The organism is Gilliamella sp. LMG 34361 (assembly GCF_984569075.1).
Window position 1 is genome coordinate 2763795 of sequence record NZ_OZ474903.1, and the last position, 230686, is coordinate 2994480.

Annotated in this window: 203 protein-coding genes, 5 tRNA genes and 1 pseudogene (2 of these 209 only partly in view); 71 read left to right on the forward strand and 138 right to left on the reverse strand. The window is 34.4% G+C overall.

Annotated elements, in window-relative coordinates; genetic code table 11:
• From nlpI to metG, 5 genes are all read right to left on the reverse strand, one after another.
• Nucleotides 1-68, reverse strand: partial view of a lipoprotein NlpI gene (gene nlpI / locus AC5LXI_RS12870; protein WP_493442699.1) — the beginning only. The gene continues 787 nt to the left of window position 1, outside the view; only the first 68 of its 855 coding nucleotides appear in the window; the start codon lies at nucleotides 66-68; its stop codon lies beyond the left edge, outside the window.
• Nucleotides 69-92: 24 nt separating this feature from the next.
• Complete coding sequence (gene pnp / locus AC5LXI_RS12875) at nucleotides 93-2207, reverse strand: polyribonucleotide nucleotidyltransferase (protein ID WP_493442700.1); 2115 nt, start codon at nucleotides 2205-2207, stop codon at nucleotides 93-95.
• Between the two features lie 319 nt (nucleotides 2208-2526).
• Nucleotides 2527-2796 carry a 30S ribosomal protein S15 gene (gene rpsO / locus AC5LXI_RS12880; protein ID WP_110422826.1) on the reverse strand — a complete coding sequence of 90 codons (270 nt, stop codon included), beginning with the start codon at nucleotides 2794-2796 and terminating at the stop codon, nucleotides 2527-2529.
• Nucleotides 2797-2943: 147 nt separating this feature from the next.
• A complete protein-coding gene (locus tag AC5LXI_RS12885) occupies nucleotides 2944-3867 on the reverse strand; it encodes a LysR family transcriptional regulator (RefSeq protein ID WP_493442701.1) in 924 nt (307 codons plus the stop codon).
• 784 nt (nucleotides 3868-4651) lie between these two features.
• Nucleotides 4652-6679, reverse strand: a complete 2028-nt coding sequence (gene metG / locus AC5LXI_RS12890; RefSeq protein ID WP_493442702.1) for a methionine--tRNA ligase — start codon at nucleotides 6677-6679, stop codon at nucleotides 4652-4654.
• 197 nt (nucleotides 6680-6876) lie between these two features.
• On the opposite strand from metG, the gene apbC reads away from it, so the two are divergent.
• The gene (apbC, locus tag AC5LXI_RS12895; protein ID WP_493442703.1) at nucleotides 6877-7968 is read left to right on the forward strand and encodes an iron-sulfur cluster carrier protein ApbC; all 1092 of its coding nucleotides are present in this window, start codon (nucleotides 6877-6879) and stop codon (nucleotides 7966-7968) included.
• 106 nt (nucleotides 7969-8074) lie between these two features.
• Here the strand turns inward: apbC and AC5LXI_RS12900 are convergent, their stop codons facing one another.
• Complete coding sequence (locus AC5LXI_RS12900) at nucleotides 8075-8815, reverse strand: acid phosphatase (protein ID WP_493442704.1); 741 nt, start codon at nucleotides 8813-8815, stop codon at nucleotides 8075-8077.
• A 264-nt stretch (nucleotides 8816-9079) separates the two neighbouring features.
• The gene (locus AC5LXI_RS12905) at nucleotides 9080-9433 is read right to left on the reverse strand and encodes a DMT family protein (RefSeq protein ID WP_493442705.1); all 354 of its coding nucleotides are present in this window, start codon (nucleotides 9431-9433) and stop codon (nucleotides 9080-9082) included.
• A 193-nt stretch (nucleotides 9434-9626) separates the two neighbouring features.
• Here AC5LXI_RS12905 and AC5LXI_RS12910 point away from each other — a divergent pair, with 193 nt between their 5' ends.
• Nucleotides 9627-10793, forward strand: coding sequence for a sugar transporter (locus tag AC5LXI_RS12910; RefSeq protein WP_493444308.1), 1167 nt, complete (start codon nucleotides 9627-9629; stop codon nucleotides 10791-10793).
• A 21-nt stretch (nucleotides 10794-10814) separates the two neighbouring features.
• Here AC5LXI_RS12910 and AC5LXI_RS12915 read toward each other — a convergent pair whose 3' ends face one another.
• The gene (locus tag AC5LXI_RS12915; protein WP_493442706.1) at nucleotides 10815-12737 is read right to left on the reverse strand and encodes an ABC transporter ATP-binding protein; all 1923 of its coding nucleotides are present in this window, start codon (nucleotides 12735-12737) and stop codon (nucleotides 10815-10817) included.
• Between the two features lie 185 nt (nucleotides 12738-12922).
• On the opposite strand from AC5LXI_RS12915, the gene AC5LXI_RS12920 reads away from it, so the two are divergent.
• Nucleotides 12923-15106 (forward strand): hypothetical protein, encoded by a 2184-nt coding sequence (locus AC5LXI_RS12920; RefSeq protein ID WP_493442707.1) that lies wholly within the window; start codon nucleotides 12923-12925, stop codon nucleotides 15104-15106.
• 47 nt (nucleotides 15107-15153) lie between these two features.
• Here AC5LXI_RS12920 and glyA read toward each other — a convergent pair whose 3' ends face one another.
• Entirely contained in the window at nucleotides 15154-16410 is a 1257-nt protein-coding gene (gene glyA / locus AC5LXI_RS12925; RefSeq protein WP_493442708.1) for a serine hydroxymethyltransferase, read from the reverse strand.
• A gap of 351 nt (nucleotides 16411-16761) precedes the next feature.
• Between glyA and mnmL the strand changes: the two genes are divergently transcribed.
• Complete coding sequence (mnmL, locus tag AC5LXI_RS12930; RefSeq protein ID WP_493444309.1) at nucleotides 16762-17685, forward strand: tRNA modification radical SAM protein MnmL/YtqA; 924 nt, start codon at nucleotides 16762-16764, stop codon at nucleotides 17683-17685.
• A gap of 27 nt (nucleotides 17686-17712) precedes the next feature.
• Here the strand turns inward: mnmL and AC5LXI_RS12935 are convergent, their stop codons facing one another.
• Nucleotides 17713-18198, reverse strand: a complete 486-nt coding sequence (locus AC5LXI_RS12935) for a hypothetical protein (protein ID WP_493442709.1) — start codon at nucleotides 18196-18198, stop codon at nucleotides 17713-17715.
• A gap of 567 nt (nucleotides 18199-18765) precedes the next feature.
• Between AC5LXI_RS12935 and AC5LXI_RS12940 the strand changes: the two genes are divergently transcribed.
• The 3 genes from AC5LXI_RS12940 to AC5LXI_RS12950 are packed head-to-tail and all read left to right on the forward strand — an operon-like array spanning nucleotide 18766 to nucleotide 22321.
• Complete coding sequence (locus AC5LXI_RS12940) at nucleotides 18766-19887, forward strand: glycosyltransferase family 4 protein (protein ID WP_493442710.1); 1122 nt, start codon at nucleotides 18766-18768, stop codon at nucleotides 19885-19887.
• A complete protein-coding gene (rfaP, locus tag AC5LXI_RS12945; RefSeq protein WP_493442711.1) occupies nucleotides 19880-20683 on the forward strand; it encodes a lipopolysaccharide core heptose(I) kinase RfaP in 804 nt (267 codons plus the stop codon). Before AC5LXI_RS12940 ends, rfaP begins: the two co-directional genes overlap by 8 nt.
• Nucleotides 20684-20698: 15 nt before the next feature.
• Nucleotides 20699-22321, forward strand: coding sequence for a DUF2813 domain-containing protein (locus AC5LXI_RS12950; RefSeq protein ID WP_493442712.1), 1623 nt, complete (start codon nucleotides 20699-20701; stop codon nucleotides 22319-22321).
• A 61-nt stretch (nucleotides 22322-22382) separates the two neighbouring features.
• Here the strand turns inward: AC5LXI_RS12950 and ettA are convergent, their stop codons facing one another.
• Nucleotides 22383-24050, reverse strand: a complete 1668-nt coding sequence (gene ettA / locus AC5LXI_RS12955) for an energy-dependent translational throttle protein EttA (RefSeq protein ID WP_493442713.1) — start codon at nucleotides 24048-24050, stop codon at nucleotides 22383-22385.
• Nucleotides 24051-24347: 297 nt separating this feature from the next.
• Between ettA and AC5LXI_RS12960 the strand changes: the two genes are divergently transcribed.
• Nucleotides 24348-24767, forward strand: coding sequence for a hypothetical protein (locus AC5LXI_RS12960; RefSeq protein ID WP_065578093.1), 420 nt, complete (start codon nucleotides 24348-24350; stop codon nucleotides 24765-24767).
• Between the two features lie 121 nt (nucleotides 24768-24888).
• On the opposite strand, the gene nfsB is transcribed toward AC5LXI_RS12960, so the two are convergent.
• A complete protein-coding gene (gene nfsB / locus AC5LXI_RS12965) occupies nucleotides 24889-25533 on the reverse strand; it encodes an oxygen-insensitive NAD(P)H nitroreductase (protein ID WP_086357476.1) in 645 nt (214 codons plus the stop codon).
• Nucleotides 25534-26096: 563 nt separating this feature from the next.
• Between nfsB and leuA the strand changes: the two genes are divergently transcribed.
• The 5 genes from leuA to AC5LXI_RS12990 all read left to right on the forward strand — a co-directional run bounded on the left by leuA (nucleotide 26097) and on the right by AC5LXI_RS12990 (nucleotide 31685).
• On the forward strand, nucleotides 26097-27644 hold the full coding sequence (gene leuA, locus AC5LXI_RS12970; protein ID WP_493442714.1) for a 2-isopropylmalate synthase: 1548 nt from the start codon (nucleotides 26097-26099) through the stop codon (nucleotides 27642-27644).
• A gap of 69 nt (nucleotides 27645-27713) precedes the next feature.
• Entirely contained in the window at nucleotides 27714-28793 is a 1080-nt protein-coding gene (leuB, locus tag AC5LXI_RS12975; protein ID WP_493442715.1) for a 3-isopropylmalate dehydrogenase, read from the forward strand.
• 64 nt (nucleotides 28794-28857) lie between these two features.
• On the forward strand, nucleotides 28858-30267 hold the full coding sequence (gene leuC / locus AC5LXI_RS12980; RefSeq protein WP_493442716.1) for a 3-isopropylmalate dehydratase large subunit: 1410 nt from the start codon (nucleotides 28858-28860) through the stop codon (nucleotides 30265-30267).
• A gap of 11 nt (nucleotides 30268-30278) precedes the next feature.
• The gene (gene leuD, locus AC5LXI_RS12985) at nucleotides 30279-30881 is read left to right on the forward strand and encodes a 3-isopropylmalate dehydratase small subunit (protein ID WP_034884245.1); all 603 of its coding nucleotides are present in this window, start codon (nucleotides 30279-30281) and stop codon (nucleotides 30879-30881) included.
• Nucleotides 30882-30920: 39 nt separating this feature from the next.
• A complete protein-coding gene (locus tag AC5LXI_RS12990; RefSeq protein ID WP_493442717.1) occupies nucleotides 30921-31685 on the forward strand; it encodes a class I SAM-dependent methyltransferase in 765 nt (254 codons plus the stop codon).
• A 38-nt stretch (nucleotides 31686-31723) separates the two neighbouring features.
• On the opposite strand, the gene AC5LXI_RS12995 is transcribed toward AC5LXI_RS12990, so the two are convergent.
• The 10 genes from AC5LXI_RS12995 to manD (AC5LXI_RS13040) all read right to left on the reverse strand — a co-directional run bounded on the left by AC5LXI_RS12995 (nucleotide 31724) and on the right by manD (AC5LXI_RS13040) (nucleotide 41463).
• Complete coding sequence (locus tag AC5LXI_RS12995) at nucleotides 31724-33139, reverse strand: RNA polymerase factor sigma-54 (protein ID WP_493444310.1); 1416 nt, start codon at nucleotides 33137-33139, stop codon at nucleotides 31724-31726.
• Nucleotides 33140-33145: 6 nt separating this feature from the next.
• Complete coding sequence (lptB, locus tag AC5LXI_RS13000; RefSeq protein WP_493442718.1) at nucleotides 33146-33871, reverse strand: LPS export ABC transporter ATP-binding protein; 726 nt, start codon at nucleotides 33869-33871, stop codon at nucleotides 33146-33148.
• Nucleotide 33872: 1 nt separating this feature from the next.
• Nucleotides 33873-34427, reverse strand: coding sequence for a lipopolysaccharide transport periplasmic protein LptA (gene lptA / locus AC5LXI_RS13005; protein WP_493442719.1), 555 nt, complete (start codon nucleotides 34425-34427; stop codon nucleotides 33873-33875).
• A 3-nt stretch (nucleotides 34428-34430) separates the two neighbouring features.
• On the reverse strand, nucleotides 34431-34997 hold the full coding sequence (gene lptC / locus AC5LXI_RS13010; protein WP_493442720.1) for an LPS export ABC transporter periplasmic protein LptC: 567 nt from the start codon (nucleotides 34995-34997) through the stop codon (nucleotides 34431-34433).
• 100 nt (nucleotides 34998-35097) lie between these two features.
• Nucleotides 35098-35376 carry an acylphosphatase gene (yccX, locus tag AC5LXI_RS13015; protein WP_493442721.1) on the reverse strand — a complete coding sequence of 93 codons (279 nt, stop codon included), beginning with the start codon at nucleotides 35374-35376 and terminating at the stop codon, nucleotides 35098-35100.
• Between the two features lie 82 nt (nucleotides 35377-35458).
• On the reverse strand, nucleotides 35459-36142 hold the full coding sequence (locus AC5LXI_RS13020; RefSeq protein ID WP_493442722.1) for a GntR family transcriptional regulator: 684 nt from the start codon (nucleotides 36140-36142) through the stop codon (nucleotides 35459-35461).
• 181 nt (nucleotides 36143-36323) lie between these two features.
• Nucleotides 36324-37805 carry a mannitol dehydrogenase family protein gene (locus AC5LXI_RS13025; RefSeq protein ID WP_493442723.1) on the reverse strand — a complete coding sequence of 494 codons (1482 nt, stop codon included), beginning with the start codon at nucleotides 37803-37805 and terminating at the stop codon, nucleotides 36324-36326.
• Between the two features lie 12 nt (nucleotides 37806-37817).
• Nucleotides 37818-39164 carry an MFS transporter gene (locus AC5LXI_RS13030; RefSeq protein WP_493442724.1) on the reverse strand — a complete coding sequence of 449 codons (1347 nt, stop codon included), beginning with the start codon at nucleotides 39162-39164 and terminating at the stop codon, nucleotides 37818-37820.
• Between the two features lie 52 nt (nucleotides 39165-39216).
• Entirely contained in the window at nucleotides 39217-40233 is a 1017-nt protein-coding gene (locus AC5LXI_RS13035; protein WP_493442725.1) for a Zn-dependent oxidoreductase, read from the reverse strand.
• A 15-nt stretch (nucleotides 40234-40248) separates the two neighbouring features.
• Complete coding sequence (gene manD, locus AC5LXI_RS13040) at nucleotides 40249-41463, reverse strand: D-mannonate dehydratase ManD (protein WP_493442726.1); 1215 nt, start codon at nucleotides 41461-41463, stop codon at nucleotides 40249-40251.
• 78 nt (nucleotides 41464-41541) lie between these two features.
• On the opposite strand from manD (AC5LXI_RS13040), the gene AC5LXI_RS13045 reads away from it, so the two are divergent.
• Nucleotides 41542-41733 (forward strand): hypothetical protein, encoded by a 192-nt coding sequence (locus AC5LXI_RS13045; protein ID WP_493442727.1) that lies wholly within the window; start codon nucleotides 41542-41544, stop codon nucleotides 41731-41733.
• A 117-nt stretch (nucleotides 41734-41850) separates the two neighbouring features.
• On the opposite strand, the gene AC5LXI_RS13050 is transcribed toward AC5LXI_RS13045, so the two are convergent.
• From AC5LXI_RS13050 to manD (AC5LXI_RS13060), 3 genes are all read right to left on the reverse strand, one after another.
• Nucleotides 41851-43359 (reverse strand): MFS transporter, encoded by a 1509-nt coding sequence (locus AC5LXI_RS13050; protein ID WP_493442728.1) that lies wholly within the window; start codon nucleotides 43357-43359, stop codon nucleotides 41851-41853.
• Nucleotides 43360-43442: 83 nt separating this feature from the next.
• Entirely contained in the window at nucleotides 43443-44456 is a 1014-nt protein-coding gene (gene yiaK / locus AC5LXI_RS13055; protein WP_493442729.1) for a 3-dehydro-L-gulonate 2-dehydrogenase, read from the reverse strand.
• 471 nt (nucleotides 44457-44927) lie between these two features.
• Nucleotides 44928-46142, reverse strand: coding sequence for a D-mannonate dehydratase ManD (gene manD / locus AC5LXI_RS13060; RefSeq protein WP_493442730.1), 1215 nt, complete (start codon nucleotides 46140-46142; stop codon nucleotides 44928-44930).
• A 274-nt stretch (nucleotides 46143-46416) separates the two neighbouring features.
• On the opposite strand from manD (AC5LXI_RS13060), the gene AC5LXI_RS13065 reads away from it, so the two are divergent.
• Nucleotides 46417-46980, forward strand: a complete 564-nt coding sequence (locus AC5LXI_RS13065) for an anthranilate synthase component II (protein ID WP_493442731.1) — start codon at nucleotides 46417-46419, stop codon at nucleotides 46978-46980.
• Nucleotides 46981-46985: 5 nt separating this feature from the next.
• A complete protein-coding gene (gene pabB / locus AC5LXI_RS13070; protein WP_493442732.1) occupies nucleotides 46986-48722 on the forward strand; it encodes an aminodeoxychorismate synthase component I in 1737 nt (578 codons plus the stop codon).
• Nucleotides 48723-48780: 58 nt separating this feature from the next.
• Here the strand turns inward: pabB and AC5LXI_RS13075 are convergent, their stop codons facing one another.
• Genes AC5LXI_RS13075 through AC5LXI_RS13085 form a run of 3 tightly spaced genes read right to left on the reverse strand, consistent with a single transcriptional unit; the run spans nucleotide 48781 to nucleotide 52263 of the window.
• A complete protein-coding gene (locus AC5LXI_RS13075) occupies nucleotides 48781-49365 on the reverse strand; it encodes an ABC-type transport auxiliary lipoprotein family protein (RefSeq protein ID WP_110432744.1) in 585 nt (194 codons plus the stop codon).
• Entirely contained in the window at nucleotides 49365-51002 is a 1638-nt protein-coding gene (pqiB, locus tag AC5LXI_RS13080) for an intermembrane transport protein PqiB (RefSeq protein WP_493442733.1), read from the reverse strand. Before pqiB ends, AC5LXI_RS13075 begins: the two co-directional genes overlap by 1 nt.
• 10 nt (nucleotides 51003-51012) lie before the next feature.
• Nucleotides 51013-52263 carry a PqiA/YebS family transporter subunit gene (locus AC5LXI_RS13085; RefSeq protein ID WP_493442734.1) on the reverse strand — a complete coding sequence of 417 codons (1251 nt, stop codon included), beginning with the start codon at nucleotides 52261-52263 and terminating at the stop codon, nucleotides 51013-51015.
• Nucleotides 52264-52675: 412 nt separating this feature from the next.
• Between AC5LXI_RS13085 and recA the strand changes: the two genes are divergently transcribed.
• From recA to rarD, 10 genes are all read left to right on the forward strand, one after another.
• Nucleotides 52676-53719 carry a recombinase RecA gene (recA, locus tag AC5LXI_RS13090; RefSeq protein WP_493442735.1) on the forward strand — a complete coding sequence of 348 codons (1044 nt, stop codon included), beginning with the start codon at nucleotides 52676-52678 and terminating at the stop codon, nucleotides 53717-53719.
• On the forward strand, nucleotides 53719-54219 hold the full coding sequence (locus AC5LXI_RS13095; protein ID WP_493442736.1) for a regulatory protein RecX: 501 nt from the start codon (nucleotides 53719-53721) through the stop codon (nucleotides 54217-54219). The genes recA and AC5LXI_RS13095 overlap by 1 nt, the downstream gene beginning before the upstream one ends.
• 195 nt (nucleotides 54220-54414) lie before the next feature.
• Complete coding sequence (gene alaS / locus AC5LXI_RS13100) at nucleotides 54415-57048, forward strand: alanine--tRNA ligase (protein WP_493442737.1); 2634 nt, start codon at nucleotides 54415-54417, stop codon at nucleotides 57046-57048.
• A gap of 139 nt (nucleotides 57049-57187) precedes the next feature.
• Nucleotides 57188-57388 (forward strand): carbon storage regulator CsrA, encoded by a 201-nt coding sequence (gene csrA, locus AC5LXI_RS13105; protein ID WP_065562297.1) that lies wholly within the window; start codon nucleotides 57188-57190, stop codon nucleotides 57386-57388.
• A gap of 123 nt (nucleotides 57389-57511) precedes the next feature.
• Nucleotides 57512-57604 (forward strand) — tRNA-Ser (locus AC5LXI_RS13110).
• 18 nt (nucleotides 57605-57622) lie between these two features.
• Nucleotides 57623-57699, forward strand: a tRNA-Arg gene (locus tag AC5LXI_RS13115).
• A gap of 18 nt (nucleotides 57700-57717) precedes the next feature.
• Nucleotides 57718-57794 (forward strand) — tRNA-Arg (locus AC5LXI_RS13120).
• Between the two features lie 19 nt (nucleotides 57795-57813).
• Nucleotides 57814-57890: transfer RNA gene (locus AC5LXI_RS13125), tRNA-Arg, on the forward strand.
• A 147-nt stretch (nucleotides 57891-58037) separates the two neighbouring features.
• On the forward strand, nucleotides 58038-59330 hold the full coding sequence (gene serS, locus AC5LXI_RS13130) for a serine--tRNA ligase (protein ID WP_493442738.1): 1293 nt from the start codon (nucleotides 58038-58040) through the stop codon (nucleotides 59328-59330).
• A 69-nt stretch (nucleotides 59331-59399) separates the two neighbouring features.
• Entirely contained in the window at nucleotides 59400-60296 is an 897-nt protein-coding gene (gene rarD, locus AC5LXI_RS13135; RefSeq protein ID WP_493442739.1) for an EamA family transporter RarD, read from the forward strand.
• 47 nt (nucleotides 60297-60343) lie between these two features.
• On the opposite strand, the gene pflA is transcribed toward rarD, so the two are convergent.
• The 22 genes from pflA to AC5LXI_RS13245 form a co-directional block, all read right to left on the reverse strand.
• Complete coding sequence (gene pflA, locus AC5LXI_RS13140; protein WP_493442740.1) at nucleotides 60344-61120, reverse strand: pyruvate formate lyase 1-activating protein; 777 nt, start codon at nucleotides 61118-61120, stop codon at nucleotides 60344-60346.
• A gap of 276 nt (nucleotides 61121-61396) precedes the next feature.
• The gene (locus tag AC5LXI_RS13145) at nucleotides 61397-61972 is read right to left on the reverse strand and encodes a TerD family protein (protein WP_493442741.1); all 576 of its coding nucleotides are present in this window, start codon (nucleotides 61970-61972) and stop codon (nucleotides 61397-61399) included.
• Between the two features lie 18 nt (nucleotides 61973-61990).
• Nucleotides 61991-62569 (reverse strand): TerD family protein, encoded by a 579-nt coding sequence (locus AC5LXI_RS13150; RefSeq protein ID WP_493442742.1) that lies wholly within the window; start codon nucleotides 62567-62569, stop codon nucleotides 61991-61993.
• A 43-nt stretch (nucleotides 62570-62612) separates the two neighbouring features.
• Nucleotides 62613-63635 carry a TerC/Alx family metal homeostasis membrane protein gene (locus tag AC5LXI_RS13155; protein WP_493442743.1) on the reverse strand — a complete coding sequence of 341 codons (1023 nt, stop codon included), beginning with the start codon at nucleotides 63633-63635 and terminating at the stop codon, nucleotides 62613-62615.
• Between the two features lie 151 nt (nucleotides 63636-63786).
• Nucleotides 63787-64977, reverse strand: coding sequence for a TerD family protein (locus AC5LXI_RS13160; protein WP_493444311.1), 1191 nt, complete (start codon nucleotides 64975-64977; stop codon nucleotides 63787-63789).
• The gene (locus AC5LXI_RS13165) at nucleotides 64977-65579 is read right to left on the reverse strand and encodes a TerD family protein (RefSeq protein WP_493442744.1); all 603 of its coding nucleotides are present in this window, start codon (nucleotides 65577-65579) and stop codon (nucleotides 64977-64979) included. The genes AC5LXI_RS13160 and AC5LXI_RS13165 overlap by 1 nt, the downstream gene beginning before the upstream one ends.
• Before the next feature lie 75 nt (nucleotides 65580-65654).
• Nucleotides 65655-66563: an HpcH/HpaI aldolase/citrate lyase family protein gene (locus AC5LXI_RS13170; protein ID WP_493442745.1), complete on the reverse strand. Its 909-nt coding sequence runs from the start codon at nucleotides 66561-66563 to the stop codon at nucleotides 65655-65657.
• Nucleotides 66556-67638 (reverse strand): cysteine protease StiP family protein, encoded by a 1083-nt coding sequence (locus AC5LXI_RS13175; protein WP_493442746.1) that lies wholly within the window; start codon nucleotides 67636-67638, stop codon nucleotides 66556-66558. The genes AC5LXI_RS13170 and AC5LXI_RS13175 overlap by 8 nt, the downstream gene beginning before the upstream one ends.
• Before the next feature lie 2 nt (nucleotides 67639-67640).
• Nucleotides 67641-68417 carry an HAD family hydrolase gene (locus AC5LXI_RS13180; RefSeq protein WP_493444312.1) on the reverse strand — a complete coding sequence of 259 codons (777 nt, stop codon included), beginning with the start codon at nucleotides 68415-68417 and terminating at the stop codon, nucleotides 67641-67643.
• A 1-nt stretch (nucleotide 68418) separates the two neighbouring features.
• Complete coding sequence (locus tag AC5LXI_RS13185; RefSeq protein ID WP_493442747.1) at nucleotides 68419-69540, reverse strand: phosphoribosyltransferase domain-containing protein; 1122 nt, start codon at nucleotides 69538-69540, stop codon at nucleotides 68419-68421.
• Between the two features lie 2 nt (nucleotides 69541-69542).
• Entirely contained in the window at nucleotides 69543-70598 is a 1056-nt protein-coding gene (locus AC5LXI_RS13190; protein ID WP_493442748.1) for an ATP-grasp domain-containing protein, read from the reverse strand.
• A gap of 61 nt (nucleotides 70599-70659) precedes the next feature.
• Nucleotides 70660-71259 (reverse strand): HAD family hydrolase, encoded by a 600-nt coding sequence (locus AC5LXI_RS13195; RefSeq protein WP_493442749.1) that lies wholly within the window; start codon nucleotides 71257-71259, stop codon nucleotides 70660-70662.
• A gap of 103 nt (nucleotides 71260-71362) precedes the next feature.
• Nucleotides 71363-72862 carry a helix-hairpin-helix domain-containing protein gene (locus AC5LXI_RS13200; protein WP_493442750.1) on the reverse strand — a complete coding sequence of 500 codons (1500 nt, stop codon included), beginning with the start codon at nucleotides 72860-72862 and terminating at the stop codon, nucleotides 71363-71365.
• Between the two features lie 35 nt (nucleotides 72863-72897).
• Nucleotides 72898-74418 carry a PP2C family serine/threonine-protein phosphatase gene (locus AC5LXI_RS13205; protein WP_493442751.1) on the reverse strand — a complete coding sequence of 507 codons (1521 nt, stop codon included), beginning with the start codon at nucleotides 74416-74418 and terminating at the stop codon, nucleotides 72898-72900.
• Nucleotides 74418-75449 carry a TerY-C metal binding domain-containing protein gene (locus tag AC5LXI_RS13210; protein WP_493442752.1) on the reverse strand — a complete coding sequence of 344 codons (1032 nt, stop codon included), beginning with the start codon at nucleotides 75447-75449 and terminating at the stop codon, nucleotides 74418-74420. Before AC5LXI_RS13210 ends, AC5LXI_RS13205 begins: the two co-directional genes overlap by 1 nt.
• Before the next feature lie 15 nt (nucleotides 75450-75464).
• Entirely contained in the window at nucleotides 75465-76103 is a 639-nt protein-coding gene (locus AC5LXI_RS13215) for a vWA domain-containing protein (RefSeq protein WP_493442753.1), read from the reverse strand.
• Nucleotides 76103-76753, reverse strand: a complete 651-nt coding sequence (locus AC5LXI_RS13220; protein ID WP_493442754.1) for a TerD family protein — start codon at nucleotides 76751-76753, stop codon at nucleotides 76103-76105. Before AC5LXI_RS13220 ends, AC5LXI_RS13215 begins: the two co-directional genes overlap by 1 nt.
• A 35-nt stretch (nucleotides 76754-76788) precedes the next feature.
• The gene (locus tag AC5LXI_RS13225) at nucleotides 76789-77427 is read right to left on the reverse strand and encodes a vWA domain-containing protein (RefSeq protein ID WP_493442755.1); all 639 of its coding nucleotides are present in this window, start codon (nucleotides 77425-77427) and stop codon (nucleotides 76789-76791) included.
• A 477-nt stretch (nucleotides 77428-77904) separates the two neighbouring features.
• Nucleotides 77905-80187, reverse strand: coding sequence for a formate C-acetyltransferase (gene pflB / locus AC5LXI_RS13230; RefSeq protein WP_493442756.1), 2283 nt, complete (start codon nucleotides 80185-80187; stop codon nucleotides 77905-77907).
• Between the two features lie 65 nt (nucleotides 80188-80252).
• Nucleotides 80253-81101, reverse strand: coding sequence for a formate transporter FocA (gene focA / locus AC5LXI_RS13235; RefSeq protein WP_493442757.1), 849 nt, complete (start codon nucleotides 81099-81101; stop codon nucleotides 80253-80255).
• Nucleotides 81102-81303: 202 nt separating this feature from the next.
• Entirely contained in the window at nucleotides 81304-82374 is a 1071-nt protein-coding gene (gene mltC / locus AC5LXI_RS13240) for a membrane-bound lytic murein transglycosylase MltC (protein ID WP_493442758.1), read from the reverse strand.
• Between the two features lie 10 nt (nucleotides 82375-82384).
• Nucleotides 82385-82654, reverse strand: a complete 270-nt coding sequence (locus AC5LXI_RS13245; protein WP_493442759.1) for an oxidative damage protection protein — start codon at nucleotides 82652-82654, stop codon at nucleotides 82385-82387.
• Nucleotides 82655-82845: 191 nt separating this feature from the next.
• On the opposite strand from AC5LXI_RS13245, the gene AC5LXI_RS13250 reads away from it, so the two are divergent.
• The 3 genes from AC5LXI_RS13250 to AC5LXI_RS13260 all read left to right on the forward strand — a co-directional run bounded on the left by AC5LXI_RS13250 (nucleotide 82846) and on the right by AC5LXI_RS13260 (nucleotide 85726).
• On the forward strand, nucleotides 82846-84057 hold the full coding sequence (locus AC5LXI_RS13250) for an aspartate aminotransferase family protein (RefSeq protein ID WP_493442760.1): 1212 nt from the start codon (nucleotides 82846-82848) through the stop codon (nucleotides 84055-84057).
• A 76-nt stretch (nucleotides 84058-84133) separates the two neighbouring features.
• A complete protein-coding gene (gene yihA / locus AC5LXI_RS13255) occupies nucleotides 84134-84736 on the forward strand; it encodes a ribosome biogenesis GTP-binding protein YihA/YsxC (protein WP_493444313.1) in 603 nt (200 codons plus the stop codon).
• Between the two features lie 9 nt (nucleotides 84737-84745).
• Nucleotides 84746-85726 carry a serine/threonine protein kinase gene (locus tag AC5LXI_RS13260; RefSeq protein ID WP_493442761.1) on the forward strand — a complete coding sequence of 327 codons (981 nt, stop codon included), beginning with the start codon at nucleotides 84746-84748 and terminating at the stop codon, nucleotides 85724-85726.
• 10 nt (nucleotides 85727-85736) lie between these two features.
• Here AC5LXI_RS13260 and AC5LXI_RS13265 read toward each other — a convergent pair whose 3' ends face one another.
• From AC5LXI_RS13265 to AC5LXI_RS13305, 9 genes are all read right to left on the reverse strand, one after another.
• Nucleotides 85737-86045 carry a GIY-YIG nuclease family protein gene (locus AC5LXI_RS13265; RefSeq protein ID WP_493442762.1) on the reverse strand — a complete coding sequence of 103 codons (309 nt, stop codon included), beginning with the start codon at nucleotides 86043-86045 and terminating at the stop codon, nucleotides 85737-85739.
• 95 nt (nucleotides 86046-86140) lie between these two features.
• Nucleotides 86141-86779 (reverse strand): histidine phosphatase family protein, encoded by a 639-nt coding sequence (locus AC5LXI_RS13270; RefSeq protein WP_493442763.1) that lies wholly within the window; start codon nucleotides 86777-86779, stop codon nucleotides 86141-86143.
• A 459-nt stretch (nucleotides 86780-87238) separates the two neighbouring features.
• A complete protein-coding gene (locus AC5LXI_RS13275) occupies nucleotides 87239-88273 on the reverse strand; it encodes a zinc-dependent dehydrogenase (protein WP_493442764.1) in 1035 nt (344 codons plus the stop codon).
• 1 nt (nucleotide 88274) lies between these two features.
• Nucleotides 88275-89783 carry an FGGY-family carbohydrate kinase gene (locus tag AC5LXI_RS13280; protein ID WP_493442765.1) on the reverse strand — a complete coding sequence of 503 codons (1509 nt, stop codon included), beginning with the start codon at nucleotides 89781-89783 and terminating at the stop codon, nucleotides 88275-88277.
• Between the two features lie 200 nt (nucleotides 89784-89983).
• Complete coding sequence (locus tag AC5LXI_RS13285; RefSeq protein ID WP_493442766.1) at nucleotides 89984-91330, reverse strand: PTS galactitol transporter subunit IIC; 1347 nt, start codon at nucleotides 91328-91330, stop codon at nucleotides 89984-89986.
• Between the two features lie 2 nt (nucleotides 91331-91332).
• Nucleotides 91333-91620 carry a PTS sugar transporter subunit IIB gene (locus tag AC5LXI_RS13290; RefSeq protein WP_493442767.1) on the reverse strand — a complete coding sequence of 96 codons (288 nt, stop codon included), beginning with the start codon at nucleotides 91618-91620 and terminating at the stop codon, nucleotides 91333-91335.
• Between the two features lie 11 nt (nucleotides 91621-91631).
• Nucleotides 91632-92090 (reverse strand): PTS sugar transporter subunit IIA, encoded by a 459-nt coding sequence (locus AC5LXI_RS13295; RefSeq protein WP_493442768.1) that lies wholly within the window; start codon nucleotides 92088-92090, stop codon nucleotides 91632-91634.
• A gap of 22 nt (nucleotides 92091-92112) precedes the next feature.
• Nucleotides 92113-92961, reverse strand: a complete 849-nt coding sequence (locus tag AC5LXI_RS13300; protein WP_493442769.1) for a class II aldolase — start codon at nucleotides 92959-92961, stop codon at nucleotides 92113-92115.
• A gap of 9 nt (nucleotides 92962-92970) precedes the next feature.
• Nucleotides 92971-93705, reverse strand: a complete 735-nt coding sequence (locus AC5LXI_RS13305; protein ID WP_493442770.1) for a GntR family transcriptional regulator — start codon at nucleotides 93703-93705, stop codon at nucleotides 92971-92973.
• A gap of 421 nt (nucleotides 93706-94126) precedes the next feature.
• Between AC5LXI_RS13305 and AC5LXI_RS13310 the strand changes: the two genes are divergently transcribed.
• The 6 genes from AC5LXI_RS13310 (at nucleotide 94127) to AC5LXI_RS13335 (ending at nucleotide 100883) form a co-directional block, all read left to right on the forward strand.
• Nucleotides 94127-94831, forward strand: a complete 705-nt coding sequence (locus AC5LXI_RS13310) for a lipopolysaccharide core heptose(II) kinase RfaY (protein ID WP_493442771.1) — start codon at nucleotides 94127-94129, stop codon at nucleotides 94829-94831.
• A 190-nt stretch (nucleotides 94832-95021) separates the two neighbouring features.
• Complete coding sequence (locus AC5LXI_RS13315; RefSeq protein ID WP_493442772.1) at nucleotides 95022-95606, forward strand: hypothetical protein; 585 nt, start codon at nucleotides 95022-95024, stop codon at nucleotides 95604-95606.
• 303 nt (nucleotides 95607-95909) lie between these two features.
• On the forward strand, nucleotides 95910-97205 hold the full coding sequence (locus AC5LXI_RS13320) for a 2-hydroxycarboxylate transporter family protein (RefSeq protein WP_493442773.1): 1296 nt from the start codon (nucleotides 95910-95912) through the stop codon (nucleotides 97203-97205).
• 109 nt (nucleotides 97206-97314) lie between these two features.
• Complete coding sequence (locus AC5LXI_RS13325; protein WP_493442774.1) at nucleotides 97315-98472, forward strand: NAD(P)-dependent malic enzyme; 1158 nt, start codon at nucleotides 97315-97317, stop codon at nucleotides 98470-98472.
• Between the two features lie 118 nt (nucleotides 98473-98590).
• The gene (gene dcuS / locus AC5LXI_RS13330) at nucleotides 98591-100207 is read left to right on the forward strand and encodes a DcuS/MalK family sensor histidine kinase (RefSeq protein ID WP_493442775.1); all 1617 of its coding nucleotides are present in this window, start codon (nucleotides 98591-98593) and stop codon (nucleotides 100205-100207) included.
• Between the two features lie 4 nt (nucleotides 100208-100211).
• The gene (locus tag AC5LXI_RS13335) at nucleotides 100212-100883 is read left to right on the forward strand and encodes a response regulator (protein ID WP_493442776.1); all 672 of its coding nucleotides are present in this window, start codon (nucleotides 100212-100214) and stop codon (nucleotides 100881-100883) included.
• A 35-nt stretch (nucleotides 100884-100918) separates the two neighbouring features.
• Here the strand turns inward: AC5LXI_RS13335 and yfbR are convergent, their stop codons facing one another.
• From yfbR to AC5LXI_RS13440, 21 genes and pseudogenes are all read right to left on the reverse strand, one after another.
• Entirely contained in the window at nucleotides 100919-101512 is a 594-nt protein-coding gene (gene yfbR, locus AC5LXI_RS13340) for a 5'-deoxynucleotidase (protein ID WP_493442777.1), read from the reverse strand.
• 79 nt (nucleotides 101513-101591) lie between these two features.
• Nucleotides 101592-102506 carry a UDP-3-O-acyl-N-acetylglucosamine deacetylase gene (gene lpxC / locus AC5LXI_RS13345; protein ID WP_493442778.1) on the reverse strand — a complete coding sequence of 305 codons (915 nt, stop codon included), beginning with the start codon at nucleotides 102504-102506 and terminating at the stop codon, nucleotides 101592-101594.
• 67 nt (nucleotides 102507-102573) lie between these two features.
• Nucleotides 102574-103719 (reverse strand): cell division protein FtsZ, encoded by a 1146-nt coding sequence (ftsZ, locus tag AC5LXI_RS13350; RefSeq protein ID WP_493442779.1) that lies wholly within the window; start codon nucleotides 103717-103719, stop codon nucleotides 102574-102576.
• A gap of 80 nt (nucleotides 103720-103799) precedes the next feature.
• Complete coding sequence (gene ftsA, locus AC5LXI_RS13355) at nucleotides 103800-105053, reverse strand: cell division protein FtsA (RefSeq protein ID WP_493442780.1); 1254 nt, start codon at nucleotides 105051-105053, stop codon at nucleotides 103800-103802.
• Nucleotides 105054-105074: 21 nt separating this feature from the next.
• Complete coding sequence (locus tag AC5LXI_RS13360) at nucleotides 105075-105908, reverse strand: cell division protein FtsQ/DivIB (protein ID WP_493442781.1); 834 nt, start codon at nucleotides 105906-105908, stop codon at nucleotides 105075-105077.
• Nucleotides 105909-105922: 14 nt separating this feature from the next.
• Nucleotides 105923-106831, reverse strand: coding sequence for a D-alanine--D-alanine ligase (locus AC5LXI_RS13365; RefSeq protein WP_493442782.1), 909 nt, complete (start codon nucleotides 106829-106831; stop codon nucleotides 105923-105925).
• Between the two features lie 2 nt (nucleotides 106832-106833).
• Nucleotides 106834-108282 (reverse strand): UDP-N-acetylmuramate--L-alanine ligase, encoded by a 1449-nt coding sequence (murC, locus tag AC5LXI_RS13370; protein ID WP_493442783.1) that lies wholly within the window; start codon nucleotides 108280-108282, stop codon nucleotides 106834-106836.
• Between the two features lie 130 nt (nucleotides 108283-108412).
• On the reverse strand, nucleotides 108413-109465 hold the full coding sequence (murG, locus tag AC5LXI_RS13375; RefSeq protein WP_493442784.1) for an undecaprenyldiphospho-muramoylpentapeptide beta-N-acetylglucosaminyltransferase: 1053 nt from the start codon (nucleotides 109463-109465) through the stop codon (nucleotides 108413-108415).
• Nucleotides 109462-110616, reverse strand: coding sequence for a cell division protein FtsW (gene ftsW / locus AC5LXI_RS13380; RefSeq protein ID WP_493442785.1), 1155 nt, complete (start codon nucleotides 110614-110616; stop codon nucleotides 109462-109464). Before ftsW ends, murG begins: the two co-directional genes overlap by 4 nt.
• On the reverse strand, nucleotides 110613-111944 hold the full coding sequence (murD, locus tag AC5LXI_RS13385) for a UDP-N-acetylmuramoyl-L-alanine--D-glutamate ligase (protein WP_493442786.1): 1332 nt from the start codon (nucleotides 111942-111944) through the stop codon (nucleotides 110613-110615). The genes ftsW and murD overlap by 4 nt, the downstream gene beginning before the upstream one ends.
• Nucleotides 111945-111969: 25 nt before the next feature.
• On the reverse strand, nucleotides 111970-113052 hold the full coding sequence (gene mraY / locus AC5LXI_RS13390) for a phospho-N-acetylmuramoyl-pentapeptide-transferase (RefSeq protein ID WP_493442787.1): 1083 nt from the start codon (nucleotides 113050-113052) through the stop codon (nucleotides 111970-111972).
• 5 nt (nucleotides 113053-113057) lie between these two features.
• Complete coding sequence (gene murF / locus AC5LXI_RS13395; protein ID WP_493442788.1) at nucleotides 113058-114422, reverse strand: UDP-N-acetylmuramoyl-tripeptide--D-alanyl-D-alanine ligase; 1365 nt, start codon at nucleotides 114420-114422, stop codon at nucleotides 113058-113060.
• Nucleotides 114419-115966, reverse strand: coding sequence for a UDP-N-acetylmuramoyl-L-alanyl-D-glutamate--2,6-diaminopimelate ligase (gene murE, locus AC5LXI_RS13400; protein ID WP_493442789.1), 1548 nt, complete (start codon nucleotides 115964-115966; stop codon nucleotides 114419-114421). The genes murF and murE overlap by 4 nt, the downstream gene beginning before the upstream one ends.
• 13 nt (nucleotides 115967-115979) lie before the next feature.
• A complete protein-coding gene (gene ftsI, locus AC5LXI_RS13405) occupies nucleotides 115980-117758 on the reverse strand; it encodes a peptidoglycan glycosyltransferase FtsI (protein WP_493442790.1) in 1779 nt (592 codons plus the stop codon).
• Entirely contained in the window at nucleotides 117758-118132 is a 375-nt protein-coding gene (ftsL, locus tag AC5LXI_RS13410; protein WP_493442791.1) for a cell division protein FtsL, read from the reverse strand. Before ftsL ends, ftsI begins: the two co-directional genes overlap by 1 nt.
• The gene (gene rsmH / locus AC5LXI_RS13415; protein ID WP_493442792.1) at nucleotides 118125-119060 is read right to left on the reverse strand and encodes a 16S rRNA (cytosine(1402)-N(4))-methyltransferase RsmH; all 936 of its coding nucleotides are present in this window, start codon (nucleotides 119058-119060) and stop codon (nucleotides 118125-118127) included. The genes ftsL and rsmH overlap by 8 nt, the downstream gene beginning before the upstream one ends.
• 15 nt (nucleotides 119061-119075) lie before the next feature.
• Nucleotides 119076-119475 (reverse strand): annotated as a pseudogene (mraZ, locus tag AC5LXI_RS13420) (division/cell wall cluster transcriptional repressor MraZ).
• A 376-nt stretch (nucleotides 119476-119851) separates the two neighbouring features.
• The gene (pgl, locus tag AC5LXI_RS13425; protein ID WP_493442793.1) at nucleotides 119852-120550 is read right to left on the reverse strand and encodes a 6-phosphogluconolactonase; all 699 of its coding nucleotides are present in this window, start codon (nucleotides 120548-120550) and stop codon (nucleotides 119852-119854) included.
• 13 nt (nucleotides 120551-120563) lie between these two features.
• A complete protein-coding gene (gene zwf, locus AC5LXI_RS13430) occupies nucleotides 120564-122024 on the reverse strand; it encodes a glucose-6-phosphate dehydrogenase (RefSeq protein WP_493442794.1) in 1461 nt (486 codons plus the stop codon).
• 190 nt (nucleotides 122025-122214) lie between these two features.
• Nucleotides 122215-122499: a 50S ribosomal protein L25 gene (gene rplY, locus AC5LXI_RS13435; protein ID WP_493442795.1), complete on the reverse strand. Its 285-nt coding sequence runs from the start codon at nucleotides 122497-122499 to the stop codon at nucleotides 122215-122217.
• Between the two features lie 188 nt (nucleotides 122500-122687).
• Nucleotides 122688-123560, reverse strand: coding sequence for a D-hexose-6-phosphate mutarotase (locus tag AC5LXI_RS13440; RefSeq protein WP_493442796.1), 873 nt, complete (start codon nucleotides 123558-123560; stop codon nucleotides 122688-122690).
• Nucleotides 123561-123747: 187 nt separating this feature from the next.
• Here AC5LXI_RS13440 and hemW point away from each other — a divergent pair, with 187 nt between their 5' ends.
• Nucleotides 123748-124881, forward strand: a complete 1134-nt coding sequence (hemW, locus tag AC5LXI_RS13445; protein ID WP_493442797.1) for a radical SAM family heme chaperone HemW — start codon at nucleotides 123748-123750, stop codon at nucleotides 124879-124881.
• A gap of 220 nt (nucleotides 124882-125101) precedes the next feature.
• Here hemW and AC5LXI_RS13450 read toward each other — a convergent pair whose 3' ends face one another.
• Both AC5LXI_RS13450 and AC5LXI_RS13455 read right to left on the reverse strand, forming a co-directional pair.
• Nucleotides 125102-126067, reverse strand: coding sequence for a sugar kinase (locus tag AC5LXI_RS13450; protein ID WP_493442798.1), 966 nt, complete (start codon nucleotides 126065-126067; stop codon nucleotides 125102-125104).
• Between the two features lie 5 nt (nucleotides 126068-126072).
• Nucleotides 126073-126888, reverse strand: coding sequence for a DeoR/GlpR family DNA-binding transcription regulator (locus tag AC5LXI_RS13455; RefSeq protein WP_493442799.1), 816 nt, complete (start codon nucleotides 126886-126888; stop codon nucleotides 126073-126075).
• 327 nt (nucleotides 126889-127215) lie between these two features.
• Between AC5LXI_RS13455 and AC5LXI_RS13460 the strand changes: the two genes are divergently transcribed.
• From AC5LXI_RS13460 to AC5LXI_RS13475, 4 genes are all read left to right on the forward strand, one after another.
• Nucleotides 127216-128070 (forward strand): tagatose bisphosphate family class II aldolase, encoded by an 855-nt coding sequence (locus tag AC5LXI_RS13460; RefSeq protein ID WP_493442800.1) that lies wholly within the window; start codon nucleotides 127216-127218, stop codon nucleotides 128068-128070.
• Between the two features lie 10 nt (nucleotides 128071-128080).
• Nucleotides 128081-129001, forward strand: a complete 921-nt coding sequence (locus AC5LXI_RS13465; RefSeq protein WP_493442801.1) for a 1-phosphofructokinase family hexose kinase — start codon at nucleotides 128081-128083, stop codon at nucleotides 128999-129001.
• A gap of 19 nt (nucleotides 129002-129020) precedes the next feature.
• Nucleotides 129021-130430 carry a PTS fructose transporter subunit IIC gene (locus AC5LXI_RS13470; RefSeq protein ID WP_493442802.1) on the forward strand — a complete coding sequence of 470 codons (1410 nt, stop codon included), beginning with the start codon at nucleotides 129021-129023 and terminating at the stop codon, nucleotides 130428-130430.
• A gap of 68 nt (nucleotides 130431-130498) precedes the next feature.
• Nucleotides 130499-130936: a PTS mannitol transporter subunit IIA gene (locus AC5LXI_RS13475; RefSeq protein WP_493442803.1), complete on the forward strand. Its 438-nt coding sequence runs from the start codon at nucleotides 130499-130501 to the stop codon at nucleotides 130934-130936.
• 642 nt (nucleotides 130937-131578) lie between these two features.
• Here AC5LXI_RS13475 and ribD read toward each other — a convergent pair.
• The 13 genes from ribD to rpsU form a co-directional block, all read right to left on the reverse strand.
• The gene (gene ribD / locus AC5LXI_RS13480; protein ID WP_493442804.1) at nucleotides 131579-132688 is read right to left on the reverse strand and encodes a bifunctional diaminohydroxyphosphoribosylaminopyrimidine deaminase/5-amino-6-(5-phosphoribosylamino)uracil reductase RibD; all 1110 of its coding nucleotides are present in this window, start codon (nucleotides 132686-132688) and stop codon (nucleotides 131579-131581) included.
• A gap of 8 nt (nucleotides 132689-132696) precedes the next feature.
• Nucleotides 132697-133149: a transcriptional regulator NrdR gene (gene nrdR / locus AC5LXI_RS13485; protein WP_493442805.1), complete on the reverse strand. Its 453-nt coding sequence runs from the start codon at nucleotides 133147-133149 to the stop codon at nucleotides 132697-132699.
• 149 nt (nucleotides 133150-133298) lie between these two features.
• Nucleotides 133299-134588: a threonine synthase gene (gene thrC, locus AC5LXI_RS13490; protein ID WP_493442806.1), complete on the reverse strand. Its 1290-nt coding sequence runs from the start codon at nucleotides 134586-134588 to the stop codon at nucleotides 133299-133301.
• A 77-nt stretch (nucleotides 134589-134665) separates the two neighbouring features.
• Complete coding sequence (thrB, locus tag AC5LXI_RS13495; RefSeq protein ID WP_493442807.1) at nucleotides 134666-135604, reverse strand: homoserine kinase; 939 nt, start codon at nucleotides 135602-135604, stop codon at nucleotides 134666-134668.
• The gene (thrA, locus tag AC5LXI_RS13500) at nucleotides 135605-138061 is read right to left on the reverse strand and encodes a bifunctional aspartate kinase/homoserine dehydrogenase I (RefSeq protein ID WP_493442808.1); all 2457 of its coding nucleotides are present in this window, start codon (nucleotides 138059-138061) and stop codon (nucleotides 135605-135607) included.
• A 312-nt stretch (nucleotides 138062-138373) separates the two neighbouring features.
• On the reverse strand, nucleotides 138374-138703 hold the full coding sequence (locus tag AC5LXI_RS13505) for a hypothetical protein (protein WP_493442809.1): 330 nt from the start codon (nucleotides 138701-138703) through the stop codon (nucleotides 138374-138376).
• 143 nt (nucleotides 138704-138846) lie between these two features.
• The gene (locus AC5LXI_RS13510) at nucleotides 138847-139599 is read right to left on the reverse strand and encodes an SDR family oxidoreductase (protein WP_493442810.1); all 753 of its coding nucleotides are present in this window, start codon (nucleotides 139597-139599) and stop codon (nucleotides 138847-138849) included.
• A gap of 178 nt (nucleotides 139600-139777) precedes the next feature.
• The gene (gene uspA / locus AC5LXI_RS13515; protein WP_493442811.1) at nucleotides 139778-140230 is read right to left on the reverse strand and encodes a universal stress protein UspA; all 453 of its coding nucleotides are present in this window, start codon (nucleotides 140228-140230) and stop codon (nucleotides 139778-139780) included.
• A 64-nt stretch (nucleotides 140231-140294) separates the two neighbouring features.
• Nucleotides 140295-141809 carry an inorganic phosphate transporter PitA gene (pitA, locus tag AC5LXI_RS13520; RefSeq protein ID WP_493442812.1) on the reverse strand — a complete coding sequence of 505 codons (1515 nt, stop codon included), beginning with the start codon at nucleotides 141807-141809 and terminating at the stop codon, nucleotides 140295-140297.
• A 68-nt stretch (nucleotides 141810-141877) separates the two neighbouring features.
• Nucleotides 141878-142849 carry a bile acid:sodium symporter family protein gene (locus tag AC5LXI_RS13525; protein WP_493442813.1) on the reverse strand — a complete coding sequence of 324 codons (972 nt, stop codon included), beginning with the start codon at nucleotides 142847-142849 and terminating at the stop codon, nucleotides 141878-141880.
• Nucleotides 142850-142911: 62 nt separating this feature from the next.
• Nucleotides 142912-144750: an RNA polymerase sigma factor RpoD gene (gene rpoD, locus AC5LXI_RS13530; protein WP_493442814.1), complete on the reverse strand. Its 1839-nt coding sequence runs from the start codon at nucleotides 144748-144750 to the stop codon at nucleotides 142912-142914.
• A gap of 81 nt (nucleotides 144751-144831) precedes the next feature.
• A complete protein-coding gene (dnaG, locus tag AC5LXI_RS13535; RefSeq protein ID WP_493442815.1) occupies nucleotides 144832-146613 on the reverse strand; it encodes a DNA primase in 1782 nt (593 codons plus the stop codon).
• Nucleotides 146614-146728: 115 nt separating this feature from the next.
• The gene (rpsU, locus tag AC5LXI_RS13540; protein ID WP_024495180.1) at nucleotides 146729-146944 is read right to left on the reverse strand and encodes a 30S ribosomal protein S21; all 216 of its coding nucleotides are present in this window, start codon (nucleotides 146942-146944) and stop codon (nucleotides 146729-146731) included.
• A gap of 180 nt (nucleotides 146945-147124) precedes the next feature.
• Here rpsU and hemB point away from each other — a divergent pair, with 180 nt between their 5' ends.
• Nucleotides 147125-148141: a porphobilinogen synthase gene (gene hemB / locus AC5LXI_RS13545; protein ID WP_493442816.1), complete on the forward strand. Its 1017-nt coding sequence runs from the start codon at nucleotides 147125-147127 to the stop codon at nucleotides 148139-148141.
• A 147-nt stretch (nucleotides 148142-148288) separates the two neighbouring features.
• Here hemB and nudC read toward each other — a convergent pair whose 3' ends face one another.
• The 6 genes from nudC to epmB form a co-directional block, all read right to left on the reverse strand.
• Nucleotides 148289-149089: an NAD(+) diphosphatase gene (gene nudC / locus AC5LXI_RS13550; protein WP_493442817.1), complete on the reverse strand. Its 801-nt coding sequence runs from the start codon at nucleotides 149087-149089 to the stop codon at nucleotides 148289-148291.
• A gap of 63 nt (nucleotides 149090-149152) precedes the next feature.
• Nucleotides 149153-150781 (reverse strand): membrane protein insertase YidC, encoded by a 1629-nt coding sequence (gene yidC, locus AC5LXI_RS13555; RefSeq protein ID WP_493442818.1) that lies wholly within the window; start codon nucleotides 150779-150781, stop codon nucleotides 149153-149155.
• Nucleotides 150781-151101 (reverse strand): membrane protein insertion efficiency factor YidD, encoded by a 321-nt coding sequence (gene yidD, locus AC5LXI_RS13560; protein ID WP_493442819.1) that lies wholly within the window; start codon nucleotides 151099-151101, stop codon nucleotides 150781-150783. Before yidD ends, yidC begins: the two co-directional genes overlap by 1 nt.
• Nucleotides 151074-151424 (reverse strand): ribonuclease P protein component, encoded by a 351-nt coding sequence (rnpA, locus tag AC5LXI_RS13565; protein ID WP_493442820.1) that lies wholly within the window; start codon nucleotides 151422-151424, stop codon nucleotides 151074-151076. Before rnpA ends, yidD begins: the two co-directional genes overlap by 28 nt.
• 11 nt (nucleotides 151425-151435) lie before the next feature.
• Nucleotides 151436-151576 carry a 50S ribosomal protein L34 gene (gene rpmH / locus AC5LXI_RS13570; RefSeq protein ID WP_025314679.1) on the reverse strand — a complete coding sequence of 47 codons (141 nt, stop codon included), beginning with the start codon at nucleotides 151574-151576 and terminating at the stop codon, nucleotides 151436-151438.
• 147 nt (nucleotides 151577-151723) lie between these two features.
• Nucleotides 151724-152749, reverse strand: coding sequence for an EF-P beta-lysylation protein EpmB (gene epmB / locus AC5LXI_RS13575; RefSeq protein ID WP_493442821.1), 1026 nt, complete (start codon nucleotides 152747-152749; stop codon nucleotides 151724-151726).
• 32 nt (nucleotides 152750-152781) lie between these two features.
• Between epmB and efp the strand changes: the two genes are divergently transcribed.
• The gene (gene efp / locus AC5LXI_RS13580) at nucleotides 152782-153348 is read left to right on the forward strand and encodes an elongation factor P (RefSeq protein ID WP_034882790.1); all 567 of its coding nucleotides are present in this window, start codon (nucleotides 152782-152784) and stop codon (nucleotides 153346-153348) included.
• Between the two features lie 150 nt (nucleotides 153349-153498).
• Here the strand turns inward: efp and trmL are convergent, their stop codons facing one another.
• The 4 genes from trmL to thiI all read right to left on the reverse strand — a co-directional run bounded on the left by trmL (nucleotide 153499) and on the right by thiI (nucleotide 157681).
• The gene (gene trmL, locus AC5LXI_RS13585) at nucleotides 153499-153984 is read right to left on the reverse strand and encodes a tRNA (uridine(34)/cytosine(34)/5-carboxymethylaminomethyluridine(34)-2'-O)-methyltransferase TrmL (protein ID WP_493442822.1); all 486 of its coding nucleotides are present in this window, start codon (nucleotides 153982-153984) and stop codon (nucleotides 153499-153501) included.
• Nucleotides 153985-154002: 18 nt separating this feature from the next.
• Nucleotides 154003-155376, reverse strand: a complete 1374-nt coding sequence (gene cpxA / locus AC5LXI_RS13590; RefSeq protein ID WP_493444314.1) for an envelope stress sensor histidine kinase CpxA — start codon at nucleotides 155374-155376, stop codon at nucleotides 154003-154005.
• 30 nt (nucleotides 155377-155406) lie between these two features.
• Nucleotides 155407-156126 (reverse strand): response regulator, encoded by a 720-nt coding sequence (locus AC5LXI_RS13595; RefSeq protein WP_493442823.1) that lies wholly within the window; start codon nucleotides 156124-156126, stop codon nucleotides 155407-155409.
• A 106-nt stretch (nucleotides 156127-156232) separates the two neighbouring features.
• On the reverse strand, nucleotides 156233-157681 hold the full coding sequence (gene thiI / locus AC5LXI_RS13600; RefSeq protein WP_493442824.1) for a tRNA uracil 4-sulfurtransferase ThiI: 1449 nt from the start codon (nucleotides 157679-157681) through the stop codon (nucleotides 156233-156235).
• 175 nt (nucleotides 157682-157856) lie between these two features.
• On the opposite strand from thiI, the gene secG reads away from it, so the two are divergent.
• The 6 genes from secG (at nucleotide 157857) to AC5LXI_RS13630 (ending at nucleotide 162550) form a co-directional block, all read left to right on the forward strand.
• Nucleotides 157857-158243 carry a preprotein translocase subunit SecG gene (gene secG, locus AC5LXI_RS13605; protein ID WP_493442825.1) on the forward strand — a complete coding sequence of 129 codons (387 nt, stop codon included), beginning with the start codon at nucleotides 157857-157859 and terminating at the stop codon, nucleotides 158241-158243.
• Between the two features lie 7 nt (nucleotides 158244-158250).
• Nucleotides 158251-158336, forward strand: a tRNA-Leu gene (locus tag AC5LXI_RS13610).
• 187 nt (nucleotides 158337-158523) lie between these two features.
• Complete coding sequence (locus AC5LXI_RS13615; protein WP_493442826.1) at nucleotides 158524-159768, forward strand: integrase domain-containing protein; 1245 nt, start codon at nucleotides 158524-158526, stop codon at nucleotides 159766-159768.
• A gap of 768 nt (nucleotides 159769-160536) precedes the next feature.
• The gene (locus tag AC5LXI_RS13620; protein ID WP_086361640.1) at nucleotides 160537-161049 is read left to right on the forward strand and encodes a GNAT family N-acetyltransferase; all 513 of its coding nucleotides are present in this window, start codon (nucleotides 160537-160539) and stop codon (nucleotides 161047-161049) included.
• A 474-nt stretch (nucleotides 161050-161523) separates the two neighbouring features.
• Nucleotides 161524-162204 carry a hypothetical protein gene (locus AC5LXI_RS13625; RefSeq protein ID WP_034882779.1) on the forward strand — a complete coding sequence of 227 codons (681 nt, stop codon included), beginning with the start codon at nucleotides 161524-161526 and terminating at the stop codon, nucleotides 162202-162204.
• Nucleotides 162205-162349: 145 nt separating this feature from the next.
• On the forward strand, nucleotides 162350-162550 hold the full coding sequence (locus AC5LXI_RS13630; protein ID WP_198200899.1) for a helix-turn-helix transcriptional regulator: 201 nt from the start codon (nucleotides 162350-162352) through the stop codon (nucleotides 162548-162550).
• Nucleotides 162551-163173: 623 nt separating this feature from the next.
• Here the strand turns inward: AC5LXI_RS13630 and AC5LXI_RS13635 are convergent.
• Nucleotides 163174-163332 carry a YlcI/YnfO family protein gene (locus AC5LXI_RS13635; protein WP_110424210.1) on the reverse strand — a complete coding sequence of 53 codons (159 nt, stop codon included), beginning with the start codon at nucleotides 163330-163332 and terminating at the stop codon, nucleotides 163174-163176.
• Nucleotides 163333-163525: 193 nt separating this feature from the next.
• Between AC5LXI_RS13635 and AC5LXI_RS13640 the strand changes: the two genes are divergently transcribed.
• The 9 genes from AC5LXI_RS13640 (at nucleotide 163526) to AC5LXI_RS13680 (ending at nucleotide 171618) form a co-directional block, all read left to right on the forward strand.
• Nucleotides 163526-163876 (forward strand): hypothetical protein, encoded by a 351-nt coding sequence (locus AC5LXI_RS13640; protein ID WP_081296696.1) that lies wholly within the window; start codon nucleotides 163526-163528, stop codon nucleotides 163874-163876.
• Entirely contained in the window at nucleotides 163869-164087 is a 219-nt protein-coding gene (locus AC5LXI_RS13645) for a hypothetical protein (RefSeq protein ID WP_493442827.1), read from the forward strand. Before AC5LXI_RS13640 ends, AC5LXI_RS13645 begins: the two co-directional genes overlap by 8 nt.
• A 26-nt stretch (nucleotides 164088-164113) precedes the next feature.
• Nucleotides 164114-164236 (forward strand): hypothetical protein, encoded by a 123-nt coding sequence (locus AC5LXI_RS13650; protein ID WP_493442828.1) that lies wholly within the window; start codon nucleotides 164114-164116, stop codon nucleotides 164234-164236.
• Nucleotides 164237-164246: 10 nt separating this feature from the next.
• A complete protein-coding gene (locus AC5LXI_RS13655; RefSeq protein WP_493442829.1) occupies nucleotides 164247-166607 on the forward strand; it encodes a primase-helicase zinc-binding domain-containing protein in 2361 nt (786 codons plus the stop codon).
• A 4-nt stretch (nucleotides 166608-166611) separates the two neighbouring features.
• Nucleotides 166612-166938, forward strand: coding sequence for a hypothetical protein (locus tag AC5LXI_RS13660; protein ID WP_493442830.1), 327 nt, complete (start codon nucleotides 166612-166614; stop codon nucleotides 166936-166938).
• A gap of 15 nt (nucleotides 166939-166953) precedes the next feature.
• Nucleotides 166954-170280 carry a tape measure protein gene (locus AC5LXI_RS13665; RefSeq protein ID WP_493442831.1) on the forward strand — a complete coding sequence of 1109 codons (3327 nt, stop codon included), beginning with the start codon at nucleotides 166954-166956 and terminating at the stop codon, nucleotides 170278-170280.
• A 56-nt stretch (nucleotides 170281-170336) separates the two neighbouring features.
• Nucleotides 170337-170666 (forward strand): hypothetical protein, encoded by a 330-nt coding sequence (locus AC5LXI_RS13670; RefSeq protein ID WP_493442832.1) that lies wholly within the window; start codon nucleotides 170337-170339, stop codon nucleotides 170664-170666.
• Nucleotides 170667-170789: 123 nt separating this feature from the next.
• On the forward strand, nucleotides 170790-171245 hold the full coding sequence (locus AC5LXI_RS13675) for a hypothetical protein (protein WP_493442833.1): 456 nt from the start codon (nucleotides 170790-170792) through the stop codon (nucleotides 171243-171245).
• Between the two features lie 7 nt (nucleotides 171246-171252).
• The gene (locus tag AC5LXI_RS13680) at nucleotides 171253-171618 is read left to right on the forward strand and encodes an HK97 gp10 family phage protein (RefSeq protein WP_493442834.1); all 366 of its coding nucleotides are present in this window, start codon (nucleotides 171253-171255) and stop codon (nucleotides 171616-171618) included.
• A gap of 959 nt (nucleotides 171619-172577) precedes the next feature.
• Here the strand turns inward: AC5LXI_RS13680 and AC5LXI_RS13685 are convergent.
• Nucleotides 172578-173498 carry a hypothetical protein gene (locus AC5LXI_RS13685; protein ID WP_493442835.1) on the reverse strand — a complete coding sequence of 307 codons (921 nt, stop codon included), beginning with the start codon at nucleotides 173496-173498 and terminating at the stop codon, nucleotides 172578-172580.
• Nucleotides 173499-173646: 148 nt separating this feature from the next.
• On the opposite strand from AC5LXI_RS13685, the gene AC5LXI_RS13690 reads away from it, so the two are divergent.
• The 3 genes from AC5LXI_RS13690 to AC5LXI_RS13700 all read left to right on the forward strand — a co-directional run bounded on the left by AC5LXI_RS13690 (nucleotide 173647) and on the right by AC5LXI_RS13700 (nucleotide 175196).
• Complete coding sequence (locus AC5LXI_RS13690) at nucleotides 173647-174102, forward strand: hypothetical protein (RefSeq protein ID WP_493442836.1); 456 nt, start codon at nucleotides 173647-173649, stop codon at nucleotides 174100-174102.
• 92 nt (nucleotides 174103-174194) lie between these two features.
• Nucleotides 174195-174473, forward strand: coding sequence for an HK97 gp10 family phage protein (locus AC5LXI_RS13695; RefSeq protein WP_493442837.1), 279 nt, complete (start codon nucleotides 174195-174197; stop codon nucleotides 174471-174473).
• Between the two features lie 204 nt (nucleotides 174474-174677).
• Nucleotides 174678-175196 (forward strand): hypothetical protein, encoded by a 519-nt coding sequence (locus tag AC5LXI_RS13700; protein ID WP_493442838.1) that lies wholly within the window; start codon nucleotides 174678-174680, stop codon nucleotides 175194-175196.
• 215 nt (nucleotides 175197-175411) lie between these two features.
• Here the strand turns inward: AC5LXI_RS13700 and AC5LXI_RS13705 are convergent, their stop codons facing one another.
• Nucleotides 175412-175843, reverse strand: a complete 432-nt coding sequence (locus AC5LXI_RS13705; RefSeq protein WP_493442839.1) for a MerR family transcriptional regulator — start codon at nucleotides 175841-175843, stop codon at nucleotides 175412-175414.
• A 133-nt stretch (nucleotides 175844-175976) separates the two neighbouring features.
• On the opposite strand from AC5LXI_RS13705, the gene lepA reads away from it, so the two are divergent.
• A complete protein-coding gene (gene lepA, locus AC5LXI_RS13710) occupies nucleotides 175977-177773 on the forward strand; it encodes a translation elongation factor 4 (protein ID WP_493442840.1) in 1797 nt (598 codons plus the stop codon).
• Nucleotides 177774-177875: 102 nt separating this feature from the next.
• On the opposite strand, the gene mukB is transcribed toward lepA, so the two are convergent.
• Genes mukB through mukF form a run of 3 tightly spaced genes read right to left on the reverse strand, consistent with a single transcriptional unit; the run spans nucleotide 177876 to nucleotide 184391 of the window.
• The gene (mukB, locus tag AC5LXI_RS13715) at nucleotides 177876-182294 is read right to left on the reverse strand and encodes a chromosome partition protein MukB (RefSeq protein ID WP_493444315.1); all 4419 of its coding nucleotides are present in this window, start codon (nucleotides 182292-182294) and stop codon (nucleotides 177876-177878) included.
• 2 nt (nucleotides 182295-182296) lie between these two features.
• Nucleotides 182297-183025 (reverse strand): chromosome partition protein MukE, encoded by a 729-nt coding sequence (gene mukE / locus AC5LXI_RS13720; protein WP_493444316.1) that lies wholly within the window; start codon nucleotides 183023-183025, stop codon nucleotides 182297-182299.
• A 43-nt stretch (nucleotides 183026-183068) separates the two neighbouring features.
• The gene (mukF, locus tag AC5LXI_RS13725) at nucleotides 183069-184391 is read right to left on the reverse strand and encodes a chromosome partition protein MukF (protein WP_493442841.1); all 1323 of its coding nucleotides are present in this window, start codon (nucleotides 184389-184391) and stop codon (nucleotides 183069-183071) included.
• Between the two features lie 298 nt (nucleotides 184392-184689).
• On the opposite strand from mukF, the gene AC5LXI_RS13730 reads away from it, so the two are divergent.
• The gene (locus AC5LXI_RS13730; protein ID WP_493442842.1) at nucleotides 184690-185415 is read left to right on the forward strand and encodes a DUF4198 domain-containing protein; all 726 of its coding nucleotides are present in this window, start codon (nucleotides 184690-184692) and stop codon (nucleotides 185413-185415) included.
• Nucleotides 185416-185469: 54 nt separating this feature from the next.
• Here AC5LXI_RS13730 and uriT read toward each other — a convergent pair whose 3' ends face one another.
• Nucleotides 185470-186858 (reverse strand): uridine transporter UriT, encoded by a 1389-nt coding sequence (gene uriT, locus AC5LXI_RS13735; RefSeq protein WP_493442843.1) that lies wholly within the window; start codon nucleotides 186856-186858, stop codon nucleotides 185470-185472.
• Nucleotides 186859-187429: 571 nt separating this feature from the next.
• Between uriT and pntA the strand changes: the two genes are divergently transcribed.
• Nucleotides 187430-188962, forward strand: a complete 1533-nt coding sequence (pntA, locus tag AC5LXI_RS13740; protein WP_493442844.1) for a Re/Si-specific NAD(P)(+) transhydrogenase subunit alpha — start codon at nucleotides 187430-187432, stop codon at nucleotides 188960-188962.
• A gap of 15 nt (nucleotides 188963-188977) precedes the next feature.
• Complete coding sequence (pntB, locus tag AC5LXI_RS13745) at nucleotides 188978-190366, forward strand: Re/Si-specific NAD(P)(+) transhydrogenase subunit beta (protein WP_493442845.1); 1389 nt, start codon at nucleotides 188978-188980, stop codon at nucleotides 190364-190366.
• Between the two features lie 107 nt (nucleotides 190367-190473).
• Here the strand turns inward: pntB and fabR are convergent, their stop codons facing one another.
• Nucleotides 190474-191118: an HTH-type transcriptional repressor FabR gene (gene fabR, locus AC5LXI_RS13750; RefSeq protein WP_493442846.1), complete on the reverse strand. Its 645-nt coding sequence runs from the start codon at nucleotides 191116-191118 to the stop codon at nucleotides 190474-190476.
• Between the two features lie 32 nt (nucleotides 191119-191150).
• Nucleotides 191151-192074, reverse strand: coding sequence for a DNA-binding transcriptional regulator OxyR (gene oxyR, locus AC5LXI_RS13755; protein ID WP_493442847.1), 924 nt, complete (start codon nucleotides 192072-192074; stop codon nucleotides 191151-191153).
• Between the two features lie 343 nt (nucleotides 192075-192417).
• Here oxyR and pcnB point away from each other — a divergent pair, with 343 nt between their 5' ends.
• The 6 genes from pcnB (at nucleotide 192418) to sppA (ending at nucleotide 201012) form a co-directional block, all read left to right on the forward strand.
• Nucleotides 192418-193719 (forward strand): polynucleotide adenylyltransferase PcnB, encoded by a 1302-nt coding sequence (gene pcnB / locus AC5LXI_RS13760; RefSeq protein ID WP_493442848.1) that lies wholly within the window; start codon nucleotides 192418-192420, stop codon nucleotides 193717-193719.
• A gap of 73 nt (nucleotides 193720-193792) precedes the next feature.
• Nucleotides 193793-196174 carry an LPS assembly protein LptD gene (gene lptD / locus AC5LXI_RS13765; RefSeq protein WP_493442849.1) on the forward strand — a complete coding sequence of 794 codons (2382 nt, stop codon included), beginning with the start codon at nucleotides 193793-193795 and terminating at the stop codon, nucleotides 196172-196174.
• A 62-nt stretch (nucleotides 196175-196236) separates the two neighbouring features.
• Nucleotides 196237-197550: a peptidylprolyl isomerase SurA gene (gene surA / locus AC5LXI_RS13770; RefSeq protein ID WP_493442850.1), complete on the forward strand. Its 1314-nt coding sequence runs from the start codon at nucleotides 196237-196239 to the stop codon at nucleotides 197548-197550.
• On the forward strand, nucleotides 197543-198340 hold the full coding sequence (gene rsmA / locus AC5LXI_RS13775; RefSeq protein ID WP_493442851.1) for a 16S rRNA (adenine(1518)-N(6)/adenine(1519)-N(6))-dimethyltransferase RsmA: 798 nt from the start codon (nucleotides 197543-197545) through the stop codon (nucleotides 198338-198340). Before surA ends, rsmA begins: the two co-directional genes overlap by 8 nt.
• A 4-nt stretch (nucleotides 198341-198344) precedes the next feature.
• Entirely contained in the window at nucleotides 198345-199163 is an 819-nt protein-coding gene (gene apaH / locus AC5LXI_RS13780; protein WP_493442852.1) for a bis(5'-nucleosyl)-tetraphosphatase (symmetrical) ApaH, read from the forward strand.
• Nucleotides 199164-199194: 31 nt separating this feature from the next.
• Nucleotides 199195-201012 carry a signal peptide peptidase SppA gene (sppA, locus tag AC5LXI_RS13785; protein WP_493442853.1) on the forward strand — a complete coding sequence of 606 codons (1818 nt, stop codon included), beginning with the start codon at nucleotides 199195-199197 and terminating at the stop codon, nucleotides 201010-201012.
• Nucleotides 201013-201041: 29 nt separating this feature from the next.
• On the opposite strand, the gene AC5LXI_RS13790 is transcribed toward sppA, so the two are convergent.
• The 5 genes from AC5LXI_RS13790 to moaC all read right to left on the reverse strand — a co-directional run bounded on the left by AC5LXI_RS13790 (nucleotide 201042) and on the right by moaC (nucleotide 204967).
• Complete coding sequence (locus tag AC5LXI_RS13790) at nucleotides 201042-202862, reverse strand: sulfatase-like hydrolase/transferase (RefSeq protein ID WP_493442854.1); 1821 nt, start codon at nucleotides 202860-202862, stop codon at nucleotides 201042-201044.
• A 169-nt stretch (nucleotides 202863-203031) separates the two neighbouring features.
• Nucleotides 203032-203730, reverse strand: a complete 699-nt coding sequence (locus AC5LXI_RS13795) for a Bax inhibitor-1/YccA family protein (RefSeq protein ID WP_110432624.1) — start codon at nucleotides 203728-203730, stop codon at nucleotides 203032-203034.
• 53 nt (nucleotides 203731-203783) lie between these two features.
• Nucleotides 203784-204227: a molybdopterin synthase catalytic subunit MoaE gene (gene moaE / locus AC5LXI_RS13800; protein ID WP_493442855.1), complete on the reverse strand. Its 444-nt coding sequence runs from the start codon at nucleotides 204225-204227 to the stop codon at nucleotides 203784-203786.
• 4 nt (nucleotides 204228-204231) lie between these two features.
• On the reverse strand, nucleotides 204232-204477 hold the full coding sequence (gene moaD / locus AC5LXI_RS13805) for a molybdopterin synthase sulfur carrier subunit (RefSeq protein ID WP_493442856.1): 246 nt from the start codon (nucleotides 204475-204477) through the stop codon (nucleotides 204232-204234).
• 4 nt (nucleotides 204478-204481) lie between these two features.
• Nucleotides 204482-204967, reverse strand: coding sequence for a cyclic pyranopterin monophosphate synthase MoaC (gene moaC / locus AC5LXI_RS13810; RefSeq protein WP_110432621.1), 486 nt, complete (start codon nucleotides 204965-204967; stop codon nucleotides 204482-204484).
• Nucleotides 204968-205167: 200 nt separating this feature from the next.
• Here moaC and priA point away from each other — a divergent pair, with 200 nt between their 5' ends.
• Nucleotides 205168-207336, forward strand: a complete 2169-nt coding sequence (gene priA, locus AC5LXI_RS13815) for a primosomal protein N' (protein ID WP_493442857.1) — start codon at nucleotides 205168-205170, stop codon at nucleotides 207334-207336.
• A gap of 40 nt (nucleotides 207337-207376) precedes the next feature.
• Here priA and AC5LXI_RS13820 read toward each other — a convergent pair whose 3' ends face one another.
• The 19 genes from AC5LXI_RS13820 to AC5LXI_RS13910 all read right to left on the reverse strand — a co-directional run.
• A complete protein-coding gene (locus tag AC5LXI_RS13820) occupies nucleotides 207377-207682 on the reverse strand; it encodes a ComEA family DNA-binding protein (protein WP_493442858.1) in 306 nt (101 codons plus the stop codon).
• Between the two features lie 152 nt (nucleotides 207683-207834).
• Nucleotides 207835-209703 carry a SurA N-terminal domain-containing protein gene (locus AC5LXI_RS13825; RefSeq protein WP_493442859.1) on the reverse strand — a complete coding sequence of 623 codons (1869 nt, stop codon included), beginning with the start codon at nucleotides 209701-209703 and terminating at the stop codon, nucleotides 207835-207837.
• Between the two features lie 129 nt (nucleotides 209704-209832).
• Complete coding sequence (gene lon, locus AC5LXI_RS13830) at nucleotides 209833-212268, reverse strand: endopeptidase La (RefSeq protein ID WP_493442860.1); 2436 nt, start codon at nucleotides 212266-212268, stop codon at nucleotides 209833-209835.
• 169 nt (nucleotides 212269-212437) lie between these two features.
• Nucleotides 212438-213703, reverse strand: coding sequence for an ATP-dependent protease ATP-binding subunit ClpX (gene clpX / locus AC5LXI_RS13835; RefSeq protein ID WP_493442861.1), 1266 nt, complete (start codon nucleotides 213701-213703; stop codon nucleotides 212438-212440).
• A 20-nt stretch (nucleotides 213704-213723) separates the two neighbouring features.
• Nucleotides 213724-214326, reverse strand: coding sequence for an ATP-dependent Clp endopeptidase proteolytic subunit ClpP (gene clpP, locus AC5LXI_RS13840; protein WP_493442862.1), 603 nt, complete (start codon nucleotides 214324-214326; stop codon nucleotides 213724-213726).
• 89 nt (nucleotides 214327-214415) lie between these two features.
• Nucleotides 214416-215717: a trigger factor gene (tig, locus tag AC5LXI_RS13845; protein ID WP_493442863.1), complete on the reverse strand. Its 1302-nt coding sequence runs from the start codon at nucleotides 215715-215717 to the stop codon at nucleotides 214416-214418.
• Nucleotides 215718-215822: 105 nt separating this feature from the next.
• Entirely contained in the window at nucleotides 215823-216851 is a 1029-nt protein-coding gene (gene lpxD, locus AC5LXI_RS13850; protein WP_493442864.1) for a UDP-3-O-(3-hydroxymyristoyl)glucosamine N-acyltransferase, read from the reverse strand.
• Nucleotides 216851-217339: an OmpH/Skp family outer membrane protein gene (locus AC5LXI_RS13855; RefSeq protein ID WP_493442865.1), complete on the reverse strand. Its 489-nt coding sequence runs from the start codon at nucleotides 217337-217339 to the stop codon at nucleotides 216851-216853. The genes lpxD and AC5LXI_RS13855 overlap by 1 nt, the downstream gene beginning before the upstream one ends.
• 41 nt (nucleotides 217340-217380) lie before the next feature.
• A complete protein-coding gene (gene bamA / locus AC5LXI_RS13860) occupies nucleotides 217381-219804 on the reverse strand; it encodes an outer membrane protein assembly factor BamA (RefSeq protein WP_493442866.1) in 2424 nt (807 codons plus the stop codon).
• Nucleotides 219805-219829: 25 nt separating this feature from the next.
• Nucleotides 219830-221149 carry an RIP metalloprotease RseP gene (gene rseP / locus AC5LXI_RS13865; RefSeq protein ID WP_493442867.1) on the reverse strand — a complete coding sequence of 440 codons (1320 nt, stop codon included), beginning with the start codon at nucleotides 221147-221149 and terminating at the stop codon, nucleotides 219830-219832.
• A 14-nt stretch (nucleotides 221150-221163) separates the two neighbouring features.
• A complete protein-coding gene (locus tag AC5LXI_RS13870) occupies nucleotides 221164-222000 on the reverse strand; it encodes a phosphatidate cytidylyltransferase (RefSeq protein ID WP_493442868.1) in 837 nt (278 codons plus the stop codon).
• Nucleotides 221994-222719, reverse strand: coding sequence for an undecaprenyl pyrophosphate synthase (uppS, locus tag AC5LXI_RS13875; protein ID WP_493442869.1), 726 nt, complete (start codon nucleotides 222717-222719; stop codon nucleotides 221994-221996). Before uppS ends, AC5LXI_RS13870 begins: the two co-directional genes overlap by 7 nt.
• Nucleotides 222720-222774: 55 nt before the next feature.
• Nucleotides 222775-223407, reverse strand: a complete 633-nt coding sequence (crp, locus tag AC5LXI_RS13880) for a cAMP-activated global transcriptional regulator CRP (protein ID WP_493444317.1) — start codon at nucleotides 223405-223407, stop codon at nucleotides 222775-222777.
• 84 nt (nucleotides 223408-223491) lie between these two features.
• On the reverse strand, nucleotides 223492-223698 hold the full coding sequence (locus AC5LXI_RS13885) for a YheU family protein (protein WP_493442870.1): 207 nt from the start codon (nucleotides 223696-223698) through the stop codon (nucleotides 223492-223494).
• Between the two features lie 123 nt (nucleotides 223699-223821).
• On the reverse strand, nucleotides 223822-224949 hold the full coding sequence (locus AC5LXI_RS13890) for a hypothetical protein (RefSeq protein ID WP_493442871.1): 1128 nt from the start codon (nucleotides 224947-224949) through the stop codon (nucleotides 223822-223824).
• A gap of 123 nt (nucleotides 224950-225072) precedes the next feature.
• Nucleotides 225073-227757 (reverse strand): inverse autotransporter beta domain-containing protein, encoded by a 2685-nt coding sequence (locus tag AC5LXI_RS13895; RefSeq protein ID WP_493442872.1) that lies wholly within the window; start codon nucleotides 227755-227757, stop codon nucleotides 225073-225075.
• A 438-nt stretch (nucleotides 227758-228195) separates the two neighbouring features.
• Nucleotides 228196-229716, reverse strand: coding sequence for an amidophosphoribosyltransferase (gene purF, locus AC5LXI_RS13900; protein WP_493442873.1), 1521 nt, complete (start codon nucleotides 229714-229716; stop codon nucleotides 228196-228198).
• Between the two features lie 18 nt (nucleotides 229717-229734).
• Nucleotides 229735-230220 carry a CvpA family protein gene (locus AC5LXI_RS13905; protein ID WP_493444318.1) on the reverse strand — a complete coding sequence of 162 codons (486 nt, stop codon included), beginning with the start codon at nucleotides 230218-230220 and terminating at the stop codon, nucleotides 229735-229737.
• Between the two features lie 70 nt (nucleotides 230221-230290).
• Nucleotides 230291-230686: the 3' portion of an SPOR domain-containing protein gene (locus tag AC5LXI_RS13910; protein WP_493442874.1), read on the reverse strand. It continues 177 nt past the right edge of the window; the window shows 396 of its 573 coding nt (coding positions 178-573); its start codon lies beyond the right edge, outside the window; its stop codon occupies nucleotides 230291-230293.

Below are 230686 nucleotides of genomic sequence, written 5' to 3' on the forward strand. Positions count from 1 at the left end.
TGAGAACAACCTGACAAAATAATGACTGCAAAAATACAGCACAACATCCTCAGATTGAATAATCTCATTTTTAACTCCTAATGAATAATATCTTATTCAGCTACTGGTTGAACATCAATGTTTTGATCAGCAGCATCTTTCATACTTAAACGAATTCGACCTTGGCGATCAATTTCAAGTACTTTAACATTCACTTCTTGACCTACTTTCAAGTAGTCTGCAACTTTCTCAACACGATGGTCTGCGATTTGCGAAACATGAACAAGTCCCTCTTTACCACCGATAATGGAAACAAAAGCACCAAAATCAACAATACGAGTCACCTTACCAGTATAGATTTTACCGATTTCAACATCAGCAACTAAATTGTTAATACGTGCAATTGCATCTTTAGCTTTATTACCATCATTCGCTGCAATCTTAACTGTACCATCATCAGTGATTTCAATAGTAGTACCTGTCTCTTCGGTTAAGGCACGAATTGTTGCGCCACCTTTACCGATAATATCGCGGATCTTATCTGGATTAACATTCATCGTATAGATACGTGGAGCAAATTCAGAAATTTCTTGACGAGGTTTATTAATTGCTTGTTCCATCACCGCTAAAATATGCAAACGAGCACCTTTAGCTTGATTTAACGCAACTTGCATAATTTCTTTCGTAATACCTTCAATCTTGATATCCATTTGCAGTGCACTAACACCTTCACGGGTACCTGCTACCTTAAAGTCCATATCTCCAAGATGATCTTCATCACCTAAAATATCAGATAACACAACAAAGTTATCGCCTTCTTTTACAAGCCCCATTGCGATACCCGCAACCGAAGACTTAATTGGCACACCCGCATCCATTAATGCTAATGACGCACCACAAACCGAAGCCATTGAAGAAGAACCATTTGATTCAGTTATTTCGGAAACGACACGCACCGTATATGGAAACTCTTCCTTACTTGGCATTACCGCGGCAACACCACGTTTAGCTAATCGACCATGGCCAATTTCACGACGTTTCGGTGAACCAACCATACCAGTTTCGCCCACAGAATAAGGAGGGAAGTTATAATGTAAAAGGAAACGCTCAGTATACTCACCAGTTAATTCATCAATTACCTGCGCATCACGTTCAGTGCCTAAAGTCGCAGTCACTAATGCTTGTGTTTCACCGCGAGTAAATAATGCACTACCATGCGTTCTCGGTAATACATTAGTACGAATATCAAGCGCACGAATCATATCTTTTTCGCGACCATCAATACGCGGTTCACCAGCAATAACTCGTTGACGAACGATTTGGCTTTCTAAATCAACAATAATATTAATAACTTCGTTTTCATCAAGATCTTCATCTTTTTCTTTAAGTGCTGCTAACACTTCTTCTTTAATTAAATCGATTTGTGCATAACGAGCTTGTTTTTCAGTAATACGATAAGCTTCACCTAAACGTGCTTTAGCTAACTGAGAAACCGCATTAAATAACGCTTCATTCTTAGCAGGTGCAACCCAATCCCATTTTTCACAGTTCGCTTTAGCCACAAACTCATTGATATTATCAATGACAACTTGTTGTTGGTCGTGACCAAAAACCACAGCGGCTAGCATCTGATCTTCAGTTAACAGATCAGCTTCCGATTCAACCATTAACACCGCACTTTTTGTACCGGCAACAACCAAATCTAAACGGCTTGAAGCTAACTCTTTAACTGATGGATTTAACACAAACTCATTATTGATAAAGCCAACGCGTGCAGCACCAATTGGCCCATGAAAAGGCACACCAGACAAGCAAAGCGCAGCCGATGCTCCTATCATCGCAACTAAATCAGGGCTAACATCAGGGTTAACAGAAACCACCGTTGCAATGATTTGAATCTCATTAACAAAACCTTCAGGGAATAACGGACGGAGTGGACGGTCGATTAAACGAGCGATTAACGTTTCACCTTCGCTAGGACGACCTTCACGTTTAAAAAAGCCACCCGGAATACGACCAGCAGCATAAGTACGTTCTTGATAGTTAACCGTTAAAGGGAAGAAGTCTTGCCCTTCTTTCACTTTCTTATTGGCAACTACAGTAACGAAAACCGCAGTATCGTCCATATTGACCATAACCGCAGCTGTGGCCTGACGCGCCATAATACCTGTTTCTAAAGTAACTGTATGGCGACCATATTGAAATTTTTGATATGTCGGATTAAACAAAATAAAGTCCTCTTGTTACAAATCATGTTGAAGTTTGATATTTCGACAGAAAGCAGCATAATGCTGGAATATATTGATAAACACTTCAACCATGTGGGGGATACTAAACAAAAGATTATTTCACTGTCACGACTAATGACAAATCTATAAACTATAGAGCTCTCATTAGTCGCGCGAAACATGAGACATAATCTTCTATTCTATTAATTTCTTTTCTACAAAACAACCAAGCATGCTTTGCGAGCTCAGCATTATAATCAAAGCCCTAAATTTATACAATGAAAAAGAGGCCTAGGCCTCTTTTCAAGTAGATAAATAATTAGCGACGTAAACCTAGTCTTTGAATCAATTGGTTATAACGATCAAAGTCTGTACGACGTAAATAATCTAATAATTTACGACGGCTAGATACCATACGTAATAAGCCACGACGACTGTGGTGATCTTTCTTATGCTCAGAAAAATGACCTTGTAGATCATTAATACGTGCAGTTAAAAGAGCAACTTGAACTTCAGTTGAACCAGTGTCGTTAGCACCACGACCATATTCAGCAACGATTTTCGCTTTTGCTTCTACAGTTAGAGACATAATAAACCTCTTAAAATAAATAAAAAAATGGAATGACCGATCTCTAATTCAGACACCCCTCAGCATTCATATAATAAATATACGAATAGTGCACGATTATACTGGAATTTATTAACAATAGCAATTTGATTTAGTCATTTAAAACGCTTATTTAAGCTCAAAACCATACTCTTCTTGAATAAGTTTCTTCAACGCTTCTATGTAATTCTGCGCAGATAAGCTTAATTGCGCTTTTTGCGAGGTTATCCAACCAATTAAAATCTTCTCATTAACGGCTAAAGGAATGGACAAAATATCCGAACCGTTCAAATCAGTACTGAGCACGCCGGTACTAATCGTATAACCATTCAAACCATGCAACAAATTAAACAATGTTGCTCTGTCGCTGACATGAATACTCTTCTTATGATAAACAGTACTTAAGATCTCTTCCGAAAAATAAAAAGAGTTATATTCACCCTGTTCAAATGAAAGATAAGGAAAATCCTCTAAATGCTCAAGTGTTAACGACTTCATCGTAGCTAAAGGGTGATGGGTACTAATAAACACATGTGGATCGGCTTCAAATAAAGGATTAAAAGTAAGGCGATGCTCTTTAAGTAAACGTAAAATCACCTTTTGATTAAAATCAGTGAGGTACAAAATACCCACTTCACTACGCAAATTAGCCACATCAGTTATAATGTCGTAAGTCCGCGTTTCGCGTAAAGTAAACTCATATTCATCGGTGTGATTTTTCTTGATTAAATTAACAAACGCGTTTACCGCAAATGCATAGTGCTGAGTTGAAATACTGCATAGCTGCTTAGATGGCTCTTTTTTGGAAAAGTGCTGTTCCAACAATTGAGCTTGATCTAAAACCTGTTTGGCATAACCTAAAAATTCCATACCATCTGCTGAAAGTGAAACCCCTTTCGATGTTCGTACAAAAATCTCAATACCGAATTCTGCTTCTAAATCCTTAACTGCAGTAGAAAGACTGGGCTGAGTAATATAGAGATTCTTAGCCGCCTCATTAATTGAGCCTGAACGAGCTATTTCCAAAATATAACGTAATTGTTGAAGCTTCATAATATTGCCAGTAACCTAAATCAATGTTAATTAATAATATAATTTACTATAAACATTGTAGGAATGATTGTACAGAAAAAGGCAAATAGCAATTTATTTCCGCTATTAAGTGAGAAAATTAGCGGTTTTTGAGGTATCAAAAAGTGCTTTGCTCGACTTTTTCGATTTTAAAAACCCCACTCCTCAGCTTTTTTGGACTTCAAAAATGTATGTCCCTTAATTTTCTAGATCTTAATTTTTAGTGTATTGGGTTTAGAACGCTTTAATCTTTCGTAGCTATATAAGTGCGGTGATCTTGCCCGAGCAAAAAGGGTTTGTACTAACCGTTTTAAACCCGCATCTTCAATACAAAGTAGATACTAAGTAACAAAGATAGAATCAACAATCTCACTCCAACTTCCATAAAAATTCCTTTATCATTCGATCTTAACGTAACGGTTATTATTTGTTGCATAATAGCCTTACCAAACATCCGTTATGCTCTCAATCGTCAACACTTTATAAAATCGATAAGTGAAGCATGCTAAAACCTATTTGAAATAATGCGATTTTTATGTCAAAAAAGTTGAGGAGCGAGGTTTTTGAGTAATCCCACAAGGACATTTTTTTAATGGGCAAAAATTCGTCATTAATTATAGGTGTGAGCTTTATTCAGTCTTTGTTGCATAATTATTATTCATCCATCGAGTTATCCAGTTTTTTTTGTGCAATTTCTTTTCCACATTGGCATCTTAACAAATTATCAAGTTTGCTAAAATGCCTTTTCAAGGGTTAAGAAAGTGAGTTATGAAATACGCATGCCAGGTTTAGCGCCACTATCGGGTGATAATAGGTAAACACCTTCGTTATCATCTTTACCACTAGCACAAAGCACCATGCCTTCTGAAATACCAAAACGCATTTTTCGCGGAGCTAAGTTAGCTATCATAATGGTTAAACGGCCGATTAATACCTGGGGATCTGGGTAGTATTGTTTGATACCTGAAAAGACGTTTCGAGTTTCGTCACCAATATCAAGCGTTAGTTGTAGTAATTTATCAGAACCGTCAACAAAACTGGCGTTTTTAATTAAAGCAACCCGCATATCTACTTTTGCAAAGTCGTCAAAATTGATAGTTTGAGCTATTGGTTCGGCTACATTTTCTTTTGTTGGTATGGCTGACGTAGCTTGTTGTTTAGTTTCTTCAATCATGGCAGTGATTTTATCCATGTCAATTCGGTTAAATAATGCTTTGAAGCGATTAATGGTATGTCCACTCAAGGCTTTGTTGATGGTATTCCATTCCAATTTGCTATTTAAAAACGCCTCGCTACGCTCAGCCAATGAAGGTACGATAGGTTTTAAATAGGTCATTAAGATACGGAATAGATGAATTCCCATTGAACAAATGTCTTGTAACTCCTGATCTTGTCCTTCTTGTTTAGCAACAACCCATGGCGCTTTTTCATCAATGTAGCGGTTAGCTTCGTCTGCTAATGCCATGATCTCACGAATGGCTTTACCTGATTCGCGTTTTTCAAAAGCCTCGGCAATGACTTGTGCTTTTTCGACAAATAATGAGTACAATTCTGGGGCGGCAATTTTATCTGATAATTTACCGTCAAATCGTTTACTGATAAATCCAGCCGAACGCGAAGCAATGTTAACTACTTTGTTAACTAAATCACTGTTAACACGTTGAACAAAATCTTCAAGATTAAGATCGATATCATCAATATGCGGCGATAATTTAGCGGCATAATAGTAACGTAAACAGTCTGGATCTAGATGTTTGAGGTAAGTACTTGCTTGAATAAAAGTGCCACGTGATTTTGACATTTTAGCACCATCAACTGTAACATAACCATGTACAAAAATATTTGATGGTTTGCGATGTTCGCTACCTTCTAACATTGCCGGCCAAAATAAGCTGTGGAAGTAGACAATATCTTTACCGATAAAATGATAGAGTTCAGTGGTTGACTCTTTATCCCAAAATTCATCAAAAATCGGTTTATTATTTTTGTTGCAATAGTTAAGGAAAGATCCCATATAACCAATCGGGGCATCTAACCATACATAAAAATATTTGCCTGGCGCGTCTGGAATTTCAAAGCCAAAATAAGGTGCATCACGGCTGATGTCCCATGGTTGTAGACCTGCTTCAAACCATTCTTGCATTTTGTTAGCAACTTGTTCTTGTAATGTGCCTGAACGTATCCACGCTTGTAGCATGGCTGAAAACGCAGGTAAGTCAAAGAAGAAGTGCTCTGATTCTTTTAAAATCGGGGTTGCGCCTGAAACGACCGATTTAGGATCAATGAGATCAGTAGGGTTATAAGTTGCGCTACATACTTCACAATTGTCACCATATTGGTCTGGCGCTTTACAACGTGGACATGTCCCTTTTACGAAGCGATCAGGCAAAAACATCTGTTTTTCTGGATCAAAGAGTTGTGAAATGACTTTGGTTTTAATATAACCATTTGCTTTTAAACGTTTATAGATCTGCTGAGATATTTCACGATTTTCTGGGCTATGAGTGGAGTGATAATTGTCGTAACTAATATTAAATCCAGCAAAATCGCGTTGATGTTCGATTTTGACTTCATCAATCATTTGCTCAGGCGTGATCCCTAGTTGCTGAGCTTTAAGCATAATTGGCGTTCCATGCGCATCATCGGCACAAATAAAATAGATCTCATTACCGCGCATACGTTGGTAGCGAACCCATATATCAGCTTGAACATGTTCAAGCATATGACCTAAGTGTATTGAACCATTTGCATAAGGGAGCGCACAAGTCACTAATATTTTGCGTTGAGTTGTCATGTTAAATTATTACCTTTAATTAAATAATGGCAGAAATAGTACATCAATCGTGTGATTATCGCTAGATTTATGCCATAATTTGATTAAATTTGTTTATATAACCAATCAATTTTTAGTTTCTGGCAAAATAAACAGATGTTTGTCATTTCCCAACTGTTAAAGACATTGGTAATATCTATTTGATAGTAAATTAAGTAATGCATATAACAAGGCCAAATAACATGCAAGCAAAGAAAATTCTTGAGAATTTTACTCATCAAACATTACAAAAAAACTTGATTGAACTTGGTGCAGTTAACCAGTGTGAGCTGGCTAATCAAGAACTACTAATACGTTTAGTCATGCCTTTTGCTTGGCAGATGGGTTTTGATGACCTCAAAACAACAGTGACACCTAAATTGCTTCAATTAGATGGTGTTAATAAGGTGAATTGGAATATTAAATATAATATTGCCACGTTAAAGCGAGCAAATAATCATCACCCTATTAATAATGTTAAAAATATCATTGCGGTAGGTTCGGGTAAAGGTGGTGTTGGTAAATCATCAACAGCGGTTAATTTAGCCTTAGCATTACAAAAGCAAGGTGCTAAAGTCGGGATTTTAGATGCGGATATTTATGGTCCTTCCATTCCAACTATGCTTGGCACCGAAAAAGAACAACCGTTAACGCCTGACAATAAACATATGTCACCGATTACGGCCTATGGCCTTGCTAGTAATTCTATTGGTTATTTAGTTGATACAAACGGCGCGATGGTGTGGCGCGGACCAATGGCAAGTAAGGCGCTTTTACAGATTTTGCAAGATACACTTTGGCCAGAACTTGATTATTTGGTTATTGATATGCCACCAGGGACTGGCGATATCCAATTAACGCTTGCCCAAAATATCCCGGTTACTGCAACAGTGATTGTGACAACACCACAAGATATTGCTTTAATTGATGCCAAAAAAGGGATTATTATGTTTAATAAAGTTAACATTCCAACTTTGGGTATTATTGAAAACATGAGTTATCACATCTGTGAAAATTGTGGTCATCATGAAGCAATTTTTGGTGAGGATGGTGCTAGGCATTTAGCTGAAAAATACCAAACTCAATTACTTGGTCAAATTCCGCTACACCGCCTATTACGCCACGATCTTGATTCAGGCAAACCAACAGTTGTGAGCCATCCAGACAGTGAGTTCACCCAACTCTATTGTAAAATTGCAGCCCAAGTTGCTAGTCAACTTTTTTGGCAAGGTGAGGCAATCTTACCGGATATTTCATTTAAGGCGTTATAGTGAAAATTAATATTGGTTGTTGACATTTAACAACCAATATCATTAAGTTGGCAAGTTCTACATTATCGCCATGTCATTATTAAATCAATCGTTATTGAATCTATAATTATTGAAATTGTTTCAATTCAGCTTTTGCTTTCGCCAATTGTTCAACAAACGCTGAATTTGTATGTAACTGAGCAACAACCGCTGCCGCCATCACTTTTGCAGCTTCCACATCACTTTGCCAATGATAGCCACAGATCACCCGACTTACACCAATTTCATAACCTCGTTTCAAAATTTCATTTTGCCGTACAGGATTAATTTCAGCTAAGACCAATGCTATAGCAAATCCCATTGTTGTATGACCAGATGGATATGAACCATTGGTCGATAACGTTTTTTCATCTTCTGGGCGACATGTTTGTTCATTAAAAAATGAAAACGGTCTGATTCGATTATAATGCTGCTTTGCAGATCGAGTTGCTAGATCGCCAGCATCTTCTTTCATTGTAGTAATAAGTTTATAAATTTCCGGTGAAGTTTCAACCGAAATTTCGTATCCAAAAGCAGGAGAAAATTGCTTAGTAACATTATCTTTACTTGAATCAGCATCAAGATAAGCTTGTTTGCCTCGTTCAGTATTACGAACGGATTTTCCCCAATCATACATTGCTTTATCTCTTAAAAAATCAACACTATTAAATGCAGGTGGAGGAGGTAACAGTAGTAAACTGTCCGGCGCTTGTTCTATTTTAAGATAAAAATCATTTGGATCGGTAGTGACATCTTTAGCTTCAATGGCATGAGTAGTAAAGCAAAATAGTATAGATATGAAAAATGAACCGAGATATTTGTTACGCATATATGTCTCCTTGAATACTATTTTAAATAACGCAAAAATTGCACTAAATAGAGCAACTAAAAAAATCTTGAGCAGATATAATTTAATTATCAATAAATATTGATATAGTTCATAATAAAACAGTTATGGTTGCAGACAAAAAACGTATTTATTATTCTATGACTTACCTCACAATAATATTTAAAAGTCATTGTTTTTTTGAGTAAATAATAATTTACAGACGAATGCGTAAAATATAATAAGTACATAAACTACGTATTTGTCTTAAGCGATAATTTTATCTTTAAACATAAAAAAAACCGCACCAAGTAAACACAATCCAGCCCAAATATAATCGGTTTTGAACGGTTCTTTTAAGATGTAAATTGAAAATGGAATAAATACCGACAAGCTAATTACTTCTTGAATAATTTTTAATTGCCCTGCGCTGGCAACTTGAAAACCAATACGGTTTGCAGGTACTTGTAGCAAATACTCAAAAAAGGCAATTGCCCAACTAATAAGTACCGCTAAAATCCAAACTTGATTATGCATAAAACGCAAATGTCCATACCAAGCAAACGTCATAAAGACATTACTACAGATGAGTAGACAAACCGTGATGAGAAGTTGATTCATGATAGTTAATCGAACGATTGTTTGTGGGTTGCTATATTATATACTCTTATTTATTAAAGCAGCAAAATGGTTGAATGATTTAATTTAAAAAATAACTAATTTAATCGTGTTATTTATCTATCTTCGCTGTTTGATAGTAAAACAGATTCAGCTATAATTACACTATTAAATCTCTATTCCCTCTATTACTTTAATCATGAATAATACCAATAAACGGGCTCGAATATGGTCGTCAATTCTTTGTCTTGCTTTTGCAGGCTTTATTTTTAATACGACTGAATTTGTTCCAGTTGGATTACTACCAAATATTGCTGAAAGCTTCTCGATGGATGTCGCACATGCTGGGCTATTATTAACTATTTATGCTTGGGCTGTATCGTTATTATCTTTACCGTTAACGGTATTAACTTCAAAACTCGATCGCCGAAAATTACTGATATTTTTATTTTGTTTGTTTATCGGTAGTCATGTCCTTGCTGGTTTTGCTTGGAATTTTTACAGTTTAATGGTAGCAAGACTTGGCATTGCCTGTGCGCATGCTGTATTTTGGGCAATTACTACGCCTTTAGCTGTTCGATTAGCACCCAATGGCAAAAAAGCTAAAGCAATGGGCTTTATTGTAGTTGGCACGTCAATGGCAACTGTTTTAGGTATTCCAATTGGAACCATGATCGGACAACTTGTTGGCTGGCGAGTAACCTTTTTATGTATTGGTTTTATTGCCTTTTGTGTCATGTTGTCGCTACTTTATTTGTTACCATCAGTACCGAGTTTAAGTAAGATTTTAATCAAAGATATTCCTAAAGTACTAAAACGCCCTGTATTACTAAATATCTATTTACTAACCGCCATTATAATAACTGGTCATTTCACGGCTTATACTTATATTACGCCATTTATGCTCAATGTTGGCGGTTTTAGTGAGCATGTTGTAGTTAGTCTGTTATTAGCTATTGGTTTCTCAGGTATGATTGGTAGTGTTATTTTTGCCAAATATGCTGATTCTCATCCCATCGCAATATTTGTTATTCCGGCATTATTATTATTGACCTGCTTGTTATCACTTTATGTTTGTTCTTTCAGCTTAATTACCGCAATATTACAAGGTATGGTCTGGGGACTATCAATTACCATCATTAGCATGGTAATGCAAAGTAAAGTCATTGATGCCGCACCTGACGCAGCCGACATTGCGACCTCGGTCTATTCGGGCATTTATAATATTGGTATCGGAGGGGGTGCTTTTGTCGGTAGCCAAGTACTGGTTTATTTATCTACCCATTACATTGGCTTTGTCGGTTCTGTTTTTGTGATTATTGCCCTAATGCTCTTTTACCTTCTTTCAAGAAGAATTTGGTAAATAAGCGCTCACATTGAGCGCTTATTGACTTAATGCTTCTAACTGTTCCCAGCGTTCAAATACTACTTCAAGTTCCGCTTCTTTATCAGTCAAAGATTGCAGTATTGGACCGGTCACGTCATGAGGTTGATTGAAAAAGTCACTACGGCCAATTTGTGCTTGTAAATCGGCAATAGCTGTTTCTAGTTCCTCAATTTTATTCGGTAACTGAGTAAGTTCGCGTTGTTCGTTATAGCTTAACTTTACCTTCTTTTTAACGAGTGGCGCGGCGGCCGAGCTATTTGAGGTGTCACTTTTAGCCGGTTCATTAATTTTGCTAGTAGTCACTTGCTTATTCACCGGTTTAGCTTGCTGTTGCTGCTGCAATGCATCGGTATAACCACCAGCATAAATACCAATTCGCCCCTGATCTTCAAAAAACCAGCACTGAGTAACCACGTTATCAACAAATTGCCTATCATGACTAACAAGTAATACCGTTCCTTGATAATCGTTAACAAGTTCTTCTAACAGTTCTAACGTTTCTATATCAAGGTCATTAGTTGGTTCATCAAGTACCAATAAATTACTAGGTTTTAAAAAGAGTTTTGCTAATAACAGGCGATTTCGCTCACCACCCGATAGCGCTCTAACCGGCGTTCTGGCGCGTTTTGGTGGAAATAGGAAATCTTGCAAATAGCCTAGCACATGTCTTGAGCGACCATTTACTACCACTTCTTGCTTACCTTCAGCAAGATTATCCATAACGGTTTTTTCAGGATCAAGTTCTAATCGATACTGATCAAAATAAGCCACTTCAAGTTTAGTTCCACAATGAACATTTCCTGATGTCGGCGCTAAACTACCTAACATCAGTTTTAATAATGTGGTTTTCCCAATGCCATTTGGACCAATTAACGCAATTTTATCACCACGTAACACTTGTACGGTGAAGTCCTTAACCAACACTTTATCATCAATTTGATAACTGACATCATCTAGCTCAAAGACAATTTTGCCTGAACGCAGTGCTTCTTCGATCTGCATTTTCGCATTGCCCATAACTTGACGACGCTGCGAATACTCTTGCCTCATCGCTTTTAATGCTCTCACTCGCCCCTCGTTACGTGTTCGACGAGCTTTGATACCTTGGCGGATCCAGACTTCTTCTTGGGCAAGCTTTTTATCAAATTCGGCATTTTGTAACTCTTCAACGCGCAGCGCTTCTTCTTTTCCTAGCAAATAACTATCATAATCTCCCCCCCAAGAAGCAACCTTACCGCGATCTAAATCTATAATACGCGTCGCCATTTGCCGTATAAAAGATCGGTCATGTGATATAAACACAATGCTACCATTGAAGCTTTTTAGAAATTCTTCCAACCATTTAATGGTGTCGATATCTAAATGGTTAGTAGGTTCATCAAGTAAAAGTACTGATGGCTGGCAAACGAGTGCTTTGGCTAATGCCGCTTTACGCAGCCAGCCACCCGATAATGATGAGAGTAACGCATCACCATCTAACGATAGTGAGGAAATAACATTGCGAATACGATTATCTAGCTGCCAACCATTTTGGTGATCAAGCTGTTCTTGCATTTTAGCTAATTTCGATAAGTTATTTTCACTTGGATCAGCTTCAACCAAATGTGACAATGCGTAATAATCTTTTAATAACTGTGCTTGCTCTTTTAAACCTTCCGCGACAAAGTCAAATACATTACCTTGAATATCTCGAGGTGGATCTTGTTGCAATCGAGAGACAACGACGTTATTTTCATAAACAATCTGCCCTTCATCAAGCGGTACTTCTTTGTTAAGGACTTTTAGCAGAGTCGATTTGCCAGCACCGTTACGACCAACAAGACAGACTCGCTCATTAGTTTCAATCGACATATCAATATGGTCAAGAAGTGGCGCATCACTAAATGACAGATAAGCGTTGGTTAGATTTATTAATGACATATTTTTTATTTGGATATTAAATAATAAGGCGTTATTCTATCATAAAGTTGCTATTGGCAATCAATTATCAAAGATACATTAAACCGCTCATAAACGTGAGCATCTTTTTTCTCTTCTAAAAAATAAATACTGCTATGCTTATTAATGATTGAATAGATTAATAATATTTCAGTATGGAGGTAATTATGCGTCATACTTGGACATTTCAACGTGTTGGTGGATTAGATCAAGTCGTATTAAAAAATGCCGATGACATTATCAATTTACCCAATTTAGATCCTAAATTATGGGTTGCACTTAGCTGCCCAACAACTGGTTTAGATTTTGATCAAAGAACATTACAATTGTTAGATTCGGATAACGATGGCCGCATTCGTATTCCCGATATTTTAGATGCGATTAGCTGGGCAAAAGATAAAATCGTCTCTTTCGATAAGGTAGTGCAATCCTCAGAAACATTGCCACTATCTCAAATTGATGATTCAACACAACAAGGTAAAAAATTATTAGTTACTGCGCATAGTATTTTAGCGAATTTAAATAAGAACCAAACCGATTATTTAACACAAGATGATGTCCAACAGTCACTAAAAATTAATGCCAGCAAGCTCTACAATGGTGATTTAATCTTCCCACCTTCTGCCGAATTATCACCAGAAATGCAGAAATTTATTCAAACAGCAATTAAAACAACTGGCGCGCAAAAAGATATGAGCGGGCAAGATGGCATAAATCTAGAAATTGCGCAAACCTTTGTTAAAAACCTAAAAAGTTGGCAAGCATGGCAAACCGATATCAGTAATACTAAGACCCCTTTTGGGGAAAATCGTTCTGAAATATGGAAGTTAGTTCAAGAATTAAAACCGAAAATTGATGACTATTTTCTCCGGGTTGAATTAGCGCAATATGCTCCTCAAGCACAAACAGCACTGAATGTTGATGAGAAATATATTGTTCCAACGCAAAATGGCTTACTTTCTGATGAGGCCTTAGCTGAACTGCCATTATCTAAAATTGATAGCAACAATTCATTGGATCTTGTTAATGGTCTTAACCCACTTTGGAAAAGTAAAATCACTCGATTCAGAGCTTTAGTGGCTTCACATTTAGCTGATCCAAACCGATTAACGTCACAAGAGTGGCAAGATATTCAAACAGGTCTTAATGCCTATGCCACACTAATTAGTTCTAAACCAGATATACAACAATTAAACGTAGCAATTAAACCAATAGCGAGTATTGAGGATATTTCTAGCAATGAGATCGCTAATTTTACCAATGGCAATTTATTAAATGAATTTGAAAAAATGGTTGAACAGGATAATAAAACGCCTATTTCAGCTTCAGATGTTTTTGTATTAGAAAAGTTAGTGCTATTTCAAAAACATCTTTATCGTTTATTGATTAACTTTGCTTCATTTGCTGAGTTCTTCTCACTTGACCATTACGCTGCTTTTCAATTAGGCAAACTATATATTGACGGTCGCTGTGCTACGCTTTGCGTTGCCGTTGATAATATCGCCAAACATTCAACCATGGCAAATTACTCTGAACTTTGTTTACTTTATTGTGAATGCACAAGACACGGTCAAAAACAGACGATTGTTGCCGCAATTACCGCCGGTCAAGGTGATTTATTAATGGAAGGCCGTAATGGGGTGTTTATTGATAATTTGGGCAATGATTGGGATGCGAGTGTGGTTAAAATGATTACAAAACCAATAAGCATACAGCAAGCAATTTGGGCACCTTATCAACGAATTGGGCGATTAATTACCGAACAAATTAATAAATGGGCCAGCAATAAAGATGCAGATATTGAAAAGACCAGTACCCAAGCCGTCCAAAATCCGGAAAGTAAATTTGATATTGGTAAGAGTGCCGGTATTTTTGCAGCTATTGGTTTAGCAATTGGTGCCATTGGCACTGCACTAGCAACCATTTTTCAGGCTATCTTTTCTCTCTCTTGGTGGCAATTCCCATTACTACTTTTAGGTTTGTTCTTAATTATATCTGGTCCATCGGTGATATTAGCTTGGTTAAAATTACGAAGAAGGACACTTGGTCCATTACTTGAAGCTTCTGGTTGGGCGATTAATGGACAAGTAAAAATCAATTTACTATTAGGTGGATTACTCACCAGTAAAGCGGAATTACCCGCCAATGCTAAACGAAATTTAATTGACCCTTTAAAAAAACGAAATAAAAAAGCACGGATGATATTCTGGTCAGCAATCTTAGTTGGGGTTGTTCTGGTTGGTACTGCTTTATGGTTTAAAAATGATATTGCCAATTATTTTAAACAACAGCAACAGCAGTTAACCCAAAGCCAAAGCCAAAGCCAAATTCAAAACGAACAGAAAAACTAATAGGCTATAATATTTTTCGCCGACATTACGTCGGCGAAATTTTCTTATTAATGTTGATAAACTGGTAATCGATGGCAAATTGCCAATACTTTTTGTTTAACGGCTTGAATAGCTTGTTCATCATCAATGTTATCTAACACGTCACAAATCCAGTTCGCTAATTCGCGAGACTCTGCTTCTTTAAAACCACGGCGAGTCACAGCTGGGGTACCAATTCGCACTCCTGATGTCACAAATGGGCTTTGAGGATCGTTTGGAACGCTATTTTTATTGACGGTGATGTTTGCACTACCTAAAGCTGCATCCGCCTCTTTACCAGTTATCTTTTTATCAACTAAATCAATTAGGAATAGATGATTTTGGGTTTCGCCAGACACGACTTTGTAGCCACGTTTGATGATCACATCAACCATCGCTTTGGCATTTTTTACAACTTGTTTTTGGTACTCTTTATAAGCGGGTTCCTTCGCCTCTTTTAAGGCAACGGCTTTTGCTGCAATCACATGCATTAACGGCCCACCTTGTGCACCAGGGAACACAGCAGAATTTAATTTTTTGTAGAGTTCTTCACTGCCACCTTTGGCCAAAATAAGACCTCCACGTGGTCCACCAAGGGTTTTATGCGTCGTTGTCGTCACAACATGAGCAAACGGCACTGGATTTGGATAGACACCAGCCGCCACCAAACCAGCCACATGCGCCATATCGACAAATAAGAAGGCTCCTACACTATCAGCTATTTCGCGCATTCTTTGCCAATCAACTACACCAGAATAAGCAGAAAAACCACCAATGATCATCTTCGGTTTTGAATCTATAGCTATTTTAGCTAATTGCTCATAATCAATATGCCCCGTTTCATCTACACCATAAGCGACCACATTATAGAGTTTACCTGAAAAACTAACTGGTGAGCCATGGGTTAAATGGCCACCTTGAGACAAATTCATCCCTAACACGGTATCACCCGGTTTTAACAATGCCATATAGACAGCAAAGTTAGCTTGTGATCCTGAGTGTGGTTGCACATTGGCATAATCTGCACCAAATAACTGCTTAGCACGTTCAATCGCCAATTGCTCAACAATATCAACATATTCACAACCGCCATAATAGCGCTTACCTGGATAGCCTTCAGCATATTTATTTGTTAATTGGGTACCTTGTGCCTGCATCACTCTCGGACTGGTATAGTTTTCCGATGCGATAAGTTCTAAGTGATCCTCTTGGCGCTGTTCTTCACCTTTAATGGCATTCCACAATTCTTGATCATATTCAGCAATGGTCATTTGTTTACTAAACATATTGGCTCCTTGTAAGCAATTACGTCAGCCTAACGGCTCGTTACAGTACTTGATTGGCATAAAAAAACATCATAGTGCATTATCGTCACTCAATCAGCATTGAATTTCAATCTTTTTTTAACGTCATAATAAATATTTATAATTTATTAAGATGTTAATTGAATTCCTTTGCCAAATTACCCAAATTTAAGTCTGCAAAAACCCCGTTCCTCAACTTTTTTATATCGCCAATTTACTGTTTATTTTCATTGTTCAGTCGCAGATTTAGATAATTTGATTAACCACTCCAGTTTGCCGATTGAGTATCTTGGATATCTTGGTAAAATAGCCAAAAATTTTGTTTGGTTTATTATGCAACTCCATTTAGTCGTTAATACCTTCGGTTCCGATTTGCAACGCCGCTATGGTGAAAAAATCTATAAGCTCACACTACACGGTGGTTTTAGTTGCCCTAATCGTGACGGTACTATCGGTCAAGGTGGCTGTACCTTTTGTAATGTGGCGTCGATCATTGATGAGTCTATTCAGATTAAATCAATTTCAGATCAGCTTTTGTCCCAAGCAAAGCAAATGAAAAAATCAAAACGTTACCTTGCTTATTTTCAGGCTTATACCAGTACCTATGCTGAAGTTGAAATCCTTAAAAACATGTATCAAGAAGCGCTCCACAGTGCCGATATTGTTGGTATTTGTGTTGGTACACGTCCTGATTGTGTACCCCAAGAAGCATTAGATTTGCTTGCTGATTATCAAAATCAAGGTTACGAAGTTTGGTTAGAACTCGGTTTACAAACCGCTCACGACAAAACATTGCACCATATTAATCGTGGGCATACATTTGATGATTATCATCAAACAGTTCAAAAAGCTCGTCAATTAGGTATAAAAGTATGTACTCACCTTATTATTGGGTTACCTAAAGAGATTAAGCAAGATAACCTTATCACCCTAAACCGAGTTTTAGATAGTGGCGTTGATGGATTAAAAATTCACCCGTTACATATCGTTGAAGGCAGTATTATGGCTAAAACATGGCGAGCAGGGCGAATTGATGTGTTATCTTTAGAGAAGTATGTCGATATTGCTGGAGATATCATTCGGCAAACACCTGCCCATATTTTGTACCATCGAATCTCAGCCAATGCCAGAAAACCAACCTTACTAGCCCCTGATTGGTGTGAAAATCATTGGCAATCAATGAATGCAGTTGACAACAATTTACGCCAATTTGGTGCTCAAGGTAGTGCCATTGGTGATCCTTATTATTTCGAATAATAAGGTGAAACCGATATGATTAAAATCTTAAGTTGATTTTTTATCAAAAAATTGGTTCAAATCTGTTTTTTGAACATCTTGAATTAATCGCTCATTGATTTCATCATTAATTCGATTTAAGGTTTTTTGCTCAAAAAAAGGCGTCAAAATATAATAGTTGCTTCCTGAACGTTGCACAATTAAAGCAGAGGTAATTCCATTAAAAAAAATAATAATACCTATTGGTAGCAAAACCAAAAGCCATACATCATTAAAACTAATAATAATATGGATTAAAGAAATAACACCAAAGAATGCTAGGAATAATCCAATTAATAATGATTTAAGATTGTAGCTGCGATGGACCATTGAAGAGCTGATGTTTTTTATTGGGATGTTTTGTTTACTATAACCAAGCGGAATGATGTTTAATATACTATTTGTTTCATTGATTTTAACGATGTTTTCGTCAATCTCAATTGTAGATTTCATCCATGGGAATAACAACGACTGCTTGAATTGATATACTGCCATTTCCTTTTTACCTTATTTCAAAATAATATTAATTTTTGTGAAGCGTGTTTTGCTTTGTTTATCCGATAACAATATTATCATATTGATTTTGTATACACTATAGGATTATTTTGTTTGCACATTTTGACTAAATACATATATTTTTGCTGTTTTCGGTGTTGGAGGTAGCACCATTGATGATCCATATTATTTCGAATAATAAGGTGAAAGTAACATAGTAAAAAATGTTCAGGAACGCATATTTTAAATGCAAATAATTACAATTATAATTGGATGTGATAACTAAACAGTCAAGAACTTAACTTCAAAAACCCCGTTCCTCAACTTTTTTTCTTACTAGTTTGTTATTAACTTTATTGATTTTATCGATTACGTTTTTAATCAAAAATAAAAAAATAAGTTGTGACTATCTTTTACCAGCCATTCTCTATTTGATTTGGACGTTTTTATACGGTTCAATTGTAGATAAAACAATAAACTAGCATTGTTTTAAATTTATTCGGGGTATTTTTGCACCTTTGTTATCAACAAGTATATAATGATGATTTCTAACTTGAGATAATCTGCATGCAACTGGCTTTTTGTATTTATAAATTTTTTCCTTTTGGTGGTTTGCAACGCGATTTTTTGCAAATTGCTACCGCTTGCCAAGCTCGTGGCCATCAGATCCGTGTTTATGTTATGGACTGGCAAGGTGATAAACCGACTGGCTTTGATATTATTATCGTTCCGAAAAAAGGATTATTTAACCATAGCCGCAATCAAGCTTATTATCATTGGGTGAAGACTCACTTACAAGCTAATCCAGCCGATTGCGTGGTTGGTTTTAACAAAATGCCGGGCTTAGATGTCTATTTTGCTGGTGATACTTGTTTTGCTAAAAAAGCCGCACATAAAGGTCTTTTTTATAAATTATCAAAACGTTGTAAACACTATTTAGCGTTTGAACGAGCGGTATTTGCTCCTAGTTCGTCCACCAAAATCATGGTGTTAACTAAGCAACAAATTCAAGATTTCAAAGATCATTATCATACTCAAAATGAGCGGTTCTTTCTGTTACCACCTGGCATTGCTTTAGATCGAAAATATAATGCTGATGCGCCCCAAAAACGCAAACAATTTCGACAAGCTAATCAAATTAGTCTTGATGATTTTGTGATTGTGCAAATTGGTTCAGATTTTAAACGTAAAGGCGTTGATCGTGCATTGAAAGCAATTGCAGCTTTACCTAATGATCTCAAGCAAAAAGTTACCTATCTGGTAGTGGGCCAAGATAAGCCCGAGCCATATCAAAAATTGGCCGATCAGTTAGCTATCGCTAAACAGGTACGTTTCTTTTCTGGTCGTAATGATATTCCTGATTTTTTATTTTCAGCTGATTTATTACTACATCCGGCAAGGCAAGAAGCCGCCGGCATGGTTTTGATTGAAGCGTTAGCGGCAGGTGTACCAGTGATTGTGTCAGGTATTTCGGGATATGCTTATCATATTAACCAAGCTAGTGCCGGCGATGTGTTGCCAGAACCTTATCATCAAAAGGCTTTAAATGACGCATTAACACAAGCAATTAGTGATAAAACACAATGGACTAATTGGCATAATAATGCGATTGTTTATGCTAATAGCGAAGATTTATATCATTTAGCTCAGCGCGCAGCAGACATTATTTTAGGATGTCATTATGAATGAAGTTAAACTCAAATCACCATTCAAAGAATTATGGCAAGGTAAAGATCCTTTTACTGAGGTTGAATTGATTTCAGGTAAAGTTTATCGTGCCGTTAAACAACGCAAAACCCTCAATTTCCAATTTGAGGATGAATCCTATTTTATTAAAATTCATCGAGGCACAACGGTTAAAGAAATTGTAAAAAACCTTATTTCGTTACGCTTACCTGTTTTAGATGCTAAACAAGAATGGAATGCGATTCATCGTTTAGAGCAAGCTGGGGTGAATACGATGGATGGACGTGCATTTGGCCGCAAAGGATTAAATCCACTAACTCGGCACTCTTTTATTATTACTAAAGATCTTAATCCTACTGTCAGTTTAGAAGATTTCACTAAGCCATGGTTAACTAATCCGCCTAGTTATCATTTAAAACGATCGTTAACTATTTATTTAGCGAATATGACAGCTAAAATGCATGAAGCGGGCGTCAATCATCGGGACTGTTATTTGTGTCATTTCTTGTTGGACTTACCACTAATGGAAAATAAACAGCAAATCAAACTCTCGGTGATTGATCTTCATCGTGCACAAACACGCGATAAAGTCCCCACCCGCTGGCGTGATAAGGATTTAATTGGACTTTACTTTTCATCAATCAATATTGGATTAATCCAGCGAGATATTTGGCGTTTTTTAAGAGCCTATTTCAAGAAACCAATTAAAGCCATTTTGCGTGATGAGCATAAATTAATTGCTAGTGCTAAGCATAAAGCTGAGCGTATCGCGAAACGAACTGAAAAATATCATCTTTAACCATAAGGACATGACATGTTTATTGAACAAATTGATATCAAAGGGTTTAGAGGAATTAAGCAACTTTCGTTGAAACTTAATGCTAAATCTAGCGTACTTATTGGTGAAAACCAATGGGGTAAATCGAGTTTAATCAGTGCATTAAAATTGCTAACTCTAGATAATAAATTTTATCAATTTGTAGATTCAGATTTCTATTATGATAAGGATGATGGTAATCACATTTCAATAAATGTTGTTTATTGTGAATCTTATGCAAATCAATTAACTGAACAAGCTTATCAGCCTCTGACAGCCGTTAGTTATCGCTCACCAGCAGACAATTTATATCGAATTACTTACCAAATTAATGCCCAAAAAAATGGTGATACTATTATCACTGAACATAATTTGTTGGATGAATATGGTGAAAGGTTAAATCTAGATAATCCAAAATTATTAATCGCTATTTTGATTAACTTAAATCCAGTCATGCCACTTAAAAATTCAGTTAATGCTAAGGATTTACCTGTCACAAATGAACCTTTATCACAATACTTTATTGAACAACTATCTGAACAATTAAAAGCACACTCGGCACAATTAAGTCAGGATGAGCTTAATCGTGGCTTACAAGCAGCTCGTTCATTATTAGCATACTATTTTGTTGATTCTCAACAACGATCTAACTATAAAAAATTAGCGCAAAAAAGTAATCCAAAAACCGAAGATTGGAATTCGCTCGAACGAATCAATAATATATTAGATGATTTAGATAATGATTATCTTCGCACCGCACTTTTAGGTATATTTGGGTCGATTGTTAATGCTAAAGGTGATAACCCTCTCTCTCACAGTTCAGTACCAATTTTAGTTTTAGAAGAACCCGAAAGTCAGTTACATCCAATTATTCTATCGGTTGGCTTTCGTTTATTAAAAAATTTACCTACCCAAAAAATTATTACTTCTAACTCAAGTGATTTAGTTTCTCTGTTTCCATTAGAGAGTATTTACCGATTGATCCGCCAACCCGATCAAATTGTAACTAAGTATATCGCCCCTCGTTCTTTAAGTGTCGGTGATAGTCGACGCATTTTATTCCATGTACTCTATCGTCGCCCTACTGCTCTATTTGCCCGTTGTTGGTTGCTGGTTGAAGGTGAGACGGAAGTATGGTTACTCAGAGAGCTTGCCGAACAAAGTGGCTATCATCTAGGTTCAGAGGGGATCCAATTGTTAGAATTTGCGCAGTGTGGTTTAAAACCATTAATCCATTATGCCAATAAAATGGGCATTCGCTGGTATGTGATTACTGATGGCGATATGGCAGGTAAAAAATATGCTGAGACGGTACAATCACAATGTGCACCCGGCGAAAATTTAAATGATTATATCACCGTATTGCCAGCCCGTGACATTGAAAACTTCCTATTTAAACATGGCTTTAGTCACGTATATAAGTTAGCTGCTTATAATACCGTTGCCCATATTGATATGTCGGTACCCAAAATTATTCAAAAAGCGATCCACAAAAGTTCTAAACCCGATTTAGCGATTGCCGTTTGTGATGATGCAAAAGCCCGTGGTAAAGCAGCAATTCCTAGATTATTAACCGATACCTTCGCTAAATTGGTTAAGACATCTAAATCCTTGGTTTAAGTCTCTATTCATTTAACGATTAAAAAACCGCCGATAATTATCGACGGTTTTGGCTATAACGCTATTTAGCAATTCGTTTATATTTGGCTCGTTTAGGTTCAAGTGCTTCTGCCCCTAAGGTGCGTTTTTTCCACTCTTCATATTCAGTAAAGTTACCTTCAAAGAACTCAACATGTCCTTCGTCTTGATAATCCAGAATATGAGTTGCAATACGGTCAAGGAACCAGCGGTCATGCGAGATGACTAACGCACAACCCGGAAACTCTAATAACGCATTTTCAAGCGCACGTAAGGTTTCGACATCAAGATCATTGGTCGGTTCATCAAGTAATAGTACATTACCACCAACTTGTAATAATTTAGCTAAATGTACTCGCCCTCTTTCACCACCGGATAGTTCACCAACACGTTTTTGCTGATCAACCCCTTTAAAATTAAAACGCCCCACATAAGCTCGGCTTGGGATCTCAAAATTACCAATTCGCATGATATCTTGACCATTGGAAATTTCATCCCAAACCGTTTTTTTATCATCCATACTGTCACGGAACTGATCGACAGAGGCAAGTTGGACGGTATCACCTAAAGTGATAGTGCCTGAATCCGGTTGTTCTTTACCCGATAACATTCTAAATAGCGTTGATTTACCCACACCATTTGGACCAATAATACCAACGATGGCACCTTTAGGAATGCTAAATGAGAGGTTATCAATCAAAACGCGATCACCATATGATTTGGTTAAATTAGCCACTTCAATGACTTTATCACCTAAACGTTGTCCAGGTGGAATAAAGAGTTCATTGGTTTCATTGCGTTTTTGGTAATCATTACTGTTTAGTTCTTCAAAACGGGCTAACCGAGCCTTGCTTTTTGCTTGGCGACCTTTTGGATTTTGTCGTACCCATTCCAACTCTTTTTCAATTGATTTACGACGAGCCGATTCGGTTGCCGCTTCTTGAGCTAATCGCTGATCTTTCTGTTCAAGCCAAGATGAGTAGTTACCTTCCCATGGGATCCCTTCACCACGGTCTAACTCTAAAATCCAACCAGCAACATTATCTAAGAAATAACGGTCATGGGTAACAGCAACCACTGTACCTTCATAATCATGTAAAAAACGCTCTAACCAAGCAACAGATTCAGCATCCAAATGGTTGGTTGGTTCGTCAATTAATAACATATCTGGTTTTTCAAGCAATAATTGACAGATAGCAACGCGACGACGCTCACCACCTGATAAATTTTCAATTTTCGCATCCCAATCCGGTAGGCGTAAGGCATCAGCTGCACGCTCTAATTGGTTATCAAGATTGTGGGCATCTTGCGATTGAATTATTGCTTCAAGCTCGGCTTGTTCTTTAGCTAATTTATCAAAATCAGCATCAGGATCGGCATAAGCTGCATAGACTTCATCTAACCTAGCCAATGCGTTTTTAGCATCGCCAACAGCCTGTTCAATTGCTTCACGTACAGTCTGTTTAGGATCAAGTTTGGGTTCTTGAGGTAAATAACCGATTTTAATACCCGGTTGCGGACGAGCTTCACCTTCAATTTCGGAATCAACTCCAGCCATAATTCGTAGTAATGTAGACTTACCTGCCCCATTTAGACCAAGGACACCAATTTTAGCCCCCGGAAAAAAACTTAAAGAAATATCTTTTAAAATATAGCGTTTAGGAGGAACAATCTTCCCCACGCGGTTCATGGTATAAACATATTGCGCCATAAAACATTATCCGTTTAATTGATTAAAACTTGCATAGCATTGCTACGTGATTATTGGCGTATATTGTAATGATTCTGAAAGCTTGGTCTAGCGTTATTTATAAGAATGTAATGAATTTATTATATATCAATTCACTAATTAATAATGAATGATTGAAAGATTAATTAAACTATCAGTTTTAACCAATTTGATTTCCGTTCTAATTTTGGGCATCACTATTTATTATCTTTCTTTATGGTTCTATACTGATAATTATTGTTTTTCACCTCAATTATACGTATTTAAGGAAGGAATAGTATGGGAATTGAATATGGCATTATTGCAATGGATAACTCTGTTCGGCAAAATATGGTTTTAAATGCATTTAGTCCGTATTGCACGAAAGTAAATGATGAAGAATATTCATTAGATTATGGAGATGAGATTTATGATGACAAAATTATATCTAACTCTTGTACCTTAATTTTCTCTTTTGACGAAGAGGATGAAGGTATAGTCTCATCAATCGATATTTTGAGTCCTTGTGATCATATTGAGTTAGAAAAAGCTATTTATTCACTCATTCACCAGTATCCAATGATTTTTACTTGTTCAGATTTTCCACTTATGACTGCCAATAAAAAATGTATGGAGTTATTAAAAGAGGAAGATTTTGAAACGTTCGAAGAAACAACCATAGTTTCTTCGTTTGATGAATTTTCGAATCTGTTATGTTAGAAAAACCTATCGATTTATATGCAATGGTTAGCTAATTTAGCCAGAAAAAATGTTGCAATAGCGACTGTATAAATATTCCCCATATTAATTTGATTTAATATGGAGAATATTTTGTGTGATTTTATAAAAATGTAAAAATCTGTTCTTTTGGTAAACGTGATTTTGGACGATGAGCATTACCATCGTTTTCAGAACGATAACCTAATGTTGCAATAACAAGGCTTTTTAACCCTTTGCGTTTTAGATCTAAAATCTCATCCATTTTATCACAATCAAATCCTTCGATAGCGGTTGAGTCAACACCAATTGCCGCAGCAGCAAAAAGTAATTGCCCTAAAGCTAAATAAGTCTGTTCGCCTTCCCAACTCTGTTGGGATTCAACAGTTTTGCTATTTTTAGTGACAAAATAACGTCTTGATTCATCCTGTGTTTGCTTAAGCTCGGATGATGGTAATCTGCCATCTTTCTCTTCTTGGTTAAGTAAATTAACTAAATGTGCATCTTCTAAAGGTGATTTAATACAAAATAAAATAGTATGAGAAGAATCAGTTACTCGTGGCTGATTAAATTCAGCAATAGCTGGTAAAATTTTATTTTTAGCCGCATCATTATCAATAATATAAAAATGCCAAGGTTGTGAGTTAACCGACGAAGGACTATTTCTTAATACAGTTAGTAACTGTTCAAGTTTATCTTTAGGAATCTTTTTGGTTTTATCATAATGTTTGGTGGTATAACGTTTTTGTGAAATTTCGACGATATTCATAATGGCTCCAATAAATGATAATTAATGTTGAAATAGCGTTACTTGGGTAAATCTATTTTTAGAGCAGAAATGGATACATAAATAATGAGCATTCTTGTTATTGAAATGATTATTTTGAATCTATTGAAAACTACTTATCAGGCGCTTATACCCTAAACTCCAACTATTCTGCATACTATTGGAATATTTTTCAATTTATTTCTTAGCATTCTTTTCATTGATTATTAATAAAATATGCTAAATGCATCATATCTAATCAGATCTTAACTAAATTTAGCCATGCAAAAATTCATAATTAGAATATCTTCCTTGACATAGGTAAAAATTTTTGATAAAAATTGTACAAATATTTCAATAAATAATATTGAGAAGTTAATGATTAAATTTACAAACCTCCTACTCAGCCTCCTCCTCGCATCAGTTTGCGCGGATAGCTTGTGTGTGGAGTAAAAGTGATTTAATAATTAACTCGACAAATTAACAAGAACCCGCGCTAAAGTGCGGGTTTTTTGTTTTCTTAACTTGAAATACCGAGATAGCGCTAAAATATAAAGGAAATAACAATGAGCGATCAAATTATTATTTTTGACACAACATTACGTGATGGTGAACAAGCGTTACAAGCAAGTTTAAGTGTTAAAGAAAAACTTCAAATAGCTTTAGCATTAGAAAGAATGCAGGTAGATGTAATGGAAGTTGGTTTCCCTATCTCATCTCCAGGTGATTTTGAATCAGTACAAACTATTGCTAAAACCATTAAAAATAGTCGTGTTTGTGCGTTGTCTCGTTGTATTGATAAAGACATTGATGTAGCAGCCGAAGCTTTAAAAGTAGCCGATCAATTTCGTATTCATACTTTTATGGCAACATCAACGCTACATGTTAAAGATAAATTAAAAATGACATTTGAAGATGTCGTTCAACAGGCTGTGCACTGTGTTAAACGTGCACGTAATTATACAGATGATGTGGAGTTTTCTTGTGAAGATGCAGGCCGTACCCCAATTGATAACTTATGTCGGATTGTTGAAGCAGCAATTCAAGCAGGGGCAACCACGATCAATATACCGGATACTGTCGGTTATACTGTCCCTTATCAATTTGGTGGCATTATTCATACCTTATTTGAACGTGTCCCGAACATTGATAAAGCGATTATCTCTGTTCATTGTCATGATGACTTGGGCATGTCGGTGGCTAACTCGATTAGCGCGATTCAAGAAGGTGCTAGGCAGATTGAAGGGGCGATGAATGGTTTAGGTGAACGCGCTGGTAATACAGCTTTAGAAGAGGTTATTATGGCGATTAAAGTCCGCCAAAATATCTTAAACGTTCACACCAATATTAATCATCAAGAGATCTATCGTACCAGTCAAATCGTCAGCCAAATTACCAATACACCGATACCGTCTAACAAGGCGGTTATTGGTAGTAATGCCTTTGCGCACTCATCCGGCATTCATCAAGATGGGGTGTTAAAAAATCGTGAAACCTACGAAATTATGACCCCTGAGTCGATCGGTTTAAATCAAATCCAATTAAATTTAACTTCTCGTTCAGGCCGAGCTGCAGTAAAACATCGTTTAGCTGAATTAGGTTATCAGGATAATGATTATAATTTAGATCAAGTTTACCAAGCCTTTTTAGAACTTGCCGATAAAAAAGGCCAGGTTTTTGATTATGATTTAGAAGCATTAATTTTTATTAATCAAATTAAAGATGATGAAGAGCATTATGTATTGGATTATTTTAATGTACAATCTGGCTCTACTGTCGTTTCAACCGCTTCAGTTAGTTTAATTATTGGCGATCAAAAATATTCAGATGCAGCAACAGGTAATGGCCCTGTTGATGCTGTTTATCAAGCGATAAATCGTATTACTGGCGAACCTATTTCAATTGTGAAATATCAATTAGCATCTAAAGGACAGGGTGAAAATGCCTTGGGTCAAGTCGATATCGTTGCCGAATATAAAGGACGTAAATTCCATGGAGTTGGGCTTGCTACCGACATTGTTCATTCATCAGCATTAGCATTAATTAATGTGTTAAATAATGTTTATAGAGCAAATCAGGTTGCAGAACAAAAACAAAAATTGCACCAATACTAAAAAGTAAATATTGTTTCGTTACTTAATAACGAAATATTTAAAATATAATTAGATTGTTAAGGAATAGATATGTCACAAAATTACCATATTGCAGTACTACCTGGTGACGGTATAGGCCCAGAAGTGATGAAACAAGCCTATAAAGTGTTAGAGGTTATTCGTCAAAAATATAACCTAGCCATTACAACTAGTGAATATGATGTGGGTGGTGCAGCAATTGATATTCACGGTTGCCCATTACCAAAAGAGACGTTAGAAGGATGTGAAAAAGCTGATGCTATCTTATTTGGCTCGGTTGGCGGTCCAAAATGGACCAATTTACCACCCGATCAACAACCTGAACGCGGTGCTCTATTACCATTACGCAAACATTTTAAATTATTTGCCAACATGCGCCCTGCTAGTTTATACCAAGGTTTAGAGGAGTTATGTCCGTTACGTGAAGATATCGCTAAACGTGGCTTTGATATTTTATGTATGCGTGAGTTAACTGGTGGTATCTATTTCGGTTTACCTAAGGGGCGTGAAGGAACTGGCCCTCAAGAGCGTGCTTTTGATACTGAAGTTTATCACCGCTTTGAAATTGAACGAATTGCCCGTATGGGATTTGAAGCAGCGAAAATCCGTCGCAAGAAAGTAACGTCAGTAGATAAAGCCAATGTTCTACAAACTTCTATTTTGTGGCGTGAAGTTGTAAGTGAAGTAGCTAAACAGTACCCAGATGTCACATTAGAGCATATGTATATTGATAATGCCACTATGCAATTAGTGAAAGATCCTGCGCAATTTGATGTATTACTTTGTTCTAACTTATTTGGTGATATCCTATCAGATGAATGCGCCATGATTACCGGCTCAATGGGAATGTTACCTTCTGCCAGTTTAAATGAAGATGGCTTTGGTTTATACGAACCTGCTGGTGGTAGTGCGCCTGACATTGCAGGTAAAAATATTGCTAATCCTGCTGCACAAATTTTATCATTAGCACTGTTAGTTCGTTATAGTTTAAAACGTGATGATATTGCTAAAGCTATTGAGAATGCAGTTAACAAGGCTTTACAACAAGGCGTACGCACTATCGATCTTGCTCGTGGTGGTAGTTATGTTTCAACCGATGAAATGGGCGATACCATTTGTCGTTTAATTTAATTTTTAGAGCAAGGGTTAATAAATCATATTAACCCTTTTAAAGAATATTAAAGGAATATAAGCAATGTCTACAAAACCAAAAACATTGTATCAAAAATTATATGATGCACATGTTGTCTATGAAGCACCGAATGAAACCCCTATTTTATATATCGATCGCCATTTGGTTCATGAAGTCACCTCTCCTCAAGCCTTTGATGGTTTACGCGCAATGAATCGCAAAGTCCGACAACCGCATAAAACCTTCGCCACCATGGATCACAACACCTCAACGAAAAGTAATGATTTAAGCGCTTGTAGTGAGATGGCACGAATTCAGCTAACCGAATTAGCTAAAAATGCAGAAGAGTTTGGCGTCTCTTTATACGGTTTACAAAGTCCATTACGTGGTATTGTGCATGTTGTTGGTCCTGAGCAAGGGATGACATTACCGGGTATGACGATAGTTTGTGGTGACTCACACACCGCAACACATGGCGCTTTTGGTGCATTAGCTTTTGGGATTGGGACATCGGAAGTTGAACACGTTTTAGCTACCCAAACATTGAAACAAGGTCGCGCTAAAACGATGAAAATCGAAGTCAAAGGTAAAGTCGCTGATGGCATTACCGCCAAAGATATTATTCTAGCAATCATTGGTAAAACCACCAGTGCTGGTGGTACAGGTCATGTCGTTGAGTTTTGTGGCGAAGCAATTACATCTTTGTCAATGGAAGGCCGAATGACATTATGTAATATGGCCATTGAAATGGGTGCCAAAGCTGGATTAGTTGCACCAGATGAAACCACATTTGAATATTTAAAAGGTCGTCAATTCTCACCTAAAGGTGAAGATTTTGAGCAAGCTGTTGCTTACTGGAAAACCTTAAAAACAGATGAAGGAGCACATTTCGATACGATTGTGACTTTAGAAGCAAAAGATATTGCTCCGCAAGTAACTTGGGGAACTAATCCTGGTCAAGTAACCGCTATTGATTCTCAAGTACCAAATCCTCAAGATTTTTCCGATCCAATTGAAAAACATTCAGCTGAACGTGCATTAGCCTATATGGGGTTAACCGCGGGAACTAAAATGTCTGATATTAAGATCAATAAAGTGTTTATAGGATCTTGTACTAATTCCCGTATCGAAGATCTGCGTGCCGCTGCTGAAGTTGCCAAAGGTCGTAAAGTCGCCGATGGTGTTCAAGCTTTAGTCGTTCCGGGTTCCGGTCCGGTGCGTGAACAGGCAGAGGTTGAAGGATTAGATAAGATTTTTATCGATGCCGGTTTTGAGTGGCGTTTACCAGGATGTTCAATGTGTCTAGCGATGAATGATGATAAATTAGCATCAGGTGATCGCTGTGCATCAACCAGTAACCGTAATTTTGAAGGACGCCAAGGCCGTGATGCCAGAACGCATTTAGTTAGCCCGGCAATGGCAGCTGCGGCGGCCATTACTGGTCATTTTACTGATATTCGCAAACCGTTTTAAGGAGACTTGTCATGGCAAAATTTACAACACATACAGGATTGGTCGTGCCTTTAGATGCCGCGAACGTTGATACTGATGCGATTATTCCTAAACAATTTTTACAAAAAGTTACTCGTACCGGATTTGGGCAACATGCATTTCATGAATGGCGATTTTTAGATGACGCCGGTAAACAACCTAATCCAGAGTTTGTATTAAATAAACCTCGTTATAAAGGCGCGAGTATTTTATTAGCTCGTGAAAACTTTGGTTGTGGTTCATCTCGAGAACATGCACCATGGGCATTAACTGATTATGGTTTTAAAACTATTATTGGTTCAAGCTTTGCTGATATTTTCTATAATAACTCATTTAATAATCAACTATTATTAGTTAACTTGTCTGAAGAAGAAGTTGATGAGTTGTTTAAACTTGTTGAAGCAAATGAAGGAATTGAATTCACTATTGATTTAGTTAATGAAGTCGTCATTGCTGGTGACAAACAATATTCATTTAAAATTGATGCCTTCAAACGCCACTGTTTATTAAATGGTTTAGATAATATTGGTTTAACCCTACAACATGAAGATGCTATCAGCTCTTTTGAGCATAAAATTCCTACATTCTTAAATTAATTTATTAAGGCGCGCAAGCGCCTTGTATAGGAAAAATTAATGACAACCCATCATGATAAAGTAAATCAACAGTTCGGCCAGCAAGCTAACGCCTACTTAACCAGTAAAGTTCATGCACAAGGAGCGGATCTTGAATATCTAGCCAGCTTTTTAACTAATTATCCTAATGCTGAATTTTTAGATATGGGATGTGGCGCAGGCCATGTCAGTTTTATTGCAGCAAAACAGGTTAAACATGTCACAGCTTACGATCTATCGGAGCAAATGTTAGCAGTGGTAGAACAAACTGCGGATGAACGTAACTTAAAAAATATTACCACCGTGCATGGTTATGCTGAGCATCAACCATTTGACGATAACTATTTTGATATTGTCGTCAGTCGTTATTCTGCCCATCATTGGCAGGATGTGGGTAAAAGTTTGCGTGAATTACATCGTATCACCAAACCAAATGGTAAATTAATTATTATGGATGTGGTTTCGCCTGGTCAGCCTGTTTTAGATATTTGGTTACAAACGATTGAAGCACTACGTGACACTTCCCACGTACGCGACTATACGTCAGGCGAATGGCTGACATTTTTAAGCGAAGCTGGATTTACTATTGATAAGATTCAACGCTATCGTTTACCCTTGATTTTTGATAGTTGGATAAAACGTATGCGTACACCGAATAATTTAGTAGATGCGATAAAAAGTTATCAAATAAGTGCATCTCAAGATACAAAATCTTACTTCGAATTACAATCAGATGGATCTTTTACCTCTGATATGATGATTATTGAAACGCAAAAAGTGATTTAGAAATTAATAGTAAAAGAATCGAAAACAGCTAACTAATATTAAAGCTGTTTTCGTTGATTTGACGGTGGTATCGACAATGCCTCACGATATTTTGCTACCGTTCGCCGAGCAATAATAATCCCTTGATTTTCAAGGATTGAAACTAATTTGCTATCACTCAAAGGTTTTTTTGCATCTTCCTCGGAAATATATTTTTTAATTAAAGCCCGAATTGCTGTAGATGAAGCTTCACCACCTGATTCAGTATTAACATGGCTTGAGAAGAAGAATTTTAACTCAAAGATGCCGGTTGGGCATTGTAGATACTTTTGTGTTGTTACTCGTGAGATTGTCGATTCATGCATATCAATCGCCTCAGCGACATCAGACAAAATCATTGGCTTCATATATTCAGCACCTTTTTCAAAGAAAGCTTGTTGGCGCTCAACAATAAATTGGCTAACTTTTAATAAAGTCTCGTTACGATTTTCGACACTTTTAATAAACCAATTAGCATCTTGTAAATGTGAACGAATATATTGACTGTCACTTTCATTACTTATTTTTTCCATCGCAGCATATTGTTGATTGATGCGAAGAGTTGGGACAGTATCGTTATTCAATTCCGCTGTCCATTTACCTGTAATTTTTTTAACTATAACATCTGGAATAACATAATCAGGTGGCGTGGTGTTAACCGAATCGCCGGGATAAGGTTGTAAATGCTGAATGAAATTAATCGCCTCTTTTAACTGCTCATCAGAAGCATCTAATCGTTTTTTTAAGGTTCTATAATCATGACTTGCCAATAAATCTAAATAATTACCGATGATCTCTGTTACTAATGCTGGTGGTGTTAAATGTTGAATTTGAATAGATAAGGATTCTTGTAAAGTTCTAGCTCCAACGCCAATTGGATCAAAATGCCAAATTCGCTTTAATACAGCTTCAACTTCGTCGATCTCAATCTCACTATTACCTTGTTCCTCTAAAATTTCTTGAGTCGAAACTGTTAGGTAACCTCTATCGTCAATTGCTTCAATAATGGATAGTGCAATTGCACGATCAATATCACTAAAAGGCGTTAAATCTAATTGCCAATTTAAATAGTCATGTAATGTTTCATGCGTTTCACCTTGATAAATTGGTAACTCATCATTACGATAATCCCAATAGGTTCCTGATGGTGTGCCGGCAGTATAAATATCATCTAAAGATGCATCTAAAGGAATATCGTCTGGAATTTCTTGGCTATCTAGTGCTTCGCGGGTATCAATATTTTCGTTAAGCTCATGCTGCTCAACGTTGACTTCATCATATTGATCAGCAATCTCTAATAATGGATTGTCTTCAAGTGCGGTTTGAATTTCTTGTCGTAATTCTAAAGTCGACAATTGCAACATACGAATTGCGAGTTGCAATTGTGGCGTCATTGACAACTGTTGCGAAACCTTCAGTTGTAAGCCTTGTTTCATCATAATCTATAATCTGAATTCATGTCCTAAGTAAACACGTTTAACATAGTCATTATTTAATATACTATCTGGCGTACCTTCAGCAATTAAATGACCTTTATTTACTATATAGGCGCGCTCACAAACATCAAGCGTTTCACGGACATTATGATCGGTAATTAGCACCCCTAACCCGCGATCTCGTAGGTGTTTAATGATATTTTTGATATCAATAACTGAAATCGGATCAACGCCAGCAAAAGGTTCATCAAGTAAAATGAATTTTGGATTCGCAGCTAAGGCTCTAGCTATTTCAACTCGTCGTCGTTCACCACCAGATAAAGATTGGCCTATATTGTCCCGAATATGTGTGATATGAAATTCTTCAAGTAGCTCCTCGGCCCGATTCAATTTCTCATTTTTATCAATATCCTTGCGCGTTTCTAAAATAGCCATAATATTATCAATAACAGATAATTTTCTAAATATTGAGGCTTCTTGAGGTAAATAGCCAATACCCTTTTGAGCACGTTCATGTAACGGTAAAATACTGATATCATGATCATCGAGATAGATTTTTCCAGCATTCAAAGTCACAATGCCAACTACCATATAAAAAGTAGTAGTTTTACCAGCACCGTTAGGGCCAAGTAAACCAACGATTTCGCCAGAATTGACAGTTAGACTTACATCTTCAACAACACGCCGTTTTTTATAAACTTTAGCGAGGCTTTCGGCTTTTAAAATTGACATTTTATTTATTCATCTCTTTAACTTGAATTGGGATGATAGTAGTTTTTACTCGTTCATTTTTACCCGGCTGTGCAATTATTCGTTGATTTTTTACATCATAAGTAATAAGTGAACTTTTTATTCGATTATCTTGCTGAATCAGCTCGGCATCACCTTGCAATACAACGTTACTTTCCTTCACATCATAGATAACCTGCGATGAGTGACCTGTCACAACTTTATTATTTTTAGGTATAATTTGTTTATATTTTACAGGGTTACCATATCCTGTAATTTTTTGTTTAGTTGAGTCTTGCATATCGGTTATCACGACTTTATCAGCCCAAATAGTTAGACCATCTTGAACAATCTGAACATTACCATTAAAGGTGATAATATTTTTTTCAATATCAATTTGTTGGTTATCAGCATCAATTGCGATAGGCTTGTCATTAGCAAACATCTTTTGGTCTTTTGGGGAGGAAGAAGATTCCGCAGTCGATTCATCTGCAAAACAAGTAAATGATAAACAGAATAAAAAATACAGTAGGTAAATTGCTTGTTTTTTTAATCTCATTTTTTATTGTGCCTCAGTATTATAGAAGGTTTTTATATTTTCAAGTATATTTGCCGTTTTTTCTCTTAAATTGCCAACTAAACCTGTACCAGTCGAAAAAAAGCCAATTCCTTTAATTTTTACTGGATCATCAGACGTTACAAGTTGTGTTTTTAAATCGACTACTGCATTATCTGTTAATACTTGTTGTAATTGCGAATCAGGCGTTAAATTTGTTAACACTACATCTTTATAAAGGTAGATTAATTTATCATTAGTCAACATTGCGCGTTTTGCTTGAATATGCCAAGTCGCAGCATGCTCCTGATCGTAAAGAGTGACATTAGGTAAATCAAAATCTGTATTTTCAGTATTATCAAAATGTTTTACTTTACTTGATTCAATCTTATAGACCATGGTGCCCGATAAATCATAGACATTAGTTGTCATATCATCACTCTGATAAATAGGTGTATCAGGCGAGTTTGCTTTTGATGGGGCGATCGTAATGCTATCTTCTGTTTGGTAACTATAATAAACACCAATTATCAAAATGAGTAGTAAAATACAGATTAAATTTTTTTTATTCATAGTTTATATTAATTACGTAAATAAGATTAATCATTAATAAAAATGGACCTTTATTACTAATCACCAAAAATTGCCTTATTTTACTTTATTTTTTGTTAAATTAATATCTGACATTAAAAGAAGTTAAATCATGTTCAGGAACCAATTTCGTAACATGGATATTGGTTATGCGAGCAGATGCAGGACCGCCTTGTTCAATCCACTGTATTAACTTAGCTATTGTCAAACTATCCCCTTTAGCAACTAATTCGACATCCCCATTATCCAAATTTTTTACATAGCCTGCTAACCCTAACTTAGCAGCCTGTTGATAGGTAAAAAAACGGAAACCCACACCTTGAACACGGCCAGATACTCGGATTTTAACTTGTTTTATCATGCTAAAAAGTCTCGATTGATAAATTATGCTTAATTCAAAAAATAAAGTCGCTGATTAGTTAGTATTATTATTTGATAATAATTTAATCAACAAACCACTCATTATGTTGTTGCGATACTATTTTTATCGTCTTTAATATAGTCGTTAAATGCTCATGAAGTGCAAATGCTGCCATTTCTGGATCATGTTTTTTTAGTGCAATAACGATTTTTTCATGTTGTTTAACCAAGTCTTCTGGTGGAGAAACATCTTCTAAAGTGAGATATCTTACCCTATCCATCATTGCTTTAATATTTTCGACGGTTTCCCATGCCATTGGACAATCAATAACATTCATCAAAATTTGGTGAAATTCATCGTCTTTTTCTAAAAAATAACGGATATCTTTATGTTTGTTAGCGTCAATTTGCTCTTTTAGATTTTTTTCGAGTGATAATAGATCAGAATCACTAATTTCTTGTGCAACACGTTTAATAATTGCGCATTCAACTGCTTCACGAATAAATTGACCATCAATTACTTTTTTAACCGATATTTTGGTTACAAATGTCCCTCGTTGCGGAAGAATTTTAACCAACCCTGCTTCAGCTAATTTGATGAAAGCTTCGCGAACTGGTTGGCGCGATACATTGAATTGAGCAGAAATTTCTTTTTCAGAAAGTAAAACGCCAGGTAAAACCTGACAAGTGATAATCGCTCTTCTTAATGTACGATAAACTTGTTGATTAACAGGCTCTGAAATATTCAATTCGATAAGTTTAAACATATACCATTCTTATTTAATTAATTGTATTAAAGTGAATAGTAGGTGATTTTTAATTATAAGAAAAGTATTTTAAAAAAAATGCTATATATTAAATATTTGGGGGGCTAAATATAAAAGGTGTAATTGCTAAATAATGCGATTACACCTTGATTATTAATTATTGTTAGTTATCTCTGTAATTTTAAAAAAGTTGAGTTAAATTTTCAACTGTCTTTTTAGCGCCAAAATCTCGTAAAGAGAGATATGCTGTCGTTACCTTCTTAACAAAAAGTGAATTATTTGGTAAATCACTACCAAATACATGAGTTAGGGATAACAGTGCGTTGACTCTATTTTCGTCATCGGCACTATTAGCAACTAACTGTTTTATTTTGCTAATTGATGGATCACTTACATCAATCAAATTACCCGCATCATCAACCCCACTTACATAACGCATCCATGCGCCAACACCTAAAGCAAGGCAATCAAATGAGGTATTGTCAGCTAAGTGATAGCGAATTGAATCAAGCATACGTTGTGGTAATTTCAAGGTTCCATCCATGGCTATTTGCCATGTTCGATGCTTTAGACCTGTGTTTCGATAACGATCTAATAATGAATCAGCATATGCAGGCAAATCAACATTTTTTACTCGCAAAGTAGTTGCTTGTTCATTTAACATTAAATGTCTAGCTGCTTTAACATAATTAGGATCCTGCATGCATTCATCGATATGTAAATAACCTGCTAAATAGCCTAAGTATGCAAAAAATGAGTGACTACCATTTAACATGCGTAATTTCATCTCTTCATAAGGCAAAACATCAACAACGAGTTCTGCTCCAGCTTTCTGCCACTGAGGACGACCAGCCACGAAGTTATCTTCAATCACCCATTGTCTAAATGGCTCACCAGCAATACCTGCTGGATCATCAATTCCACCAAGTTGTTTTTTTATTTTAGCCATTGTTTCAGGTGTGGCTGCTGGTACTATTCGATCAACCATAGTTGATGGGAAAGTCACATTTTCGTCAATCCATTGAGCTAAATTTGCATCTTGCTGTTTAGCCAGCGCTAAAACAACATTACGAGTAACATGGCCATTTTCAGGCATATTGTCACAAGACATAACGGTGAAAGGTTTTACCCCCTTTTCTTTACGTAAACGTAAGGCCTCTACAATAACACCTGGAACTGATTTAGGCGCATGAGGATTCGCGATATCATGACTAATTAATGAATTATTGGTATCAATTGATGATGTTGAAGGCAAATAACAATAGCCCTTCTCGGTAACAGTTATCGACACAATTGCAATTTCTGGCCGAGTCATCACATCTAAGACTTTTTGTATTCCATCAATATCTGCATGTAATGCTTCTTTTGCAATACCTACTACGCGGGTATTCCAGTTATCATAAGACATTTCACATACACTAAATAAGCAATCTTGCTGTTTTAAATCTTGAATTTGTGTTTCACCACCAATCAAATTAACTTCACAATAACCCCAATCACTATCATGCTGTGCGGCTAATATATCTGCATAAACTGCTTGATGGGCACGATGAAATGCCCCAAAACCAAGATGAACAATTTTGGTTTTGATTTTGCTTCTATCATAAGTTGGAACAACTACCTCTTTAGGTAGTTGTGATAAAGTTTGATTTGATAATCTCATTATTTTTTCCGTTTAATTTTTACTATCTGCTGCATCATTTAGGTCAGCTAAATCACGATCTTTTACCTCAGGCATAAGGATAGCAGAGATAAGACCAATACAAGAGTAAACGATAATCATAGCCACAATTGGCCACCAATCATCAACCATGTTACAGAAAATTCCAGCCAAAATTGGACCAAATCCTACTGCAATTAATCCTCCTGCTTCTTTAGATATTGCCATTTGTGTAAATCGATTACGAGCACCGAACATTTCGGCCATAGTAATGTTTTCTAGGGCAAATAAACCTAAAACGGCAATATTATGAATGAGAATTAAACATAATGTAATAGTATTTACAGAATGATTTATATCGACAATGATAGATAACATTGGATAGGCAAGTACAATTGCCGACAATGTCAGTATAATATAAGGAATTCTTCGACCGATCTTATCAGATAACCAACCTAAAAAAGGAATTGTCAAGAAACCAACTATTGAACTAAACATAATTGCATCGGTTGGAATACTTTTATTAAAGAGTAATGCTTGTACTAAATATCCCGCTAAGAAAGTTTGGATCAAACCAGAATTTCCTGCTTGTCCAAACCGTAATCCTGTAGCTAACCAAAATGATTTACTTTTAAACATACCAAGTAATGAGATATGTGCTTTATCATCATTTTTTGGTGCATTTGTATCATTAACTTCATCAAATACTGGGCTTTCTTTTAAATTCATTCGCAACCAGATTGCGAAAATCATAACAATTACACTGGCAATAAATGGAACACGCCATCCCCATGCAACTAACTGATCTTTATCTAATAAAATGAACATAAATGCCCATATTGCTGTTGCACTTAATGTTCCACAGTTCGTTCCCATCGCAACTAATGAAGAAATTATTCCTCTTTTCCCTTTTGGTGCATATTCAGCAAGCATAGTTCCAGCACCTGAAATTTCAGCACCTGCGCCTAACCCTTGAATAATACGTAAAACAACCAACATCAATGGTGCAAAAATACCAACTTGAGCATAAGTTGGTAACACGCCAATTAGTGTGGTACATACGCCCATCATGGTAATTGTAATGAATAGTACTTTTTTACGGCCAATTGCATCACCCATGCGACCAAAAACGAAGGCACCAACGATTCGAGCTACATAACCAGCACCATAAGTACCCATTGCTAAAATCAACGCCATAATAGCTGATTGTTCTGGGAAGAAAATTTCATGGAAAACTAAAGCAGCACCTAAAGAGTACAATTGAAAATCCATAAATTCTAAAGCTGTTCCGAGCCAGCCTGATACTGCGGCTTTAACTAAATCCGAAGTATCCCTTTCATTCTTATTTCCTATCTTATTCATACTGTTCTCACTTTTAATATTTTATCTGAAATTCACAAGACTTTTTCTAGTGCTAACTAAAGGTTAATAGGACCTTACAACAGTTTTTCTGATCTTTTTCAAAAGTTTCAATTGCTTGAATTACTTTCGTATAATCAAATTGATGTGTGATTAACTTCTGAGGGTCGATTAATTTTTTCTTTAACCAATCAATAACAACTGGAAATTTATTCGCATTTAATCGAGAAGAAAAAATGGATAACTCTTTACTGGTTATTCCTTGTTGAGTAATTTGACAAGGATCACTTGAAAAGCCCATTATTAGGATTCTTGCCGCTGGAGAAGCAATGGTAATTGCTTCTTGCAAAATCGAAGGGTGACATGCTGCATCAATAATAACTGTTGGTTTAATATTAAGTTTTTCTAATTCTTCTTTTAATGATAAATCTGTATTATTTATAACTTTATCTGCACCACTTTTTTGTGCCATAGCTAAACGTTCGTCAATTCGATCAACAACAATAACTTGTTTAACTTGATAAACACCTTTTAGTGCTTGTACTGATGTTAGTCCCATTGGACCTGCACCATAGATTAATGCAATATCATCTGCAGTTGGTTTTAAGTGACCTGTAGCATTGGCTGCAATAGTGAATGGTTCAATCATCACAGCAAATTCATCACTTATTTCATCAGGAATCGTATAGGCATTTTTACTTGGTACGGTTGCATATTGACTAAATCCACCATCACGGTGAACACCTAAAACGGTTAGGGATGAACAAACATTAGGGCGACCAACAGAACAAGGATAACAACATCCACAACTAATAACTGGATCAACGGAAACACGTTCACCAATCCTTGAAGGATGTATCCCTTCACCAACTTCGTCGATAATGCCAAAAAATTCATGCCCAATGACTCTTGGATATTTTGCAAATGGGTTATGTCCTCGATAGATATGACTATCCGAACCACATATACCGGCTAGTTTTACTTTGACTCTTACTTCACCTTTAGCTGGTTGAGGAACTTCACGTTCCTCAATTTCTAGTTCATTCGGCTTTTTGACTACAATACTTTTCATATAAACTCCTTCACTCTACCAATTCCACAATGTGCCATCTTCTAAACGAGCAATTGGCAAATACGCTGGGTTGTATGGATATTTAGCGGCTAGTTTTTCATCAAAATCGATTCCTAAACCTGGTTTATCACTTGGATGCATATAACCATCAGTGAAAGTCCAGTTAGGCGAGAAAACTTCTAACATCTGTTCGGAATAACCCATAAACTCTTGCACCCCGAAGTTAGGTACCCACATATCAAAGTGAAGTGCCGCTGCATGGCAGATTGGTGATAAATCGGATGGTCCATGTGAACCTGTCCTAACTTGATAAAGTCCGGCAAAATCGGCAATTCTACGCATGTGCGTGATGCCGCCTGCATGGGTTATGGTGGTTCGGATGTAATCAATCAGTTGCTCTTCAATTAGTTGTTTACAGTCCCAAATACTGTTAAATACTTCACCAACCGCTATTGGCGTGACGGTATGTTGGCGAATCAAACGGAAGCACTCTTGATTTTCTGCTGGTGTTGGGTCTTCCATCCAAAATAGACGATAATCTTCGATACTTTTCCCAAATCGAGCTGCTTCTATTGGCGTTAAACGATGATGCATGTCATGCAATAGATGCTCATTAAAACCAAATTTATTTCTTACTGCTTCAAATAATTTTGGTGTGAAATCAAGGTATTTATCGGTTGCCCAAAATTGCTCTTCTGGATAATTACCTCGAGTAGCCGGTTCATAAGCTAAATTTTTACCTTTACTTTGACCATATGTGGTCTTCATTCCCGGTATTCCACACTGAACACGAATGGCTTTGAAGCCCATCTCTTTATGTTTAGCATAATCATCTAGCGCTTCTTCAATATCTTTACCGGTAGTATGACAATAAACCATAACACCAGTACGTGAAGCCCCACCCAATAACTGATAAAGTGGCATATTGGCTACTTTACCTTTGATATCCCATAACGCCATATCAATTGCTGATATTGCTGACATGGTCACTGGCCCACGACGCCAATAAGCACCTTTATAGAAATATTGAAATATATCTTCAATTTGACTAGCATCTCGCCCGATTAACTGTGGGCAAAGATGATCTTTGAGATATGATGCGACAGATAATTCTCGTCCGTTGAGTGTCGCATCACCAACTCCATATACGCCTGAATCTGTAGTGATTTTTAATGTGACAAAGTTCCTTCCTGAACTACACACAAAAACTTCCGCTTTTACGATTTTCATTGAATACCTCATTTATGATTTATGCGGCATCAGATTAATTGATTAAATACTACCATACAAGTAGATTAGAATGTTTTTGTGAGTAAGATCACATTACCAAAAAATATTGCAAAAAATTACGGATTAGCCGATGTTCTCGCCATAGATGGCAAAAATGATAAACAGCCTAATAAAAGTAATAATTATCATAAGGTTATTGAATTAACCTTAAATAGATTTATCAAGATTAATATTGATGTGTTGGTTATAGATAAAAAAGTGTCATATTGAATCAACACGACACTTTTAATAGAAAAGGTATTTATAATTGTAGAATTAAAAATAAAATCGTATAAATTACTTAATTTGCAGTAAGCTTATATATTGTTGAGCACTGCAAAGTTTGTATTATTTATCTCGCCATAGACTTTCATATTTATGACCGGTGAGATTTTCAACAACCTTACGAGTCTGTTCCGAAACATCACTTTTCGAGCCATTATTTTTTAAACGTTCAATTTCTGTAACTAAAATTGTGTGAGTCTGCTTATTTAACTTAAAAGTTAATGCATAAATTAATGCAATTGATAATAAACCAACTGTTCCACCAACAAATAATATACTGATAGTATTTATCGCTTCAGCACTTTGTTGAGTACTACCTTGCACAAATCCACCTTTTTGTAGAATCAATCCGACGATGAACGTGGCAATAGCAACTGTGGTTTTGCGACCAAATGTCATAACAGCCGCATATAAACCTTCTCGACGCTGTCTAGTTAGCATTTCATCAACATCAGGAATAAACGGAAAAACATTCCATGGGGTAAATTCTAAAATGCAACGACCGGCCTGATAACAAATAGCCAAAATATATAACCACCAGATTTTGGATGAAGGATCGACTACATATACAGCGTAAAAACCTAAGATACAGATGATCATTGTTGTATAAGAGAATATATACAGTCTTCCCGGACCATATTTTACCATTGCAACACCAGCCAATAATGTTATTGGTAATCCGATAATACTTAACGATAACAATCCACCGGCAAATGACGAAGAGACACATAAACAATAGACACAAAAAAAGACAAATACAGTGTTAAAAATATCTTTTGCCGTAAATGAGAATAAATAGATAGCTAAATGTCTACGGAAAGCTCGAATATTAAATGTGGATAAATAATCTTTAACTAGATTTTTTACAACCATCACTTTTTCAGAAAAACTTTTTTTGTTCACGCCTTGCTGTTGATGCTTTAACATTTCTGGAGTTAGTTCTCTTTCCCACGTCACTTTATATGAAATAAATACACAGACAGCAAAAATAACCGAGAAGAAAAGTCCATTAATAAAATAGGCATAAGCATTATTTTCACCAAAATAGTGAATTAAAATACCTGGTACTAATGTTGCTAAAAAAGTCCCGCTAGCAGATAAAAACATCCTACCAGTAGATAATTTGGTTCTATCATTATAATCTTTGGTCATTTCTGACGGTAGTGTTTCCCAAGGAATCAACACAATAGCGGCAACGATTTCGAAGACTAAATATACCGTTAAATAAAACCAATAATTCATCCCGGTTACCCAAAGTAAAACATAAAGCAACATAAGAGGAGAGCCAATTAGTAAGAAAAACCGTCTTCTTCCAAATTTTTGTCCTAACTTATATTTATAAAAGTTATCGGTGAAACTGCCCATAAAAAGGCTGACAATCGCATCAACTATTCGTGCAATTGCCACAATAGATGCCGCTTCAATAGGTGTTAATCCTACAAAAGTAGTATAGAAAAAAAGTAACCATGCTCCGATAATTGTAAAAGCACCACCGCCCATAATATCCGTTAGACCATAGCCGATAGCGATTGGAATCGTTACTTTTTTCTTTTTATTAACCGCGTTATTCATATTTTTTCCTTTTTAATGAATTCTTGGATTAGCAAAAACTTAATAATTAATTGTTTTTTTTTAATTATTAAGTTTGATTGTAGTTAATTTGCTAATGAAACAACTTCACGCCACACTTCACTATCAACAGGTATACCATTGGTTAAATGATCTTTACGAGTGTTTATTTCTAATTCACCTGGATAAAAAACAGCTTTTTGCCCTTCAGCCGGTGTTGAGGTATTAACATATTGAGTAATACTAGTTACCATCTGTTCATTAAATTCTTTTCCTCCCAATTGAGAAGGGTCAAATACCATAAAAATTTGACTAGCGCCGGTACAACTTCCTTTTTGAATCTTATCAATTTCATTAGTTGGATTACCCATCGATAAAAGTGCCGCCATTGCATCTAGTACGATAGCCATACTTGACCCTTTCCAATATCCAGTTGGTAGAATTCGCATTGATTCTTCTATTGGCCCTGGCTCATCAGTTAAATTGCCATCTTTGTCATAACCACCAGGAAACGGAAGTTTCTCATCTTTTAAGCGAGTAACTTGAAGCTTACCATAGGCATATTGTGACATCGCCATATCTACAACGATTGAACCATCTAAACTTGGCACTGCCATCACGAATGGGTTATTACCTAATCGAGTATTTTTTGCGCCCCAAGCCGGCATACATGATTCGGTATTCGTCCAACAAATTGCAGCAAATCCTTTTTCTACAGCTTTCCAACCGTAAGTTCCACCACGCATCCAATGAGTTGTATTACGTAATCCAATAATACCAACAGCATGTTTTTTAGCTAATTCAATTGCTTTATCTAAAGCAAATAGTGCATTTGTTATTCCGATCCCTTGATTCCCATCATAAACTTCAAGTGCGCCTAGTGATTTAACTAGACTAGGCTGAGCTTTAATATCTACCCAACCTTTATTAACATAATCAACAAAACGCGCTACTCGATTCAATCCATGGGAGTAAACCCCGTCAGAAGTAGATTCGGTGTGTATTTGTGCACATATTTCCGCTTGTTGTTTTGATAATCCTGCATTAAGAAATGCTTTTTTGATGGTCGCTTTCATATCCTGAAATGTTACTTTTTGCATTTTTGTATCCTTAAAAAACAGCCGGTTAACGCTTTTATTAATATTTAGTTTTGATGAGTTTAATAATTCAATCTAAAAAGATTCATAAAACGTCTATTGTGATTTTTATTAAATAGAGTCAATACTGATTGAATGTAGGAAAAATATAATAAAATATACTACCATACAAGTAGGTTCAATTTGTTTTGTGAACTTTATCACAAAAAACTAAGAGAAAAACTTTTGAGAGTAGGCAACGAATAAGGGATAGTTAAAAGTAGATAATGGGAATAAAAACAGCTGACAGTTTGATATCGTCCATAGTTATAAATAGTTACCATTGGATATAATTGTTTATTCGCTCAGGTAGTTTTAATCTACCACAAGATAAAGAAAACAATGATCAAGTGAAAAAAATAACCGTTTTACATTACGCATGTAAAACGGTTATCTATATCTATTAGTTTAAGGCAATACTTCTTTTAGCAAATTTTACCAATTCCACAAAGTGCCATCTTCTAAACGCGCGATTGGTAAATAAGCAGGGTTATATGGATATTTTGCCGCCAGTTTTTCATCAAAATCGATTCCTAAACCTGGTTTATCACTTGGATGCATATAACCATCAGTGAAGATCCAGTTAGGCGAGAAAACTTCTAACATCTGTTCGGAATAACCCATAAACTCTTGCACCCCGAAGTTAGGTACCCACATATCAAAGTGAAGTGCCGCTGCATGGCAAATTGGTGATAAATCCGATGGTCCGTGTGAGCCGGTTCTAACTTGATAAAGTGCGGCAAAATCAGCGATTCGACGCATGTGCGTGATGCCGCCTGCATGGGTTATGGTGGTTCGGATGTAATCAATCAGTTGCTCTTCAATTAGTTGTTTACAGTCCCAAATACTGTTAAATACTTCACCAACCGCTATTGGCGTGACGGTATGTTGGCGAATCAAACGGAAGCACTCTTGATTTTCTGCTGGTGTTGGGTCTTCCATCCAAAATAGACGATAATCTTCGATACTTTTCCCAAATCGAGCTGCTTCTATTGGCGTTAAACGATGATGCATGTCATGCAATAGATGCTCATTAAAACCAAATTTATTTCTTACTGCCTCAAATAATTTTGGTGTGAAATCAAGGTATTTATCGGTTGCCCAAAATTGCTCTTCTGGATAATTACCTCGAGTAGCCGGCTCATAAGCTAAATTTTTACCTTTACTTTGACCGTATGTGGTCTTCATTCCCGGTATACCACATTGAACGCGAATGGCTTTGAAGCCCATCTCTTTATGTTTAGCATAATCATCTAGCGCTTCTTCAATATCCTTACCGGTAGTATGGCAATAAACCATAACACCTGTACGTGAAGCTCCACCCAATAATTGATAAAGTGGCATATTAGCTACCTTACCTTTGATATCCCATAGCGCCATATCAATTGCTGATATTGCTGACATGGTCACTGGCCCACGACGCCAATAAGCACCTTTATAGAAATATTGAAATATATCTTCTATTTGACTAGCATCTCGCCCGATTAACTGTGGGCAAAGATGATCTTTGAGATATGATGCGACAGATAGCTCTCGTCCGTTGAGTGTCGCATCACCAACTCCATATGCGCCTGAATCTGTAGTGATTTTTAATGTGACAAAGTTCCTTCCTGGACTATACACAAAAACTTCTGCTTTTACGATTTTCATTGAATTTCTCTTATATATTAGGTAACAAAAATAATTATAATTAATCTGCCATACAAGTATATCCAGTTTTATTAATGATTTCGATCCCTAAGATTAAATTTTTTGCTTAACTTATCTTCACAAAGCCAATTTCTCAAAATTTAAAAAAGTTGGGGAGTAAGGTTTTTGATACCCAAGGTATAAATTACTTTATGCGCTATGCCTTTTTATAATAGAATCTTCGGTCACATTTCTCATCTATACTGCTTTTAAAGAATAAGCATTGGATATAATTTTGATTCTATTAATTGATAATTACGATTCTTTTACTTTTAATATCTATGATTACCTTTGCCGTGCTGGTGCCGATGTTATGGTCATCAAAAATGATGAAAAATCTATTGATGAACTAAAGCAATTATCATTCTCTAAAATGGTAATTTCTCCAGGACCAGGCCGGCCAGAAAATGCCGGAATATCGTTGTCAGCGATTCAGACCTTTGCGAAACATTGTCCAATATTAGGGATCTGTTTAGGCCATCAAGCGATTGCGCAATATTTTGGCTTAAAAATAGTTAAAGCACCTATACCAATGCATGGCAAAGTTGATGAAATTATTCATGATGAGCAAGGCTTATTTGCTGGAATTAAAAATCCTTTGTCGGTTGTAAGATATCATTCGTTAATTGTAGAAAATTCAGCAAAGCAATCACCATTAATAATCACTGCGACTAATAAGCAAGGATTAATTATGGGATTGCGTCATATGACACTTCCGATTGAATCAGTGCAATTCCATCCTGAAGCAATTAAAACAGAGTTTGGTTTAAAAATGATTAGCAATTTTGTTAGCGAGTAGTGAACATGAAAATTTATTTTGATTTTGAAGGGCAACATAAATATTTTTGTGATCCAATAAAAATTATAAAGTCCTCTGATCATTGTTCAATAAAAAAATATATTGAGGAGATAGAAGCAGTCATACAACAAGGTTACTACGCTTGCGGTTACCTTGCTTATGAAAGCGCTATGGGCTTTAACGAGTCAAATAAAACCAAAATACTCCCAACGTCAAATCAGGATTTACCTCTGCTTTTATTTGGTATTTTTGAAGACTATACGACGATATCCAATAATGAACAATATATACCGCAATCTTTGAAGTTGTCTAGCGACACCAATATTGATGAATATCAACAAAAAATTAGTTATATTCGCGCCCAAATCGAATCAGGTAATACTTATCAAACCAACTTTACCATTCAATTCAATGCACCATTTAATGGCAATCCTAAAGATTATTATCATTTTCTACAAAAAAATAATCGAGCTAATTACTGTGCTTATATTGAATTTGAAAATTATCATATTTTATCTATCTCTCCGGAATTATTTTTTAAATTAGAAGATAGAACCATCTCGACTAAACCAATGAAAGGAACAGTAGCACGAGGCTTAAATACCAACCAAGATAAACAACAAATAAAGTTGTTAATGTCAGAGAAAAATCTGGCTGAAAATATGATGATTGTTGATTTACTTCGTAATGATTTAAGCAAAATTTCAAAGCCCGGTTCGGTAACCGTTCCACATTTATTTACAGCAGAAAAATATCCAACGGTTTGGCAGCTCACCTCGACTATTCAAGGAAACTTAAAAGAAAATGTGAATTTATATCAGATATTTCAAGCGCTTTTTCCATGCGGTTCAATTACTGGTGCACCTAAATCAAGTACCATGCAAATTATTAGTAATATTGAAAACTCAGCGCGCGGCGTTTATTGCGGCACAATTGGTTATGTTGAACCTTCTATGAAAAAGGCAGTTTTTAATATTCCAATACGTACTTTGACTATCCATAATCAACAGTTGAATTATGGCGTCGGGGGTGGCATTACATGGGATTCAACCGCCGATGATGAATATAATGAGATTTTAGCCAAAACGGCTATCTTAAATAGAACGTTTTCTACACCTAAATATATTATTGAAACGTTATTGCTTGAAGATGGCAAGTTGGTCTTACTGGATATGCATTTAGACAGATTATTGGCTTCAGCAACCTATTTTGATTTTTCATGTAATGTTCAAGCCATCAAACAGAAGTTAACCGATTTGGCAAAAACTCATTTTTCAGGAAAATATAAAATTAGATTGCTACAACCTAAAAATGGACAAACGGAAATAAATATCGATTTACTTACCAATCCAATAGTAATTGATAAACTTGCTTGGGCAGCAACATGTGTCGATAAAGGAAATGTTTTTCTTTATCATAAAACAACTAATCGTCAACATTTACCTCAATTAGCCGCAGGTCAAGAATATATCAATTATAATCAATATGATGAAATTACCGAGTTTGTAAATGGTAATATTGCGTTACTCATTGATGATAAGTGGCTAACACCAGCGATTACCTCTGGATTGCTTGCTGGTACGATGCGACAGCATTATTTAAATAGTCACCAACTCATCGAGAAAACGATTATCAAAAAAGATATTTTACAAGCCGATAAAATAGCGTTTATTAATAGTGTACGAGGTTGGGTTGAGATTGAAAATCAGTTATTGAATAAATTGAAACAACAGTTATTGTGATCTGCAATTGAGCACCGAGAACATTCCGTCACTCTTTTGACGGAATGTTTAGTAACAATTAATGTTTAATTGAATTTGCAAAGTCTAGCTCTTCATCTTGCCAGCCTTGGGACAGGGCTTTTACCAAAGCATCATAACCATTTGTTGTAAGCGGAATTTGCCGTTTAATAACTTTAGTAACAATTTTACCGCTCTTATCTGTCATAACCCAACGACCGGTTATTATCGCATCACCATTATAATTTCCATGGAAACCATCAATAAAAAGTTTAACCGTTAATGATGGTGTGGTAATTGAATTTGTCGATACCAGATAATTAGGCATAATTTGCGTTAAGTCTTGTGATAAACGTTCGGCAAGTTGTTGAGATAATGCCGATACCCATAGATGATTCGTTGCCGTGGTATATTTTATATCATCTGTTTGCAAAACAATTCCTGATTTATTTAAAAAATCGGCCACTTCAATAGACTCAATCCAAATAAAATAATGAGTAGATTGCGTCATCGTTGAACCATGGTTAGCCAAATTACTGGTCAATTGAAAATAGCTTTTATTCGGTACATCAGATGAACAACCAATTATTGCACTGAATAATGTCATCAATAGCATAATTTGTAGGCTTTGAATTAATTTAAACATTATTTATTACCTCTGGCTTTTGGTTCTTGATCTTTTTTATTTGGAGCTGAAAAGATCAATGCATTACTCTTATTATTTAGTGTATTAAGTAAAGGGGTCAATTCATCCATCATTTGTTGAATTTTTTGTAAACTTTCATTCAGTTGAGTATTTAATTGTGAACCGGGTTGTAATCCTTTCATGGTTTCGTTTAAAGAGCGAATAGCTTTTTGTAAATCTTTTGGCATATTTTGCATCTCTTTACTTGCCATAATTTGATTTAATGAGTTCATTAATTTTTCAGTTGATTCTAATGACTTATTAAATTGTGTCATCGTATTATTTAACGGTAGACTGTTAAAATTATCTAGTAATTGCAGTATTTTTGCTTGTATTTGAGCAAAGCCTGTCGATGTCGTTTCGATAGTATCGTAACCATATTGGTTACTCAATTTTAAATCGTATTTATTTTTTAAATCAGGATAAAAGTCTAAATCCATATAAAGTGCACCTGTAAACATATTGGATGTTTTTAATGATGCTCTTAGACCATTTTTTTGTTCATCCTTAATCAAAGCAGCAATATCTATCTTATCATCAACTAATTCTGATAAACGATCAGGTTCAATTCTTATTAATACCGGTACTTTTTGATTGAGAATTGATCTCTCTTTTAACATTTCGGCGGTATAGAACGGTACTTTACTCACAGTACCTAGCCTTATACCATGATATTCCACTGGCGCACCTTCGGTTAATCCCGATATTGAGTCAGTGATCATAATTAGGAATTCTTTATATTCAGTATATTGTGAATCTTGAATCGATTTCCTATCTTCATATAATTTGTAGACATCATGTTGCTTAGCCGGTTCGCCTAATTTAGCGCCATCTGGTAAATCAAAGCTGATTCCTCCGGACATTAGGACATCTAGAGAAGGAACATCAAGACTCGCTCCCCGCGAAGATAATGATAAATTGATACCCCCTTCTTTCCAAAAACGCACATTTTCCGTAACTAAAGCATCATAAGGTTTTGTAATAAAAACTTGATACTTCATTTTGCGAGCATCAACATCAAATAACGACGTTTCAACATTACCAACATGATAACCACGGAACATCACTTTTGCCCCACGAGGTACTACACCACTTTGGTCACTTTCTAAGTTTAAACGAATCCCTTTTATACTTGGATCTGATAATGGCGGGGTGTCAGAGAGAATAAATGGGTTATTTTTGAAACTGCGGGTATCATTTCCTGAGGCTAATTCAATATATACACCTGATAAAATAGTACCAAGACCTGTCACACCATCACGGCCAATTTCAGGTTTAACGACCCAAAATATTGAGTCATTTTTAAGTAGTGGTTCCATATCATTATAAATACGTCCTTTTATAACAACTTTTTTGTAGTCATCAGATAATGTCACTTCATCAACAATACCGACGTCAACACTACGATTTTTTATCACCGTCTTACCTGCAACGATACCATTTGCGTCGTTTGCTAATAAGGTAAAAGGCATGCCTCGATCAGCAAAGTGAGCATAAATAATCCATAATCCAACAATAGCGGTAACTATGGGAATAATCCATATTGCAGAAATTGCTCTAATTTTAATTATTTTTGCTGATTTACTTGAGGTTGCCATATTATTCCTATTATTCTATTTTTTGCCTAGGTGTTCGATCCCAAAGTAGCCGAGGATCAAATTTTTGGGATGCAATCATTGTAATGATAACGACAGTTGCGAAAAAAGTAACACCAATATCAGGATAAACTCCCATCATTTGTTGGTTCCTAACTAGGGAACAAACTACAGATACGACAAAGATATCTATCATCGACCATTTACCAATAAATTCTACCGCATTATATAATTTCTTCATTTTTAGGCAATTATGTTTATTTTTATCTTTTACTGCTAAAGCAAAATAGCACAGCCAGCTGAGTGAAATAATTTTTAAAATTGGAATAACCACACTAGCCGCAAAAATAACTAATGCCACAGGCACATCACCTGATTGCCACATATAGATAACACCATCGATAATAGTCGAAGTTGATGCTGAACCAAATACCACTGTTTTCATAATCCCGAATAAATTGGCCGGAATATAAATTATTAATGATGTCACTAATAATGCTATTGTCCATTGTATTTTATCTCGTCCTCTAACTTGGCTTTTTTGTTTACATCTTGGGCATTTAGCGTATTCAATAGGGACAATTGCATGGCAACAACGACACAATTTTATATTTTGACAAATTCCTGTCTTACCTATTTCTAATGGTTTTGTTGCAAAATTATTTCGATGGATTTCATTCCAAATTTTACCAGGTATAAAAATAACTAATGCTTTAATATAGAAGAATACAAATAAACAAAATGCCCAAAATGCGCTAGTCACACCAATATTGCCATAACTCATTAATTTAACGAAACTGACTAATATGCCTGTTAAAAATATTTCAGGCATACACCAATGTTGGAACTTTTCATAAACTATAAGTAAATCTCTTTTTCGATATTTGGTTAACTTAATGTTTGAACAAAGTAGGGAAATAATAGACAAATTGAGTAATGGAAAAATTAACACGAACAAAATAAATAATGCAGAAATATAACTATATTTATCAAAAAATAGTATTCTTGGAATGTCCAACACACTTACGCCATTGACATTACCAACTAGATTAATATCAATAAAAACAAAACCACAAGCCACAATCAGCATAATTAAAGAGCAAACCGCATACATTGCTGCTCTAAACTTCATATTAATATTATTTCTAAATAACGTTGTATTACATCGTGGGCAAACAGCTTTATGTCCGATTGCAATATCAGCTAATTCGATGACCAAATCACAATGAGAACATAATACATAGTCTTGATTTTCAGTGGTCATTATTTACCTTTATTTGATTATAATTTAAGCTGCAATGATACTTTTGGTTAGCTTAACATTTTGGTATAAAAACTCTTCAATGGTTGTAAGACAATTAATTTAGTATATCAATGATGGCTAAAATTTGTTTATGTCATCATACCAAATGGTTTTTTTTTGTGAAAGTCTTACTTAATTAAATTACTTTAATTTGATTATTATCATTTTTTAATATTCTTTTTTCAATTACCTTTATAAATAATGAATTGGTTTTTTACTTATTGATAGTAAGCAACTAGTGGAAAATTTAATAAATTTTGCGAACAATTTCACAGAATTAACTAATTTAAGAATGTCTATAAAAAAAACTTGATACTGTATAACGATACAGTATAATGTAACGCAATATTCTTACTTATTGGAATTTTATTATATGAATGAAAACAAACAACGAGCACTTTCTGCGGCATTAAGCCAAATCGAAAAACAATTTGGTAAAGGTTCAATAATGCGTTTAGGCGATACTCAAACGCTAGACGTAGATGCGGTTTCAACAGGTTCTTTAGGGTTAGATATTGCATTAGGTATCGGCGGCTTACCAATGGGTAGAATCGTTGAAATCTTTGGACCAGAGTCATCAGGTAAAACAACATTAACATTATCAGTTATTGCACAAGCGCAAAAAGAAGGCAAAACCTGTGCATTTATCGATGCTGAACACGCTTTGGATCCAATTTATGCAGCTAAGTTAGGTGTCCAAGTCGATGATTTATTAGTTTCTCAACCTGATACTGGTGAACAAGCACTTGAAATTTGTGATGCGTTGGTTCGCTCTGGTGCTGTTGATGTGATTATTGTCGATTCGGTTGCAGCATTAACACCAAAAGCAGAAATCGAAGGTGAAATGGGTGATTCTCATATGGGGTTACAAGCGCGTTTAATGTCTCAAGCATTACGTAAATTAACCGCTAATATCAAAAATGCAAATTGCCTTGTCGTTTTCATTAACCAAATTCGTATGAAAATTGGCGTAATGTTTGGTAACCCAGAAACAACAACGGGAGGTAATGCCTTAAAATTCTATGCATCCGTTCGTTTAGATATTCGTCGCATTGGTGCGGTAAAAGAAGGCGAAGATGTTATTGGTAGTGATACACGCGTAAAAGTAGTTAAAAACAAGGTAGCCGCACCATTTAGACAAGCTGAATTCCAAATTCTTTATGGATGTGGTATCTCTAAAGAAGGTGAATTGATTGATTTAGGTGTTAAACATAAATTAGTCGATAAAGCAGGAGCTTGGTACAGCTATAATGGTGAAAAAGTAGGTCAAGGTAAAGCAAATTCAATTAAGTTTTTACAAGAACATCCTGAAGTTGCTAAAGAACTTGAAACTAAATTACGTGATTTGTTATTAAATAGTCCGGCTGTTTTTTCTGCTGATGAAGAAGTTTCGACAGATGATGAAAGTTTTGAGTAATGGAAAAAAAACTCAATAAATTAATTTTAAATAAAGCTGTGCAATTACTTGCACAGCGTGATCACTCATCATGTGAGCTTATCCGAAAATTAACGCTTTTTTTTAGCAAAAAAATCACATGTTCAGAAGATGATTATCCAGAGCAATTAGATCTTTTGAAAACAGAAATAGAAGATGTAATTGCATATTGTACTAACCAACATTGGATGAACGATAAGCAATATATTGAAAAATATATCTTTATGCGAGCTCATAAAGGTTATGGAAAATATAAGATTAGCTTAGAATTAAAACAGAGAGGTTTGTCATCTGATCTTATTGGAGAGCTATTACAGTTAGCTGATATTAATTGGTCAGAAATTGCATATCAGCAATTATTAAAAAAGTTCAAACTTATTGAACCAAGGAATAATCAACAAAAACAAAAAGTAATACAGTTTTTAACTGCTAGAGGATTTACACAACTTAATATAAAAACTGCATATAGTTTGTTGACTTAGATTAGTATAGTCCCTACAATATTACTTAAAAATGCCCATTACATAAAAAGCTCTCAAGATCTTTTAATTTTATTCCTTATTACTTATTAATAGTAACTAGATCAATCGCTGTATTAAGAATATTTACTTTTCAACTTAAGTTGTAACGGGTATATTACTATGTCTAAAAATTTATCGTTTAATATGGAAGCATAAATGAAAAGCACTGCAGAAATTCGTCAAAGTTTTCTTGACTTTTTCCATAGCAAAGGACACGAAATCGTTGCCAGTAGTTCCCTTGTTCCACACAATGATCCAACACTTTTATTTACAAATGCGGGAATGAATCAGTTTAAAGATGTTTTTCTTGGTATGGATAAACGACCTTATACCAGAGCAACAACATCTCAACGTTGTGTACGAGCTGGTGGAAAACATAATGACCTTGACAATGTAGGTTACACTGCACGACATCATACTTTTTTTGAAATGCTAGGTAATTTCAGTTTTGGCGATTATTTTAAACGTGATGCGATTCATTTTGCTTGGGAACTACTAACCAGCGAAAAATGGTTTAATCTTCCTAAAGATCGATTAACGGTTACCGTTTATGCAACAGACGATGAAGCATTCGCGATTTGGGAAAATGAAATTGGTATTCCTAAAGAGCGTATTATCCGCATAGGTGATAATAAAGGTGCGCCATATGCATCGGATAACTTTTGGCAAATGGGCGATACGGGACCTTGTGGACCTTGTACAGAAATTTTTTATGATCATGGTGATCATATTTGGGGCGGCCCTCCGGGAAGTGCAGAAGAAGATGGTGATCGGTTTATCGAAATTTGGAACCTTGTCTTTATGCAATTTAACCGCCTTGCTGATGGTACTATGGAACCTTTACCTAAACCATCAGTTGACACGGGAATGGGGCTTGAGCGAATAGCAGCAGTATTGCAACATGTTAATTCTAACTATGATATCGACCTGTTTAAGACATTAATAAAAACAGCAGCTGAAATCATTAAAACCAAGGATTTAGAAAGCAAATCATTAAGAGTTATTGCAGATCACATTCGTTCTTGTGCGTTTTTAGTTTCCGATGGAGTCTTGCCTTCAAATGAAGGTCGTGGTTATGTATTACGTCGAATTATTCGCCGAGCAGTGCGTCATGGACATATGCTAGGCGCTAAAGATATATTCTTCTATAAACTGGTTAAACCATTAATTGAAGTCATGGGAAGTGCCGCTAATGAATTAGCGAATAACCAAAAATTAGTTGAAGATACACTTAAGATTGAAGAAGAACAGTTCTTAAAAACATTAGAACGAGGTTTATTCCTACTAGATCAAGAGTTGGACAAAATTAATAATAACGTATTACCGGGTAATATTGCATTTAAACTCTATGATACTTATGGTTTTCCATTAGATTTAACTGCTGATGTCTGTCGTGAAAAGAATATCACTATTGATGAAAATGGTTTTAATCAATGCATGGAAGAGCAACGTAAACGAGCTCGCGAATCTAGTTCATTTAGTGTTGATTATAGCAATATGATTAAGCTTGATGATAAAACGGAATTTTTAGGTTATCAATCTACCGAAACTTCAGGAAAAGTGATTGCTATTTTCCAAAATGGAAATAAAATTGAGGCAATTAATACTGGTGATCAAGCTGTTATCATCCTAGATCAAACGCCATTTTATGGTGAATCTGGCGGTCAAGTTGGTGATAAAGGTGTATTGAGCTCTGCTGATTTAGTGTTTGATGTCACTGACAGCCAAAAATACGGCAAGAGTATTGGTCATATTGGTAAAGTGACTAAAGGATCATTAAAAGTCGGCGATGTAGTAACAGCAGCAATTGATGTGGAAATACGTGAACGTATTCGCCGTAATCATTCTGCAACTCACTTATTACAAGCTGCATTACAACGTATTTTAGGAAATCATGTACATCAAAAAGGATCATTAGTTAACGATAGTTATCTTCGGTTTGACTTTTCACATAATCAAGCCATTACATCAGAACAAATTATAGAAATTGAAAATTTAGTCAATCAACAGATTCGTCGTAATTTACCAGTAGACATAGAACTTATGCCTATTGATCAGGCTAAAAATAGAGGTGCTATGGCGCTATTTGGTGAAAAATACGAAGACATCGTAAGAGTATTAACTATGGGTGATTTCTCCATTGAGCTTTGTGGTGGTACCCATGTTGATAGAACTGGAGATATAGGTTTATTTAAAATTATTTCTGAGTCAAGTATTGCATCAGGAGTACGTCGTATTGAAGCCACTTCAGGTCAAAGTGCGATGGAATATATACACCATGAATCCAATTTGTTAAACCAAATTGGACAATTGGTTAAAAGTGATAAATCAGCTGTTTTATCACGGATTGAGCAACTGCTCGATCAAACCAGAACATTCGAAAAAGCAATAGAGCAGTTAAAAACTCAACAAGCTAGCCAACAAACTGGGCAATTGCTTAATCAATGTGTGAAAATCAATAATAAAAACTTACTAATTGCTAAACTTGATAACGTCGAGGCAAAAATGTTACGCACAATGATTGATGATCTTAAAAATCAATTAAAAAGTGGCGTAATTATTTTAGCTGCTGTCAATGACGGCAAAATCAATTTAGCTGCCGGTGTAACCAATGATTTGTTAGGCATTGTTAAAGCTGGCGAATTAGTTTCTCAATTAGCATTAAAAGTAGGTGGTAAGGGCGGTGGGCGGCCTGATTTCGCTCAAGCAGGTGGAATGGATCTGTCGGCGTTACCAGAAGCGTTATCTTCTGTAAAAAAGGAAATCAGTAATAAATTACAAGCAAGTTAGCCAGAAGTACTCCAGTGTTGTTAATCAGGCATTAGTGTATTTCTGTAAAATTCCGTCTTTCTGTCTTATTGATGGGGGGCTGACGAAGCTATATCTTAAAATTGTTTGGATATATACTTAACTGATATTAGGAGATCTAATGTTAATTTTAACTAGGAGAGTAGGTGAAACACTTATCATTGGTGACGATGTTGTTATTACCGTCTTGGGCGTGAAAGGTAATCAGGTCAGAGTCGGTATTAACGCACCTAAAGAAGTTTCTATTCATAGAGAAGAAATCTACAACCGAATTCATCAATCACAAGACAAAGTTGATGAATTAGTTCAACCCAAAGAGTAATATTGGGTACTAAATAAACAACCAGCACGTGTTCGCAAAAAAATGTTTGACTTATTTTTTGTAGAACGTAATATGTGCGCCACACATTATGATTTTGTTGTTCAAGCAAAGTCATAATGTTTTGGTGAGATGGCCGAGAGGCTGAAGGCGCTCCCCTGCTAAGGGAGTATGCGGTCAAAAGCTGCATCGAGGGTTCGAATCCCTCTCTCACCGCCATTTTAAAAATTAAAATATGCATCCGTAGCTCAGCTGGATAGAGTACCCGGCTACGAACCGGGCGGTCAGGGGTTCGAATCCCTTCGGATGCACCATTTTAAAATATTCAATACGCATCCGTAGCTCAGCTGGATAGAGTACCCGGCTACGAACCGGGCGGTCAGGGGTTCGAATCCCTTCGGATGCACCATTTTTTTACGAACTTACACGCATCCGTAGCTCAGCTGGATAGAGCACTCGGCTTCGAACCGAGCGGTCAGGGGTTCGAATCCCTTCGGGTGCGCCATTTCGGTTGAATCCCGATATAATTCTAGTATACTAAGCTGACAAACTTCATATGTGTTATTAAGCATACTTTTTTATTTATATATTCGGTTAACTATAATAAAATAAAAGTAAATAAATAACATTGATAAACAATAATGGATTTTTTATGTTGGACCCAAATTTACTTCGAAACGAATTAGATCTTGTTGCTAGCAAACTAGCACGTCGTGGATTTAAATTAGATGTCGAAACCATTCGACAATTAGAAGAAAAGCGCAAAACGTTACAAGTTGAAACTGAAAACTTACAAGCTCAGCGTAATGCCCGCTCAAAAGCAATTGGAGAGGCTAAAGCACGCGGTGAAGACATTTCAGCTGTACGAGAAGAAGTAAACAAATTAGGCGACAAGCTTAACAGAGCTAAAGCCGAGCTTGATATTCTCCTAAATCAAATTAAAGATATAGCATCCAATATTCCAAATGTTCCTGATGACTCTGTGCCTGATGGTAAAGATGAAAACGATAATGTTGAAGTATCTCGTTTCGGAACACCAAGAACCTTTGACTTCCCAATTCAAGATCATGTCGCTTTAGGTGAACGTTTTGGTGGTCTAGATTTTGCAGCAGGTGTTAAACTTACCGGTGCACGCTTTGTGGTGATGAAATCACAATTGGCCCGTTTACATCGAGCTATTACCCAATTTATGTTAGATCTGCATACCGAGCAACATGGCTATGCGGAAATTTATGTTCCTTATCTTGTTAACCATGCCACCTTATTTGGTACAGGTCAATTACCTAAATTTGCGGGTGATCTATTCCATACAAAGCCCCTTGATGAAGAAGCTGAAAGCAGCAATTATGCCTTGATTCCAACAGCTGAAGTTCCTGTTACAAATTTAGTCCGTGATGAGATTCTTGACGAAAGCGTCTTACCAATAAAGATGACTGCACACACGCCTTGTTTTCGTTCAGAAGCCGGATCTTATGGTAAAGATACCCGTGGTTTAATTCGCATGCATCAGTTTGATAAAGTTGAATTGGTACAAATTGTCAAACCTGAAGAATCAATGAAAGCGTTAGAAGAGTTAACAGCTAACGCAGAGAAGGTTTTACAATTATTAGAACTGCCATATCGTAAAATTATCCTTTGTACTGGAGATATGGGCTTTGGTTCTTGTAAAACGTATGATCTCGAAGTTTGGGTACCAGCACAAAATACTTATCGTGAGATATCTTCATGTTCAAATATGTGGGATTTCCAAGCACGTCGTATGCAAGCTCGTTACCGTAATAAAGCTGATAATAAAACCTATTTAGTACATACACTAAATGGTTCAGGTTTAGCGGTTGGACGTACGCTGGTTGCTATAATGGAAAATTATCAACAAGCAGACGGAACAATTAAAATACCGTCAGTATTAGTGCCATATATGAATGGTGTAGAAGTCATCGGCTAAGACAGATTTCATATATTCGTAATAGCGCTATTAATTAGCGCTATTTTTTTATTAATTTAGGTGGATAAGATGATAAAAGGCGTTGCACTATCAATACTCGCATCATGTCTTTTTGGATTGCTTTATTATTACCCGGTATTATTGCAACCATTATCAACCGTCGACATTTTTTGTTGGCGGTTATTAACATCTTTTCCCGCTATCGTCGTATTAATTTTTATTGAAAAACAATGGTCATCAATAACTGCCCTGTTTATTCGAATTAAAAATCAACCATTTCTTTTAATAGGATTGTTGTTTTCTTCATTTTTACTCACTATTCAAATGCTGATTTTTATTTGGGCACCAATAAATGGGCATGGACTATCTGCATCACTTGGCTACTTTCTATTACCATTAAGTATGGTCGTTTTTGGACAAATTTTTTATAAAGAAAGGCTTAGTATTTTCCAAAAAATTGCTGTTATTCTAGCTAGTGTTGGCGTTATTTTAGAAATTTACATTACAGGCGCATTCTCGTGGGAAACCGCGATTATAGCCTTGGGTTACCCTATTTACTTTATGACACGCCGTAAACTACAAATAGAGGGGATTTCTGGAACCTTTTCAGATTTCTTTTTTATATTTCTCGGATGTCTCATTTATTTTATTTTACATTATTCTTTCATTCGCGTTATTAGTGATCTATCACACTTTCATATTTTTATTCCAATGTTCGGTATTATTACGGCTATCGCTTTTGCCATGTATTTTGTAGCTAGACGATTATTACCGCTTGGTTTATTTGGACTGCTAGGCTATGTAGAGCCAGTATTACTTACCCTCGTTTCAGTATTATTTTTGCATGAATCAGTATCTAAAGAACATATTGTGCCATACGGACTAATTTGGTTATCTGTATGTGTTCTAGCCCTTGAAGGCTGTATCTATCTATTATATGCGGTAAGAAGGAAAAGATTAAAATAGAAGGTTAGCAGGCGCTGTTATAGGCGCCCTATTTGTGTTGAAGACTTTTATTTACTAAATGTTACATATTGTCCATAACTTTCTATAATCGTTTGAATTCGATCCAACGTCTCTTTTGGCGGAGCTTCTACCCCGTCCAACATATATTTGTCTCCGAGAGTATCCCATTTATAGGCACCAAGTTTATGGTATGGCAATAACTCTACACGTTCTATATTTTCCATACCCTGAATAAACTGACCAAGCAAATGTGCTGAATTTTCATCATCAGTCCAACCCGGTACAACCACATAACGGATCCATGTTCTTTTATTAATTTTTTGTAGATATTTAGCAAACTCTAGAACTCGTTTATTAGGAACGCCAACTAATTTTTTATGTATCTCATCATTTATTTGTTTCAAATCTAGCATAACAAGGTCTGTAACTTCCATTAGAGCTTCGATAGTATGATCGAGTTGCCTTGCATATCCATTGGTATCTAAACAAGTATGAATTCCTTCTGAATGACAAGCTTTAAACCATTCAGTAATAAATTCTGCTTGTAAAGTGGCTTCACCACCTGATGCCGTCACACCGCCACCGTTAGGCATAATGAAGCTTTTATAAGTGACAATCTCTTTCATCAATTCATCAACAGTGACTTCACGCCCTGCTTTTAAATCCCATGTATCACGGTTGTGGCAGTATAAACAACGCATTAAACAGCCTTGAAAAAAGACAATAAAGCGAATGCCGGGTCCATCGACAGTCCCAAATGATTCAAAAGAGTGAATACGACCTTTAATGGGTTGTTTTGTTGTCATAATAATATTTTGTTCCATAACGATTCTCTAATAGTTGCTCACATCGTTCTTCTATATATTTTAACTCACTTAAAATTAGCTTACACCAATTGCATCAATTAAATATTAGTTACTATTTATTAATTATAGCGAATTTAGTTAGGCAATATTAGATTGTTATGACAAATATATAAGAATAACACTTATAGAGTGTTATTCTTATATCAAATTTGAGGATTCGATTATGTTGAGTTTTTTTAATTATTATATACAGGCTAGTTTATGCAAGAATTAGCCATATAAATAATCATTAATTTAAACAGCAACACCATATTGTGATGCCATTGCTGATAAACCACCAGCAAATCCTTGACCAACAGCTCGGAATTTCCATTCTGAACCATGACGATAAAGTTCACCAAAAACCATAGCAGTTTCTGTTGATGCATCTTCAGATAAATCAAAACGCGCGATTTCTACTCCATTATCATTATTATATATACGAATGAAACTATTAGAAACCATGCCAAAATTTTGTTTGCGATTTTCGGCATCATAAATGGTAACGCTGAAAACTAACTTTTTAACATTATCAGGGATTTGAGATAAGTTAATTTTGATTTGTTCATCATCACCATCTCCTTCTCCTGTTCTATTATCCCCTTGATGTTCTACAGAACCACATGGACTTTTTTTATTATTAAAGAAAATAAAATGAGAATCCGATAGTACTTTATCATTTTCGTTTAACATAAATAGAGATGCATCTAAATCAAATTCTTTTCCATCAGTAACTCGTGCATCCCAGCCCAAACCAACCATTGCCACTGTCATAGTTGGTGCTTCTTTTGTTAACGATACATTCCCACCTTTTACTAGTGATACAGCCATTTTTAATTCCTTCTAACTTTAAGAGGCGTTAATACCATATTGAGCACAAACAGAAGCTAAACCACCGGCGTAGCCCTGACCAACAGCACGGAACTTCCACTCACCATTATGGCGATATAGTTCACCAAATAGCATTGCAGTTTCAGTAGAAGCGTCTTCAGTTAAATCATATCGCGCAACTTCGATCTGGTTATCATCATTAACTAATCGAATAAAAGCACCTTCTACTTGACCAAAATTTTGTCTTCTCACTGTTGCATCATGAATAGTAACGACGAAAACGAGCTTAGCGACATCAGCAGGGATTTTATCAAGTTTGATTTTAATTGATTCATCATCACCATCACCTTCCCCTGTTCTATTATCCCCTGTATGTTCAACAGATCCGTCAGCTGAACGTAAATTATTATAAAATATGAAATCTAAATCATTACGAACTTTGCCATTTTCTGCTAAAAGAAAAACTGATGCATCTAGATCATAATCTTGACCATCAGTGGCACGTACGTCCCATCCTAGTCCGATTAGTACATTTTTCATACCCGGATCGGTTTTGCTTAAAGAAACGTTGCCACCTTTAGAAAGAGAAACACCCATATTTAACTCCTTGTTTCATTTATTTATTATTAACTTAATTTATTTACTCTTCTGATTTAGAAGGGAATAGCAAACTGGCTATGATGCCGAGTGCTAAAATTGTCAGTACGATAATTAGGCTTGTTGAAGCTGAAATGTTATAACCATGACCCCATAAATGATCAGTTGCATTTAAAAATAATTTTAGCGCAATAAAAAATAATATCACCATTACTGATTTTTCTAAATGTACTAAATATCGTTTTAAAGCATCTAATACGAAATACATACTACGTAGACCTAAAATTGCAAACATCATCGCACTATATATGATCAACGGTTCACGGCTCACGGCAATGACCGCAGGTACAGAGTCAAATGCAAACATAACATCAGAAATTTCAATGACAGCTAAACAGAGAAATAAAGGGGTAGCGAAAATGGTTGCTTTTGCACTACTATTAACTATTAAATCTTTATTTTCTAGCTTAGCTAACTCCTCGTTAACTTGTTTTTTATTAATAAAGAAGTTATGCCCATAGATTTTAGGCCAAACAGGGAAAATTCGTTTCACTAAACGATAAGCTAAGTGTTGAGAATAATCCTCTATTTCTTCATCATTATCATCATTTTTAAGCATCATAACAGCTGTCCAGCCGACCACAAAAGCAAAGATTAATTCAACATAAGAACCTAAGCTAAGTAGTCCTGTCCCAATGATAACAAAAATTCCTCTGAATATAATAGCACCAATGATTCCCCAATAAAGAATTCGATGCCAATATTTGCTAGGTATTGAGAACCAAGAGAAAATAGCCATCATTACAAACAGATTATCAATCGATAACACCTTTTCTAATGCATAGCCCGTTATAAATAAGCTACCAACTTCTGAACCATAGCTATAGAAAAGATAAACTGCAAATAATAGTGATATGACGATCCAAAATACCGACCATAATATAGCGCTTCTTAAACTAATAACCTTATCTTTTCGATGGGTAAATAAATCGATAAATAAGGCGCCTACTAATAAACATACAAATACAATCGTTGTTTGTATTGGAAAACCGAGAAATGTTGTCATTTTCATCCTAATTACATATTTACATTGCTTTTAGCTCTAACATAATGTTTTACTATCATACCTATGTCTAGAACTGCCATATTACTGACGCTGTTCATACTTTTTATTTTATTATTTTAAAGCAAATTGCAGTGACTCTCTATAAATTACTTTATTTACGACCCGCTTGCCATCTAAATTCCCAACCGTAAGCTTGAGATAATCCCCGTTGATCACTAAAGTATTTGTTAAGGCGTTGTATCTTTATTGCTCCTTTATCATTCTTTAAATGCACAATAGCACATAACCTATTTCTGTTATCACCCTCAGTTAGCTGGGTCTCAATTTCTGGTTGCCCAGGTACTTGAACTCTAACGATAGCATCGGTTTGATTCCAATTTGGAACTCCCTCATAAATGAAGGTATAAATAAGTACTTCATCAATCTTATTCCAGTGTTCCCCATTTATATATATCCATTCACCATCTTTATTGAAACCACTACGATCATCTTCCATCAACTGCACATAGCAAGGATAATTTAAAGAACCAAATGTGTTACCTAATGCTTGAATGACATAAATACTATTATCTTTCAATCGTACAAATGCAGCTAAATCAAGATCAATATTTTTGTTTGTATTTAAAAAATTTGATAAAAATCCACGTTTTTGTTCTTTATTTGACTTATTCCAATTTAGATTTATACCAATCATTCCATAATTATCTTGTTTGGTTAAATTAACCGTAGTTTTATCTTTAGATAAAGATATTTTGTTAAGATTGACTTTACTTGAAGGATTGGGATTATTTACTTGATTGGCATTACTTACTTGATTGGTTTTAGTTTCTGAGGAATTTTCTTCATCAACGATATTAACGCCATAATTCTCCGCTAACGGTTTCAACCCACCATTGAATCCTTGAGCAATAAATCTAAATTTCCATTCCGAATTTCGTCGATAAATTTCACCCATAATTAATGCTTTTTCCTGGCGACCAACAATATCCACTTCTCCGATAGCAATAATTTGATTATTGGCTATAATTTGAATGGATAAATTTGATAACTGACTAATTGGTTGATATTTATCACAAGTAATCGTAAAGGCAACTTTTGTTACATCATTGGCTAATTTTGATAGGTTTACAATAAATTCATGATTTTTATTTTGGTCTTGTTTCCATGAAATTGAGCCATTTTCATTCTTTGGCTGTCCATAAAAAACCATATCAAGATCATCTTTTACCTTATTATTAGCAAATAGTCGAAATGCTGAAGCATCAACTGGTAAACCCGAACTAATTTTGACCATAATATCATTATGATTAATGACGGTATTTGCACCTAGAGTTAAATTTATCATCTGCCAATCACCTTATCAACAATTTGTGGGTAAATATCATGAATTGTTCTACCACTGCAAGGAAAACCTTGTGCGGTAAAGTCCCATAAACCACCATTACGTTTGAGAGTAGCAATAATAATTCCCGTATGTGAACCTTGCTCAGATAATTTATAGTGAGCAAGCTCTTTATTATTTTGATCTAAGACACGGCAAAAAGCATTATCCACTTCATTAAATGTCTGTCCTCTGAAGCTATTAACCGTAAATACTAAATATTCAACATCAAAAGGGAGCTTTGGTAAGTTAACATAAATAATTTCATCGTCCCCATCTCCTTCGCCTGTCAGATTATCACCACTGTGAAGAACTGAGAGACACTTAGATTCAAGATTACCAAACCAGACTTCATCAATTTTTTTACCTGTAACATCTAACATGATACAACTAGCATCTAAATCAATGGAATCAGCCTGTGAAGAAAACAAATTACTTAGAAATCCTTTTTTAGCTTGATTATTACGTCTAACTGGATCCCAACCTAGACCAAAATGTAATTGATTTAATGCTGAAGATTCTTTTTTAAGTGAAATTGTTTGATTTTTTTTAAGTGATACCATATTTTTCTCCATTCAAAAATATTTTTATAATAAAAAACTTGTTAAAATTAATTTTTATTTAATGAAAATGACTAATTAATTTATACCAAAACATTGAGCCCTTTCTATAATATCGCTTGCCCAGCGATGTTGGGTGGACGGTTCACACATTGAACCATTAATATTAAATACTCCACCTTGGGGAACAGATATAATCTGTTTTGCTTCTGTATATTCATGTTCCGTGACCTGATAAATCTGATTAATGATGTCCAATTGCGATGGATGAATGAGTGTTTTTCCAACTAAACCATGCAAAATATCTAAGGCTACTTCTTTTGCTAATAAATCATTATCTGAAAAATGCTCGCATACTGGCGCTGTAAGATAAAATCCATTTTGGGCAAAGATTACAACTAACATTTTAATAAGATAGCCAACAGGTCCATCATAAATTGTCATATTTTTATGACGTCGCAATCGTAGTCCATTCATTAAATCATTACCACCAATACGTAATAAAATGATTCTATTGCGACAAGGATGAACTGATAATGTATCCGATAACTGTTGCATTTTAACCACATTATAAACATCTTGTGTTTCTAAGGTTGGCATCATTAATAATTGTGTATTTTGTAAAATGGACCACCAATCATTTAGGCAATTTTGCTCAAATTTTGCAATGACAAAACCAGCAACATAGGTTAGGTTTAAGTTAGTAATTATCCAATTTGCATTATCGATATTTCTAGGGCGTATAAAAATAAGAGGTACATTTTCAGCAGATGTTTGATTCAGATGCTCTGTAATATGTAATATACTTTTTAGCAAATTATCTTTAGCAAAAGCAAAATCTTCTACTTTAATAGAATCTTCTAAACAGATAATGACTGATTTTAAGCCTGAATATTTATTATGAATTATAATATCAACAATATTTGGATTATTCGCCGGAATATATAAACTTGAACCAATATTCCAAGGTGATATTTTTTTATTCATCAGAGACCTTCTTTATAATTGTAATTGCACGATAATTCCCTAAATTTTTATTATCTTCTATAATTTTTATGTTCTTGCTTTCGGCCAAATAAATGAGTAGTTTTACATCAGGATCATTACGATTTCGAACTAAAACGTAATCAGGAATCCTTCTTAAAACGGCTCTAGTTGCCTCAGCTATACCAGGCTTAATTCGATTTAAATTAGTAATATTATATTTTTCAGCCAAATGTTGTATAACTTGTTGGCTAATTTGGAATAGCTCATGTTTTTTGTTCGGATTGAAGCTGACATTTGGTAATGTGGTAGCGTCAATTTGGCGTCGATGTTGATCGACGATATCGGCTAAATATTGACTGCAATCATATTTCTCTAAATGGTTGCATTGAATACAACCATGTAAATCGCCATTTAACCAAATTGAACGAGATATCATTCCTGAAACAGGCGCTCCCATAATACCAAATGGAATTAACCAATCATCATCACTTGCAGAAGCCCAAGCACAACCACAAGGATCTGCCAAAACAATCAATTTTGGTTTATCTTGATAACCCGGTCTTAAAGCTAAAGACTGCTGAAGTTGATTGGTAATGGCTCCTTTACCTGTCCAGCCATCCACAAAGACGATGCCTTCTTTAACATGTTTATTTTCAATCCAATCCATCGCAACGGTATCAATACCGCGATCGCGAATAATGCTGACACCATAATGGTAAGTTTGTTTACCAAGATCTTTTAGTGCTCTTTGTAACATTACACCTAATGGTACGCCTGCACGAACTAGGCTTACGAGCACAATTGGTGTTTGAATTTGTTGAGTTAAAAAAATAGCAAGTTGTAATACTTCTTTCGCTAAACGTTGACCTTCTTGCTGTATTGATTTTTCGAATAAATCTAAGTGCCAGCTAGTCGGTTCATCTTCACGACTAATCATTTCCGAGTAGTGTTTCTTTCCTGATTGAATTAATTGTTCTTTTATTTCAACAGGTGTAGTTTCCATTTCAACGCGTTTTAGTAAAAATTGGACATCACTGTAAGTGTATGATCCTGAAAACGGTTCGATATTAATCATTATTATTTTCCAAATATTGTTTGTTTAATTGTATCGCTGAATTGACTTTTTTGTGGAATACAAAACCAAGTACAAAGTTGCATAAAACTAAAGTCTGTTAAGCTGTCACCCATTCCTAGTAGTGGAAAAGTACCTCTTTCTGTTTTTAGTTTATTAATCAGCCATGTCGCAGCTTTGCCTTTTTCAATTGGTTTTGGAATCCAAGCGATATTGTTATTGTTGCGGTGAATATAAAATTCACTTGTGTCAAACTTTTGTTGAAGTTCATTATCAAATTGATAAAGCTCGGAAAGCCGATTACTATCACGATGTTTCATGACGAAATAGATAGGTACATCATCATACTCATAATTAATTCTTACCCAAGCATTCAATTTTTGTTTTATCATCATCTGTTCAATATCATGCTGTAATAAAAGTAACTGGCTTCGATAAGGCTGGATATCATGCAAAATTTTTTGTTGCCAAGTAATATCATTTTGTCCTTTAGCATCTAAAATTACTGCACCATGAGTGGTGATTGACCAAGAGGTAAACGGTAATTTAACTCGTTTTATTTCTTGGGTCCCCCGTGCGGTAACGGGGATCACTTCTGCATTTTGTAACATCCAATTGACAAATAAAAACTGCTCATCGCTCATAAAACTACGAGGCGTTAACGAGCGATCAAGCGCAGCTATATGTTTAGGCGAGATATGTAATTCCTCTTGCATTTTCCGTTTAGTTTGGAATAACGTATCATCTAAATCGGTTAATATAACGGGTTTATTGAATGTCATATCAAGCATAACAAACTACCTCAACATCAGATGTTATTGCTTTCAATTGTTTTAAAAAACTTTGGTCTATACTGTGTTCTGCGGTTTCAACACATAATAAGATTTTATCAAACTTTTGGTGAGCAATATTATAAATAAAATTAGGAATGCCTTGACCATAATTATCAGTAAAAGAAATCGCTGACTTTATAGCAGAACCTATAGCAATAGGGGAACGGGTTGTTGAACCAAATAACACGTTTGCCCCTTGTTTTTCTAAGCGTTCAGCTAATAAAAAAGGTTTCCATAGAAATTCTCCACTACCAATAACTAATATGGATTTATCCGGTTGAACAGCGATTTGCTGCCCCAAATTATCATGACTTTCGTGACTGCCTAATCTTCCCCAATCCTGAGGACCAATTATAACGTTATCACTCTGGTTGGTAATATTGACCTCAGGCATTGTTGGTGGTGAAGCATTTAAATCGGGCTGCCAAGACCAATTACCATTTAACAATGCATAACATTGTACCTCTACGTCAGGATAGCTTATTGGTTCTTGATTCCAATTAACAAGTGTCAAAATAATTATACGTTTTATATTTTTAAAATAATTAGTATTCCACAAGGACTGAATAAGATTTCTAAAAGTGTTTCCTGTTGTCATTTCATCATCAATTAGAATTAGATTTTCAGCCTGATTCAAACTTGTGCGCATTGTTTTATCTTGAGGAAGATAAATTAAATGATCCGTGGCATGGCTATGGTTTTCTTTAAATTCACATAACAATTCAGCATCCATTGCATGGCGGGTTGATGTTAATAAAAAGGCCTTATCAAACTTACTTTTTGCTTCATGAAAAACACCTGCAGCTAATCCAACTGCCGTTTCGGCCATACCAATAAAAATTGCTTCGCCATTAATTTTATCTGGTAACATTTGACTTAGTTCACGATAACTTTTTCGCATTTTTGCAGGTGATACAGGGATATGTTTACCTAATACTTTACTAACAAATAGAAAAGCTCGTTTTGGATTATTCCTCTCAGCGATATCAAATAATTCATCTGTAGAGAATTTCCCTATTTTATAATTAATAGAAAGGGTCCCTCGTTTTAATGTTTTCTTTTGATTGATCATGACTATATAGTGATTAAGTTGGTTAAATTATTTGGGTATTGAATTACGGAAGATGTTGAAATAACTTCTGCGTATTTAAAATGTTGTTTATATAGAGCTTGAACTTGAGTTTTATTTAATAATTTTAAATGATACATCGCCATTAAACCTGGTAAATTAACACCACTATGCAAAGTATTGCCAATACCACCCGAAGGCCTCATATTAATTTCCAGTAATAATGGTTGACCATCTTTATCATTACGTGTCTGAACATTTACTAAGCCATCAGCTTGCATGGCACTTGCACAACGACAGGCAAGTTCAAAAGCCACACCTTCATTTCTAATTATCTGCTTGCTACCATGCTTTTCTCTAGCTATAGCACAAAGAACTTCACCTTTACTTGCGAAAATGTCGACTGAAGATTCGGGTGAATAAAGATATGGCATTAAAACCATTGCAGTTGGTTGTTCTAAGGTGGCATATAATTGTAGAAAAATATTAGGCCTAATACCTCTTTCTTCCGGATTGGACAATATTCTAAATGGGGATATGTTGTTCTCGAATCGCCAAAATCCCATGCCATAAATACCATGAACAGGTTTAATACATAATTTATCAAAGGGTGGATGAGCAATATTTTTTTGTAATTGTTCAACATTATCAATTAGTATTGAAGGAACAACTGGTAATTGCTGCTGTTCCATAAACAAGGCAAAATCCATCTTATTATTTGATAGCTTTAATAAATCTATATTACTTGCACCGGTAATTAAGGTTACTCCAGTTGCTTCTATTTCATAACGATGTTGTTCATACCAAAGTGCGTTTTTAACAGCATATAACACATCAATTTTATATTGGCTAATAACTTTAGTAATAAAAGATAATCGCTGTGTCTCTTCTGAAGGTTCAATAATAGCGAAATCAGCTGTGGATAGGATCTCTTTTCGATTTTCCCGATGAGAAGCAAAAACTTCGATTTTTATATGATTTTTTTTAGCAAAATCTTTTACCGCTAAAATTATGTCTCGTTGTGATGAAAAGCTCTCCATAAACCAAATTCTATTTATCATTTTATATTTAATTTCCTTATTCATTCCTCTGGTTAAAATTAAGTCCATATTTCAGTAATATTTAACTCAAAGGTAAATATTTTTGCTCTTTATTCGACCACATAAAACCTTTTTTAACTAACTTCAGCATTGGAATATCACCAACTGTATCGCCATATGCACAACTATCTTCTTTTGAGAGATCAGGATAATTTTTTAGTATTTGGTGGACTTTTTCTTCGCCATAGCAATTTTTGCCTATCATTGTTGGATAGTTACCGATATAAGGCGTCGATATAAGTTTGGTGAAACCATTTTGTTTTACCCATGGTAACAGATAAAGATCGATTGATGCGCTCACCAAAATGCATTCGTCACCGTTGGCCTTGTGCTTCTCTAGTAGGGCAATTGCTTGCGGACGTATCATTTTAGGTAAAATTTTCGTAACAAATTGTGAAGCAGAATGATCAATTTCTTGTTTTGAAAATTTCGAAAGATAGATCTGAAGCGCCCTATTTTTAACTTCACCACGTAATTCTCGATTAAATAAATACCGACATAATAATGGAACAAGTAAAATAACTTTAAAGATAAACATTGGCCAACCAACGGTATAGATAAGAAATGGTATTAATGAATCTTTGGTTGTAAGAGTACCATCAAAATCAAAAAAAACTTTCATAATTTAATAAAAACCCTTTAACATATTTTTTGACGTTTTAGGATAGGCTATTCAAATCATAATTAATAGATATGTTAATTCATTTTAATAATAAATATAATTATTAATTATCCACTAATTGTACAACAACCAATCGCCCCCCATCTTCACGGGACAATAAAATTTGGCGATTATCATTAAGTTCGATTTTATCTCCAATCGCTATTTTTGTTTGGTCGGGTAACGAAACTAAATCTTTGATACCTTCATTCACCAACCACCATTGGTTATTATGAAATATAAAATAGCCGACCCGTTTTTTTAAATGGTCACTTAGTCTTTCATTAGGTGCGATTAATCGATTGATATGCCACGGGTAGAGTGATTGCCCACTCCATACCATAAGCCGATGGTCATCAGGTCGATAACTCCCTGCGATACGAGATGAATAAAGATTTAAAATAGGTAATTTACCTTTGTAAGCTGTGCCACAATAGGGGCAAGAAGGCGCTGTTTTACCCGAAAAAACGTACCATTGTTGTTCACACTGTTCATTTTGACATGGTTGAATTAAATCAATCGTTTTAACTAGTGCGGTTTCCCATTCATCAGCAGTAGGGCGTTTTAATGGCTCGTGTAACCCTTCAATAAACGCACGTTCAAATAATTTAGATAAATAAGGACCCATAACGGTATATGGAATTTTAGTTGGATCTGCCCATGGTAATGCAGCAGGTGAGATTTGATTAGTATTGACTCTATTACTTTTATCAGAAGGGTGTTCTATAAAAAGCGCTTTTTCACCCATGGTCATTGACTCGTCACGTATCTCATCATTGATATCATGTACTTTTCCACCTCTTAAAGGATGACGAAAAAGTAAGTACATATATATTAAAACAGATAATGCGTGCCGATCAGTTGTTATGTTAGGTAATATCCGTTTTGGATCACCTTTATCTAGATGTGTTGTTTTTACAACCTCCGGTGCGATAAAATCTGGAGTACCTACCACATCAGGAGGAAATTTGCCCGGTACAACTAATCCATCAATATCTATAATACATGCATGACCTAATTCAGGATCAATTAATACATTTTTATAGCTTAAATCGCTGTGACATAAACCTGCAGCATGCAATCTTCTTACCGCACGTGATAATTGTAGACAAATTTTTAGATAGGTTAATAATGTTCCTTTTTCACGAGGGTCAAGAAATTTATTACGGTTACTAGCACTGGCGAACCATTTACCTTCTTTTTCTCTCCCTTTAATGTTAAGAAAATCATTATTTTTGGAACCATATTTAAAAAAGAAGTGCTTATGATAAGTTGGTATAACTAAACCTAATTGCCCCATATGTTCAACAATATCTGTCGGCCAACAAAATAATTCATGCCAATAGTCTCCACCTTGTTGGTTGAATATATTTTGGTAATAAGATCCCGTAATCATCTCAATGCGTTCACGAGCTTGTTGATTTTGTGGTTTTTGATAAAAAGCTATAACATAGGATTTATCTGATGAAAAATAAACATTTTTCATTGTTCCTGCACCAATTATTTCGTCAACATAATTAACATGTTTACCGCTTTTAGTTACACAATTAATAATTCTAGCCATATTTTTTATTCTAATATCAATTTAATCTGAAAAATTTACCAAATGATAACTAAAGTTCGGTCATCATGATGGCCTGGAGATGAGAATTTCATCCAATCTAATAACGCTTTTGCAGGATTCATTGGTGTTGCTAAGAGCGGATTAAGTTCGTCGATTAATTGTATCCATTTATCTTTATTATTCAGTTGAAAATCAGTTTCAAATTTAGGATCAGAAATTCCATCGGTCATTAATAGGAAATAATTTATTTCTTGCCATTTTCCTATGCGAATTCGGCTATAAAATTCAGCTTCTCGCAAAATAGAATTATCTAAAAAACGTGTTTGTCCTGCAAATTCACCGTTATCTGCGTTAGCTAATAAACGAATATTATCTTTATAACTAAACGCTGCGATAGCGCCATCACCGACGGAAAATGTGGCAGCAAATAAGTCATTATCGATTTTTAAAGTAACGGCAACTAATAACGTCGTTGAATATGATTTGAGAGGGCGATTAGTTTTATCAGCCTCTACTTCTAGTTGTTTAATTGCGAGTAATACAGCATCACGGAACCAAGTTTTAAATTGAGTACCAACAGTTTGGGTCGAAACATGATCCCATTTTTTTACACAACTTAAAAGATCCTGATTAGCACTATCTAATAGTTGATGTTTAAGATATTGTCCAACTGTATTTACCGCTAATTGAGATCCTTTTCTTGAATTTTGAGCACTACCAGCGCCATCAGCAACAATAGTGATATTCCATCCATTAGATAAACTATCAACAAAAAAATCGTCATCTCTAAAGGAACCCACATGAGCATGTGATCGACCACGGCAACTAGCTGCAGCAATCTTCAGTTGATCTGTTTCGATAAACTGATGGGCTAAACTTGGTTTATAGTAAATATCATTTTCATCAGCAGGAATATCTTTCCATAAACTATTAGGATCTGGATTAATGATAATATCTATTTTAGTTGTTTGTGATACATAGTCTGCAACTGTCCAAATGATATCAAGACTAAAAGTACCCGATATTGTAGGCGTACCCTCAATGGTATTAGTTTGTTTATTAAAAGTAAGATTTAAATCTGGTTGATTAATTATAACATTCTCAATAATAATATTTGCATCAGTATATGAAGAATCAATTTCTATTTTAGCTGAATAGTTATTACCTACTTTCATATTTGGTAAATGAAATCGAGGTGAATAGGATATTAGATTTTTTGTATTAGTGATTGGATTTTCAGGCGAATAGCTACTCGTATTTTGCTTTTGCAATTCATTTAATTTTGATAATTGCACATCTTTTTCAAGTTTTAATTCAAGCCAATGTGTTATAGGAACAACATAAGGTAGAGCGAGTGTAAAATTAGACGGATTATCATTGTTCTGACTACTATTATCTGATTTTAATTGTTGATATGTAGTAGCGATAGTCTTGATTGCCTGATCAATAAGAACAGTAATTGAATTGGTTTTAACTAGTTGTTCTACCTGATTTTGTGAAATATCATTAATAATGGCAGAGATAACTTTTTGATAAATATTATCAGAACTCTTCATTATCCTTTCCCTCTTATTACATCAAAATCCTCATCTGGCATATGCATATCAAATTCTAAATATTGATTACACCAAGGACAGGTTACTAAGCCAGTATGGTCAATGCATAAAAGGTTACCACATGAACACATTGCAAAAGCAGAAGGATTACTGCAATGTGGGCACGTAGGTGCTCCAATAAGTTGATTTGTATTAACTAATAAATTTGTTTTTATTTCATCACTCCAATTGAAATATTCGTTGTCGACAGGATAACACCCAGTTAGCCGGTATTTCTGTTTTTGATCTTTACTAAAATTAACTAAATTATCAACTAAATTATATTTGATTAAATAAGGGCGAATCGTATTTGAGCATTTACCGACAAATACCACACAATTTTCATCATAAGGTTTATAATTCCTAGCATCAGACAAGTTTAATACATTGTTATAATCATTTAATAATGCAATATCTTTATTTATATTTTGACTATGAGAGGAGACGGAAGCGGTAATCCACTTAATGAAATGTGTAAAGCTCTCTTGATGATTATCATTTAATATTATGACTGTTTCTGTTAGTTGATGTAATATACTTATGTCACTTGAATTTCCTAAACTCACTGCAATAAAATTAACTTTTTGGGCATATTTTTCTCGCCAAATACGTAATTCTTTGCCAACTATATCAGTAGGGCGGCCATCGGTTATTAGATAAACGATTGGTTTCCAATCACCTTTACAGTCTGGAGTTGTTTTAAGTAATTTGTTATCAATTTGATACCTTAACTCACGTAAAGCTGCTCCCAATGATGTTCCACCACCAATCGGTAACATTGGCGGGTAAAATGAAATTAAATCGATCAAAGGAACAATTGTTTTAGCTTTACCTGCGAATGCAATAATAGAAATGTAAACTGTTTCAAGCGCATGTGGATCTTTTCTGAGATCCATAACAATATCTTGTAGTCCTTTCTTTAATTTATCCAGATTCCCTCCAATCATTGATTCGGAGCAGTCTAATAGAAAAAAAACGGGTAATCTTCTCATAAAGTTATACTTTTTTTATAAAACTAGTTGTATTTCAGGTGGCGGTGGAGGCAGATCATCTGAACTAATATTAATACCTGAACTGGAACTTCCTGATGCAACACTAACCGAAATCCACTTAAAAAACCCGGCAAACGCATTCGAATCTAAGGTTTCTAGGGCAACAATTTGTGATGATAGTAATTTTAAATATTCTGTATCTGCTTTTTTTCCGATCGCACAACAAACTATAGAAGCAATGGCAATATTCTTAATTGCTTTACAAGCCTCAGTGTAAGCAAACATGTCTGATGGTTTTCCATCTGTCATTAAGAAAACCATAGGGCGCCAGTCACCTTTTTGTTCACTATTTGATTTTTTAACATCACGATTTATGCTGTTTATTAGACATTCTAATGATGCACCTGTAAATGTTGCTCCAGAACTCGGTACGGATAAATCTTGAAATTGAAATTGTTCTAAAGCGGTTAATGGGATGATTTCTCGAGCTTCATTATCAAATGTAATGATTGATATATAAACACTTTCCAGAGCATAGGGATCTTGTCTGAGTGCGTTGAGCATTGATCGTATCCCAACATTAACTGCATTAATTGACTCGCCACGCATTGAACCAGAAGTATCAATTACTAGATACACAGGAAGCCTTCTCATTATAAATACCTTTCTATATATGATACAAATGTATCGGATTCACTTGCATTACCAATTGCTTTAAATTGCCAACCGCTTGCTTCACGATTTAATTCAGCAAAAATCATTGAACGTTTATTAACAAATTCGCTACCGGTTGAAAGGTCAAAGCGTGCCATTTCTATATTATTAGCATCTACTGCACGTATAAATGCATTTTGTATTTGACCAAAGTGCTGTTTACGTTGAGTTCCATCATATATTTGTACAATAAAAACAATTTTATAATACTGATCACTTAATGCATTTAATTTTAAGATAATCTGTTCATCATCACCTTCGCCTTCACCAGTCCTATTATCACCAGTAAGCCAAACATGACCTGTTTTATGAATCATATTGTTGAAAAATATAATATCGCCGTTGTCTAAAGTTTGTTTACCATTTTCCACCGTTCCTAAGTTGGTAATTTTGCCATTTTTATCACATAAGAACGCGATAACATCTAAATCATAATCTTCGTTATTACCACTAAATAAACTTTTGAAAAATCCAGAAATAGATTGCCGATTTTCAGCTACATCCCAACCTAGACCAATTGTCACTTGTGAAAGATCAAATTGACTTTTTGATAGACTAACACCTTGACCTTTTTTTAAACTAACCGACATAATTCCCTCTCAGCTATAAAATTTCTATTTTTTGATTATAAAACAATGTTGACTTCAGGTGGCGGTGGCGGTAAATCATCTAATCCGATAACTTCTTTTCGATTTGATTCCACTTTTTCGCTTCCAGTAGAAATACTTGCAGATACCCATTTAAAGAAAGATTTAATTGAATTTGAATCGGCAGTTTCTAGTTGCATGACTATTTCTGTGATATTTTTTAATACAGAACTATCAATTGATTGCCCTACAGCACATGCTATAACCATACCTTTCTTCACTTTTTCGAATTTTTTTATCCCTTTTTCCCAATCGTCAGTAGGCATTCCATCTGTCATTATAAAGACAAGAGGTCGCCAATCTCCTTTCGTTTCATAGGTTGTTTTAACAACTTCTTTCTCAATACAATCTGCGGTAAGACTTAATGCTTGACCTAATGATGTTGTACCTGTAGCTACAAGATCGGGAATTTTAAAACTTAATAAATCGGTCAATGGTATAATTTGGGTAGCGGAAGTATTAAATGTAATTACTGAAATAAAAGCTGTCTCAAGGGCGTAGGGATCTTGTCTAAGAGTAGTTAATAGAGTTTGTACACCATTTTTAACCGCTTCTATTGCTTCTCCGTGCATGGACCCAGAAGTGTCTAATACAAGATAAACAGGTAGTCTTCTCATTTATTTTTCCTTAAATAAAGGGGAATTATTATTATTTATTATATGTTATTATTTATATTATTACTTTAATGAAGATTTATATTGCTTTTATCTTATCAATATTCTACTAAATCAACCTTTTGTTAATCACCTATCAAAATAAATTAAGCTAATTAGCATCATTGTAGACCATTCAAATATAGAAATTTTATCGTAAATTATTTGTGATTACTTCAAAATCCTAACATATTTTTTTATTCAAAATCCATTAGTTTTTTAATTTATAGCAAAAAATAATTACCAATAAATTCTAATAACTTTTGTTGTATCTTCCATGAAGTATTTTTGAATAAAAATCAGACTAATTTTATAATAAAATTTAATTAATTTAATAATTAAAAGAATGCCTTATTAGAAATAAAAAAAGCAGCGTAACTTAATATCACGCTGCTTTCAATTAGTTTAAATAATATCAAAGATATCATTTAAACACGTACTTTACATATTTGTAGTAAAAGTACGTGTAATAACGTCTTTTTGTTGCTCTTTAGTTAAAGAGTTAAAGCGTACTGCATATCCAGAAACACGAATAGTTAATTGTGGATATTTTTCTGGGTGTTCCATCGCATCTAATAATGTTTCACGATTTAATACGTTAACATTTAGATGTTGACCGCCTTCAACTGTCGCTTCATGATGGAAGTAACCATCCATTAAACCAGCTAAGTTACGTTTACGGACATCATCATCTTTACCTAATGCATTAGGAACGATTGAGAAAGTATATGAAATACCATCTTTCGCATAAGCAAATGGTAATTTAGCAACAGAAGTTAATGAAGCAACCGCACCTTTTTGATCACGTCCGTGCATTGGGTTAGCACCTGGTCCAAATGGCGCGCCAGCACGACGTCCGTCTGGAGTATTACCGGTTTTCTTACCATATACTACATTTGAAGTAATAGTTAAAACAGACTGAGTAGGAATTGCATTACGATAAGTTTTAAGTTTTTGAATTTTCTTCATGAAACGTTCAACTAAGTCAACCGCAATATCATCAACACGTGGATCATTGTTACCGAATTGTGGATATTCACCTTCGATTTCAAAGTCAACGGCCAAACCATCTTCATCACGAATCGTTTTCACTTTCGCATATTTAATTGCAGATAAAGAGTCAGCTGCAACAGAAAGACCTGCAATACCACATGCCATAGTACGAATAATATCGCGATCATGTAGTGCCATTAATGATGCTTCATAACTATATTTATCATGCATATAGTGAATAGCATTTAATGCAGTCACATACTGTTTTGCTAACCAATCCATGAAATGATCTAGACGAGCAAATACAGTATCAAAATCTAAATATTCGTCTCTAATAGGTTCTTCTTTAGGACCTACTTGCATTTTTAATTTTTCATCCACACCGCCGTTGATTGCGTATAGAAGTGTTTTAGCAAGGTTTGCACGAGCACCGAAGAATTGCATTTGTTTACCAACAATCATTGGGCTTACACAACATGCGATAGCATAGTCATCATTATTAAAATCAGGACGCATCAAGTCATCATTTTCATATTGTAAAGATGAAGTATCGATAGATACTTTTGATGCAAATTCTTTAAAGCCAGCAGGTAATTGTTCAGACCAAAGAATTGTCATATTTGGTTCTGGAGAAGGCCCCATTGTATAAAGTGTATTTAAGAAACGGAAAGATGTTTTAGTGACAAGTGTACGTCCGTCAACACCCATACCAGCAATAGATTCTGTTGCCCAAATTGGGTCACCTGAGAATAACTCATCATATTCTGGAGTACGTAAAAAACGAACCATGCGTAATTTCATAACAAAGTGGTCAACAATTTCTTGCGCTTCTTTTTCTGTGATTAAACCAGCTGCTAAATCACGTTGGAAGTAAATATCAAAGAATGTAGAGGTACGACCAAGAGACATCGCTGCACCATTTTGAGATTTAACCGCAGCTAAATAACCAAAATAAGTCCATTGAACAGCTTCTTGTGCAGTAGTTGCCGGTGCTGAAATATCAAAACCATATTTCGCAGCCATCTCTTTAATTTGACCAAGTGCTCGATGTTGCTCAGCAATTTCTTCACGACGTTGCATAGTCATTGGTAAATCAACGCCATTTTCGAAGTCAGCTTGTAATGAAGTGAATTGTGCAAATTTATCTTGCATTAGGTAATCAATACCATAAAGAGCAACACGACGGTAATCACCAATGATACGTCCACGGCCATAAGCATCAGGAAGACCAGTAATTACACCTGATTTGCGGCAACGAAGGATATCTGGAGTATAAATATCAAACACACCTTGGTTATGAGTTTTACGATATTCAGTAAAGATTTTTTTGACTAGTGGATCTAAAGTTCTATTGTAAGCTTTACAAGAATTTTCGATCATTTTGATACCACCAAACGGGATAATCGCACGTTTTAATGGTTTTTCGGTTTGTAAACCAACAATTTTCTCTAAATCCTTTTCGATATAACCTGCATCATGAGCAGTGATAGTAGAGATTACACTTGTATCAAAATCAACTGGCGTATGAGTGGAGTTTTCAAATTTGATACCTTCCATCACTTTATCCCACAATTTAGTGGTTGCTTCTGTAGCGCCAGCTAAGAAAGATTCATCACCCTCATAAGGTGTGTAATTTTTTTGAATGAAATCGCGAACATTGACATTATTTTGCCAATCACCCTCTTTAAATCCTTTCCAAGCCTTTGCTTGTACTTCATTTAAATTACTCATAGTTATTAACCTCAGGTTTACAAAAATATCCATCTACTCTTACATAAGGGTAAATATTATAAAAATCAATGTGGCTTACGTAAATGTAAAGCCCAATTAGGGATAGCAATTAACAGCCCCCCTAAAATATTTCCGATAGTAACAGGAATCAAATTATTCACAACAAAATGTTCAACTGTTAATGCTTTAAATGCATCAGGAGAAACCCCAACAGCAGTCCAAAACTCAGGCGAAGCAAAATTGTTAATTACAATTCCCATAGGAATCATAAACATATTTGCAATACTATGTTCAAAGCCACTAGCAACAAACATTGCCACGGGCAACACCATAATTAACATTTTATCAAGCAAACTGCGACCAGCATAACTCATCCAAGCGGCTAAACAAACCATTAAGTTAGCTAATAAACCAAGGAATACAGCTTCGATAAAAGTATGATGTAATTTATGATCTGCGGTTTGTAATACATTCAATCCCCATAAACCATTGGCAACCATATATTGCCCAGAAAACCAAATAATTGCGACAAACAGTATAGCACCAATAAAGTTACCAATATAGACAAAAATCCAGTTACGAAACATCTTTACCCAACTAATTCTATGCGTCATTTTAGGTAAGATAGTTAAAATGGTTGAAGTAAAAAGATCTGTTCCACAACAAACAACAAGCATCAAACCAAGCGAGAAACAGATACCGCCAACTAATTTAGCTAAGCCAAAAGCAACCGTTGCCGTGCCGGTTGTAGCAGTAATATAGAAAACGAATGCGATAGAGATAAAAACACCTGCAAGAATAGCAGATAAGATAGTACTACTAGGGTGTTTATTAACTTTATAGTTGCCAAGTTCCTCGGCGATTTGGGTCATTTGTGCGGGAGAAAATGAGTCCACAAGCTTATCATTACTCAATGTTGACATCCTCAAAAAAACTATGCTTTTATGAGACGCATAGTATACTCAAAAATTGAAGTAGATCACGTTTTTTTTATTAAATAACATTAAAACTATAAAATCATAAATTAATAATTATATAAATCACCAATAAGTTAGCCACAATTTAAAAACTTTAATTTAGGTTAGACAAAGTGACTAATGATCATCTATTTCATAATTACTTATTATCAAGAATTTTACTAACTTTGATAAGATAATTTCGTGACTCTTGAGAAACATGTGAAGTCACTAATTTTCGATAAACTTGTTGAGGTGCCATTGAATTAATAATATTAATTGCTTCATTTCGATCATCAGAGAATGTGCGTAATACACTACCTGCACCACCATTATAGGAGGTTATCATCGCATATCGTAATGAAATTGGATTATTTATACCTGCTAAATACTTCGTTTTTAGAAGAGATAAATAAGCGGTTCCCATATCGACATTATTACGAGGATCAAGTAAAAATTGACGACTTGGTTCGCCTGATTTACCTCGCATCTTGAAGATATCACGACCAGCAGTATGTTGTTGTACTTGCATCAATCCTAACGCATCTGTGCGACTAACAGCATAAGGGTTAAATGCAGATTCGACTTCGATAATCGCTAAAATCAATCGTTCATCAATAAAGTAACGATTTGATGCTTCAGTAACTAAAGGTAAGAATTTTTTTGCACGTTGATTAATATGATTTGGAACAAGTTTTATTTCAACGTAAGTGATTTTATGAGATTCTGATGAGCGGACTTTCAAATTGTTGGCAAGCAAATAATCAGCAAAACTATTTGCCCTACCACTCCAACGAATTGGTTGTCTTTCCTGATCAAGAACCTGATTGTATAAAAAAGGCTCTTCAGATAAATTCTGACTTATTTTATCTCGCCTTATAATATCAACTGGTTCAGGCATAAGTAATGTTGATACAATCGCTTCCTTCAAATTATTAATAGGCGTATCAGATAAAGTCTCAATGGTAATTACCCCTGAAACAAAGTTGATATGAACTCGAGTTTGTAAATTATCTTCATATTGAACATAATCTTTAGGTCCAGCAATAAGGACCTCTTTAGGTCCCCAAATCTGTTCTATATTATTAGCGTACTGACTTATTAAAATATTAAATGCGTTGGTATCTTTTACGTAATAGTCTTCGTCAGTTTTTTTGTTATTTGAGCCGGGACAGGCCGTTAATAAAGTTACTGAAATGAGTAATGTAAGAATTTTAAAATTGTTTTTCATTGTTAGACTCTCAATTTTCAGGTTTATATCCATCAATAATCACATCTTCACCTTCAAACAAAAACTTCACCATTTCGGTTTCAATTTTTTTACGATGTTCTAAGTTCATCATATTAAGTTTATTTTCATTAATTAACATTGTTTGTTTTTTAAGCCATTCTTGCCAGGCTAACTTGGAAATTTCATTATAAATACGCTTGCCTAGCTCTCCAGGATAAAGCTGAAAATCCAGACCTTCGGACTCTTCTTTTAGATAATGGCAATAAATAATACGACTCATATTTATTCCTATTTTAGTAAGGATCATTAATTAACCGCTAATTATACCCGAAAATAATTACAGAAAAGAATAAAATATTTATCTTTCTTAAATGAATATAAATTCAATAATAATGAATAAATATTTACTTTACTATCTCTGCAAATAACATAGAATATAAAAAGATTGTTGGTTAATATAAGGATTGAATAATGCAGCCAGAAATAACACGAGAATTTTTTGATAAAGTCATTTTACCCGTTTACTCACCAGCAAAATTTATACCGGTAAAAGGAAAAGGCAGCCGAGTATGGGATCAACATGGTGACGAATATATCGATTTTGCTGGGGGAATAGCGGTTAATGCCCTTGGTCATTGCCACCCTAGATTAATTAATGCTTTACACCAACAAAGTGAACAATTATGGCATGTCAGTAATGTTTTTACCAATGAACCAGCTTTACGCCTTGCCAAAAAAATTATTGATAATACCTTCGCTGATCGTGTTTTCTTTGCCAATTCAGGAGCTGAAGCAAATGAAGCCGCTTTTAAATTAGCAAGATACTATGCGGCTGAAAAATATAGTCCCTATAAAACTAAAATTATCGCATTTTATCAATCTTTTCACGGCCGCACCTTTTTTACCGTTTCCGTTGGCGGGCAAGCTAAATATTCCGATGGTTTTGGACCTAAACCCGCTGATATTATTCATGTCCCTTTTAATGATTTAAATGCAGTTAAAGCAGTAATGGATGATCACACTTGTGCCGTGGTGTTAGAACCTGTACAAGGAGAGGGAGGGTTAACATCAGCAACACCAGAATTTTTAAAAGGTGTAAGAGCACTTTGCGATCAATATAATGCCCTATTAGTCTTCGATGAAGTGCAATGTGGTATGGGACGAACAGGTAGCTTGTACACTTATCAACAATATGGTGTTGTGCCTGATATTTTAACTTCCGCCAAAGCACTTGGCGGTGGCTTCCCGATTAGCGCAATGCTAACAACCAATGACATCGCATCAGTCATGCATCCAGGTGTCCACGGTACAACTTATGGCGGTAACCCTCTAGCTTGTGCTGTTGGTTGTGAGGCTTTTGATATTATAAACACACCAGAGGTACTCCAAGGCGTAGAAAAACGTCGGGCAATCTTTATTGAACAACTTGAAAATATTAATGATAAATTCAAAGTATTTCGAGAATACCTTGGTAAAGGATTACTTTTAGGCGCTGAATTACAACCAAAATTTCATAGTAAGGCTCGCGACTTTTTAAATGTGGCTTCTGAGTGTAAAGTAATGATACTAAATGCAGGGCCAAATGTACTACGTTTTACCCCTTCACTAATCATATCTGAAGACGAAATAAAAGAGGGAATGAACCGACTTAGTACCGCAGTCGAAAAAGTTGTCAATTCCTAAGTTTTTCTATACAGTAACGGCATTTTAAGTGATTAAGTGCCGTTAATGCACTTAAAGGATATTGTTTATGACCGACATTCGACCATTAAATTATGCGAAAACGCATTTTATTTTAAGTGCTCCAGACATTACTCATTTACCCGTTGATACCGGCGTTGAAATTGCATTTGCCGGACGCTCAAACGCAGGAAAATCAAGTGCACTTAATACATTAACTAATCAAAAATCTTTAGCAAGAACCAGTAAAACACCGGGGCGCACTCAACTAATAAATTTATTTGAAGTTGAGGAAAACTGCCGCTTAGTTGATTTACCAGGTTATGGTTATGCACAAGTACCAGAGGCTATCAAACGCAAATGGCAAAAATCTCTTGGTGAATATTTGCAAAAACGAGAGAGTCTAAAAGGTTTGGTTGTATTGATGGATATTCGACACCCTCTAAAGGATTTGGATCAACAAATGATTGAGTGGGCAGTGTCCGTCAATATCCCGGTAATGCTGCTATTAACTAAAGCAGATAAACTGGCTTCCGGCGCACAAAAAAAACAAGTGAATATGGTTAAAGAAGCCATCTTACCATTTCAAGGCGATATAACGGTTGCACCATTCTCATCACCAAAACGTGTAGGTTTAGAAGCGCTAAAACAAAAATTAGATGAATGGTTTAGCCAACAATAAAGGAACATAATGAATAACAGTGCATTTTCTTTTCAAACTTTAACACCTGAACTCATTTTTAATAGTTTAGCAACTATCGGCATCAATGTTGATTCAGGCCTCACCGCGTTAAATAGTTATGAAAACCGCGTATATCAATTTTCCGACGAAAATCGCACTCGTTATGTCGTTAAATATTATCGACCACATCGCTGGAATAGATCACAAATTATTGAAGAGCATCAATTTACCCAACAATTATCACAGGCAGATATCTCAGTTATTGCACCTTTGGTAATTAACAACAGTACTGTACATGAATATCAAGGTTTTCTATTTGCATTATTTCCAAGTGTTGGCGCAAGGCAGTATGAAACCGATAATTTAGAGCAATTTGATTCAGTTGCAACTATGCTCGGTCGAATTCATCAAATTGGGGCAAAACAAACTTTTGAACATCGTCCAATCATAGGTTTGCAAGAATATCTTTATCAACCTCAAGAAATTTTGTTATCTAACGCAATCATCCCGAATAAAATCCAAACAGATCTTAACATCATCCTCCGCGATTTAATTAAAACTGTTGAACAACATTGGCATAACGATTGGCAACCAATTCGACTACATGCCGATTGCCATCCCGGAAATATTTTATGGCGGGATGAAGCTATCATGCTTGACTTCGATGATGCAAGAAACGGTCCAGCAATTCAAGATATTTGGATGCTATTAAATGGTGATCGCCAACAAATTCAGTTAGCGAATTTTATTGAACTTTACGAAGAATTTTTCTTGTTTGATAATAATCAATTGAAATTAATTGAACCATTAAGAGCAATGCGAATGGTTCACCACTTGGCATGGATTATTCAACGTTGGCACGATCCGGCTTTTCCGCGAACCTTTCCTTGGTTAACTGATATTGATGTTTGGCAACAACAGTTAAAGCAATTTAACCAACAAATTGAAGCAATGAAAGCCCCACCATTAAAGTTAATATCAATAATGTAAACTTAACATACTATTCAATCTTTTTTAGATTTAAAAAAGTGAATAACTCATCTAAATTCGGCGATAATAAAACCAGCTTTTCTTTCTGAATTTTAGATAACTGCTTGATACGATATTCTAACTTCAAGGCAGTAGCTCTCCCCTCTACACTAAGCTGGTAAACAACGGTAAAATCTTGATGTCCTTTTAAATATTTCGCCCTTTTACCCATCTGATGTTGATGTAATCGACGGGCTACATCAGTAGTAATACCGGTATACAATGATTGTTTGGTGGTTCGGATGATATATAAGAACCATATTGAAATGTTGTTTTCCATAAAAATAGATGTTAATCCAATAAACTAACCGGATAATAGTATTAATTTTTTCTACAATGAGATAATTCACTATATTAATCAAGAAAAATCTCACACTAATCTAAATGATCCGTCTGATTTAATACTTCGATACTAAAAATGCCTGGTACATCAAAATCAGTTTGTTGATAATTTACGATACTAATACTTGAATTACCTAATATAGTTGTTTTTTCTAGATGATCTTGCCATGCGCCTCCTGTAATAACATATATAAGCTGCCTTAATAATGAACCATGTGAAACAACAAGGATATTTCCATGATAATGTTGATCAACTATGTCCCTTATTACACAAGTTGAGCGATCAAGTAGCTCTTTAAAACTTTCACCTTTATTATCTAATGTAGAATATTTTTGGGCATTCTGTTCGAAATTGATAAAATCTTCATTTGAATAATAATCAGGTACAAATTTTTGTTCCCAATTACCAAAACTAATTTCTCTTAATCCATCATGAAAATCTAAATTAATATTGCGATTAGCAATAATATAGTTAGCGGTATCAACCGCTCTTTTTTGTGGACTTGAATAAGCAAAATTAAAATCTATATTTTTCAAAGCATTTCCTGTCTGTTTGGCTTGTTTTATTCCTTTTGCTGTTAATGGTGAATCGGATGAACCTTGAAAAAGTTGTAATTGATTGAATTCTGTTTCTCCATGGCGTACAAAATAGATACTCAAGTTTTTCAACATAAGACAATAACCTCTAATTTTACTGATCGGTGAAATACTTTCTTATATTTATCGATTTAGTTACATAAATAAATAGTGAAAAATAGATCAGAAAATAAACCATATTTATTTTGGTTCCCACTTTATAGGAAGACAAATAAACAATTTCAACAATAGTAGTGATGAGACATAAGATAAAATAAAAAGACAAATAAATAGGTGTCTTAATATTTTTAGTCACAATAAAAAAGATAAGCAAACTAATAAAAGATAAAAGACTTATATAAAGTAATGTAGAAAATAGATCAAATTGAAATTGAGTAAAATTTAAATATAAGTCATAACTAATTGAGAAAAAATTAACAATTAACACGATTAAAATTAAACTAATTGATATTTTTTTCATAATTAACACCTCAATTTAAATTTTACTCTACTAACTATAGAACTTAGGTAACAATTGAAAATCGCTTTGTATTATTATATTTCAGACTTAATAATCACTTTTAAAACGGATTGTTTAGGGTCTGTTGATAAATCTATTGCTTCGCTTAATTTATCTAATGGAAATACATGCGTTATCATCTCATCGGTATTGAGTTTTCTTTTTTCAAGAAGATCCAATGCCTCTGGAAACTCATAAGGTGTAACTGAATATGTGCCAATTATTGAGATTTCATCTTTGAAGAAACGACTTGCATCAAGGGTTACTAATTTATTTTTATCAAAACCAGAAAATACAATTATTCTACCAGCTCTTCTTACCATATTAACGGCATCAGAAACTAAAGAGGAAACACCAGCAGCAATAACAATTACATCTACACCTTGTCCATTAGTTATCTGATTTACTTCACTAATAATATCTTTTTCGGTTATATTAATTGCATAATCACAGCCAACTTTAAGTGCTTTTTGTAATTTATATTCCGACATATCACTAACAATAACTTTATTAGCGCCTTTTATTTTCGCTAGTTGAGCATGTAATATTCCTATCGTTCCAGCCCCCATAATGAGTACACTATCATCTGGCCTAATATCAGCTTGTTTTAAGCCGTGCAAACAACAAGCAATAGGTTCAATCAATGTCGCTTCTTCATCGGTTACATTATCTGAAACTTTATGAGTGAGATGCTTTAAATGTAATTCAGGAATACGAATAAACTCAGCAAAACCACCGGGATCGATATTATTTGTTCTAAATTGCTCACAAATTGTATAATGGCCTTTGTTACAATAATGACATGTAAAGCAAGGTACATGTATTGCTGTGATTACCCTATCGCCTAACTCGTAATTATTTATATTTTTGCCCTTTTTTACGATTTGACCTACAACCTCATGACCAAGAACAGTAGGTTTAGTCACCGAATCACTCCTTATTTTTTGTATATCCGTTCCACATAAACCACATGCAAGCATTTTAATTAATACTTCATTATCAGAAATTTCGGGAGTAGGAAGATCTTCGGTTCTAAGATCATTTTTTTTATAACATACAGATGCTTTCATCTTAATTATCCTTTTTTAATTTAAACTCTAAACTGGTCTTAAACTCAAAAAATGGTTTGTAATAATCTGCAAATATTTGATGATAATATTCCGTCATTTTTGGATTAGGTATATAGCGTGCTATTGGGTTATCAAATTGAATATGCGCATTTTTATCTAGATAATGATTTTCATACCCAGCTAACATTACACCACCTTTACAAACCGCTTCTTTAATATTACAAGATAGTATTTCTCTACCAAGAATATCTGCTTTGAGCTGTAACCAGAGTGGATTTTTAGCTGCGGCACCAATTACTTTTATAATAGGATGATGAGTTACCGTTAATTGCTCAATAGTTATAAGTGTATTTTTTAATTCAAAGCATAATCCTTGAAAAATACCTAATAAAATATCAGATAAAGTCGTGTTTTCACCAAAACCATACCACAATCCTTTCGAGTCAATATTTCGTTTCGGTGGACCACTTCCGCGTAGATGTGGTATAAATATATTCAGACTATTTTTAATATAATTTATGTCGTCAAGTTTGTTTAAAAGCGATTCAATTAATAAATCAAAATTTTCATCGGTTACCGAAAAAGTGCGCTTGAACCATTCTATGCTATATCCAGCAGAAGGAAGTGATGCATAAAGGGTGTATAAATCATCTTTAACATATTTGCCAAACGATAACTGACTAGTTAAAAACGATTTATTGAAATTTACTTTTTCAAGTAATAAAAGGAGTCCTTCGGTTGTACCTGTTGAGTTTAGAATTTCACCAGGTTTTAATTCAGCAGCAATTGAACCACACATGTGATCATGTCCACCTATAGCAACAAAAATAGGCTGATTACAATTCAGTTTAGTGGATATAGTTGATGTTAACACTTCTATATTTTTGCCAGATTGAGTAAAATCAGCAAATAGATGATTGATAGCAAAAGCCGATTGAATTTTTTCAGACCAACAATGATTTTTTAAATCATAAGCAAGCGTTCGCGAAGCTAATGAACACTCTGCTCGCTTTTGATTTGTTAATTTATATGCAATATATTCCGCAATGCATAACCATTTAACTTGTTGCAAATTGATATTACAGTTTTCTCTAATCCATAAAATTTTAGTCAAACTATAATTACTATGAATAGGAATACCAGTAATAGAATAAAGTTCTTCATCAGAAAATTTCTGATTAATATCTGCTAAATTTTTCTGTGTTCGAGTGTCATACCAAGTGATACAAGGACCAACAACCTCACCTTCTTCATTGATAAGTACACCTGATTCACCAACACTTGCAATTACGATATTTTTGACTTTTTCTGAATATGAAAGAGAGTTTATGGTTTGAATAAGACCCTGTTCCAATTGACTATATAATGCTTCAATATCAAAGTCATAACCATATTTGCTATTAATTTTTGGTGTCGCAAATGAGTAGCTATCAATCAATTTTAGTGATAGCAATTCAAAAACGCATAACTTACAATTTGTTGTACCGATATCAATGCCGATCGAGTACATATTAACCTCCTTATTTACTTTTATTTTAATTATCATACTTAAACAAACCCAAAGCGCTCTCAAATAAAATTACATTTATTCATACATTTATTTTTTTGGTAACCAATTTTTTGATAGTTTTATCCTTATCTAGATAACAGTAGCTATCAGATTATTTCATTTCATAAATAGGGTTAATTATATTGAGTGCGCTCTTTTTTCTAGCTTATATCCCATGTTTTTTTAGTATGACGATATAAAAGGAAGCAAGTAATAAAGATAATTGGAATTAATGCTAAGGCGATATAGTTTCCTTCAAACACTTTTACTGCCCAAAAGCGGTACGGGTTACCACCATCTAAGAGGCTTGAAAATTCACCATCAGTTTTAACCGGAAAATTAATACTTCTTGCAATATTAGTAATAATTGGCGCTACTGAAGAAGCAACATAAAGATTCACAATTAAGCAAGGTATACCAATTATAAATGATCTAACAATATTACCTCGGCAAGCTAATACTACCATCGAAATAGGGACCCAAATATTGGTTAAATCACCTAAAGGTAATAATCGATTTCCCGGTAAAACAATTGATAAAATTAATCCTACAGGGATAAGTAACAACGCAGTAGATAATACAGATGGGTGTCCAACAGCAACTGCAATATCTAAACCTATATAGAGATTTTTTCTATTAGGGAATTTTTTATTTAAAAATTGCTTAACGGCATCAGATAAAGGTAGTAAACCTTCCATCAATAATTTGACCATTCTTGGCATAATTAACATTACTGCACCTAAATTAATGGCTAGATTTAAAATACCTTTAATATCATAACCAGCAGCAATACCAATTGTGGCACCGATAACAAAACCAATCATCATTGGCTCACCAAAAATACCAAATCTTTTTTGAATGGTTTCAGGATCAGCATGTAATTTCTGTAATCCCGGAATTTTATTTAAAATAAGATTACCTAAAACACCAATAGGAAAGAAAATCACAGATGATAGTGTCGGTAATGAAATACCCGGAAGCTCAAAATATTTTTGAATCATCGGCGCACACCAATCTGCCAGAACGAAGGTAATTACAGCTGTTACTCCAGCGATAATTAATCCATACATAAAACTACCAGTACTGCTATACACTAAAGCACCGACAAAAGTAAAGTGCCAGAAATTCCATAGATCAATATCAACTGTTTTAGTCCAGTTGAGTGTTAACATCACAATATTGATGATAATCGTCATTGGAATAACAAATGGAGCAATTGGCGATGCCCATGCAATTGCAGCTAATGGTGGCCAACCAAGATCAATAACAGGTAAATGAATTCCTGCATGTTCAACTAAATCAGTTGTTGCACTACCAAGACTGGTCCCTAATAAATCGAAAATAACAAAAATACCGACAAATCCCATCCCTATCGTTAAAGATGAACGAATTGCCCTACCGAGTTTAACACCTAAGCAAATAGCCATAAGAAATATCACAACAGGTAACATCACTGTAGGCCCGAAACCTAATATGTATTGAACAATTTCAAGTAATTTATCAGCCATGATCAATCTCCTTTTAGGATCCTAACGATTTCTTCTAAAACGTCCTCTTCCCCTATAGTTGTAATCAATGGTACACCATTAATAATCGGTGTTTTCTCCAAATTATAAGAAACTTTAGATGTCACAATGATTAAATCAGCCATTCCGTCTTGAGATTGCACGGTTGCAACATCAGACTGAATATTTTCAACTTCAATACCATGTTGCGCGCAATAATTTTTAACTTTTTCTGTAGCAATAGTTGAAGTTGCAATACCACTAGTACAGGCAAAAATAACTCTTTTTTTCATAATACATCTCCTTATTTCAAAATATCTTTTAAGATATGTTTGATTTCAATTTTGTTATTACTTTCAACTATTTTTTGCAAGATCGAATCATTGCCAAATGATGATGCCAATTTCATCAAAAAAGTTAAATGCGTGTCTGATTCCTTGAGTAATAGTCCAAAAACAATGTTGATAGATAAGTCTTCATCGGTTTCGGCATTTTTGAAAATAATTCCTTTTTTACTGGTTACGATAAACATGCCATTTTTTCTAACAAATTCACAATCTACATGCGGCATGGCAACATTTAGTGTTTTCAATTTAAATCCTGTTGGATGGTTGTTCTCCCTTTGAATAACTTTTTCTAAATATTGATCTGTCACATAATTATTTTTTGATAATTCATGACTTATATACTTAAACATATCTTCACGATTTGCGAATTCTTGGTTTAAAAATATAATATTGTCATCCAATTGCTCTAATTCCATAATTACCACCTATATTGTTATTTTAACGATGGATGTTTAATAAATTCATAGATAGGATTTTGTTATAAACAACTTGTTGAACATCACCTTTTGCTTTAAGCAGAACTTTAATCAGATTGTATTCATTATTATTAGCAACATACTGTTTACCAATTGAACTAATATAAGCTCTGCGTAGATCGCCGCCTATATTGAGTTTAACTACGTTGTATTGGCTAATTTTTTGCAAAGTTTTATCATCTATTCCTGAACCACCATGAATAACAAGCGATACTGGCGAAATCTCAGAGAGTTTACCTAACAGATCAAAATCAATTTTAGGCTGTTGTTCAAATCCATGCACATTACCAACAGAAACAGCTAAAGTTGCACATCCTGTTCTTTTGACAAATTCTTGAACTTGGTTAGGATCGGTTTTACGATCTGCCTCACTAACTTCATCATCTTCTTTTCCTGTTATTGCACCTAATTCAGCTTCGACTGGAATATTATATCCGCCACAAAAGTCGACAACTTTTTTCGTCAATTGAATATTTTCTTCAAAAGGCAAGTGAGAACCATCAATCATAATTGAAGTGAATCCGGCTTCAACTGCTTGTTTAACATCTTCAAAGGTTTTTCCATGATCTAAATGTAAACAAAATGGTGTTTTCATCGTACTTGCTCGATTTCGTACCATATCGACAATATATTTGTAACCAGATAACACAATGTTTGTTGGTGCAATTTGAACCATACTTGGAATATTACTTTCCTCAATTGCATCTAATATGGCTAATGTTGTTTCCAAATTTGTCGTATTAAACGCTCCAGCTAAAGTTTTTTGTTTTTTAGCTTCACCTATTAAAGTATACCCATTGACTAATGCCATAACTTACTCCTACTTTCGTCTAAGTGTTGTCCCCAAGTAGTTAACATTTGACTTTAACCAGACATTTCCAAATTCGATTGGATGACCGTCATCAAAGAAAACTAATTGTTCTAAATGAAGAACTGGAGATATATCACTAATATTTAATATATCTGCCCGTTCTTTGCCTACCACTCGAGCTGAATAACGACATTCCGAGTGATCAATTTTCTTTTGAGTAATTCGCTCTAATTCACTAAATAAACTATGTTTTGTAAAATCGACATGTTCTATTTCAGGACATAAAGACAAATTGATTCTATTTTCAATAAACATAATTTTTTCGCCATTAACACTTCGTACTCGTTCCATATAAAAAATATTAGAATTAACTGGGATTTGTAATTTGCCGCTAATATATTCATTGGCTTTCTCAACTCGTTTGGTAATCACTTCTGTTGTGAATTTAACATGTTGCATTTCTAGTGATTCTGCAAATGACTGTAAACCATAACCTAATTGATAAGATATATTTTCAGCTTTAACATAAGTCCCTTTACCTTGAATCTGTTCCAAAACTGATTCATTAATAAGTAATTCAACCGCTTTTCTAACCGTGCCACGACTAACAGAGAGAATATTCATAATTTCATTTTCAGAAGGAATTCTATCTCCAGACTTTAAATCTTTTCGATATATCTGATTTCTGATCCACTCTTTCACTTGTACATACAGTGGTGTGCTAGAAAATTTATTTATATGCATTTGTTACCTCAAATATTGGTTAAGTTAAATATACATCCATAGACAACCATGTACAACTATATACATCTATAAATTATTAAAATTGTGAGAAGTATCACAATTTTATATCTTATGGTTGTCTGCTGAACTTGGATAAATTAAGGTTTTTTCTATAATTCTTATTCAATAAGAACATGTAATTATTGAAGAAATAACGTGATCTTGCAATTAAAAAGTAGTGGTTAATTTTATTAATGAAATATTTATAACTTAAAATCGCAAGTTATAAATCCATCTATGATTAATTTAAAAATAACTATTGTTAAAAACTACCACTAGATAAAGCTTTGTTGTTTATTTTAATAGGGTTGATGGATTTACTTTAATGGGGATAATGTTTAAGATAACTTAATTTTTTTGATCTATCTTAGGACGACAAAATTTGAATAACTTTGCAAAAATTATTGAAATTGAACGTGGCAACATGAAATTTGCCTACGTTGAAAACGATGAAATCAATTATCTAGACCTTTTTGACCAATTTTTGGCAGAAGAAGGCCATCATGAATTACTCGATCCAAGTGATAGAATTGAGCGATATACCTATTTAATCGATCACGGTCAAAGCAAATTCATTTTTAAAATTGATGGCGGGGTTGAACACCGCTTAGAGCGTCGTTTGATTGCCAAACTTACTGGTGATTTTTATTTCAATTTAATTCATAAGTTAGCCAAAATCGCTTTAGACAAATGTGATATTGCTTATGAACTTTATCTGGTTGCATTTGATAAAGTGACTAAACGCCATTATATGATTTTCAATTTTATTGAAGGTCGCTCTTTAAAATGGGAAGAGATGAAAACCTATAGTGAACAAATAAAAAACTGTATTGAGAAGTTACATAGCTATAATCTAGTTTCGAATGATGTTCATGGAGGTAACTTTATTTTAACTCCAGACGGCAAAATTAAAGCTATCGACTTAACCAACTCTGGTTTTATTTGGCTTACTAAAGCTAATGATGCAATCGAATTACGCGAACGGTTTGGTATTAAAATAAAAGTACCCGTTATGGCGATGGCCATTAAAAAATTTACGCACGGATTTAAACGATTATCACGGAAAATTCGTGGTAAAGAAGATTAATAATTAAAATGAGAGAAGGATAAACTTTTCTCATTTTCCTGCCAAAATCATATCCAATTCGACATAATAAATAGTATTTTTTCTGATATTTTTTATAATGAAAAAATATTTAAATCCTTCTATTCTAAATACTAGTAAATCCTTGTATAACCATATAGAATTAAACTAGTCAAACAAAGAAGGATGAGTTATGAGAAAGTTAATTGGTTTTACTGTTTTAATCATCTTGCTTACTGGTTGTGCTTCTCACAAAATGCTGTCAATCTATCAAAATAAAGATATAGAAATCACACAAAACTCTTCTGGAACAGATATTATAAATAAATATAGCACTTCTCGACCTATTACCGTACTTCATTCTTCATTATCACTCTGTATTGCGCAAGAACTTGATAATAGCCCAGTAGTTTTGAGCAGTGAAAACTATTTAGGTTCAGCATGGTGGCCGTATTATAATATGCCCATGCAACAAGCTATTACTATCAATGGTGGAGATACCATCAAATTAGTTGAAGGTAATAATATTGTTGCCAATGCTGTTACCAATTATCAATCGCAATCTAAATATTTTGTCAGTTATACCTTAACAACAACGCGCAAGGCCAAAAATATCTACTATTTATTTAGCAATATTAAACAAGCCCAACAATATACCAGCTCTATTGGAAACGACGGTTTTGAAAATGTAAAAACCATAGAAAGAGCTCATCCAGACTTAGTTATTGAAGCACTAAATAAAGAAGTCGATAAAATTCAAGCTTGCTTATTACGTTAATAAAACCCCATTCCTCAATAAAAAAGTTGAGGAACGGGGTTTTTGAGTTTAAAAATCGTTCAAAAATGACTTATTGAATCATTTTTCGATAGTGTTTTATAAAAATCATACTTATAAATTAGTCATTACTAATTTTGTCATTTTAAAGATCTCTTCAATATAAAAACCATTATAAATCAATAATAAAATTCATAATGAACTTACATTAATTACATAATTAGTTTGTTAACTTTCCTATTCTTCTGATTTCTATCAGCCTAACTATACTGCATATGTACTATAAAAACATAAAGAGGTTTAGTTATGAGCATGCTTCAAGATATAAAAGAAAACAAAATGTATATAGGTTCGCTGCCCCTTCCCCTATTTCTAGTCTGTTCCATTATCGTTATTATTGCAGCGCAATTAGATATGCTACCTAAAACCCTAATTGGTGGTTTTGCAGTGATATTACCTTTAGGTTGGTTTTTAGGAACTGTAGGGCAGAATATTCCATTTTTTAAAAAATTTGGTGCTCCTGCCATATTATCACTTATTGTTCCTTCATTATTGGTTTACTACCATGTTTTTGATGAAAATACCTTATCAGCAGCCAAGATGTTAATGAAGGATTCTAATTTTTTACTCTTTTATATTGCCAGTTTAGTGTGTGGTAGTATTCTCGGTATGCATCGAGTCATTTTAGTTCAAGGCTTTATTCGAATGATGATTCCGATGTTATTAGGTATGTGCTTGGCTGCATTAGTTGGTGTTTCTGTTGCTGTCGCTTTTGGAGATGATTGGGAACATGCCTTTTTTTATACCGTTTCACCTGTAATGGCGGGAGGAATTGGTGAAGGTGTTTTACAACTTTCCAATGCTTACAGCAACATTCTTAATCAAGATTATAATACCTTTGTTAGTGCATTAATTCCTGCAACTGTCGTGGGTAACTTTTTTGCAATCACTTTTACAGCGATTATGAGCCGAATCGGTGAAGTTAAACCACACTTGAGTGGTCATGGTCAGTTAGTAAAAATTGAGTTTGATGGTTTAGCTGAAGCGTTAAAAGACGATAAGACTCCACTTGATGCAAGAGCAATGAGTGGCGCGGTAATGACTTTATCGACGCTATTTATTTTTGGTATGATTTTAGAAAAAGTAACTCATTTCCCTGGCCCTGTTTTGATGATTATTGCAACCGCTGTGGTTAAGTATTTTCGTCTATTACCAGCAAGTGTCGAACGCGGCAGTCAACAATGGTACAAATTTATTTCCGGCAATTTTACCTTCCCATTAATGGCTGGTTTAGGTCTACTTTACATTGATTTAGAAAGTGTGGTTAAGGTATTAACTATCCCATATTTTATTACCATTATCGCGATTGTTTTCACAGTTTCGATGACTGGATTTGTCTGTAGCTTCTTTTTAAAAATGTATCCAGTTGAAGCATCCATTATTTCATCTTGCCAAAGTGGTATGGGAGGAACTGGTGACGTAGCGATACTTTCTACAGCAAATAGAATGAACTTAATGCCTTTTGCCCAAGTTGCAACACGTTTAGGCGGGGCCTTAATGGTGATATGCACAACGGCACTAATGCGTTATTTGCATATGTAATTTTATAAAAAAAGAATCAATTAGCCGATTGATAAACAATTTAATATAAGCATTGATTTAATGTCACGAAATATCAAACATAGAGTAAATATATAAAAAGGTAAGAATTATGACAACAGTACAAGAAAAAGCGTTAGCAATCAGTAAACAAATGCATGGTAAATTTGAGACTCATTCGAAAGTCCCCGTTAATTCAATGGCAGATCTTAGTGTTGCTTATACACCAGGCGTTGCAGCGGTGTGTACTGAAATTGCTAAAAATCCCGAAGCAGTTTATGAATATACCAGTAAACGTAATTTGGTTGCAGTTATCACGGATGGTTCTGCTGTTTTGGGATTAGGAAATATTGGACCAGAAGCAGCTATTCCTGTCATGGAAGGTAAGGCAATTTTATTCAAACAATTTGCTAATGTAGACGCCATTCCTTTATCAATTAATACCCAAGATCCAGATGAGCTAGTCAAACATATTGCAGCATTAGCACCTTCATTTGGCGGTATCAATTTAGAGGATATCAGTGCGCCAAGATGTTTTGAAATTGAAAAACGATTGCAAGATCTATTAGATATTCCCGTATTCCATGATGATCAACATGGCACCGCAATAGTGGTATTAGCAGCACTATATAATGCACTTAAAGTTGCAGGTAAATCTATAGAATCGGCCAAAGTGGTAATTAATGGTGGTGGTGCTGCTGGTTTAGCGATCGCCGATATGTTATTAGCCGCAGGGGTAAATGATCTTAAAATTGTCGATAAAATTGGAATATTATCCGAAGATGATCTTTCTTTGCCACCACACCATTTAGCTATGGCAAAAAGAACCAATAAGAATAAACAAAAAGGTACTCTACAAGATGCTGTTAACGGAGCTGATGTGTTTATTGGTGTGTCGGCTCCGGGAGTATTAAAAGCAGATTGGGTTAAAACGATGGCGGAAAAATCGATTATTTTTGCCATGGCAAATCCAACACCAGAGATATTTCCAGATGAAGCTAAAGCAGCAGGTGCTTATATTGTCGGTACGGGGCGCAGTGATTATCCAAATCAAATCAATAATGTCTTAGCATTTCCAGGCATATTTAGAGGTGCTTTAGATGCTAGAGCCAAAAATATTACATTAGCCATGCAACTTGCGGCGGCCAAAGGCTTAGCCAACATTATTACGCCAGAGAAACTGTCGGTTAATTGTATATTGCCGGACGCATTCGAACCAAATGTGGCTAAAGTAGTTGCCGAAAGTGTAAAAAATGCTGCTAAACAATGATGAACGTTTAATAATTTATTGAATCATCTAAAAACCTACTAATACGGAATTTATTAGTAGGTTTTCTTAATTAATCAGTTATGATAGTTGCGGATCGTTTTTTATATAGCAAATGATAATGAGATATTTATTTAACAAATTACCTCTTAAAGTTAAGTTGATAAGCTTAATTTGCTTGGTGTTTATACTTTCGGTTATTGCCCAAAATATTTATATTGTTCATGTGGTAAATAATGAATATCTAATTAATTCTCGCCAACGAGTCGAGAATATTGCCAATATTATCTCTACATCACAATTTATTATCAAAGAAATACAGAACCCAACGCCGCAAAATATCGCCTCCATTCAGGCAAAAACAGAACAATCCAGAGAATTAACGCAAACCGATTTTATTGTGATTTTCAATATGCAAGGAGTAAGATATTCACATCCCGATGAAAATAAAATCGGTCAAACTATTGTAGGTGGTGATGAACAACGCGCATTAAATGGTGAGTCTTATACTTCCATTGCAAAAGGTACGTTAGGCGATTCTGTTCGAGCATTTAAGCCGATCATGAATGATAAAAATCAGCAAATTGGTGCTGTTTTAGTTGGTCAGACTTTACAAAAAATTAATTATCTAGCGTCAAGAACAAGCCAGCCGATTTGGTTATCTTTATTTGCTTCGTTATCCATAGCCATTCTTTTAGCCTATTTGCTATCTCGCAATATAAAGAAGATTTTATACGATCTTGAGCCAATTCAGATAGCGCAATTATTTGCAGAGCGAAATGCCATTATTCGAACGGTAAAAGAAGGAATTGTGGTAATCAATCGCGATGGTTTAATCACTCAAATCAACGATGAAGCTATTAGAATTTTACGCATCAAAAAAGATAAAGGAAATATTATTGGTTTTCCTGTTGGTGACTTTATTCCAAATACTCGACTATATGAAGTTATGATGAGTGGTAATGCTCAATATGACTGTGAACAAAATATCAATGGTGTTGTAATACTAACCAATCGAACCCCGTTATTCGTTAACAATGCTTTAGTTGGTGCTATTGCCTCATTTAGAGATATGACAGAAGTTCGTAAACTGGCTGAAAATTTAACTGGTGTTAATCGTTATGCTGATGCTTTACGTTCACAATCTCATGAATTTAATAACAAATTACATGTCATTTATGGTTTGGCATTTAATGATAATAAATTAGAATTAATTGATTATCTTGAGGAAATTATCGGTAATCAACAAGCTGAATCTAAACTAGTTAGTCAATATATTAAAGATCCAATTATTGCCGGATTTTTAAATAGTAAATTTAGTCGGGCACGTGAACTAAATGTAACATTAGCATTCAATATTGATGGTACTCTAGCACCAATAACAGATACGTCTGTGACACATAGTTTAGTGACAATACTTGGAAATTTAATTGATAATGGTCTTGATGCTGTCCAATTTTTGGATGATAAACAGATCAAAGTGAGTTTAGTCATTGATAACAACAACTTCGAAATTGAAATTAATGATAATGGCGAAGGTATTTCGGAAAATGATATTCAGTATATTTTTCAAAAAGGTTATTCAACGAAAGGCGATAATCGTGGATTTGGACTTTATTTAGTGTTAGCTAGTATTGATGAGTTGGATGGACAAATTCAATTATGTGATTCTGATAATAAAAAAGGGACTTGCTTTAAGGTATTATTACCACTAAAAGAGATTTATAGGAAGAAATAGTCATATGGTAGAAGTTTTAATTGTAGAAGATGATCCAATGGTAGCTGAGCTCAATAAAAAATATTTGCAAATGCTTCCTGGCTTTAATTTAGCAACAACTGTCACTAATGGAGAACAAGCACTACATTTTATTCATGATAATCATATTGATCTATTATTGCTTGATGTTTTTATGCCAAAACTAAATGGTCTTGATCTGCTCAAATATATTCGAATTAGTTACCCTAAAATAGATATCATTATGGTGACTGCCGCATGCAATACCAATGACATCCAAACAGCATTACGTTTAGGAGTCATTGATTATATTGTTAAACCCTTCACTTTTCAGAGGTTTCGTACAGCTTTGATTTCTTATCAAGAACGAATTCGACTATTATCATCTGCCGAAATACTTGATCAAAACCAATTAGATGATCGTATTTTTACTAAAAATTTTAATATTGTAAATCGATTACCCAAGGGCATCGATGCTAAAACTTTACAGTCAGTACGTGGTGTTATTATCAATTATCAACAAGATTTTTCCATGAGCGATATCATTGAATTAATCCCCTTATCCAGGATATCGGTTAAGAAATACCTTGATTATTTGGAAGAATTAGGTGAAATAGAAAGTCATTTAACTTATCTACCAATTGGTCGTCCAGTAAAACGTTATATTTATCAAAAATAATTGATATTAGAAAATAATTAACCTATTGGATAAAACTATTTATCCATCGTAATTTCATCTAAAGATAAACTGAAACTTGGAACAAATACTTTTAAAAAGTAATCCATTTCTGGGGTATTTCGTTCTGACAATGTTTTTTTCAGACGTTGTTCTGCTAGTTTAAACTCATTATTACCTGCACTAAGTTCTTCAATTGTTTTAAGATAAGCACACAGTGCATCCGCCTGTTTTACAATACTTTTTTCAGTTTCATCATAATAATCGTCATCAATTAGTATTTTAAAATCATCTTGCAACTCTGTTGGCAACATATTAATCAGTTTATGCTGAGCGATTTTTTCAATCTTTTTATATTCACAGGTGATTTGCGGATTGTAATATTTAGTTGGTGTAGGTAAATCCCCTGTTAATACTTCAGATGCGTCATGATACATCGCCAATAGCGCTATACGTTCTGGATTAACATTGCCATTAAATCGTTTGTTTTTAATTATCGATAAAGCATGTGCAACAAATGCAACTTGAAGACTATGCTCTGATACGTTTTCAGTTCTCACATTACGCATTAAGGGCCAACGATTAATCAATTTTAAACGTGATAAATGAGCAAAAAAATGACTGTTATTCATATAACTATCTCATGATTATAAAATAAAAAACGCCTCCGAACCGGAAGCGTTAGTACATTTATTATACAATTTTAATTGCTTATGCTAAAACAAGTTGTTTTGTACCTAAAGCAACTGGAACATTTTGTTCTTCATCAAAGGTAACGTATTGCCAAGCATCTTGTTTAGCTAGTAACGCTTGCAATAGTTGGTTATTCAGGGCATGTCCTGATTTATAACAAACAACTTCACCAATCATATTGTGACCACTCATATATAAGTCACCAATAGTATCTAGCATTTTATGACGCACAAATTCATCTTCGAAACGAAGACCATCTTCATTAAGAACTTTATAATCGTCAACAACAATTGCACAGTCTAAGCTACCACCTAAACATAAACCTTTAGATTGCAATGCTTCAATATCACGCATAAAACCAAAAGTTCTTGCACGGCTAATTTGGCGAATAAAAGACTCAGAAGAAAAATCCAATTGATAACGTTGTGAACTGTTATCAATAGCTGGATGACGAAAATCAATAGTGAAATCTAAACGAAAACCACTATATGGTCTTACTTCTGCCCATTTATCACCATTTTCAACACGAACCGTTTCTTTAATTCGTAAGAACTTTTTCAGCGCATTTTGTTCAGTAATACCAGCATCTAATAACAAGTAAACGAATGGGCTTGCACTACCATCCATAATTGGAATTTCCGGTGCATTTACTTCAATAATAATATTATCGATACCAAGCCCTGCTAATGCTGAATTAATATGCTCGACAGTTGAAATACGAACATTATCCTCATTAACTAAACAGGTACAAAGCATCGTGTCACGCACTGATTTAGCATTTACAGGAAAATCAACATACGGATTTAAATCTGTACGACGATAAATAACACCTGTGTTTTCTGGCGCAGGACGTAATGTCAAAGTAACTTTTTTGCCAGTATGTAAACCGACGCCCGTTGCTTGAATTGTCTTTTTTAAGGTTCTTTGTTTCACTTCGCACCTACTGTTTTTATTTGCTTTTATTACACGTTAGACAATAAAAAATCAAATAAGTTCTATACTAATTGGCCTGCTTACGAATAAACGCAGGAATATCTAAAATTTTATGCTCTTCCAGAGGAGAAACTGCTGGCTCATTAACAACCTTAGGCATTGGTTCCTCTTGTTCTTGTGGTATATGATTTGCCTGGCCAAATAATGAACTATGTGATGTCGCTGGTTTAGTAATTTTAACTTCAGGACGTTTATCCATACCGATACCCGTAGCAACTACTGTAACACGAATTTCATCAGACATGTCAGGATCAAATGTTGTACCCACAACTACAGTTGCATTGTCAGAAGCAAAAGCTCTAACCGTGCTACCAACCGTTTCAAATTCTTCTAAACCAAGATCAAGACCAGCTGTGACATTAACTAAAACACCACGAGCACCGGATAAATCAATGTCTTCAAGTAGTGGACTTGAAATAGCCATTTCAGCGGCTTCTTCAGCACGGTTATCACCACTAGCACAACCAGAACCCATCATCGCATAACCCATTTCAGACATTACCGTTCTAACGTCTGCAAAGTCAACGTTGATATGACCTGGTTTAGTAATTAATTCGGCAATACCTTGTACAGCACCTTTTAAAACACCGTTAGCAGCAGCAAAAGCATCTAATAACTTAACGCCACGGCCTAGTACTTTTAATAATTTGTCATTTGGAATTGTGATAAGAGAGTCAACGTGTTTAGCTAATTCAGCAATGCCTTGCTCAGCAAAAGCCATACGTTTTTTACCTTCAAATCCAAAAGGCTTTGTTACAACTGCAACAGTTAAAATACCAAGTTCTTTAGCTATTTCTGCAACAACTGGAGCTGCTCCTGTTCCAGTCCCCCCCCCCATTCCGGCTGCGATGAATACCATGTCGGCACCTTCAATCGCACTACGAATAATATCACGATCTTCTTCTGCTGAATTCCTTCCCACTTCTGGATTAGCTCCAGCACCAAGTCCTTTAGTTACATTATTACCGATTTGGATAGTTTGACCAACTTTAATTCTTTTCAATGCTTGTGCATCAGTATTCGCTGCAAAAAATTCAACGCCTTCAATATGTTCAGCAATCATATGCTCAACAGCATTACCGCCGCCGCCACCGACACCAATAACTTTAATGACTGCTGCTGACTCATCATCCGCAACCATAGGCTCAAACATAACTTATCTCCAAATTTAAGATCTATGAACATTGTACAGATATCCAGCTACAATGTCTACGAAGTTATTAAATATATTAGCTAAAATTCTTTTTTAAACCAACTGGTCAATTTTTTAGCTATCCCTTTTAATGATGATTTATTGCTATCTTTAGCATCATCATTTAATAAACTTTGTTTTCCATAGTGCAATAACCCCACGGTTGTTGAGCAATATGGTTTTTGTACATAATCAGTTAATCCTGAAATATTCAAAGGTTGGCCAATACGTACTTGATTTTGAAATACTTTTTCAGCACATTCAACCATACCTTTAATTTGAGCAGCACCACCCGTTAAAACGATTCCTGCCGCCAATTGATATTTCACATTTTGTTTCTTAAGCTCATCTTGTAAAACTAGTATTTCTTTTTGAACTAACGATAAAAGTTCTGAATACCTAGGTTCAATAACTTCAGCCAATGTTTGGCGTTGTAATGACCGGGACGGACGACCACCAACACTTGGAACATCAATAACTTCATCTTTACCGACTAATGAACCAACTGCACATCCATAACGAATTTTAATATTTTCAGCATCCATTGGTGGTGCACCAAATGCATAAGCAATATCACTAGTGACAACATTACCTGCATAAGGAATTACAACGGAATGACGTAATGCACCACCGGTATAAACCGTTACATCCATTGTTCCGCCACCAATATCAATTACACAAACACCAAGTTCTTTTTCATCATCGGTCAATACCGCATAGCTAGATGCCAACCCTGAGAAAATAAGTTGGTCAACTTTTAGACCACAACGTTCAACAGCTTTAACAATATTTCTTGCCATATCATTATGGCAGGTGACCAAATGAACTTTTGCTTTCATTCTTACACCAGATAATCCAATAGGGTTTTTTATGCCTTCTTGTAAATCAATAGAATATTCTTGAGCAATAACGTGCAAAATACGATGTTCATCTAATATACGAACTGACTTAGCTGTATGGACTACATTTTCAACATCTTCCGCAGTCACTTCTTCATCAGCAATTGGCACCATGCCAATTTCATTTTGACAGCAAATGTGTTTACCTGATAGGCTCAAGTAAACAGAAGAGATTTGGCAATCAGCCATTAATTCAGCTTGGTCAATAGCACGTTGGATTGATTTAACGACTGATTCAAGGTCGTTTACACCGCCTTTATCAACACCTTTCGATGGGCTATGTCCAACACCGATAATATTGATCACGCCATCAGGCAGCACCTCACCGACAAGGGCAAGTACTTTGGATGTGCCAACTTCAAGTCCAACAACCAATTTTTTCTCTGTTGCTTTCATACTTCAGCCTTTATTTATCCCTTATTGCGATATTTTTTCTCGTTGCACTGAGATGCCGTTTTCATAACGTAAATCAGCAGCCGTTATTTTTTGATCAGCTGGCATTCTAGACTGTATTTCAGGAAATAATTTGATAAATTTTTGATACCGTTGTTGTATTTTTTCACTACCAATTATCAATTTTATATCCTGACTTTCAGAACATAATTCAGCTGTACATTGTGTAATCATCAATTGCCAAGCATTACGATCATCAGCTATCGCAGCTTTAATTTCTGATGCAAACTTATTATTAACCGACTTTCTAGAAATTTCTTCTAACTTAACATACGTTTCTAACATGGATTTTGCTTTACCTTCAGGGCCATAAAGTCTAGGTAACGATAACTCACCTAAACGATCTAACGGCACACTAAATACATTTCCAGCATTATCAAGTAAATATAAATCATTCCAATAAAATGCAGGCTTAAATTCTTCAATATAAACAATCAACCTATCTGGCCACTGTTTACGTACACTTGCTTGTTTAACCCAAGGGTATCGCATAACTTCCTGCTGAATATCGTCCACATCCTGTCCAATATAAGTATTTGGTAAACCTAACCCTAATATCGCTTGTCGAATATCATCTTCAGTTGTGTAAGTATGCTCTCCACTTAAGGTCAATTGTGATAAAACCATCTGATCAGGATCTTCCATCCAGTTTTTAACACAATTTATCGCCCAAAAACTAATACAAATTATTATAATAAAGAACAAAAAACCTAACATTTGTTCTGAATTTCGAAAAACAAGCAACCTTCTTCTATTCTGATTTTCTCGTTTGTGCGCTGCTTGTCGGACTTTTTTCATAAAAATAAAGCCAGTTATATGATTGCTAGTTGTAAAATACGTTTAACCAATTCACTAAATGACCACCCATACTCTTTTGCAGCCATTGGTACTAAACTATGATCTGTCATACCTGGAGCTGTATTTACTTCTAGTAAATATGGCTTTTCATTTTCATCAAACATAATATCAACTCTACCCCAACCTCGGCAGCCAACTGCTTTATAAGCATCTAAAGCTAATTTACGAATCTCTTGTTCTTTTTCAGTAGATAGTCCGCTTGGACAGAAGTATTGGGTTTTATCTGACAAATACTTTGCATCATAATCATAAAAATTGGTAGCTGGTTTAATGTAAATTGCAGGTAAAACCTCTTCACCTACAATCGCAACAGTAAACTCACGACCCGCTAGAAATGACTCAACCATTACGGTATTATCATATTTGAATGCAATGTCAATAGCAGCTTTTAATTCGTCAGCTTTATTGACTCTTGTCATACCAACACTTGAACCCTCATGACTCGGTTTAACAAATAACGGTAATCCAAGTTCTTTAACAATATTATCAATATTAATTGATTGTGATTTATCAACCATAACATAATTTGCGACGGGTAAACCAAGTGATTTCCAAACTAGTTTTGTTTTTAACTTGTCCATGGTTAATGCTGATGACAAAACATCACTACCGGTATAAGGAATGCTTTGATAAGTTAAAATAGCTTGAGTAATACCATCTTCACCACCTCGACCATGTAAAATAATGAAAGCTTTAGTAAATCCTTCTTGCTTCAAATTGGTTATACAATGGTGTTTAGTATCAATAAGATGAGCATCAATACCATTTGCTTGTAATCCTGCAAGAACAGCTCGGCCTGATTTTAATGATACTTCTCGTTCAGCAGAGGTTCCACCATACAACACTGCAACTTTATCAACCATTATTATAAAACCTCTTTTGAAAATAATTGGCTACTGGCTAACTGACGAGCAACTCGGCCAACACTTCCAGCACCTTGAGTTAATAACAGATCCCCACCTTTTAATAATTCTTGCATTATTTCAGGTAAAAGATCTAAATCAGAAACATAAATTGGATCAACCTTTCCTCGATTGCGAATTGAACGACAAAGCGATCGGCTATCTGCTCCAGTAATAGGTTGTTCACCGGCAGAATACACATCTAGCATAACTAGCGCATCGACTTGAGAAAGAACCTGAGCAAAATCATCAAATAAATCCCGAGTACGCGTATACCTATGCGGTTGAAATAACATGACTAAACGACGATCTGGCCAACCATTTCGAGCAGCTTGAATTGTGGCATTAACTTCGCTTGGGTGATGACCATAATCATCAACCATCATAATATCTTTTCCATTTCCATATGGAAAAAAACCTAATAAATCGAAGCGACGGCTAGTGCCAGCAAATTTTGCTAAAGCGCTTATAATTGAATCATCATCAATCCCATCTTCAGTTGCTGTTATAATTGCTGCAGCTGAATTTAGAGCATTATGTTTGCCAGGTGCATTTAATTCAATTTGTAGATCATTATGGTCTGGTCGACAAACTGTGTAATAACTAACTCCTCTTTCTTGACGGTAATTTTTAATAACAACATCGGCTTCTTCACTAAAACCATAAGTAATAATTTTACGCCCTACAACTGGTAATAATTCACGATTAATAGGATCGTCGTAACACATAACAGCTAAGCCATAAAAAGGTAAATTACGTAAAAAAGAGATAAAGGTTTGCTTAAGATTTTCAACACTTCCTTGATAAGTATCCATATGGTCAGGTTCAATATTAGTGACTATAGACACCATAGGCTGTAAATGTAAAAACGAAGCATCACTTTCATCGGCTTCAGCGATAAAATATCGACTACTACCTAACCTAGCATGAGTTCCAGCTGCTTTAACCAAACCTCCATTTACAAAAGTTGGATCAAATTTCGCTTCAGCATAAATAGAAGTAACCATTGCTGTAGTAGTCGTTTTACCATGGGTTCCTGCAATAGCAATACCATATCGAAAACGCATTAATTCTGCTAACATTTCTGCTCGTTGAATCACGGGGATACGAGCTTCTCTAGCAGCAACGACCTCTATGTTATCTTGAGAAATCGCTGATGAGATAACTACAACACTTGCACAAAGGACATTTTCAGCAGTATGTCCAATAACAATTTTTGCACCTAATGTTTCTAAATGTTGAGTTACTGCATTTTCAGCAATATCAGAACCACTAATTTGATATCCTTCATTAGCAAGAACTTCGGCAATACCACCCATACCCGCACCACCAATACCCACAAAATGGATATGTTTGACACGTTTCATTTCAGGAATGATTGCTCTTAATTCTGCTAATTCCTTTGTATTCACTCTAAAACCCCTAGTTATTTATTTCTTGTTTAGATCTTGAAAAGTTAATAGGTAATTATTTATTAAATAAATTCATTTTTGATCTCAAAAAATCTAAAAAAATAATTATTTAAAATTATAAATAAATTTGCTATTTTACCATCGAAATCAGTGTTTCTGCCACTCTTTCTGTCGAATTTATAATTGATAAACTTTTCGCTTTTACAGCCATTTCAACTAAATCTTCTCGACTTAAGTTTGAAAGTGATTGATATAATGAATTAACATTAAAATCTTGCTGTTCAATAATCTTAGCAGCATCGATATCAGCTAAAGATTTTGCATTCCAAAATTGCTGACGATCTTTATGCATAAATGGCACGAAAATAGCTCCAATTCCAACAACTTCTATTTCACTTACTGTTAGCGCACCGCTTCGACAAATTACTATATCAGCCCAACTATAGGCGTCTTTAACATCAGTAATAAATTCCGTCACTTGGTTATTTGTCATGTCGCAATTCTGATAGGATTTAATTACATCATCTAACATTCCTTTACCAGTCTGATGCCAAACAACAAAATTATTAGACAATTTTGAAATCACTTGAGGCACAATAGTATTGATTACTTTAGCCCCTTGACTCCCACCCATAACTAATATTCGAATTGGACCTTGCCTATTTTTAAATCTTTTACTGGGTTCTTCAATCGTTAATAAATCGCTTCGAACAGGGTTTCCAACTACTTCAGCGTTTGGAAATGCTGTTGGAAAAGCTTGTAAAACTTTAGTCGCAATTTTAGCCAAATATTTGTTAGTTAATCCTGCAATACCATTTTGTTCATGTAAAACAACAGGAATACCCAAACTTTTAGCGGCTATTCCACCGGGTCCTGAAACATATCCACCCATACCTAAAACGACATCAGGACGATAAGCTTTTAAGATTTTTCTAGCTTGTAAAACGGCTTTTAATATTTTATAAGGCGCTTTTAATAAAGCCATTTTACCCTTTCCACGTAGACCTGATATTTGGATAAAATCAATTTCGATTCCATTTTCAGGTACTAGGTGTGCTTCCATACGATCAGCAGTTCCTAACCATCTTACTTGCCAACCTTGTTTCATTAAATGATGAGCAACAGCAATCCCAGGAAATACATGTCCACCAGTGCCACCCGCCATAACTAATAACTTTTTCATTTTTTAATTGACCTTACTCTTGCTTGAGCTTGTTGTTGCCTAAACTCAAAATCTATTCTTAATAATATTGCAACAGCAATACTCATTACAATAAGGCTTGAACCTCCATAACTGATAAATGGCAAGGTTAAACCTTTGGTAGGTAACATACCAGATGTTACGCCAACATTGACAAAAGTCTGAAAACCAAACCAAATGCCAATTTCACACGCTAAATAACCTGAAAATTGAGAACCTTGATTTAATGCTCGATATCCGATTGCTAATGCTTTGAAAGTTAGAAAGAAAAGCAAAGCCAATAAAGCAACAACCCCGACATATCCATACTCCTCCGAAATAATTGAGAAAATAAAATCAGTATGACATTCGGGTAGATAACGTAATTTGAAAATAGAGTTACCAATCCCTTGCCCAGTTACACCACCATTACCAATAGCCATTAATGATGCAACTAACTGATAACCAGCGCCTGTGGCATCCTGCCATGGATCAAGGAATGTCATTAAACGAGTTAAACGATAAGACTCATATAAAATAAGGCAAACAACTGCACCAACCCCTGTTAGTAAAATTGCAATAAATTGCCATAATTGAGCGCCAGCAATAAATAAGATACCAATTGTTACCATAAATAATACAATCACGGTACCTAGGTCAGGTTGTTTAAGTAACAGAATTGACAAAACAGCCATAACGACCATAGGTTTAAAAAAACCCCAAAATCCACTTTGAACTTCCTCTGACTTACGCGCTAAGTAACCAGCTAAAAATAAGAATAAAGATAACTTAGAAAGCTCTGCTGGCTGAAAGTTAAAAACCCCCAATGGAATCCAACGCGATGCACCATTAATTGAAGAACCAATTCCTAAAACTACTATCAACATAATAATTGAAATGATTAATAAAACTGATCCAAATTGTTGCCAACGTTGCATAGGAATATATAAAGTGATACACATCAAAAATAGGGACATCCCAATTTGGATTAACTCACGTTGGGTATAAAAGAAAGGATCATTTTCGCTAAATGCCATGGATGAGGATGTCACCATAATTAAGCCAAATATCATTAAACCAATCACCGTCCATAGCAATTGGTTATCAAACGGTATATTTGGATTAACTTGTTTTCTTATCCCAAAGAGCGTCATTTTTCACCTCGCTGAGTATATTGCTTAGCAAGTTGTGCAAAAAGATTACCGCGTTCAATATAGTTTTTGAATTGATCTAAGCTGGCACAAGCCGGCGAAAGTAACACAACATCTTTTGGTGCCACTTTTTTAGCTATACATTCAATAGATTCAGACATTGTTTCTGTAATGGTTGTGAGGTCAGGAACTAAATTAGCAAGTAAATCCCGATCTCGACCAAAGCAGAAAACTTCAATATTTCTTTCTTTTAAATAAGGGATCAAGGATGAAAAGTCTGCTGATTTTCCATCTCCTCCTAACAATAGAAATAGTTTTCCATTACATATAACACTGTTTAATGCAGCTTCTGTGCTACCTACATTTGTTGCTTTAGAATCATTAATCCATTTCACATCATTACTTTCAAATACTAATTCAAAGCGATGAGGTAAACCTTGAAAATTAGCAATGGTTTTTAAACTTGAATCTCGCGCAATTTTCAAATTATCGGCAATAGCTAATGCCGATAAAGCATTTAGATAATTATGACAGCCGATTAATTTCATTGATTTAGTCGATAAAACCGGCTGATTTTGCGCGATTAGATGTTCACATTTCGCATCTAAATGATAATCACCCTCCTTCATTCCAAATGAGACACAGTGACGATTATTAGTTGGTATAGTTAATTTATCATCATGATTAATTACACAACATTTGGCATTATGATAAATGCGTTGCTTAGCTGCTGTATATTGCATTAATCCAAGAGGATAACGATCCATATGGTCTTGAGAAATATTCAAAATCGTCGCCACTGAAGCTTGTAAGCTTGATGTCGTTTCTAATTGAAAACTCGATAATTCAAGCACATAAACATCATAATCTTGTTTCAATAGCGATAAAGCAGGTTCACCAATATTGCCACCAACACCAACTTTTAATCCAGCTGATTTGACGATATCACCAACCAAGGTAGTGACAGTCGTTTTTCCATTGGCACCAGTAATAGCAATAACTTCTTTATTTTTTTGTTGATTTACCTCTCGGCAAAAAAGCTCAATATCACCAATAATCTCAATACCTTTTTCGCTCGCTTTTTTCAACTCAGGTGTTGATAAGGCGATACCCGGACTTGCAACAATTAGATCAGCTTGAAATAGCCAATCTACATCAAAATTACCTAAATGATAAATAACACGATCATCTAATTGATCTAATCCAGACGGCGACAAACGAGTATCAATTACTTTCGGAATAACATTCTGAGCAAGGAAATAGTCAACACAGGAAAGCCCTGTAATACCTAATCCGATAATAACAATTTTTTTACCTTGATAGTCAACCATAACTCAATCCCGCTCTATTTTTTAATTAACGTAATTTCAAGGTTAATAAACCTATTACCACTAACATTAATGATATAATCCAAAAACGAACTATGACTCTTGGTTCAGGCCAACCTTTTAACTCATAATGATGATGAATTGGTGCCATTTTGAAAATTCGTTTACCTCTTAATTTAAATGAACCTACTTGTAAGATAACAGATAATGTCTCAATAACAAAAATGCCACCCATCACTAATAATAAAAACTCTTGTCTTAGTAGTACTGAGATAATTCCGAATACGCCACCTAAAGCTAATGAACCAACATCCCCCATAAAAACCATCGCAGGATAGGTGTTAAACCATAGGAAACCGAGACCAGCACCAATAATTGCCGTACAAAATATCATCAGTTCACCACTAAATTTAATATACGGAATATGTAAATATCCAGCTAAATTAACATTACCTGTCGCCCAAGCAACAAGAGCAAAACCAGCAGCAACAAATACAGTCGGCATAATTGCAAGCCCATCTAAGCCGTCAGTTAGATTTACTGCATTACCCGCACCGACGATAACTACATAAGTTAGTAAAATGAACCATAAACCTAGTTGCGGCATAACATCTTTAAAAAATGGAACAACCAATACGGTAATTGAACTGTCTTTGCCATATGCATAAAGACCAAAAGCCACAATTAGTGCAATAACTGACTGCCAAAAATATTTCCATCTAGCAATTAAACCCGCAGTATTTTTGCGTATCACTTTTAAATAATCATCAGCAAAACCAATGATGCCGTAGCCAATTAAAACAAATAATGTTATCCATACATAAGGATTACGTAGATCTGCCCATAGAAAAACAGAAACTGTAATGGAAGCTAATATAAGCGTTCCTCCCATTGTTGGTGTTCCTTTTTTACTTAAATGAGATTCTGGACCATCGTGGCGTATAACTTGACCAATTTGTAATTTTTGCAGCCAATCAATTACTTTTTGCCCCATAATTAACGAAATCGTCAATGATGTTAATAATGCAAGAATAGCCCTCACTGTTAAATAAGAAATAACATTAAAAAAAGTAAAATATTTAACTAAATATTCTGATATCCACACCAACATAATTTTTAATCCTGACCTGTTTTTAATTGAATTTCTGCGATTAGTTCTTCCATTTTTGCACTACGTGAACCTTTAACTAACATAGTTAAGCTTTGATGTTGACGTAGTAACGTTAACAAATATTCCACTGCTTTTTGTTTATTAACAAAATGATGACCAACACCACTAAACTGGCTAATCAATTCGCTTAAATTACCAACACTAACAACACAATCAATTTTTTGTTTTTTAACTAATTGACCTATTTGCTGATGATAACTTTTTGCCTCACATCCCAACTCTGCCATATCACCAACGACTAAAACTCGATATCCTGGTTGAGTTGCTAAAACATGAATAGCGGCCGACATTGAACCAACATTGGCATTATATGAGTCATCCCAAATTAATTGGGTTTGATTTAATCTAATTGGGTAAAGCCGACCTTTTACTGATTTAGATGTTGCTAACCCTTTCTCAACATGCGTTAAACTTGCACCGACTGATATTGCTAAAGCTGATGCTGCGATTGAATTAGATATATTGTGTTCGCCAACTAACGGTAAAGTAATTTCACACTCACCAATTGGTGTATGTAATGTGAAAATAGTCTTATCCATAATTTTTATATTACTAGCATAAAAATCAGCAGAAGAATTATGTATTGAAAAGGTCCAAACCATCTTATTTTTCAAATTATCTAGCCACTTATAAGAAAAATTATCTAAATTAATAATTGCGATTCCATCTTCTACCAACCCTTCAAAAATTTCACCTTTAGCTGTTGCGACACCTTCAAGTGATCCGAAACCTTCAATATGAGCTAAAGCAATATTATTAATTAGTGCACTGTTTGGCCTAACTAAGCGAGTAGTATAGGCAATTTCACCAATATGATTTGCACCTAACTCAATGACGGCAAATTTATCTTGTTTAGTTAATCTTAATAATGTCAATGGAACACCAATATCATTATTAAAATTACCTTGAGTATAAAGTGTTTCACCACACAACTGTAAAATAGTAGCAGTCATTTCTTTTACTGAGGTTTTGCCTGATGAGCCTGTTAATGCGACAATTTTAGCCGAACTTTGATTTCGTACAAATGCAGCAAGTTGACCTAATGCTAAGTGGGTATCCTTTACTATTATTTGAGGAATATCTTCATCAAGTTTATGGTCAACAAGTACTGCGCTAGCACCGTCTTCAATAGCTTGTTTAGCAAATAAATGACCATCAAATTTATCACCCACTAATGCAATAAATAGTGATTGATTTGTAATTTTACGTGAATCTGTACAAATTTCATCAATAGTTAAGCTCTCATCTTGAATATGATAAGCGTTACCATTAACTATTTTTTCAATTTGCTTAATAACTAAAGGGATCATGATTGATTCTCTACTCCCAAAATCTGTTTTACTGTTTCTTGATCTGAATAGTGATGTTTGGTTTTACCAACGATTTGATAATCTTCATGTCCTTTTCCTGCAATTAAAATCACATCATTAGGTTTAGCTTGAGTAAGGGTTTTAGTGATAGCTTCAACTCTATCAGTAATAACTTGCGTATTTTTGAAGTCAGTTAATCCCTTCTCTATATCATGAATAATTTTCATTTCATCTTCAGTACGTGGATTATCATTTGTTAATACAATTTTATCGGCAAATTGTTCGGCAACTTCGGCCATTAATGGTCTTTTACCTGTATCTCTATCGCCTCCACAACCAAAAATCACCCATAAATTGCCTTTGCAATGAATACGGCTAGCTTGTAATGCTTTTTGTAATGCATCTGGGGTATGTGCATAATCAATAATGACTGTTGGACTATTTTTTATATGTATAACTTCCATACGGCCACAAATTGGCTTAAGATACGATGCCATATTGACTACCGCAAAAAATGGATAATCAAGTGTCAGTAAAGTTGCTATTGCTAACAGTACATTTGATACATTAAATTCACCTAATAATCGGCTATGGATAATGGCATTACCCCAGCTTGATTCCATATGAATTTGGGCGCCTTTATCATGATATTCAATCATTGACACACCTACATAGGGTTTATCCAAGGTTTTCAAACGTCTCAATGATTTAGGTTGACATGACACAGTCGTAACATTTGATAATTTATTAATCCAACGTCGTCCATAAGCATCATCATAATTAACAATTGATTTACCTGAACTCGCTACTTGCTTTTCTTTTTCATCACAACTAAATAATGACCATTTTGCCTTAGCATACCTATTCATGGTTTTGTGGTAGTCAAGATGATCTCGGCTTAGATTAGTAAAAACTGTTGCAGCACAATGTAATTCTTTCACTCTATTCATCGATAAACCATGAGAAGAAATTTCCATTGCCACAACTTGAACGCGTTTTGCCACAAAATCAGCTAGATATGACTGTAATTCAACAGAAGATAAAGTTGTATTTACCGATGGTTCAAGATGATTGTAAATACCATTACCGATTGTGCCTAACAATGCGGCTTTTTTATTTAACAATATTGCACATTGTGCAATCAATTGTGTAACTGTCGTTTTACCATTAGTCCCTGTTACTCCAATTACAGATAAATGTTTAGAAGGAGAGTGATAAAAATCGGCTGCAATTTTAGATAATTTTTGAGAAAGTTGAAACACATTTATTTGTGGAATAACTTTCTTATCTTTTTGTTTCAAATAATTGATTTTCAAATCATTTGCTTTTCTATTTGTTTCAGTTAAAACTAAAGTAGCACCTGACGCAATAGCTTGAGGGATAAAATCTCTACCATTAACGGTATATCCTTTAATAGCAATAAACACATCATCTTTTTTTACTTTTCGACTATCGATTATTAAGCGATTAAGAGGAAAATCATCTACTACTAGTTTATTCCCACCTAATAATTTATATAAAGTTTTAAACGTACTTGTTGCCATTATTTATCACCTACTAATATACAATCATTTGGCCATCAACTTGGCGGTCTGGTTTTACATTCATGGTTCTAAGAACTCCTCCCATAATTCGGCTAAAAACAGGAGCGGAAACAGAGCCACCATAATATTGCCCAGCTTTTGGATTATCGATAACTACAACCAATGAATATTTAGGCTCAGTTGCTGGTGCAATACCTGCGGTATAAGCCAAATATTGATTAACATAACGTCCACCAGATAGTTTTTTAGCAGTACCCGTTTTAACAGCTACACTATATCCAGGAACCGAAGCTTTAGTACCACCACCAGTTACAGCAACCGCTTCCATCAATTTCACAACCGTTTTAGCTGTTTTTTCAGCTACTACGCGTTTACCTTCTACTGGCTCAGTAATTTTCAATATTGATACCGGTCGATAAATACCATAACTGCCAATAGTTGCATAAGCTCTAGCTAACTGTAGTGGGGTAACACTTAATCCATAACCAAAAGAAAACGTCGCCCGTTCTATATCAGCCCATTTTCTTGTTCTATCAGCCGCAATAGAACCACTCACTTCCCCACCTAAACCAAGTTCTGTTGGTTGTCCTAATCCAAAACGGCTGTAAAATTCAACAAGATCACTTGCTTGCATTTGTAACGCTAACTTACTCACACCGACGTTACTTGATTTTTCTAAAATACCAGCTAAATTGAGCGCTTTTTGATAAGATACATCTTTAATTTCATAACGATTTACCAGAAAAGGTCTAGTATCAATAATCGTATTTAAATCAGCTATCTTTTTTTCTAATGCAGCCATAACAACTAAAGGTTTAACTGTTGAGCCTGGTTCAAATGCATCCGTAACGGCTCGATTTCGTAACAAATTATAATCAATTGAAGATCGATTATTCGGGTTATAGGATGGACTAGTAGCCATTGCTAATATTTCACCAGTATGAACATCAATCAAAACAGCTGTACCACTATCAGCTTTATTAAATTCAACAGCTTGGCTAAGTTCACTATAAACAAGAGATTGCAAACGTTCATCAATACTCAATGTTAAATCAGAGGCAACTTCACTTTCGGTTCTTTCTAATTCTTCTATAACTCTACCTATCCGATCTCGCCTAACAACACGTTGTCCTGATTCACCTAGCAACCATTTATTAAAACTTTTTTCAATACCTTCAGAACCTTTTTCTATACCATTTTCATCAATATCAGTTAAACCAATTAATTGTGCTATATTTTCAGTAGCCGGATAATAACGTTTAGACGTTTTTGCAAACGATATTCCTGGTAATTTTAATTGTTTTAAATAATCCGATATGGTTGGTGTAATTTGTTTAGATAAATAAACAAAACGCATCGACGGATTACTCAATTTTTGTTCTAATGTCGATATAGGAATATTTAATGTTTTCGCTAATCCTTGCCAACGAATATCATTGGCATCAACACCACCTTTTTGCACAACTATTTTGGGATCGGCCCAAACATCATACATCGGTACGCTAACAGCTAGTGCTCTACCATTACGATCTGTAATCATAGCACGTGGAGCACTCATTTCTTGATGACGAATTGATCGTTTATTAGCTTCAGCAATTAACTTATCAGGTTCTATTATCTGTAAAATAGCCAAGCGTACGAGTAAACTAATAATGGCTAAAAGAATTAAACCATAAACAAAAAAAAATCGAGTTCGGGTATAAACTTGTTTTTTACTATTGAGTTTATTCCCTTTATTCAAACTAGTAATTTGTTTTACATTATTTTTTTTAGTTATATTAGTAAACTTCATTATTTACTCTTTATCACAATAACGGTTTCATTTTGCGGTGTCACATACGACATGCCTAATTGGTTTGTAGCTTTATTTTCAACACGTTTTGGATCAGCAAGTACATTTTCTTCAATAACTAAATTACGCCATTCACTTTCTAAAACATCTTGTTCGAGTAATAGTTGTTCACGTTCAAATAATTGTTTACGGACTTGCTGGGTTATAACTAATACAGCTCCAGCTGAAATAATTATAAGAACCAATAGCAATAATGAAATTTTTTGATGGCCAAGCAAGTCACTAAGGATTAATCCAAATAAACTTTTGCTCGATCTTTTTTGATTGTGTATATCTACACTTGTTCTTTGATAAATTTCATTGTTACTATTCATTTTTCCTTTCTGCTATCCTTAATATCGCGCTACGTGAACGCGGGTTACCATGTATTTCATCATTACTCGGCTTAATTTTGCCAAGTGATTTTAATTTAGCATTACCATATTGTTTAATTTGTTGTTCTGTTAATGGTAACCCTGCAGGTAAATCTGGACCTTTACTTTGTTTATTAATAAATTGTTTTACAATTCTATCTTCTAAAGAATGAAAACTAATCACAGCAAGTCTTCCTTGGTCAGCAAGGATTGACAAACTACTATTTAAGGCTTGTTCGACTTCCTCAAGTTCGCTATTTATATAAATCCGAATTGCTTGAAATGAGCGAGTTGCTGGGTGTTTATTTTTATCTTTTTTTGGTGTTACTTTCTCAATTAAATTCGCTAATTCTAAAGTACGAGTAATTGGTGAAACTTTATTTTCTTCCACAATTGCTCGAGCTATCCGTTTAGCAAACTTTTCTTCACCGAAAGTTTTTAAAACCCATGCGATATCATTTTCATTACTATTTAGTAACCACTCATTTGCAGTTAAACCTTTATGATTATTCATACGCATATCAAGTGGCCCATCTCGCATAAAAGAAAATCCTCTTTGCGCATCATCTAATTGAGGCGATGAAACACCCAAGTCTAATAAGAACCCATTAATATTACCCAATAATCCTAAATCATTAACATATTGGTAAACATTCGAAAATTCTCCTCGAATAAAAGTAAACCTAGGGTCAGTTATCTGAAGTGCAGCCTGCTCGGCTCGTTCATCACGATCAATTGCAATTAGTTTCCCTTGCTCTCCTAATTGCTCAAGAATTAAACGAGAATGACCACCACGTCCAAAAGTGCCATCAATATAAAAACCGTTTTTTTTTACATTTAATGCAGCCACAGCTTCATTTAACAAAACAGTGTTATGTTGATAATCCATATTTGTTTACTCTTATTAAATTGTTAGACTTTTTAAATTTTCTGATAAGTTTTCAACATCTGTTGCTAATGCTGCAATATCATCACTAATTTGTTGATACCAAATTGCTTCATCCCAAATCTCAAATTTATTAGATTGGCCCACAAACATAATGTTTTTCTAGTTTTGCAAAAGTACGTGAAATTGCTGGAAGTAAAATGCGTCCTGCATTATCTAAATTACATTCCGTTGCATAACCTAATAATAGTTTTTTTAATTCTTTGTTCTACTTCAATAACTGTTGATAATGCCGATAGCTGTAATTCAATCTTTTGCCATTCAGCCATTGAATAAAGTGTTAAAAAAGATGATGTAAACCAATTGTACAAACTAAATCATGAAACAAAAATTCACGATAGCGAGTAAGAATTACTATTCACCCTTTGCTATCCAAATTGGATTGAAATTGCACCAATAAACATGAAATCACCGTAATTATTATTGTTTTTAAATTACTAAAAAATCGATTTATTAATTAAAACCTTTTTTTTCCACTTGACCCCCATTTTTTACCACAAAAATTACTAAAATAATAGTTATTTAATCAATTAATTTCTAACAATTCCAAAAATTAATACAACATATAAGTATATACTAACAAATATAGCAAAGTGATAAAAAATATAAAACAGAATTGTTAATAGTAATTATTAGATATTGAATTTTAATTTATTAATAAAAATTAGTATATAAGTACTAATACAAAACTGAAGATGATAACTTTGCCCGTTTAGCGGGCAAAGTTGAGTTAGTTAAGATGCGGTCCAAAAACCAATTACATCAACTTTATTTTGCTGCAAAATTGCACGAATTGGCATTTGATTAATATCATTCCCTCTTTCTGCTTGTTCGAGTACTTGCATTTTGCTTTCTCCAACTAAATGCAAATAGATATTTTGACTATCTAAAATAGTCGGTAATGTTAAGGTAATACGGTCAAGCGGTGCTGTTAATGGTGTCATACCGACAACTTTTTGACCAGATTTCATATCTAAACCTGCCATTAAATTAGCCGCACCAGGGAAAAGCGAAGCTGTATGACCATCTTCTCCCATCCCCAAAATTAACACATCAAAGGGCATAGGAATCTTATTTAATATTTTGTCTGTAATTTCTGCTCCATCAAATGGATTGTCACAACTATTCTTTAAACCAACAAACTTAGCCAATTTAGCTTTATTTTGTAGTAAATACGTTAATACTAATTTCTCATTACTTGCATCATCCGTATCATCCACCCATCTATCGTCAACTAATGTGATAAAAACATTATGCCAATCCAAATCTTGTTGACTGAGTAGTTTAAATAATGGAATAGGGGTTTTCCCACCTGATACAGCAATAGAAGCATGTCCTTTTTTATCAATAGCTTTTTTCAATTCATTGATAATATGAGTAGCTAAATCTTCAATTAATGATTGACTATTTGGGTATTTATTTAATGTAAACATTTTAATAATTCCTCTATTCAAATTCATGCCATGAGTGACCATCTTTAGTGATCAATGCAACAGAAGCTACAGGGCCCCAAGTACCAGCAGGATAAGTTTTTGGTGATTCATTATCTGAATTCCACGCACTAATAATTGAATCAACCCATTTCCAAGCTGCCTCAACTTCATCTCGATGAACAAATAATGCTTGTCGTCCTCGCATCACTTCAAGTAACAAACGCTCATATGCATCTGCACTCTGTTGATGAAAAGTTTCATTAAAACTTAAATCTAACTTAGTCGTTTGTAAATTATGCATACTATCTAATCCCGGCACCTTGTTTAAAATTTCAATATCCAGGCCTTCATCTGGTTGTAGGCGGATAGTTAATTTATTCTGAGGTAATTGAGAATAAGACTCACTAAATAAATTCAGAGGTAAAGATTTAAAGTAAACTACGACTTCAGAACACTTACTTGGTAAGCGTTTTCCAGTTCGTAAATAAAAAGGCACACCAGCCCAACGCCAATTATCAATATCAACACGAATAGCAACAAATGTTTCAGTATTACTTTGCTTATTTGCACCATCTTCTTCTAAATAACCAGGTACATTAATGCCATTAACAAATCCAGTAGTATATTGACCTCTAACAACTTTTTCGCGGATATTTGCTTTATTAATTGAACGTAAAGCATTAAGTACAGCTACTTTTTCTCTACGTAAGCTATTATCTTCAAGATTTGCAGGTGGCGACATGGCTATCATCGTCAGAATTTGTAATAAATGATTCTGCACCATATCACGCATTTGACCAGCTTTATCAAAATATCCCCAACGTCCTTCAATTCCAACTTGTTCTGCAACTGTGATTTCAACATGATCGATTGAATTTCTATTCCAAAGTGAAGCAAACACAGGGTTAGCAAAACGAAGGGCGAGTAAATTTAATACTGACTCTTTTCCTAAATAATGGTCGATACGATAAACTTGTGATTCATTGAAATACTTTGCAACCGAATCATTAATTTCTTTTGATGATTGTAGATCAAAACCTAATGGTTTTTCCATTACGATTCTGTTTTGAGCTTGATTTAAACCTGCTTCAGCCAACCCTTGACAAATCGTACCAAATGCATTGGGATGCATCGCAAAATAAAAAATGGCAGGATGTGACTTTTCAAGCTTATCTTTTAATGAATTAAAACCAACTATGTCATTTACATCTAATTTGTGAAAGTTAAGCCGTTGGCTAAGTCGTTGCCAAATATGTTCATCTAATGGTTCTGGTATAAATGTGGTTAACGCATCTTTTGCAACTTCCGTGTAAGCCGCTTGATCCCAATCAGCACGACCTACACCTAAAATTTTTGTCTGCTCTGGCAACTTTCCATATTTTTCTAATTGATATAGAGACGGTAAAAGTTTGCGCCTTGTTAAATCCCCTTTAGCGCCGAAAATAACTAAATCGCAAGCTGGGATATCAGACATAGGGCTCTCCTAAAATGGTGTAATCTACAATTTATTTTATTATTGTTTGATTATCAGTATACATCAAGTTAATAGAATAAATCATAACAATAGATATTTATCATTTTTAGACTATAATAAAAAATAAAAGGTCACCATTTTGGTGACCTTTTATTTGAAGATGGTGTTGAATAGTTTTCAACAAAAGTCGTTATGCGCGAACAAAATCCATGTGAACTAATTTTGGTTTAAATGGATGACGTTGTACTGCTTGGACTTTAACTTTAACTGCTTTACCGTCAATATCAATAGTTAATAATTCAGAATAAAATTCTGGTTTTTCTTGCATATTGAAAACTTGGTTGTGATCTAACACAATAGAAATTGCAGGTTCTGTTCCACCATAAACAATTGCTGGGAACTGACCAGCGTGACGCAGGCGGCGGCTCGCACCCTTACCATGCTCTTTTCTAACTTCTGCTTTTAATGTAAACATATCGATTTCTCTTATTTATTTCAAATAAAAAACCAATTACAGGCGACCCAGTAGTTGGCTATAAAATTAGTGCTTTAAAAAGCGCTAGGGATTATAAAGTGTTATGCTAGTAAACGCAATCAAATAATCAGCTTAATAAAGATAAAGTCAGATATGGATTGCATTTACAATATCAAAAAAACTAATGATTAAATAACTTCAATCTTAAATCCATAGGCTGATTTTTGTGTTGTTGTTAATTTTAACGGTTTATTAATACGACATGATTCAACACAAACCATAGATTGATATTCTTCATCGGCAAAATCAACCATCGCTTTAGCTTTATCAATCCAAGGATTCCAAGTCACGACATCACTTGCATTAACATTGGTTAATTTGATTGTTCGTTTACCATCGGCGATAGTTATTACGTCATCGGCATTGGTATAAATGCGATCAACTTCTTGATTAAAAGTAAGTTGTCCTTGAACTGTTGGTTTATTTTCAACCGGTAAGCGTTCTTGATAAGAATCACCTAAACCTTTAACAATAACATCATGAATATTATTAATACCCAAATAAGTATGTAGGGCACTGGTTGCCTCAATATCCCCTTGACAAGATAGTGTTACCTCACAGGTTTGTCCAACATGGATAGTTAACCATACATGAAAAGGTTTTGTGAAAAAACGTTCTGTTTGTTGATTATTGGTTAATGATAACGTGAGATCCACACCATTATTATCTTCTTTGCAAGAATCTAATTGCCATTCAACGAGACGCGCAAAACCATGCATTGGATCGCCTAATTTACCAAACCATGGCCAACAAACTGGCACACCGCCTCTAATTGCCACTTCCTTTTTAAAATTAGCTTTTTGACTTAACCAAATCACGGGTGTAGTTTCTGTTGACGGTTGCCAAAATAATAGATGAGCACCTTGTAACGATACTGCAGCTGAACATGTTTTATGTTTAATTACTAATACAGGTAATTCACCAAATGTACTTTGATTGACTGATGAACTCAATGATGCTCCTGAAGCCTGGCTATCTAAAATCTGTTTAACGATACTCATATTTACTCCTAAATATTTAATTTACATGGCGAACATTGCCTATAATTTAATGCTAATTGTACGCGCGTTATTCAAATTATAAAAACGGAATAAAGGCAATAAAAGCTTTTTTTACTAAATTGGAGTAATATAGCCAACTATTTCTTATTAGTACCCATACTTTATTTTAAAATTTGAGGAAAGGCATATGTTTGATTATAAAATCCCGTTGAGTTTATATATACATATGCCATGGTGCGTACAAAAATGTCCATATTGTGATTTTAATTCACATAAAATGAAAAAAACGCCCGATTATTCCGCATATATAGATCATTTAATTAATGATTTAAAACAAGATATTGCGCTTTATAATACTCGCTCTATTCACTCTATTTTTATTGGTGGAGGTACCCCAAGCCTTTTCTCGTCTGAGTTAATTAATAAATTATTAGTCGCTATAAATAAAATCATACCAATAAATCACAATGCAGAAATAACTATTGAAGCTAATCCTAATTCCGTTGATGTAGAAAGATTTAAAGAGTATCAACAAGCAGGAATAAATCGAATATCAATTGGTATACAAAGCTTTCAAGCAGATAAACTTATAAAATTAGGGCGAGTTCATAACCAACAAGAAGCGATAGATGCTGGAAAATTAGCTCATGATTTAAACTTAAAAAGTTTTAATTTAGATTTAATGCATGGCTTACCAGACCAAACCATTGATGATGCATTGAATGATCTAAAACAAGCAATTGCAATCGCACCACCACATTTATCTTGGTATCAATTAACTATTGAGCCTAACACATTGTTTGGTTCTAAACCACCTATTTTGCCTGATGACGATATGCTTTGGGATATTTACCAACAAGGTCATCAATTATTAACTAAATATGGTTACCAGCAATATGAGACATCGGCTTATGCCAAATCCAATTATCAATGCCAACATAATTTGAATTATTGGCGATTCGGTGATTATATTGGTATTGGTTGTGGCGCTCATGGAAAGTTAACCCAAAATGATGGAACTATTATTCGTACGGTAAAAACCAAACATCCTAAAGGCTATCTAGAAGGACGTTATTTAGAACGTTCTTATACTGTTGCAAAAAATGAGTTAGCCTTTGAATTTTTTATGAACAGATTTAGACTATTTGAAGCTACGCCTAAATCTGAATTTGAACAACGAACTTTTTTACCGTTGAAATCCATTGATAAACCAATCTCACTGGCTATCGAAAAAAATTATCTGGTTGAGCATAACCAAAGCTGGCAAATCACAGACCATGGTAAGTTATTTTTAAATTCATTACTTGAAATATTCTTATAACGAAATCATTAATACATATATATTTACTATAAATTAACAAAATAAATACCAATTATTTAATTAAATATATCCATATTTTTACTTACATTTATTCAAAAAGAGAGCATAATATATGGACAATGCATTAATTCATTGTTTTCCTATTCCTTATATTTTCCCAATAACATCGTTATTGGGAGTTTTTTGCAAATTAAAAATAAATCAAGTTTTTCTTATCAAATTAAACCATTGTATGTTGTGATAAAAACTGTTGAATTTCGACAAGTGAAGATGTTCCTTCCATCGGACCTCGTTTTGTTACTGCTAAGGCACCGCTGACATTAGCGAATTTTAGTGCAGTTTCAATGCAATACCCAGCTAACAATAAACTCACAAATGTTGCACTGAAACAATCACCTGCACCGGTTGGATCTACTACATCGACATTAAAACCATCTACATGAATCATTTTAAGACAATTTTTTTCATCCAAACCATAATAATTTGCGCCTTTAGCACCACCTTTTACAACGATATGTTTTATACCATTATTGAGTAAAGTTGACATCGTCTGTTGTTCACTTTCATCATTCTGAGCAAAATAACAAACTTCATTCTCACTAGGTAAAAATATATCGGTATACTCCATAATATAACCAAAGGATTGTTCCATTTCTTGAATATTAAACATCTCTTTGCGTAAATTAGGATCAAACGAGATTGTTCCACCTTTATTTTTGATTATATCTAATGCTTTTCTCATCGCATCAATAGCCCTAAAAGAGTAAAGCGAAGAGCCCATAACGTGCAAATGAGTACAATCTTTCAGCAATTTTTCATCAATATGATTAAAAGATAACAAACCACATGCACTATTGGGAATATTAAAAATAAAATCTCGTTCATTATAGTCTTGATAACTAACAAATGCACTTCCAGTATTGGCTCTACTACGAGAAATAATACCATCAATAATTACACCATCTTGTTTAAGTCGGTTAATACACATTTTTCCAAAGCTATCTTTTCCCACACAACTGAAAAAAACTACACGAAACCCTAATTTAGCTACTTGATCGGCAAATATTGCTGGAGCACCACTCGGATAGGGGCCAATAAATTCACCTGTTTTATCAAAGCGTTGATTATGCTCTTTCGCCAAAAATTCAACAAGTAATTCTCCTAACGTACAAATTTTAAATTCCATCTTAATTATGTCCCCAATAGTTTATGATAAATCATACAATATTTATTCGTCGAAATTTGTTTAAAATTAGAATTTAATAACTGGTGATGGTATTCTGACACTGCCGCTTTAGATAAAATGGTAACATCTATATTTTTTAATTTACCAATACTATGGTTATCTTTATGTAAAGATCGGTCTAATAAAAGACCAATTGTATGTTTAGACTTTTTTAAAATTTGTTGATATATTTCTTTTTGTCCACTATCGTCAATAATTAATTCGTTATCTTCATTAATTGCTGCTAATTCAATAATAAAGTGTGAAATAGAATAATTATTAAGATTAATAGTTTCATTATAGTTTTTGATAATTTTTCCTTCACATAAAAGCCCACCAATTAAGATGACTTCCGAATCTGAAAATTCCTGCATTAATAATGCATTTTTTATGTCATTCATAATAATTCGCAATGATTTTTTTTCATGCAAAAAAGGGATCAGTTTTCGAGTTAAAAAACCATGCCCTAAAAAAATAGTATCACCATCATTAATATAGCTTAAACAGGCTTTTGCCAAATCTATGTAACAATTACCTTTCGTATTACTAAGATTGATAGAGATAGAATTATGAACCAAACCTTCTGGAGAAATATAAATAGCTCCACCAAAGGAACGTTTTAAATATCCCTGTTGCTCAAGATAACTTAAATCTTGCCGGATGGTTACGTGAGAAACTTTTAATAGGTCGGACAATTCATCAACTTTCACTTCTCCATTTTGGCGTACAATTTTTGCGATATCTAGTCGACGTTTTAATAGGGTCGAAGATGCTTTAGCCAATTTTCACTTCCTATGTTACTAATAAAAAATTTGAAACACTTATCATAGAATTTATCATACATATAATCAATAATAATAGTGCCAATCTGCGACTATATGATTTTCATTTATATGTACTTTTATTTGATATTCTAGGTCAATAAAGAACATCTAACAAATAATACTTAATAATGTTTCTAATTTATTAATAAAAAGTCAGTTTTTGTGATCTAATTCACAATATTAATACTAGAATAACTTTCATTTTATAATCATAATTAATAGAAATAATTTTCAATTCGAAAAAACAAAAGTATGTAAGGTTTATTATATTTAAGGAGTAGTTAAATGAGTATTATTTCAAGTAATAACATGTTAAAAAAAGCTCAAAGAGAGCAATATGCGATCCCTGCTTTCAACATCCATAATTTAGAAACAATGCAAGTAGTTGTTGAAACAGTTGCCGAGTATCAATCTCCGGTTATTTTAGCTGGTACACCTGGCACATATAGCTATGCTGGAACAGAAAATATCATTGCAATTGCCAATGAGTTATCAAAAAAACACAATGTTCCATTAGCTATTCATTTAGATCATCATGAAGAGTTCTGTGATATCGCGAATAAAATTAATGCTGGTGTTAGATCAGTAATGATTGATGGTTCCCATTTGCCATTTGATGAAAATATTGCCACAGTAAAACAAGTTGTTAAATATGCTCACAGAAATGATGTTAGTGTTGAAGCAGAGCTCGGACGTCTTGGTGGTGTTGAAGATGATCTTATTGTTGATACTAAAGATGCATTATATACAAATCCACATCAAGCAATTGAATTTGTCAAGAAAACAAATATAGATTCACTAGCTATTGCAATAGGAACAGCGCACGGTCTTTATAAATCAGAACCTAAACTTGACTTTGAACGCTTATCAGAAATTCGTTCAATAGTCGATATCCCTTTAGTTTTGCATGGTGCTTCTGGAGTTCCAGATAAGGATGTACGTGAATGTATAAAACGGGGAATTTGTAAAGTAAATGTTGCAACTGAACTAAAAATCGCTTTTTCTGAAGCATTAAAACAATACCTAATAGAACACCCTGATGCAAATGATCCTAGAAATTATATGAAACCGGCTAAAGCAGCAATGAAAGAGATTGTCAAAAAAATCATTACAACTTGTGGCTGTGCAGGTAAGTTATAAGGGGAATCATATGATTTACACTTTAACACTTAATACCGCAATTGATATGAATATTCATTGCCAAGGGCTAAAACCCAATTTAGTAAATAGAACACTACATACAGAATATAGCCCTAACGGTAAAGCAGTTAATGTTTCAATTGTATTAAATAAATTTGATAAACCTACTTGTGCATTAGGATTTTTTGGTGGTTTTTCGGGAAAATATATTATTGATGAACTAACTAAGATGCAAATTCAAACTATCCCTTGTTTGATCGATGATATTACCAGAATTAATGTTTTTATTAATGATGAACAAAATGAATATAAATTGGTCTCTAAAGGACCTTTTATTCCTGATAACAAAAAAGCTGAAATGCTAACTATTATTGAGTCACTCAACAATAACAGTTATTTAGTTATAAGTGGTAGTTTGCCAAATAACATTGAACCTGATTATTTGGAATTAATTTTAAAAATTTGCATAAGCAAAAATATCAAAATAGTTTTGGATATTAGTCATACTAAATTAAAAGATTTATTGATTTATAAACCTTTACTTATCAAACCTAATAATGAAGAGTTAAAAGATATTTTTGGTTTTACAACTGATACAACAGAGCAAATAATTGCAGCATTAGAAAATGTTCATCAGCAAGGAGCACAAAATATTTTACTAACAATGGGTTCAAAAGGACTTTATTTTTCAAACGGGAAAAATATTTGGTTCTGCAACGCAATAACGATAAAACAAGTTAGTTCAGCTTGCGCAGGGGACGCATCGCTTGCTGCATTTCTCAGTGAATGGCTTCCTTTTCAAAACAATTGTCAATTAGCAATGAAAAAAGCATCAGCAACTGGTGCCAATGTTGCCGAATCAAATGGTTTAGGATTATTAAACAAAGTTAGTACCTATATCAAACAACTTGAAGTGACTCAAATAAAATAAAATTAAATGGAAAATTGTTATGAAAAAAATACTAGCAGTAACAGGTTGTCCTACAGGTATAGCACATACCTATATGGCAGAAGAAGCATTGAAATCAGCAGCTCAAAAAGCTGGGATTGAAATTAAAGTAGAAACCAATGGAGCAAGTGGTGTAGAAAACCTAATTACTGATGCAGATATTGCTGATGCAATTGGTGTGATTATTGCGGCTGATAAAGATGTTAATCCTGATCGTTTTAATGGATTACCGGTTATTGAAGTACCTGTAAAAGATGGTATCCATAAAGCGACTATACTTATTGAAAAAATAAACTCAGGAACAGTACCTATTCGCAAAAAATTAAAAAACAACAGTCACTCATCAGAACTACCAAATCAAAATGAATTAAAAGAATCTGTTGGTCGACAAATATATAAGCATCTTATGAGTGGTGTTTCAAATATGTTACCATTCGTTGTTGCTGGAGGGGTATTAATTGCATTGTCATTTCTATGGGGTATTTATTCCGCAGATCAAAGCAATCCTCAATATAATGAGTTTGCTGCATTACTAATGAAAATTGGTGGCCAAGCTTTCGGTATTATGGTCCCTATTTTTACAGGTTTTTTAGCTTATTCAATAAGTGGGCGACCAGGTATGGTAGCTGGTTTTGTCGGTGGTTTAATTGCTAATATAACTGGTGCCGGTTTTTTAGGTGGTATTATTGCTGGATTTGCTGCTGGTTATTTAATGCTGATTGTTAAAAGACTTTTAGATGGCCTTCCTCGTGCATTTGAAGGACTTAAATCAATTTTCATAATGCCATTAATAGGGGTATTTGTGATTGGTGCAGGCATGTTTTTACTTGGTGGACCGATTGCTGTTGTTAATAATGGCATGAAAGAATGGTTAGCCTCATTGCAATCTGCTAATCCTATTTTATTAGGAATTGTTATTGGTGCAATGTGCTCTTTTGACTTCGGTGGCCCTATCAATAAAGCTGCTTATGTAACAGGTACAATGCTGTTAGGAGAAGGTAATTACTATTTTATGGCTGGTGTTTCCGCTGCCTGTATTGTCCCTCCTTTTGTTATTGCCTTTTCAACTACTATTTTCCGAAGCAAAGCATTTACTGAAGAAGAGCGTGCTGCTGGCATTGTAAATTATATACTTGGTTCAACTCATATAACCGAAGGCGCTATTCCATTTGCTGCCAAAGATCCATTACACGTTATTCCAATTATGATGTTTTCATCAGCTATTGCCTCAGTATTAACTTTTATTAGTCAAATCCAAGTTCCTGCACCTCATGGAGGATTTTTAGTCCTACCTTTAGTCAATAAACCTTTCATGTGGGTTGGTTGTATTTTTATAGGTGCATTAGTCGGAGCAATTTTATTAGGTTTATGTCGTATGCATGAAAAACGAAAATCGACGGTTGAAAAATAAAAAGTCAATTATTAAATATGGCTAATAAATTGATCTTTTGAATATATATGAATTTTTAAGGAAAATAAATGAGCAATATACAATTAAAAGTTGAAGACATATCTATTATAAATGGCTTTTATACTAAACAAGATGCAATAAAAGCGGTATCAGAAAATATGATAAAAGCAGGATTAGTAATGCCCGATTATACTCAATCGATGTTCGATCGTGATCTGCAAATATCAACTTTTCTGGGTAATGGTATAGCAATTCCTCATGGAACTACCGATAAACGTGATAGTGTTATACAAACAGGATTAAAAGTCATCTATTACCCTGATGGAATAAATTGGGATGAAGATAATAATATTGCCTATGTTGTTATTGGTATAGCGGCAAAAAGTAATGAACACTTAGATATTTTGCGCCAATTAACAAGAGCAGTTATTGCTGAAGATACAATAAAGCGAATTCAATCCGTTAAAAAACCAGAAGAACTATTAACAATCCTTCAAGGAAACTAATATTATCATCCCATGAGAAGAAATGATATATGTGAACTCATGGGATTTTTATCTTAGTCTTATTAACGACGGAGCAATTAAATCGGTAAATAAAGTTAGTTTTTAAACTACGCCGAATATTAGGTATTAAAACCTTCCAAACGATTATTGATAATTGTTTTATTATTAATCATTTCAAATGAAACTAAAATGCATCGCCAATTAATACCTAAAACAATTAGCATTCATTCAAAATCATTATAATACTGCATATAATCTTCATAGATATAATTTTTAAACCTATAATTACAAGTGAAATCATCAGTTAGTTTGAATTGGTAACTAATTTTAAAATCAAGGTAACTCGAAATGTGATGTGATTTATCAATTAACAACCTGTAATCCATAACTTTATCAATTGATAACGCTTAAACATGATCTAAAATATAAAAAATAGAATTTGATAATCACGTACTTTTTTTACTTCTTAGATATCAGCATAACTAAAATTTTCGATAGTTTGATATTAATCTAATCTAAAAAAATGTTCAATATTGAGCATAGAACATTTTAATTTTTCAACTGTATCAATTAAATCACTTTTCTATTTCCTGTTTTAATCTTATTTAAAATAGGTTATTAAACTATCGCCAAGATTGAGGTTTACTTTCTTTTTAAAATAATCCTTAAATCATCACCGATCATTTCAACTGATTCAAAACAAAATTGCGGCGCTAATGAGAGTTTTTGTAGATTAGGTAATACACACATATCTTGTGCATTATGGCCCAGCAATTTAGGTGCATAATATAGAATTAATTCATCAACAAGATCCTGTTCAATTAATGCACCAGCTAGCTGGGCTCCCGCTTCAACCCAAATAGAATTAATTTGCTGTTTGGCTAATATGGATAATAATTCTGATAAATTGATGTGATTATTGCTTGATGATACAATCATTAATTTGGTATTTGAGAATGATATTGAAAGGTTTTTCTTTCTAACTAGCCATGTTTCACCTGGTTGGTTAAAAATATTTTCATCACCCATCATTTGATTTTGGTTATCAATTATCACTCGAACTGGTTGACGAACTTCGTCTAAAGGATAAATTGTTTTTATTAAATTAGGTAATTCATTATATCTAACAGTTAAACTGGCATTATCTACATGAACTGTTTTTCTGGTACTTAAAATACAACTTGCTTGAGCTCTAAATTGTTGAACATCTTGTCTAGCAGCAGCCGATGTTATCCATTTACTTTCGCCTGATGCCATGGCTATTTTTCCGTCCAACGAAACTGCCATTTTCAATTGTACAAATGGCATACCTGTCCGCATACGTTTTAAAAAGGCTTGATTGATGGCTTCCGCTTGATTGGCTAATACACCAACACTGACTTCTATGCCAGCATCATTCAATCGTTTTATACCTTGTCCAGCTACATTGGGGTTAGGATCTTGCATAGCAATAACCACACGCTTAATTCCCGATTTAACAAGGGCATCAGCACAAGGAGGAGTTCGTCCATAATGGCTACAGGGTTCAAGTGTTACATAAGCGGTAGCATCCTTAGCTTGATTGCCTGCCATTTTCAATGCATAGACTTCTGCATGTGGTAAACCAGCTTTAATATGAAAGCCTTTACCAATAATGCAATCATTTTTAACAATGATACAACCCACATTAGGATTTGGGGTAGTCGTAAAACGGCCAAGCTTAGCTAGTTCAATAGCTTGCTGCATATAAAATTGATCTTTACCTATAATCATAATTTAGATTACTTTTGCTGCAATTTAGCAATTTCATTACTAAATTGTTCAATGTCGTCAAAGCTGAAATAAACCGATGCAAAACGAATATAGGCGACTTTATCAAGGTTTTTAAGTTCTTCAATAACAAAATCACCAATTAATTTGGTTGGCACTTCTCTTTCTCCAGCTACTCTAAGTTTTGATTTAATTCGAGTAATTGCATCTTCTATTGCATCAAAACTAACAGGGCGTTTTTCTAGAGCTCGCTTTATACCATTGCGAAGTTTATCTTCATTGAAAGGTTCACGAACTTTATTGCTTTTGATAACATTAGGCATAATTAATTCAGCCATTTCAAATGTGGTAAACCGTTCATTACATTCGACACATTGTCGACGACGGCGAACCTGAAAACCTTCACCTACTAAGCGAGAATCAATAACTTTTGTATCATCTGCATTACAAAACGGACAGTGCATAAATATAACCTGATAACGTTTTAACTTATATTACAATAGCCGAAATTAGCCATTTAAACAAGATTTCAGCTAAGTAATATATACTCTAAAAATTTGTAATCAAAATAAATTTTAAAAAACTGTCACCAATCTAGTGACGGCAACCATATTTACCATGTTAATGAGATTAAGAAATCACGCAATTTAGTAAAATTATCCGGCATATAGTGAGAAAGTAATGGCATCTCAGCTCTTTCAGCCAAGGCTGATGGTAATGAAATTGATCGACCAAGGATGTCTTCAACTACTTCTTTAAATTTAGCTGGATGAGCTGTCCCTAAAAATAAACCATACTCTCCTTCTTGCAACTGATCTCGTAATGCCCGATAGGCAATAGCACCATGAGGTTCGGATAAATAACCTTTTTTATCCAATTCCTGAACAGTTTTTACTGAAGTTTCATCTGAAACAGCTGCATGCCCTAATGATTTAAGTATCCAATCTTCCCTCTGATAAATTTCTTCAATCCTTGGCCAGTTGTTTGGTTGACTAACATCCATAGCATTAGATAATGTTGCCACGGTTTTATGCGGTTCCCACTTACCGGTTTCTAAATAACGAGGAACAGTATCATTAGCATTTGTCGCAGCAATAAAACGTTTGATAGGTAGTCCCATGGTTTTTGCTAGTAAACCAGCAGTTAAATCACCAAAATTACCACTTGGTACGGAAATAACTAATTGTTCACGTTGTTTGGCGGTAAGCTGCGCGTAAGCCTCAAAATAATAGCAGATCTGCGCCAAAAGCCGACTGATATTGATAGAATTAGCTGAATTTAAACCAATAGTAGTTTTTAGTTCTTCATCATCAAACGCTTTTTTAACTAAAGCTTGGCAGGCATCAAAATCACTTTGAATAGCGATGGTGTGAATGTTATCACCTAACGTACAAAAGAGCTTCTCTTGTAATGGGCTAATTTTACCTTCTGGATATAAAATCACGACACGAATATTTGGTAAGTGATAAAATGCATGGGCAACAGCAGCACCAGTATCTCCCGAAGTTGCAGTCAAAATGGTGATTTTTTTATCGGCAGCAACTTGGACTAAAGCTTGTGCCATAAAGCGTCCACCAAAATCTTTAAATGCTAATGTCGGACCATGATAAAGTTCTAATGATCCAATATCATCTTCTACCGATTTAACGGGGGCAGGAAATTGGAAAGCATTTTGCACTAATCGATGCATATCATTATCGTTAATTTCATTGCCAATAAAAGCGGATAAGATTTTGGCACTTCGTGTAATAAAGTCCATTTTTAATAATGCTTCTATTTCTTGCGCAGAAAATTTTGGTAATTGTTCTGGGAAAAACAAGCCTTGTCCTCTCCCTAATCCTTGTTGTACCGCCTGCGCAAAACTAACCTGCTCGGAATGATCTTTTAAGTTATACAGTTTCATAATGTTTTCCAATAATTTTATACTTTAATTGTTTTCTTTTTGATTTAATCTTATTGTTTTATTTAATAACAATTAACTTAAATCTCTCTTGCACCTTGTGGATCTATTTTACAAATGTTCGTAAAACCATCTTCATTTTGTAAATAAGAACTTTTCAACAATGACTCTATCTGTTTTGCAGTTTCAAGATTATCTGCTACCACAAACATTGTCGGTCCTGAGCCAGATATACCAGAGGCTAATGCGCCAAGTTGTTTTACCTTTTTTTGTGTTGCATCGAAATTAGGTAGCAACTGTTTACGATAAGGCTCGGCGATATTATCAATCAACATTGCCGCAGCAAGTTTGGGTTGTTTGCTATAACAAGCATGTAAAAAACCACCTACATAACGACCATGCGCAACACAATCTGCTTTTTGATATTGAGCTGGTAATATTGCTCGAGCTTCAGCAGTAGAAACTTTAATACCTGGATAAGCCATTACCCAATACCAATCGTCAAAATGCGGTATCGACTCACTTATCACCCCCATTTCATCAAGAATGAGTTGCATTCCACCTAAGTAACAAGGAGCGACATTATCATAATGCACACTACCGGAAATTCGGCCTTCCAGTTCCCCCATCATGGAAAGCATTTCATATTGATTAAATGGTTCATCAAAAAATTTATTTAATGCCACAAAAGCACCAACGACGGAACAAGCACTTGAACCTAATCCAGAACCAATTGGCATGTTTTTTTCAAGCGTTATGTTAACCGGTAATGTTTTACCCATAGCCTTACAAAAACGTTGCCAACATTGATACACAATATTGTATTTTGGGTCTTTCGGTAGTTTTTTAACAAATTGACCTCTGCTTGTAAGGCGAAACTCAGTTGCAGACTCAATGGTTATGCAGTCACCTAACATCGCACCACTAATTGGATTGATTGCTGCACCTAAAATATCAAAGCCAACGCTAATATTTGCCATTGATGCAGGTGCATAAATAGTTAATGATTTATGACTCATTTAGCCTCCAATTTTTCCAGATGTGGTTCGTAAAATATCAGCAAACACACCAGCTGCAGTAACATCATTACCAGCACCATAACCACGTAATACTAATGGAATTGGTTGATAATACCTAGTATAAAATGCTAAGGCATTTTCACCATTTTTAACTTTATAAAGTGGATCATCAGTATCAACGGCTTCTATTTTGACGCTACATTGATTTCCATCAATGCTACCGACATAACGCAGAACTTTTCCTTGTTTAGCTGCTTTTTCTGATTTTTCTTTAAATTGCAAATCCAATTGTGGCAATTTTGCCATAAACTCATCAATAGAGCCTTGAGAATATTCTGCAGGTAGCACTGATTCAACTTTAATTTGATCAAGTTCAAGTTGTAATCCAGCCTCCCTTGCTAAGATTAATAGTTTTCTAGCTACGTCGGTACCTGATAAGTCATCACGAGGGTCAGGCTCAGTAAACCCCTTTTCTTTGGCCAACTTCGTTGCTTCTGATAATGACATACCTTCATCTAACTTACCAAAAATAAAAGATAATGAACCCGATAAAATACCTGAAAACTTAATTAATTCGTCACCGGCATTAAGCAAATTTTGTAAATTCTCAATTACCGGCAGCCCAGCACCAACGTTAGTATCATATTGGAATTTACGCTTGCTATTTGCTGCCTCTTGGCGTAAACGAAGGTAATAAGCCATTGAACTAGTATTGGCTTTCTTATTCGGTGTTACAACATGAAAACCATTAGCAAGAAAATCAACATATTTATCTGATACCTCACTACTTGAAGTACAGTCGACTAAAATTGGATTGAGGAGCCGGTTATTTTTAGCAAATTCAATAATACTATTTAACGTATAATTGGTTTCACTTTGTTTTATTTGATTACGCCAATTATCTAAATTGATACCATCACGATTAAGTACAGAGTGCTTGGAATTAAATAAACCACAAACACGCAGATCAATTTGTTTATTTTTAAGCCATTTTTGTTGACGACCGATTTGATCCACCAATGCACCACCAACACCACCAACACCAATAACAAACACATCTAACATTTTGTCAGTACCAAATAACATTTGGTGAGTCACACGCACACCCATTACAGCAACATCATTATCAACTACAACAGAGATTGAGCGCTCTGATGAACCTTGCGCAATTGCCACAATGTTAATATTGGCTCGAGCTAATGCTGTAAAGAAATTAGCCGATAAGCCACGTAATGTACGCATACCATCACCAACCACTGAGATAATTGCCAATTTTTCGATCACTTCAATTGGTTCAAGTAAACCATCTTTTAATTCTAAATAAAATTCTTCACTTAATGCCTCTTCAGCCCGATAAAGTTCGGTTTGAGGCACACAAAAACTAATACTATATTCAGACGACGATTGCGTTATAAGTACCACAGAAATACCGGCATAAGACATAGCTGAAAAAACCCGAGCTGACATACCAACCATGCCTTTTAATCCTGGACCAGATACATTAATCATAGCCATATTATTTAGGTTAGTGATACCTTTTACAGGTGTTGAACTATCAATAACATTAGCACCAATTAAAGTACCTGGTGCATCTGGATTATTAGTATTTTTTATTAAGCATGGAATTTGGAATTGAGCTATAGGTAAAATTGTTCTTGGATGAAGTACCTTAGCACCAAAATAAGAGAGTTCCATTGCTTCTTGATAAGACATCGTTTTTAATAATTTGGCATCTGGAACAATCCGAGGATCACACGTATAAACCCCATCCACATCAGTCCAAATTTCGCAGCTATTGGCGCGTAAACACGCGGCTAATACTGAAGCAGAATAATCAGAACCATTACGTCCTAAAACAACTAATTCCCCCTTTTCGTTACCTGCGGTAAAACCTGGCATCAAAATCATATTTTCTGGAGGAATACGCATTTCACTGATTCGATGAGATGATTCGATGATATCAACTGTTGATTCTAAATAATCCCCAGTAGCAATTAACATTGCTACTGGATTAATAACAGTGACAGCATGACCTTTTGCCTTCAACAATTCTTGCATAATTGCAATCGAAAGTTTTTCCCCTCGGCAAATGATTGTGGCATTAATACTATCAGGACATTGACCTAATAGTCGAATACCTTCTAACAATTGTTTGACATTATTTAACTCGTTTAGAGCAAACTTTTTCATTTCTTCATAGGCAAAATTAGGTAACGCTTTTGCAATACCAGCTAATAAATCTGCAAAGATTTTTTCAGCATCGTAGATATTGGTTTGGATATCTTGCTTTGCAACGGTTTTTTCAACCATTGCAACTAAATGGTTAGTAATTTTAGCTGGTGCAGATAAAACTGTTGCCGTTTGTTCTTGTTTAGCATTATTTTCAATAATCTCTGCTACACGCAAAAACCGTTCTGCGTTGGCAACTGATGTTCCTCCAAATTTTAAAACTTTCATATCTCACCTTATTTAATTTCCTAATTTATGCCAATGATAATTCAAAATATAATTTTAAGAAAAACTCATAAAATCAATATTTTGAAATCTATTTACTTTAATTTTATAACTTTTTTATTTTACAAAGTAAAAAACCCGCCTTTTGGGGCGGGTTTTTTGATATTTTTTAAGGAAAAATCAACCCGCCCTATAATTAATAATAGTGCCGGTGGTACCAATAATGCCTAAAATCATCATTACAATATTCATTATTTTTCCTAAAATAAACTCTAAATAAAACAGCCCGACATTTTCATGTCAGGCTGTAAATAACTAAAATACCTTTTTGCTGTTTTCGTATTCATTCACTACTTTATTTAATGCGTTATAGATACTTTCGGCATCTTGTTTTTTTAAAGCCTCATCAAGTATATTGAGATACGATAACATTAAGTTCTGATTGTCCTCAGCAAATTGTGGTGAAACTTCCTGATCTTCATATAACATGACATAAGTGCGTGCAAATCCAAATATCAAAAAGTAAACGGATGCGTTACTTGGATCTTCTTGGATTAATGTCCTCATAGCCTTACGTAATTTTACGTACGAATCGGTACCAGGCAAGCTTGTCGCAAATGTTTTTGTTACTTCAGAAAATGTCATTGCTAAAACCTCAATCAAAATCACAAGTAAAAAGAATAGCAATCCATTAACATAAGTGCAAGTCTATTTTGTTTATCAATTCTATTTTTTTATTATTTTTTGTTTAACGCATCGATATCATTCAATGCCTATTTAATTTTACCTTAAATTCCTTTGCAAACTGATAAGCCTGCCGGAGCTTGTGCCACTGGCATAATTTCGATTGAATTGACATTAAAATGATTTGGTGTATTCACTAACCATGACACAGTATTGGCAATATCTTCTGGAGTGATAAAATCCACATCTTTATACACTGCAGCTGCTTGTTCAGCATTACCATGGAATCGCACATTTGAAAATTCGGTTCCTCCACACAATCCTGGTTCAATATTCGTTACTCTAATTTTTTTGCCTAATAAATCTGTTCTGAGGTTAGCGCTAAATTGTTTAACGAATGCTTTTGAAGCACCATAAACATTTCCACCTTTGTAAGGATAAGTGCCCGCGACAGATCCAAGATTAATGATGTAGCCACTATTACGTTCAACCATTCCCGGTAAAATTTGATGGGTTAAATGAACTAACCCGATGACATTAGTTTCAATCATTGTTTGCCAATCATTGTAGTCAGCTTCATATGCTGGCTCTAAACCTAAAGCTAATCCGGCATTGTTAATTAATATATTAATAGGCTGAAATTCTTTAGGTAGTTGTAATAAAATTGTTTCAACAGAGTCTTTTTTACTAACATCTAGAGTTAAGGGTAAAAAGTTAGCCCCTAACTCTTGTGCCAGTTTTTGTAATTTATCAAGTCGTCTTGCTGCACCAATTACTTTATAACCATCTGCAATAAGTTTTCGACAAATAGCTTGTCCAAATCCAGATGAAGCGCCGGTAACCAAAACAATATTCATATTTAATCTCCTTTTATAATCATGATAGTTATATGAGTATACCTTTGTGATATGGAAAGAAAACAACCATAAGTGAAGAGGCAAAATAATTTCAATTAGCTTGATAGCCTAAATATTGGTAAATTTTTTTGCATAACCCAGAAAAAACCCGCTAAGAAGCGGGTTCATAACGTATATTTCATTTAGATGGTTCTTCGGTTGGCTCATCATCTTTTAAAGGGACAATCAACGTATCAATATGGGTATTGTTGATTAATTGACGAGCCGAAGACATTAATTTACTCCAAAAATCTTGGTGATGGCCACATACAACCAAATCCGCACTATATTCGTGAATAGCTTCAATTAATACTTGTCCAAATTCACCATTACCAGAAAGAGTATGTGCAATTGGATAACCTGCATCAGTTGCTAATTTATTCAATGCAATATGGGCATCTTCAGTGATTCGATCTTTCATATCATTCATATTAATATCAACTAAACCGGTATAAAGGTCAGAATAGTTTATACCCACATGAATGAGTGATATTTGAGCATTATATGGTCTAGCCATAGAGACTGCTTTTTCAACTAGAACTTCACTTTCAGGTGTTAAATCCACTGCGACTAAAATATGTTTATAAGCCATAATATTCACTCCTTCCTATTTTGACGCTCTAATCAAATTAAAATTTTATACTTCCTTTTTACTACTAAATTAATTTTTGAGCAAGCCAAAAAAGCAACCCAGATAACAAAATTGAAATCGGCAAAGTAAGAATCCAAGTTAACGCGATGTTTTTAATGGTTTTACTTTGTACGCCTCCACCATCGACAATCATTGTACCTGCAACCGATGAAGAGAGAACTTGAGTTGTCGATACTGGCATTCCAGTATAACTTGCTATACCAATTGATAATGCCGTAGTTATTTGCGCCGAAACACCTTGTGCATAAGTCATCCCTTTTTTACCAATTTTTTCACCGATAGTAACGGCTACTCGTCGCCAACCTATCATAGTACCAACAGCAAGTGCCGAAGCTACGCCGATAATTATCCAAATTGGTGCATATTCAACTGTTTTTAATAAATCATTATTTAATGATTTTAAATACTGCTTATCTTTATTAGATATATTGGGTTGTTTAGCTACATGCGATACGGTATCGGACAAACATAATAAAATACGTCTAGCTTGTGAACGTTGGTCTACGTTAAGCGAGTCATAATCATTGATTTTGTTAAATAGATTGTTAGCAATACCCAAGGTGATAAACGATTTTGAATAATCACAATGATATTTATTTAAATCATTTTCTGGGATTGCAGTATCTACCGCTGATTGTTTACCAATTACTGAATTAAGATCTTCATTATGAGAGATAAAGTACTCTTCAATATTATGAATCGCATTTCTGGTATTAGTAATCTCATAGGTTGATGCTCCCATGTTAACAATAAAGCCAGCCGGTGCAATCCCCATTAAGACTAGCATCAATAAACCAATCCCTTTTTGCCCATCATTTGCTCCGTGCGAAAAACTTACACCGGCAGCTGAAATAATGAGCATTATACGAATCCAAAATGGCGGTTTCTTTTTACCATATAGCTTTTCACGCTGTTCAGGTGTCATAAAAATTCTCTCTCTTTTTTTACTACGTTTTTTACTTTGTCCTTTACGAGTCCAATATTTTCGTAATAAAAAAATCATTAAGCCAGCAATAACAAGACCAACAATAGGTGAAATGATTAATGATAGAAAGATTTGTATCATTTTAGGAATATTAAGTGCATCAATGATAGATGTATCCATAATAAATGCATTAGCTAATGCAACACCAATAATGGCACCAATCAGCGTGTGCGAACTAGAAGCAGGGATACCTACATACCAAGTACCCAAATTCCAAATAATAGCGGCAAATAGAATCGAAAATACCATTGCCAATCCATGAGCTGAACTTACATTAAGTAATAAATCAGTAGGTAAAAGATGAACAATTGCATAAGCAACACTAAGTCCACCAAGCAATACCCCAAAAAAGTTGAACATACCGGCCATAAAAACAGCGAGCTGTTCCTTTAATGCTCGAGTATATATTACTGTCGCAACAGCATTGGCGGTGTCATGAAATCCATTAATTGCTTCATAAAAAAGAACAAAAAATAGCGCTAAAACTAATAATATAATCGTAGAAAAGTCTAAATCAGCAAATAGATGAAACATAATATATCTTTCTGTTGTTAATAGCCGCTCTATTATCCTTGAGAATAACCTAATGAGCAAAACAATTTTTACATTTTTCGTTTCGCGTAATGAGAAGCTAAAACAGCACAGATCATTAATTGTACTTGGTGAAAAATCATTAACGGCAAAATTATTATTCCGGTTATAGATATAGGAAAGATTACACTCGCCATTGGAATACCACTGGCTAAACTTTTTTTAGAACCACAAAATACAATAGTAATTTCGTCTTCTTTATTAAAACCCAATAATCGTGAACTATAAGTAGTAATTAATAACACAATAGTTAATAAAATTATTGAGTAAAAAATGATTTCTAAAAGAGATAAAAAGCTAACTTTAGACCAAATACCATTAACCACTGCATCACTAAAAGCAACATAAACAACTAATAATATTGATATACGATCGGTTTTTGAAATCACACTTTTATACTTATCAACCCATTTGCCGATAAAACGCCTTGATAAATGACCGATAATAAACGGCAACATCAGTTTAAGCATGATAGATTCAATAGCATCTACGATATTCATTGAAGAAGCAGCTTGAGTATGCATTAGTAATCCAACTAATACCGGTGTGATGAAGACACCTAATAGCGTAGAGGCAGAAGCACTACAGATAGCAGCGGCGACATTACCCTTTGCAATTGATGTAAAAGCAATCGCAGACTGGACGGTGGCCGGTAAAACACAAAGATAAACAAAGCCTAAATAAAACTCTTCTGATAAGAAAGTTGGGACAAGTACTTGCATCATTACCCCTAAAATAGGGAATACTAAGAAGGTAATAATGAATATTAATAAATGCAGCCGCCAATTTTTTATGCCAACAATTATCGCATCAAATGACAGTTTTGCACCATGCATAAAAAACAATAGACCAATAGCAAAAGTAGTAAGATTTTCAAAAATAACCTTTGCTTCACCTTTACATGGAAAAATACTTGCCGTAGTCACAATACCAATCAAAATCAGCAAGAATGAATCAATTTTAAAGCGTTGAAGTATATTCATGATATCAGTTTGATTAATTAAAAAAATCGCCACAAAAGTGGCGATGTATAAGAAATAATAGTTTATTCTAAGAAGCTTCGAAGGACATCAGATCGGCTAGGATGACGTAATTTACGTAGTGCTTTCGCCTCAATTTGACGAATACGTTCACGCGTTACATCAAATTGTTTACCGACTTCTTCAAGCGTATGGTCTGTATTCATATCAATACCAAATCGCATACGTAAGACTTTTGCTTCACGTGGTGTTAAACCTGATAAAATATCACGTGTTGCACTACGCAAACTTTCAGATGTAGCAGCATCTAATGGTTGCTCAAGTGCAGTATCCTCAATAAAATCACCCAAATGTGAATCTTCATCATCACCAACTGGTGTTTCCATTGAAATTGGTTCTTTTGCTATTTTTAACACTTTACGAATTTTCTCTTCTGGCATTTGCATGCGTTCAGACAACTCTTCTGGCGTAGGCTCACGACCAATTTCTTGTAACATTTGACGAGAAATACGATTTAGCTTATTTATTGTTTCAATCATATGCACTGGGATACGAATTGTTCTTGCTTGGTCAGCAATTGAACGAGTGATAGCTTGTCTAATCCACCAAGTTGCATAAGTCGAGAATTTATATCCTCGGCGATATTCAAACTTATCAACAGCTTTCATCAATCCAATATTACCTTCTTGAATAAGGTCTAGGAATTGTAAACCACGGTTGGTATATTTTTTAGCAATTGAAATCACTAAACGTAAGTTTGCTTCAACCATCTCTTTTTTAGCGCGTCGCGCCTTAGCTTCACCAATAGACATTCTTCTATTAATATCTTTGATTTGCTCAATAGAGAGATTCGTTTCTGTTTCAATTTTTTGTAAAGCAATAATTTGCTCTTCAATTGACGATTCAAACTCTTTTAATTTAGCGGCAAACACACTTTTACTAGTACTGGCTTTTTTAAACCAGTCCATATTGTTTTCATTGCCGGTAAAATGCGTCATAAACTGCTTTTTCGGCATTTTACATTGCTCAACACAGATTCGCATAATAACACGTTCATGTGATCTTACTCGATCCATCATGCTTCTCATATTATTAACGAGAATATCAAACTGTTTGCCAACTAACCGAAATTGTTTGAAAACTTCAGATAAATTTTCAATTTCTTGCTGTGCTTTTTTATGAGCACGGCCATATTTTTTGATTGCAGCAGAAGTTTTGTTATGTTGCTCTTGCAGTTCAGCAAATTTCGCTTTTGCAACTTCCGGATCGATAGAAGCATCATCATCAGCTGAAGAATCACTTTCTTCTTCACTTTCATCATCACTATCGTCAATGTCAATCTCTTCTTCACCGTCTTCCAGCTCTTCAGGAAGTTCTTCTTCTGATTCTTCAGCATTAGGATCAACAAAACCAGTGATAAGATCGGATAAGCGAACTTCTCCACTTTCAATTAAATTATATTGTTCTAAAAGGTAAGTAATGGCTTCTGGATATTCAGATACTGAGGTTTGAACTTGATTAATTCCATCTTCAATACGTTTTGCGATATCAATTTCGCCTTCACGGGTCAATAGTTCAACCGCCCCCATTTCACGCATATACATACGTACCGGGTCAGTAGTTCGGCCTATCTCTGATTCGACATTGGATAAAACTAATGCTGTCGCTGCTTCAACTGCCTCTTCATCTGGAACATTATCTGAAAGTAATAATTCATCTGAGTCTGGGGCTTCTTCAAGCACTTGAATCCCCATATCATTGATCATTTGGATAATATCTTCAATTTGATCTGAATCAATAATTTCTTCAGGCAAGTGATCATTGACGTCAGCATAGGTCAGGTATCCCAGCTCCTTACCCCGTATAATTAGGAGTTTTAACTGTGATTGAGAATTTTGCTCCATAAAGTATCACCATTTAGTTATTCGGTCATGTATATTATATGTGCAGAATAAAAAATAGTTTTCTGCACATACCCTGTATATTTAGTCTTTTTTTGATAAAACAAGTATCAATGTCGCTAATTCTTTTTTCTCTGCGGTACTTAATCCGGAGACTCTCTCTTTTGCGATCAGTTCATCTTGCCTTTGGGCGAGTATATTATCATATAACTCTTTTAAAGTATTAGAAAAAATTGATTCTATTTCATCATCTTGGTAATGGTACTCCCATGTAGCTAAACGACTTAACTGTTTATAAAATGGTCGACTGGTACACTCTGTTAATATCTGTGCTGTAGTTATATTTGGGTATTGTTGACATAATTCAAGTAGCTCAATAAATATATCTATGCCAGCTAAATTAACTTGTCGCATAACATTAATATCTGCAACCATTTTAACCATATTCGGATATTGCAGTAATAAACCAATCAAAATCCGCATAGTCGTTAATTTCATCTGCGGTGCAGACACGGCTTCAATAGGTTTATTTTCACCTTTATTTTGATTAGCGGCAATGAGTTGTTCTATTTGTGATATATCAAGTAGGCCTAAATAACGACCTAATTTCTGAAGTAAATTAAGTCTGAATGCTTTTGCTTTGACTTGCTCAAGCAAAGGTATGGCAAGTGAACTCAGTTTAGCTTTACCTTCAGCAGTTTTTAGATCAACTTGTTTTAATAATTCATCAAATAAAAATTCAGATAAATTAGGAGAATTTTTTACATAATCTTCAAAACCGTCTTTACCAACTTTACGCACAAAACTGTCAGGATCTTCATCTTGTGGTAAAAAAGCGAAAGTAATTTCTTTACCATCAATCAAACAAGGTAGTAATACGTTAAGTGCTCGCCAAGCTGCGCTTCGCCCTGCATTATCACCATCATAACAAAATATGACAGAATCAGTTGCTCTAAATAATAATTTGATATGTTCTTCAGAGGTTGATGTACCTAATGCAGCAACCGCATAATCAACTCCGTATTGAGCAAGTGATACGACATCCATATATCCTTCAACCACAATCAGCTGTTCTGGATTTCGATTAACCTCTTGCGCTTCATAAAGACCATACAATTGGAAACCTTTATGAAAAATAGGCGTTTCTGGTGAATTAATATATTTGGCTGAATCATTGATAATCGTTCTACCACCAAAAGCAATGACATTACCTTGCCTATCGCGAATTGGAAACATTATACGACCACGGAAACGATCATATTGATTACCACTATCATTGGTAACTAACATACCAGCTTGATTATATAATTTTGTTTCAGCTTTAGTTTTTACTACATTTTGTGAAGTTAAACGCCATTCATTAGGGGCATAACCTATTTTATATCTAGTTATAATTTCTTGATTTAAACCACGTTGCTCAAGATACATATGAGCATCTTTTGAAGTTGATAATGCTAATTGCTGTTGGTAGAAATCGGTGATTTTTGCCATCAAGGAGTAGAGATCACGACGCAAATTACGCGATTCAATTTGCTTTGATTGATCAGCTTGATTGCTATCACTTTCCGTGTAAGGAACACGAATGCCTTGCATACTAGCAATTTCTTCAATGGCTTCAGGAAACGTTAGTCGTTCATACTGCATTAAAAAATTTACAGCAGAACCTGATGCACCACATCCAAAGCAGTAGTAAATTTGTTTTTTTTCATTTAATGAAAAAGAAGCGGTTTTTTCATCATGAAAAGGACAACAACCAAAATAATTATTTCCCTTTTTTTTCATTTTAACGCGCTTACCTATTACATCAAGAATATTTGTGCGGGCAAGCAAATCCAAAATAAAATCGCGAGGAATAAGACCTTTCATGATAAAATTCAACCATTTACGGAATTACACAAAGACAACAAGCCGTAGTCATAATACGGCTTGTTAAAATTTTCATATTAAAAATATAAATAAATTTAAATTTTCAGTATAAATATTAATATAGACGAGTGCGACGGGCGTTTTCTCTTTCTAATTTCTTAGCGTGGCGTTTAACAGCAGCTGCTTTTGCGCGTTTACGAATAGTTGTTGGTTTTTCGTAAAATTCACGGTTACGAACTTCAGCTAATATTCCTGCTTTTTCGCAAGAACGTTTAAAACGACGTAACGCTACATCAAAAGGTTCATTTTCACGTACTTTAATTACTGGCATGTGCCTCTCACCTCAAATTTGGTTAATATCACAAGGGACTAAAATTAGTGCGCAATTTTACCTCTAATTTATATAAGTTGTAAAGTAAAATATCGTATAATTACCACATAACAAATTATTTGATAATCCTGCTTTTGAGTCAGATAATAAAACCGTTTAATCAATAATATAGGTGTTTTTATGTCATCAAACTTTACTGGCCAATACCCTCAACGACGATTACGTCGTAATCGTGCTCATGATTTTAGTCGTCGCCTTGTTGCAGAAAATCATTTAACAGTTGATGATTTGATTTATCCTGTATTTATCGTTGAAGGTAAAAATATTATTCAATCAGTAACATCAATGCCAAATGTTAAAAGAATGAGTATTGATCTATTAGTGCAAGAAGCCGAACAAGTTGCCAAATTAGGCATCCCTGTACTCTCTTTGTTTCCTGCTATTGAACCTTCTCAGAAATCACTATTAGCGCAAGAAGCTTATAACGAACAAGGTTTAGTTCCTAAAGCAATTAGAGCATTAAAAAAAGAAATACCAGAACTTGGAATTTTAACTGATGTTGCTCTCGATCCTTATACGACACACGGTCAAGATGGTATTATTGATGGTAACGGTTATGTTCTTAATGATATATCTGTCGAAGCTTTAATAAAACAAGCGTTAGTACAAGTAGATGCAGGATCAGATATTATTGCGCCAAGCGATATGATGGATGGTCGAATTGGCGCCATTCGTAATGCTTTAGAGAAACATTATTTTGTTAATACTCAGATAATGGCTTATTCAGCCAAATATGCATCGAGCTTTTATGGTCCTTTCCGTGATGCTGTTGGTTCTGCGAAAAATATTAAAGGTGGCAATAAAAAAACGTATCAACTCGATCCGGCTAACGCTAATGAAGCATTACAAGAAATTTACCAAGATTTAAGTGAAGGCGCTGACATGGTAATGGTTAAACCCGGTTTACCTTATCTGGATATTGTGCGTAAAGTAAAAGATACTTTTGCAGTACCAACCTTTGCCTATCAAGTATCTGGCGAATATGCAATGTTGATGGCCGCAATCGAAAACGGTTGGTTGGATGAAAAATCGGTCATCATGGAATCATTACTTTGCTTTAAACGAGCTGGGGCAGATGGTGTTTTAACTTATTTTGCCAAACAAGTGGCACAATGGATCAATAGCCGGGAGCGATAAAAGTTTTAACTCAACTAGCTTCAATGAACAACTTATAACTAAACTCAAGTTATTTATACAGCAATAAGAGAGCATTCTAGTACGATTAATTTAATTAGAACCATTGAATTATCTATAACTTATTAAATAATGTGAATATGATGAGTTTTACTCACCATATTCATCATATTCACGACAAAGTATTAGGGTATCTTCAATCAAACGCCTTGCTATCGTTCCATATTCTGGTATTTTTGGTAATTGTGAATAATGATACCAATTTGCTTCTACTAACTCATTTTTATCGATGGTAATTTCTCCACTCTCATAATCAGCTAAATAAGCCATCATCATAGAATTAGGAAATGGCCAAGGCTGTGAACCAACATAACGAATATTTTTAATTTTTATTTTTGACTCTTCATATACTTCACGGGCAACGGTCATTTCCATTGTCTCACCAATCTCTGTAAAACCGGCTAATACAGTGTATAGATTTTCTTGATTATGCCGGACATGTTTTGCCAATAAAATTTTGTTTTTATCTCTAATAGCGACAATAATTGATGGAGAAATTTGTGGATAATAACGTTGATGACAATGATCACATAGACAACACCATTCTGTTTTACTAATATGCATCTCATGACCACAATAACCGCAATATCTATGAGAACGATAAAACTCTGACAACTGCACTGCCCTGCCAGCCATATTAAATAATGATTGATCCTCACTATTGAGTAAAGGTCTAATAGTACCCATTGAATTTTTCATTTCTTGGCAAATCAACCAAGCGGTTTGTCCATTCCACTCACCAATTGGTTGAGCTAATTGATTAGTAAATCCAAATTCACTAGCGATACCATTAGGAACTTCACCATCAGGCAACCATAATCGTCCATTTTGACTAACAAACCAATAACCTTTTTCGTTACCAACTAAATTAAATTGTTTTTGTATATTCATTACATCAATACCCAAAAAATAACAACTAAAAAGGAGGATTTTACTCCCCCCCTTTTATCAACATTATTTCTTTTTCTTCTCGTGAAGACCTTTTTTCTCAAGCTCCCAGTAAATTATACGTTGCTGAGCAATCGTGAATAAATTACTTACGATATAGTATAAAACTAAACCTGATGGGAACCATAAGAAGAATACCGTAAATATCAATGGCATATAAGTCATTAATTTTTGTTGTAAAGGATCGGTAACCGGCGTTGGTGACATTTTCTGAATTAAGAACATTGTCGCCCCCATTAATAATGGGAAAACATAATATGGGTCTTGTGCAGATAGATCATGGATCCAAAGTGCAAATGGCGCATGACGTAATTCAACCGTATTACCCAACATGTAAAATAATGACAGGAAAATTGGCATTTGAATCAACAACGGTAAACAGCCACCAAGAGGATTAACCTTTTCTTGTTTATAAAGTGCCATTGTTTCCATGCTCATTTTTTGTCTATCATCACCGTAACGCTCTTTTAGTGCCTGTAAACGAGGTTGTAATAACTTCATTTTAGCCATTGAACGATATTGTGCTCGTGTTAATGGGAATAAAATACCACGCACAATAAAGGTGATAACTATTATTGAGAAGCCCCAATTACCAATAAAGCTATGGATAAATTTTAATAAATAAAACAGTGGTTGAGATAAGAACCATAACCAACCATAATCCACGATTAAATCAAGATGATTAGCGGTTTCTTTTAACTGACTTTGGATTTCAGGACCTAACCATAATTTTGCACTAACTGATTGAGTTTTACCTGGTTGAATAACGGTTGTTTCACCTTTAAAGCCAATTGTTGCTTGTGAGTTATTAGCTGTTGCACGTGAATAGAATAGATTAGTTTGATCCTGCGCCGGAACCCAAGCAGAAGCAAAGTAGTGTTGCAACATAGCAATCCAACCAGTATTTGTTTCAACGCTCAACGCTTTATCTTTGATATCACCGAAACTATATTTACTATAATTGGTGTCCGCACTAGAATAAGCTGTACCACGAAACGCGCTTAAGCCCAATCCACCTCCACCTTCGGTAACGGCATCTTTAGGTAGTTCAATAGTTTGTTTCAATTGACCATACATTGATACTTCTAAAGGATTTTGGCTTTGGTTATTAACCTCGTATTGCACATCAATTGCATAGTTACCACGATGTAAAATGTAATATTTAGTATAAGTTACATCATTAACTTGATATGTAAATGGGACCTTTAACTCATCTTGACCATCAGCTAAAACATATTCAGATTGAGCTGTTTGATATACTGGTCTTTTTGAACCTTGGCTGGCATTATCTGGACCATCTTTACCGGTTAATCCACTTTCAGCAATGTAAATAAAATCAGGCTCAGAGGTAAGAAGTTGGAAAGGTGTACCTGAATGAAGAGACTGCTCATATTTCAACAATTGGGCTGCTTGCACATCGCCACCATAGGTATTAACCGTTAATGACAATACATCAGATTTAATGGAAATTGTTTTACCTTGCACAAAATTTGCTGTTGAATTATCTTCACCAATTTGTTGTGTCAATTGATTAGCTACTGGTGGTTTGGGTGCATGATCATCTTCCCATGCTTTCCAAATCAGGAAAGAAACAAAAAGTAAAGCAATGACTAAAATATTACGTTGAGATCCCATTAGTGTTTTTCTCTATTGGTTTTAGTTTTCTTAGGAGGAACAAAATCTTCACCTCCTTCATGTAAAGGGTGACATTTTAATACACGTTTGACCGTTAGCCAACCACCTTTTATCAAACCAAAGCGCCTTAATGCAATTATTGCATATTGTGAACAGCTAGGAGTAAAGCGACATTTAGGGCCCAATAATGGACTAATGGCACGTTGATATATTGTAACAACGAAAATAAAAATATTAACAATCAATATTTTAACTGCATCAATATGCTGTTTAATAACGAATATTAACTTAGTTAACTTTTTTTGATGATTTGCTGACATAGTTTATCTAATGTCTCAACTAATTGTTGATTACTCAATTGTATAACAGGCTGTTTAGCCATCAAAATAAAATCGATATTAGGAAACTGATGTTGGTGATAACGAAAATATTCTTTGGCCAATCGTTTAATACGATTACGCTCATGCGCCCTTTTAACCTGTTTTTTCGCTATAGCAAAACCTAATCTAGGGTGAGTTAAATGGTTTTTACGTGTAACTAAAGTCAGGAAAGGTGAACCTGCTCGAATAGATTCTTGAAAGACATGATTAAAATCAAAGGGAGTTAACAAACGTAACTCCCGAGGAAAAGTGAGTTTAGTCACTCAACTTTAAATTAGCTAGCAACAGTTAAACGAACACGGCCTTTAGCGCGACGACGAGCAAGAACTTGACGACCGTTTTTAGTAGCCATACGAGCACGGAAACCGTGAGTTCTATTGCGTTTTAATACTGATGGTTGAAATGTGCGTTTCATGACGATTTATATCCAAATCTAATTATCAACAAGTTGTAGAGTATAGACTCCACAGCATTAATTAAAGAGGTCCGAATTATAGAGTCTATTTTATTTTTCGTCAACGAGATTTTGATACATAAATTGTAAGGACTTTATCAAATTCCACTAATCACCAATAGCTAAAACCCGTTTACTTTTTTCACCACCGACTTCACGCGCTAATTTGGGGACTAAATAACCTGATACATTTTGTGCCAATTGCCCCATAATTTCTTTTGCTACATCATCTTCAACTAGAAAATGAGCCGCGCCTTGTACTTTATCTAACAAATGTATGTAATAAGGCAAAATACCAATTGAAAATAATTTATTGCTCAGTTTTGCTAACACTTCAGCATTATCATTAATATTTTTTAATAAAACGCTTTGATTCAATACTGTTACATTACTAGCCTTTAAAGATTTAACGGCATTTGTAACATCATTATCAATTTCATTGGGATGATTAATATGAGTAACTAACACAATTTGTAAACGCGTTTTGGCAAATAATCGACACAACTGCGAAGTAATACGATTGGGTATTACTACCGCCAAACGACTATGGATACGTAAACGCTTTATATGTGGAATTTTCTCTAATTCAGCGATTAAAAAAGCCATTTCATGATCTTTAGCCATTAAAGGATCACCACCTGAAAGAATAATTTCATCAAGTTCTGTATGACTTGCAATATATTCTAATGCCGCATTAAGATTCTTTTTAGTGCTTTGATTATCATGATAAGGAAAATGTCGCCTAAAACAATAACGGCAATTGATCGCACAAGCAGTTTTAGTCATTAACAATGCACGATTATGATATTTATGTAACAATCCCGGAACATTACTATGTTGCTCTTCAAGGGGATCTTTACTAAAGCCTAGTGCATTTATTAATTCCTGCTCATCACAAAGTACTTGCAGTAGCAAAGGATCATGACTATCTCCTTTTTTCATTCTGTTGATAAAGGCCATTGGTACCCGAAGTGGAAATTGCTTTCGCGCTTGCAACATCGGTAACGAAATTTCCTCAGGATCTAAATCCAAATAACGATATAGTTTTTTGATATCTGTCACTACATTAGCGAGATCAAAAATCCACTCATCTTTATTTGGTTGTTCAACATTTTGCTGTATAATATGGCTCATTTTTGTAATTCAGAATGATAGTTGGAGCTTTTATGGCATCTTATAGTACTAATGAGTTTAAAGCTGGTCTTAAAATAATGCAAGATGGCGAGCCGTGTGTAATTGTTGAAAATGAATTTTACAAACCAGGTAAAGGACAAGCAATTAACCGTGTAAAAATTAAAAAATTACTTTCCGGTAAAACTGTTGATAAAACATTTAAATCTGGTGAATCTGTTGAAGCGGCTGATGTCGTTGATATGAACTTAACTTATCTCTATACCGACGGTGAGTTTTGGCATTTTATGAATAATGATACATTTGAACAACTTTCTGCCGATGCAAAAGCTGTAGGTGATAACGCTAAATGGCTAGTCGATCAAGCTGAATGTATTTTAACCTTATGGAATGGTCAGCCTATTGCAGTAACGCCTCCAAACTTTGTTGAACTTGAGGTTATTGAAACAGATCCTGGTTTAAAAGGTGATACAGCAGGAACTGGAGGTAAACCAGCAACATTATCAACAGGTGCCGTAGTACGTGTTCCTCTATTTGTACAAATTGGCGAAGTTCTTAAAGTTGATACACGTTCTGGTGAATACGTTTCACGCGTTAAATAATATTAATTATTCATCAAATAATTAAATATAAGAGGTCGATATGACCTCTTTTTCATGAGTAAAAAATTTAAATTGAATTTTTGAGTTGAGGAACGGGGTTTTTGAGCTTAAAAATTATCACTATTCTTCAATTATTGGATAATTGAAAATCTAGTTAGCACCGAGATAATTAAGTTGTCGCCAAGATTCATAAACAACGACAGCAACAGAATTAGACAGATTCATACTTCTACTATTGGCAACCATAGGAATTCGAATTTTTCTATCCTGCGGCAATGCGTCAAGCACTTTTGCTGGTAAACCTCGAGTTTCTGGACCAAACATTAAAAAATCAGCCTGTTGATAATTTACCTCACTATGGGGTTTTTGACCTTTTGTGGTTAAGGCATAAACTTGTGAAGCCAAATCAAGCTGATTTGCCTCCAAAAAATGCTCAAGATTTTTATAACGTTTTACATCAACAAATTCCTGGTAATCTAGCCCAGCTCGTCTCAATTTTTTATCATCCCAATAAAATCCCATCGGTTCAATAATATGTAAATTGAAACCAGTATTAGCACACAACCGAATAATATTGCCAGTATTAGCAGGGATTTCGGGTTCAAATAAAACAATATTTAAAGGTGCATTTGACACAATTATTACTCTTAGCGGTTAACGTTTTTGAAGAGGTAATAATATCACAATTCTAAGGCCACCTAAGTGACTTTTCTCAGCTTTAACAGTGCCATTATCTCGCGTAATAGCATTAGCAACAATGGCTAAACCTAAACCAGTACCACCAGATTTACGATCTCGAGCTTCATTAGTACGATAAAATGGTCTAAAAATTTGCTCTAACTCACTATCAGCAACACCCGGACCATCATCATCAATAGTAATAGTCACAGTTTGTTGTTGGATAATAAAATTCACATCAATCCGTTGATTTGAATAACGAAATGCATTTCTTACCACATTTTCAAGCGCACTACACAACGCCGTCGGATAACACAAAAGTCTATGATTAGTTGGCGGATTATGAATTGAAAATTGTTTAGAGATTTGATTTGCTTCAAAAGTTGCATTATCTAAAACATTTTTAAATAATTCATCTAACTTTTTATATTCACGAACTTCATTATGATCATGTTGATTCCTTGCTAAGGACAACAAATCACCAATCATTGAATCAAGTTTTATCGCTTCATCACTTATCCGTAAAACCTCATTACTTTCACCTTGTTTACGACGTAATAAAGAAGTTGCTAATTGCAATCGAGTTAATGGTGTTCGTAATTCATGAGAAATATCAGAGAACAACCGTTGCTGTAACTCTTGCATCCTTTTCAATTCTCTAAGCATATGGTTAAAACTTGCACCCGTTGCTTTATATTCATATGACCCGACTTTTTCAAGCTCAGGCCATTGTTGTAAATTACCTTTAGCAACTTGCTCTGCCGCCAACTTTAATCCTCGTGCTGGTCTAGCTATACTCCAAGATAACCACAACAAAAATGGTGTACTTGCCAGCATGGTTAAAGATAAAAGTAAAAAAGGATGATCAAAAATCAAATTAACAAATTGTGATTGGATATCTGATGCGGGTTGTAATAAATATAATTGATATTCTTCATCAGCATAATGGAGTAAGAAAGGACCTATAATTTCTTGGTTATCATAAATTTTCTTTGCTGGATCATCAATATCATGCGATTGTTCACTAAAACTTTTTACTAAATCAATATTTTTAGTATCCGCTGTGATAATTTGTTGATTTGGTGTAACGATGAATAATAATTGTCCTGCTTTTTGATGGTTATCCATCACAACAATGAATCTCATCCACCAACGAAAACTGTCTTTAGAAATTTTAGTTAAATCTTTTTCAATTTCGCTTGCCAGTAAATTACCACTTTCTTTATCTTTGTTTGCTAAATAGGTTAAATTTCGGGAATCAAGTTTTGGCAAAACCATCACCAGAATAAGAAAAAAAGCAATAGTAAGTAAGAATATTGTGAAAATTCTAATTGTTAAGCGATCAAAGATCCACATATATTCTCACCGACAAAGAAAGATCTAATTTTGTAAAACGTTATCATTTTGATCTACAACAAAGAGATATCCTTTTGAGCGTAACGTTTTAATCCACGGTAAACCATCACTACGAGGAGGAAGTTTTTTTCGTAAATTAGAAACATGAACATCAATTGAACGAGCTAATGGTAAAAACTCTTTACCTAACACATTCTCACTTAAATCATCTCTAGATATGATGTTTCCTGCATTTTCTAAAAGTTGTAATAATATTTGAAACTCAGTACCAGTTAATTCAATATATTTATCATCAAATGAAACAGATTGTTGTTTTCGATTAACGATAAGTTTATCAATGGAATATTGAACTGACTTTTCACCTGGAGTAAAAGCTATATTATCCCAACGTTTTCTACGCAACAACGCGTTGATCCGAGCAATAAGTTCTCTATCGTTAAACGGTTTTAATATATAATCATCAGCACCAAGCTCAAGCCCAATAATTTTATCAAACTCGTTATCTTTAGCTGTTAAAAAAATTACTGGGACAGTATATTTATTTCTCAGTTGAGATAATACACTTAGTCCATTCATTTCTGGCATTAGAATATCCAGTAAAATAAGATCAATGCTATTATCAAATCTTTCTAAAGCTTGAACACCGTTATTAGCTACTACGACTTCAAATCCTTCTAACTCTAATAATTCGCATAACATTGATGCAATTTCTGGATCATCATCAACTACGAGCAATTTGTTCATCACTATCCCCATTAACTAAGAAATTTATAATTTTTATATCTGTATTAATATTCTTAAAAATATTATATAGATAAAATTAAAAAATTTAGTAAATAATTGTTAAGATTTATAGCTTAAAGATTTTTATATTACTAAATCCTTGCTCAATAAGATAAAGTGCTTGTAATTTACTCATAACACCTTTGGCACAAAACAGTAAATAGTGCTTTGATTGATCCAGATCACCAAATTGCGTCGCCAATTTATAAAAAGGTATAAGCTTAACTTCGACACCTTCAATTTCTAATGGATTATCCTCTTGTTCCTCAGGTGAACGGATATCAATTATGATTTGATTGTCTTCTAATGTTGTAACCGTATCTACTTGTATGAGTGTATTATCGGTTTGTTTAGCAATTTCACGAATATCAATATTTTCGGCTTCTTCAACTGCTTTATCCAAAATAGAAAAATCAAAATTTTGTTCTTCATTTTCTATTTTTTCTTTAACTGCTTTTACGGTAGGACTTTTCGAAATTACCCCACAAAATTCCGGCATAGTTTTTGCGATATCTTCAGTGCCTATCTGACGAGCTAGATTTATTATCGTTTCTTTATCATGGGTGATAAGTGGGCGTAAAACTAAAGTATCACTAACATTATCGATTAAACGTAGATTAGTTAAAGTTTGACTTGATACTTGCCCTAATGCTTCTCCAGTAACCAGCGCTTGAACATTATAACGCTGTGCAACTTTAGACGCGGCACGAATCATCATCCGTTTTAAGATAACCCCCATTTGCCCATCGTCAACTTTTTCAAGTATTTCACCCACCACATCTGAAAAATCAATGGCAATAAAACGGACCTTATGAGAACTTCCGAATCTTTCCCACAAATAATGCGCCATTTGTTTGACGCCAATTTCATGTGTTTTTCCACCTAAATTAAAAAAGCAGTAATGAACTCGGCAACCTCGTCGGATAAACATATAGCTCGACACACCTGAATCAAATCCCCCAGAAATAAGAGAAATAACATCTTCTTGAGTTCCTGTTGGAAAACCACCAATCCCAGCATGACGTTCTTTAACTAATAAAAGTTTATCCTTATCTATTTCAAGATTAACCGTTACATCAGGACGTGTTAATTTTACTTTAGCTGTAGCAACATTTTGATTAAGCCCACCGCCAACATAACGTTCTACCTCAATTGATGTGAATTCATGCTTACCGCGACGCTTGACTCTAACACAAAATGTTTTGTTCTCAATTAAAGGCGCATAGTGACCATATGCTTTTTCATATATATCATGCAGATCAACAAAAGTAAGCTCCTCAACCACTAATATATGATGAATACCTGGAATTTTAGTTAATAGACCTAAGATTTGATTTTCATATTTTTTGACTTTTGGACGAACTTCAATAAAATCCCAATGACGGATAACTGCAACATCAGTAATTGAATGCTTTAAAATATTACGAATATTACTCGTTAATATTTTAATAAAACGTAAACGAACGGACTCACTTTTAATCGTGATTTCAGGGAAGAGTTTAACAATAAATTTCATACAACAGCATTTGCTAGAATAAAAATGGCGACATTATACTGATTTTTCCCTAAAAACGTACAATTGATTATGATAAATACAGAAAATAACAAAATATACTTGCTTGTTGCTCACTCTTTCGATAATATTTCGCATCAATAAATTCGTTCTATGAACATAAAATTGACAGGTTGAAATGTACGAACTTTTAATTATAGGTTATTTAATTATCGCACTTGCGATAATCGTTTTAGTGCTAATACAGCGTGGTAAAGGCGCTGATATGGGATCATCTTTTGGTGCAGGGGCATCTGCAACGTTATTTGGTTCATCAGGTAGTGGAAACTTCCTTACACGCACAACAACAATATTAGGTGTATTATTTTTCGTACTAAGTATTATTTTATCCAATATTGGAAGTTCAAAAACAACTGTTTCAAGTGATGAGTTTAAAAATCTTGGCGAAAGTACGACATCACAACAAAGCACAGAAAACTCAAGCAGCAATGGACGAGTTATTCAAACAACTGATCCGGTTATTCAACCGCCAAGTATCAATCCAACATCTGATATTCCAGAATAAAAACGGCGCCGTGGTGGTGAAATTGGTAGACACGCTATCTTGAGGGGGTAGTGCTCTAAGAGCATGCGGGTTCAAGTCCCGCCCACGGCACCAATTCAATATTCATTAACATTCTTTTAACTCCTTTAAAACACATCAAAACCAACAAATATAAGGCTTAAAGCCTATTTTGTTATTCATTAAGCATCAGTAAGATACATTTACAACCAAAATTTTTAGGACTATATTAAGGACTACGCAAACATATTAAAATAATTTCATAGTCCCATAAGAGAAAAGTATGCCTAAAAAAGTAACCCCAATGACTGATACACAAATAAAGAATGCCAAGCCACAAAGTAAAGATTATCCTATTTATGATGGAAATGGTTTGCTTTTACTTATTAAGTCAACGGGGGCAAAAATATGGCAGTTCAGATATTACCGCCCTATAACTAATAATAGGACTACTGTAAGCTTCGGAAGTTATCCAGAAGTTTCGCTACAACAAGCGCGAAAACAACGGGACGAAGCGCGCGAATTAATTAAACAAGGTATAGATCCTCAAGAACATAAGGCAGAACAAGAGCAACTACAACAAGAAGCTAGCAATAATACTTTTTATGCTATGGCTCAAAAATGGTTTAAATTCAAAACCGAACAAGGATTAGAAGAACAAACCTTAAGAAAAGCTTGGCGCTCATTAGAGAATCATGTTTTCCCATATATAAAAGACATTCCCATTAACCAAGTAACAGCTATTAAAGCAATTAATGCACTACAGCCATTAAATAATAAATACGAAACAGTTAAGCGAGTTTGTCGGCGAATTAATGAAATAATGTATTATGCTGTCAATATGGGGATTCTTGATAATAACCCTCTAGCTAGAATTACCGATGTTTTTAATAGCCCAAAAGTTAAAAATCAGCCAACTATACCCCCTACTGAATTACCCGAATTTATGCAAGCACTGGCTATGGCAAATATTGAACTACAAACTCGATGCGTTATTGAATGGCAATTGCTAACTTTAACGCGACCAAGTGAAGCCGTAGGGGCTAAGTGGGACGAAATAAACTTTGATAGAAAATTATGGAGTATTCCTGCCGAACGCATGAAAATGGATAGACCACACAATATACCTTTGTCACCGCAAGCAATAAAAATACTTGAGATAATGAAATCTATTAATCATAAAAGCGAGTTTGTGTTCCCTACTGCTAGACCGCCCTATAACAAACCAATGAGTAGCCAAACTGCTAATATGGCAATAAAGCGCATGGGATACAAAGATAAGTTAGTTGCGCATGGATTAAGAGCTTTAGCTAGTACAGCTTTAAATGAGCAAGGCTTTAATTATGATGTCATTGAAAGCGCGTTATCGCATGTAGATAAAAACGCAGTAAGGCGAGCCTACAACAAGGCAGAGTATGAGCAACAAAAGCGTATTATGCTTGACTGGTGGGGCGACTTTGTCGAGCAAGCCAGTAAAGGGAATGTCTCATTGTCAGGTAACCGCAATTTAAAACTTGTTAATCATTAACTCTATCTAGATACCGTAACCCATATTTGGGGTACGCTCTCGCCATTGATAAAACTTTCACTCAAATTTGAGTTATTCACTTCAATAACTTCATATTAAGCCTCCTCATATCTGAGGGCGCTTTTTCAAATATCATCCTTCCTTACAAATCAGTACGTTAGTCGTAACTCAGATTTGAGTTACGCACAACATATACTTTGCTTATTTAATTACCCCCATTAATTTAGAATTTATCAGATAACTATACATACTATACATAAACACAAAAAACTTTATATATATTAAGATATTATATTATGTATACTTATTTTTTAGGTGTTCATAAGTATTCATTACTATACATACATCTATGCTTTTTAGATCACATGTATAACAATATGATTTATATTAATATTACGGACAATTCAAATATTTAATTTGTTAATAATCGACATGTTACTATTTCGCTTGATCATTAGATAGCTGAATGGTGATTTCCACCATACAGTATTAAATTTGTAATCTGCTAAAAAGCTAGCAGGTTTATTACATTGGTTTGAGTTATTCAACCATAGATATTTATGGTTATCCATTTAGTAATAGTGAACAAAAAAATTATTTCAATTCGCGGTTGTGTGTATAAAGGAGTATGGGTGATTTTTAGGATGATTTGTTATGAACTTTGTACCATCCCCTCTAGGTATAAAGGTTTCTTTGTAATGGTTTAATAATTCCAGACACCAAATAAGGTGGTAAAATAACATCATAAAAATGAGGAGAACCATGATAATGGACAGTCGAAGTTATACAACAGAATCTAAACGGGATTCTGTATCTAAAATCGAAGTAAAATCATATTCACCAACCTATGCAACTGAAATATGCGATTTATTTCATTCGACTATTCATGCTATTGATACCGATATTTATAGCAAAGCAGAGCAAGAAGCATGGTGCCCAACACCACCAGATTATCAGATGTGGTTAAAACGTTTAGATAATACTCAGCCTTATATGGCTATCTTTGGCTCACGCCTTGCTGGGTTTATTGAACTCAAAGACGATGGTTACATAGACTGTTTTTACGTGCATCCTGACTTTCAAAAACGTGGCATAGCTAGAAAACTCTATGACCATATACTTGACTTGGCTCACCAGAAAAAGCTTTCACAATTAAGTGTAGATGCTTCAAAAGTAGCCATGCCCATTTTCAAAAAATGGGGTTTTAAAATAAAGCGGGTTAACAAAATATCCAGAAAAAACCAGGTACTGATAAATTACCATATGTATAAACCACTTTGATTTTTATTGAGACCTTTGTACCGTAAAGCTTCACTCAAACTAAATTCCTAACCGCGCTTTTTTGAAGTATATAGTTTCTTGAGTCCATAAAAAGAGCGCTCAATTTTGCAGTTCTGTTAAATTAAAACAGTTATCTTCATAATAAAGATAACTTATAAATTCCTTTCATGGGGTTGAATTTAAAAAGCCCGTCAAAGAGTTTACAACTATCTTGCTACCGTACGAGCCTGATATTTTGATGTAGCGCGACGGCTCAAATATTTATTATTATCTTTTATTAAATCTCTCATTTACCTATCCTCAAAATATTATTTTAGTCTGCCAATTTTATCATAAACACTTAACTGTATATAAATACAGTGCTATAATGTATATTACTGTATATTAAAGTATTATTTTCGCCTAAGCTGATGCCAGAACATTAGCAAACCTAACGAACTGGCGCAAATTTTTTTAGATCGTGAAAGGTGGTATATGGAACATATTTACTGTGATGATTATCCTAATGTTATGCATTGGAAAGCTGTACAAGAATTTACTATAGAGCAAGCGTCTTTATTATTGGCAGGATTAGATCCCTTCGATTTTAAAGAGGGATTAGATTCAGTAAAACAAATAAATCATTCTAGATGGAAATTAGCTCATGGTTATGCTCTATCGTTAGAAACCTCTATCAGAAGGGGAATTTTAACGCCAATTATATGTGCTAAATATGTATATAATGAATTTCTAAATGAGATGAGCGCCACAAAGATAGATCCAAATGATAGAACAGAAACAATGTCTTATCGGCACACCATAATAACAAGAAGTTCCTTAAATCAATGGGTCACTAATGAAAATGTTATCTTAGTTCTTCCATATCGAGCTAAAAAAAACCCTCCCCCTATTATTCAAGAAATCAGTATAGAAGATAATAATATAAAAAAATTACCAAATAACACACAGCACTCTTCCGAAGGATTGGAGTTAACACAAGAGATAATTGAGCAATTTTGGTCTACTTATGATACCGAAAATAAACAAACAGCTCCAACAAAAAAAGAAGTAATTGATTATTTAATTGGTAAAGGAGTATCTAAAAACTTAGCAGAAGCGGTTGATATAGTATTGCGTCCTTTCGAATTAAGAAAAGTAGGACGAAGAAAGGGGTAAGCCTATTTACTGTATTTTCTATATAAATGGATAGGAATACTTTAATTAAATAAGTTACTACTATTAAAAAATTAACCCACCTATTTTAATTATACCATAATGCTACAGTTACCTTGTTTTAATAACTTTTATAACGAGGTAACAAATGACAAATGCAATCCTATCCAGAAGAGAAGTTAAAAATTTACTTCACTTCAAATCTGACACTAGTCTTTATACGCTAGAAAAGAAAGATAAAACCTTTCCCCAAAAAATCAGAATCGGCTTGCGTCGCGTTGGGTATCGCGCTGATGAAATTTACTCTTGGCTTGAATCTCGTAGAGTAGAACGTCGAGAGGTGGCTTAATGGTGATAAAGCAAAACCCTTTATATCGCGAAATGATAAAGGGCTAACACTGGAATAATGACGCTTCCAATGATAGCCAATCTCGCGATAAGTGTCTAGCTAAAACACCAAATTAACTAATTGATTTTAAAGCAAAGCGAAAAAATTCGTTACGGTTTCCCCTTGCCTAAATTTAGCTAAAAGGGGGAGTTTTCTGACACGTTAAGAGAGATCAAAAATGACAGATTTAAGTATTAAAAATAATGATATTGAATTGGCGCAATCCAAATTTGACTTAATCGCCACTAATAAAACGATTAATAATTTAAGGACACGTTAGAGGGCTAAATCATGACTACAAGCTTATATAACAACCTAGCAATACAGATGTATCCCCAAACCTTAAATAATCGCCCAATGAATCGCTACGGCGCAATTTTCCGACACGTTAGGAAAGATTTTATTGATATCACTACGCGCGCGCGTATGAGTCGGAAAACTTATTGCATGAGGTTGAATTTTAAAAAGTGGTTTTGCATGCCCATAAAAAGGGAAAGCAGAATACTAATAACTAAGTTTTGTCAGTCCATAAAAAGGAAACCAAGAAAACAAATACCACCAAAAAGTGGTATTAAGCTAGTAAATTATTTCTTATTTGGTTTGGTGAGTTTTTCTCGACAAGCAGAAATAACCCAAGCTGAAAAGTTGGTGTTCTCTTTTTGGGATTGCTCATCTATTTTTTCTATTAGTTCGTGTGGAAAGCGGATATCTTTACGTTTTGACTTACTGGTTTCATTTGCCATATTGGATATTCATAAGTTATTAGTACGGACAATATACACTAAAGTAAAGAATAAAAATAGTGTTGACATGTACGGACAAAATAAAATATATTGTACGGACACATTAAATTTTAACATTTTAATAAAAACAATAGCCCAAAGAGTTCGCACCTCAATGAGCTATCTAACCACAAACATTAAACGGAGTAATGCTATGGCTAATAGTAATGATACCCTATGCCCTAAAAATGGGCAATATGACCTACCTAACCTTTTATCTGTCTTGAATTTATATCAGGCTGATATCCAACCACAAAATTTATTACACGCAAAAGCACACTTAGAGGAACTTAGACAATCAATTCTATGGGGAATCGGTGCTATTGGTAATTTGTTATTTTGGGCTTCTGAATGTGAAGAATATGAGGAACAACAATTTAAAGACGATACACGTGACATTGGTTACCTGTTAGCACAATTAAAAAACGTTGTTTGCTTTGCTTCCAATCAAATTAATTTACTTGACGATAAACTTAATCATAAGGAAGTTAACGATAATGAATAATAAAATAACCGCAATCCACCATATCATCGTTGATTCAACTATGGCGATAGTAGCAAGTCTGTTTTTAATTGAGCAGATTAACAAAAATGATAGTCAGGTATTTATTCATGAAGGCACTAAGATTGATATTAACAAAGATTTAATTGTCTTAGGTTTAGATATCAATCTTAAGCAATGCTTGATTGAGGATTTCGGCGAAAAGGAGGGTTAAATCGTACTTATGGCGCGTTAAAAGACATGTACATAGAAAGTACAGATGCCCCCTTAGCATTAACCCCATTAGGACAAGAATTACTTTCAACATTGTTTATTGATTTAGTCGAAGATATCAAAGCTGAATCTAACGGGACAATCCATTAAGGGGGCGGTAATGAGAATAAATGAAATTACCACTCAAGCGGTAGGTAAATGGCAATCAATCTTTAGTTCATTAGGTATTGAGGTGGGTAATGGCAAACATTGCCCCTGCCCTGTCTGTGGTGGTAAAGATAGATTTAGATTTGATAATAAAGATGGGCGCGGTACTTATATCTGCAATCAATGCGGTAGCGGTGACGGCTTAGAACTTATCAAAAACTATTATCATTATGATGCGAAAGAGGCGAGCAGTAAAGTAGCCGAATGCTTAAATTTAAGGAACACCTCCACAAGCTCGGATTTGAAATCCGACCTACAAAACAACATACCAGAAAATCCTGTATGTAAAAAGGTTAAGTATTTGCTATCTAAAGCAATATTAGGTCAATCGGATTACCTCACTGAAAAAGGGTTAACGTTCGATTTAACCTTGATAGATGATGGCCGTATCTTTGTCCCTTTGATTAATATCAACAGTGAATATACAGGCGGTCAATTTATCGAGCCAAACGGAAATAAGCGCTTAATGAGAGGCTCAAATAAGAAAGGTGCTTTTATATGGGTTAGCCCAAAATTGGGCAGACCTGACGAGGTAAACAAAGAATTACTCACAGCTACCGAGATTATTATTTGTGAGGGATTAGCTACAGGTATATCGATAGCGGAATTCCGCCATCGGTCACTGGTGATATCTGCTATTGATGCAGGCAATCTTATTCATGTGGCCAAAGCTATCCGTGAGGTTAATTCTACCGCAAATATTATTATTGCCGGTGATAATGATATAGGTAGTCATAAAAACACAGGTAAAGAAAAAGCGATAGAAGCGGCTACTGCGATTAATGGTTATTACACAATGCCCGATACAGATTATAAATGTGATTGGGATGATTATAGACAACAGTTTGGACTTCAGAAAACTTCAGTTTTATTCGATAAAAACTTATCAAAAATTAACGTTCAAACCTTAACAAATAATAACAACCAAAACTTGAAAAAAGTTGAAACCCAAAACATGAATTTATCACAAATGGCATCCAGCCAGCGCGCCGAATTGTTAAATGAGCATTATCACAATAACCTCGCCATTAATTTAACTAATGATGAAATTTATCACTATCAAGCTAATGCATGGCAACCCATTAGCGATAAAGTCTTAATGCGGACATTAGCCGATTTATTTAATCAATCAGGTGAGCCATTTAACCCTATGCGAATTAGCTCAGCGGTTGAATCGCTCAGGTTATCACTGCCTATAATGGGAACACCTCAGAAAGATTTAATCTGCTTCAAAAATGGTGTTTATGAGCTGAAGACACAAACTTTTAGACCACACAATAAACAAGATTGGTTATTGGTGAGTAATAACATTGATTATTACCCTGCCAAAGAAAATGAATCTTTCGAAACTCACGCGCCGAACTTCACTAAGTGGTTAAAGAGAGCATCAGGCAATCAAGATAAGGCTAAGAACATACTAGCTGGACTTTATATGATATTAGCTAATCGTTATGACTGGCAATTATTCTTAGAAGTTACGGGCGCAGGCGGTAGCGGTAAAAGTGTATTTGCTGAAATCGCAACTATGTTATCAGGTAAAAACAATACTGTTATAGGTACAATGGAATCACTAGAAAAGGCAAGAGATAGGGCTTTAGTGGTTGGCTATTCACTTATCATTTTACCAGACCAACCGCGATATATGGGTAGTGGAGCAGGTTTAAAAGCCATTACTGGCGGTGATGAAGTCGCAATTGACCCTAAACACAAACAACCCTATTCCTGCAAGATTCCAGCAGTAGTGTTAGTAATCAACAACGAAGCCATGCGATTTAATGAGCGCAATGGGGGCATATCAAGGCGTAGGGTAATATTTCACTTTGGCGAGGTTATACCAGAAAAAGAGCGAGATTTAAACTTGGTTAGCAAAATAGAGCAAGAGCTACCCTCAATTGTTAGACTACTACTTAATGAGTTCGTCAACCCTAATGATGCTAAAGAAAGATTACACAAACAGCAACAATCAGAAGAAGCAACGACTATTAAAAGAGAATCTGACCATTTAGTCGATTTCTGTAGTTATTTTGACGCGTTAGACTGCCCTAATGGCATGTCAGTAGGTAATCTAGGAATTGTTCCATTCAATCCAAGAAAGTATCTTTACCATGCTTATATCGAATACATCCGTAACACTGGGCTGAATAATCCCCTATCCCTTACCCAGTTCGGCACATCTTTAAGTTATGCAATGAGTGAGAACGGCAAGCAATACATAAAGAAACGCTATACAGCAGGAAATAAAACTAATTTAGAACTTAATTTAAATGCCAGTAAAGACTGGTTACCTAAAGCAGAAGAACAAGAAAGGAAGTAAGAAAATGAAATCGTTAACCGCACTCGCAGACGCAATCGCAGAAACCTATGTTAATGAAATGATCGCCAGACAAGGAGATACAACCTTTACATTTACTAAAGGTGACGACACATACACAGGTACTATTACAAAAGAACTGTTATCCGCAGGATTGGTAGAGTTAGCTGTATTTTGTACAGATAATGGTAAAAAAGGTAGTCCGTTCGATTATATAGCTGACATGATTAATTTTCACGGCAAACGATGGCAAATAACTGACTGGGGAAATAGAGCTATCAGAATATATACCGAACAATCATTATTAAATATCAAAACACGCGTTTATCATTAATTAGGAGATTTATTTATGCCAAATTATGTATCACCAGATAGAAATTTTACAATTCGCTGTAGCGTAGAACTTGCAGATTTATTAGAGGCATCCGACAAAGCCAGAATGGAGTTAAAAAAAATAAATAAAAGCGCTGCTGAGGCGTCAAAAGGCGTAGATCAGCTTGAGGCGTCTGCAAAAAGTGCAGGCAACTCTCTTGGCAAACTCACAACCATTGCTAAGGCGGTATCTGCGGCACTGGTATCTAGCACAGTAATTGCATATGCTCAAAGTTGGAACGAGTTAGAGGACCGAATACAAAACACAGGCGCTACAGCATCACAAACTAAAGATATTTTAGACCAATTATTAGTGACCTCCGACCGAAATGGTAGAACGATTGAGGAGTCATCAGAGTTATATATTAGGTTATCTAACTCAATGAGTGAGCTTGGTTATAACACTCAAAGCACTTTGTCTTATATCGATACTCTGTCCAACTTGTTAACTATTAATAAAACAAGTTCGGTGGGTGCAGAATCAGCAATAAATGCATTAACTAAGGCGCAAATGAAAGGCAAATTAGCTGGTATTGATGCTATGAGTGTTTTTAATGCAATGCCGAGTATATTAAAAACACTATCAAATCAGCTCAAGAAAACCGCTAAAACAACTGATGAAGCCGACAAAATCACCGAGCAATACGTGCGGAAACTGGCTTCTGAAGGCAAATTATCTATGTCGCAATTTACAGCAGCGATGATTGAAGCACAAGAAGAAACCGCTGCTTTAGCTAATAATATGCGAAGCACAGTGCAAGACGGCATTAATCGGGTCACAAATAATCTCAAAAAATATTTAGGAGAGCTTAACAACTCAACTGGTGCAACTAAATTACTCGTAGATTCACTTATTCTGATGTCACAACATGTTGATATTCTAATGACGGGTGTTGGTGCATTGGCTGCAATCTATGCCGGTAAATATATCACGTCATTAGCAAGCGCTACTAAGCAAAGTGTTGAAAAAACGATTGCTGATATGCGACAAGCTCAAGCTGAGAAAGTTTTATTACAAGCGGAAGTTGAAAGAGCCAGCCAAAACGTCAAAGCACTGCAAATTCAAAAGCAAAATATTATCATGGCTCAAGCGCATTGTAATAATCTAAAAGCACAAACTGCATTGAATAAACAGCTTGAGATGGTTGAGAAACAGCTCGTTACTGCTACAAATGAGCATGCCGCGGCACAGGCACGGCTTAACGTAGCAGTGAAAGCCACTTCTTTTGCGGCAAGAGGATTGCAAGCAACAATGGCAATGTTAGGTGGTCCCGCAGGAATGTTGTTATTAGCGGCTGGGGCGTTAACGATATGGTCAAGCAAAGCAAATGCAGCGAAAGAAGCAGCAACCAATTTCAAAGATAAAGTCGATGATTTAAGTGAATCGCTCAAAGCAATGACATATGCTCAGTTGATTAAACAACAAAATGATTATATGAGTTCATTGAAAATTGCAACACAGGAATTATCTAAGCAAGAGAGTGAATTAAAAAGGACGGAAAAAGAGCTAAAAAGTATCATCACTAGTGGTAATTATTACAAAAATCACGAAAAGATAATTAATAATTTAGCAGAGAAAACCCAAACTCTCAGAGCACAAATAGACACCACAAAACAAAGTATCTCAAACTTAAATCAAGTAATGAACTATATCAACACTATATTGATCAATACGGGTGAAAATACTGACAGCGCAGCTAAAAAAACAAAATCACTGGACGAAGCTCTAGAGCAAATTGGCAAAAACAAGATCGACGAGAAAGTTAAATCCTTATCTACAGAACTTGAAATTGCAGAGATGAAGCTTAAAGATTCAAAACGTGCCGCTTATATCTATGAAAATGTGTTAAATGATTTAGGTGCGGCAGGAGATGAATACAAAGGTGTTTTAAAAGAGCTTGCGGCAGGCACTAAAAAATGGGAGGAAGTGTCCAAAGAGGCGTCCGAAGACGTCAGAAAAGTTCTTGAACCTTTATTTAAAGCGTATGGCGATCTTTTTGATAAAAATGAACAATTGAGCGCAAGCAATAAAAAAGGGCGAGGCTCAACAAAATCTTACGCAGAAGAAACTAAAAAATTAAACGATGAGCTACAGCTATTACAACAATCGTACAATGCGAGCAGTGCTGACGCTCAAATATTTAGATTAGAACATGAGACAAACACTAAAATCATCGGGAAAGAGCGTGAAAAATTAGAAGAACTCTTTAATTTAATGGACGGTTATAAAACTATAGGTGAAATTAAAAATCCTCTAAAATTTGAGGAAGATAGTTACAACAATGCTAAAACAGCGCTAAATGATTGGTTTCAGAAAAATTCTAATAAATATTCTGAATATTATTCAAAACTCGAACAGTTAGAAAAACAACATCAAATCAATTTAGCTAAAATAAAATCTGACGCGACAGTATCTAAAGTCGATGAGGCGGTGGCGCAAGTTGACCCAGTTCAAGCTTTACAAAATGAAAATGCACGAAAACTAGCATTAATCCAAGAGTTCGAAAACCAAAAATGGATTACTGAGCAAAGAGCTATTGAACTCAGAGAGGAGGCAAATAGACAATTCGAGCAAAACCGCATAAATGCGCAGTGGGAAATTTGGCGAAATCAAAGTGATGCTAATGAGCTTCTGGCATCATCACTTGAGGGCTTAGCAAGCAGTGCTACTAGTACAATATCAGGTTTGGCATCAGGCACTATGACGGCAACGCAAGCAATGCAGAACTTTGCTAATGTGATTTTGAATGAGGCTATCGGCTCACTGGTTCAAATGGGTATGCAGTACGTCAAAAATGCAATTGTCGAGCAATCAGCATCTGCGGCCACTACAGCGGCGCACATCACAGAAGCGGCAGCACTGGCAGCAGCATATGAACCAGCAGCTATGTTGGCATCAATCGCAACTGAAGGCGCTGCAGCAGATATTGGCGCCGAATCATATATAGCAGCTTTAGGTACAATGAAAGCTGCATCAATTGCCGGTGCCCGTAAAAATGGTGGACCTGTAGACGGTAGTAAAATGTACCGAGTTGGTGAGGGTGGTAAGCCAGAGATACTAATGCAGGGAGGGCGACAATATTTAATACCAGGAGAGAATGGACGTGTTTTAAGCAACCGTCAAATTACATCAGGTAAAGGCGGCTCTAGTGTTAGCCTGACTATAAACATGCCAGTAAATGTAGGTGATAGTGGCGGAATGTCAGAGCAGGATGGACAACAATTAGCTAAAAACCTTGAGCAGGCAATACGAGCACAAATCCAGAAAGAGCAACGACCAAATGGATTACTAAATCGTCGTTGATTTGATGTCTAAAATTTCATACTATTTATTAAATTAATTTAATAGGGATGTATGAAATGAAAAAGATAATTTATGTTGGTTTGATTGGGTTGTTTTTGACTGGTTGTGGTAAAAAAACCTGTCCGGATGTAGTAGATGCTTTGAATCAAGGTCAATATGTAGTCAAATCAAGATTAAAATCACCTTCTACCGCAAATTTTCCATATCCATCAGAGAGAGATTTAATTGAAGTCGGTGAACTGGAAGGAGTGTGTCATTATTATATTGGTGGAGACGTTGATGCTCAAAATAGCTTTGGTGGGATTGTTAGAAATCGTTATTCAATGAACCTTAAATACAATATATCTACAGAAAGATGGTCTTACGAAAATTTAGAAATAAAATAAAATTAAGATTATTTATCTTATAGCATCGCTAGAAAAAAACAACATTGCACAAACCGCCTTCTGGCGGTTTTTTATTGCTCCGAATCCTTAAATAACATACCATTATCTAAAAAAGGAGATGGTATGAAAAGAATTGCGTTGTTAGGTTTAGTTTGCTTTGCGTTGTCTGGTTGCGGTGATGATAAGGTGACAAAAGAGTATCTCATCGGCAAATGGGAGTGTAAACTAGAACAGTTTTCAGCCAAAAATGAGAATGGGAAACTTTCAGATTATGCAAAAGAAGGTGAGGTTTCTTTTGTAGAGGAATATAAATTAGAAGAAGGTAAACTATACTCTAAAAAAGATAATACTAAAGATTGGGTAGACATAGATATAATTAATAGATATACGGGTAAAACTGATGTTATAGATGAAGATGAATTTGGTTCATTAAAAGTTACAACTTTAATGACTAAAAAAACTGATAATCAATTCGTTGTTAAAGAAGAATTTTTTGTAATGAGAAAGAATACTGATAGCAAAAAAGAATATGTAGATATCAAAACAAATTCAGAAGGTTTATGCACAAGAATAAAATAAGGTCGATATGGGAATAAAAATAACCGGCATTGATAGATGCATAAAGAGCTTTGATAAAACTATAAACAGAACAAAAGACAATGCAGTTAGAGCAATGCACGCTTCAATGATTGTAGGAGCTACACAAGCGGCAATCTACACGCCCATAGACACATCAACATTAATTAACTCACAGTATCGAGAGGTAATTATTAACGGTACCCGTATCACTGGTAGAGTTGGCTACACTGCAAATTACGCGGCTTATGTCGCAGACCCATCTATAAAAATGAAATTTAAGCGCCCTAGTGCTAAAAAAGATTTTCTAAATGAGGGCTTCAAAGATGTGGAAGCTGAAATACTAGATATCTTTAAACGTGAATTATTCCGCTAAAGTTATAATCAATATATTAACCGCCAACTAGGCGGTTTTTTTTGTTTTTATGTATAGTAAAAATGTAGAGTTATGCAGGGTTAAAATGTAGACCATACATGGCACAAACCCTTATAGAATAAGGCTTACAAGAAATGATGTATAGTATGCACAGTTTTTTATAAAATTTTATTTTAATGGGGGGGTTAATTTCTTTAACACTCAAATTTGGGTACCGCCTCTTTAGACAGATTTTTACATCCGCGAAAAATCAACTTTAAATCAAAAATAAGTGAGTACTAAAAATACCCAATTTTAGGGGGCACTTTTTATTTTGGGACTATGTTTGGGACTACTTCTTCAATAAAGAAAAAATAAAAACCTTTCTCAAAAAGGCTTTAATAAGATTCTTTCAAGTCCCGCCCACTCATTAAGCATCAGTAAGATGCATTTATCTGCCAAAAATTTTTGGAATGTCTAAACGAGGACTAATATTTCACTTTGACGATGTCATCTCTAAAAAAGAATGAGACTTAGACTTGGTTAGCAAAATAGAGCTAGAGACACCCTCAATTGTGAGATTGCTATTAAATTAGTTCGCTAACCCTAATGATGATAAAGAACACTTACACAAACAGCAAAAATCAGAAGACGCAACAACGATTAAAGGAGAATCTGGCCATTTAGTGGATTTCTGTAGCTATTTTGACGTGTTAGACAGTCCTAATAGTATGTTAATAGGAAATATTGGAATTATGCAATTTAATCCCAAAATTACAAGCAATACGTTTACTTATGAATGAGAGGAGTTTTGCGAAGCTTTTATAGAAAGAAGCAATTTCCTCTACCCTAAAACTAAAAAACTAAAAGTTTGCACAAGAATAAAATAATCATCTATCGACTATAAAATCAGTTTAAACCCTCTCATAAGTTTTTTTAATTGATAATTAATCAAGATGAATTAAAAGTTCTTTATCTTGCTATTCATGGCTTAATCCAAATAATTTATATATGCTAAGCACGATTTTATTTGCGTTTTCAAACATACTATAGTCAGTAAGATTTCCTTGATTGAATATATTTGTTAATTCTAAAAAGCATTTACCAAGCTCTTTTAAAAGTAATCCTAATTTTGTGTTTTCTAGTAAATCCGAAAGTGATGAAGGATATAATTCGGGGGATATTTCAAGTGTGTTAATAAAACCAAAAGCGCGACCATATGAATCAGCAATTGATTTAATTCTTAGAGCTACATTTAAATACATGTCATTTAGCGATAAACTATCATTTTTATATTCTTCTATAAAAGATTCAATTTCTTCTGGATATTCTATTAATGCTGTCTCAAGACTATATAAATCTATTTTGATAAATTCGGGAGTTGCTGTTTTAGCAGACATACAGTTTGCAAGAAAATTTTGCCAAGATCTTATTGAAGTTAAAAATATAGCATCATTATGTTCATCATCTAATTTTCCAGCATCGAATTTAAATTCATTTTTTTGATGTATATCAATTAACTCATTATGCATCATATGTATAATACCACTTATATTATCAAATGATATTGAGTTGTCTTTTTCAAATAGGTTATAGAAAAAAGCTATACTTAAAACTAAAGTAAATTCAGAATATAATCCTTTGCTATCAAATTTTGGTTGCAACTGAGATATTGCTATCACATGTTCATTATTATATGACTCATCATGACCGTACTCCTTAGAAATATCTTCTAGAGCTGTTTCAAAATCATAAGCTATTAATACTTTCTTGAGTTTTGAAATATTCAAATTATATTCTTTTTCTAAGTCCTTTATGATAGTCAAGGTAAAATTACCTATCAGGTTCGCGGTATTTTCATCGTCAAAACCTTGTAAAGATATAACTAAATCGTTTTCCATAATTTCATCCATTTTATAATATAATTTATTATTGTAACTTGAATTAGATTTTCATTGCTATAGCTAAAATTTTACACAAACCGCCTAGTGAGTTTTTTTATTGCCCAAATCTCTTAAATAACATACCATTAGCCAAAAAAGAAATGATATGAAAAAGATTTTATTATTAAGCTTGGCCTGTTTCGCATTATTTGGTTGTGGTGATAATAAGGTGACAAAAGAGTACCTTGTGGGTAAGTGGAACTGCGTCTATAAAGAATATGGAAGTAAATATGATTCTAAGCTTAAAAGATATATTGATTATTTTGAAACTGATAGCAAACAAGTAATTCAATCATATGAAATTGTTAATGGAATTTTATTATTAAAAAATGAGAATAACAAAGCTATAGAATTTGATTTGGATTTACTTTATAACAATTTAAATATGGAAACTATAACTAACATGTGTGGTAAATGGAGTTATAATCAAAATTTATCAAAAAATACAAGCAATAAGTTTACTTATGAATGGGAGGAATTTTGCGAAGCCTATATAAAGAGAGGCGATTTGCCCCCCTACCCTAAAACTAAAAGAGTAGAAGTTTGCACAAGAATAAAATAAGGTTGATATAGGAATAAAAGTAAAAGGCATTGATAGATGTATAAAGAGCTTTCATAAAACTATAAAAAGTAAAAAATAATGTAGTTAGAACAATGCACGCGTCAATAATTGTAGGAGCTACACAAGCGGCAATCTACACTCATATAGACACATCAACATTAATTAACTCACAAAATCAAGATGTAATTATTACAGGTACTCGTATCACTGGTAGGGTTGGCTACACTGCGAATTACGCGGCTTATGTCGCAGACCCATCTATAAAAATGAAATTTAAGCGCCCTACTGCTAAAAAAGATTTTCTAAATGAGGGTTTTAAAGATGTGGAAGCTGAAATATTAGATATCTTCAAACGTGAATTATTCCGTTAAAGTTATAATCAATATATTAACCGCCTTAATTAAGAAAAAAAGAAAGCTTTTTCAAAAAGGTTTTAGTAAGTCATTTTCAAGTCCTACCCAGCACTAATTCAATAAACAGTAACATTATTTTGAATCCGGTAAATCACATTAAAATCAACAAACACACGACTTAAAGTCTATTTTGTTATTTATTAAGCATCAGTAAGATACATTTTGAAACGTTACGCCTACAATATTAGTAATACCGAACAACAGAAAATCATGACCCCACCTTTCTGGATTGATATGAGTAAATTGTTTGAATTATATGTCTATAAAAAACTGAGGAATATATTTACATCAAAGGAAGTAAAATATCACTATAAAGCAAAATATCAGGAATTAGATTTTATCTTAAAATTTACCAACCAAGCAGATTTCAAATTTGTAATTGATACTAAATATAAACCTAAATACCACAATCAATCAGTAATTATTGATGACATTAGACAAATAAGTGGTTATGCAAGAATTGAAAAAGTCTATAAAGAATTAAAAGTAACAGATTATCGACAAAATATCGATTGTTTAATTATATATTCTCATCAGAAGAGCGATGAAGATTTTACGATTAACCACTTTATTTTAGATGATCAAAATGAAATACCTAAGTCTAATATACAAAAACTAAAAAAAGAATCAGGCTATGTTAATATCTACAAATTAGGGATTAAGCTTCCAGAGATACTTTAATAAGTGTTATTTCCAAATTTTTCACAACTTTTAGCAGTTAATCATCTAATTAATTTTAGATGACAATTATTTTGATTTATTGTTTTTGTAAAAATAATTGAGAAGTCTATACCATCTCATGGATTATTTAATTGTCAGTAAACGAGTATAAGATGAGCTAGAATTGGGAAAGATGTAAAAACCCCATTCCTCAACTTTTTGTTAATTAAAACTGCTTACTGTTTTTTTAGTTGATGGGCTGTTTTATAATATTGTTTCTTAAACTGCAATAACGCTAATTGTTCGTTCAATAGCGTAATAGTATCCATTAACGTCTTTTCTTGTTGATTGATGATAGCTAAACGTTCGTCTAACGTTTCGTCACCTTGTAAGCATAGCTTAACATAGTGTTGTACATCTTTGATTGACATATTGGCATTACGCAAACATTCAATCAATTTTGCCCATTGTAAATCTGCATCAGAAAATAGTCGTTTTTCATTTTGATCGCGTTGTAAAAATGGAAATAGATTAAGTGAGTCATAATACCTAAGCGTGTGGGCTGACAAGCCTAATAGTTTTGCTGCTTTAGTCACCGAGTATTTAGGTGTTTGGTTTAATTCACCATTTTGTGCAATTGATGCAATACAATCATTTATATTTACCATATTTATACCCATGTTTTCATAAAAATCAATTAAATAGATTAGCAAGTATGATAATTTGGCCAAACTTGACTTAGAGTTACTCTAACCATTATAGTTCACGCCAACATTTAAGAAAAGTATGGGAGAAATTAACATGAACCCAAATAATATAAGAAATTTTTGTATTATTGCCCATATCGATCACGGTAAATCAACACTGGCAGATAGATTAATTGAGATGACCAATACTGTCTCTGAACGTGATATGAAAGAGCAATTATTAGATAACATGGATCTTGAAAGAGAACGTGGAATTACTATTAAGTTGCAAACTGTACGTATGTATTATAAAGCATCTGATGGTATTGAATATGAATTAAACCTAATTGATACCCCAGGTCATACTGATTTTAATTATGAAGTTTCACGCAGTTTAGCTGCTTGTGAAGGAGCTTTGTTGCTAGTTGATGCAACCCAAGGCGTACAAGCACAAACAATCGCTAATTTAAAACTGGCTCAAGAGCAGAATTTAACTATTATTCCAGTTATCAATAAAGTCGATATGCCGAATGCGGATGTTGACAGCGTGATTAAAGAAATCGAAGAGTTAGATGGCATAAACTTAGATAAAGTTATTTTAGCTTCAGCTAAAACCGGCGTAGGAGTTGATAATATTTTAGAATCGATCGTTGAAAACATTCCTGCGCCAGAAGGTAATAAAGATAAGCCACTGCAAGCGTTAATCTTTGATTCTCATTATGATGTGTATCGCGGTGTAGTGCTACACGTACGCGTTTTTAATGGTGCCATTCATACCGGAATGAAAATTAAAATGCTCAAAAGTGATATTGAGTTCGAAGCATTACAAACGGGCATATTTTTACCAGCAATGAAAACTGTTGATGTACTTGATGCAGGTGAAGTTGGATATATTTCGACTAATATAAAAATCGTCGCAAATGTCAAAGTCGGTGATACCCTAATTGATCCTAATCACCCAAATACCGAAGCAGTACCCGGATATAAAGAAGTTAAACCAATGGTCTATGCTGGGTTGTTTCCTATAAAAAATGAAGACCAAGAAAAATTGAAAGATGCGGTGGAAAAATTATCGCTTAATGATTCGGCTTTCATTTATAAACAAGAAAATTCCATGGCATTAGGGGCTGGTTTTAGGTGTGGTTTTCTCGGTATTTTACATATGGAAATTATTCAAGAAAGGCTTGAACGAGAATATGGTATCGAAATTCTCTCTACCTTTCCGAGTGTTGAGTATCGGGTAACGTTAAAAAATGGTGAGATGCTTAGCGTTAATAATCCTATGTTACTGCCAAGTTTTGAAAAGATTGCCTACATTGAAGAGCCTTTTATTGATGCTGCCATTATCATTCCAATGGAAAATATTGGTGAAATAATGGAACTTTGTCAGGAAAAACGGGGCATTTATGTGGATATGGTTTATCTGAATAATAAAATGGCTGAGTTAACCTTTAAATTGCCTATTTCGGAAATTGCCTACAACTTTTATGATTCTCTCAAATCCATTACCCATGGTTATGCATCAATAGATTATCGTGATCGAAGCTATATTGTCTCTGATTTGGTAAAAATGGATATCTGGTTGAATGATGAGATTGTCGATGCGTTTTCTTTTATTTTGCCACGCGATAAAAGCTTTGAACGAGGCAAGCAAATTGTGCAGAAGATGAAACATGTCATTCCACGCAAACTCTACCCAATGCCTGTGCAATCGGTAGTTGAGAATAAAGTTATTGCACGCGAAGATATTCCACCATTACGTAAAAGTGTCACCGGTCGTGGCTATTCAGGCTCTGCATCGAAAAAGAAAAAGATAGCTAAAAATATTAAGGAAAATAAAATTAGACAACGTAAATTTGGTGGTGTTGATATTCCTCAAGAGGCTTTTCATGCTGTGTTGGATATTCATTAATGATGTATGCTAATTGAGGTTTACCATTGCTTACATAATTAATCAACTTAGATAACAATTTCGCCGGCAATTGCCGGCAAAACTGTTTTTAGTCAGTAATAACTAAGCAAAGCCTTTCAATCCAACAACATGTACGTGTTCTTGGTTGTTGATCACTTTACGCACTAATTTATAGGTGGTACCTTTTTCCGGACTGATATTTTCTGGAGCAGCGATAATAAGTTGCATTTCTAATCGTTCACAAAGCTCAAAGAGCGTTGCAATCGATTTAGCATCCAGACGTGCCGCTTCATCTAAGAATAATAAGCGACATGGTGAAATATCCTTATTTCGCAGACGTTTAGACTCTTCTTCCCAACTTTGAATAACCATTAATAAAATGGACATCCCCGTACCAATCGCTTCACCGGTTGATAATGCACCACTTTCAGCGCGTAACCAACCATCAGCGCCACGATTAACTTCCACATCCATCTCTAAATAGTTTCGATAATCTAGCAACTCTTCACCAATATTTTGTGCAGTTCGTTGCCCCATATCAATATGTGGATTCAAACGTTGATAAAGTTTCGCTAACGCTTCTGAGAAGGTAATACGATTATTACTAAATAGATCCTGATGTTCATTTTGATCATCAGCTAATGCAGCTAATAATGAAGAGTGTGCCTCACGAATACTAACATTCAAACGAACACCATTAACCTGACCAAATGCCACTGCTTGCAATCCTTGATTAAGCATATGTATACGGTTTTGTTCACGTTGTATAGTTTTACGAATAATATTAGCCACACTTTTTGAACTAATAGCCAATTGCTGTTCTCGTGAAGTAAGTTCTTCAGTTAAGCGTGACAACTCAATTTCCATTTGTTCAATGGCTTCAATCGGATCATCCGTTTTGACGATATCTTGGCGAATTCGTTCACGTAGATGTTTATAAACTGCAATATAAAACTGGATTTTACGTTCTGGTCGTTTCGGATCTTCGGATAATCTTAATACATCACGTAAGTGTTCATTATCATTTACCGCTAAACGCAATGAACCAAGTGCTTTATCCGACATAGAACGTAGTTCATCAGCGCTGAGATAAGCCCATTCTCGTCGATGTAATCGTCGTTCTACACTGTTTTCTTTAACGAGTCGTAACACTAAACACCAACCAGCTTTTGCTTCAACAACTTGTTCACGTAACTGTTTATAATCACGCAGTGTTTGTGTTAAGCGTTTTTGCATTTGCGTCATTTCGCTTTCGCACATAATTAGTTGTTTTTCAAGCGACGTACATTGTTGGCGATTAGTATTAAGTTTATGATGAGTTTCATCTCGGCGAATACGCGCACGCTCTTCAGTCACAGCATCGGCTTTAACACCAATTTGTTCAACCTCTTTATGCAGCTCATTAAGCATATCGCGTTTAGTTTCAAATGCACTTTTAAGCGACGCAAAAGTTTGGTTATATTGATTATATTTATCTTGGTACTGCTGCATCTGACTACGTGCCTCGCTGCGTTGTGCTTCAACCACTTCGAGTCGAGAACGTAGTTTTTCATTTAGATCGCTATTTTCATTTAGCATGCCAGCCGAATCTTCATAACTAAAATGCGCGCGGCGTTGCATAACTTCGGTTAAGGCGAAAACTTGTTGACGAATAGTTTGCTGCTGAACTTTTACAATGTTATATTGCTCACGTAGTGACTCATTTTGCTCTGGATCACTTTGCAGTACAGCAATAATCGGCTCTAATTCTGAAACAGTATGTCGATGACGGCTAACATATTGTGCAGCTTCTTGCGCTTCAGCTACCTGTTCACGTAAATCATCAACCCGATCAGCTAAGTCATCATCGGCTAATAAATGCATCTGAGCAACCAATCGATTGACCGTAGTTAACTGTTCTTTACAATTTGCCACTTGTTGTTGATTTTGTTTATCAATGCTCTCTTGCGACAATAATTGCCGTTCGATTTCATTGCGTCTTGTTGCCAGTTTTTGCGCTTCGGCTTCGGGATCAATATCAAACGCTACTGATAGGTATTCGCCAATAAACTGTCCAACATTTTGCTCAATACGTTGCAACTTTTGCAGATCAAATGAAATTGTTGCATATAGTTCATGTAGTTCATCACGTTCAGCTGATAATTTTTCCAGATGAATTTCACGAGCAGCTCGTCCAAATAACGGCACTTTTGGGAAAGTAGAGAAGCGCCATTGGCGATCGCCGGTTTTAACCAGAACAGATTTATCCATCTCTTCACAATCAAATACACTATCATCAAATGATGATGGATCACCTTCAATAAAATAGATATCTTCCGGATAATCTTCTTCGCTATTGGTAAGACTTTCAAGTTGTACTTTAACTAATGATAAATCTGGTACCACAATGGCTTGTCTCGATGGACCATACAATGCGGAAAAGTAAGGTGCATCATCAATGGTTACATCTTCATAAATTTCAGAAAGTAATACACCATTGAATCGTTCAGCTAAAGCGGATAAACGACCATCATCAACCCCACTAGGTTGATTAAGTTGCTCTATTTGTGTATCAAGTTGATTGCGTTTGAAATTAATTTGATCACGCTGAGTAACAAGCGTGCGCTCCCGTTCAAGTAATTGCTGCATATGCTGAGTAACAGATTGACTATTAGTAAAAGTTTGTTCTGTCTGTTCTTGCAATGCTATAAGAGCATCTTGAGCTTTTAACCATAATGGTGCTTTTTGACGGTAGTCACTGATTTTAGCTTGTATTTGTTCAAGTTCTTGTCTAAATTCAATCCGTTTTTCACTTGATTCGTTAGCAAGTTCAGCGTTTTGATCCAACTGAACTTCAAGTTCCTGTTTAAATTCATCAAGTTCATCATAATTGAGTTGGCGACCAAAGCGCTTACAGAATTGAGTTAGTAATGATTCAGCCTCTTTTTGTTCAAAAAAACGTTGTTCCAATTCATCTAATTGTAGTTGTAAATGTTCTGCTTGTTCAGCTTGGTAACATTGTGAAGGCCATTGCTTTAGGGCTTCTTTAGCCGCATTCCACGCATCACTTCGCTTTACGTCGCCAACCAATTTAACGACGAGTTGGTAGGCTCTATCAAATTGATTTATTGCGGCATCAGAAACACTGAGTCTTTGTTCCAATTCTAATAATTGTTCAGTAACTTCTTTTTGTCTTTCTTCAAAAACTTCATAGTGATTTTCAACATTACTTATACCTAATTTAGGTAATTGGCATAATTGTTGGGCATTTTTTAATGCTTGGATAGCTTGTTGATATTGGATTGCTCGAGTCTGCTGTACATCTAGAGCTTGTTGATAATCAGCTAATTGTGTTTTTATTTCATCAACTTCTTGCTCAGTATGCTCGGCCTGATCACGGTAAGTTTGATACTGTTCATTGGCTTCAAGTACAACTTCATTTTGCTCTTCAAGTTTTATATTTAGGTCATCTAAATCAGATTGATAACGATCAATTTTTTCTTGTTGACGTAAAGCTGTTTGCGCTAGATTAAGGTGATCATTCGCCGCTTGGAGATCAGTCTCTAGATCGCTTTGTGCATCTTGATATTCTTTAAGCTCTTTGGCCATTTCAACTTGGCGATACTGATTACTGATAAGCAGATCTTGAGTTTTAAACATATCTCGACGTAGTCCTAAAACCGATTCGATATGAACTCTACGTTCATTAGCATGACGCATATAATCAGCAGCGACATAATTTGTCGATTCAGTAATAAGGTGTTTGAATAAATCACGATCTGATTGTGTAACACGGATGGCTTCGAGTGTCATTCGATTTTCACGGAGTGCGGCTTCCATATCTTGGAATGCTTTTCTAACACCACTATTTTCTGGTAATAAATAATCACGTAGTGAACGAGTAATAGCACTTGAAATCCCACCATAAAGTGAAGCTTCAATTAAACGATAATATTTACTGCGATCGGATGAAGAGCGTAATCGTTTAGGTAATACACCAAAATCAAACATGACTGAATGATAATCAGTAATAGAGTTAAATTGTTTAAAGATAACCCCTTCCATTGATTCAATCTTATCTTTTAACTCCGGTAAAGATAAAATTCGGGCTTGCTTGTCATTTAAGCGCTCTGTTACTAATTCTGTTGGATTAATATTGACAGATAAACCTTGTATTAAGAAAGGCTTAATATCAACTTTTTTATCTCGCCCAGCAACTTGCTGTAAACGTACCCCGCAAATAATCCGTTGATTACGGGAATTAATCACATCTAGCATTGAGTAACACACACCTGGTTTTAACTTACCATGTAATCCTTTATCTCGTGAACCCGATGTCGCTCCCGCTTCGGTGGTGTTTCTAAAATGCAATAAGGTTAAATCTGGAATTAATGCCGTGACAAATGCTGCCATAGTGGTTGATTTACCCGCACCATTACCCCCAGAAAGCGTAGTAACAAGTTGATCAAGCTCAAACGTTCGAGCAAAAAAACCGTTCCAGTTAATTAAGGTTAATGAGTGAAATTTGCCGTGTCCCATCATCATTATTCAATCTCCTCATTAACATTTTCATCTTCTTCATTATTATCATCATCTAATATAAGGGATGATTCAATTTTAATTGCTTCACCATCACGAATCAGGCGTAATTGCGCCTCTTGTGCATCATCACTACTACGCACATCAGCACCAAATCGGAATATAGATTCATTAATTCGAAAACGGCTACTGTCATTACCAACAATAAAAAAGATCATGCCTAATCGACGTAGCCGATTTAATGCGGTTTTTACTTTATCAAATAATTTTTGACGATCTAAGTCCGAACCAGTAGAACGTTGATTGATTAGTTTCAACAATTTACTTTCATCCGCTAATGAAACAAGCTCATCAAAGAGTTCTTGTAAAGTAAAAATGCCTTCATGGGCTAATCGCTCAGGGCTTAAATAAAGATAACAAAGCACTTTACCCACTAACATGTCAAGTTCAGATAATACTGAGCGAGGAATCAATGTGGTTGAACGAGGACGAAGATAGAAAAATCCTTCAGGTGCTCGAATAAGTTCAACATTATAACGTTGATAAAATTGTTCAAGCTCAAGTTGAAAATCCATTAAAAACGCATGATTATCAAGTTCATCAATGCCGATATGACGTCCTGCTCTTAGTTGACTATCAAGTTCTGGAAAAATCGGATTGGCGATCGCTTGAGCCAATTTCACTGGCATATATTTATCTAACGACGCTTGAGAGCTTGCTGCAATACGCCCCATGATCTCATCAAGTTGATGAGCTGTTTGTTCTGTTTCTAAACCATTAATATCTGTTGATGACATGTGCTTGTACCTTAGCTCCATAATCGTTAATAGGTTTCCATTCGGCAGGGATACCTAATAAATCATTTTCGGCAACACCTAATCGAATAGCCTGATCAATAAACAATCTTGCAATATCAAAATGTTGTTCTCGTGGGAACTGTGCTAAATAACTGTAAATTGCGTTACTCATATCAAGTGGTTTATTCTCTTGCTTAAAGATCAATAAATTTTGTTCAATATGCGAAATAATGTGCTCTTGAATTTCCTCAATCATTTCAAATTCAAGCTCTGATGGTAACTCACCCGTCACTTCCGCTTCATGTAATGCTAATTCTTCATCTCGCATGTCAAGTAAACGTTCAGCATTAGCGAAAGTGAGTGACCATGGTAAATCAAAATAGCTTTGGATCGATTTACGCAATCGTTGAGAAAAAACTCGATTCTTATCTAAATCAATTGCAGTACGAATGAATTTATGAACGTGTCTATCATAACCAATCCATAGGTCTATTGCTTTTTGTCCCCAACTGATAATTCGGTCCAGTTTACTTTGCAGATCCATCACGACATTATTAATTTTATTAAGATGTTGGTTATCTAATGTTGCATCTTGTATCAAAAGTAAACTAGCTTGTAACTTATCACCAGCGGCTGCTAAAGTATCTTGCAACTCACGCAATGTTTGTGATGTTTCGGTAAGTAAGCCTTCGCAACTACTAATGGCTGCTTGCCAATCTTGGCTTAATAACGCTGAGATATTTTGTTTCACTTCAGCTTGTTGTTCATCCATTACTCGTTGCGTAATATCAATGCTATCAAAAATTTCTGCGACTGAATATTTTAGTGGTGCAAAGACATTACGATGCCAATGCAAATCATCACCACCTTCAAGCGCAGCATCTGCCGCACGTTTTAACTCTTGAGCAACAATGGAAAGTTGGATAGATAAACGTAAAGTTGAGAATTCTCGTTGACGAATATAGTAATCAGTAATACCAATGCCTAGAGGTGTCAGTCGATAAATAGAATAACCATCCGTCATTTCACTAGCAAAACGTGTTATTAAACGCTGACGAACGAGATCATTAATGGCATTGTTAGCACGAACAGTAATAGTATCTTCGCTTTGCTCAAAAATTTGTGAAACATGTCTAAATCCATCAATTAGTTCAGATTCAGTCATTTCACCATCAAAGCGTTCACTGTTTAATACAGCAATCGCTAATAAAAAAGCTAATCGCTCAACAGGTAGAGCAATCGAAAAATCATTCTTTTTTGCCCAAGAAACCAGTTCTGGCACTGATTGGGAAAAATCGGTCATAGTGATTCCTTAATTAAAGATACTCAGGATAGATACATCTCAAAATAATATTAGAAACACAATATATTGTGTTATGGACAGAATTTTATCGATTATATAACAAATTGTAGTAGTTAAAAATAGCTAAGTTTAGGATTTATTATTAGAAGTAATAATCAATAATTAATTTTTTTAAATACGCTAATTGCCATCACAAAAAACGCAAATTTATTATCTAATTAACATTAGATTTGAATTGACTTATGTAAATATAAAAATGATAATGATTATCGTTTTCACTTAAAATGTAGAGGTATTTATGCGAAAAGTATTATTATCAATTTTATTGGGGACTTTTATTGGTTTGGTTTCACAATCCGTAATTGCTCATGGTATATGGATTACTAATCGAGTCGATCAAAAACAAATTGTTTTAGGTGAAGGACCTTTAGACAATGGTTATAAGACTGAAAGCGTGAAAGATGTTAAAGCTTATAATAGTAATTGGTCACTGCTACCGATATCTAAAAAGTCACATGTTAATTTTGTGACTATTGAACCGTCAGATCAAACAGCGGTAGTAACGGTTGATTTTGATTATGGCTATTGGACCAAAAATTCACAAGGTAAGTATGTTAATTTACCCATGAATAAAGTTAAAGGAGCCAGTAATGGCACTCACGCCATAAAATATAGCGTTAATTATTTATCATCCGTTAATAACCCTAAAATGGTTGAAGATATTCCTTTACAAATCGTTCCTTCTGTTGATCCGACAAAATTAAAACGTGGTGATAGTTTACCAATTACTGTGTATAAAGATGGAAAACCACTAGCTAACACAGCAGTTATTGTTGATGTGGTGAATAACTTAGATAAAACAGTGAAAACAGATGATAAAGGTCAAGCTACTATTATTGTGCCAAACCAAGGTTTAAACGTTATTGGCGTTGAAATTGGTTTTCCGCTTAAAGATAACCAATTAGCGACACAAGATAAATTTTTTACCACTCTAGTTTTTACACTAATTCCTGAAGAAGATTAATTTACATATAAAAACGGGATAATATTAATATTCCCGTTTTTATTAATTCGGTTATTAAACTTCAGCATTGATCGGGCGAGGTATTAGAAAGCTACTCAGTAAAGCTAATACGGTAATCACTAATCCCAACAACATACCATTAAAGTAACCTGCAATTGAGTTTCCATTCATCATTTGAATTGCTGGCAATAGTGCGAAACTTAACCCAGCGCCCAAATTAAATGCACCGGCATTCATACCGGGTAAAAATCCTGGATTTTCTGTAGGTGACAAAACAACCCCTAGTCCATTTAGAATAATATTGGCCATTCCCGCATAAAAAATGCCTAGCACAATAACGCTTACCGATAATATTGGTAAAGAGTGAAGTCCATAAAACATAATAGCCAAAATACTAATAATACAACCTACTAAACCTAATTTAAGTACTTGGTTATAACCCATTGTTGGTGCCAATCTACCTGAAAATGGTCCTACAACCCAACCAATTAAAGCATAAGGTGTTAGAAAAATGAGTGAAGCCCAATCGGCTTCTAATCCAAAGCCTATCTCATGATTTTGAGCAATTGACATAACTAAACCATTAACAATTGCGAAAATACCTGTCATAGTTAATGTTGTTGTTAATAACAAAGCCCATGTAGCACGTTTTTTTAAATGTTCAGTTGTAACTAGCGGTTGTTTATTGGTTTTCTCAACATACCAAAATAGAATAAAACATAAGATAGCAAACAGTGTTAATCCGACCACAATCAACCAATTTGCATTACTTAGTTTACCCGCTTCGTTAAGAGCAAGTAAAAGTGCAGCTATGGTCAGAACAATTAGCAAAACACCTAACCAATCCATTTTAGCGCCTTCAGATGGCTTGGATTCTGAGGCAAAGCGATAAACAAAGAAAGTAGAAATTGCCGCAACGACAGCAATAACCCAAAATACAGAACGGAAACCGAAATGAGTAGCAATTACACCACCCGCTATCGCATCCACCCCGGCAATACCACCATTTACTGCTGTTATTATTCCCATTAACATACCATACTGTTTAACATCTTTTACTTCAAAATTTAACATTAACAAGCACAGTGGCACAACTGGTCCTGAGACACCTTGGATAATCCGCGCGGCGTATAATACTTCAATATTTGGCGCAACCGCAGCTAAAACTGAGCCTAATGTCAATATAAGCAACATTGCCATTAAAACTTTTTTGCGTCCGTTTATATCGCTCAATCGAGGTAAAAATAGTGAAAATAGCGCGGCCGCTGTAAAAAAAGCGGTTTGCGATAATCCCACAGCCGCATCATTAGTTCCTAATTCATTAGCTATAGTAACTAACACCGGGCTTAACATACTGGCATTAAGTTGGAAAGCAACACATGCTGCAAGTAAAGCGACCATTAAAGCCAAGATTTTATTTTTTTTCTGGCTTAAATCTGCCATATTTTTACCTCATTAAATATTTTTATTGATCAATATTTGAATTCTAGTAATAACAACTTTCAAATAAGATGATTTGCTGTTTATATCCAATTGATCTATTTAAAGCATCAATACTTTCATTATATTAGCTATATCTCATTGATGTAGTTAATGTTTTTTACTAGATTAGTGATATTGTGTTTTTTAATCATGACTATGCAGTATTAATTAAAACTAAAGTTAAGATTGTTAACATATTGGCTAACAAACAAAAATTTAGTTCAATAAATTACACGCCGGTTGATTTGGTTCAAATCTAATCAATGTTTAGATATAAATAGAAGAAAACCCATTTTTGGCAAACAGATGAGTTCTTAATGATTATTAAGACAGTTAACTTTTAACACAAACTATTCATACTGATTACAAAAGAAATATTCTAATTTCAATTATAAGATTTGAAATCCACTTATTATTAAATTTAATATTAAGATTTCGATAATAAAAAATAAATTACCTACTCGCACTGACGCTAATTTGTGCTAAAATCAGAAAACATGAATTATCTTTCTTAACATAAGGATGTAACGCAATGCATATCGGTATACCAAAAGAACGGTTAGCCAATGAAGCTAGAGTTGCAGCAACGCCTCAAACCGTTGGACAACTGTTAAAACTAGGATTTACAGTTTCAGTAGAACAAGGTGCTGGACATGCTGCTCATTTCGAAGACCAAGCTTTTATTGATGCTGGAGCCACTATTCAAAGTACAAAGGATATTTGGCAAAATGATCTTATTTTAAAATTTCATGCGCCAACTGATGAAGAAATCGCTCTAATGAAAGAGGGATTAACACTTATCAGCTATATCTATCCTGCTCAGCATAAAGATCTTTTAGAAAAACTTGCCACTAAAAATATTACTGTAATGGCAATGGATTGTGTACCTCGTATTTCACGGGCTCAATCTCTTGATGCATTAAGTTCAATGTCTAATATTGCCGGTTACCGCTCAGTTATTGAAGCTGCAAACCAGTTCGGCCGTTTCTTTACAGGGCAAGTTACTGCTGCAGGTAAAGTACCACCAGCAAAAGTATTGGTAATTGGTGCTGGCGTTGCTGGCCTTGCCGCTATTGGTGCCGCAGTTAGCTTAGGTGCGATTGTTCGTGCTTTTGATACCCGACCAGAAGTTGCAGAACAGATTAATAGTATGGGCGCTGACTTCTTAGAGTTAGATTTTGAAGAAGAAGCGGGTTCTGGTGATGGCTACGCTAAACAAATGTCTGCTGCCTTTATTGAGGCTGAAATGGCATTGTTTGCAGAGCAAGCGAAAGATGTTGATATCATTATCACTACCGCACTAATTCCAGGTAAACCAGCACCAAAACTTATCTCTAAAGATATGGTTGAATCAATGAAACCAGGTAGTGTTATTGTTGATTTAGCCGCCTTAACAGGTGGTAACTGCGAATTAACTAAACCTGGTGAAGTATTCGAAACAGATAATAATGTTAAAATTGTTGGTTACACAGATTTAGCCAACCGTATGCCTGCACAAGCATCGCAATTATACGGAACTAACATTGTTAACTTATTAAAACTATTGGCCAAAGAAAAAGATGGAAACATCGACATCAATTTTGAAGATGTCGTGATTCGTGGTGTAACTGTAGTTAAAGATAAAGAAATAACATGGCCTGCGCCACCAATTCAAGTTTCTGCACAACCTCAGAAAAAAGCAGCTGAGCCTATTGCTAAACCTGAACCTAAGCCAATGCAACCAGCCAAAAAATATGGCATTTTAGCTTTATTGATTATTGCTTACTTCTGGCTAGCAAATTCAGTACCTGAAAGCTTCTTAGGACACTTCACTGTATTTGCATTATCTTGTGTAGTTGGTTATTACGTAGTATGGAATGTTACCCATTCTTTACATACACCACTAATGTCAGTTACCAATGCGATATCTGGTATTATATTAGTTGGTGCAATACTACAAGTTGGTGATGATAATGGCTTAACTACGGCAATTGCCTTTGTTGCTATTTTAATTGCTAGTATCAATATTTTTGGTGGATTCTTTGTTACTCAAAGAATGCTAAAAATGTTCCAACGTGGCAAGTAAAGGAGATTATTGATAATGCTTAGTCAAGGAATCATTCAAGCAGCTTACGTAATTGCTGCACTTCTTTTTATCTTTAGTTTGCGAGGACTATCAAATCAAGAATCAGCCAAATCTGGGAACATTTATGGCATGATTGGTATGGCAATAGCTCTTATCGCAGCAATTGCCAGCATAAATGGTGGCTTACACTGGATCATTATTGCAATGATTATCGGTGCTGCTATTGGTTTGTATCTAGCAAAAAATGTTGAAATGACACAAATGCCGGAATTGGTTGCTTTATTACATAGCTTTGTAGGTATGGCAGCCGTTCTTGTTGGAATAAACAGCTTTTTAGATCCACACGGGGTTCCACCGAGTGAAGTAACAATTCATTTAGTTGAAATTTTTGTAGGTGTATTTATCGGTGCAGTTACTTTCTCAGGATCAATTGTAGCCTTTGGAAAGTTAAATGGTAAAATTAGCTCAAAACCATTATCTCTCCCAAATAAACACTATTTAAATCTAGCGGCAATAGTTGTATCAGTTATCTTGATGTTTACATTTATCAAGGTAGAAACTGGTACTGGTGCCCTAGTTTGTTTACTTATCATGACAATTATTGCACTAGTGTTTGGTTTCCACCTTGTAGCATCAATTGGTGGTGCAGATATGCCTGTTGTTATCTCAATGCTTAATTCCTATTCTGGTTGGGCGGCAGCAGCGGCAGGCTTTATGTTACAAAATGATCTTCTAATTGTAACTGGTGCGTTAGTGGGTTCTTCTGGTGCAATTCTTTCTTACATTATGTGTAAAGCAATGAATCGTTCATTTATCAGCGTAATTGCTGGTGGTTTTGGTAGCGACGGTAGTTCATCAAGCTCTTCAGAAGAAGAACAAGGTGAATACCGAGAAATGCAGCCAGCGGAAGTTGCCCAAACTTTAAAAGAAGCCCGCTCTGTGATTATTGTACCTGGTTATGGTATGGCGGTTGCTCAAGCTCAAGGTGCTGTAAGTAACATTACAGAAAAACTCCGTGGTATGGGTATAGAAGTTCGCTTTGGTATTCACCCAGTCGCAGGACGTTTACCTGGCCATATGAACGTATTATTAGCTGAAGCTAAAGTCCCTTATGATATTGTATTAGAAATGGATGAAATCAATGATGACTTCCCGGATACCGATGTTGTTTGGGTAATTGGTGCTAACGATACTGTCAACCCAGCAGCAGAAGAAGATCCAAATAGCCCTATCGCAGGTATGCCTGTTTTAGAAGTATGGAAAGCCAAAACAGTCATTATTTCTAAACGTTCAATGAATACCGGCTATGCTGGCGTGCAAAACCCACTATTCTTTAAAGAAAATAGCTATATGTTATTTGGCGATGCCAAAGATAGTGTTGAAAAAGTGTTACAAAATTTATAATGATTCAACGATTATAAAATACAAAAAACTGCGACTTTTGTCGCAGTTTTTATTTCTTTTATTAAAAGATAGTTTTTAATCAATATCGAAAATCATTGCTAAATGAATCAACTTTTTTCATTTTTTATTTGTTCTTTATGATAAAGATAATAAGCCCCTCGAGAAACCATTCTAAGTTGAAAAATAAGATCTTCAATTAATTTTTGCCGTTGAATTATATCAAAATCAATAGCTTCTGCCCCAGCATTAAAAGCTATAGTGACCATGGCTTCTGCTTGCGCTTCATTATAATGATGTGGCATTTGATTAGCATTATCTAAATAATCAACCAATTCCACAATAAAGTGCTGAATTTCTCGTGCAATAGCCGATCGAAATGCTGAAGATGTTCCTGCTTTTTCTCTAAGCAATAACAAAAACACTTTAGGATTTTTATCAATAAATTCAATGAATGTCGTTACAGATGTTCGAAGCACACTCCCACCTTTTTCAATACGCTTTCTGGCTTGGCGTAGTAATTGACGGAGTGTTAAACCACTTTCATCAACCATTGCCAAACCTAACTCATCCATATCACGAAAATGTCGATAAAATGAAGTGGCTGCTATTCCTGCTTCACGAGAAACTTCGCGCAGACTTAAACTTGCAAAACCTTGTTCCGCATTAAGTTGATTAAACGCAGCGTCGATTAAACTTCGGCGAGTTCTCTCTTTTTGCTGCGCTCTAACACCACAGGTTTTAACATTTTTCATTTTTTTTAATTTAGTACTATAAAAAATATAAATTACTTCGAACCTAATAATTGCTCTTTTTCAGCAAATACTTTTGGCATATGATCGCGTATAGTTTTAGCAATAGTTTCATAACGTGAACGCAAAGGCGAACCAGGTCGATAGATTAAAGCGATACTTCGTGTAGGAACAGGGTCTGTGCACGGAATATAGCAAATATTATCTCGAGTACGTTCATTTGGAGCGGCTAATTCTGGAAATAAGGTAATTCCTCGCCCTGCTGATATCATGCTACGCAATGTCTCTAAACTTGTTGCTTTAAATTGTTTATCTTCATCAATTCCTACTTGGAAACAATACCCCATCGCATGTTCACGTAAACAATGACCATCTTCTAACATTAAAAATTTTTGACCTTTCAAGCTAGAAAGTTTAACTGTTTGTTTACTTGCTAATTCATCATTTGCTGGAACAGCTAAAAACATGGGTTCATTAAATAGTGGAAGTTCGATGAATTGCGCTGTTTCTTTTACCTGAGCGATAATGGCACAATCTAATTTACCACTTTCAAGTTGAGCAACAATATTAGCAGTTTGAGCTTCATGCAGATAAAGTTCTAATTGAGGAAAAGATTCATGTAATACGGTAATGACATGTGGTAATAAATATGGGGCGATAGTTGGAATTAATCCAATATGCATAGGGCCTGACATATCTTCGCCTTGACGACTAGCCATCTCTTTTAAAATCTGAATATTACGTAAAATTTCTTTGGCTTGTTCAACAAGCATCATACCTGTTTGAGTAAATAACACTTTTCGACTAGTTCGTTCAAGTAACATGACACCTAGTTCGTCTTCAAGTTTTCTGATTTGACCACTTAATGTTGGTTGACTAACATTACAAGCATCAGCTGCTTTACGAAAGTGCCGAAATTCAGCTAATGATACAAAATATTCCAAATCTCGAATATTCATAGAGTCCCCAATAAGTTATCAGTTAATATTTTTATACTCAAAATTATACATGAGTATAAGTTCAATCAAATCAATTAGTCATTAATAACAAAAATAAAAATATGCTTTGATAAAATTTTACTAAGTTAAAAAAGTCTAACTAATTGTACTATATAAGTTGTTATTGTTGATAATTATGTTCGAAAAATCAAATAGAATATTTAATTAATGTAAGATATAACCATTTCAAGAAAAATGGAAAGTTAAATTTAATTGCGATATAATCGCGCGCTATATTTCTGTATAGACCATTATTAATTCGAGGTGCGCTATTTTTAAACAAGTTTCTCGCTTTTATCGTAAAATGTTTCATCAATCAGAGCGACAAGAGTCGCATTATGTTTCTATCTCACGAAATGAACATAATATTTCTCGGAAGAATATAAGCGAAAATGCGTTAAAAGTACTTTATCGATTGAATAAACATGGATATGAAGCCTATCTCGTAGGTGGTTGTATTCGCGATCTTTTATTAGGTAAAAAACCTAAGGATTTCGATATTGCTACAAATGCCACACCAGAACAAATTCAAAAGGTTTTCCGAAATTGTCGTTTGATAGGCAAACGCTTTCGCTTAGCACATATTATGTTTGGTAAAGAGATTATAGAAGTTGCTACTTTCCGTGGTGATCATGATGATAAAAGCCAACAGAAAAATATCTCAAAACGTTCACAATCGGGGATGTTATTACGTGACAATGTATATGGTACGATAGAGCAAGATGCCGTTCGTCGCGACTTTACAATGAATGCGCTTTATTATAACGTTAAAGATTATACAATTCGTGATTATTGTGGTGGATTAAATGATTTAAAAAATGGCATTATTCGATTAATTGGTGATCCACAAACGAGGTATCGAGAAGATCCTGTTAGAATGTTAAGAACTATTCGTTTTGCGGCAAAACTTAACATGAAGATTGATTCAGCTACTGCAGAACCAATAAAAAGACTGGCTTCACTGTTAAATAATATTCCTTCAGCACGTCTTTTTGATGAATCATTGAAATTATTCCAATCAGGGTATGGTTACGATACTTATATTTTATTAAAACAGTATCACTTATTTGAGCAATTGTTTCCTGTGGTTGAACGTTTATTTATACAAAATCATAATGGAAATATGGAAAAGATGATCGCTCAAGTATTAAAAAACACTGATTATCGAATAGCAAATGAGCAACGTATCAATCCCGCTTTTTTATATGCAGCATTTTTTTGGTATCCAATTATGGAACAAACACAACTAAACTGCATTGAAAGTGGTTTGCAATATCATGATTCTTTTTCAATGGCAATTAGTGATGTGCTAAGTGAGCAATGCCGTATTATCGCTATACCAAGACGTTTGACAGCGATAATGAGTGATATGTGGCGATTACAATTAAGAATGAAAAAACGTGAAGGAAAACGTGCATTTGTAATTTTAGAACACCAAAAATTTCGAGCTGCCTATGATTTATTAGAGATGCGAGCTTCTATCGAAAAAGGCGAACTTTTAGATTTGGCTAAATGGTGGGATGAATTTCAACATGTATCGACAGAAAAGAAAATAGCTATGATAAGACAACTTGGTAAAACCAATAAACGACGAACTAAACGTTAATTTTCATTCGCACTTTTGTAAATAACCGCTATAATGTTCAACTAAAATAATCATAATTACATTCTAATCATTGATGAAAAAATTATCGCTCTCTCTTATTGCTATAGCTGTTACATTTTCTTTGTATAATTATAATAACCCTAGCTACGCTATAGGTTTACCAAAAAATGACACTAGCAATCCAACATGTTTTGTTGATGTACCAAAATTTGAGCGGCCTCTTGTTAATGGTGATATAAATACATTACCAGTTAATACCGATGCAGATGAGTTTGAAGGACTCTATCCTAACTTAGCTACTTACAAAGGCAATGTTTATGTAGAGCAAGGCAATCGTTCAGCCAAAGCAAATAAAGTGACGATTGATACAAATGATGAAAATAATCGAATGGTTACACTAGATGGAGATATTACTTATCAAGATAATTTGATACAGATAAAAGGTGACCATGCATTAATGAATCTGAATAACAATGATGCCAATATGTATCCAAGTGAATATCATCTAGTTGGTAGACTTGGACGAGGTAAAGCCGACGAGATGAAGCTTGAAAAGAATCGTTATGTAATTCTTAAAAATGGTAGCTTTACTTCTTGTCCTGTAGATGATAGTACTTGGAATATTAAAGGTACTACTGTAATTCATGATAACGAAGAACAATTACTTGAAGTTTGGAATGCAATATTTAGCATTGGTAAAATACCAGTTCTATATACTCCCTATTTACAATTACCAACAGGCGACAAAAGACGTTCAGGCTTATTAATGCCTATTTTTGGTTATGACAGTGTAGACGGTTTTGATTTCGCCTTACCTATTTATTGGAATATCGCACCAAATTATGATGCAACGTTAACTCCACGAGTATTACAACATCGTGGCGTCCAATTGCAAACTGAATTTCGCTATTTAAATCAACTAGGTTTAGGAACCATCGCTTTTGACTGGCTTCAACATGATAATAAATACCTCGAAGACAGAAAAACATTATCAAATGGCAATAATTACGATGATAATCGTAATCGATGGTTGTTTCATTGGAAAAATGATGAATTGATAAACTATAATTGGCGATTATTTACAGATGTCACTCGAGTTAGCGATAATCAATATCTAACAGATCTCAACTCTAAATATGCTTCTCAAACAGCAGGATATTTAACCCAGTTTTATAAATTAGCATATAATAATGAAAATTGGGATATTGCTTTAGGCTATAAACACTTTCAACCATTTCACTACGATATCCTTTACCAGACTCAACCTCAATTAGATATTAACTACTATAATTACGAACTGGGACCATTAAAATTTAAGACATTTTCTCAATTTTCTCATTTTATTAATTCAACAGATAATGAACCTGAAGCTTGGCGAGCTCATATAGAACCAACCATTAATTATACAGCTACAAATTCTTGGGCAAATTTATCTGCAGAAACTGGTTTTATGGCAACACATTACAACCAGAAAAACATATTTAAATATAATGTTGAACACGAAAAAAAAGGGATAAAATTAGATCGTAATGTAAATCGTTTTATACCTAAATTTAATATTGATGGTAAAGTTATTTTTGAAAGGGATGTCGACTTAATTGATGGTTATAGCCAAACACTTGAACCTAGAGTGAAATATACTTACATTCCATATCGAAATCAATCAAATATTAGAAGCTACGATTCAACACTCTTACAAGCTGATTATATTGGTTTATTCAGGGATCAAGCATATAGTGGTTTAGACCGTATTTCATCAACTAATAAACTTGCCACTGGTGTAACTACGCGTTTTTATAATAGTAATAAAATTGAAAAATTTAATATATCCTTAGGACAAATTACCTATTTCACAAAATCTAGAACGGGTAATCACAGTAATGAATTAGATAAAAAATCTGATACTGGTAGTGTCACTTGGGCTACTGATAATTTCTGGCGAATTAGCGACGATGTTATTTTCCGAAGTGGCATTCAATACGATACACGTATTGATACTATTTCATTAGCAAATACAATATTTGAATATCGACTATCGAGTGACAAATTAATACAATTATCTTATCGTTATGCAAACCGCAATTATATTGATACTGTAGATGATAGATATAAGTTTTCAGCATATAAAGGCTATAAACAAGATCTCTCTCAAGCAGGAATTATGGTTAGTTGGCCACTATCTGAAAAAGTTAGTGCCGTAGGATCTTATTATTATGATATTAAACAAAAACAGATTTCAGATAGTTTTATTGGCTTAAACTATACTGACTGTTGTTGGGGCGTAACCGTTCAATATGGACGAAAATTGACTGATTGGGATAACACAGAACATATTAGTAAATATAAAAACAAACTTTCAATTAACTTTGAACTTAAAGGATTAGGAAGTAGTCGTGACACAAAAGCCAGAATGTTAAACTTTGGTAAATTACCTTATACAACAACATTTGAATAAACATACTAATAAATTTATTGCGGTAAATTCAATGTCGCAACAACATAATGAGTTGAATAAATATGAAATTATTAAAACTATTTATTGCATTAAACTTAAGTATTAATTTAGTGCTCTTTACACCTTTTTCAGCAAATGCTGCTCCAAAAGTAGTAGAACAAGTTGCTGCTGTAGTAAATAACAATGTTATTTTAGAAAGTGATGTTAGCGATATGCTTAAAACGATCAAAGCTAGTGCCGATCCTAAATCTTTACCTAACGATGAAATTCTTAGACAGCAAATTATTGATCGTCTAATTGTTGAAAAATTAATATTACAAAGAGCGGCTAAAGCAAAAATTACTATCAGCGATGATGAAGTAACTGGTGCAATCGATAGAATTGCCGCTGAAAATGATATGACAATAGACCAACTAAGAAGCAGATTATCAACAATGGGATTGAGTTATAGTACTTATCGTGATCGTATTCAAACTGATATGTTAATAGAGCAAGCTCGTTTGCATGAAGTTAGACCTAGAATCAAAATTTCCAATAGAGAAGTTGAGCATTTAACCAAAACAATGGCTAATCAACCCACCAATAATATTGATGTCAAGATTAGTCATATCTTAATTGCTATTCCAGAAAAAGCATCTAAACAACAAATTGACAATGCCGCCAATAAAGCAATGGATATTGTTAACCGAGCTAAAAAAGGTGAAAATTTTGCTAAATTAGCAACCTCATATTCTAATGATGATCTTGCATTAAAAGGTGGGGCGATGGGATGGAAAAAAATAAACGAGTTACCAACTATTTTTGAAGAACGACTTATTCGCGCACCAAAAGGAAGTGTTATTGGACCTATTCGCTCAGGTGTTGGGCTTCATATATTAAAAGTTGAGGATACTCGTTCTGAAGCGCCACAAAAAATCACACTTCAAGAAGTAAATGCTCGCCATATTTTAATTAAGACTAATGTATTAATAAATGATCAGGTGGCTAAACAAAAGTTAATTGATCTTCGTAAAGCCATTACTAGCGGCAAAACAACTTTTGCTGCAGCGGCAAAAGCCAATTCCGAAGATACCGGCTCAAAAGATAATGGTGGTAATTTAGGTTGGAATAGACCAGAAATGTATGATGATGGATTTAGAACTGCGTTATTACAATTGAAGAAAGGTGAAATCAGCCAACCCATAAAATCATCTTATGGTTGGCATATAATTCAACTAATTGATACCAGACAAACTGACGGTACCAACTTGGTAAAAAAAGATCAAGCTTATCGACTTATTTTCAATCGAAAATTTGCTGAAGAAGCGCAAGTCTGGATTCAAGAACTGAAAGGTGATGCTTATATCAAAATTACAGGTGAAGGTAAGAATGAATAATCGTGTTCATCAAGGGCATTTTGCTCGTAAACGATTTGGTCAAAACTTTCTATATGATAATTATATAATTGAAAGTATTGTTGCAGCCATACAACCAAAACACGGAGAAGCCCTAGTTGAAATAGGACCAGGGCTTGCCGCGTTGACAGTACCTGTAAGTAAATTAATAGATCATCTAACTGTAATTGAGATTGACAGGGATTTAGTTAGTCGATTAGTTGAAAATCCTTTTTTAAAAAATAAAATCAGTGTGATAGAGCAAGATGCACTTACTTTTGATTTTAACCAGCTGTCCGATAGATTAGGTCAGCCTTTAAGAGTTTTTGGTAATTTACCGTATAATATTTCAACGCCATTAATGTTTCATTTATTTGAATATGCACCAATCATATCTGATATGCATTTTATGTTACAAAAAGAGGTGGTTACTCGTTTAGTTGCTGCACCTAACAGCAAAGATTATGGTCGCTTAAGCGTTATGGCACAGTATTACTGTCAGATTATCCCTGTTTTAGAAGTACCACCAACTTCTTTTAGACCCGCACCTAAAGTTGATTCAGCTGTGGTTAAACTAGTACCATATAAACAAAAACCGTATTTAGTTAATGATATTAGGGTGTTATCACGCATTACTACCGAGGCATTTAACCAAAGGCGTAAAACAATCCGTAATAGCTTAGGTAATTTATTTACGGTTGAACAAATTAGTGAACTCGGTATTGATCCAAATTTACGCGCCGAAAATTTGAGTTTACAACAATATTGTCTATTAGCAAACTCTTGGAAATAACCTTATGGCAAATCTAATAATTGGTGATATTCATGGTTGCTATGATGAATTTATGCGACTACTTGAAAAAGCAAGTTTTTCATCATCAGATACATTATGGCTAACTGGCGATTTAGTTGCTAGAGGACCAAAATCTCTTGAAGTTATTAGATTTGTAAAACAAAACAGTGAGCAAATTAGGTTAGTTTTAGGTAATCACGACTTACATTTATTATCCATTTATGCCAATGTTACTCCATCAAAAAAGAAAGATAACCTTGACGTACTCATCCATGCTGATGATTTCGATGATTTAATGAATTGGCTACGTAAGCAACCATTAATTCAAATAGATGAAAAATTAAAGCTGATTATGACTCATGCTGGAATATCACCCCAATGGGATCTTGAAACATTAAAAAAATGTGCTCAAGATCTTCATGTGGTTTTAAGTAGTGATTCATACCCGCTTTTTCTCGACAAAATGTATGGCAATTTTCCTGATGATTGGTCATCAGAATTACAAGGATTAGACCGATTACGCTATATTGCAAATGCATTAACACGAATGCGTTATTGTTACGAAGATGGACGGCTTGATTTTTACTGTAAAAATCATCCAGATGAAGCACCGTCAAAATTAAAACCTTGGTTTGCATTACCAAGTAAAATTCCTTCAGAATATAGTATCGCTTTTGGCCATTGGGCAGCTTTAAATGGAAAAGGAACTCCTGAAAATATTTACGCACTTGATACTGGATGTTGCTGGGGTGGAAAATTAACATGTTTACGATTTGAAGATAAGAAATACTTCAAAAAGAAAAAAATAGAAATTAAGAATTAAAAATAAAAAACAATTAAAGGATTATTTCATTATGTCTGTACTATCAGTTATAAAATCAATTTGGAAAGGTATTAACTTAATCAGAGAAATATTTCTTAATCTTGTTTTTTTAATTATTATTTTATTGATTATCAGTGCCATTTCATTAATTAAAGAAACAAAAAAGCAGGACATCATTCCACAATATGGCACATTAATTATGGATCTTGAAGGAGTTGTTGTCGACAATTCACTTTATAGTGATGAGGTGTATGAATTACAAAATAAAATATATGGTAAAAGAGTAAATCTTTCACGTGAAAATAGCTTATTTGATTTAGTGCAGAAGATATCACAAGCTACATCTGATCCTAATATTAACAGCATGCTTCTAAAATTGGACAATTTTGTTGGAGCAGACTTGAGCTCTTTACAATATATTGGCAAATATTTAGATAAATTCAAAGCAGCAAATAAACCTATCTACGCTATCGGTTCGAACTTTAACCAAAGCCAATATTATTTGGCAAGTTATGCTAATAAAATCTATCTAACCCCATTAGGTGCAGTTAATGTATTTGGATTATCCGCAAATAATTTATATTACAAAACATTATTAGATAACTTAAAAATTAACACCCATGTTTTTCGTGTTGGAACTTATAAATCAGCTATTGAACCATTCATCCGAGATAATATGTCTGAAGAAGCAAGAAGCAACACTTCTCGCTGGTTGAATTTAATGTGGGATAATTATCTTAACGACATTTCCGCAGAACGAAAAAAAGCACCAATACAATTAGTTCCTTCAGCTGAGAAAATGCTATCAGAACTAAAATCTGTTAATGGCAATATGGCTAAATACGCTTTATCAAATGGTTTAATTGATACTATAAGCTCTGAATTTGATTTTGAGCTAGAAGCTAAAATTAAGCAAAAAGTCAGCATATACGATTATCGACTTAAAGAAGATGCTGAAGAAACAGATAAAGAACCCAAAATAGCAGTCGTTTTTGTAAATGGAACCATTACTAATGGTGCTAATAGCAGCAATGTAGCTGGTAGCCAAGATATTGTTAAACAATTAAGAGATATTCGTACTAAATTAAATAGAGATAACATACAGGCTGTGGTACTCAGGGTAAATAGCCCAGGTGGAAGCGTTGATGCCTCAGAAGCAATTCGCAGTGAATTAGAAGCCTTACGTCGTTATCAAATCCCTATTGTTATTTCTATGGGGGGAATGGCTGCTTCAGGTGGATATTGGATATCAACTGCTTCTGATTACATCGTTGCAAGCCCAAATACAATTACTGGTTCAATTGGTATTTTTGGCATTGTTCCAACCTTTGAAAATTCACTTTCCCATATTGGTGTTTATAATGATGGTGTCTCAACCTCTCCATTGACAAATAACAGCCTAACCCAAAACTTACCTGATGAATTGAACCAATTTATTCAAATGAATATTGATAATGGTTATAGTACATTTATCTCTTTAGTAGCAAATGCTCGCAATATGACAAGCGAACAAGTAGATCATATAGCTCAAGGCCAAGTTTGGCTTGGCTCCGAAGCAAGTAAAAATGGTTTAGTCGATAAGTTAGGTGATTTTGATGATGCTATTGACATGGCTGCAACACTAGCTGATATTCCTAATTACAAAATAGATTGGCAAAAACCAGAAGGAAGTTGGTTCAATGCACTTTACTCAGATATGATTGCAATGATGCCAAAATCAGCAGCAGAAGTATTTTTTGAACAGATCCCTGAAATAAAACAAATTAAGCAACAAGTTTCACTGTGGGATAAATTCCAAGATGCACAAAATCGTTATATATACTGTCTAAACTGTGCCGATGTTAAATAATAAAAAAATCCACCTTAAAGGTGGATTTGTTATTTTTGCGTCTGAAAAAAATAGCGCATATTATTCATTGCTGCTTGAATTGTTTTATAATTAGGCGACTCATCAATTTGATTATTATGACAATCAAAATAATGGCTAATACCAAGACGATTAACAAAATAGATGTTATCTTTGGTTCTTACAGCATAAGAACTATAATTTGACATTAATAACCAATCTCGATCTGTTATTGGATTAAATAAATCATAACCTGTCGAATAATCAGTAATATCATTTTCCACATGTAGATAATGTCGCATTATAGTTGGCACCACATCTTCATGACTGGTAAACTTATTTATATTATCGCCTATTTGTTGAAGATCTTTTGCGCCCACAATAATAAAGGGAACTTTAGTTTGAGCATCAGTATAGTTACCATTATGCCCCCAAAAACCTAGTTTATTATCATTCATTTCTTGTGAATGATCTCCCGTGATAATAATCAACGTATTATTTAATGAACCAGACAATTTAAGTTCATCATAAACTCTTTGAAGTAAGTAATCATCATAATAAACACTTTGTTTATAACGATTAAAAATTGGTACTGGATCGCTATCATTACTTAATGTCATATAATTTAGATCACCGATTGGTTTGAATTTTAAACTAAAATCATTTGGAAAATCATAAGCATGTGGAGCATCAAAAAATAAAAATGAAAAACTCGGTTTGGATGTGTCTCTCGTTTTATACCAATCTATCCAATCATCAGTTAACTGTTTATCTCGACTAGATGCCATACCATCTTTGCTACTGATTCTTAGGTTTTTAATTGTCAAAAATGCCGTACGATCAAATTCAGGTGCTGTAACTTTAGCTGAAGTAAAGATACCAATATTGTAATTTTCTTTTTGCAAGGTTGTTATAAATAACGATGGGATTCGATTTCTTAAAAAAGCATCCCAATACGTACCAGGAATACCATAAAAAAGACCAAAAATACCAGTACGAGTTGCATTGCCAGTTGAGTAATGATTATTAAAAATTATTCCATTATTTTGCTTTACAAAATTGAAGGTGTTAGGGGAAATTTCTTGACTAAAAGTATCATAACGCCATGAATCTAATACAATAAACATAATATTAGGTGTTGTTTTATTATCAGGATTAATCAAAAGTTCATTTTTAGGATAATAGATAGTTGCATGTTGATTCTCCCTTTCTATAAGCGTTTTACGTTGCCCCGATTTATCAAAAAATCCCATTATCTTTTTTGAAGTAAATGGACGATATAATGGAATATATTCTTTAACAATCATGATGGGTGAATACGCATAATAAAATGCAACCATATGGACTAAATGACTAATAAAAAAACAGCTTAAAAGAAATACTGTCGATATGACTAATGTTCTAGATTGCACACCATTTTTGTTAAACTTGTTATCTAATAAATAAATAATTATATACTCTGCCCCAAAAGATACCAGTATTAATAAAAACACTAAAACATAAGTGAAAGTTGAAAAATCGACAACTTGACCCGAAAAAACCATTGATAATACCGACTCATTGATATGGAATCGATATTGTTGAAAGACGATGGTATCAATGTACAATACAATTTGTAATAAACAGAATATAGCAGCTAAACAGACATTACTTGAAGTTTTATTTATCCACATAAGCGGAATACACAAAACAAAAAGAAATAAATAAACCGAGAAAAAATGCCCTAACACGGCGAATACAGAAAAAAGCCCCCCATCCCAACTAAACGATGCACCAGGTACACAAAAATATCGGATTGCTATTATTGATGAAATTAAAATATTTACTAACATAAACCAATAAAGCTTTTTCATAGAAATCCATTAAGTAAAAGGATGAAGATTATTTAATAATAATGTTTTTTTTATTTTGAGTTAGAACTTTCCTCAAAATTTTTAACAAAAAAACAATAAGTGTGTAGAGATTAATATAAACTTAACAAAAAGGACTCTTTGTAGAGCCCCTTAATAACACTATGAACGGTTATCTTCGATCCGCAAATATTCGAAGTAACATGATAAATAAATTAATAAAGTCAAGATAGAGTGTTAATGCACCTAATATCACATAACGCCTGAACATATTTTGGTCATCTTGTGATAAGTTGACACCAAATTCTTTAAGTTTTTGCGTATCATAAGCGGTTAATCCGGCAAAGACGAATACGCCAATATAGGTTATAGCCCACATTAGAGGTGCACTTTGCAAAAATATATTAACTAGGGAGGCGATAACAATACCAATTAATCCCATGAATAAAAAGCTACCTAAACCAGATAAATTACGTTTAGTGGTATAGCCATAAACAGCTAATGCACTAAACATTCCAGCAGTTATGAAAAAGACACTGGCAATGGAAGACGACGTATAATAAAGAAAATATATAGAAAAAGTACAACCATTTAGAACTGAATAAAGCATAAATAAAGTAGTTGCTGTAGCACCAGATAAACGGTTAATCATTCCTGAAATAGCAAAAACTAAGCCAATTTCAGCAATCAAAAGCACCCACATTATACGCGCTAAAAACATAACAAGCTGATAATTATTTGATGCAAACCAAGCAACAAATGCAGTTAAAAGTAAACCAACAGCCATCCATCCATACACATGACTCATATATGTTTGGATGCGACTACCAGTCTGTTCTATAATTGAATCATTCGGGTTATAACTAGACATATCCTTCCTCTTATAAAAATAACATAACAACCGTATTATATATTAAATAAGGATTAATACCATTTCTTCAAGGCATTTAAATCGGATTCCTTTGCTTTTACCCAATTTTCTCCACTAGGGGTCTTTTCTTTCTTCCAAAATGGCGCCTCGTTTTTTAATACATCCATAATAAACTCTGTAGCCACAAAAGCATCACTACGATGAGCTGCGCTCACTCCGACAAACACAATACTCTCATTTGCATAAATTTTACCGACACGATGGGCTATGGCTACTCGATTAATCGACCATCTATCTCTAGCTTGATTAATAATGTTGTATAACACTTTTTCAGTCATTTCAGGGTAGTGTTCTAACGTTAGACTAATAACTTGATTTTCAAAACTACGCACCTTGCCCATAAACGTCACAACTGCACCATCTGCGGGTGATTCATAAAGCCAAGTGATCAATGAATTCACATCGATGGGAGATTGGTTAACTTGGATAATATTCATATTGTTAACCGCCTGTTACTGGAGGGAAAAAGGCAATTTCATCTCCCTCTTTGATAATATAATCGTAGCCAACTAAAGTGTGATTAACTGCACATAATACGGTTCTTTCTTTTAATGCTAATGACCATTTATCGCCACGTAAACTCAGCTGTTCTAGAAGTTGTGATATTGGCATTTGCTCCACTGTTAATTCAAGTCTTTCAACTCCAACCAGCTCTCTAATTTGTGCAAAAAAAATAATTTTATTCATACTATCACTGTGTTATTGCATTATATTCGCCCGATTTACCGCCAATTTTATTGAGTAATCGAACCTGATTAATGATCATATCTTTTTGATTAGCTTTGCACATATCATATATTGTTAATGCGGCTACCGAAGCGGCAACTAATGCCTCCATTTCAACCCCTGTTTGACCTGTTAACCGGCAAATAGATTCAATCCTAATACTATGATTTTCAAATATGGGTTCAATATTGACTTCTATTTTACTCAGAAGTAGTGGATGACAAAGTGGAATCAAATCCCATGTTCGTTTAGCAGCTTGAATACCGGCAATCCTTGCTGTGGCGAAAACATCGCCTTTATGATGTTTTCCTTCAATAATCAGATTAAATGTTTCCGCATTCATTAAAACGATGGATTCTGCCCGAGCTTCTCGTAAAGTTGACTGTTTTTCAGAAACATCAACCATATGAGCATCACCTCTTTGATTTATATGTGAAAATGAGGCTGACATTTTTATTTACCTTTAAATATTATGTTGTACTTTATTACTAAAGATAGCAAATTTTGTATATGGATACTACTATCCTATAAATTATCATATAAATAAAGTTTTTATATAGTTCACTTAGATATAATCAATTTATCTGCGTAAGTTTTGCGAGTTAAATAAAATCTGCGTACAATAGCAGTTTTTAATAATAGTGATTGTTAATGCTGATTGCTCATGTAGCCTTACCGGTACCCCTTTATCAACTGTTTGATTACAAACTAACCTTACCTGCTGAAATTGGTATGCGGGTTAAAGTGCCTTTTGGTAAACGGGAGATGATTGGTATCATCGTTAAAATTGATCAGCACACAACTTTCGATATTGAAAATTTAAAAGCAATTACCTCAGTTATCGATGGCAAAAAACTCTTTTCGCAAACAATTTGGCAATTATTAAATTGGGCGACAGGTTATTATCATTTTCCAATTGGTGAAGTCATGTTTCATGCCATGCCTGTTCTATTAAGGCAAGGTCGTCAAGCTATTAAAGATGATATAAAACAGTGGCAATTAACACCTCAAGGGAGACAAATTGATTTAGACCAATTATCACGCACACCGAGACAAAAGTTATTATTATCTTCGCTTAGAAACAATGGTTTAAATGAAAGTGAATTTAGTCCGAATATTTTCCAGGAATTACAAAAAAAGCAGCTTATTGAATTAGTCCATCGTCAACGGGACAAAATTTGCTGGCAAACAAATTATTCAACCAATCCAACGTCGATTCAATTAAATGATGAACAATCTAATGCCATAGTGACCATTAATAAACAAAATAAACAATTCGGTGTATTCTTACTTGATGGCATAACGGGTTCTGGCAAGACTGAAGTTTATTTGAATATAATTGCAGATGTTTTATCGCAAGGTAAACAAGCTTTAGTTTTGGTTCCTGAAATTGGTTTGACACCTCAAACAATTAAGCGTTTTAAGCAGCGCTTTAATGCCCCGATTGATATTTTACATTCAGGTTTAACAGATAAAGAACGTTTAGACGTTTGGTTAAGAAGTAAAGATGGTGAAAATGCCATTGTCGTTGGTACCCGATCTTCGCTTTTTACACCCTTCAAGGATTTAGGTATCATTATTATCGATGAAGAACATGATAATTCTTACAAACAACAAGAAGGATGGCGTTATAATGCTAGAGACTTGGCAATCATTCGAGCAAAAATTGAAAATATACCCATCATTTTAGGTTCCGCAACACCTTCGCTTGAGACCATTAACAATGCGCAAACCAATAAATACCAACAACTCAAGCTTACGCAAAGAGCAGGTAGTGCCAACTTAGCTAAACAATCTATTTTAGATATTCGCGGTATGGTGCTAGCTTCTGGGTTATCTCAACCACTTATAGAACAGATAAAAGCACACTTAAATAATAATAATCAAGTCATGTTATTCCTTAATCGTAGAGGATTTGCACCATTAATAATTTGTCATGATTGTGGTTGGATTGCAGAATGTCCACGTTGTGATCGCCCTTATACGTTTCATAAAAAACAAAATAAACTCATTTGTCATTATTGTGATACACCACGAGAAGTACCAAAACAGTGCCCAAAATGTGGCTCAACCCAACTGCTACCTATTGGATTTGGAACTGAGCAGCTTGAAAAACAACTTAATATACTGTTTCCGAATATAAAAGTTACGCGTATTGATCGTGATACAATAACTAAAAGAGATGCATTAAATAACTATTTAAATGATATTCATAAAGGTGGGGCCCATATCCTAGTTGGTACACAAATTTTAGCTAAAGGTCATCACTTTCCCGATGTGACTTTAGTCGGGATTGTTGACGTTGATGGCGCTTTATTTTCAAGTGATTTCAGAGCAACAGAAAAATTTGCACAAATCTATACTCAAGTCTCAGGTCGAGCTGGTCGTGAAACAAAAGCAGGCGAGGTTATTCTACAAACCTATCATCCAGAACATCCTTTATTAAATATTTTATTAAATGAGGGTTATCAAGCATTTGCAAAACAAACCTTAATTGAACGTCAACAAACCTTATTACCACCATTTAGCTATCAGGTCCTAATTCGTGCTGCCGATCGCAATAATTTACAAGCACCAACATTTTTACAGCGGATCCATGATTGGTTAAATTCTAATTATGACCATAATCTATGGCAACTTGGCCCAATGCTAGCAAGTCAACCTAAAAAAGCTGGTTATAATCGTTGGCAATTATTGTTACAACATACTAATAGACAATTATTACAGCAAATATTAGATGAACTACTAACAGTTATTGAACAGTGGAGTGATTCATCAAAAGTGAAATGGAGTATTGATGTTGATCCGATTGATAATTAAAAAAATCTTCCAACAGCTTATTTGTTGGAAGATAGAATAATTACAATTTGATTTTCTCTATATTTTTATCGAGCGTTGCTTGACCGATACCTGAAACCTCCTTCAATTGTTCTACAGAGACAAAAGGACCAAATTTTTCTCGATATTCTACGATTTTCTGAGCTTTGCTCATCCCAATACCAGTTAATACTTTACTTAATTCTTCAGCGGTTGCAGTATTGATATTAACTTGTATAACTTGTATCTGCTCTTGCTTGGTAGCGACTTCAGTTTTTGAATCAGCAAAACTAATAGTTGAAAAAAGTAGCGATGAGAATAAAAAGCATAATAGTGTAAAGACTTTCATTTAAATTAACTCCAAAATAATTATGCAACTAAATGTGCATAACCACTATCTCATGGAATTAATCAGTTAAATTTTGATAATCACAAAAATGCGAAAAGCCACCAAAGTGGCTTCTCTTATTTTAGTTTTTCGCAAAAAAATATCGATCTTTATCACATATTTGGATCAGGCATGATTTCAATCTTCGCTTTAGAACGAATATCATTACCAAGATAGTAATAAGTATCTGCAATAGATAATGGTAATAATTCTGCCGAAATATCATGATATTCTTTAGGTGTATTGACATTAACTAAAGAGACAATATAAGCGGTATTATTTTCTAAAAACTCTACGCTAAAAGGATTTGATTTAACCCCTGGAATTGGTGGTTCCAAATCAAAAACCATATCTACCACTTTTTTATCTAACTCTTTAGAATCTCTATGTAAAACATATCTATTACTAAAGTTTATTTTAGCTGATTTTCCGTTGGTATTTAATTCAGTTAACAGGCTATCAACAGTTCCTTTAAAACGATTTTTAATTATATCATTAGATAATTTTTTATTAATTGTTTTTTTAACTTCATCAAACGGAGCTATCCCTTCAGGGCGATAGTCAGTAACTTGAATAACAAAATCATAACTACCATAATTTCTTTCAATTGGAATTAAGTCTGAAATTTTTTGAGTAGGTTGTTCATTAGAAATCATTTCTTCACTAAATGCCAAATCGCTAATTTCAGGGTGCGTCATGATCGTAGTCATATCTTTATAATTTGTCCAATCTGTTGTTTCAACTCCAAGACCTGTATTTTCAGCTAACTCTTCTATAGATTTAGGCGATTTGGATAAAGCATCTTTGATTTTATTTTCAACACTATTAAATCCTTCTTGTAATTTTTGTTGGCTTAAGCTTTCTTCGATTAGGGTTTTCGCATAATTAAAATCCATAGTTTTAGAAGGTAGCTTACCATCAAGTTTAATTATAACGAATCCACCATCAGTAGGAATTGGTTGTGAAATTTGATTAACTGTTTTTAAGTTAGTTTTTTTTAAAAACTCAGGTAATGAATTGTCATCAACAAACCAGCCTAAAGAACCATTTTTACCATAAGCTGAAATATTATTTTGATTGAGATTTTCAGCTATCTTTTCGAAATTCCCTCCAGATGCCAACTCCTTAATTATGTTGTTTGCTTGTCCCTTATCTTTCAAGAAAATAGCACTGAAAGCTTTTTTTGCTGGATAGCTATATTGTTTGATATTTTTTTCATATTCTTTTTTGATTTCATCATCAGTAACTTTAATCGTTTTAGCGATGTTGTCTTTAGAATTATAAATAAACTTTAACTTAACTCGTTCTTTTCTGAAAAATTCTTTTTGATGTTCATTATAATATTTTTTTTCATCATCTTCAGTGATATTGATATCTTTCATATCATCTATTGAAGAATCAACCTTAGTTGCATAAATAGTTCTTGTTTGATTTTTTAATGGCATAATTTCAGAATCAGATGGTAAAACAAAACTAGTGTTTACTAATGCATCTATAACTTGTTCTTGTTGTAGCAATGTTTTTATTATTTTTGCATAATTATCAGGAGTGAAATTATTTTCAGCAAGTAAATTTAAGTAATTTTGATTATCAAATTTACCATTTACAAAAAAGTCTTTTTGTTGTCTAATAAAATTTTTTACGCGCTCATTACTAATTGCAGCATGAATTTTTTGTGAAAATTGATAAGCTAAATAATTATCGATTTGTTGAGCTAACACATTTTGTCGCATCATTTTAATAAATGAAGCATCACCACCATTCACATTACGCAATTCTTGTTTTACTTGTTTTTCAAATCCTATTCGACTGATGCCTTCTCCGTCAACTTTGGCAACATATAAATGCTCATCATTTGCGCTATTACTTTTGCCGCCAAAACCCAAAAATCCAACCCCGGTAAAGATAAAACATAGAATAATAATTGCAAAAATTATTTTAACAACAAGACTGTTTGCCGCCGTTCTAATTGTTTCCATCATAGCTTGCTATTCTCCATACACCTGAATTTTAATTTCGCAAGTATAGCACATTTGCCAAAATTGGCTATTATCTAATTAAGAGTCGGATAAAAAAAGCCAACACAAGGTTGGCTTTTTAGATTGTCTAATTTAGTTCAATCGAGTTGAAACATTAGCTGCGTTTTTAATTTTTTTAACAGCCTTTTTGACTGGTTGCTTTATTTTTACGTTTTTTTTAACAGGTTCAATACCAAATGGATTATTTTGCAATGCAACTATCAATACATCATCGATCCATTTAACAGGTTTAATATCGATTTCAGATTTAACATTATCGGGAATCTCTTCAAGATCTTTTATATTATCAATAGGTATTATAGCTGTCTTAATACCACCTCGATGAGCGGCCAATAATTTCTCTTTTAATCCACCGATTGGTAATACTTCACCTCGTAAAGTAATTTCCCCTGTCATGGCAACATCGGAACGTACAGGATTACCAGTTAATGTGGATACCAATGATGTACACATAGCAATACCTGCACTCGGGCCATCTTTAGGTGTAGCACCATCAGGAACATGCACATGTATATCACGTTTTTCATAAAAATCGTTATTAATTCCCAACTTATCTGCACGGGAACGAACAACTGTAAGTGCAGTTTGAATAGATTCTTGCATAACATCACCAAGTGAACCAGTATAAGTTAGTTTACCTTTACCAACAACGCTCATTGATTCAATAGTTAGCAGATCACCACCGACTTCAGTCCATGCCAAACCATTAACTTGACCGATCCGATTTTCACTTTCAGATTTACCATAATCAAAACGTTGCACACCCAAATAATCTTTTAAATTATCTTGAGTTACATTTACTTTACGCAAACGTTTGTTTAAAGCAAGTTGTTTAACAACTTTACGGCATATTTTAGCTATTTCCCTTTCTAAGCTTCGTACACCAGCCTCTCGAGTGTAATAACGAATAATGCCAATAATAGCTGAGTCATCAATATTAATTTCATTTGTTTTTAAACCATTATTATCAATCTGCTTAGAAATTAAATGCTGTTTAGCAATATTTAATTTTTCATCTTCCGTATAACCTGAAAGTCGAATCACTTCCATTCTATCAAGTAGCGGTGCAGGAATATTCATTGAATTAGCAGTTGCCACAAACATTACATCAGATAGATCATAATCGACTTCTAAATAATGGTCACTAAAGGCATTATTTTGCTCAGGATCAAGAACTTCTAATAAAGCAGAAGCTGGATCTCCTCGCATATCTGAAGCCATTTTATCGATTTCATCCAAAAGAAATAATGGGTTTTTAACACCAACTTTAACCATACGTTGGATTAATTTACCCGGCATTGAACCAATATAAGTCCTTCGATGTCCACGTATTTCTGCTTCATCGCGAACTCCACCTAATGCCATACGAACATATTGTCTGCCAGTCGCTTTAGCAATTGATTGACCTAATGACGTTTTACCCACTCCTGGAGGCCCAACTAAGCACAAAATTGGACCTTTAACTTTGTTAACGCGGCCCTGTACAGCCAAATATTCTAAAATTCGGTCTTTGACACGAGCAAGGCCATAATGATCCTTATCTAGAACTTTTTGGGCAGCATGAATATCTTTTTTTACTTTACTGCGTTTATTCCAAGGAACTTGTAACATCCAATCAATATATCCGCGAACAACAGTTGCTTCAGCAGACATAGCAGGCATCAGCTTAAGCTTATTAAGTTCAGATAGTGTTTTTTCCTTTGCCTCTTTTGGCATTTTTGCCTTAGTAATTTTTAGATTTAATTCTTCATATTCATCAGGTTTATTGTCTATATCACCCAATTCTTTATGAATTGCTTTAATTTGCTCATTAAGATAATATTCTTTTTGCGCTTTTTCCATTTGTTGTTTAACACGTTGACGGATACTTCTTTCAACTTGTAACAAATCAATTTCAGATTCCATTAATGAAATAAGCAACTCAAAACGTTTTTCTAAATCTGCTGTAACTAAAATCTCTTGTTTCTGTTCGACTTTTATAAATAAAGTAGCGGCAATGGAATCTGCTAATTGTGATGATTCTTTAATCAAATGAACTGAATCAACAACTTCTTGAGTGACTTTTCTATTAAGTTTGGCATAATCGTCAAAATTTGACAGCAAGACCCTTATCATCGCTTGGTCAATATTATTGGTTTTTTTAGATTCTTTAAGTGGTTTAATATTTGCAATTAAAAAATCATCTTCTTTTCGTTCGAAAATATCAACAATTTTAGCTCGAGCAACACCTTCAACGAGCACCTTTACTGTTCCGTCTGGTAATTGAAGTAATTGTAAAACATTGGCGATAGTACCGACTTCATATAAATCCTCGACATTAGGCTCATCTTGCGAAGGATATTTTTGTGTTACAAGAAAAACTTGTTTATCCATCTCCATTGCACTTTCCAAACAACGAATTGATTTATTACGACCAACAAAGAGAGGAATTACCATATGTGGAAATACAACAACATCACGCAATGGTAAAATAGGCATAATCATTTGTTTAGTTTGTTTTGTTTTCATTTTGTTCTCTCGGTAGTACCAACTTATCTTTCTTATATTGGGTTTTTTTTAAGATATTCAAGTTTATCCTGTTTTATTTTAAATACGTAGTACTATAAATGTATATACGTTCCTAACCTTTTAAATTAAATACTACTTACCAATTTAAATAAGGGTAATTGCTTATCTATTATGCAGAAAGTTCTGTATCTTCACGAAAAAACAATTTAGGTGCTTGCAAATTATCAACCGTTTCTTTTTCAACAAGTACTTTTTTGACGTTATGCATAGATGGTAAGTCATACATTGTTTCTAACAGGATATTTTCGACAATTGAACGTAATCCCCGAGCCCCAGTTTTTCGTTTCATCGCATTGATTGCAATAGCGTCTAAAGCTTCTTTAGTAAATTCTAGTTCTACACCATCCAATTCTAATAGAGCATTAAACTGTTTGGTTAAGGCATTTTTAGGTTCAGTCAAAATGTTAACTAAAGCATCTTTATCTAGTTCTGATAACGTTCCAATAACAGGTAATCTGCCGATAAATTCAGGTATAAGACCAAATTTGACTAAATCTTCCGCCTCTATTTGGGCTAATAACTCAGACTCTGTCGCTTTATTTTTAGTGCTTTTTACATTAGCACCGAAACCAATACCCGTGTTAGTAGATACTCGATTTTCGATAACTTTATCTAATCCACTAAATGCACCACCACAGATAAAGAGAATTTTCGAGGTATCAACTTGTAAAAATTCTTGTTGAGGATGCTTACGTCCTCCTTTAGGGGGAACGGAAGCGACAGTCCCCTCAATAATTTTTAACAAGGCTTGTTGAACACCTTCACCTGAAACATCTCGAGTGATTGAAGGATTATCTGATTTTCTAGAAATCTTATCAATTTCATCAACATAAATTATCCCTCGTTGCGCTTTTTCTACATCATAATCACAACTCTGTAATAATTTCTGAATAATATTTTCAACATCTTCACCTACATATCCGGCTTCTGTCAATGTCGTTGCATCAGCCATAGCAAAAGGAACATCTAAAAAACGTGCTAAAGTTTCAGCTAATAAAGTCTTCCCACTACCCGTAGGACCAATTAATAAAATGTTACTTTTACCTAATTCAACATCACTACGATTAGAATGGTTACGTAAACGTTTATAATGATTATAAACAGCAACTGATAATACTTTTTTAGCGCGCTCTTGACCAATAACATATTCATCAAGATGGGCTCGAATTTCGTGTGGTGTCGGTAATGGTTTACTAATAAATTCTTCATGAGAAAGAAAAGTCTTCGTTTCTTCTTTAAGAATATCGTTACATAGTCCGATACATTCATTACAAATATAAATAGATGATGGCCCAGCAATTAGCTTACGGACTTCATGTTCACTTTTGCCACAAAAAGTACAATAGAGTAATTTTTCTGAGTTTTCTTTATCCACTTTTTTCTACCTATTTAATATTAAGATCGTTTATTGTATATGGCATCAACTAACCCATATTCAACCGCTTTTTCTGCAGACATGAAGTTATCACGATCAGTATCTTTTTCAATTACACTAATATCCTGACCTGTATGCATTGACAAAATATTATTTAATCGACTTTTTACCTGTAATATTTCTTGAGCATGAATTTGAATATCTGATGCTTGCCCTTGAAAGCCTCCTAATGGTTGATGGATCATAACGCGTGCGTTAGGTAAGCAAAAACGTTTACCTTTAGTACCAGCAGTTAAAAGAAGCGATCCCATTGAACATGCTTGTCCAAGGCAAATAGTACTAACATCTGGTTTGATAAATTGCATCGTGTCATAGATAGCCATACCAGCAGTTACTACACCACCAGGAGAATTGATATACAAATAGATATCTTTTTCAGGATTTTCAGCTTCAAGAAAAAGCATCTGAGCAATAATCAAATTCGCCATATTATCTTCAACTTGTCCAGTTAAAAATATAATTCTTTCTTTTAATAATCGTGAGTAAATATCATAAGCTCTTTCGCCACGAGAACTTTGCTCAACAACCATTGGAATCACACTCATGTATGGTTCTAAAGGCATTTTCATCTCCTAATTAAACAAAATAGCCCAAACAATTGATCCTTATTTGGGCTTATAATGAATTTTAATTAAATCAATTGACAAATTGCTTAAGCAACTTGTTGATTCATTAATTCTGAAAATGAATAAGTTTTATCTGTCACTTTCGCACTAGCTAATAATAAATCAACAACTTGATCTTCCAGTGCAACAGAACGAATATTATCCATTGCTTTCTTATCTTTACGATAATAATCAACCACCTCTTTAGGATCTTCATAAGCGGTCGCAATTTCATCAATTAAAGATTGTACTTTTGCTTCATCAGCCTTTAATTTGTTACTTTCAATAATTTCACTAAATAAAAGTCCAACCAATACTCGACGTTTAGCTTCTGCTTCAAACAACTCTTTAGGAAGATCCATAGATTGCTTAACATTACCACCAAAACGAGTTACAGCTTGTTGACGTAACACATCAACTTCACGATCAACTAAAGCGGTTGGAACATCAACGTCATTATTTTTTACTAATCCATCTATTACTTGTGTTTTGATTTTATTGCGTATTGTAGCATTTAGTTCACGTTGCATATTTTTGCGTACTTCTGCTCGCAGACTTGCAACCGTTCCATCTGCAATACCAAATCTTTTAACCACTTCTTCAGTAAGTTCTGGTAATTCAAGCTCTTCAACTTTTTTAAGTGTAGCTGAAAATACAGCTGGTTTACCTTTTAAATTCTCAGCATGATAATCTTCTGGGAATGTGACATTAATATCAAATTCATCTCCAGCTTTGTGACCAATAATAGCGTCTTCAAAACCAGGGATCATGCGGCCTTGTCCTAAGACAAGAGCAAAATCATCAGCTTTACCACCTTCAAATTCAGCACCATCAACTTTACCTAAAAAGTCAAGTATGACACGATTTTGTTCTTTTGCCACTTGTTCAACTAACTTCCAAGAGCCTTGTTGCTTACGTAAAGTTTCAATCATTGTTTCAACATCGGCATCGACAATTTCAGCAACAGGTTTCTCGACTTCTATTTTGTCTAAATCCTTAATTTTAATTTCAGGATAAACTTCAAATTCAACAGTAAAAGTATAATCTTCTCCACTTTTATATTCTTTTGGAGTATATACTGGTGCACCTGCTGGATTTAATTTTTCTTGAATAATTGCGTCGACAAAATTACGTTGCATTAAATCGCTTAAAGCATCTTGTAAAATAGAAGCTCCATATCGTTGTTCAACAATTTTTAAAGGTACTTTTCCTTTACGGAATCCATCAATACGGACTTTTTTTGCTGTATTAATAAGTTCTTTATCAATTGCTTTCGTAATATCTTCAGATTTAATTGTAATTGATAAACGACGACCTAAACCTTCTGTTGTTTCTACCGAAACTTGCATCTTTATACCTCGGAATTATTGAATATATTTGCTCATCATTTTGAATTGATTAATTGAGCAAATTAAATTTACAAAATAGGGAAGCATTATACCGACCGTAATCGCCTACGTCGAGACATTTAATAGCTTCTTCTCAAGCGCTTTCAAGCGCTTATTCATTTCATCAATATGTAATACTAATGAAGCGGTTTTGCGCCATACTTTATTTTGTTGCAACGGAATACCCGACGAGTATACCCCTGGTTCGGTAATTGGCCTCATAACCATACCCATTCCAGTTACTGTTACTTGATCACAGATTTCCATATGTCCGTTAATAACGCTTGCACCACCAATTAGGCAATGGCGTCCGATCTTTAAACTACCCGCCATAATAACACCACCGGCAACCGCAGTATGATCACCGATAACGTCATTGTGTGCAATTTGACATTGATTATCAATAATAACACCATTACCGATGACAGTATCATCTAAGGCACCACGGTCAATTGTTGTTGAAGCACCAATTTCAACATTATTACCAATTATTACTCGCCCTAACTGAGGGATTTTTATCCATTTCCCTTTATCATTAGCATAACCAAATCCATCTGCGCCTATTACTGTACCTGATTGAATCAAACAGTTTTCGCCAATAACGCAATTATGGTAAATAGATACATTGGACCATATTTTTGTACCCGCCCCGATTGTTGTATTTTTTCCAACAAAACAGCCAGCACCAATACAACAGTTATTGCCAAGAATTACACCGCTTTCTATAACCGCATTTGGACCTATTGATACATTTTGTCCAAGCTGTGCAGTTGAATCAATCACTGCAGAGTTTGCGATATCTTTAGCTGGTAACGGTGTAGTATCTAAAAGTTGTGTTAATCTAGCATAAGTAAGATAAGGATCTTTGACAACTAAAGCAGACCCATTCCAATATTTAAGGCTCTCTTCTGTTAAAACAACAGCTGAGGCGTGACATGCTGATAAATTGCTTTGGAATTTTTTGTCCGATAAAAAAGTGATTTGACCTTTTACTGCACTTTTCATTGATGCTATGCCAGTGATGGTTAATTTTCCATCACCATATAACATAGCACCAAGCTTTTCAGCCAATTGCTCTAAACGAAAAGCAAACATTATTTTTTAACCTTTTCTAGAACTTTATCGGTGATATCAACTGCATCAGAAGCATATAAAACCGTATCTACTCTTAAAATAAGATCATATTTTTCTTCGGCAACAATTGCTCTAACTGCTTCTTGGATTTTGGTTAAGAGTTTACTTGCTTCTTTAGTTTCACTTTCACGATATTCATTTGCAAAAGCGGCTGCTTTATTCTGGAAATCAGTAATAGTTTTATTTAATTCTTTTTTTTCAGAAGATGATAAAGTTAGCCCTTCTTTTTTTAAACGTGCTGCAGCAGCATTAGCCACCTTATCTTCTTTTTCAAGTTCTTTTGCTCGTGCTTCAAATTTTTGGTTTAATTCTTTACTAATAGCTTCTCGTTCTGGCATACGATCCATTACATATTTTACATCAATAATACCAATTTTAACTTCAGCGTTTGCAAAACCAGTAAAAAATAGAGCAATACTGATACCAACAACAAATATAATTTTTTTCACTTTATTCACCTATGTGTATTTTAGTTATTCACAACTTGGTATTACCATGTTGAACCTATATTAAATTGAAACTGTTGCGCGGAATCACCGTTATACTTTTTAAATGGTTGCGCATAAGAAAATACCAGTGGTCCTAATGGTGACATCCATTGGACAGCGAGGCCAGCTGACATTCTAATATCAGATGGAGAGCTATAATCAGGAATATTGTTACCTTTTAGATCCCATTTTGTATCCCAAACCGTCCCAGCATCAAAGAAAACTGAAGTCCTAATACTATCTGCATATTTTTCACTAGCAAATGGTGTTGGAACTATAAGTTCAGTACTTCCGAAGGCTAATGCATTACCACCTATTGCATCTTTAGATCTAGTACATTGAGCTGAATCTTCTAAGGTTCTACATCCGGTTTTATTAAAATATACCGCTTTAGGGCCGACAGTATTTGCTTTAAAACCACGTAATACTGTTGAACCACCTGCATAGAAATTTTCATAGAATGGTAATTCTTTTCCGCCAAATCCACCACCATAACCTAATCGACCACGAGCTAACAATACCCATTTATGGTCGCTATCAATCGGATAATAATAGGAAGCATCACTGACCATTTTATAAAATCTATTATCAAATATTGGCGTTGTTGCTTTTAAATTAGCGGTTAATTTTAAACCATCTGTTGGGAAGAAACCACGATCTAATGTGTTATATGTCCAATAGGCATTCAACAGCAAATCATTGGTATCATATGAATAAGATTTATCTTTATCTCTCATATTTTCACCCATAGAATGAAAATAGCGCCACATATTATACTGCGGTTGCATATCAGTTAATTTATGATTAGCGTATTCAGCACCAAAACGAACAAAGTTATTTTCACTTATCGGGAAGCCGAGGTTAGCATTAGCCCCCCAAGTTTTACTAGAGTATTCTGATTCGTCATCATCACTATCAGTTTTATAAGTATTGTAGTAAACACTACCACCTAAACTAACGCCATCGACGGTAAAATAAGGATCAACGATCGAAATAGAAGCAGTTTTATCATTACTAGTGGTATTAATATCAAATGAAACGCTATTACCCGTTCCTAACCAGTTATCTTGAGAAATACCGGCATTAAAACTTACACCACTATCTGAACCAATACCAATACCAAATTTAATACTACCCGTATTACGTTCGGCTACTTTATAAATGATATCAACTTGATCATCTACGCCTGGAACTCGTTCAGTATTTGCTTCTACAGTATCAAAAAATCCAAGTCGATTTAAACGATCTTTACCAAGTTCAACTAAGCCATTACTTAACCATGAACCTTCCATTTGGCGAAGTTCACGACGAACTACACTTTCACTCGTAATTGTATTACCGACAATTTTAATATTACGTACGTAGAAACGTTGACCTACATCAACTAATACGACTAATTTAACGGTATGTGATGAGTCATCCATTTCGGGTTGAATAGAAACTTGAGGATAAGCATAACCAAAATTAGCAAGCAAACGTTTGATATTATCTTCAATATCAGTTATTTTTTTACCATTATAAAGTTCACCCACGGTAAGCTTTTGTTTGGCTATTTTTTGTATTTCATCCTCATGTCCAGCAAAGTTACCTTTAAAATCAAAATCAGATAACTTATATTGTTCACCTTCATGAATATTAATGGTGACATAAATGCCTTTTTTATCTGGTGTTAAACTAACTTGAGTTGACTCAATATTAAAACGAGCGTAGCCTCGATTCAAATAAAAACTCTGCAACTCATCCAAATCCGATGCCAATTTCTGTTTTTGATACTTACGATCGCCGAGCATATTCCACCAAGGCACTTCATCACGCAAGGAAAAACGTGATATAAGCTGTTCAGATGAAAACGCTTTCGCGCCAACTATATTGATTTGATCGATTAAGGCCGACTTACCTTCAGCAATAACTAATTTTAAATCAACACGGTTACGAGATAACGGTGTTACAACTGCTTTAATTTGAGCATTATATTTGCCAACACTATAATAAAAATCTTCTAATCCTTTCTCGATTCCTGAAAGCATTGTACGATCTAATGCATCACCTTCTCGAATGCCTGTACTATCTAAATTTTTCTTCAACATATCATCTTTAACGGACTTATTGCCAGAAAAAGTAATACTTGCAATTGTTGGACGTTCTTGAACATGGATAATTAATCTATCTCCATCACGAGATACAGTAATATCATCAAAATTACCGCTGGCGTAAAGTGATTTGATAATGCGACCTAAATCAGCTTCATTCACATAATCACCAACTTGAACTGGCATTTCAAGCATTGCTGCACCAACTGTGACTCGCTGCAAACCTTCAAACTTGATATCTTTAACCACAAAATCGTCAACACAAAATGCATTGGAACTATATACTGCTGTGGTACTAAACAGCAAAGATGCTATAAGTAATTTATTTATTTTCATCGTATATGTTTATAACCTCATCCCATTACAATCGTAAAATATCATTAAATAGTGCAATTCCCATTATTACCATTAATAAAACAAATCCGACACGAAAAAAACGATCTTGTGCTTTACTTGATAAGGCTTTTCCTTTCATCATTTCAAAAAATAAAAAAAGCAACTGTCCGCCATCTAACATTGGTAATGGAACAAGATTGATAACACCTAAACTTATACTAATAAAAGCTAAAAAATATAAGTAAGGTGTAAATCCATAACTTGCTGTTTGCCCCGCGCTTTTCGCTATAGTAATTGGGCCTGATAAATGTTTTAGACCAATCACCCCTGTTACTAACTGATAAAGAGAACGAACAGTTAACTTTGCTGTTAACATTGTTTGTTTCACTGCTTTATCGAATCCATTAAAGAAATTATATTGCTTAATTATTGCATTTGATGTTGGGAAAAAACCTGCAACACCTTCTCCATTTTTATTTCTTGTTGGCTTGAGTGTCAGTTCAACTTCTTTATTGTTTCTATTTACCCTGATTTTTATAATCGCAGCATTTTTTATTGTATTAGTAAAATCATCCCAATTTTGATAAAGATGATCATTATAACTAACAATTTTATCACCAACTTGTAATCCTGCTTGGGCAGCTGCTGAATCAGAAACAATTTTATTCACAATTGGATAAATTTCCAATTTTTTAGGCTCGAATCCAAATGCAGTAATGGGGGATTCCTTTTCTATGTCAAAATACCAATTACTAATGTTAACATTTCTATCTATTTCTTGTGGTTTATTAGTAACCGAATTATCTATATAGGTAATATTAATATTACTTTTTCCTAAAGCAGAAACCAATGCTACATTTACATCATTCCAATTATCTATTTTCGCATTATCTATCATCTTTAACTCTGCATCGGCCGGTATATTTATAGATGCTGCTGGTGTTGAAGGTATAATGCTATTTATTTTAACGGGATAATCAACTACCCCCATCAAAAAAATAATCCAATAAATAATTAAAGCTAAAATAAAATTGGCAAATGGCCCTGCAAAGATAATTGCGGCCCTTTGCCAAATCCGCTTTTTATCAAAGGCCAGTTTTTCTAGATCGGAGGATAATTTACTAGCCCTGCTATTTAGCATTCTAACATATCCTCCAAGTGGAATCATAGCGATAACTAACTCTGTTCCATTTGAAAAACTATGCGACCATATTTTTTTTCCAAACCCAATTGAAAAACACTCTACATGCACTTTACATAACCGTGCGACAAAAAAATGCCCAAACTCATGTACAGTAACTAATATACTAATAGTAATAATAAATAACAACAGTGACCAAAGCAAAGTAAGTAGCCTTATTAGAATAAATGCAAAGATAATACAGTAAAAATAGGAACTGCAGCTGTTAAACTATCAATACGATCTAAAATACCACCGTGCCCAGGGATAAGATTGCCACTATCTTTAATGCCTGCTTCACGTTTAAACATACTTTCAGTCAGATCACCTAATACCGATACCAAAATAGCCAATAGCGAACTACATGAAAACTTAATAAAACTAACATTAAAATAACCAGTTAAGTAAACTGTCATACAAACTAAGATTGCTAAACAAACACCACCGATAAAGCCTTCTACTGTTTTTCCTGGCGAGACTTTTGCTGCCAATTTCCGTTTTCCAATAGCCCGCCCTGTAAAATAAGCACCAGTATCGGTTGACCATATTAACACAAATACATAAAGCAACCAAACAGCGCCAGTGTAACTATCAACACTATAATTGATAGAACGTAATTCAAGCATACCTATAAAGAAAGGCACTATGGTAAAAAAAGCAAACAATAACTTAATTGATGGTGATTTAGCCCAATATTTCGCAGAATTAGGATAACTAATAACTAAAAATAAAGCGACTAACCACCAAATAATAGATAAGCAAATTATCAAAGCAAATAAGTTACTTTTTATTGATGATTCAATCAGGTAAAGTAAACCTAGAAAAACAATGCTTAAAACCATAAAGATAGCTTTCTGAGCTTTTTTTTCTAAACCTAAAAAGCTACCCCATTCCCATGCAGCCAATGCACAAACAACAATAATTAAATAAGAAAAAATGGACAATGGTGCAAAAAATAGTGCAATAATAACAAGAGGAATAAGTGCGATGGCAGTTAAAATACGCTGAATTAGCATGAAAGATCCTCATTTAGAACGTCACCAAAACGCCGTTCTCTAGTGTTAAAAATATTTATCGCTTCATCAAATGATGCTTGATTAAAATCAGGCCACAATGTGTCCGTAAAATACAATTCTGCATATGCACATTGCCATAATAAAAAATTACTTATTCGATATTCACCGCCAGTGCGAATAACTAATTCAACCTCAGGTAAATCATTCATACAAATCACTGAACCAAAATAATCTTCATTGATGTCCTGTAATGTTATTTTACCATCTAAAGCTTGAGAAGCTATTTTTTTAGCTGATTGAACAATATCCCAACGACCGCCATAGTTAGCGGCAATATTCAAGATAAGGCCGGTATTATTTTCAGTTAAGTGTTGAGCTTTAATAATAAGATTTTGAAGGTTTGGATTAAATTTTGAAATATCACCAATAATATTTAATCGAACATTATTTTTATTTAAATTCTTAACTTCACGATTTAAAGCATAAATAAAAAGTGAAATTAATGCAGTAACTTCATTAGCAGGGCGCTTCCAATTTTCACTACTGAAAGCGTATAAGGTCAGCACTTTTATATCTCGCTTTGCAGCATGTGTGACAATTTTACGCACCGCTTTTAAACCAGCTCGATGACCAGTAGCTCGTAATTGATTTCGTTGTTTAGCCCATCGACCATTACCATCCATAATAATCGCCACATGATTTGGAATATATTGTGTCATTTATAATCTCGTCATATCTCGATCATATTAATGATAATTTCGATAATTCGATAAATCAACGGGTACCATAAACAACAATCGTTTTCCCATGTGCCGAAATTAAGTGTTGATCTTCAAGCATTTTTAAAATTCTTCCAACAGTTTCACGTGAACAGCCTACAATTTGACCAATTTCTTGGCGGGTTATTTTTATTTGCATCCCATCAGGATGAGTCATCGCATCAGGTTGTTTGGTCAAATTCAATAATGTTTGTGCAATTCGACCAGCTACATCTAAAAAAGCCAAATTACTTACTTTTTCTGATGTAACTTGTAATCGACTCGCCATTTGGCTAGCTAGCCTCATCAAGATATCTGGATTGACTTGCACAAGTTGCTTAAATTTTTTGTATGAAATTTCGGCTACTTCACAACTTGTCTTCGCTTTAACCCAAGCACTACGTTCGGTACCCTCCTTGAAAAGGCCCAATTCACCTAGAAATTGATTTTGATTTAAATAAGACAAAATCATTTCATTACCTTCATCATCTTTAATTAATACCGCTACAGATCCTTTTAAAATATAATAGAGAGTTTCAGCTTTTTCACCTTGATGAATAAGAGTACTTTTAACTGGATATTTATGAATATGACAATGAGATAAAAACCATTCCAATGTTGTATCTGATTGCTGTTTCCCAATCATTATTTCTTTTCTCCATTAAAGATACTACGATAACACTATAGCAAAGATGTGCAACAAATCATATACCCGCTAAAACGATTTTAATCATTATTTAATATATTTAATATCTATTGTTTCATGCACCTCGGACCAATAAATCGCAGCGGAACCATTTATTAAATGAAATTTTACATCATTTACTTTTTCTTCAAGTGATTTTTCCCGTTCTCCATAATCGGTTCCTTCCCTTAAAACAAAGTATTCTATTAGATTATTTAACGTATCAGGATCAAGCGTTTGCCAAGGAATAATCATGATTGTATTTACTGAGTTAACTTGTCTTAATTTATTGTAGCAATTAAGTTATAAGAAATGCATACTAAATAATTAAAAAACCACTCAATTGAGTGGTTTTAATTAGTTTCGTTAAATAATTAATTATTTTTTTGTTGCTGTGACATTAAGTTGGAAACCTTGAATACCAGCTTTATAACCCGCCCCACCATTTAGAGAACTATAAGCTGAGTTATTTGGACCTAATTCAAATGTACCATGTCCCTTTCCATTAGGATCTGCCAGTTCACCTGCTAATTTAGTAGAGTCTTCAGTTGCTGTTGTTTCAGTTACTTTAGCACTATCTCCAAAAGCTGAACCACTTACATACCATATAAATTTGTAAGAATTTGATAAATCTGCATCTCCGCTGTCAAAGTGAGGTGATGAAGAAGTATTTGATGAGTCATTTTTCAGCCATAAAACAGCGGCTAATTTATCACCATATTTTGGCGTTGCTGCATCACCTGATGCCGAACCTGGATCAGCAAGATTTACAGCATAGTCAATAGCACCCGTAGCATTATATTTAAAGATACCTAACTTCATCAAGTGTTCATCTACAATAGGACCGCTTGGAAGACTTTTAGGGTCTTCTCCACCTTGACCACCAGGACCGTCATCATTCGAACCAATGATTGTACCAATTTGGCTATCATCATCAGGTAATTTCCCAGTAATTCCAGGAGGATTTGTTGGGGTACCAGCATTCCAAATATTAGCTACTGTCAACCATCTATTTTCTCTTGGGGCGCCATATGTAGTGATTTCTTGAAGTTGGAAACCAATTTTTTCAGCACCAGCCATATCCGATGTGATTTTGAAGGAAATATGCCCGTCTTCACCTTCGTATTTTGCTTTTAAGTCCCCTTCTGGGAAGGTTACAATCTTCCAACCATCAGCACCTACTTTTTTCATAAAAACTTTTAATGTTCCTAGTACACTGTTGTCGCTATCTGTATCCCCATCGGTATCACTTAAACGATAGTAGATATGAATATAATTACCAACTTCAGGAGATGAGCCCTCAGTTAGAAATGTATTCCCTTCACTATCAGAAGTGATATGAACTGTGAACCGACCCTCAACATTATTTTTAGAATAAATAACTGGCGCATTACCGACTATCGTATTTGATGTAACTGCTTGATTATCTGCTGCATATGCACTACTTGCTGCATAACCAGCTAAAAGCAGACCTAATGCTACTTTTTTCATTGAAAGAATTTTCATGTTTAATTTCCCATTTTTTAGTAAATTAATCTGTTGCATTTATATAAAAGCAACTTTTTATTGGTTTTACTTTTTAATCACCTTCATTCTATTCTCATTAGATCAAAGGTGATTAAAATTCTTTTAATTTATTGAAACTTGTAGTTTAAATCCTTGGTCACCTGCACATGCTACTGGTGATGCAGTTTGTGCGCTAAGATCTAGATACTTAGGTGCACCATCTATACCTGAAAGGCTTGTACCAGAAGTTGCCAAACTATCTACGTTATTTTTGATAGTGTAAGACGCATTTGGTCCCATACTTACGTTAAACCATGGACCATCAGGATTATCAGTATGGGTTGGTAACGTAGTCATTGCACTTCCCGGGCAAGCTGTCCCATTAGAACCAACTAATGACCAAATAACGAACGGGTTTACAAGTTCGACAGTTTCTGCATCATCCTCATAAGCTACTACTGAATATTCAGTTCCTACCTTCCACTCAGTTATATTAGGTTCAAATACAAGTGAATTTCCAACTTGTTTAGCAATAAGAGTTCCATCATTTCGATAGACTTTAATAAAACGAGCTTGATCTAGACCACCGCTAAAATCAACTGAAGCTTGATTAAAAGAGGTACCATAACCATCTAATTTAATGGAAAAATCAACTATTCCATTAAAGTTTGAAGCAACATCCATAGTATAAGTATCACCAATAACCGTCGTTCCAGCTCCTGTTGAGGCATTTGAAGATATATCTGCACCCATTTTAACTTTTTCAAAAGACTTAACAATGATACAACGATTTGATGTAGGGCATCTTCTTACATTACCTGAAGTTCCATCAATTAAATCAACATTTCTACCATTACTAGTAGCAGTCCATAAATCAGTAACCGAGGATTTAAAAGAACTATCTATCTTATCCATTAATAATTGATCACTAAAACCTTCATAACCATCACCAAAATCTCCACTACCAGTCGATGCTACTGGAGTAACTAAACTTGCTAATAATGTTACTGAACTCATACCATCAGCAACATTTTGTATAGAAGATGACGGATTATTTGAACTATCAATCGCCCAAACACCGATTTTACGAATATCTAAGTTAGGTAAAACTTCAAAGGAAACCGAATTAGATGTTGCTGATTTACCTTTACTATCAGTAACCGTAACAGCCAGAGTATAAATACCATTAGTACTAGTAGGTTGTCTGTTACCATTTCTATCCACATATTTTGGCGCGACGATTTTCCAATTTTTCACATCAGCCGGAGGTGTTAGCCATGATGAACTAGTACATGTCCCAATAGAAGAACATAAGAAACCTTCAGCAAGATCTATTTCTTGCATGTTGCCTGACCAAGCTACACTTGATACACCTTTTACATTGCGAAGTCCTATACTTAGATCATGAATTGAACCTTCAACTAATTGGAGTGATTCTAAACCTAAATCTACAGTCATTCGTTTTTCTTTATATTCAAGAACGATATAATTATTTCTATCAACTAAATCATATCGACTACCTTTAAGAGAACGAGCTGCTTGAACCATATCCGGATCTAACTGATCTTTTAACGGTGTTCCAATACGATAATTCATGGTTAATTCAGCTGATGTAGCTTTCTGACTATCTTGTCCGCGTTTATGTTGAGCTTTAATTGTGAATAAAGGAACTGGAGTATAGTCTAATCCAACGGTCACCGCTCTAGGATCTTTTTGTAAATTATCTTTACCAAATAAAGCAACTTTATCACCATAGTATTGTTCATACATAAGTGAACCACCTAAATGAGGATATTGAGGTAAATAACCTTGAAAACGAACATCAAATCCTCTTGCAGCTCGTTCTAAATAATCATCAAAATCTTTTGAATCTTTCCAATCAGATAATGGATGGTAATAGTTAACTGCAAACTTCATGTAATCAGTCCAAGCTTCAGCACCTAAACCTAAACGATTATGTGAGCGCTGGAAGTCATGATCAAGGAAGGCGTTATATCCTAATAACCATTTATTATCGGCAACGTCCCAACGTTGTCCAATACCAAAGTTCCCGATATGACGATTATGTTCATATTCTTGGAATGACAACTGGCTAAATATCAATGTACTTTCTGTATCAATCCAAGGACTAAATAATTTAACATTAACATTATTAAAATCGCCTTTATCACTCAAATCAAATTGTAATTGCGCAGTACCAAAACGGCCTAAGAAATCTTGAGCAGCACCACGAACTGGATTTATGACTTGAGAATGAATACTATTGCGAACATAATTTTCAGCATAATCTTTACCTTTGTTTTTCAAATGGCCAGAAATACCACCATTATCCGCTGATGTAATACTTTTCCAATCTTGAGTTGCGAGAGTTTGCAGGGCATTAGCTACTTGACTAGCTAACGCACTTTTATCTTGTTTTACATCATAATTATCATCAGAGCCTAACGTAGGTAAATTTGAATATTTATCTTTTTTGTCATTTTTTTTAGTTATCGCAGGTAATAAAGGTGAGTTCTCAGGCAAAACTAAATGCTCATCAACTTCAACCATATCCTTTTTATCAAAACGACCTTGATTCATTTCGCGTAATTCAGAAATTGAAACATTACTTAACAACGCAATCTGGTACAAACTACGTTTTTGGTTATTAATCATTTCTCGAACTTTATTACCATTTTTTAGTACAATAACATTATTACTATCAACTGTATTTGATGATTGTTGAGTATCAGTTGCATAAGCAGAATTCCAACTTAATGTAGTTATTACAAATGCTGAGATAACTCTTAACTTAAGATTCTTTCTCACCTTAGTCATTCCTTATATTTCACCAATAAAATTTACAAAAGGCTCATAATTATCCAATTAATAGTTTTAATTATGCCTTTAAAAGGTTAAGTGTGATTTGTATTAAAAATTAAAATTTCTTTACAAAACCTCTAAACGTAAAAAGATTTTATTACATAAATGTAATTTATCAAAATGTTTTATTATTTTTTTTGATATCTTTTTGTAAAGACAATTTTTTTTATTATTTATCAGTTGTTTAACTATATATATCTTTTTTTAAAAGAACAATTTTAATTAATTAATTAGAGATATATTACTGGTTTGTAATAAATATCAAGTAAAAATATGTTAATTTTTAATAAATATATAGATTAATTGACGAGTTATGAACAAGCTTGAATTGTTAACTTCAAGCTTATTAATAAGAATAGATAGTATTATCGAAAACCCAAATGACTAATATTGACCTTCATTATAAATTTCTAGATTTTCAGACTCTTTAATCGGTGGAATTGTTTTATTTTCAGCTCTGTTATGTTCTAAAGTATCAAAATAATTATCATCAATTCCTTCAGTAATATATTTTCCATTAAAAACAGAACATTCTAAATGATGAATATTAGGATTTTGTTCTCTAATACAATCAACTAAATCTGAAAGATCTTGAAATATTAATTTATCAGCGCCAATTTCTTTTGCGATCTGCTCAACAGAACGGTTATAAGCAATTAGTTCACTGGCCACCGGCATATCAATACCATATACATTAGGATGTCTAATTTCTGGAGCAGCAGAGGCTAAATAAACTTTTTTAGCACCAACTGATCGCACCATCTCCAGTATTTTTTCTGATGTGGTTCCTCGTACAATAGAATCATCAACTAAAAGAACATTTTTACCTTCAAATTCAATACGATTGGCATTTAGTTTTCTTCTTACTGAGAGTTTCCGTTCCGCTTGTCCTGGCATAATAAAGGTACGACCAACATATCGATTTTTAACAAATCCTTGCCGATAAGGTTTATTTAATATTCTGGCAATTTCAAGCGCGGCATCACACGATGTTTCAGGAATAGGGATTACTACATCAATATCAATGCCTTTCCATTCTCTAGCAATTTTTTGACCTAGTTTTTGCCCCATCAATATACGAGATTGATATACTGAAACACCATTCATTAATGAGTCTGGTCGAGCAAAATAGACATATTCAAATATACATGGATAATATTGAGGACTATTTGCACACTGTTTGGAGTAAAATTGTCCATCTTGAGTAATATAGATAGCCTCACCAGGGGCTACATCTCGCATAAATTCAAAATCGAGAATATCTAAAGCAACACTTTCAGATGCAACCATATATTCTGTTTTCTGATTATCAAGCACTTTTTTACCTATTACTAACGGACGAATACCAAATGGGTCACGAAATGCGACTAGTCCATGTCCGATAATCATGGCAACGCAAGCATAAGCACCTTTAATAATTTGATGTACTTGATTGATCGCTGTAAAAATATTATCTGCGGTTAATGGGTAAGTAGGGAATTTATCAAGTTCACTTGCAAAAATATTAAGTAATACTTCAGAATCAGAGCTAGTATTAATGTGGCGCCTAGCTAATTCAAATACCTTATCACGTAGTTGGTCAGTATTAGTTAAATTACCGTTATGTGCAAGTGCAATACCATAAGGTGAATTTACATAAAATGGTTGTGCTTCTGAAGGACTTGAACTGCCAGCGGTAGGATAACGAATATGCCCAATTCCTAAATTACCCTGTAAACGCAACATATGATGTTCTTGAAATACGTCTTTAACTAAACCATTTGCTTTACGTAAACGAAAACGATTTTGCTCATCGATGGTTACAATTCCCGCAGCATCTTGACCTCGATGCTGCAAAACAGTTAAAGCATCATAAATAGATTGATTAACTGTACTGCATCCTACAATACCAACAACACCACACATACAATGATTACCTCAAAGTTATTGAACTAAAAATGAAGACGACTGCTGTATAAAATCAAAAAACCAACGAATGATAAAATGGAAATGCGGAATTAGTTGTGATTGTTTCCACTCTGGTGATTGAGATAACGGAGTAAAAGTATCGACAAAAAAGAGTACCGCTGCTACAACCAAAATACCTCTTAATACACCAAAACAAATACCTAACACACGATCAGTGCCTGAAAGTCCTGTTTTTTGCACCAATTGCCCAATAATATAAGAAACGATAGCACATACAATTAATGTAGCAATAAATAAAATAGCGATAGCTACAGCAATACGAATTATATCACTATCAAAATAAGTTAAATAACTTGTGATATGCATGTAAAAACGACTTGCTATAAAAAAAGCCAGTACCCAACTAATTAAAGATAACGCTTCTTTAACAAAACCTCTAATGATACTAATTAGTGCAGATACAATAATCACACCAATAATCGTATAATCAACCCAATTCATCATAATAACTCACAATTTTATATTAATATTTTTATTTAATGTTTGTACTCACAAAAAAGTAGAATAATTTTTAATTAATCACAATCACACCTTTTAATTTTGTTAAATGATTTAGGTTACTAATCAACTGTTCTGCTTGATCTTTTTTAGCATAAGGACCAACTTGTAATTTTATTAATTGGTTTGGTTCTGGATTGCTGGGAATAATTATAACGTTATAATTATTTAATCTTAATAAGGCTACTAATTCCTCAATTTTTTTCTTATTTTTCAATGCGCCAAGTTGGATCATATAGGGTTTATCTGTTTGTTCAGAATTAGTAATAGATGATGAATCTGAATTATCATCAATTGTATCTAGTGAAGCTAGCGGACTAGTATATTGTTCAGAATCAGGTTTGTAAGATTGTTCAAATCCATGGTTTGATCTTTCATTAATTGTTAACTCACTTTGTGAATTAATTAC

What these genes read in the sequence shown, in the direction of transcription:
- AC5LXI_RS13655 (WP_493442829.1), top strand. Translation starts at nt 164,247, where the DNA reads ATGAGAATAAATGAAATTACCACTCAAGCGGTAGGTAAATGGCAATCA.
- nudC (WP_493442817.1), bottom strand. Translation starts at nt 149,089, where the DNA reads ATGAATATACAAAAACAATTTAATTTAGTTGGTAACGAAAAAGGTTAT.
- AC5LXI_RS13215 (WP_493442753.1), bottom strand. Translation starts at nt 76,103, where the DNA reads ATGAGAAGGCTTCCTGTGTATCTAGTAATTGATACTTCTGGTTCAATG.
- AC5LXI_RS13335 (WP_493442776.1), top strand. Translation starts at nt 100,212, where the DNA reads ATGGTAGAAGTTTTAATTGTAGAAGATGATCCAATGGTAGCTGAGCTC.
- AC5LXI_RS13095 (WP_493442736.1), top strand. Translation starts at nt 53,719, where the DNA reads ATGGAAAAAAAACTCAATAAATTAATTTTAAATAAAGCTGTGCAATTA.
- yidD (WP_493442819.1), bottom strand. Translation starts at nt 151,101, where the DNA reads ATGTCAGCAAATCATCAAAAAAAGTTAACTAAGTTAATATTCGTTATT.
- AC5LXI_RS13250 (WP_493442760.1), top strand. Translation starts at nt 82,846, where the DNA reads ATGCAGCCAGAAATAACACGAGAATTTTTTGATAAAGTCATTTTACCC.
- recA (WP_493442735.1), top strand. Translation starts at nt 52,676, where the DNA reads ATGAATGAAAACAAACAACGAGCACTTTCTGCGGCATTAAGCCAAATC.
- AC5LXI_RS12940 (WP_493442710.1), top strand. Translation starts at nt 18,766, where the DNA reads ATGCAACTGGCTTTTTGTATTTATAAATTTTTTCCTTTTGGTGGTTTG.
- AC5LXI_RS13470 (WP_493442802.1), top strand. Translation starts at nt 129,021, where the DNA reads ATGAAAAAAATACTAGCAGTAACAGGTTGTCCTACAGGTATAGCACAT.
- thiI (WP_493442824.1), bottom strand. Translation starts at nt 157,681, where the DNA reads ATGAAATTTATTGTTAAACTCTTCCCTGAAATCACGATTAAAAGTGAG.
- AC5LXI_RS13675 (WP_493442833.1), top strand. Translation starts at nt 170,790, where the DNA reads ATGAAAAGAATTGCGTTGTTAGGTTTAGTTTGCTTTGCGTTGTCTGGT.
- AC5LXI_RS13620 (WP_086361640.1), top strand. Translation starts at nt 160,537, where the DNA reads ATGGACAGTCGAAGTTATACAACAGAATCTAAACGGGATTCTGTATCT.
- AC5LXI_RS13270 (WP_493442763.1), bottom strand. Translation starts at nt 86,779, where the DNA reads ATGTTGAAAAACTTGAGTATCTATTTTGTACGCCATGGAGAAACAGAA.
- thrA (WP_493442808.1), bottom strand. Translation starts at nt 138,061, where the DNA reads ATGAAAGTTTTAAAATTTGGAGGAACATCAGTTGCCAACGCAGAACGG.
- yiaK (WP_493442729.1), bottom strand. Translation starts at nt 44,456, where the DNA reads ATGCAAAAAGTAACATTTCAGGATATGAAAGCGACCATCAAAAAAGCA.
- ettA (WP_493442713.1), bottom strand. Translation starts at nt 24,050, where the DNA reads ATGGCGCAATATGTTTATACCATGAACCGCGTGGGGAAGATTGTTCCT.
- AC5LXI_RS13220 (WP_493442754.1), bottom strand. Translation starts at nt 76,753, where the DNA reads ATGTCGGTTAGTTTAAAAAAAGGTCAAGGTGTTAGTCTATCAAAAAGT.
- AC5LXI_RS13625 (WP_034882779.1), top strand. Translation starts at nt 161,524, where the DNA reads ATGGAACATATTTACTGTGATGATTATCCTAATGTTATGCATTGGAAA.
- lon (WP_493442860.1), bottom strand. Translation starts at nt 212,268, where the DNA reads ATGAAAACAAAACAAACTAAACAAATGATTATGCCTATTTTACCATTG.
- uriT (WP_493442843.1), bottom strand. Translation starts at nt 186,858, where the DNA reads ATGGCAGATTTAAGCCAGAAAAAAAATAAAATCTTGGCTTTAATGGTC.
- mraY (WP_493442787.1), bottom strand. Translation starts at nt 113,052, where the DNA reads ATGTTGGTGTGGATATCAGAATATTTAGTTAAATATTTTACTTTTTTT.
- leuC (WP_493442716.1), top strand. Translation starts at nt 28,858, where the DNA reads ATGTCTACAAAACCAAAAACATTGTATCAAAAATTATATGATGCACAT.
- AC5LXI_RS13690 (WP_493442836.1), top strand. Translation starts at nt 173,647, where the DNA reads ATGAAAAAGATTTTATTATTAAGCTTGGCCTGTTTCGCATTATTTGGT.
- rpsU (WP_024495180.1), bottom strand. Translation starts at nt 146,944, where the DNA reads ATGCCAGTAATTAAAGTACGTGAAAATGAACCTTTTGATGTAGCGTTA.
- AC5LXI_RS13705 (WP_493442839.1), bottom strand. Translation starts at nt 175,843, where the DNA reads ATGGTAAATATAAATGATTGTATTGCATCAATTGCACAAAATGGTGAA.
- manD (WP_493442730.1), bottom strand. Translation starts at nt 46,142, where the DNA reads ATGAAAATCGTAAAAGCAGAAGTTTTTGTGTATAGTCCAGGAAGGAAC.
- rfaP (WP_493442711.1), top strand. Translation starts at nt 19,880, where the DNA reads ATGAATGAAGTTAAACTCAAATCACCATTCAAAGAATTATGGCAAGGT.
- AC5LXI_RS13085 (WP_493442734.1), bottom strand. Translation starts at nt 52,263, where the DNA reads ATGACCACTGAAAATCAAGACTATGTATTATGTTCTCATTGTGATTTG.
- AC5LXI_RS13225 (WP_493442755.1), bottom strand. Translation starts at nt 77,427, where the DNA reads ATGAGAAGACTACCTGTTTATCTTGTATTAGACACTTCTGGGTCCATG.
- AC5LXI_RS13165 (WP_493442744.1), bottom strand. Translation starts at nt 65,579, where the DNA reads ATGGTATCACTTAAAAAAAATCAAACAATTTCACTTAAAAAAGAATCT.
- hemB (WP_493442816.1), top strand. Translation starts at nt 147,125, where the DNA reads ATGTCATCAAACTTTACTGGCCAATACCCTCAACGACGATTACGTCGT.
- AC5LXI_RS13275 (WP_493442764.1), bottom strand. Translation starts at nt 88,273, where the DNA reads ATGAAAGCATCTGTATGTTATAAAAAAAATGATCTTAGAACCGAAGAT.
- AC5LXI_RS13195 (WP_493442749.1), bottom strand. Translation starts at nt 71,259, where the DNA reads ATGAAAGTTTTTTTTGATTTTGATGGTACTCTTACAACCAAAGATTCA.
- glyA (WP_493442708.1), bottom strand. Translation starts at nt 16,410, where the DNA reads ATGTTTAGTAAACAAATGACCATTGCTGAATATGATCAAGAATTGTGG.
- AC5LXI_RS13325 (WP_493442774.1), top strand. Translation starts at nt 97,315, where the DNA reads ATGACAACAGTACAAGAAAAAGCGTTAGCAATCAGTAAACAAATGCAT.
- metG (WP_493442702.1), bottom strand. Translation starts at nt 6,679, where the DNA reads ATGACAACTCAACGCAAAATATTAGTGACTTGTGCGCTCCCTTATGCA.
- AC5LXI_RS13155 (WP_493442743.1), bottom strand. Translation starts at nt 63,635, where the DNA reads ATGACAACATTTCTCGGTTTTCCAATACAAACAACGATTGTATTTGTA.
- fabR (WP_493442846.1), bottom strand. Translation starts at nt 191,118, where the DNA reads ATGAAAAATGTTAAAACCTGTGGTGTTAGAGCGCAGCAAAAAGAGAGA.
- ftsZ (WP_493442779.1), bottom strand. Translation starts at nt 103,719, where the DNA reads ATGTTTGAGCCTATGGTTGCGGATGATGAGTCAGCAGCAGTCATTAAA.
- nfsB (WP_086357476.1), bottom strand. Translation starts at nt 25,533, where the DNA reads ATGAATATCGTCGAAATTTCACAAAAACGTTATACCACCAAACATTAT.
- AC5LXI_RS12915 (WP_493442706.1), bottom strand. Translation starts at nt 12,737, where the DNA reads ATGTCATTAATAAATCTAACCAACGCTTATCTGTCATTTAGTGATGCG.
- lpxD (WP_493442864.1), bottom strand. Translation starts at nt 216,851, where the DNA reads ATGTTTGCTTTTCGTTTAGAGCAATTGGCTGAAAAGCTTGGTGCTATG.
- AC5LXI_RS13615 (WP_493442826.1), top strand. Translation starts at nt 158,524, where the DNA reads ATGCCTAAAAAAGTAACCCCAATGACTGATACACAAATAAAGAATGCC.
- AC5LXI_RS13450 (WP_493442798.1), bottom strand. Translation starts at nt 126,067, where the DNA reads ATGGAATTTAAAATTTGTACGTTAGGAGAATTACTTGTTGAATTTTTG.
- lptD (WP_493442849.1), top strand. Translation starts at nt 193,793, where the DNA reads ATGAAAAAATTATCGCTCTCTCTTATTGCTATAGCTGTTACATTTTCT.
- AC5LXI_RS13020 (WP_493442722.1), bottom strand. Translation starts at nt 36,142, where the DNA reads ATGTTTAAACTTATCGAATTGAATATTTCAGAGCCTGTTAATCAACAA.
- rsmA (WP_493442851.1), top strand. Translation starts at nt 197,543, where the DNA reads ATGAATAATCGTGTTCATCAAGGGCATTTTGCTCGTAAACGATTTGGT.
- AC5LXI_RS13365 (WP_493442782.1), bottom strand. Translation starts at nt 106,831, where the DNA reads ATGGTTGATAAAGTTGCAGTGTTGTATGGTGGAACCTCTGCTGAACGA.
- AC5LXI_RS13290 (WP_493442767.1), bottom strand. Translation starts at nt 91,620, where the DNA reads ATGAAAAAAAGAGTTATTTTTGCCTGTACTAGTGGTATTGCAACTTCA.
- leuB (WP_493442715.1), top strand. Translation starts at nt 27,714, where the DNA reads ATGTCACAAAATTACCATATTGCAGTACTACCTGGTGACGGTATAGGC.
- sppA (WP_493442853.1), top strand. Translation starts at nt 199,195, where the DNA reads ATGTCTGTACTATCAGTTATAAAATCAATTTGGAAAGGTATTAACTTA.
- AC5LXI_RS13190 (WP_493442748.1), bottom strand. Translation starts at nt 70,598, where the DNA reads ATGATAAATAGAATTTGGTTTATGGAGAGCTTTTCATCACAACGAGAC.
- AC5LXI_RS13170 (WP_493442745.1), bottom strand. Translation starts at nt 66,563, where the DNA reads ATGAATAAAAAAATATCACCTTGGAATATTGGTTCAAGTTTATATATT.
- pntA (WP_493442844.1), top strand. Translation starts at nt 187,430, where the DNA reads ATGCATATCGGTATACCAAAAGAACGGTTAGCCAATGAAGCTAGAGTT.
- AC5LXI_RS13695 (WP_493442837.1), top strand. Translation starts at nt 174,195, where the DNA reads ATGCACGCGTCAATAATTGTAGGAGCTACACAAGCGGCAATCTACACT.
- thrC (WP_493442806.1), bottom strand. Translation starts at nt 134,588, where the DNA reads ATGAAACTGTATAACTTAAAAGATCATTCCGAGCAGGTTAGTTTTGCG.
- AC5LXI_RS12920 (WP_493442707.1), top strand. Translation starts at nt 12,923, where the DNA reads ATGCGTCATACTTGGACATTTCAACGTGTTGGTGGATTAGATCAAGTC.
- yidC (WP_493442818.1), bottom strand. Translation starts at nt 150,781, where the DNA reads ATGGGATCTCAACGTAATATTTTAGTCATTGCTTTACTTTTTGTTTCT.
- AC5LXI_RS13465 (WP_493442801.1), top strand. Translation starts at nt 128,081, where the DNA reads ATGATTTACACTTTAACACTTAATACCGCAATTGATATGAATATTCAT.
- AC5LXI_RS13285 (WP_493442766.1), bottom strand. Translation starts at nt 91,330, where the DNA reads ATGGCTGATAAATTACTTGAAATTGTTCAATACATATTAGGTTTCGGG.
- pqiB (WP_493442733.1), bottom strand. Translation starts at nt 51,002, where the DNA reads ATGGCAACCTCAAGTAAATCAGCAAAAATAATTAAAATTAGAGCAATT.
- AC5LXI_RS13630 (WP_198200899.1), top strand. Translation starts at nt 162,350, where the DNA reads ATGACAAATGCAATCCTATCCAGAAGAGAAGTTAAAAATTTACTTCAC.
- leuD (WP_034884245.1), top strand. Translation starts at nt 30,279, where the DNA reads ATGGCAAAATTTACAACACATACAGGATTGGTCGTGCCTTTAGATGCC.
- AC5LXI_RS13035 (WP_493442725.1), bottom strand. Translation starts at nt 40,233, where the DNA reads ATGAAAAGTATTGTAGTCAAAAAGCCGAATGAACTAGAAATTGAGGAA.
- tig (WP_493442863.1), bottom strand. Translation starts at nt 215,717, where the DNA reads ATGCAAGTTTCGGTAGAAACAACAGAAGGTTTAGGTCGTCGTTTATCA.
- surA (WP_493442850.1), top strand. Translation starts at nt 196,237, where the DNA reads ATGAAATTATTAAAACTATTTATTGCATTAAACTTAAGTATTAATTTA.
- moaE (WP_493442855.1), bottom strand. Translation starts at nt 204,227, where the DNA reads ATGAATATTATCCAAGTTAACCAATCTCCCATCGATGTGAATTCATTG.
- AC5LXI_RS13885 (WP_493442870.1), bottom strand. Translation starts at nt 223,698, where the DNA reads ATGATTATTCCTTGGCAAACGCTTGATCCTGATACGTTAAATAATCTA.
- moaC (WP_110432621.1), bottom strand. Translation starts at nt 204,967, where the DNA reads ATGTCAGCCTCATTTTCACATATAAATCAAAGAGGTGATGCTCATATG.
- AC5LXI_RS13825 (WP_493442859.1), bottom strand. Translation starts at nt 209,703, where the DNA reads ATGATGGAAACAATTAGAACGGCGGCAAACAGTCTTGTTGTTAAAATA.
- ftsI (WP_493442790.1), bottom strand. Translation starts at nt 117,758, where the DNA reads ATGAAGTTTACTAATATAACTAAAAAAAATAATGTAAAACAAATTACT.
- AC5LXI_RS13645 (WP_493442827.1), top strand. Translation starts at nt 163,869, where the DNA reads ATGAATAATAAAATAACCGCAATCCACCATATCATCGTTGATTCAACT.
- yccX (WP_493442721.1), bottom strand. Translation starts at nt 35,376, where the DNA reads ATGATAAAACAAGTTAAAATCCGAGTATCTGGCCGTGTTCAAGGTGTG.
- AC5LXI_RS13050 (WP_493442728.1), bottom strand. Translation starts at nt 43,359, where the DNA reads ATGAATAACGCGGTTAATAAAAAGAAAAAAGTAACGATTCCAATCGCT.
- AC5LXI_RS12990 (WP_493442717.1), top strand. Translation starts at nt 30,921, where the DNA reads ATGACAACCCATCATGATAAAGTAAATCAACAGTTCGGCCAGCAAGCT.
- priA (WP_493442857.1), top strand. Translation starts at nt 205,168, where the DNA reads ATGCTGATTGCTCATGTAGCCTTACCGGTACCCCTTTATCAACTGTTT.
- alaS (WP_493442737.1), top strand. Translation starts at nt 54,415, where the DNA reads ATGAAAAGCACTGCAGAAATTCGTCAAAGTTTTCTTGACTTTTTCCAT.
- AC5LXI_RS13790 (WP_493442854.1), bottom strand. Translation starts at nt 202,862, where the DNA reads ATGAAAAAGCTTTATTGGTTTATGTTAGTAAATATTTTAATTTCATCA.
- rarD (WP_493442739.1), top strand. Translation starts at nt 59,400, where the DNA reads ATGATAAAAGGCGTTGCACTATCAATACTCGCATCATGTCTTTTTGGA.
- zwf (WP_493442794.1), bottom strand. Translation starts at nt 122,024, where the DNA reads ATGTCTGATATCCCAGCTTGCGATTTAGTTATTTTCGGCGCTAAAGGG.
- serS (WP_493442738.1), top strand. Translation starts at nt 58,038, where the DNA reads ATGTTGGACCCAAATTTACTTCGAAACGAATTAGATCTTGTTGCTAGC.
- lptA (WP_493442719.1), bottom strand. Translation starts at nt 34,427, where the DNA reads ATGAGATTAAAAAAACAAGCAATTTACCTACTGTATTTTTTATTCTGT.
- ribD (WP_493442804.1), bottom strand. Translation starts at nt 132,688, where the DNA reads ATGATTATAGGTAAAGATCAATTTTATATGCAGCAAGCTATTGAACTA.
- yfbR (WP_493442777.1), bottom strand. Translation starts at nt 101,512, where the DNA reads ATGAATAACAGTCATTTTTTTGCTCATTTATCACGTTTAAAATTGATT.
- AC5LXI_RS13440 (WP_493442796.1), bottom strand. Translation starts at nt 123,560, where the DNA reads ATGAGTATCGTTAAACAGATTTTAGATAGCCAGGCTTCAGGAGCATCA.
- mltC (WP_493442758.1), bottom strand. Translation starts at nt 82,374, where the DNA reads ATGAAAAACAATTTTAAAATTCTTACATTACTCATTTCAGTAACTTTA.
- moaD (WP_493442856.1), bottom strand. Translation starts at nt 204,477, where the DNA reads ATGAATAAAATTATTTTTTTTGCACAAATTAGAGAGCTGGTTGGAGTT.
- pcnB (WP_493442848.1), top strand. Translation starts at nt 192,418, where the DNA reads ATGTTTCATCAATCAGAGCGACAAGAGTCGCATTATGTTTCTATCTCA.
- AC5LXI_RS13295 (WP_493442768.1), bottom strand. Translation starts at nt 92,090, where the DNA reads ATGGAATTAGAGCAATTGGATGACAATATTATATTTTTAAACCAAGAA.
- AC5LXI_RS13475 (WP_493442803.1), top strand. Translation starts at nt 130,499, where the DNA reads ATGAGCAATATACAATTAAAAGTTGAAGACATATCTATTATAAATGGC.
- mukF (WP_493442841.1), bottom strand. Translation starts at nt 184,391, where the DNA reads ATGACCGATTTTTCCCAATCAGTGCCAGAACTGGTTTCTTGGGCAAAA.
- pabB (WP_493442732.1), top strand. Translation starts at nt 46,986, where the DNA reads ATGAAAATTTATTTTGATTTTGAAGGGCAACATAAATATTTTTGTGAT.
- AC5LXI_RS13300 (WP_493442769.1), bottom strand. Translation starts at nt 92,961, where the DNA reads ATGGCATTAGTCAATGGGTATACTTTAATAGGTGAAGCTAAAAAACAA.
- manD (WP_493442726.1), bottom strand. Translation starts at nt 41,463, where the DNA reads ATGAAAATCGTAAAAGCGGAAGTTTTTGTGTGTAGTTCAGGAAGGAAC.
- AC5LXI_RS12905 (WP_493442705.1), bottom strand. Translation starts at nt 9,433, where the DNA reads ATGAATCAACTTCTCATCACGGTTTGTCTACTCATCTGTAGTAATGTC.
- AC5LXI_RS12995 (WP_493444310.1), bottom strand. Translation starts at nt 33,139, where the DNA reads ATGAAACAAGGCTTACAACTGAAGGTTTCGCAACAGTTGTCAATGACG.
- csrA (WP_065562297.1), top strand. Translation starts at nt 57,188, where the DNA reads ATGTTAATTTTAACTAGGAGAGTAGGTGAAACACTTATCATTGGTGAC.
- AC5LXI_RS13025 (WP_493442723.1), bottom strand. Translation starts at nt 37,805, where the DNA reads ATGAGATTATCAAATCAAACTTTATCACAACTACCTAAAGAGGTAGTT.
- lptB (WP_493442718.1), bottom strand. Translation starts at nt 33,871, where the DNA reads ATGTCAATTTTAAAAGCCGAAAGCCTCGCTAAAGTTTATAAAAAACGG.
- dnaG (WP_493442815.1), bottom strand. Translation starts at nt 146,613, where the DNA reads ATGAAAGGTCTTATTCCTCGCGATTTTATTTTGGATTTGCTTGCCCGC.
- uspA (WP_493442811.1), bottom strand. Translation starts at nt 140,230, where the DNA reads ATGGCTTATAAACATATTTTAGTCGCAGTGGATTTAACACCTGAAAGT.
- murG (WP_493442784.1), bottom strand. Translation starts at nt 109,465, where the DNA reads ATGAAAAAGTTATTAGTTATGGCGGGTGGCACTGGTGGACATGTATTT.
- AC5LXI_RS13280 (WP_493442765.1), bottom strand. Translation starts at nt 89,783, where the DNA reads ATGTACTCGATCGGCATTGATATCGGTACAACAAATTGTAAGTTATGC.
- pitA (WP_493442812.1), bottom strand. Translation starts at nt 141,809, where the DNA reads ATGTTTCATCTATTTGCTGATTTAGACTTTTCTACGATTATATTATTA.
- pntB (WP_493442845.1), top strand. Translation starts at nt 188,978, where the DNA reads ATGCTTAGTCAAGGAATCATTCAAGCAGCTTACGTAATTGCTGCACTT.
- AC5LXI_RS13205 (WP_493442751.1), bottom strand. Translation starts at nt 74,418, where the DNA reads ATGAAGAGTTCTGATAATATTTATCAAAAAGTTATCTCTGCCATTATT.
- AC5LXI_RS13315 (WP_493442772.1), top strand. Translation starts at nt 95,022, where the DNA reads ATGAGAAAGTTAATTGGTTTTACTGTTTTAATCATCTTGCTTACTGGT.
- ftsW (WP_493442785.1), bottom strand. Translation starts at nt 110,616, where the DNA reads ATGACGCTCTTTGGGATAAGAAAACAAGTTAATCCAAATATACCGTTT.
- dcuS (WP_493442775.1), top strand. Translation starts at nt 98,591, where the DNA reads ATGAGATATTTATTTAACAAATTACCTCTTAAAGTTAAGTTGATAAGC.
- nrdR (WP_493442805.1), bottom strand. Translation starts at nt 133,149, where the DNA reads ATGCACTGTCCGTTTTGTAATGCAGATGATACAAAAGTTATTGATTCT.
- AC5LXI_RS13890 (WP_493442871.1), bottom strand. Translation starts at nt 224,949, where the DNA reads ATGAAAATTCTTTCAATGAAAAAAGTAGCATTAGGTCTGCTTTTAGCT.
- ftsA (WP_493442780.1), bottom strand. Translation starts at nt 105,053, where the DNA reads ATGAAAGCAACAGAGAAAAAATTGGTTGTTGGACTTGAAGTTGGCACA.
- AC5LXI_RS12960 (WP_065578093.1), top strand. Translation starts at nt 24,348, where the DNA reads ATGGGAATTGAATATGGCATTATTGCAATGGATAACTCTGTTCGGCAA.
- AC5LXI_RS13905 (WP_493444318.1), bottom strand. Translation starts at nt 230,220, where the DNA reads ATGAATTGGGTTGATTATACGATTATTGGTGTGATTATTGTATCTGCA.
- AC5LXI_RS13670 (WP_493442832.1), top strand. Translation starts at nt 170,337, where the DNA reads ATGAAAAAGATAATTTATGTTGGTTTGATTGGGTTGTTTTTGACTGGT.
- pflB (WP_493442756.1), bottom strand. Translation starts at nt 80,187, where the DNA reads ATGAGTAATTTAAATGAAGTACAAGCAAAGGCTTGGAAAGGATTTAAA.
- AC5LXI_RS13525 (WP_493442813.1), bottom strand. Translation starts at nt 142,849, where the DNA reads ATGAATATACTTCAACGCTTTAAAATTGATTCATTCTTGCTGATTTTG.
- AC5LXI_RS13680 (WP_493442834.1), top strand. Translation starts at nt 171,253, where the DNA reads ATGGGAATAAAAATAACCGGCATTGATAGATGCATAAAGAGCTTTGAT.
- AC5LXI_RS13685 (WP_493442835.1), bottom strand. Translation starts at nt 173,498, where the DNA reads ATGGAAAACGATTTAGTTATATCTTTACAAGGTTTTGACGATGAAAAT.
- AC5LXI_RS13185 (WP_493442747.1), bottom strand. Translation starts at nt 69,540, where the DNA reads ATGATCAATCAAAAGAAAACATTAAAACGAGGGACCCTTTCTATTAAT.
- AC5LXI_RS13505 (WP_493442809.1), bottom strand. Translation starts at nt 138,703, where the DNA reads ATGACATTTTCTGAAGTAACAAAAACATTTGCGACAAGCTTGCCTGGT.
- mnmL (WP_493444309.1), top strand. Translation starts at nt 16,762, where the DNA reads ATGCAACTCCATTTAGTCGTTAATACCTTCGGTTCCGATTTGCAACGC.
- AC5LXI_RS13595 (WP_493442823.1), bottom strand. Translation starts at nt 156,126, where the DNA reads ATGAACAAATTGCTCGTAGTTGATGATGATCCAGAAATTGCATCAATG.
- rplY (WP_493442795.1), bottom strand. Translation starts at nt 122,499, where the DNA reads ATGTTTACATTAAAAGCAGAAGTTAGAAAAGAGCATGGTAAGGGTGCG.
- rpoD (WP_493442814.1), bottom strand. Translation starts at nt 144,750, where the DNA reads ATGGAGCAAAATTCTCAATCACAGTTAAAACTCCTAATTATACGGGGT.
- clpP (WP_493442862.1), bottom strand. Translation starts at nt 214,326, where the DNA reads ATGCCTTTAGAACCATACATGAGTGTGATTCCAATGGTTGTTGAGCAA.
- efp (WP_034882790.1), top strand. Translation starts at nt 152,782, where the DNA reads ATGGCATCTTATAGTACTAATGAGTTTAAAGCTGGTCTTAAAATAATG.
- purF (WP_493442873.1), bottom strand. Translation starts at nt 229,716, where the DNA reads ATGTGTGGTGTTGTTGGTATTGTAGGATGCAGTACAGTTAATCAATCT.
- AC5LXI_RS13640 (WP_081296696.1), top strand. Translation starts at nt 163,526, where the DNA reads ATGGCTAATAGTAATGATACCCTATGCCCTAAAAATGGGCAATATGAC.
- AC5LXI_RS13175 (WP_493442746.1), bottom strand. Translation starts at nt 67,638, where the DNA reads ATGATTAATATCGAACCGTTTTCAGGATCATACACTTACAGTGATGTC.
- AC5LXI_RS13305 (WP_493442770.1), bottom strand. Translation starts at nt 93,705, where the DNA reads ATGCATATAAATAAATTTTCTAGCACACCACTGTATGTACAAGTGAAA.
- AC5LXI_RS13030 (WP_493442724.1), bottom strand. Translation starts at nt 39,164, where the DNA reads ATGAATAAGATAGGAAATAAGAATGAAAGGGATACTTCGGATTTAGTT.
- AC5LXI_RS13460 (WP_493442800.1), top strand. Translation starts at nt 127,216, where the DNA reads ATGAGTATTATTTCAAGTAATAACATGTTAAAAAAAGCTCAAAGAGAG.
- apbC (WP_493442703.1), top strand. Translation starts at nt 6,877, where the DNA reads ATGCATATAACAAGGCCAAATAACATGCAAGCAAAGAAAATTCTTGAG.
- secG (WP_493442825.1), top strand. Translation starts at nt 157,857, where the DNA reads ATGTACGAACTTTTAATTATAGGTTATTTAATTATCGCACTTGCGATA.
- AC5LXI_RS13320 (WP_493442773.1), top strand. Translation starts at nt 95,910, where the DNA reads ATGAGCATGCTTCAAGATATAAAAGAAAACAAAATGTATATAGGTTCG.
- murF (WP_493442788.1), bottom strand. Translation starts at nt 114,422, where the DNA reads ATGATCCCTTTAGTTATTAAGCAAATTGAAAAAATAGTTAATGGTAAC.
- thrB (WP_493442807.1), bottom strand. Translation starts at nt 135,604, where the DNA reads ATGAGTCATAAATCATTAACTATTTATGCACCTGCATCAATGGCAAAT.
- epmB (WP_493442821.1), bottom strand. Translation starts at nt 152,749, where the DNA reads ATGAGCCATATTATACAGCAAAATGTTGAACAACCAAATAAAGATGAG.
- AC5LXI_RS13245 (WP_493442759.1), bottom strand. Translation starts at nt 82,654, where the DNA reads ATGAGTCGTATTATTTATTGCCATTATCTAAAAGAAGAGTCCGAAGGT.
- AC5LXI_RS13360 (WP_493442781.1), bottom strand. Translation starts at nt 105,908, where the DNA reads ATGAAAAAAGTCCGACAAGCAGCGCACAAACGAGAAAATCAGAATAGA.
- AC5LXI_RS12935 (WP_493442709.1), bottom strand. Translation starts at nt 18,198, where the DNA reads ATGGCAGTATATCAATTCAAGCAGTCGTTGTTATTCCCATGGATGAAA.
- ftsL (WP_493442791.1), bottom strand. Translation starts at nt 118,132, where the DNA reads ATGAATAGTAACAATGAAATTTATCAAAGAACAAGTGTAGATATACAC.
- AC5LXI_RS13210 (WP_493442752.1), bottom strand. Translation starts at nt 75,449, where the DNA reads ATGAGAAGATTACCCGTTTTTTTTCTATTAGACTGCTCCGAATCAATG.
- rpmH (WP_025314679.1), bottom strand. Translation starts at nt 151,576, where the DNA reads ATGAAACGCACATTTCAACCATCAGTATTAAAACGCAATAGAACTCAC.
- lptC (WP_493442720.1), bottom strand. Translation starts at nt 34,997, where the DNA reads ATGAATAAAAAAAATTTAATCTGTATTTTACTACTCATTTTGATAATT.
- AC5LXI_RS13820 (WP_493442858.1), bottom strand. Translation starts at nt 207,682, where the DNA reads ATGAAAGTCTTTACACTATTATGCTTTTTATTCTCATCGCTACTTTTT.
- rpsO (WP_110422826.1), bottom strand. Translation starts at nt 2,796, where the DNA reads ATGTCTCTAACTGTAGAAGCAAAAGCGAAAATCGTTGCTGAATATGGT.
- leuA (WP_493442714.1), top strand. Translation starts at nt 26,097, where the DNA reads ATGAGCGATCAAATTATTATTTTTGACACAACATTACGTGATGGTGAA.
- uppS (WP_493442869.1), bottom strand. Translation starts at nt 222,719, where the DNA reads ATGACACAATATATTCCAAATCATGTGGCGATTATTATGGATGGTAAT.
- AC5LXI_RS13730 (WP_493442842.1), top strand. Translation starts at nt 184,690, where the DNA reads ATGCGAAAAGTATTATTATCAATTTTATTGGGGACTTTTATTGGTTTG.
- AC5LXI_RS13145 (WP_493442741.1), bottom strand. Translation starts at nt 61,972, where the DNA reads ATGGCTGTATCACTAGTAAAAGGTGGGAATGTATCGTTAACAAAAGAA.
- AC5LXI_RS13665 (WP_493442831.1), top strand. Translation starts at nt 166,954, where the DNA reads ATGCCAAATTATGTATCACCAGATAGAAATTTTACAATTCGCTGTAGC.
- mukE (WP_493444316.1), bottom strand. Translation starts at nt 183,025, where the DNA reads ATGGGGCGTATTGCAGCAAGCTCTCAAGCGTCGTTAGATAAATATATG.
- AC5LXI_RS13870 (WP_493442868.1), bottom strand. Translation starts at nt 222,000, where the DNA reads ATGCTAATTCAGCGTATTTTAACTGCCATCGCACTTATTCCTCTTGTT.
- murE (WP_493442789.1), bottom strand. Translation starts at nt 115,966, where the DNA reads ATGGCAACAAGTACGTTTAAAACTTTATATAAATTATTAGGTGGGAAT.
- AC5LXI_RS13265 (WP_493442762.1), bottom strand. Translation starts at nt 86,045, where the DNA reads ATGGAAAACAACATTTCAATATGGTTCTTATATATCATCCGAACCACC.
- pflA (WP_493442740.1), bottom strand. Translation starts at nt 61,120, where the DNA reads ATGGAACAAAATATTATTATGACAACAAAACAACCCATTAAAGGTCGT.
- AC5LXI_RS13660 (WP_493442830.1), top strand. Translation starts at nt 166,612, where the DNA reads ATGAAATCGTTAACCGCACTCGCAGACGCAATCGCAGAAACCTATGTT.
- AC5LXI_RS13180 (WP_493444312.1), bottom strand. Translation starts at nt 68,417, where the DNA reads ATGACATTCAATAAACCCGTTATATTAACCGATTTAGATGATACGTTA.
- bamA (WP_493442866.1), bottom strand. Translation starts at nt 219,804, where the DNA reads ATGAAAATAAATAAATTACTTATAGCATCTTTGCTGTTTAGTACCACA.
- hemW (WP_493442797.1), top strand. Translation starts at nt 123,748, where the DNA reads ATGTTTGATTATAAAATCCCGTTGAGTTTATATATACATATGCCATGG.
- AC5LXI_RS12900 (WP_493442704.1), bottom strand. Translation starts at nt 8,815, where the DNA reads ATGCGTAACAAATATCTCGGTTCATTTTTCATATCTATACTATTTTGC.
- AC5LXI_RS13075 (WP_110432744.1), bottom strand. Translation starts at nt 49,365, where the DNA reads ATGTTTAAATTAATTCAAAGCCTACAAATTATGCTATTGATGACATTA.
- AC5LXI_RS12885 (WP_493442701.1), bottom strand. Translation starts at nt 3,867, where the DNA reads ATGAAGCTTCAACAATTACGTTATATTTTGGAAATAGCTCGTTCAGGC.
- AC5LXI_RS13635 (WP_110424210.1), bottom strand. Translation starts at nt 163,332, where the DNA reads ATGGCAAATGAAACCAGTAAGTCAAAACGTAAAGATATCCGCTTTCCA.
- AC5LXI_RS13650 (WP_493442828.1), top strand. Translation starts at nt 164,114, where the DNA reads ATGTACATAGAAAGTACAGATGCCCCCTTAGCATTAACCCCATTAGGA.
- AC5LXI_RS13795 (WP_110432624.1), bottom strand. Translation starts at nt 203,730, where the DNA reads ATGTCTAGTTATAACCCGAATGATTCAATTATAGAACAGACTGGTAGT.
- oxyR (WP_493442847.1), bottom strand. Translation starts at nt 192,074, where the DNA reads ATGAATATTCGAGATTTGGAATATTTTGTATCATTAGCTGAATTTCGG.
- AC5LXI_RS13510 (WP_493442810.1), bottom strand. Translation starts at nt 139,599, where the DNA reads ATGAATATTGTTTTGGTTACCGGCGCTTCATCTGGATTTGGACAAGCT.
- AC5LXI_RS13200 (WP_493442750.1), bottom strand. Translation starts at nt 72,862, where the DNA reads ATGGCTAGAATTATTAATTGTGTAACTAAAAGCGGTAAACATGTTAAT.
- lepA (WP_493442840.1), top strand. Translation starts at nt 175,977, where the DNA reads ATGAACCCAAATAATATAAGAAATTTTTGTATTATTGCCCATATCGAT.
- AC5LXI_RS12950 (WP_493442712.1), top strand. Translation starts at nt 20,699, where the DNA reads ATGTTTATTGAACAAATTGATATCAAAGGGTTTAGAGGAATTAAGCAA.
- murD (WP_493442786.1), bottom strand. Translation starts at nt 111,944, where the DNA reads ATGGTTGACTATCAAGGTAAAAAAATTGTTATTATCGGATTAGGTATT.
- rsmH (WP_493442792.1), bottom strand. Translation starts at nt 119,060, where the DNA reads ATGGATTATCAACATAACACTGTTTTGTTAAATGAAGCTGTGGCTGCA.
- apaH (WP_493442852.1), top strand. Translation starts at nt 198,345, where the DNA reads ATGGCAAATCTAATAATTGGTGATATTCATGGTTGCTATGATGAATTT.
- mukB (WP_493444315.1), bottom strand. Translation starts at nt 182,294, where the DNA reads ATGATGGGACACGGCAAATTTCACTCATTAACCTTAATTAACTGGAAC.
- AC5LXI_RS13260 (WP_493442761.1), top strand. Translation starts at nt 84,746, where the DNA reads ATGAATAACAGTGCATTTTCTTTTCAAACTTTAACACCTGAACTCATT.
- AC5LXI_RS13150 (WP_493442742.1), bottom strand. Translation starts at nt 62,569, where the DNA reads ATGGGTGTTTCTCTTTCTAAAGGTGGCAACGTTTCTTTAAGCAAAACC.
- pgl (WP_493442793.1), bottom strand. Translation starts at nt 120,550, where the DNA reads ATGTTTACATTAAATAAATACCCAAATAGTCAATCATTAATTGAAGAT.